General features: G+C 71.3%; 145 protein-coding genes, 7 pseudogenes and 1 riboswitch (1 of these 153 running past the window's edge). Of the genes and pseudogenes, 79 read left to right on the forward strand and 73 right to left on the reverse strand.

Annotated elements, in window-relative coordinates:
* On the forward strand, window positions 1–101 hold the final stretch of the coding sequence (locus N4G70_RS25855; protein WP_261715108.1) for a DUF779 domain-containing protein. The gene continues 220 nt to the left of window position 1, outside the view; only the last 101 of its 321 coding nucleotides appear in the window; the start codon falls outside the window, past its left edge; its stop codon occupies window positions 99–101.
* Between the two features lie 10 nt (window positions 102–111).
* Here N4G70_RS25855 and N4G70_RS25860 read toward each other — a convergent pair whose 3' ends face one another.
* The 7 genes from N4G70_RS25860 to N4G70_RS25895 all read right to left on the reverse strand — a co-directional run bounded on the left by N4G70_RS25860 (window position 112) and on the right by N4G70_RS25895 (window position 7,468).
* The gene (locus N4G70_RS25860; RefSeq protein ID WP_261715109.1) at window positions 112–1,287 is read right to left on the reverse strand and encodes a winged helix DNA-binding domain-containing protein; all 1,176 of its coding nucleotides are present in this window, start codon (window positions 1,285–1,287) and stop codon (window positions 112–114) included.
* Complete coding sequence (locus tag N4G70_RS25865; RefSeq protein WP_261715110.1) at window positions 1,284–1,478, reverse strand: hypothetical protein; 195 nt, start codon at window positions 1,476–1,478, stop codon at window positions 1,284–1,286. The genes N4G70_RS25860 and N4G70_RS25865 overlap by 4 nt, the downstream gene beginning before the upstream one ends.
* Window positions 1,479–1,606: 128 nt before the next feature.
* Window positions 1,607–2,473, reverse strand: coding sequence for a phosphatidylinositol-specific phospholipase C/glycerophosphodiester phosphodiesterase family protein (locus tag N4G70_RS25870; RefSeq protein WP_261715111.1), 867 nt, complete (start codon window positions 2,471–2,473; stop codon window positions 1,607–1,609).
* Between the two features lie 634 nt (window positions 2,474–3,107).
* Window positions 3,108–3,767 (reverse strand): ABC transporter ATP-binding protein, encoded by a 660-nt coding sequence (locus N4G70_RS25875; RefSeq protein WP_261715112.1) that lies wholly within the window; start codon window positions 3,765–3,767, stop codon window positions 3,108–3,110.
* Between the two features lie 439 nt (window positions 3,768–4,206).
* Window positions 4,207–5,325: an acyl-CoA dehydrogenase family protein gene (locus N4G70_RS25885; RefSeq protein WP_261715113.1), complete on the reverse strand. Its 1,119-nt coding sequence runs from the start codon at window positions 5,323–5,325 to the stop codon at window positions 4,207–4,209.
* Entirely contained in the window at window positions 5,322–6,503 is a 1,182-nt protein-coding gene (locus N4G70_RS25890; RefSeq protein WP_261715114.1) for an acyl-CoA dehydrogenase family protein, read from the reverse strand. The genes N4G70_RS25885 and N4G70_RS25890 overlap by 4 nt, the downstream gene beginning before the upstream one ends.
* Window positions 6,500–7,468 (reverse strand): NADPH:quinone oxidoreductase family protein, encoded by a 969-nt coding sequence (locus N4G70_RS25895; protein WP_261715115.1) that lies wholly within the window; start codon window positions 7,466–7,468, stop codon window positions 6,500–6,502. The genes N4G70_RS25890 and N4G70_RS25895 overlap by 4 nt, the downstream gene beginning before the upstream one ends.
* Before the next feature lie 186 nt (window positions 7,469–7,654).
* Here N4G70_RS25895 and N4G70_RS25900 point away from each other — a divergent pair, with 186 nt between their 5' ends.
* The gene (locus N4G70_RS25900) at window positions 7,655–8,569 is read left to right on the forward strand and encodes an SDR family oxidoreductase (RefSeq protein WP_261715116.1); all 915 of its coding nucleotides are present in this window, start codon (window positions 7,655–7,657) and stop codon (window positions 8,567–8,569) included.
* Window positions 8,570–8,723: 154 nt separating this feature from the next.
* Here N4G70_RS25900 and N4G70_RS25905 read toward each other — a convergent pair whose 3' ends face one another.
* A complete protein-coding gene (locus N4G70_RS25905) occupies window positions 8,724–9,560 on the reverse strand; it encodes an enoyl-CoA hydratase/isomerase family protein (RefSeq protein WP_261715117.1) in 837 nt (278 codons plus the stop codon).
* A gap of 360 nt (window positions 9,561–9,920) precedes the next feature.
* On the opposite strand from N4G70_RS25905, the gene N4G70_RS25910 reads away from it, so the two are divergent.
* From N4G70_RS25910 to N4G70_RS25955, 10 genes are all read left to right on the forward strand, one after another.
* On the forward strand, window positions 9,921–11,348 hold the full coding sequence (locus N4G70_RS25910; protein ID WP_261715118.1) for an alkaline phosphatase family protein: 1,428 nt from the start codon (window positions 9,921–9,923) through the stop codon (window positions 11,346–11,348).
* A gap of 984 nt (window positions 11,349–12,332) precedes the next feature.
* On the forward strand, window positions 12,333–12,593 hold the full coding sequence (locus tag N4G70_RS25915; RefSeq protein ID WP_261715119.1) for a hypothetical protein: 261 nt from the start codon (window positions 12,333–12,335) through the stop codon (window positions 12,591–12,593).
* A gap of 207 nt (window positions 12,594–12,800) precedes the next feature.
* Window positions 12,801–14,165, forward strand: a complete 1,365-nt coding sequence (locus tag N4G70_RS25920) for an efflux RND transporter periplasmic adaptor subunit (RefSeq protein WP_261715120.1) — start codon at window positions 12,801–12,803, stop codon at window positions 14,163–14,165.
* The gene (locus tag N4G70_RS25925; protein ID WP_261715121.1) at window positions 14,162–15,001 is read left to right on the forward strand and encodes an ABC transporter ATP-binding protein; all 840 of its coding nucleotides are present in this window, start codon (window positions 14,162–14,164) and stop codon (window positions 14,999–15,001) included. Before N4G70_RS25920 ends, N4G70_RS25925 begins: the two co-directional genes overlap by 4 nt.
* Window positions 14,998–16,203, forward strand: a complete 1,206-nt coding sequence (locus tag N4G70_RS25930; RefSeq protein WP_261715122.1) for an ABC transporter permease — start codon at window positions 14,998–15,000, stop codon at window positions 16,201–16,203. The genes N4G70_RS25925 and N4G70_RS25930 overlap by 4 nt, the downstream gene beginning before the upstream one ends.
* A 30-nt stretch (window positions 16,204–16,233) precedes the next feature.
* A complete protein-coding gene (locus N4G70_RS25935; protein WP_261715123.1) occupies window positions 16,234–16,818 on the forward strand; it encodes a DUF5666 domain-containing protein in 585 nt (194 codons plus the stop codon).
* A gap of 43 nt (window positions 16,819–16,861) precedes the next feature.
* Window positions 16,862–17,596 (forward strand): response regulator transcription factor, encoded by a 735-nt coding sequence (locus tag N4G70_RS25940; protein WP_261715124.1) that lies wholly within the window; start codon window positions 16,862–16,864, stop codon window positions 17,594–17,596.
* Between the two features lie 9 nt (window positions 17,597–17,605).
* Window positions 17,606–19,099, forward strand: a complete 1,494-nt coding sequence (locus N4G70_RS25945; protein WP_261715125.1) for a cell wall metabolism sensor histidine kinase WalK — start codon at window positions 17,606–17,608, stop codon at window positions 19,097–19,099.
* A gap of 164 nt (window positions 19,100–19,263) precedes the next feature.
* The gene (locus N4G70_RS25950; protein WP_261715126.1) at window positions 19,264–20,424 is read left to right on the forward strand and encodes an ABC transporter ATP-binding protein; all 1,161 of its coding nucleotides are present in this window, start codon (window positions 19,264–19,266) and stop codon (window positions 20,422–20,424) included.
* Between the two features lie 437 nt (window positions 20,425–20,861).
* Window positions 20,862–21,551: a triacylglycerol lipase gene (locus N4G70_RS25955; RefSeq protein WP_261715127.1), complete on the forward strand. Its 690-nt coding sequence runs from the start codon at window positions 20,862–20,864 to the stop codon at window positions 21,549–21,551.
* Window positions 21,552–21,569: 18 nt separating this feature from the next.
* On the opposite strand, the gene N4G70_RS25960 is transcribed toward N4G70_RS25955, so the two are convergent.
* From N4G70_RS25960 to N4G70_RS25970, 3 genes are read right to left on the reverse strand one after another with little or no spacing between them, the layout of a single operon-like run.
* Complete coding sequence (locus N4G70_RS25960; protein ID WP_261715128.1) at window positions 21,570–22,508, reverse strand: ABC transporter substrate-binding protein; 939 nt, start codon at window positions 22,506–22,508, stop codon at window positions 21,570–21,572.
* Window positions 22,505–23,179: an ABC transporter permease gene (locus tag N4G70_RS25965; RefSeq protein ID WP_261715129.1), complete on the reverse strand. Its 675-nt coding sequence runs from the start codon at window positions 23,177–23,179 to the stop codon at window positions 22,505–22,507. Before N4G70_RS25965 ends, N4G70_RS25960 begins: the two co-directional genes overlap by 4 nt.
* Window positions 23,176–23,856, reverse strand: coding sequence for an ABC transporter permease (locus tag N4G70_RS25970; protein WP_261715130.1), 681 nt, complete (start codon window positions 23,854–23,856; stop codon window positions 23,176–23,178). Before N4G70_RS25970 ends, N4G70_RS25965 begins: the two co-directional genes overlap by 4 nt.
* A 163-nt stretch (window positions 23,857–24,019) precedes the next feature.
* On the opposite strand from N4G70_RS25970, the gene N4G70_RS25975 reads away from it, so the two are divergent.
* Window positions 24,020–24,310, forward strand: a complete 291-nt coding sequence (locus tag N4G70_RS25975; RefSeq protein ID WP_261715131.1) for a hypothetical protein — start codon at window positions 24,020–24,022, stop codon at window positions 24,308–24,310.
* 165 nt (window positions 24,311–24,475) lie between these two features.
* On the opposite strand, the gene N4G70_RS25980 is transcribed toward N4G70_RS25975, so the two are convergent.
* Entirely contained in the window at window positions 24,476–27,667 is a 3,192-nt protein-coding gene (locus N4G70_RS25980) for an amidohydrolase family protein (protein WP_261715132.1), read from the reverse strand.
* Window positions 27,668–27,776: 109 nt separating this feature from the next.
* Window positions 27,777–30,362 (reverse strand): LamG-like jellyroll fold domain-containing protein, encoded by a 2,586-nt coding sequence (locus N4G70_RS25985; protein WP_261715133.1) that lies wholly within the window; start codon window positions 30,360–30,362, stop codon window positions 27,777–27,779.
* A 233-nt stretch (window positions 30,363–30,595) separates the two neighbouring features.
* Here N4G70_RS25985 and N4G70_RS25990 point away from each other — a divergent pair, with 233 nt between their 5' ends.
* The 7 genes from N4G70_RS25990 to N4G70_RS26020 all read left to right on the forward strand — a co-directional run bounded on the left by N4G70_RS25990 (window position 30,596) and on the right by N4G70_RS26020 (window position 39,056).
* A complete protein-coding gene (locus N4G70_RS25990) occupies window positions 30,596–31,756 on the forward strand; it encodes a mandelate racemase/muconate lactonizing enzyme family protein (RefSeq protein ID WP_261715134.1) in 1,161 nt (386 codons plus the stop codon).
* A complete protein-coding gene (locus N4G70_RS25995; protein ID WP_261715135.1) occupies window positions 31,753–32,766 on the forward strand; it encodes a zinc-binding dehydrogenase in 1,014 nt (337 codons plus the stop codon). Before N4G70_RS25990 ends, N4G70_RS25995 begins: the two co-directional genes overlap by 4 nt.
* A 184-nt stretch (window positions 32,767–32,950) precedes the next feature.
* Window positions 32,951–33,934 carry a hypothetical protein gene (locus tag N4G70_RS26000; protein WP_261715136.1) on the forward strand — a complete coding sequence of 328 codons (984 nt, stop codon included), beginning with the start codon at window positions 32,951–32,953 and terminating at the stop codon, window positions 33,932–33,934.
* Entirely contained in the window at window positions 33,934–35,049 is a 1,116-nt protein-coding gene (chvE, locus tag N4G70_RS26005; protein WP_261715137.1) for a multiple monosaccharide ABC transporter substrate-binding protein, read from the forward strand. The genes N4G70_RS26000 and chvE overlap by 1 nt, the downstream gene beginning before the upstream one ends.
* A gap of 47 nt (window positions 35,050–35,096) precedes the next feature.
* A complete protein-coding gene (gene mmsA, locus N4G70_RS26010; RefSeq protein WP_261715249.1) occupies window positions 35,097–36,617 on the forward strand; it encodes a multiple monosaccharide ABC transporter ATP-binding protein in 1,521 nt (506 codons plus the stop codon).
* 5 nt (window positions 36,618–36,622) lie between these two features.
* Window positions 36,623–37,858, forward strand: a complete 1,236-nt coding sequence (gene mmsB / locus N4G70_RS26015) for a multiple monosaccharide ABC transporter permease (RefSeq protein ID WP_261715138.1) — start codon at window positions 36,623–36,625, stop codon at window positions 37,856–37,858.
* Between the two features lie 37 nt (window positions 37,859–37,895).
* Entirely contained in the window at window positions 37,896–39,056 is a 1,161-nt protein-coding gene (locus N4G70_RS26020; RefSeq protein WP_261715139.1) for an aldose epimerase family protein, read from the forward strand.
* Window positions 39,057–39,124: 68 nt separating this feature from the next.
* On the opposite strand, the gene N4G70_RS26025 is transcribed toward N4G70_RS26020, so the two are convergent.
* The 3 genes from N4G70_RS26025 to N4G70_RS26035 all read right to left on the reverse strand — a co-directional run bounded on the left by N4G70_RS26025 (window position 39,125) and on the right by N4G70_RS26035 (window position 41,276).
* Window positions 39,125–39,994: an SMP-30/gluconolactonase/LRE family protein gene (locus tag N4G70_RS26025; protein WP_261715140.1), complete on the reverse strand. Its 870-nt coding sequence runs from the start codon at window positions 39,992–39,994 to the stop codon at window positions 39,125–39,127.
* The gene (locus N4G70_RS26030; RefSeq protein WP_261715141.1) at window positions 39,988–40,758 is read right to left on the reverse strand and encodes an IclR family transcriptional regulator; all 771 of its coding nucleotides are present in this window, start codon (window positions 40,756–40,758) and stop codon (window positions 39,988–39,990) included. The genes N4G70_RS26025 and N4G70_RS26030 overlap by 7 nt, the downstream gene beginning before the upstream one ends.
* Before the next feature lie 137 nt (window positions 40,759–40,895).
* A complete protein-coding gene (locus N4G70_RS26035; protein WP_261715142.1) occupies window positions 40,896–41,276 on the reverse strand; it encodes a peptidase inhibitor family I36 protein in 381 nt (126 codons plus the stop codon).
* A 383-nt stretch (window positions 41,277–41,659) separates the two neighbouring features.
* Here N4G70_RS26035 and N4G70_RS26040 point away from each other — a divergent pair, with 383 nt between their 5' ends.
* The 5 genes from N4G70_RS26040 (at window position 41,660) to N4G70_RS26060 (ending at window position 45,761) form a co-directional block, all read left to right on the forward strand.
* Window positions 41,660–42,262, forward strand: a complete 603-nt coding sequence (locus N4G70_RS26040; RefSeq protein WP_261715143.1) for a hypothetical protein — start codon at window positions 41,660–41,662, stop codon at window positions 42,260–42,262.
* Window positions 42,249–42,965 (forward strand): class F sortase, encoded by a 717-nt coding sequence (locus N4G70_RS26045; RefSeq protein ID WP_261715144.1) that lies wholly within the window; start codon window positions 42,249–42,251, stop codon window positions 42,963–42,965. The genes N4G70_RS26040 and N4G70_RS26045 overlap by 14 nt, the downstream gene beginning before the upstream one ends.
* 259 nt (window positions 42,966–43,224) lie before the next feature.
* Window positions 43,225–44,127: a carbohydrate-binding protein gene (locus N4G70_RS26050; RefSeq protein WP_261715145.1), complete on the forward strand. Its 903-nt coding sequence runs from the start codon at window positions 43,225–43,227 to the stop codon at window positions 44,125–44,127.
* 75 nt (window positions 44,128–44,202) lie between these two features.
* A complete protein-coding gene (locus N4G70_RS26055) occupies window positions 44,203–45,285 on the forward strand; it encodes a dihydrodipicolinate reductase (protein ID WP_261715146.1) in 1,083 nt (360 codons plus the stop codon).
* The gene (locus tag N4G70_RS26060) at window positions 45,282–45,761 is read left to right on the forward strand and encodes a carboxymuconolactone decarboxylase family protein (protein ID WP_261715147.1); all 480 of its coding nucleotides are present in this window, start codon (window positions 45,282–45,284) and stop codon (window positions 45,759–45,761) included. Before N4G70_RS26055 ends, N4G70_RS26060 begins: the two co-directional genes overlap by 4 nt.
* Window positions 45,762–45,804: 43 nt before the next feature.
* Here the strand turns inward: N4G70_RS26060 and N4G70_RS26065 are convergent, their stop codons facing one another.
* Both N4G70_RS26065 and N4G70_RS26070 read right to left on the reverse strand, forming a co-directional pair.
* Window positions 45,805–47,451, reverse strand: a complete 1,647-nt coding sequence (locus N4G70_RS26065) for a GMC oxidoreductase (RefSeq protein WP_261715148.1) — start codon at window positions 47,449–47,451, stop codon at window positions 45,805–45,807.
* 205 nt (window positions 47,452–47,656) lie between these two features.
* Entirely contained in the window at window positions 47,657–48,448 is a 792-nt protein-coding gene (locus N4G70_RS26070) for a LysR family transcriptional regulator substrate-binding protein (protein ID WP_261715149.1), read from the reverse strand.
* 58 nt (window positions 48,449–48,506) lie between these two features.
* Here N4G70_RS26070 and N4G70_RS26075 point away from each other — a divergent pair, with 58 nt between their 5' ends.
* Window positions 48,507–48,923 carry a DUF5997 family protein gene (locus tag N4G70_RS26075; RefSeq protein ID WP_261715150.1) on the forward strand — a complete coding sequence of 139 codons (417 nt, stop codon included), beginning with the start codon at window positions 48,507–48,509 and terminating at the stop codon, window positions 48,921–48,923.
* Between the two features lie 55 nt (window positions 48,924–48,978).
* Here N4G70_RS26075 and N4G70_RS26080 read toward each other — a convergent pair whose 3' ends face one another.
* The 7 genes from N4G70_RS26080 to N4G70_RS26110 form a co-directional block, all read right to left on the reverse strand.
* A complete protein-coding gene (locus N4G70_RS26080) occupies window positions 48,979–49,470 on the reverse strand; it encodes a flavin reductase family protein (RefSeq protein WP_261715151.1) in 492 nt (163 codons plus the stop codon).
* Between the two features lie 274 nt (window positions 49,471–49,744).
* Window positions 49,745–50,680: a cation diffusion facilitator family transporter gene (locus N4G70_RS26085; RefSeq protein ID WP_261715152.1), complete on the reverse strand. Its 936-nt coding sequence runs from the start codon at window positions 50,678–50,680 to the stop codon at window positions 49,745–49,747.
* Window positions 50,681–50,850: 170 nt separating this feature from the next.
* A complete protein-coding gene (locus N4G70_RS26090; protein WP_261715250.1) occupies window positions 50,851–52,032 on the reverse strand; it encodes an SRPBCC family protein in 1,182 nt (393 codons plus the stop codon).
* A 16-nt stretch (window positions 52,033–52,048) separates the two neighbouring features.
* Window positions 52,049–52,747 carry a DNA primase gene (locus tag N4G70_RS26095; RefSeq protein WP_261715153.1) on the reverse strand — a complete coding sequence of 233 codons (699 nt, stop codon included), beginning with the start codon at window positions 52,745–52,747 and terminating at the stop codon, window positions 52,049–52,051.
* A gap of 360 nt (window positions 52,748–53,107) precedes the next feature.
* Window positions 53,108–53,671 carry an FABP family protein gene (locus N4G70_RS26100; protein ID WP_261715154.1) on the reverse strand — a complete coding sequence of 188 codons (564 nt, stop codon included), beginning with the start codon at window positions 53,669–53,671 and terminating at the stop codon, window positions 53,108–53,110.
* A gap of 170 nt (window positions 53,672–53,841) precedes the next feature.
* Window positions 53,842–55,020, reverse strand: coding sequence for a diaminopropionate ammonia-lyase (locus N4G70_RS26105; RefSeq protein WP_399036938.1), 1,179 nt, complete (start codon window positions 55,018–55,020; stop codon window positions 53,842–53,844).
* 141 nt (window positions 55,021–55,161) lie between these two features.
* Entirely contained in the window at window positions 55,162–55,812 is a 651-nt protein-coding gene (locus tag N4G70_RS26110; RefSeq protein ID WP_261715156.1) for a TetR/AcrR family transcriptional regulator, read from the reverse strand.
* A gap of 219 nt (window positions 55,813–56,031) precedes the next feature.
* Between N4G70_RS26110 and N4G70_RS26115 the strand changes: the two genes are divergently transcribed.
* Window positions 56,032–56,688 carry an SRPBCC family protein gene (locus tag N4G70_RS26115; protein WP_261715157.1) on the forward strand — a complete coding sequence of 219 codons (657 nt, stop codon included), beginning with the start codon at window positions 56,032–56,034 and terminating at the stop codon, window positions 56,686–56,688.
* Window positions 56,689–56,696: 8 nt separating this feature from the next.
* Here N4G70_RS26115 and N4G70_RS26120 read toward each other — a convergent pair whose 3' ends face one another.
* From N4G70_RS26120 to N4G70_RS26130, 3 genes are all read right to left on the reverse strand, one after another.
* Window positions 56,697–57,848 carry a hypothetical protein gene (locus N4G70_RS26120; protein ID WP_261715158.1) on the reverse strand — a complete coding sequence of 384 codons (1,152 nt, stop codon included), beginning with the start codon at window positions 57,846–57,848 and terminating at the stop codon, window positions 56,697–56,699.
* Between the two features lie 223 nt (window positions 57,849–58,071).
* Window positions 58,072–58,821: a CbtA family protein gene (locus N4G70_RS26125; protein WP_261715159.1), complete on the reverse strand. Its 750-nt coding sequence runs from the start codon at window positions 58,819–58,821 to the stop codon at window positions 58,072–58,074.
* 20 nt (window positions 58,822–58,841) lie between these two features.
* Window positions 58,842–59,063, reverse strand: a complete 222-nt coding sequence (locus N4G70_RS26130; protein ID WP_261715160.1) for a CbtB-domain containing protein — start codon at window positions 59,061–59,063, stop codon at window positions 58,842–58,844.
* 62 nt (window positions 59,064–59,125) lie between these two features.
* Window positions 59,126–59,200: riboswitch (cobalamin riboswitch) on the reverse strand.
* 579 nt (window positions 59,201–59,779) lie between these two features.
* Here N4G70_RS26130 and N4G70_RS26135 point away from each other — a divergent pair.
* From N4G70_RS26135 to N4G70_RS26145, 3 genes are all read left to right on the forward strand, one after another.
* Window positions 59,780–61,192, forward strand: a complete 1,413-nt coding sequence (locus N4G70_RS26135) for a family 2B encapsulin nanocompartment shell protein (RefSeq protein ID WP_261715161.1) — start codon at window positions 59,780–59,782, stop codon at window positions 61,190–61,192.
* 212 nt (window positions 61,193–61,404) lie between these two features.
* Window positions 61,405–62,634, forward strand: a complete 1,230-nt coding sequence (locus N4G70_RS26140; protein WP_399036940.1) for a family 2 encapsulin nanocompartment cargo protein terpene cyclase — start codon at window positions 61,405–61,407, stop codon at window positions 62,632–62,634.
* 17 nt (window positions 62,635–62,651) lie between these two features.
* Window positions 62,652–63,533, forward strand: coding sequence for a geranyl diphosphate 2-C-methyltransferase (locus N4G70_RS26145; protein ID WP_261715163.1), 882 nt, complete (start codon window positions 62,652–62,654; stop codon window positions 63,531–63,533).
* A gap of 86 nt (window positions 63,534–63,619) precedes the next feature.
* Here N4G70_RS26145 and N4G70_RS26150 read toward each other — a convergent pair whose 3' ends face one another.
* Window positions 63,620–64,915: a PAS domain S-box protein gene (locus N4G70_RS26150; RefSeq protein WP_261715164.1), complete on the reverse strand. Its 1,296-nt coding sequence runs from the start codon at window positions 64,913–64,915 to the stop codon at window positions 63,620–63,622.
* Between the two features lie 390 nt (window positions 64,916–65,305).
* On the opposite strand from N4G70_RS26150, the gene N4G70_RS26155 reads away from it, so the two are divergent.
* Genes N4G70_RS26155 through N4G70_RS26165 form a run of 3 tightly spaced genes read left to right on the forward strand, consistent with a single transcriptional unit; the run spans window position 65,306 to window position 70,073 of the window.
* Entirely contained in the window at window positions 65,306–66,679 is a 1,374-nt protein-coding gene (locus N4G70_RS26155) for an acetyl-CoA carboxylase biotin carboxylase subunit family protein (RefSeq protein WP_261715165.1), read from the forward strand.
* Complete coding sequence (locus N4G70_RS26160; protein WP_261715166.1) at window positions 66,676–68,685, forward strand: PEP/pyruvate-binding domain-containing protein; 2,010 nt, start codon at window positions 66,676–66,678, stop codon at window positions 68,683–68,685. Before N4G70_RS26155 ends, N4G70_RS26160 begins: the two co-directional genes overlap by 4 nt.
* Window positions 68,685–70,073, forward strand: a complete 1,389-nt coding sequence (locus tag N4G70_RS26165; RefSeq protein WP_261715167.1) for an MFS transporter — start codon at window positions 68,685–68,687, stop codon at window positions 70,071–70,073. Before N4G70_RS26160 ends, N4G70_RS26165 begins: the two co-directional genes overlap by 1 nt.
* A gap of 106 nt (window positions 70,074–70,179) precedes the next feature.
* Here the strand turns inward: N4G70_RS26165 and N4G70_RS26170 are convergent, their stop codons facing one another.
* The 3 genes from N4G70_RS26170 to N4G70_RS26180 all read right to left on the reverse strand — a co-directional run bounded on the left by N4G70_RS26170 (window position 70,180) and on the right by N4G70_RS26180 (window position 73,613).
* The gene (locus N4G70_RS26170; RefSeq protein WP_261715168.1) at window positions 70,180–70,818 is read right to left on the reverse strand and encodes a hypothetical protein; all 639 of its coding nucleotides are present in this window, start codon (window positions 70,816–70,818) and stop codon (window positions 70,180–70,182) included.
* Window positions 70,819–71,061: 243 nt separating this feature from the next.
* Complete coding sequence (locus N4G70_RS26175; RefSeq protein WP_261715169.1) at window positions 71,062–72,021, reverse strand: SDR family oxidoreductase; 960 nt, start codon at window positions 72,019–72,021, stop codon at window positions 71,062–71,064.
* A gap of 215 nt (window positions 72,022–72,236) precedes the next feature.
* On the reverse strand, window positions 72,237–73,613 hold the full coding sequence (locus N4G70_RS26180; protein WP_261715251.1) for an APC family permease: 1,377 nt from the start codon (window positions 73,611–73,613) through the stop codon (window positions 72,237–72,239).
* Between the two features lie 582 nt (window positions 73,614–74,195).
* Here N4G70_RS26180 and N4G70_RS26185 point away from each other — a divergent pair.
* Window positions 74,196–75,437, forward strand: a complete 1,242-nt coding sequence (locus N4G70_RS26185; protein ID WP_261715170.1) for a glycosyltransferase — start codon at window positions 74,196–74,198, stop codon at window positions 75,435–75,437.
* Window positions 75,438–75,723: 286 nt separating this feature from the next.
* The gene (locus N4G70_RS26190) at window positions 75,724–76,851 is read left to right on the forward strand and encodes a pentapeptide repeat-containing protein (protein ID WP_261715171.1); all 1,128 of its coding nucleotides are present in this window, start codon (window positions 75,724–75,726) and stop codon (window positions 76,849–76,851) included.
* Window positions 76,852–77,276: 425 nt separating this feature from the next.
* Here the strand turns inward: N4G70_RS26190 and N4G70_RS26195 are convergent, their stop codons facing one another.
* The 4 genes from N4G70_RS26195 to N4G70_RS26210 all read right to left on the reverse strand — a co-directional run bounded on the left by N4G70_RS26195 (window position 77,277) and on the right by N4G70_RS26210 (window position 80,056).
* Window positions 77,277–77,486: a DUF397 domain-containing protein gene (locus tag N4G70_RS26195; protein ID WP_261715172.1), complete on the reverse strand. Its 210-nt coding sequence runs from the start codon at window positions 77,484–77,486 to the stop codon at window positions 77,277–77,279.
* Between the two features lie 342 nt (window positions 77,487–77,828).
* Entirely contained in the window at window positions 77,829–78,053 is a 225-nt protein-coding gene (locus N4G70_RS26200; RefSeq protein WP_261715257.1) for a hypothetical protein, read from the reverse strand.
* A gap of 306 nt (window positions 78,054–78,359) precedes the next feature.
* Entirely contained in the window at window positions 78,360–79,529 is a 1,170-nt protein-coding gene (locus tag N4G70_RS26205; RefSeq protein WP_261715173.1) for a helix-turn-helix domain-containing protein, read from the reverse strand.
* Between the two features lie 107 nt (window positions 79,530–79,636).
* Entirely contained in the window at window positions 79,637–80,056 is a 420-nt protein-coding gene (locus N4G70_RS26210; RefSeq protein WP_261715174.1) for a hypothetical protein, read from the reverse strand.
* A gap of 169 nt (window positions 80,057–80,225) precedes the next feature.
* On the opposite strand from N4G70_RS26210, the gene N4G70_RS26215 reads away from it, so the two are divergent.
* On the forward strand, window positions 80,226–81,524 hold the full coding sequence (locus N4G70_RS26215; RefSeq protein WP_261715252.1) for a phosphatase PAP2 family protein: 1,299 nt from the start codon (window positions 80,226–80,228) through the stop codon (window positions 81,522–81,524).
* A gap of 89 nt (window positions 81,525–81,613) precedes the next feature.
* Here the strand turns inward: N4G70_RS26215 and N4G70_RS26220 are convergent, their stop codons facing one another.
* The 5 genes and pseudogenes from N4G70_RS26220 to N4G70_RS26240 all read right to left on the reverse strand — a co-directional run bounded on the left by N4G70_RS26220 (window position 81,614) and on the right by N4G70_RS26240 (window position 85,623).
* Window positions 81,614–82,531, reverse strand: a complete 918-nt coding sequence (locus N4G70_RS26220) for an RNA polymerase sigma-70 factor (protein ID WP_261715175.1) — start codon at window positions 82,529–82,531, stop codon at window positions 81,614–81,616.
* A complete protein-coding gene (locus tag N4G70_RS26225; protein ID WP_261715176.1) occupies window positions 82,528–83,721 on the reverse strand; it encodes an NAD(P)/FAD-dependent oxidoreductase in 1,194 nt (397 codons plus the stop codon). Before N4G70_RS26225 ends, N4G70_RS26220 begins: the two co-directional genes overlap by 4 nt.
* Window positions 83,722–83,864: 143 nt before the next feature.
* A pseudogene (locus N4G70_RS26230) lies at window positions 83,865–83,966 on the reverse strand (N-acetyltransferase); the annotation flags it as partial.
* Window positions 83,967–84,037: 71 nt separating this feature from the next.
* A complete protein-coding gene (locus N4G70_RS26235; protein WP_261715177.1) occupies window positions 84,038–84,412 on the reverse strand; it encodes a VOC family protein in 375 nt (124 codons plus the stop codon).
* A gap of 164 nt (window positions 84,413–84,576) precedes the next feature.
* The gene (locus tag N4G70_RS26240) at window positions 84,577–85,623 is read right to left on the reverse strand and encodes a helix-turn-helix transcriptional regulator (protein WP_261715178.1); all 1,047 of its coding nucleotides are present in this window, start codon (window positions 85,621–85,623) and stop codon (window positions 84,577–84,579) included.
* A 190-nt stretch (window positions 85,624–85,813) separates the two neighbouring features.
* Here N4G70_RS26240 and N4G70_RS26245 point away from each other — a divergent pair, with 190 nt between their 5' ends.
* Complete coding sequence (locus tag N4G70_RS26245) at window positions 85,814–86,242, forward strand: hypothetical protein (RefSeq protein ID WP_261715179.1); 429 nt, start codon at window positions 85,814–85,816, stop codon at window positions 86,240–86,242.
* Between the two features lie 315 nt (window positions 86,243–86,557).
* Here N4G70_RS26245 and N4G70_RS26250 read toward each other — a convergent pair whose 3' ends face one another.
* A complete protein-coding gene (locus N4G70_RS26250; protein ID WP_261715180.1) occupies window positions 86,558–86,782 on the reverse strand; it encodes a hypothetical protein in 225 nt (74 codons plus the stop codon).
* Between the two features lie 773 nt (window positions 86,783–87,555).
* Window positions 87,556–88,902 (reverse strand): DUF6777 domain-containing protein, encoded by a 1,347-nt coding sequence (locus N4G70_RS26255; protein ID WP_261715181.1) that lies wholly within the window; start codon window positions 88,900–88,902, stop codon window positions 87,556–87,558.
* Window positions 88,903–89,195: 293 nt separating this feature from the next.
* Here N4G70_RS26255 and N4G70_RS26260 point away from each other — a divergent pair, with 293 nt between their 5' ends.
* Window positions 89,196–90,503: a streptophobe family protein gene (locus N4G70_RS26260; protein ID WP_261715182.1), complete on the forward strand. Its 1,308-nt coding sequence runs from the start codon at window positions 89,196–89,198 to the stop codon at window positions 90,501–90,503.
* Window positions 90,504–90,617: 114 nt separating this feature from the next.
* Here N4G70_RS26260 and N4G70_RS26265 read toward each other — a convergent pair whose 3' ends face one another.
* The 4 genes from N4G70_RS26265 to N4G70_RS26280 form a co-directional block, all read right to left on the reverse strand.
* Window positions 90,618–91,634, reverse strand: coding sequence for a serine/threonine-protein kinase (locus tag N4G70_RS26265; RefSeq protein WP_261715183.1), 1,017 nt, complete (start codon window positions 91,632–91,634; stop codon window positions 90,618–90,620).
* Window positions 91,634–92,569: a hypothetical protein gene (locus N4G70_RS37055; protein ID WP_315904294.1), complete on the reverse strand. Its 936-nt coding sequence runs from the start codon at window positions 92,567–92,569 to the stop codon at window positions 91,634–91,636. Before N4G70_RS37055 ends, N4G70_RS26265 begins: the two co-directional genes overlap by 1 nt.
* An 11-nt stretch (window positions 92,570–92,580) precedes the next feature.
* Complete coding sequence (locus N4G70_RS26275; RefSeq protein ID WP_261715184.1) at window positions 92,581–94,944, reverse strand: FHA domain-containing protein; 2,364 nt, start codon at window positions 94,942–94,944, stop codon at window positions 92,581–92,583.
* A 305-nt stretch (window positions 94,945–95,249) separates the two neighbouring features.
* Complete coding sequence (locus N4G70_RS26280) at window positions 95,250–95,726, reverse strand: VOC family protein (RefSeq protein ID WP_261715185.1); 477 nt, start codon at window positions 95,724–95,726, stop codon at window positions 95,250–95,252.
* Window positions 95,727–96,576: 850 nt separating this feature from the next.
* Here N4G70_RS26280 and N4G70_RS26285 point away from each other — a divergent pair.
* From N4G70_RS26285 to N4G70_RS26300, 4 genes are all read left to right on the forward strand, one after another.
* Window positions 96,577–96,744 (forward strand): hydrophobic protein, encoded by a 168-nt coding sequence (locus N4G70_RS26285; RefSeq protein ID WP_261715186.1) that lies wholly within the window; start codon window positions 96,577–96,579, stop codon window positions 96,742–96,744.
* 225 nt (window positions 96,745–96,969) lie between these two features.
* Window positions 96,970–97,584 (forward strand): hypothetical protein, encoded by a 615-nt coding sequence (locus tag N4G70_RS26290; protein WP_261715187.1) that lies wholly within the window; start codon window positions 96,970–96,972, stop codon window positions 97,582–97,584.
* Window positions 97,581–98,018 (forward strand): hypothetical protein, encoded by a 438-nt coding sequence (locus N4G70_RS26295; RefSeq protein ID WP_261715188.1) that lies wholly within the window; start codon window positions 97,581–97,583, stop codon window positions 98,016–98,018. Before N4G70_RS26290 ends, N4G70_RS26295 begins: the two co-directional genes overlap by 4 nt.
* Window positions 98,019–98,190: 172 nt before the next feature.
* Window positions 98,191–98,559 (forward strand): ANTAR domain-containing protein, encoded by a 369-nt coding sequence (locus N4G70_RS26300; RefSeq protein WP_261715189.1) that lies wholly within the window; start codon window positions 98,191–98,193, stop codon window positions 98,557–98,559.
* A 267-nt stretch (window positions 98,560–98,826) separates the two neighbouring features.
* Here the strand turns inward: N4G70_RS26300 and N4G70_RS26305 are convergent, their stop codons facing one another.
* The gene (locus N4G70_RS26305) at window positions 98,827–99,981 is read right to left on the reverse strand and encodes a N(5)-(carboxyethyl)ornithine synthase (protein WP_261715190.1); all 1,155 of its coding nucleotides are present in this window, start codon (window positions 99,979–99,981) and stop codon (window positions 98,827–98,829) included.
* 398 nt (window positions 99,982–100,379) lie between these two features.
* Between N4G70_RS26305 and N4G70_RS26310 the strand changes: the two genes are divergently transcribed.
* Together N4G70_RS26310 and N4G70_RS26315 are read left to right on the forward strand one after the other, a co-directional pair.
* On the forward strand, window positions 100,380–100,517 hold the full coding sequence (locus N4G70_RS26310) for a hypothetical protein (protein ID WP_261715191.1): 138 nt from the start codon (window positions 100,380–100,382) through the stop codon (window positions 100,515–100,517).
* Complete coding sequence (locus N4G70_RS26315) at window positions 100,514–101,536, forward strand: molybdopterin-dependent oxidoreductase (RefSeq protein WP_261715192.1); 1,023 nt, start codon at window positions 100,514–100,516, stop codon at window positions 101,534–101,536. The genes N4G70_RS26310 and N4G70_RS26315 overlap by 4 nt, the downstream gene beginning before the upstream one ends.
* A 127-nt stretch (window positions 101,537–101,663) precedes the next feature.
* Here the strand turns inward: N4G70_RS26315 and N4G70_RS26320 are convergent, their stop codons facing one another.
* On the reverse strand, window positions 101,664–102,077 hold the full coding sequence (locus tag N4G70_RS26320) for an STAS domain-containing protein (protein ID WP_261715193.1): 414 nt from the start codon (window positions 102,075–102,077) through the stop codon (window positions 101,664–101,666).
* Window positions 102,078–102,683: 606 nt separating this feature from the next.
* Here N4G70_RS26320 and N4G70_RS26325 point away from each other — a divergent pair.
* Window positions 102,684–102,863 (forward strand): hypothetical protein, encoded by a 180-nt coding sequence (locus tag N4G70_RS26325; protein ID WP_261715194.1) that lies wholly within the window; start codon window positions 102,684–102,686, stop codon window positions 102,861–102,863.
* Window positions 102,864–103,137: 274 nt separating this feature from the next.
* On the opposite strand, the gene N4G70_RS26330 is transcribed toward N4G70_RS26325, so the two are convergent.
* From N4G70_RS26330 to N4G70_RS26350, 5 genes are all read right to left on the reverse strand, one after another.
* Window positions 103,138–104,016: a universal stress protein gene (locus N4G70_RS26330; protein WP_261715195.1), complete on the reverse strand. Its 879-nt coding sequence runs from the start codon at window positions 104,014–104,016 to the stop codon at window positions 103,138–103,140.
* Between the two features lie 133 nt (window positions 104,017–104,149).
* Entirely contained in the window at window positions 104,150–106,528 is a 2,379-nt protein-coding gene (locus N4G70_RS26335) for a phosphoketolase (RefSeq protein ID WP_261715196.1), read from the reverse strand.
* Window positions 106,529–107,076: 548 nt separating this feature from the next.
* Complete coding sequence (locus tag N4G70_RS26340; RefSeq protein ID WP_261715197.1) at window positions 107,077–107,244, reverse strand: hypothetical protein; 168 nt, start codon at window positions 107,242–107,244, stop codon at window positions 107,077–107,079.
* 32 nt (window positions 107,245–107,276) lie between these two features.
* On the reverse strand, window positions 107,277–107,633 hold the full coding sequence (locus tag N4G70_RS26345; protein ID WP_261715198.1) for a PRC-barrel domain-containing protein: 357 nt from the start codon (window positions 107,631–107,633) through the stop codon (window positions 107,277–107,279).
* Between the two features lie 278 nt (window positions 107,634–107,911).
* On the reverse strand, window positions 107,912–108,193 hold the full coding sequence (locus N4G70_RS26350; RefSeq protein WP_261715199.1) for a hypothetical protein: 282 nt from the start codon (window positions 108,191–108,193) through the stop codon (window positions 107,912–107,914).
* 1,135 nt (window positions 108,194–109,328) lie between these two features.
* On the opposite strand from N4G70_RS26350, the pseudogene N4G70_RS26355 reads away from it, so the two are divergent.
* The 7 genes and pseudogenes from N4G70_RS26355 (at window position 109,329) to N4G70_RS26385 (ending at window position 114,705) form a co-directional block, all read left to right on the forward strand.
* Window positions 109,329–109,691 (forward strand): annotated as a pseudogene (locus N4G70_RS26355) (PRC-barrel domain-containing protein).
* A 503-nt stretch (window positions 109,692–110,194) separates the two neighbouring features.
* A complete protein-coding gene (locus N4G70_RS26360; protein ID WP_261715200.1) occupies window positions 110,195–110,758 on the forward strand; it encodes a DUF5994 family protein in 564 nt (187 codons plus the stop codon).
* 5 nt (window positions 110,759–110,763) lie between these two features.
* Entirely contained in the window at window positions 110,764–111,030 is a 267-nt protein-coding gene (locus N4G70_RS26365; RefSeq protein WP_261715201.1) for a hypothetical protein, read from the forward strand.
* An 82-nt stretch (window positions 111,031–111,112) separates the two neighbouring features.
* Window positions 111,113–111,985: a slipin family protein gene (locus N4G70_RS26370; protein WP_261715202.1), complete on the forward strand. Its 873-nt coding sequence runs from the start codon at window positions 111,113–111,115 to the stop codon at window positions 111,983–111,985.
* 563 nt (window positions 111,986–112,548) lie between these two features.
* The gene (locus N4G70_RS26375) at window positions 112,549–112,989 is read left to right on the forward strand and encodes a DUF5994 family protein (RefSeq protein WP_261715203.1); all 441 of its coding nucleotides are present in this window, start codon (window positions 112,549–112,551) and stop codon (window positions 112,987–112,989) included.
* A 316-nt stretch (window positions 112,990–113,305) separates the two neighbouring features.
* Window positions 113,306–113,977 carry a GAF and ANTAR domain-containing protein gene (locus N4G70_RS26380; RefSeq protein WP_261715204.1) on the forward strand — a complete coding sequence of 224 codons (672 nt, stop codon included), beginning with the start codon at window positions 113,306–113,308 and terminating at the stop codon, window positions 113,975–113,977.
* Window positions 113,974–114,705: a GAF and ANTAR domain-containing protein gene (locus N4G70_RS26385; protein ID WP_261715205.1), complete on the forward strand. Its 732-nt coding sequence runs from the start codon at window positions 113,974–113,976 to the stop codon at window positions 114,703–114,705. Before N4G70_RS26380 ends, N4G70_RS26385 begins: the two co-directional genes overlap by 4 nt.
* A 585-nt stretch (window positions 114,706–115,290) precedes the next feature.
* Here the strand turns inward: N4G70_RS26385 and N4G70_RS26390 are convergent.
* Entirely contained in the window at window positions 115,291–116,016 is a 726-nt protein-coding gene (locus N4G70_RS26390) for a GAF domain-containing protein (protein ID WP_261715206.1), read from the reverse strand.
* A 311-nt stretch (window positions 116,017–116,327) separates the two neighbouring features.
* Window positions 116,328–116,486 (reverse strand): annotated as a pseudogene (locus N4G70_RS26395) (pirin family protein); the annotation flags it as partial.
* Between the two features lie 74 nt (window positions 116,487–116,560).
* Between N4G70_RS26395 and N4G70_RS37185 the strand changes: the two are divergent.
* From N4G70_RS37185 to N4G70_RS26410, 4 genes and pseudogenes are all read left to right on the forward strand, one after another.
* A pseudogene (locus N4G70_RS37185) lies at window positions 116,561–116,674 on the forward strand (IS5/IS1182 family transposase); the annotation flags it as partial.
* 504 nt (window positions 116,675–117,178) lie between these two features.
* A complete protein-coding gene (locus N4G70_RS26400) occupies window positions 117,179–117,991 on the forward strand; it encodes a hypothetical protein (protein ID WP_261715207.1) in 813 nt (270 codons plus the stop codon).
* On the forward strand, window positions 117,988–121,635 hold the full coding sequence (locus tag N4G70_RS26405) for a ricin-type beta-trefoil lectin domain protein (RefSeq protein WP_261715208.1): 3,648 nt from the start codon (window positions 117,988–117,990) through the stop codon (window positions 121,633–121,635). The genes N4G70_RS26400 and N4G70_RS26405 overlap by 4 nt, the downstream gene beginning before the upstream one ends.
* A gap of 140 nt (window positions 121,636–121,775) precedes the next feature.
* Window positions 121,776–122,159 (forward strand): hypothetical protein, encoded by a 384-nt coding sequence (locus N4G70_RS26410; protein ID WP_261715209.1) that lies wholly within the window; start codon window positions 121,776–121,778, stop codon window positions 122,157–122,159.
* 115 nt (window positions 122,160–122,274) lie between these two features.
* On the opposite strand, the pseudogene N4G70_RS37190 reads toward N4G70_RS26410, so the two are convergent.
* Window positions 122,275–122,538 (reverse strand): annotated as a pseudogene (locus N4G70_RS37190) (transposase); the annotation flags it as partial.
* Window positions 122,539–122,589: 51 nt separating this feature from the next.
* Here N4G70_RS37190 and N4G70_RS26415 point away from each other — a divergent pair.
* The gene (locus N4G70_RS26415) at window positions 122,590–122,805 is read left to right on the forward strand and encodes a hypothetical protein (RefSeq protein WP_261715253.1); all 216 of its coding nucleotides are present in this window, start codon (window positions 122,590–122,592) and stop codon (window positions 122,803–122,805) included.
* Between the two features lie 94 nt (window positions 122,806–122,899).
* Complete coding sequence (locus N4G70_RS26420; RefSeq protein WP_261715210.1) at window positions 122,900–123,436, forward strand: SMI1/KNR4 family protein; 537 nt, start codon at window positions 122,900–122,902, stop codon at window positions 123,434–123,436.
* A 423-nt stretch (window positions 123,437–123,859) separates the two neighbouring features.
* On the opposite strand, the gene N4G70_RS26425 is transcribed toward N4G70_RS26420, so the two are convergent.
* On the reverse strand, window positions 123,860–124,261 hold the full coding sequence (locus N4G70_RS26425; RefSeq protein WP_261715211.1) for a hypothetical protein: 402 nt from the start codon (window positions 124,259–124,261) through the stop codon (window positions 123,860–123,862).
* A 70-nt stretch (window positions 124,262–124,331) separates the two neighbouring features.
* On the opposite strand from N4G70_RS26425, the pseudogene N4G70_RS26430 reads away from it, so the two are divergent.
* Window positions 124,332–124,523, forward strand: a pseudogene (locus tag N4G70_RS26430) (IS701 family transposase); the annotation flags it as partial.
* A gap of 209 nt (window positions 124,524–124,732) precedes the next feature.
* Here the strand turns inward: N4G70_RS26430 and N4G70_RS26435 are convergent.
* A complete protein-coding gene (locus tag N4G70_RS26435) occupies window positions 124,733–125,647 on the reverse strand; it encodes a LysR family transcriptional regulator (protein WP_261715212.1) in 915 nt (304 codons plus the stop codon).
* Between the two features lie 106 nt (window positions 125,648–125,753).
* Between N4G70_RS26435 and N4G70_RS26440 the strand changes: the two genes are divergently transcribed.
* On the forward strand, window positions 125,754–126,215 hold the full coding sequence (locus N4G70_RS26440; protein WP_261715213.1) for a nuclear transport factor 2 family protein: 462 nt from the start codon (window positions 125,754–125,756) through the stop codon (window positions 126,213–126,215).
* A complete protein-coding gene (locus N4G70_RS26445) occupies window positions 126,212–126,805 on the forward strand; it encodes a short chain dehydrogenase (protein WP_261715214.1) in 594 nt (197 codons plus the stop codon). Before N4G70_RS26440 ends, N4G70_RS26445 begins: the two co-directional genes overlap by 4 nt.
* Before the next feature lie 529 nt (window positions 126,806–127,334).
* Here N4G70_RS26445 and N4G70_RS26450 read toward each other — a convergent pair.
* On the reverse strand, window positions 127,335–128,300 hold the full coding sequence (locus N4G70_RS26450; protein ID WP_261715215.1) for a pirin family protein: 966 nt from the start codon (window positions 128,298–128,300) through the stop codon (window positions 127,335–127,337).
* Window positions 128,301–128,457: 157 nt separating this feature from the next.
* Here N4G70_RS26450 and N4G70_RS26455 point away from each other — a divergent pair, with 157 nt between their 5' ends.
* Together N4G70_RS26455 and N4G70_RS26460 are read left to right on the forward strand one after the other, a co-directional pair.
* Entirely contained in the window at window positions 128,458–128,838 is a 381-nt protein-coding gene (locus N4G70_RS26455) for a M48 family metallopeptidase (protein ID WP_261715216.1), read from the forward strand.
* A gap of 202 nt (window positions 128,839–129,040) precedes the next feature.
* Window positions 129,041–130,090: a M4 family metallopeptidase gene (locus N4G70_RS26460; protein WP_261715217.1), complete on the forward strand. Its 1,050-nt coding sequence runs from the start codon at window positions 129,041–129,043 to the stop codon at window positions 130,088–130,090.
* Between the two features lie 22 nt (window positions 130,091–130,112).
* Here N4G70_RS26460 and N4G70_RS26465 read toward each other — a convergent pair.
* The 3 genes and pseudogenes from N4G70_RS26465 to N4G70_RS26475 form a co-directional block, all read right to left on the reverse strand.
* Window positions 130,113–130,610 (reverse strand): annotated as a pseudogene (locus N4G70_RS26465) (MgtC/SapB family protein); the annotation flags it as partial.
* A gap of 250 nt (window positions 130,611–130,860) precedes the next feature.
* A complete protein-coding gene (locus N4G70_RS26470) occupies window positions 130,861–132,120 on the reverse strand; it encodes a phosphodiester glycosidase family protein (protein ID WP_261715218.1) in 1,260 nt (419 codons plus the stop codon).
* A 298-nt stretch (window positions 132,121–132,418) separates the two neighbouring features.
* Window positions 132,419–132,904, reverse strand: a complete 486-nt coding sequence (locus tag N4G70_RS26475; RefSeq protein WP_261715219.1) for a GNAT family N-acetyltransferase — start codon at window positions 132,902–132,904, stop codon at window positions 132,419–132,421.
* Between the two features lie 214 nt (window positions 132,905–133,118).
* Between N4G70_RS26475 and N4G70_RS26480 the strand changes: the two genes are divergently transcribed.
* Together N4G70_RS26480 and N4G70_RS26485 are read left to right on the forward strand one after the other, a co-directional pair.
* Window positions 133,119–133,865: a hypothetical protein gene (locus N4G70_RS26480; RefSeq protein ID WP_261715220.1), complete on the forward strand. Its 747-nt coding sequence runs from the start codon at window positions 133,119–133,121 to the stop codon at window positions 133,863–133,865.
* Window positions 133,866–133,930: 65 nt separating this feature from the next.
* Window positions 133,931–135,028: an SDR family NAD(P)-dependent oxidoreductase gene (locus N4G70_RS26485; protein WP_261715221.1), complete on the forward strand. Its 1,098-nt coding sequence runs from the start codon at window positions 133,931–133,933 to the stop codon at window positions 135,026–135,028.
* 94 nt (window positions 135,029–135,122) lie between these two features.
* Here the strand turns inward: N4G70_RS26485 and N4G70_RS26490 are convergent, their stop codons facing one another.
* Window positions 135,123–136,562: an NAD(P)/FAD-dependent oxidoreductase gene (locus N4G70_RS26490; protein ID WP_261715222.1), complete on the reverse strand. Its 1,440-nt coding sequence runs from the start codon at window positions 136,560–136,562 to the stop codon at window positions 135,123–135,125.
* Between the two features lie 126 nt (window positions 136,563–136,688).
* Between N4G70_RS26490 and trxA the strand changes: the two genes are divergently transcribed.
* The 9 genes from trxA to N4G70_RS26535 all read left to right on the forward strand — a co-directional run bounded on the left by trxA (window position 136,689) and on the right by N4G70_RS26535 (window position 147,294).
* Window positions 136,689–137,081 carry a thioredoxin gene (trxA, locus tag N4G70_RS26495; RefSeq protein ID WP_261715223.1) on the forward strand — a complete coding sequence of 131 codons (393 nt, stop codon included), beginning with the start codon at window positions 136,689–136,691 and terminating at the stop codon, window positions 137,079–137,081.
* Window positions 137,082–137,793: 712 nt separating this feature from the next.
* Window positions 137,794–139,905: a hypothetical protein gene (locus N4G70_RS26500; protein ID WP_261715254.1), complete on the forward strand. Its 2,112-nt coding sequence runs from the start codon at window positions 137,794–137,796 to the stop codon at window positions 139,903–139,905.
* Between the two features lie 100 nt (window positions 139,906–140,005).
* A complete protein-coding gene (gene pelF, locus N4G70_RS26505; RefSeq protein WP_261715224.1) occupies window positions 140,006–141,556 on the forward strand; it encodes a GT4 family glycosyltransferase PelF in 1,551 nt (516 codons plus the stop codon).
* 8 nt (window positions 141,557–141,564) lie between these two features.
* Entirely contained in the window at window positions 141,565–142,941 is a 1,377-nt protein-coding gene (locus tag N4G70_RS26510; RefSeq protein WP_261715225.1) for a hypothetical protein, read from the forward strand.
* A gap of 103 nt (window positions 142,942–143,044) precedes the next feature.
* Window positions 143,045–144,046 carry an SDR family NAD(P)-dependent oxidoreductase gene (locus tag N4G70_RS26515; RefSeq protein WP_261715226.1) on the forward strand — a complete coding sequence of 334 codons (1,002 nt, stop codon included), beginning with the start codon at window positions 143,045–143,047 and terminating at the stop codon, window positions 144,044–144,046.
* Between the two features lie 30 nt (window positions 144,047–144,076).
* Window positions 144,077–144,790 carry a sugar phosphate nucleotidyltransferase gene (locus N4G70_RS26520; RefSeq protein ID WP_261715227.1) on the forward strand — a complete coding sequence of 238 codons (714 nt, stop codon included), beginning with the start codon at window positions 144,077–144,079 and terminating at the stop codon, window positions 144,788–144,790.
* A gap of 7 nt (window positions 144,791–144,797) precedes the next feature.
* Window positions 144,798–145,706 (forward strand): NAD(P)-dependent oxidoreductase, encoded by a 909-nt coding sequence (locus N4G70_RS26525; protein ID WP_261715228.1) that lies wholly within the window; start codon window positions 144,798–144,800, stop codon window positions 145,704–145,706.
* Window positions 145,703–146,362, forward strand: coding sequence for a spherulation-specific family 4 protein (locus N4G70_RS26530; RefSeq protein WP_261715255.1), 660 nt, complete (start codon window positions 145,703–145,705; stop codon window positions 146,360–146,362). The genes N4G70_RS26525 and N4G70_RS26530 overlap by 4 nt, the downstream gene beginning before the upstream one ends.
* Window positions 146,359–147,294, forward strand: coding sequence for an endo alpha-1,4 polygalactosaminidase (locus N4G70_RS26535; protein ID WP_261715229.1), 936 nt, complete (start codon window positions 146,359–146,361; stop codon window positions 147,292–147,294). Before N4G70_RS26530 ends, N4G70_RS26535 begins: the two co-directional genes overlap by 4 nt.
* Window positions 147,295–147,307: 13 nt before the next feature.
* Here N4G70_RS26535 and N4G70_RS26540 read toward each other — a convergent pair whose 3' ends face one another.
* The 5 genes from N4G70_RS26540 to N4G70_RS26560 form a co-directional block, all read right to left on the reverse strand.
* On the reverse strand, window positions 147,308–148,231 hold the full coding sequence (locus tag N4G70_RS26540; RefSeq protein WP_261715230.1) for an AEC family transporter: 924 nt from the start codon (window positions 148,229–148,231) through the stop codon (window positions 147,308–147,310).
* 85 nt (window positions 148,232–148,316) lie between these two features.
* Window positions 148,317–149,753, reverse strand: coding sequence for an aldehyde dehydrogenase family protein (locus tag N4G70_RS26545; RefSeq protein WP_261715231.1), 1,437 nt, complete (start codon window positions 149,751–149,753; stop codon window positions 148,317–148,319).
* 170 nt (window positions 149,754–149,923) lie between these two features.
* A complete protein-coding gene (locus N4G70_RS26550) occupies window positions 149,924–151,108 on the reverse strand; it encodes a thiolase family protein (protein WP_261715232.1) in 1,185 nt (394 codons plus the stop codon).
* Between the two features lie 143 nt (window positions 151,109–151,251).
* Window positions 151,252–151,551 carry a hypothetical protein gene (locus N4G70_RS26555; protein WP_261715233.1) on the reverse strand — a complete coding sequence of 100 codons (300 nt, stop codon included), beginning with the start codon at window positions 151,549–151,551 and terminating at the stop codon, window positions 151,252–151,254.
* 54 nt (window positions 151,552–151,605) lie between these two features.
* Complete coding sequence (locus N4G70_RS26560) at window positions 151,606–152,628, reverse strand: LacI family DNA-binding transcriptional regulator (protein ID WP_261715234.1); 1,023 nt, start codon at window positions 152,626–152,628, stop codon at window positions 151,606–151,608.
* A gap of 236 nt (window positions 152,629–152,864) precedes the next feature.
* Here N4G70_RS26560 and N4G70_RS26565 point away from each other — a divergent pair, with 236 nt between their 5' ends.
* Both N4G70_RS26565 and N4G70_RS26570 read left to right on the forward strand, forming a co-directional pair.
* Window positions 152,865–154,112, forward strand: coding sequence for an MFS transporter (locus tag N4G70_RS26565; RefSeq protein WP_261715235.1), 1,248 nt, complete (start codon window positions 152,865–152,867; stop codon window positions 154,110–154,112).
* A 157-nt stretch (window positions 154,113–154,269) separates the two neighbouring features.
* Entirely contained in the window at window positions 154,270–154,965 is a 696-nt protein-coding gene (locus tag N4G70_RS26570) for an alpha/beta fold hydrolase (RefSeq protein ID WP_261715236.1), read from the forward strand.
* Window positions 154,966–155,011: 46 nt separating this feature from the next.
* Here the strand turns inward: N4G70_RS26570 and N4G70_RS26575 are convergent, their stop codons facing one another.
* The 3 genes from N4G70_RS26575 to N4G70_RS26585 all read right to left on the reverse strand — a co-directional run bounded on the left by N4G70_RS26575 (window position 155,012) and on the right by N4G70_RS26585 (window position 158,559).
* Complete coding sequence (locus N4G70_RS26575) at window positions 155,012–155,650, reverse strand: isochorismatase family protein (RefSeq protein ID WP_261715237.1); 639 nt, start codon at window positions 155,648–155,650, stop codon at window positions 155,012–155,014.
* A gap of 122 nt (window positions 155,651–155,772) precedes the next feature.
* Window positions 155,773–156,765: a GlxA family transcriptional regulator gene (locus N4G70_RS26580; protein ID WP_261715238.1), complete on the reverse strand. Its 993-nt coding sequence runs from the start codon at window positions 156,763–156,765 to the stop codon at window positions 155,773–155,775.
* Between the two features lie 345 nt (window positions 156,766–157,110).
* Complete coding sequence (locus tag N4G70_RS26585) at window positions 157,111–158,559, reverse strand: APC family permease (protein ID WP_261715239.1); 1,449 nt, start codon at window positions 158,557–158,559, stop codon at window positions 157,111–157,113.
* A 158-nt stretch (window positions 158,560–158,717) separates the two neighbouring features.
* On the opposite strand from N4G70_RS26585, the gene N4G70_RS26590 reads away from it, so the two are divergent.
* Window positions 158,718–159,893 (forward strand): ROK family transcriptional regulator, encoded by a 1,176-nt coding sequence (locus tag N4G70_RS26590; protein WP_261715240.1) that lies wholly within the window; start codon window positions 158,718–158,720, stop codon window positions 159,891–159,893.
* 167 nt (window positions 159,894–160,060) lie between these two features.
* Window positions 160,061–162,778 (forward strand): glycosyl hydrolase 2 galactose-binding domain-containing protein, encoded by a 2,718-nt coding sequence (locus N4G70_RS26595; RefSeq protein WP_399036946.1) that lies wholly within the window; start codon window positions 160,061–160,063, stop codon window positions 162,776–162,778.
* Window positions 162,779–162,849: 71 nt separating this feature from the next.
* Here the strand turns inward: N4G70_RS26595 and N4G70_RS26600 are convergent, their stop codons facing one another.
* Entirely contained in the window at window positions 162,850–163,896 is a 1,047-nt protein-coding gene (locus N4G70_RS26600; RefSeq protein WP_261715241.1) for a glycosyl hydrolase family 18 protein, read from the reverse strand.
* Between the two features lie 71 nt (window positions 163,897–163,967).
* On the opposite strand from N4G70_RS26600, the gene N4G70_RS26605 reads away from it, so the two are divergent.
* Window positions 163,968–164,426: type II toxin-antitoxin system PemK/MazF family toxin (locus N4G70_RS26605; protein ID WP_261715242.1), on the forward strand; the 459-nt coding region annotated here is incomplete at its 3' end.

Consider the following 164,426-nt stretch of genomic DNA (forward strand, 5'->3'; position numbering starts at 1 on the left):
TCGACGTGGTGGAGGGCCGCGGCAGCGGGTTCTCGCTCGAAGCGCCGGAGGGAGTGCGCTTCCTGATCCGCTCGCGCCTGATCCGACGAGCCGCCCCCTGAAGTCTGCCCGCTAGGAGGCGAGCCGCCGCTCCAATGGAGTGCGGAAGCTCGGCTTGATGCGGACCTCGCCGAAGAACGAGGCCAGCCGCTCCGCCTCGATGGCGATCGCCGAGCGCGCCTCCCGCCCCAGCCCGTCCGCCACGAGCAGCTCCGTGACGATCTCGCCGTCGGCCCGCTGGGCCCAGCCGCCCACCACGCGCCCGTTCCACCACACGGTGGGCCCGATGTTCCCGTTGGTGTCGAAGAGTTCGGGCGCGTGGGCGGCGTCGAAGTACCAGTCGCGGTGCCGCCAGCCCATCGGGGTCGGGTCGAGTGCGGGCAGGAGCGCCGCCCAGGGCTCCGGCTCGGCGGGGGCGTCGAGCTGGGCGGGCAGGGCGTGGCCCGGGCCCTCGTCGAGGTCGACCTCGACCGCTTCGGTGCGGGCCAGGGCCTTGCGGGTGTCGGTGAGGGTCCAGCCCGTCCACCACTTGACGTCCTCGGTGGTGGCGGGCCCGAAGGAAGCCAGGTATCGCGCGGCGAGCCGGGCCCTCGCCTCGTCGAGCGGCAGCTCGGGGTGGGGTTCGGCGGGGATCCAGCGGTACTGGCTGGAGGCCCAGGATCCCAGCGGGCGACCGCGCCGGATGCGGCCCTCGGCGGCCATCACACCGAGGAAACGACTGGTGATGCGCGGCCGGGCTTCGTACGGCTTGCCCTCGGACTGGACGATCTGCGACTTCAAGTCCGGTACGGCCTCGGCCAGTTGGGACGCCGTCGCCTCGCCGCTCTCGTGGAGCGCGGCCAGGACCGCCGCCTCGGTCGCGGCGAACCAGCGGTCGTCGAAGCCCAGCTGCTCCTGGATGACCTTGGCGAGGTTCTTGCGCTCGCGGGCGGCCACGGCGCGCGCGGCCGCCGCGTCCACGACGGGTGCGAGCTCGCGCGGCACCACGAACATGGTGCGCCGCATGCAGAGCATCCGCACCAGCGTGTGGTCCTCGTACAGCGCGCGCTCCAACTCCGCCACGGACGGGTCCTTCAGACGCGCGGCGACAGCGAGGTACACCGAGGCGGGATCGGTGGCATGGAGTCCGAGCACCGCCTCGGCGACCGCCTCGGGGGTGCCGGCTCGGGCGGCGGGGGCGAGCAGATGGCGGGCGCCGAGGCGGGCGCGGCGTTCCTGGGCGGTGATCTTCCGGCGGGCCGTGGTCATGGCTTGAGGCTAGCGACCACACCCGCCGTGGCGTCGAGCCCGTCCTGGATGGTGGTGGCCATGCTCGTGCCGGCCAGGAAGAATCCGAGCAGCACACAGACGACAGCATGTGACAACTTGAGCCCGCCGCTTCGCAGGAAGATCACCGCGAGGACCACGAGCAACAGGACCACCGAGATCGAAACAGCCATGACGAGCCTCCTCCGCCGCACCGTACGCACGGCATTCGCGCGACAGTGTGGCGGAGGAGGCGCCGCCGACCGGCTCAAGACATGTCCGCCGTACGGGTGTTGACTGCGCGTTACCCCACCCCTGGCCGTTACCGCCCGCCGGCGCGGCGGAGGAAGGCCTCCAGTCCCGCGAGGTCGTCGGTGTTGAACCAGTCGAGGCCGGCCGCGTACAGCTCGCGCCACAGGGCGTCCCGCTGGGGCCCGGCGAGGTCCGGAGTCGCCCAGAACCGCAGGCGGCGGCGGTCGGCGTGGGCGCGGGCCACCAGGTCGCGCAGCAGGGCGCGTTCGTCCGCGGGGAAGGGCCCGGCGCCGGTCCAGGTGAAGTGGTCGGTCCAGGACTCGCTGATGAGCGGGATGAACGAGGCGGCCGCGGCGGACCCGAGGTCGCCGAGGCGCCCGTCGTAGAAGGCGTACCGCACGGGCTGCGCCTCCATCGGGACACGGGCGCCGCGGTCGCCGGACACGACCGGGGTGACGGCACCGGCGCGTACGCGTCCGTGCGCGCAGGAGCTGAGGAGGGCGTGATACGGGCGCAGCCGCCGGTCGAGTTCGCGGTAGGTGGCCGCGCCTTCCGTCTTGATGTCGATCAGCAACTGGAAGGAGTGCCGCCAACCGCCGTACACCGAGCCACCGTTGGCCCGGATCAGCCGTCGGAGCGGGTTCAGGTAGAGGGACTCCAGGGTGCGGGCGGGGTCGAGCTCGCCGGGGTCGTGGCCGACGAGGAGCCGGCCCTCCACCAGGAAGATGTCGGCCTCGACGCTGGTGAAGCCGTGCGCGAGGGCGTCGTAGAGGGGGTGGGTGTGCTCGTAGTCGTTGTGGGCGTGGGTACGCGGCAGGGGCCGGGGCGCCCGGGGCCCCGGAGGAAGCCCGGCCGCGCGGGCGGGGCCGGCCAGGGCGGGGACGGCGAGGGCCCCGGCGAGGGTGGCGACGGCAGTGCGACGGGTCGGGTGGGCCATGGGTACGCTCCTGGGGACGACGGGCGGGCGCGACCGAGTATGCGACGAGCGCCGTCCAATGGGCGTGCGAGCGGGGAGAGTTGGCCGGACCTTCGCCTGTCCGCTACGCGGTGTTACGAGTACGGGGGGGCTGGCGCCCGGGCGTTGCGGGGTGGTGGGGCGGGCTGCACATGCCGTCGCTCGCGCGGTTCCCCGCGCCCCTCAAACCCCCTTGCGGCCGCCCGCCGCGCGTGGCCGTTCGCGCAGTTCCCCGCGCCCCCAAAACCCTCTCTCGGCCGCCCACCGTGCGTGGTTGCTCGCGCAGTTCCCCGCGCCCCTCAAACCCCCTTGCGGCCGCCCACCGTGCGTGGCCGTTCGCGCAGTTCCCCGCGCCCCTCAAACCCCCTTGCGGCCGCCCACCGTGCGTGGCCGTTCGCGCAGTTCCCCGCGCCCCCAAAACCCTCCCTCAACCGCCCACCGGGCGTGGTCGTTCGCGCAGTTCCCCGCGCCCCCAAAACCCCCTTGCGGCCGCCCACCGTGCGTGGCCGTTCGCGCAGTTCCCCGCGCCCCCAAAACCCTCTCTCGGCCGCCCGCCGTGCGTGGTCGTTCGCGCGGTTCCCCGCGACCCTGAGGCTGCCTGCGCCTAACGCCCCCGTCAGGCTTCCGGCGGGGGTGACCAGTTGATCGTGCGGTCGCACCAGCGGGTTAGCAGGGTGTGGTCGGGGCCCACGGCCAGCAGGGACGCCCCCGTCTCTCGGCGGTAGGCCTCGACCGCGGCGATCAGGGCCGTGGTCGTGGAGGCGTCCAGGGTCGCGGTCATCTCGTCGCAGATCAGCAGGCGCGGGCGGAGTACCAACGCGCGCGCAAGGCCGGCGCGTTGGAGGTCGCCGTCGCCGACTTCGGCGATGCCGCGCGTCAGGAGGTCGCCGCCGAGGCCGACCGCGTGGGCGAGTTCGTCGACCCGCTCGCGGATCTCGATGCGCCGACCGGTCGCCTGGAGGGGCTCGGCGATCAGATCGCGCAGCCGCAGCCCCGGGTCGCCGGCGGAGAGCCGGGGCGCCTGAAGGACGACGCCCACGGTGGTGCGCAGGGCGCGGACGCGGTGGCGGTAGTCGGTGACGGTGGTGCCGTCGAGGACGACGGTCCCCGCGTCGGGGCGGTGCAGCAGCGCGGCGACCTTGGCGAGCGTGGACTTGCCGCAGCCGCCGGGCCCGAGCAGGCCGACCGCCTCGCCCCGGGCCACGGCCAGGCTCATGTCCCGCACGACGGGGTTGCCCCGCTCGTAGCCGGCGGTGATGTTGCTGAGCTCAAGCACGGCTGAGGTCCTCCCCGGGGGACGTGGTGACAGGCGGTCCGGACGCGACGCCGCGGCCGGATGCCGCGGAACGCGTCCGCCCGCCGGCGGCGGGGTGCGCGGGCACACCCCGACGAAGCTCCCCCGGCTCCGGCGGGATACCGGGAGTCCAGCACGAAGGAACGTTCCGGCAGAGCGTCGAGCAGGGTACGAGCGTACGGGTGGTGGGGACCCGGCTCGCCGAAGGCCCTGGTGACATCGGCGAGTTCCCTGGCACGCCCCGAGTACATCACGGCGGGCCTTTGCGTGCTCCCGGCGGCCCGGGGCCGCGCGCGATCGGGGTGGGCGCCGGGCCGCCACGGCCGGTTCGGCGGAGGCGCACAGACGGAAGGCCCCGCTCCGCGCGGGCGACGCGGAACGGGGCCGGTGGGCAGGGACGGCGGGCGGGCGGCCCAGGGTGTCAGGGCGTGGGCAGGTCGACGAGTTCGGCGATCGCGGCGCGGTGCTCTCCGGCCGAACCCAGCGCGATCTGGGCCGACTTGGCGCGCTTCAGATAGAGATGGGCGGGATGCTCCCAGGTCATCCCGATACCGCCGTGCAGTTGTACGCACTCCTCGGCGGCGTGTACCGCGACCCGGGCGCAGTACGCCTGGGCGACGGCCACCGCGAGCGGCGCCTCCGGGCTGTCGGTGGCGAGCGCGTCGGCGGCGTTGCGGGCGGCGGCCCGCGCCGAGACGACCTCCAGCCAGAGCTGCGCCATCCGGTGCTTGAGCGCCTGGAAGGAGCCGACCGGCCGGTTGAACTGCTTGCGTTCGCGGGTGTACGTCACCGTCTCGGTCAGGCACCACTCGGCGACCCCGAGCTGCTCGGAGGCGAGCAGCCCGGCCCCGGCGAGCAGACCGCGCCGCACCGCGGCGAGCGTGGCGTCGGGGCCGGCCAGGAGCGTGCCGCTCACGCCGTCGAGGGTGACGGCGGCGAGCGGGCGGGTCAGGTCGAGCGGGGTGAGCGGGATGACGGCGGCCTCGGCCGCGTCCACGGCGTACAGGCCCTCGGCGGTCGGCACGAGCAGCACATCGGCGGTCGCGGCGTCGGCGACCGCCGACACGGTCCCGGCGAGCGTTTCGGGCAGCCGGACCGAGTGGGGACCCGCCGAGAACGGCACGACGAGGGCGGCCGTGCGATGACCCGACGCCAACTCCCTTACCACAGGAGCCACTTCGGCGTTGTCGGCGCCCAGTGCCAGGAGGGTCTCGGTGGCGATGACGGCGCTGGTGAGGAACGGGACCGGCGCCACCGCTCGGCCGATCTCCTCCAGGACCACGGCCGCCTCCCGGTGCGAGGCGCCCTGGCCGCCGAGCTTCTCCGGCACGAGCAGCCCCGCGAGGTCCATCCGGGCGCCGAGCGAACGCCACAGCTCCGGGTCGTACGGTGTGTCGGACTCCGCGCGGGCGAGCACGCCGGGGGCGTCGGCACGGTCGGCGAGCAGCGCGCGCACCGCGGCCCTGAGGTCGTCCTCGGCCTCGGAATACAGCAGGTCGGGGGTGGCTTCCGTGCCGGTCTGTGCTGTCTGCGCGTTCATCGGGCCAGGTCCTTCCAGGCGACGTCCTTGTCGTTGCGCGGTTCGGCGGGCAGGCCGAGGACGCGTTCGGCGACGATGTTCAGGAGCACTTCGCTCGTGCCGCCCTCGATGGAGTTGCCCTTCGAGCGCAGATAGCGGTATCCGGCGTCGCGGCCGGTGAAGTCGACCGATTCGGGCCGGCGCATGGTCCAGTCCGAGTACAACAGGCCGTCTTGGCCCAGGAGTTCGACCTCCAGACCGCTGATCTCCTGGTTGAGCCGGGCGAAGGCGAGCTTCATCCCGGAGCCCTCGGGGCCGGGCTGGCCGGCGACGAGCTGCTGGCGCAGCCGTTCGCCGGTGAGCCGGGCCACCTCCGCCTCCACCCACAGCGTGAGCAGTCGCTGGTGCAGGTCGTGGGTGCGCAGTTCGGGCCGCTCGCGCCAGGCGCGGGCGACCGGGCCGATCATGCCGCCCTCGCGCGGGATGCGCATGCCGCCGATGGAGACCCGCTCGTTCATGAGGGTGGTCTGGGCGACCTTCCAGCCCTCGCCGACCCCGCCGAGCCGGTGGGCGTCGGGGATGCGTACGCCCGTGAGGAACACCTCGTTGAACTCGGCCTCGCCGGTGATCTGGCGCAGCGGCCGCACCTCGACACCGGGGTCGGTCATGTCGCAGATGAAATAGCTGATGCCCTGGTGCTTGGGCAGGCCCGGGTCGGTGCGGGCGATGAGGATGGCCCAGCGGGCGAGGTGGGCGCTGGAGGTCCACACCTTCTGTCCGTCGACCACCCAGTCGTCCTCGTCACGCACGGCGCGGGTGCCGAGCGCCGCGAGGTCGGATCCGGCGCCGGGCTCGCTGAAGAGCTGGCACCAGACCTCCTCGCCCACCCACAGCGGGCGCAGGAAGCGCCGCTTCTGCTCCTCGGTGCCGTACTTGAGGACGGTCGGCGCGGCCATGCCGAGGCCGATGCCGATCCGCCGGGGGTCGTTGTCCGGTGCCCCGGCCGCCGCGAGCTCGGCGTCGACGACGGCCTGGAGGGAGCGCGGCGCGTCGAGGCCTCCGAGGCCCGTCGGGTAGTGCACCCAGGCGAGCCCGGCGTCGAAGCGGGCCTTGAGGAAGTCGAGGGGCTCGGTGGTGGCGGGCGGATGCGCGGCGAGCAGCGCGCGGGTACGGGAGCGAAGTGCTGCGGCGTCGGTCATCGGGCGACTCCGTCCGGGAGGACGACCACACGGCCGGTGGTCGTGCCGTCGGCGACGCGCTGCACGGCGGCCGCGGCGTCCTTGAGGGGAACCCGCTCGCTGATGAGCGGCTTGATGGCGCCTTCGGCGGCGAGTCGGGTCAACCGCTCGTGGCAGCGGGCGATGGAGGCGGGGTCCTTCTGGGCGTACAGGCCCCAGTGCAGCCCGAGGATGGAGTAGTTCTTCACCAGGGCGTGGTTGAGCGCGGGCGCCGGAACGGAGCCGCTCGCGAAACCGACGATCACGATCCGGCCCTCGAAGGCGACACATTTGGCGGACTTGGCGTAGGCGTCACCGCCGACCGGGTCGAAGATGACGTCCGCGCCGCGCCCGGCGGTCGCTTCCTTGACCGCGGCCACGATGTCGTCCGTGCGCCGGTCGATGACGAGGTCGCAGCCCAACTCCCGTGCCACAGCGGCCTTTTCGGGCCCGCCCACCACGCCGATGACGCGCGCCCCGGCGGCCTTGCCGAGCTGCACGGCCGCGCTGCCCACTCCCCCGGCGGCGGCGTGCACGAGCAGCGTGTCGCCCTCCTGGAGGTGGGCCCGTCGGTGCAGCCCGAACACTCCGGTCTGGTAGCCGATGTGCAGGGCGGCGGCCTCGGCGTCGTCGAGCGCCTCGGGCGCGGGCAGCAGCGCCGCCTCGTCGGCGACGACGTACTCCGCGAGACCTCCGTGCGGCAGCGCCGGATTGGCGATCACCCGGCGGCCGTCCTCGGTCTCGCCGCAGATCTCGACGCCCGGCGTGAACGGCAGGGGCGGCCGGATCTGGTACTGGCCGCGGCAGAGCAGCGCGTCGGGGAAGTTGATGTTGGCGGCGCGCACCCTCAGCAGCACCTGGCCCGAGCCCGGCACGGGCCGGTCCACCTCGTCGAGCCGCATCACCTCGCCCGGCTCGCCGTTCTCGTGCACTCGCCATGCCTGCATTCGGGGCCTCCACACGCCGGGCGCGATACGGCTGCGTACCGCTGAGTACGTTCCATGCTCCGGAGGCATACTAAGCGGTCGCTTGCCCCGAGGGAAACAGTCCGGACCCCATTCGGCCGCCCGGTGTCCCGACAGCCCGGCGCACGACCCTGGCACATTGCGCGGGGAGCGAGTACGCATGCGGCCATGACCGAAGACAGCGCACGGCCGCACCCGGGACTGCCCGCGCCTCCCCCGCTCGGCGCGTGCGCCCTGCCGGCCGGCACCTACGAGGGTGACGTCGTGCTGGTCACCGGGGGCGGGTCGGGGCTCGGCAAGGCGATGGCGGCGGAGTTCGCGCGGCTCGGCGCCGACCTCGTGATCGTGAGCCGCTCGGCGGACCGGCTCGAGGCGGCCCAGGAGGAGCTGGCCCGGCTCGGCGGGCGGGTCGTGACCGCGGTGTGCGACATCAGGGAGCCGGAGCGGATCGCCGAGATTTTCGACGCGGCCGAAGAGACGCTGGGCCTCCCCTCCGTACTGGTGAACAGCGCGGCCGCCAACTTCCCCTCACCGGCGGAGGACTTGTCGCCGAACGCCTGGCGCGCGGTCCTGGACATCACCTTGACCGGAACCTGGTTCATGACCCGCGAGTTCGGCCGCCGTCACCTTGCGGCCGGCACCCCCGGCTCGGTGATCAACATCGGCGCCTCGTACGCCTGGACCGGCGGCCCGGGCCACGCGCACTCGGCGGCGGCCAAGGCGGGCGTACGCAACCTCGTCGAAACCCTGGCCGTGGAGTGGGGCCCGTACGGGATCCAGGTCAACGCGCTGGTGCCCGGCCTGATGCCCCACCCGGACCTGCCGGAGGCGATCCGGGCCGGACTCGACCGGGCCGCGGACGACACCGAACTGGCCCTGCGCCAGCCCGCGTTGCGCGTCGGACTGCCGCGCGAACTCGGCTGGGCGGCCACCTTCCTCGCCTCGCCGTACGCCCGCTTCATCAGCGGTCACACCCTGGTGGTGGACGGGGCGAACTGGCAGCGCCGGACGCTGGTGACGCCGCCGGTGAGCAGCGTGCGCGAGCAGCTGGGGCGCGGGCCGTTCGGGGAGCGGTCCGGGTGAGGAGTGCGGGCGAGCCGGTGGGCCGGGGGATGGTCGGGGGCGGACCAGGTGAGCGGCGCGGGCGGGCCGGGGCGGCCGGTGGCGGGCCCGGTGAGCGGCGCGGGACAGCCGAGGGGTCGCCGCGCGATCCGAGGGCGCCGGTGAGGAGGGGTGTTCATCTGCCGTCGAAGGACGGGGGGCGCCGCTCGGCCTTGGCGGCGTAGCCCTCGCGGGCGTCCTCGGAGGTGAGCGTGAGGGCCGCGGCCAGGGCCGCACGATCGAGGGCCTCGTCGAAACCCGCGTCGGCGAATGTGTCGATGGCGCGCTTGACGGACCGTACGGCCAGGGGGGCGTTGGCCGCGATCTCGCCCGCGAGGCCCACGGCGGCATCGTTCAACTCGCCCACAGGGACGACCTGTTGGAGCAGACCGATGCGTTCGGCGGTGGCGGCGTCGATGCGGCGGCCGGTGAGGGCGAGGAGCTTGGCCCAGCCCGCCCCCGCGTCGCGCGCGACGCGCAGGTCGCCGCCCGCGTCGACGGCCACCCCGATGCCGGTCTCCGGCAGCGCGAAGACGGCGTCGTCGGCGGCGATCCTGATGTCCGCCATCAGGGCCAGCTCGAACCCGAAGCCGAGGCAGTAGCCCTGGACGGCGGCGATCACGGGCTGCGGAAGGCGGGCGAAGACGGCGAAGCGCTCATGCACCCAGCGGATGCCCTCGTAGTAGCGGTGGGTGCGCTCGGCCGGGGAGCGCCCGGTGATGGCGCCGCCGGGGGCCGTGACGTCGATTCCGGCACAGAAGGCGCGCCCCTCGGCCCGCAGCAGCACCACCTTGACGGACTCGTCGAAGCGGAGGCGGTCGGCGAGGAGGCCCAGTTGGCGGCTGGACTCCCAGCTCCACCCGTTGAGTCTGTCGGGTCGGCACAGGGTCAGGACGCCGATGCCGGAGGCGGTGACATCGAGCCGGATCCGCTCCTCGCCCTCGGCGACCCGTCGATCCAGGGTGTCGATCAAGTCTGTCCCTCCCTGCCCTGATGACTGCCCGGCTGCCCGGCTGCCCGGCCCCGGGTGGTCCTGCCCTGGCCCGTTCCGGCCTGGCTCGTTCTGGGCTGGCTCCTTCTGGCCTGGGTTGCCCTGCTTTTTTCTGACGTGACGTCAGATTCTTTGAGCCTACGGGACCTTATGCGCCGTCGTCACCCCCCGGGGGTGACGACGGTACGCGCCGGGCGGGGACTTGCGGGGCTTGACCAAGCCCTCGCCCTTCGTTGGGCGCCTGTTCACCGATTCCCTCCCCCGCCCCACACCGGGCGCCCGGGAAACTGACTGGCAGGTCCACGTCACTGGTCTCAACAGACAGCTCTGGAAGGGGCGTTCATGGCCGAGTTGACACGACGCAGACTGCTGGGTTCGGCGGCCGGGGCGATCGGCGGTGCGGCGGCGCTCAGCCTGCTGCCGCCCAGCGTGCGGGAGGCCGTCGCCGCCGGGCGGCCGCGCGGTGGTTCGCTGCGCGACGTCAAGCACGTCGTCATGCTGATGCAGGAGAACCGGTCGTTCGACCACTACTTCGGCACGCTGGCCGGCGTACGCGGGTTCCACGACCCGGACGCGCTCAAGCTCCCCAACGGGCGCTCGGTGTTCTACCAGCCCGACGCGGTGAACCCGCGCGGCTATCTGCTCCCCTTCCACCTGGACACCCGCAGCACGAGCGCGCAGGCCATCCCGTCCACGAGCCACGCCTGGGCGGTGCAGCACCAGGCCTGGAACGGCGGCAGGATGGACCAGTGGCTGCCCGCCCACCGCAAGGCGGACGGGGCCAACGGGCCCTATGTGATGGGCTATTACACGCGCGAGGACATCCCGTTCCAGTTCGCGCTCGCCGAGTCCTTCACCGTCTGCGACAACTACTTCTGCTCGGTCTTCGGCCCGACCTGGCCGAACCGTCTGTACTGGATGACGGGCAGCATCGACGCCGGCGGCACCAAGGGCGGCCCGGTGCTCAACAACACCGCGCCGAAACCGTATCCCTGGACGACGTACGCCGAACGGCTCCAGGCCGCCGGGGCGAGCTGGAAGGTGTACCAGCAGGACGACGACTACGGGTGCAACCTCCTGGAGCAGTTCCAGTCCTTCCGCGACGCCAAGCCGGGATCGCCCTTGTACGAGCGCGGGGTACGCCCCCAGCCCGAGGGCACCTTCGAGGACGACGCCCGCAACGACCGGCTCCCCGCGGTCTCCTGGATCATGCCGACGAGCCACCAGTCCGAGCACCCGGACTATCTGCCGGCCGCCGGGGCGGACTTCGTGGCGCAGAAGATCGAGGCCATCGCCGCCAACCCGGAGGTGTGGGCGAAGACCGCGTTCATCCTCAACTACGACGAGAACGACGGGCTGTTCGACCATGTGCCACCGCCGACGCCCAAGGCGGGCACGGCGGACGAGTTCGTGGGCGGGCTTCCCATCGGCGCGGGGTTCCGGGTGCCGGCCATCATCGTCTCGCCCTGGACGGTGGGCGGCTGGGTGGCGAGCGAGGCCTTCGACCACACCTCGTCGCTGCGGTTCCTCGAGGAGTTCACCGGGGTCAAGGAGCCCAACATCAGCCAGTGGCGTCGTCGCACCTTCGGCGATCTGACGTCGGCCTTCCGCTTCGACGGTGCGGCGTCGCGAGCGCCTCGGCTGCCGTCCGACACGGCGGAGCGGTTGGCTGAGGCGGAGTGGGAGGTGGCTACGTTGCCGAAGCCGGTGCTGCCTGGGGCGGACCAGTCCTTCCCCCGCCAGGCCCCGGGCCACCGCCCCCACGCCTAGCCCCGGCCCCCTGGGGCTCCGCCCCAGACCCCGGGGTGTTTTCCCACCCACCCGCCCGTGACCCGGGGTTGGTTGGTTCCGGGACCCCTGGCACCTCGCCCACCCGCCCGCCCGTAGGCGCAGGGTTGGAGGGTTCCGGGCCCCCTGGGGCTCCGCCCCAGACCCCGTTCGCGCCTGAACGGCGCTCGTCCTCAAACGCCGGACGGGCTGAAATGCCCGATGCGGGCCAGCACCAGTACCGCTAAGGGGCGCGGGGAACTGCGCGAGAAGCGACCACGATCCGCGGACGAACGGTGTTTTTGGGGGCGCGGGGAACTGCGCGAGAAGCGACCACGGCCCGCAGGGTCAGAGGGTTTTAGGGGCGCGGGGAACTGCGCGACCAGCCATGCCCGGTCCGCAGGATCGAGCGGGCTCAGGGGCGCAAGGAACTGCGCGAGAACCCGGCACGGCCCACAAGCCGAGAGCGAGGTTGGGGGCGCGAGGAACTGCGCGAGAACCCGGCACGATCTGCAAGCCGAAAGCGGGGATGGGGGCGCGGGGAACTGCGCGGGCGGGGCCGCGCCCCTTTGAGGGCGGGGGGCTCCGCGGGGTCAGGGCGTGGGGGGCGGCGAGGGAGTCGGGGTGGTGCGGCGTTCCGGGAGGAGGGCCTTGCAGACCTGGAAGGCTCGCGCCGTCGAAGGATCCGCCGTGTTGAGCCCCCGCACACCCCCACCCCCCGGAGAGGGGGAGGGCAGGACCACCCCATGGTCCTTGAGGCAACCACTGAACGCCTTGAGCGCGGACCCGTCCCCACCCCCCGCACCCCGCCCACCGAACCGCGGCCGCACACTCGCACAGGCCTGCGCGGCCTGACGCTGGGCCGGATCGGCCGACTCCCCACCCCCGAAGCCGCCGGGCCTGCCCGTACCCCGGGGCCGCCCGCTCCCGCTGGGACGCGGCGCCATCGTGACCCCGTGCTGAGCCAGGCACTGGCGATAGGCGTCCATGCCCTGGGCGGAACCAGAGCTGGAGGCAGAGGCAGACGCGGACGTCGCCGGCTTCGTCTGGGCTCCGGACGCCGAGGACGAGCACGCCGCAAGCAGCAGACCGCAGGCCGCCACAGCGGCGGCGGAGGCCGCTGCCCGCACGGCGATCGCGGTGCGCGCGGTGGTGGGCCGGCGCTTGGTCCAGGTCATGTCCGGAGGCTCCTCGGTGCGTTGGACGCGCGACGGCCTCGCTGGTGGGTGCGCCGTCGGCGACCCATGACTGAACCCGATACGGATGGGCGCCGCCGGGGGAAGGGCTGGGAGTTTCCTGGGCATCGGCGCGCCACCGGGCGCCCAGCGGCCCCCGGCACGCCGAGGTACGTACCGTACGGCCCGGAATGACGGGTTTCGACGGCGTCCTCGCTCCCAGGGAACTCCCAGAAAGCTCCCAGGGGTCGCAAAGTGGGGGCGGCCAGGATCCGCCGTCATGAAGGTGCTCCCACGACGGCGCAAGGCCGTTCTGCTCAACTCGGTGCTCGGGGTGGCCGTCCTCGCGGGCGCCGGCGGTGCCTATGCGGCGGTGACCAGCCATGACAGTGCCCCGGCCCGCAGTGGCGAGAGGACCGTCGCGGTCACCAAGGGCACGGTCCTCGCGACGGTGTCCGGCTCCGGCGCGCTGTCCTCGCCGAGCGACGCGGGGGTGAACTTCACCACCGGAGGCAGGCTCACCGAGGTCGATGTGAAGCCGGGCGACAAGGTCGCCCGCGGTCAGGTCCTCGGCAAAGTGGACGCCACCGCCGCCGAGGAGACCCTCACCCAGGACGAGGCGTCCCTGGCGGCGGCCCAGGCCAACCTCACCAAGGTCCGCGAGGGACAGCCGAGTTCGAGCACGGCGAGCGGCTCCGGCGGTGGGTCCTCGACGCGGGGCGGCGCCGTCGCGGCGCCCGTGCCCGCCGCGACGCCGACGGTCGATCCCGCGCAGCTCGCGCAGGCGGAGGCCCAGCTCACCCAGGCCCAGAACGCGGTGGACGCGGCACGGCGCGCGGTCGAGGGGACCACGCTCAAGGCGCCGGTGGCCGGGACCGTCGCGTCCGTGTCCGCCAAGGTGGGCGACACCGTCGCCGGAACCGGGTCGGGTGGCACGAGCGGGGGCGGAGGCGGCTCGGGCGGGGGCGCCAACTCGGCTTCGAGCAGCGGTGGTTCGGCCTCGACGAGCGCGACCCTGTCCGGCTTCGTGGTCCTCACCGATCCGGCCGGCATGCAGGTCACGGCGAACTTCTCCGAGGCCGACGCGCTGAAGGTGAAGCCCGGCCAGGCTGCCACGGTCACCTTGAACGCGGAGCCCGGCACGGTGCTCAACGCCAAGGTCCTCGCGGTCAGTTCGCTGCCCGTCGGCGGCGGTTCGGGCTCCGGCGGGGGCGGCAACAACAACGCGGGCAGCGCCGTGCAGTACGCCGCCACCCTGACCATCACCAGCCCGACCGCCCAACTGCGTACCGGGCTCAGCGCGAGCATCCAGGTCGTTACGGGCGAGGCGTCCGGCGCCCTGTCGGTGCCGGCCGCCGCGGTGACCGGCACCGGCGCCAACCGCACGGTGACCGTGGTCAAGGCCGACGGCAGCACCGTGCGCACACCGGTCACGGTGGGCCTGGAGGGGGACAGCGTGGACCAGATCCTCAGCGGCCTCGACGAGGGCGCGCAGGTGCAGTTGACCAGCGTGTCCGCGTCCGGCGGCAACGGCGGCTTCCCCAGCGGCGCCTTCCCCGGTGGCGGCGCCGCGAGGACCCGCGGCGGCAGTGCCTCCGGGGGCTCCGGGCCGCGCACCGGTGGCGGCGGCGGTGGCCGCGGATGAGGCAGCTCCGGTGGCCGCGCGGTGCGGCCGCACTGCCCGAGGACGGGCCGTGGGCACCGGCGCCCGTGATCGAGGTGCGCGCGCTGACCAAGACGTACGGACACGGCGACGCGGCCGTGCACGCCCTCAGCGGACCGGTGGATCCGGCGAGCGGTCGCCCGCTCGGGGTCGAACTCGTCGTGCAGCAGGGCGACTTCGTGGCCGTGATGGGAAGTTCGGGTTCGGGCAAGTCCACCCTGATGAACATCCTGGGCTGCCTCGACGTACCGACGTCGGGCCGGTATCTGCTGGACGGCATCGATGTCGGCGGCCTCGACGAGCGCCAACTCTCCCTGGTCCGCAACCGCAAGATCGGCTTTGTCTTCCAGTCGTTCAACCTCGTGCCGCGCACGCCCGCGCTCGCCCAGGTCGAACTTCCCCTGGCCTACGCGGGGGTGAAGCCGGCCGAGCGGCGCCGGCGGGCCGAGGCCGCGCTCACCCTGGTCGGACTCGCCGACCGGATGGACCACCGGCCCAGCGAACTCTCCGGTGGTCAGCAGCAGCGCGTGGCCGTCGCCCGCGCCCTGGTCACCACGCCCGCGATGCTGCTCGCCGACGAGCCGACCGGCAACCTGGACAGCCGCAGCACCGAAGAGGTGCTGGCCGTCGTCGACCGGCTCAACGCGGCGGGCCGGACCGTCGTCCTGATCACCCACGAGGACGAGGTGGCCCGGCACGCCAAGCGGGTCGTCCGGCTGGTCGACGGCAGGATCGTCGAGGATGTGCGCCAGGCCCCCGCCGACGGTCCGCCACCCGCCCTGAGCGAAGCCAACTCCCTTGTGGGAGGCGGCCGGTGAACCCCTTCGAGACGCTGCGCTTCGCCTTCGGCGGGCTCGCGGCGAACAAGGTGCGCTCCGCGCTGACCATGCTCGGGGTGCTGATCGGCGTGGCCGCGGTCATCGTGCTGCTCGCGGTCGGCAACGGCTCCTCACAGGCCGTGAAGGACTCGATCGAGAAGCTCGGCACCAACGCGCTCACCGTGTCCTCGGGAGGCGGGTTCGGGGGTTCGCGTTCCCCCGGCAAACCGCTGACCGTGGCCGACGCCAAGGCGCTCGCCGATCCCGCCTCCGCCCCGCACATCGAGTCGGTCGCCCCGGAGACCACCACCTCCCAGACCGCCCTGTACGAGGGCGCCTCGCACACGGTCGGCCAGGTCGTCGGCACCTACCCGGCGTACTTCAAGGCGTCCAACAGCAAGGTGGCCAAGGGCGATTACTTCGGCTCCGACGACGTCCTCGGCTCGCGCAAAGTGGCCGTGATCGGCTCGACGACGGCGACCGACGTGTTCGGCACCGCCGACCCCGTCGGAAAGAAGATGACGCTGGGCGGCACACCGTTCACGGTGGTCGGGGTGCTCGCCACCAAGGGCGGCACCGGCTTCCAGGACCCGGACGACATCGTCGTCGCGCCCCTGCCGACGGTGCAGAACGCCTTCACCGGCTTCGGTTCCATCGGCCAGATCCTCGTCGAGGCCACGTCTGCCGACGCCACCACCCCGGCGCAGAACGAGATCACCACGGTGCTGATGGGCCGGCACGGCATCAAGGATCCGAGCGCGCTCGACTTCCGGGTGAGCAGCCAGGCCTCCCTGCTCACCACGCAGGCGGACACCAACCGGACGTTCACGGTGCTGCTCGGCGCGGTGGCGGCGATCTCGCTGCTCGTCGGCGGGATCGGCATCACCAACATCATGCTGGTGACGGTGACCGAGCGGACCCGCGAGATCGGCATCCGCAAGGCGATCGGAGCTCCGCGCGGGGTCATCCTCGGGCAGTTCCTCGCCGAGTCGACCCTGCTGTCCTTGATCGGCGGTGGGCTCGGCGTCGCCGCGGGCCTCATCGGCTCGCACTTCACCATCGTCGGCATCAAGCCGGTGATCATCCCCGAATCGGTCGTCGGCGCCTTCGCGATCGCGGTGGCCATCGGGCTGTTCTTCGGTGGCTACCCGGCCAACCGGGCCGCGAGCCTGCGGCCCATCGAAGCACTGCGGCACGAGTGAACCCCCATGTACGGACAGGGAGAAGCTGACATGTTCGGCAACGCCGACACAGTGGAGAGCGCCGGCCCCGCGCCGACCAGTGCTCCGCAGGACATCCTCGCCGAGCCCCCGGACGCCCGGGACGTCTCGGCCGAGCTGAGCGCCCCGCCCCGGCCGCCGCTGCCGTGGCTGACCCTGCTGCTTTCGGGCGCACTGGTGGCAGGGCTCGCCTTCGCCGGGGGCGCCCTGGTGGAGAAGGGCCAGAGCCAGTCCACGCCCACCGCCACCTCCCGGGGCGGGGCCGCGACGAACGGTCAGCGGCCGGGCTTCGGGGCGGGGACGGACGGCCGGGGCCGGACGGGTGGCGCCGGGGCGCCCGCGGCGGGCGGACTGACCATCGGTACGGTGAAGCTCGTCGACGGCAGCACCCTCTACGTCACCGACACCCAGGGCAACGTCGTCAAGGTCACCACGGCCGGCAACACCCAGGTCACCGAGTCCAGGAGCGGCAAGGTGTCCGATCTCCAGCCGGGCCAGACGGTCACCGTGCGCGGCAGCCAGAATTCCTCCGGCGACGTCGCGGCGACCACCGTCACCGAGGGCGGCGCGAGCGGTTTCGGCGGCGGCCGGGGCTGACCGCGCACCCGCCGCCGTCCACACCGCCACCAGGAGGAAACCGATGGCCCCGACGCACACGGCCGCGACCGAGGCGAGCCTGTTGGTCGTCGACGACGAGCCCAACATCAGGGAGCTGCTCTCGGCCTCGCTGCGCTTCGTGGGCTTCAAGGTCGTCTCGGCGGCCACCGGGGCCGATGCGCTGGCCGCGGTCGCCAAGGAGCGCCCCGATCTCGTGGTGCTCGATGTGATGCTGCCCGACATGACCGGTTTCGCCGTGGTGCGCAGGCTCCGCGAGGAACCGGGCGGAGGCCAGGGCGCCGAGCATCTGCCGGTGCTCTTCCTCACCGCGAAGGACGGCGTGGACGACAAGATCAGCGGTCTGACGGCGGGCGGCGACGACTACGTCACCAAGCCGTTCAGCCTGGAGGAGCTCATCGCCCGGATCCGCGCGATCCTACGCCGCACTGGCGGCCCGAGCGGCGAGGGCCGGCTGGTGGCGGGCGACCTCGAACTCGACCCGGTGGGCCACCAGGTACTGCGGGCCGGGCGACCCGTCTCGCTGTCACCCACCGAGTTCAAACTGCTCGCCTATCTGATGGTCAACGCGGACCGCGTGGTGTCCAAGCCGCAGATCCTCGACCATGTGTGGGCGTACGACTTCGGCGGCGATCTCAGCATCGTCGAGTCCTACATCTCGTATGTGCGCCGCAAGGTGGACTCCGGGGCCGACGGCGCGCCCAAGCTCATCCACACCGTGCGCGGTATCGGCTATGTGCTGCGCCGCCCGCAGTCCTAGGTGTTCGCGATGTGGAGACGCCTCGGGGCATGGCTCGGGCGGCTGCCGCGCCGCTTCGCCGGCCTGTCGCTGCGCTCGCGGCTCGTGCTGCTCGCCATGGCGCTGGTGGCGCTCGGGCTCACGGTGAGCGACACCGTCGTGCTGAGTTCGGTGCGCGGGCAGTTGGTGCGGCGGGTGGACCAGCAGCTCGACCGGTTCGGGGAATCGGTGGCCCACCGGGTCGGCGTCGAGGGCACGCCCGCGCCGCACGCGGGCCGGTCCGGTGGGCGGGCGTGGCTGCCCAGCCAGTACGTGATCGCGTTCGCCGCCGACGACGGCAAGGTCACCGAGCAGTTCCGCCAGCCCCTCGCGGCGGGCGACCCCCGGCCGACCTGGCCGGTGATGGACGCGGCCGCGCTGCGGTCCCGTCTGGGCAAGCCCTTCGAGGTGCCCAGCGATCACGGCGGCGGACGGTGGCGGGTGCTGATCGTGCCGGTGGACGGCGGCGATCCCGCGCTGCCCGCGGGCGTGGTCGTGGCCGCGCCCTTGGAGGAGGTCTCCTCCACGGTCGACCACCTCGCCACCGCCTTCCAGCTCATCGGTGTCGTGGTGGCGCTGCTGCTCGGCGTGGCGGGCTGGTTCGCGGTGGGCGCGGGGCTGCGGCCGCTGCGCCGGATCGAGGCGACGGCGGCGGAGATCGCGGCGGGCCGCCCGCTCTCGCACCGTATGCCCAACACCTCGCCGCGTACCGAGGCCGGACGGCTGGCCAGCGCCCTCAATGGAATGCTGGCCCAGCTCGAATCGGCGTTCGCGGCGCGGGCCGAGTCCGAGGGGCAGATGCGGCGCTTCGTCGCGGACGCCAGCCATGAACTGCGGACGCCGCTGGCCGGCATCCGGGGTTTCGCCGAGCTGTACCGGATGGGCGCGCTGCCCGACGAGGCGGATGTGCGCCGCACGATGGCCCGTATCGAGAGCGAGGCGGTGCGGCTGGGCGGTCTGGTGGAGGATCTGCTCACCCTGGTCCGCATGGACGAGCAGCGGCCGCTCCAGCTCGCCCCGATGGATCTGCGCACCCTGGCGGTGGACGCCCTGCACGACACGAGGGCCCTGGATCCCACGCGCGGGGTGACCCTGACAGGGCCCGGCGGCGCGGGGGCGCCGGGCCCCGCCCCGGTGCTCGGCGACGAGGCGCGGCTGCGCCAGGTGGTCGCCAACCTGGTCGGCAACGCCGTCGCGCACACGCCCTCGGGCTCCGCGGTACGCATCGGGGTGGGCGCCGTCGAGGGGCACGGCGTCATCGAGGTCGCCGACTCGGGCCCCGGTCTCGCGCCCGAGCAGGCGGCGCGGGTCTTCGAGCGTTTCTACCGCGTGGACGCCTCGCGCAGCCGGCAGACCGGGGGCGGCGCGGGCCTTGGCCTGGCCATCGCCTCGGCGCTGGTACGGGCACACGGGGGGCGGATCGAGGTCGAGACCGCCCCGGGTGAGGGCGCGCTCTTCCGGGTCCTGCTGCCGGGTACGCCCTGAGCATTTCGGTACCGCTGCCGGGTGCGCCCTGGCACCCAGGTATCGCTGCCGGGTGCGCCCCGGGCCCATAGGTGCCGCTGCCGGGTGCGCCCTGGGCAGGGCGGGGTCCACTCCCCCGGACCGGTCCGAGTGCGGGCGGGACCCTGGGCTCCTAGCGTGGGTCCATGATCCGGTTCGAGCAGGTCAGCAAGGTCTACCCGGACGGCACCCGCGCCGTCGACGACCTGTCCTTCGAGGTGGCGGAGGGCGAACTGGTCACGCTCGTCGGACCGTCCGGCTGCGGCAAGACGACCACGATGATGATGGTGAACCGGCTCATCGAGCCGACGTCGGGCCGCATCCTCGTCGACGGCGAGGACATCGCCACCCTCGACCCGGTCAAGCTGCGTCGCCGGATCGGCTATGTGATCCAGCAGGTCGGGCTGTTCCCGCACCGTACGATCCTCGACAACACGGCGACCGTCCCGGCCCTGGTCGGCTGGAAGCGCCCCAAGGCCAGGGCGCGGGCGGCCGAGCTGCTCGACCTCGTCGGCCTCGACCCGGCGACGTACGGGCCGCGCTACCCCGCCCAGCTCTCGGGCGGGCAGCGCCAACGCGTGGGCGTGGCAAGGGCGTTGGCGGCCGATCCGCCGGTCCTGCTGATGGACGAGCCGTTCGGCGCGGTCGACCCGGTGGTGCGCGAGCGCCTCCAGAACGAGTTCCTCGGGCTCCAGGCGACCGTGCGCAAGACGGTCCTCCTGGTCACCCATGACATCGAGGAGGCCGTGCGGATGGGAGACCGCATGGCGGTGTACGGGTCGGGGCGGATCGAGCAGTTCGACACCCCGGCGTCGGTCCTCGGGGCGCCCTCCACGCCGTACGTGGCCCAATTCGTGGGCGCTGACCGGGGGTTGAAGCGCCTGTCGGTCACGACCGTCGAGCCGGACGACCTGGAACAGCCGCCGGTCGTACGCCTCGACGAGCCCGCGGGGGCCGCCGCGGCCCGGCTGCGCGGCGAGGAGGCGCGCTGGGCGGTGGTGCTCAACGAAGGGGGTGAGCTGCACGGCTGGGTCGGCACGGACGAGCTCTCCCTGGCGGGAGCGGGCTCGGTCGCCGATCTCGCACGGCGCATGGAGGCGTGGGTGCCGGTCGGGGCCCCGCTCAAGCAGGCGTTCAGCGAGATGCTCCAGTACGACGCGGGCTGGGTCGCCGTGGTGGACGGCGCCCGCTTCCTCGGCGTCCTGACCCCGGCGAAGCTGCATGAGGCGTTGCGGCGCTCGGTGGATGCGGATGCGCTGGGGGTGGAGCGGGGGGAGGTCGAGTTCGACTCGGTCGCCGACGTGTGAGGGTGGGTGCGGTGAGGGTGTCTTCCCACTCGCCCGCCCGTTCCGCCGAGTTGCACGGTCGAGCCACCCCGGGGCTCCGCCCCGAAACCCCGCCGGGGGCCGCGCCCCCGAACCCCCGTCCCCTTGGTCCGCGGACCGTGCACCGCTCGCGCCCACCCGTTCCGCCCTGCGGAACGCCTGCCCACGAGCTGGGATGTCGGCGGGGCGTCGGGCATCCGGCGCCCCCGCGTGCGGTGTGCGGTGTGCGGTGTGCGGTGTGCGGAGCACTCCGCACGAGCTGGGGATGGCGGCCTGAGGACACTCCTCCTGCGTCCGGCACGCCCCGCACCTCCCCCGAAACTCGACCCCGCACGCCCCTTACGTTCCGCGGACGCCCTGGCTACCATCCGGTAGCCCTCGTTCAGGGCAGCTCACCCCCACCCCCCGCTGGAGCCGCCATGCGCCTCGTCACCGCCGCCGCCGCGCTCGCTCTGCTCGCCGGCACGATCGTCCTCGGTCCCGCCGCCCAGGCCACTCCCGCCCACGCCGCCTCCGTCCCGGTCCCGGTCGTCTTCGTGCATGGGCGCAACGCCGACCCCGGGGTCTGGGGCACCATGAAGGACCGCTTCAAGGAGGCCGGTTACCCCGAGGGGGACCTGTTCGCCTGGGGGTATGACTCCAGCCGGTCGACCAATGAAGTTCTCGCCGGCCAACTCGCCGCGTACGTGGACTCGGTGCGCGCCACGACCGGATCCGCGCAGGTGGACATCGTCGCGCACAGCCAGGGCAGTCTCCCCACCCGCTGGTACGCGAAGTTCGGAGGCGGCTCCGGCGTGGTGCGCCACCTGGTCTCGCTCGGCGGCCCCAACCATGGGACGAGCCTCGCCTGGGCGTGTGCGATCTGGGACCAGGGGTGCCGGGACATGACCCCGAACTCGTATGTCGAGAGCCATCTGGCGAGCGGCGACGAGACCCCGGGGGCGACGAAGTACGCCACGTTCTGGTCGGACTGCGACGGCTTCATCCTGCCCAACAGCAGCGTGCCGCTGTCCGGGGCCGTCAACACCGACGCGGGATGTCTGGCCCACAACGACCTTCTGACCGACGCGCCGACCGCCCAGGGCGTGCTCAACTTCCTTCGCCAGTGAGCGAGTTGGCGCCGGGGCTCAGATCAGGCCCTTGGACTTGAGGTAGGTGCGGGCCACGTCCTCGGGCAGGCGGCGCCAGCTGTCGACCTGTTCGTTGAGCGAGGCGAGGTCGGCGGTGGTGAGCACCGTGTTGAGCCGGCCGAGCGCGCCGGTCACGCCCGCGCTGCCCGCGCGCGAGCGGTTGACCACCGGCACGATGTAGTCCGCGTTCTGGAGATGCTTGTCGTCGGCGAGCAGCACCAGCCCGAACGCGTCGAGCGTGGCGTCCGTCGTGGTGGTCAGGACCATCTGGTCCTGACCGCTCTGGACGGCCTGCTTGGCCTGGGTGGTTCCGACGCCCTTGGGGTCGACGGCGGTCACATCGATGCCGTACGTCTTCTTCAACCCGGGTTCGCAGTAGGGGCGTTGGACGCACTCGTCGCCCGCCGCGAGCCGGACGGGGAGCTTTGCCGCGCCGAGGTCGCTCAGCGTCTTGAGGCGGTGCTCGCGGGCGTACGACGCGGCGACCGCGAAGGCGTTCTGGTCGACCGCCCTGCCCGGGTCGAGGACGGTCAGGCCGCGCGGGGCGGCCAGGGCACGCAGCGCCGTCATCGTGCGGTCCAGGTCCGGTGAGCCCACGGGTGTGGCGTCCGCGCCGTGGGCCTTGGCGTTGAGCCAGTCCGCGAAGGTCGCCGCGTACTCCGCGACCACGTCGATCTGGCCGCTCTCCAGGGCCGGTTCGTAGATTTCCCGGTTGGTCACCGAGAGGATCTTCGTGCCGTAGCCCGCCTTGTCGAGGAGCAGCGCGTACATCTGGGCGAGCAGATCGCTCTCGGTGAATCCGGCGGAGCCGATCGTCAGGTGTTTGCTGTCGCCGGGGGGTGCGGTGACCGAGCCCTGTTTCTCCAGGCTGGGTCCGGTGGTGCAGGCGGTGACCGCCGTGAGGGCGAGGGCGGCGAGCAGCAGGCGCGGCCTCATCCGAAGCCACCTCTCGCCCACTGCGGGGCCAGGCGCTGGACCGCCTCGAAGATGCCCTCGACGAGGAGTGCGAACACGGCCACGAGCACGGCGCCCGCGACGACTTGGGGTGTCGAGGCCAGGTTGAATCCCGCGGTGATGATCCGGCCGAGTCCTCCGCCGCCGGCCAGCGCCGCGAGGGTGGCGGTGGCGACGAGCTGGACGGCCGCGATGCGCACGCCGGTGAGGATCAGCGGCAGGGCGAGCGGGAGCTCGACGCGGAGCAGCAGCTGGCGTCCGGTCATGCCCATGCCGCGGGCGGCGCGCACCACGTCGCGGTCGACCTCGCGCATGCCGACGTACGCGTTGGTCAGCAGGGGCGGCACCGCGAAGAGGATCAGGGCGATGATGGTCGGCCACTCGCCGTGGGTGCCGAGCGGGGTCAGCAGGAGCAGGACGAGGACGGCGAAGGTGGGCACGGCACGGCCCACGTTGGAGATGTTGACGGCGAGGGTCCCGCCCTTGCCCAGGTGGCCGAGGACGAGCGCCACGGGCAGCGCGATGAGGCAGCTCAGGACGAGGCACAGTGCGGTGAGCCAGAGGTGTTCGCCGAGCCGGTGCCAGATGCCGTTCTCGCCGGACCAGTGGGCGGCGGAGGTGAGCCAGGACCAGGCGTCGGAGAGGGTGTTCACGACGGCACCGCCCGTGTCCAGGGGGTCAGCAGTCGCTGGACGGCGAGCAGCGCCAGGTCCGCGGCGACGGCGATCACCACGCACAGCACCGACGCGGTGAGCACCTGTGCCTTGAAGTAGGTGTTCATCCCGGAGTAGATCAGGTTGCCGAGGCCGCCGTAGCCGACGATGGCGCCCACCGTCACCAGGGAGACCGCGGAGACGGTGGCGATGCGCAGACCGGCCATCGCGGCGGGCACGGCGAGGGGGAGTTCCACGGCCAGGAGCAGCCGTACCGGCCCGTAGCCCATGCCCCGGGCCGCCTGTCGGGTGTCCTCCGGGACGGCGCGCAGACCGGCCAGGATGTTCCGTACGAGCAGCGTCAGCGAGTACAGGACGAGTCCGGCGACGACGATCGAGGCGGAGAGGCCGTACACCGGGAGCAGCAGCGAGAACATGGCGAGCGAGGGGATGGTGTAGAGCACCGTGGTCACCCCGAGGACGGGGCCCGCGGCCCAGCGCCAGCGGCGGGCCGCGACGGCCAGTGGCACGGCGATGACGAGGCCGAGCAGCACGGACACGGCGGTGAGCTGGAGGTGCTGGAGCACCGCGTCCCACAGGATCTGGCGCCGACTCGACAGGTAGGCGCCGCAGATCCAGTCATTGCGCGCGAGGCAGTCGTCGGGGGGCGCGGTCACCCGTTCATTGGAGCGTGGGGCCCGGGTGGGCCGCTCGTCGTGGTGGGCTGTTCGGGGCAGATGTTGAGATACCGGGGCAAAAGGGAGAGGCTGGGAGAGGAATGCGGCCGGGAGCCTCCGGTACGTCAAGCGCACCCACCCGGCCGGAGAAGAGGTGATTGCGGTGCGCGTACTGCTGAAAGCCCAGCTCGACACCGAGAAGGGCAACGAGATCATCCGCAACGGCACCATGGAGAAGGGGATGCAGGCCGCCTTGGAGCGTCTGAACCCCGAGGCCGCCTACTTCACCGCCGAAAACGGGTGCCGTACGGCGTTCATCTTCTTCGATCTCGCCGACTCGTCCGACATCCCGAAGTCCGCGGAGCCGTTCTTCATGGAGATGGGGGCGAAGGTCACCATCGTGCCCGTCATGAACCGCGAGGACCTGGCGAAGGGGCTGAGCGCCCTCGGCTGAGGGTCACGGCAGCACCGGCATGCCCGGGCCGGGGCACCCCAGCGGTGTCCCCGGCCCCGTGTTTTTCCCGCGGGCGGGGCCCCGGTGCCGGCGTCCGGCCCCCTCACAGACCGCGTCGCCCTCACCGACCCGCGTCGCAGCACCCGTCGCGGCACATCAGGCCCCTCACAGACCCCCGTCGCAGCACCCGTCGCGGCGCATCAGGCGGCCCACCTCCAGCCAGTTCTCGGCATCGAACGCCGCATGGCGTTCGTGCGGCTGGAACGCCGACACCAGCTCGTCGGTCGCGTACGGCACCCCCGCCCTGAGCACCCCCGTCGTACGCACCAGGGAGTCGAAGTCGCTGAACGGGTCCCCGTCGACCAGCGTGAGGTCGGCGAGCTTGCCCTGCTCGACGGTACCGAGGTGCTGGTCGAGCCCGAACAGCCGGGCGGGGTGGAGGGTCGCGGTGCGCAGCGCCGCGGCCGGGGAGAGGCCGCCCCGGTGCAGGGCGCGCAGGCCGAGGTGCAGGGAGAGCCCGACGGGAACCAGCGGCTGATCCGTGCCGAGGGCGACGAGGCCGCCCTTGTCGAGGACCCGGCGGTATACGTCGATCTCCGTGCCCAGGGTGGCCAGTTGGGCGTCGGTGGGCGGCAGCGTCGCCGACTTCCGCACGGCCGCCGCGTCCCAGGGGGGCATGACGGCGGTGACCCGGGGGTCGTCGGCGAGTGCCGGGTCCGCGCCGAGCAGGGGCGCCGAGGTGAAGGGCGTCGCGATGAGGGCGAAGTTGATCCCGCGGGCGGTGTAGATCTCCAGCACGTCCTGATAGGCATGGCCGGTCGCGGAGGTCGCGTGCCCGAACTCGGCTCGCTGTGTGGCCAGTAGATGGGTCGTCAGATCCTGGCCGACCTCGACGCCCGGGGAAACGAGGTGGCTTCCCGCGCGTACCCCGAGCCGTTCGTGGGCGAACCGCGCGGCCTCCTCCATCAGCCAACTGGGCGCTCGCACATAGGTCTTGACGAAGTCCCAGTCCAGCGCGGCGCCGCGCTCCAGAGAACGCCCGAGGCCCGCGCGGGTGCGGTGGGCGCGGCCCATGCTGTAGGCGACCCGGGAGCCGTCGAGCAGCTCTCCCGTGGTCAGCAGGCGGGGCCCGGCGAGCTGTCCGGTGGCCACCGCCTCGCGGATGCGGGCCTGTTCGTAGGCGAAGCCTCCGAGGGAGACGGCGGTGGTGATGCCGTAGGTGAGCTGGCCCACGGTCTGGCGGCCGCCGTAGGTGCTCTGCCACGGATGGGTGTGGGTGTCCCAGAGTCCGGGGACGACGGTCCGCTCGGAGGCGTCGACGGTGTGCCGGGCCCCGCGCTTGCGGTGGGGTTCGACCGAGGCGACGCGGCCGGCGCGCACCACGATGTCGACGTCGTCGCGCACCGACTCCCCCGTGCCGTCCCAGAGCCGCCCCGCGTGCACCACGGTGTCGGCGGGGGCGGGCCTGCGCTGGTCGAGGGCCAGCCGTACGGTGCGCGGGGCACCGCCGTCGACGCCGATGAGGCGCAGCCGGGTGCCGGACAGATACAGGAGCGTCCTGGAGTCGCCGGACCACGAGGGGTGGTCGGCGGGTTCGCGGGTGAGGGTGCGCGGTGGGCCCTGCGGGGTGCCGTCCGGGGCGACGGGGACGAGGCACAGCGCGGATTCCACGATGACGGCCATCCAGCGCCCGTCGGGCGACCAGACGGGCCCCGAGTCGTAGCGGTCGGCGATGGAGACGTGCGGGGCCACGGCGTGCAGATGGTCGGCCCCGGTGGTGGTGTCGACGACCCGGATGACGTTGTAGCCCTCGCGGAAGCGCAGGTTGAGCCGGTTGCGGTCGCACAGGGCGACATGGCGGCCGTCCGGTGACCAGCTGGGCCGGCCGGGCAGTCCTCCCCCGCCGAGCGCCGTCACCAGGACGCGTTCGGTACCGCTCGCCAGGTCGCGTACGACCAGTCGCCCCGACATGTCGATGGCCGCGAGCCGGGTGCCGTCGGGCGAGAGCGCGGGATGGACCCGGCCGCCCGTCGCCAGCACACTCTCCTTGCCGTCGGCGAGGTCCCTGCGGTAGACGCCGAGCAGCCCGTCGCGGTCGTCGGCGTACACGAGCGAGCCTCCGTCGCGGGCCCATACGGGGCCCAGCAGATAGCCCGTGGGGGCGGCCCGGCGCAGTCGCTGCGGCGGGCGGGAGCCCGAAAGGTCGGCGACCCAGAGGGAGTTGAGGGCGGCGAAGGCCACGCGCCGGCCGTCGGGTGACAGCGCGGGCAGATGGATGCCCCGCACCGGGCGCACCCGTTCCTCGCCGAGGTCGTACGACTTGAGCCGGTAGCGCGGCCGCTCGACGGGCAGCACGCCCGCGAAGTCGATGGCCTCGGGCTGTGCGGGGGCCTCCGGGCGTACGAGGGTGAACCGGCCGTCGAGGGTGAGGAGCAGCTGCCCGTCGGCCGTCCAGCGCGGCGGCACCGGGGCGATGTCGCCGGTGACCGGGACGGCCTTGCCGTCGACGACCAGGGTGCAGGAGGCGCTGGGCGCGGTGGTGGTGCGCAGCAGGGCCAGGCGTCGGCCGTCGGGGGCGAGGCTCGGCGTCATGAGCTGGGCGTTCTCGGTCTCGGTGTACTCGACGGTGACCGCGCCCGCTTGCCGGGCGGGGACGGAGGCGATGGTTCTGGCGTCCACCGAGAGCCCGAAGGGCGTGGTGAGGGCCTGGGCGCGGACGAACAGGATGCGCTCGCCGTCGGGCGACCAGCTCGGGTCGAAGTCCTCCCAGGGCGCGTCCTGGAGCGGGCCGTCCTGACCGAGCAGCCCGGTGACGCGCGTCAACGCGCCGGTGCGCAGGTCGAGTACGTGCACGCGGTACGGGCTGCCGGTCACCGGGTCGCCGCCGCGCTCGGAGGAGAAGGCGATGCGGGTGCTGTCGGGCGACCAGGCCGGGCCGCGGTCGTCCCAGGGGCCGTCGGTGCGCTGCCGCAGCTCGGACCCGTCGGGCCGCATGGTCCAGAGGTGGTATCCGCCGCCCCGGTACGCGCAGAACGCGATGAGCGCGCCGTCGGGGGCGTGGACGGGCCGGGTGGGTTCGAGGTCGGCGGGGGTGAGCGGCTCGGCCTTGCCGCCGGAGCGGGGCAGCGTCCACAGGACGTCCTGGACCTCGGCGATCAGCCGGTCCCCGGCGGGCGAGAGGCTGGCGGCGCCGTTGGTGGCGGCCGTGAAGGACAGGGAGAGCCCGGCGCGGGACGCGGCGAGCGCGGGCACGGGCACGGCGCCCACAGCGGTGAGCGCCCCGGCGGCGCCCGCGGCGGCGAGGAGTTGACGGCGGGAGAGGGAGGAGAGCGGGGTGGCGGTGTTGTCACGGTCCATGACACGGCACGCTCGCGCACCGCACGGCGCAGGGGCAACACCGCCATTCCCGCCAAACGGGTACGACCTCCGGTCAAATCCCTTGAGGAGCCATGGGGTTGGGCTCCGGTCAGAGGGTGCGCACCTCCAGGACCGTGACCGAGTACGGGGCGAAGGTGGCGGTGAAGGTGGGTGCCACGCCGTTGACGGTGCCCCCGCGCGGGCGCACCGCCAGCGGATCGGTCAGCGTGTTGGTGGCCTGGGGGCTCGCCCCCGCGAGCACGACCACGGCCGCTGAGGCCTCGGTGCGGGCGACGCCCTGGAGGGTGATGGCGGTACGCCGCGCCGTGCCGCCCGTGTTGACCACCGCGAGGTGGATGCGGCGGGCGCCCGGGTCGTGGGTGGTGACGACGTTGAGCCCCGGCAGGGCGCGCACCGCGGTCGGCAGGACGATGGTGCCGCGCCGTGTCAGCAGGAGTTGCTGAGCGTAGTAGCTCGGGGAGTTGTAGCTGCTGAGTGCGTCATAGGCGATGAGGTTGGTGGCCCAGGTGTTGTCCCGTACGTGGCTGAACAGCGGGGCGTAGGACTCCATCAGGACCTGATCGGAGTTGCGGATGAGGCCCGCGAGCCAGGAGGCGTCACCGAGCGCGGCGTTGAGGTCGGGCGTGGGGCGGCCCTCCTGCGCGGCCCACTCCCCGACGAACACCTTGGGGCTGGTCCGGTCGCGCTGGTCGTACTTGTGGGAGCCGGCCTGGAAGGCGGCGGCCGACTGGTAGTAGTGCTCGTCGATCAAGTCGTACGGGCGTGATGCCACCGGGGTCGTGGCGATCAGCTTCAGCGCGGGGTAGCGGGCCTTGATCGCGTCGTGGAAGGCGGCGTAGCGCTCCTCGTAGGAACCGGACCGGTCGAACCAGTCCTCGTTGCCGATCTCCACGTACTTCAGCGGATACGGCGCGGGGTGGCCGTCGGCCGCACGGCGGGCGCCCCAGGGCGAGGTGGTGGGCCCGGTGATGTACTCGATCTGGTCGAGGGCGTCCCGCACGAAGGGTTGCAGCGCGTCGCCGGTCACATGGTCGCCCCCCAGGGAGTATCCGGCGTAGACGCACAGCAGCGGCATGCACCCGAGGTCCTCGGTCATCTGGAGGTATTCGGGCAGGCCGAGCCCGTCCGTGGACCAGTAGCCCCAGGCCGAGTTGTGGTGCCCGGGGCGCTGTTCGACGGGGCCGATGGTCTTCTTCCAGTCGAAGCGGTCCGCCACGACGTTGCCTTCGAGGTAGTTGCCGCCGGGGAAGCGCAGGAAGGCCGGGTGCAGCGCGGCGAGCTTCTCCATCAGGTCGACGCGCAGCCCGTTGACGCGGCCCTTGTAGGTGGGCGGGAAGAGGGAGACCTGGCTCAGCCAGAGGGTGCCGGGCGCGGGCGCGGTGACGGTGAGGCGGGCGTCGGCGGTGGTGGGGGCGCCGGGGCCGGTGCGCAGGGTGAGTTCGTGTTTGCGCCAGGAACCGGTGAGGGGGCCCGTGGTCGCGGTGGCGTACACCCGGCCGTCGGTGCCGGTGAGGGACACGGTCAGCCGGCCGGTTTCGTCACCGGACTTGGCGTAGAGGGAGGCCCGGTAGGTGGTGGACGGGCGGACCGGGATGCCCCAGAAGCCCTCGTTGGCCACCCCGTCGCCGGGCTGCTTGACGGCCACCCGCAGGGACTGGGTGAGGGCCGAGTTGAGAGGCTGGGCCGTGTCGATGGCGAGGGTGGCGGCGCCGACGGCGCTCCAGTGGAGCGGGGTGGCCGCGGCCATGAAACTGCGGTTGTTGACCAGTTCGGCGTACAGGCCGCCCTCGCCGCTGTGGTTGATGTCCTCGAAGAAGATCCCGCCGAGTTCGGTGCTGACCCGCGGTCCGGGGCGGGTGGTGTCGATGGTCAGGAGGGGCTGGGCGGAGTCGATGGGTATGCCCGCCAGGGCCGCCGCGTCGGTGGCGGTGAGAGCGGTGTCGAAGATCTGGACGTCGTCGATGAGGGCGTGGGCCTGGTCGACGTGGGCGCCGCCGAACAGGCCGCGGCCGACGGCGGTCGCGCCGGTGGCGCGCCAGCCCCCGGCGTAGGGCACCTCGCCCTCCAGGACGCCGTTGACATAGAGGCGGACGACGCCCGCCGCCGTGTCGTCGACGCCGAGCAGGTGGTACCAGGCCCCGGCCACGGGCGCCGACGCGGCTCCGGCGACGGCCGCCGAGCCGTTCGCGGAGGTCGCGTCGGAGGCGAGGCGGGTGAACGCGAACGCGCCTGTGTCGTCCCGGAGTTGGAGGTAGAACCCGCTCACCGCGACCCCGTCGGCGGACACGAAGGTCTGGTATCCGGCGGTCCCGGTGAGCCGCACCCATGCCGCGACGCTGAAGCTCCTGGTCGTGTCCACCACCGGGCCGGCCGTCGTGGCGCCGCCGCCCGCCGAGACGTCGAGGGCTGCCGCGCCGGACTTGGCGGCGCCCCACTTCGCTCCCTCGGTGAGCGTGAGGGTGTGCGCGTGCCCCGAGGTGTCGGCGGCGGTCGTCCCGGCGCCCTCGTCGAAGGACCAGTGGGCGACGGGCGCGGGGAGCGCCGACGCGGCGGCCCGGGTGGGAGAGGCGGCGAAGGAGGGGCCGGCCGCACCGGCCAGGGGCAGCGCGCCGAGCGCGGCCACGATCGCTCTGCGGCTGGGGCCGGAGCCCGGGTGGGGAAGGGGTCGTGTCATGCGGGTGCTCCTCAACTCTCGCTGGGGTTCGAGATTTCGGACAACGTTCAGCATTTCGACGACGGGAGCATTCCCCCTCGCCCACCTCGGCGTCAACACCCACGGATCACCCGGAAACCGTTCCTGCGCGACCCATTGACACCTCCGGCCGCACGTCATTACCGTCACGCCAGAATTTCGAACGCATGACGAAATATCGAACGTCATGGACAGCAGCCCCGGGAGCAACTGCCTTGCGAATCACGGGAATCACCACCCACGTCGTCGGGACCCCCTGGCGAAACCTCAGTTACGTCCAGGTTCACACCGACGAGGGCCTCACCGGCGTCGGCGAGACCCGGATGCTCGGCCGCACCGACGCGCTGATGGGCTATCTCCGCGAGGCGGAGGGCAACCACATCGCCGGATCCGACCCGTTCGCGATCGAGGACCTCGTGCGGCGGATGAAGTACGGCGACTACGGCCGGGCCGGCGAGATCGTGATGTCGGGCATCGCGGTGGTGGAGATGGCCTGTTGGGACATCAAGGGCAAGGCCCTCGGCGTCCCGGTGTGGCAGCTGCTCGGCGGCCGGGTGACCGACCGCGTCAAGGCGTACGCCAACGGCTGGTACACCACCGAGCGCACCCCGGAGGCCTACCACAAGGCGGCCCGCGCGGTCGTCGAGCGCGGCTACCGGGCGCTGAAGATCGACCCGTTCGGCACCGGCCACTTCGAGCTCGACCGGCAACAGTCCCTGTACGCCGTCTCGTTGATCGAGGCGGTGCGGGACGCGATCGGCCCGGACACCGAGCTGATGCTGGAGATGCACGGCCGCTTCTCGCCGGCCACCGCCGTCCGCCTTGCCCACGAGCTCGCCCCGTTCGACCCGGCGTGGCTGGAGGAGCCGGTACCGCCGGAGAACCTCAAGGCCCTCTCGAAGGTCGCGTCCAAGGTCGACATCCCGGTCGCGACCGGTGAACGCATCCACGACCGGATCGAGTTCCGCGAACTGTTCGAGTCGGGGGCCGTCGACATCATCCAGCCGGACGTGGGCCACATCGGCGGCATCCTGGAGACCAGGAAGCTCGCCGCGACCGCCGAGACCCACTACACCCTGATCGCTCCGCACAACGTGGGCGGCTCGGTGCTCACCGCCGCCTCCCTCCAAGTGGCGGGCTGCACACCGAACTTCAAGATCTTGGAGCACTTCAACGACTTCGCGGACGCCGACATCAAGAAGGTCGTCAAGGGCGCCCCGCAGGTGGTGGACGGCTACTTCGAGCTCTCGGACGCACCCGGCCTCGGCGTCGAGCTCGACGTGGACGCAGCGGCCGAATTCCCGCAGCAGCAGGCCCGGTTCGACCTGTGGGCGGAAGGCTGGGAGAAGCGCGACCCCTCCAGGACCCGGGGATGAACAGCCGCGCGATCGTCGTCGACGCACCGGGCAGCCACCGCCTGGTCACCGGGGAGCGCCCGGAGCCGGGCCCTGGCGAGGTGGTCGTGCGGGTGGCCGCCGCGGGCATCTGCCTGAGCGACCGCGAGGTGTACGACGGCCATCGCGACCGGGGCTATGTCCGCTACCCGCTGACACCCGGCCACGAGTGGGCCGGGACGGTCGAGGCGGCCGGGCCGGGCGTGGACCCCACGCTCGTCGGGCGCCGGACCGTCGCCGAGGGCTTCCGCGCCTGCGGCCGGTGCGATCGGTGCCGGCACGGCGAGACCTCCCTGTGCGAAGGCCCGTACGCCGAGACCGGGTTCACGCATCCCGGTGGCTTCGCCGACCATGTGGTGGTCCCGGCCCGACTGCTGCACCCGCTGGCCGACGACGCTGATCCGCGTGCCGCGGCCCTGCTCGAACCGGCCGCCGTGGTCGCCGCCGCCGTGCGGGCCGGCGCTCCCGAGATGGGTGAGCGGATCGCCGTGGTGGGTGCGGGCACCCTGGGGCTGCTCGCCGTCCAGCTCGTCTCGGGCTACTCGCCCCGCGAGCTGACGGTGATCGACCCCCGGCTCGAACGGGCCGAGCTGGCCCGCCCGATGGGGGCCACCCAGTCCCTCACCCCCGAGGCGTCCCACGCGGAGCGCGGCCGCTTCGACCTCGTGATCGAGACGGCCGGGGCGCCCTCCACGGCCGCCGACGCGACCCTGCTCGCCCGGCGCGGGGGCCGGGTCGTCCTGACGGGCATGTTCGCCCCGGGTGCGACCGGCATCGACCCGGTCCACCTCTCGCTGAACCAGCTCACCGTCCGCAGCGTCTTCGGCGCCTCCTCGGCCGCGTGGTCGTTCGCCGTGCGGGCGTATGCCACCGGCCGGATCGATCCGGCAGCGCTGGTCACCCATGAGTTCCCCCTGGAGCGGTACGCCGACGCGCTCGCCCTGGTCGGCGGCGGCGACCCCACGACCGGAAAGGTCCTGCTGCGGCCGTAGGCCACGGCCTTCGCCCCCAAGTCATGTGGCGCGGCCCCATGTGCCACCGCCCCATGGGGCCACACCCCATGGCCCGCCCACCGCCGCCGAATCACCGGTTCACGCCCGTCCCGTACCCAATGACCCGAACTTCGTTCGAGATATCGAACGTCACGAAGACCAGCTCACGCAAGGAACCCCGCCTGTGACCGAAACCTCAGCCCCCTTCCGCGCACCCTCGGCGCCACGCCGTCCCGGCGAGCGGGCCCTGTCGGGGCTCGGCCTGGCCGCGCCCGCCGAGGACCCCGCCGACTCCTCCCCCCACGCCTTCCCCGACTGCGGCACCTGGCGCACCGAGGTCCCCTCGGTCGAGGGGCCCGAAGCGCTCTCCGTCGTCCTCGCGGAGTCCGCGCGCCTGGACGTACCGGTGCACCGCGTCAGCCAGGGCAGCGGCGTCTGGATGCTGTCCGACGCCGAGATCACCGAAATGGCCGAGGCGTGCGCGGCCCACGCGATCGAGCTCTGCCTGTTCACCGGACCGCGCGGCACCTGGGACACCGGCGGTTCCACCCGAAGCACCTCGGGCGGTGCGGGGCTGCGCGCCCGGGGCCATGACGCGCTCGCGGGATGCGTCGAAGACGCCCTGCGGGCAACGGAGTTGGGCGTGCGCTGCCTGCTCGTGGCCGACGAGGGCGTGCTGTGGACACTGCACCGGCTGCGCGAACAGGGCCTGCTGCCGGCGGACACCACCTTCAAGGTCTCGGCGCTGATCGGCCCCGTCAACCCGGCCTCCGTCGCGGTGTACGAGCGGCTCGGCGCGGACTCCGTCAATGTGCCCTCCGATCTGACGTCGGCCCACTTCACCGAGATCCGGCGGGTGTCCGCCGTTCCCCTGGACCTCTACATCGAGGCGCCGGACGACCTCGGCGGCTATGTGCGGATGTACGAGGCGGCCGAGCTGATCCGCCGGGCCGCGCCGCTCTACCTCAAGTTCGGCCTGTCCCGGGCCCCCGGGATCTACCCCTACGGCGCGCACCTGCGGGACGTCGCCCTGGACACCGCGCGCGAACGGGTGCGGCGCGGCCGTCTCGTGCTGGATCTGCTGGCCCGGCACGACGCCGACGGCGGCATGTCCCCGCTCGGCTCCCGCCTCCCCGGCCCCCTCAACCGCTTCTCCCTCAAGGACTGATGACCATGCGCCGCACCCGCAGAGCAGCACTCGCCCTCGTCGCAGGATCCCTCGCCCTCGCCCTCGCCGCCTGCGGGCAGAGCAGTGAGGGCGGCAGCAAGGACGCCAAGAAGGGCGGCAAGGGCTCGACCATCGGCATCGCCATGCCGACCAAGTCGTCCGAGCGGTGGATCAACGACGGCAACAACATGGTCAAGCAGTTCCAGGACCTCGGCTACAAGACCGAGCTCCAGTACGGCGAGGACAACGTCGACCAGCAGGTCGCCCAGATCGAGAACATGATCACCAAGGGGGTGGACGTCCTGGTGGTCGCCGCCATCGACGGCCGGGCCCTGAGCGACGTCCTCAAGCAGGCCGCCGACCAGCACATCAAGGTCATCGCCTACGACCGGCTCATCCTCGGCTCGCCGAACGTCGACTACTACGCCTCGTTCGACAACGAGAAGGTCGGCGTACTCCAAGCCTCCTACATCGTCGACAAGTTGGGGCTGAAGACCGGCGGCGCCAAGGGGCCGTTCAATATCGAGCTGTTCGCCGGCTCGCCCGACGACAACAACACCCGGTACTTCTTCCAGGGCGCCCTCAAGACCCTCCAGCCCTACCTCGACAAGAAGCAGCTGGTGGTCCGCAGCGGCCAGACCAACCTCAACCAGGTCACCACCCTGCGCTGGGACGGCGCGACCGCCCAGAAGCGCATGGACGACCTGCTGACCAAGGCGTACTCCTCGTCCCGCGTGGACGCGGTGCTCTCGCCCTACGACGGCATCTCCATCGGCATCCTGTCGGCGCTGCGCTCCGGCGGTTACGGGACCGGGGCCAAGCCGTACCCCGTGGTGACCGGCCAGGACGCCGAGGTGGCGTCGGTGAAGTCGATCATCGCGGGAAACCAGACGCAGACCGTCTACAAGGACACCCGGGCGCTCGCCAAGCAGGCCGTGCAGATGGCCGACGCCGTGCTGAACAACAAGACCCCCCAGGTCAACGACGTCAAGACCTACAACAACGAGAAGAAGGTCGTGCCGTCCTTCCTGCTCGACCCGGTGAGCGTCGACAAGTCCAACTACCGCTCCGTACTGGTGGATTCGGGCTACATCAAGGCGAGTGAACTCCAGTGAGCGACCGGTTCCACGCGGCGCCGGATCCGGGAGCGCCCGTCCTGGAGATGCGCTCCATCGTCAAGACGTTCCCCGGAGTGCGCGCCCTGTCCGACGTGTCGCTCACCGTGGCGCCGGGCGAGGTGCACGCCATCTGCGGTGAGAACGGCGCGGGCAAGTCCACCCTGATGAAGGTCCTCAGCGGCGTTCATCCGCACGGGAGTTACGAGGGCGAGGTCCTGTTCCAGGGCGAGCCCTGTGTCTTCAAGGACATCCGGGCGAGCGAGGCGCGCGGCATCGTCATCATCCACCAGGAGCTCGCCCTGGTGCCGTATCTGTCGATCGCCGAGAACATCTTCCTCGGCAACGAGCACGCCACCCGGGGTGTCATCAGCTGGCACGAGACGCTTCTGCACGCCGCCCGGCTCCTGAAGCGGGTGGGTCTGAGCGAGCATCCGGGGACCCGGGTCGCGGACATCGGGGTCGGCAAGCAGCAGCTGGTGGAGATCGCCAAGGCCCTGTCCAAGGAGGTGAAGCTGCTCATCCTGGACGAGCCGACGGCCGCGCTCAACGACGACGACAGCGCCCATCTCCTGGACCTGATCCTGGAGTTGAAGGAGCAGGGCATCACCTCGATCGTCATCTCGCACAAGCTGAACGAGATCGCGGCGGTCGCCGACTCCGTCACGGTGATCCGTGACGGCCGCACCATCGAGACCCTCGATGTGCGGGACCCGGCGACGACCGAGGACCGCATCATCCGCGCCATGGTGGGCCGCGACCTCGACCACCGCTTCCCCGACCGCACGCCCCACCCCGGCGTCCCGGGCGCACACCCTGCCCTGGAGGTCCACGGCTGGACCGTGCACCACCCCATCGACCAGCAGCGCAAGGTCGTCGACGACGTCTCCTTCCAGGTACGGCGGGGCGAGATCGTGGGGATCGCCGGTCTGATGGGCGCCGGACGCACCGAACTCGCGATGAGCCTGTTCGGCCGCTCCTACGGGCGGAACATCAGCGGGTCCGTCCGCAAGGACGGCCAGGAGATCCGGACCCGGACCGTGCCCGAGGCGGTGGGCCACGGCATCGCGTATGTCACCGAGGACCGCAAGCAGTACGGCCTCAACCTCATCGACAGCATCGCCCGGAACATCACCACGGCCGCGCTCGGCAAGGTGTCGCGGCGCGGGGTGGTCGACGAGCACGAGGAGCGGCGGGTCGCCGAGTCGTACCGCCGCTCCATGAACATCAAGACACCCACGGTCTTCGAGCAGGTCGGACGGCTGTCCGGCGGCAACCAGCAGAAGGTCGTGCTCAGCAAGTGGATCTTCGCGGGTCCCGATGTGCTGATCCTCGACGAGCCGACCCGCGGCATCGACGTGGGTGCCAAGTACGAGATCTACACCGTCATCGACCAGCTCGCGGCCCAAGGCAAGGCGGTCGTCTTCATCTCCTCGGAACTCCCCGAACTGCTCGGCATGTGCGACCGCATCTACACGATGGCGGCCGGCCGGCTCACCGGTGAGGTCTCGCGGGCCGAGGCGACGCAAGAAGTGCTGATGCGCCACATGACCACGAACAAGAGGTAGTCGCCATGGCTCCGGTCACCACCGACACCCCCAGGAGCGCCCCCTCGGCGCCCAGCTCGCCGCGCCAGGCGCCCACCGCGCTGCTGCTCGGCGCGGCGCGCCGCAACATGCGCCAGTACGGCATGCTCGTCGCGCTCGGCCTGATCGTCGTGCTGTTCCAGATCTGGACCGGCGGGGTGCTGCTCAAGCCGAACAACGTCACCAACCTGGTGCTGCAGAACAGCTACATCCTGGTCCTCGCCATCGGCATGATGATCGTCATCATCGCGGGCCACATCGACCTGTCCGTCGGGTCGCTCGCGGCCTTCGTGTCGGCGGCGTGTGCCGTGATGATGGTCGAGCACCATGTGCCCTGGGTGCTCGCCCTGGTGGTGGCGCTCGCCATCGGGGCGGTCGCGGGCGCCTGGCAGGGATTCTGGATCGCCTACGTCGGTATACCGTCGTTCATCGTCACGCTGGCCGGGATGCTGTTGTTCCGCGGCGGCACCCAGATCCTGCTCGGCTCGCGCTCGCTCGGCCCGTTCCCCGAGGGCTTCCAGAAGATCTCCACGGGCTATCTTCCCGCGTTCGGCCCGAACACCAACTACCACAATCCGACGCTGCTGTTGGGGCTCGCCCTGATCGCCGTGGTCCTGGTCCAGGAGGCGCGCTCGCGGCGGCGCCAGCGGGAGTACGAGCTCGATGTGCTGCCCCGCGGCCTGTTCCTCGCCAAGTGTGTGGCGATGGTCGCCGCCGTCCTCGCCTTCACCATGACGCTGGCCAGCTACCGGGGCGTCCCGGTGGTGCTGCTGCTGCTCGCGGCACTGCTCATCGGCCTGGGCTTCGTGATGCGCAACGCGGTCGTCGGGCGCCATGTGTACGCGCTCGGCGGCAACCAGGCGGCCGCGAAGCTCTCCGGCGTCAAGGACAAGCGGGTCACGTTCTGGGTCTTCGTCACCATGGGGGTGCTCGCGGCCCTGGCCGGAGTCGTCTTCGCGGCCCGTCTGAACGCCGGAACGCCCAACGCGGGCGTCAACTTCGAACTGGAGGCCATCGCCGCCTCGTTCATCGGTGGTGCCTCGATGAGCGGCGGCGTGGGCACGGTGTTCGGCGCCATCATCGGCGGGCTCGTGCTCGGCGTCCTCAACAACGGCATGTCCCTGGTGGGCATCGGCACGGACTACCAGCAGGTCATCAAGGGGCTCGTGCTGCTCGCCGCGGTCGGCTTCGACGTCTACAACAAACGCAAGGTCGGTTCGTGAGCCCCTCGGGTTCTCCCCTCTTCGAAGGAGTCGCTCCATGAACACCAGCAGACGTACGGTCCTGGCGGCCGGCGCGGCGGCGGGCCTCGCCGCGACGACACTCGGCACCGCCGGCGCACCCGCGCAGGCCGCGTCCCGCCACGCCCCGTCGAAGCAGCACTTCGGCACCCTGGCCGACGGCACCGCGGTCGACCTGTGGACCGTCGCCAACGGCGGCACCCGCCTGAAGGTCCTGTCGTACGGCGGCATCGTCCACTCCCTCGAACTGCCCGACCGCGAGGGGCGCTTGGCCAATGTCTCGCTCGGCTTCGACAACCTCGCCGACTATGTCGCGAAGAGCCCGTACTTCGGCGGCCTGATCGGCAGATACGGCAACCGCATAGCGGCGGGCCGGTTCACCCTGGACGGCCACGCCTACCAACTCCCGCTCAACGACGGGGAGAACAGCCTGCACGGCGGCACCCAGGGCTTCGACAAGCGGATGTGGCGGGTCGAGCCGTTCACCCGCGGTTCGGAGACCGGGCTCGTCCTGAGCAGGGTCTCCCCGGACGGCGAGATGGGCTATCCCGGCACCCTGAAGGTCCGCGTCACCTACACCCTGACGGCGCGGGGCGCCTGGCGGATCGACTACGAGGCGACGACGGACCGGCCGACGATCGTCAACCTCACCAGCCACACCTACTTCAATCTGGCCGGTGAGGGCAGCGGCACCATCTACGACCACACCCTGGAGCTGGCCGCCGGCCGCTACACACCCGTCGACGCCGGCCTCATCCCGACCGGCGAGCTGTCCCGGGTGGGGGGCACGCCCTTCGACTTCCGGCGGGCCAAGCCGATCGGCCGCGACATCCGGGCCGGCGGCGAGCAGTTGGTCCGCGCCAAGGGATACGACCACAACTGGGTCCTGGACAAGGGGATCACGGCCACCCCGGGCTACGCGCTCACGCTGGCCGACCCGTCGTCCGGGCGTGTGATGCGGATGCACACCACCGAGCCGGGTCTTCAGTTCTACAGCGGCAATTTCCTGGACGCCACCCTGGTGGGCAGCTCCGGGCGCACCTACCGCCAGGGTGACGCGGTCGCCCTGGAGACCCAGCACTTCCCGGACTCCCCCAACCACCCCGCGTTCCCGTCCACGGTGCTGCGCCCGGGGACGACGTACCGCACGTCGACGATCCACTCCTTCACGACCCGCTGATCACCCACACCGCCCCAGACGCCCTGTGACCCGCAACTGACGGGTTTCACAGGGCATTTGGTGTGCGTTCAGCCCGCGAAGGCGTGGCCCGGCACTCCGCGACCGGCGCCCGGGACGACGAGCACCGAGCCGGACAGGGGGTGCGGCGCGGCCTGCCCGACGCGGGCGGAGGTGATGTAGAGGTCGGTGAGCCCCAGGCCGCCGAAGGCGCAGGCGGTGGGGCGCCGCACGGGCAGCTCCACGATCTGGTCCAGGGTGCCGTCGGGCGCGTACCGGCGCACGGCCGCGCCGTCCCACAGCGCGACCCAGACCCCGCCCTCGGCGTCCACGGTGAGTCCGTCGGGGTATCCGGCGCCGTCCTCCAGTTGCACGAACTCCATCCGGTTGTGGGCGAGTTGGCCGTCGAAGTCGAAGACCGAGACGGTCCGGGTCGGGCTGTCGACGTAGTACATGAGGCGCCCGTCGGGGCTCCAGCCGATGCCGTTGCTGACGCTCACCTCGCCGAGGACCAAGGTCGCGGTGCCGTCCGGGGCGACCCGCGTCAGGGTGCCGCCGCCGGGTGCCTCGTCGTACCGCATCGTCCCGGCCCACAGCGATCCGTCGGGAGCGACGGCCGCGTCGTTGGCGCGCCGTCCGGCCACGGGGTCGCGCAGCAGCCAGCGGAACCCGTCGCCGGGGCCGTCCTCGCCGTGGTGTTCGGGGTCGTACAGCGCGACGCCGTCCCGGAGGTTGACCACCAGACCGCCCCCGGCCCTCGGTTTGGCCGCGCCGACGTGTTGCTCGGTGGCCAGGACGGTACGGCGCCCGGTCGCCGGATCGTAGGTGTGGATCCGTGAGGCGAGGATGTCGACCCAGATCAGCCGCGCGGCAGCCGCGTCCCAGGTCGGGCCCTCGCCGAGTTCGGCCCCCTCCCGTACCGCGAGTTCGTACCTCACCACGCACCTCGGTGGCCGAGCCGCACGGAGAGGTCGCCCGCGCCCTTCTGGGCGAGTTCGGCCAGCTCGGCCTCGCGCTCGCCGCTCCACCGGATCATGGGTACGGAGATGGAGAGCGCGGCGACGACCCGGCCCGTGCCGTCCCTGACGGGTGCCGCGACACAGCTCACGTCCGGATTGGACTCGCGGTGCTCGACCGCGGTGCCGCGGGCCCGGATCTCGCCGAGCGCGGCGCGCAGGGCGGCGGGATCGGTGATGCTGTCGGGGGTCATGGCGAGGAGCTCGCGGCCTTCGAGGCGGGCGTCGAGCTCGGCCTCCGGCAGCGCCGCGAGCAGCATCTTGCCGACGGAGGTGCAGTGCGCGGGCAGCCGTCGGCCGGCGGCCGAGACCATGCGGACGGCGTGCGTGGAGTCGACCTTCGCGATGTAGATGACGTCGGTGTCCTCCAGGATCGCGACATGGACGGTCTCGTCGCAGGTCTCCGCGACCTCACGGGCCACCTGCTGCCCCTCGGCCGCGAGGTCGAGCTGCTCGGCGTAGCGGCTGCCGAGCTGATAGGTGCGGACACCGAGCCGGTAGCGTCCCGGCTGCCCGGGCTCCGGCGCCAGATACGAGCGCGCGGCCAGGGTGGTGAGCAGCTCGTGGACCGTGGTGCGGGGCAGTTGGAGACGTCGGGTGACATCGGGCGCGGAGAGGCTGCCCTCGCTCTCCAGGAAGAGTTCGAGGACGTCCAGCGCCCTGGTCACCGCGGGAACCAGTCGGCCCATGCCCGCCACCCACCCTCCTCGTTCGAAACTCCGGTCACTGCCCGGAATGACGAACACAGGCTAACCACAGGGGCGTTCAGCGGGCAATGGCCCCGCGCCACCGGTCCGGGCGGATGTCACTCCGCCGCGAACTCGCCCTACTGGGGCTTGAAGGAGCGGATCTGGTAGCTGCCCTGGAGGTTGCCGCCCTGGCCGGACGGCGTGGAACCGACGCGGTGGTTGTAGTTGGTCCCCGTGTAGTACTGGACGCGGTGATTCGTCTTGTTCCATACGGAGCGTACGTTCTGGCCCCGCTGGATGAAGGAGCAGTTGTCCGCGGTGTTGGCCAGCCTCTCCTGGGACCACTGGCAGCGGGTTCCCCCGCCGTTCCAGTCGCTGTAGATGCAGAAGTAGCCGGGCGAGCAGTTGTAGGCCGCCGCGCGGGCGGGCGCCGCGGGTGCCGCGGTCGCGGTGGGTACGACGCCGAGCGCGGCGACCAGGGCCACGGAAGCGACGGCGAACGAGCGGATACGAGGCATGGGAGCAACTCCTGTTTCTCGTCGGCGATCCGGTGCGGCCGCCGCTGTGGGGCCGGCCGTCCAGGACCGCGTGGGCGCGGGGAAGCCGGGGCTCGACGGTCGCGCCGCCGGGGCCGGACCCGCGGGAACACCGCCCAGTCTTTCGCCGCGCCCGGCCCGCCATCAGGACATTTCTCGCCGAACGGGCACGGACGGGAGCACGGGGCGCCCGCGCCGGTGGTGCGCCGGGGCCCGCGCCGCGCGCCCCGCCCTGCCGCGTTGGGGCGGACGGGTGATATCCGGCGCCTGTCGCGGCGAGGCGCGAACACGGCGCTCCACGGACGTGAAAGAGAGTCAGACAGAGCCCGGTTTGTATGACAATCTTCCGAACCAGAGGAACAGACATGCCTGCCCCCACGCTCCACACCCTCGCCCGTCCGCGTACGCGGATCGCCACCGTCGCGGCCCTCACCCTCGCGGGAACCGTCCTGTCGGGCGCGCCCCAGGCGCTCGCCGCCCCGGGCGACAACGGCGACGTCAAGATCCACGCCCTGGGGACGCCGTTCAACGACCAGCGCAACGTCTCGAAGGTCTGCGGCTTCTACCTCGACGGGTTCAACTTCGACACCGTCCAGGGCGTCACCTGGCAGATCGAGCCCCAGCCCGCCAAGGCCGGCGTCGCCCAGCTCTCGGGCACCCTCCAGCTCACCGCCGGCACCGGACACAGCGCCCCGCTGACGCTGCCCGACGGGCAGTACAAGCTCGTCTGGAACATCGTCGGCGGCAAGGGCGCCGGCAAGCAGAAGGTGTTCCAGGTCGACTGCAAGGTGGCCTCCCCCGTCGGTGCCGGCGGTCCGCCACGGGGCGGGGTGCCCGCGGGCGGCGGCGGTCTCGCCGAGACTCCGGGCATCCCGCAGGCGGGGGCGGTGGCGGGCGTCGGCCTCGTCGCGGTCGCCGGGGTGCTCTACATCCGCCGACTCCGCCGCCGCACCGATGGCGCATCGTAGGCGCGCCCCCATCGCCCGTCGCCGGACGCGCGCCTACCGCCTGACGCGGACCGCGGCCCTGACCCTGTCCCTGGTGGTCGGCGGCGTCTGGTGGGCGCAGGACGACGAATCCGCCCCGCCGGCGACCGCCGGCCACGGCGACATCGCGACGGCCGTGGCGTCCGGCGGCGACAGCCGGGGCGCCGCGTCGCCACGGCCGGTGGCGCCGCGGCCGCTGCCGCCGTCCCCGGCGGTCGCGCTCGCGGTGCCGCACCTCGGCATCGAGGCACCGGTCGTCCCGCTGGGTCTGGACGCTCAACGGCACCTCACCACCCCGCCCGTGGACAATCCCAAGGTGGTGGGCTGGTACCAAGGGGGGCCGTCCCCGGGCGAGTTGGGGACGGCCATCGCGGTCGGGCACCGGGACACCAGGACCGGTCCGGCCGTCTTCGCGGCCCTCAGGTCGCTGCGCCCGGGCCGCATGGTGGAGGCCCGCCGCGCGGACGGCCGGATCGCCGTGTACACGGTGGACGAAGTCAAGACGTACGAGAAATCGCACTTCCCGGACCAGGAGGTGTACGGCCCGACCGGCAGGCCGGAGCTGCGGGTGATCACCTGTGGCGGCCGGTTCAGCCCGAAGACCGGCTACGAGAGCAACCTCGTCGTCTTCGCCCATCTGACCCAGGTCCGCACCTCCCCGGCCCCCGGGGGCCATCGGGCCTGATCCGCCGGGCGGCCCGCACCGGGCTGCCCGGCGGTTCTTAGACGGGCGGCCCTTCTGCGGGCGGTTCTTCAACCGGCGGCCGGAAAGCGCCCGTTGGGGCGCCGGTGACGTTCCGTGGCTATTGACACCCCTGTCAATGACATGGACATTACTAGTCGCTCATCCGGCTCCCTCCCCCGCCCCACCCAGGCGCCCCGGGAGCCGCGCTCCACCCCCCACCCTCGTCACATCCCTGACGCACGGTCCTGGAGGAGCCACCATGAACCGACGCAGATCCGCCCTGGCCGCAGCCCTGCTCACCGCGGTCGCGGGCCTCGCATCGACGCACGGCGCCCAGCCCGCCGCCGCCCACCGCACTCTCGCGCCCTCCCCGAACGCCCCCCACCGCGGCACGGTCGCCTCGGCCCGCACACCGGGCCACGACCCGGCGCGGGACCGAGCCGTGGCCGCGCTGAAGAAGGGCCGCGACACCGCCTTCCGCGCCGAGCGCGCCGAACCGACGCACGACTGGTGGGGCGTCTTCCCCCAGCCCGGCACCCACGACGGCATCACCGCGACCCACACCGTCGACCCGGCCTACCGGGTGAGCGACGCCGACAACTTCACCTACGCCCCCACCACCAAGGCGCAGAACTCCTGCATGGAGGTGGTCACCGCCTACTGGAACAGCGGCAACGAGATATGGGCCTGGGACTGGTGCGGCGCGGGCGGCCCGGCCAAGACGGTCACCGTCGACGCGGACTTCAAGGCGAAGTACGCCCAGCCCGCCGGGCGCGAACTCGCCTACAGCGTGCAGCTGGTGCGGGACAACGCCTCCCGCAACACCTGGTCGTCGTACCTCTACAACTACCGCTCGGCGCAATGGGAGTTGCTCTACCGCCAGTCCGGCCGGGACCAGAGCGGACTCGCCCACGGCTGGGACATGTTCGAGATCTACGCGAGTGTGAACCCCTCCACCGGGACGGGCTACTACTGCTCCGAGGCGCGCGACACCGTCTTCGACAGCAGCGCCATACAGCTGCGCCACAACGGCGCCTGGAAGCCGGCGAGTCCGTCCGACTCGCCCTGGACCGACGACAACCCCTCCGGGCGCGACTTCCTGTGCCCGGCGCTGAAGTTCGTCGAAGCCGGCGCGGACGACCACTGGACCGTACGCCAGTAGCGGCGCGGCCGAAGTGCCGCATCTTTTCCGGCCACGGCTCTAGGAACCTCAGGTCCGTCTCGCTACTCTCCGCGCATGATTTCCACGGTTGTGTGGGGCACCGGCAATGTCGGGCGTGCGGCGATACGTGCCGTCGAGGCCCATCCCGTACTGGAACTCTCGGCGGTACTCGTCCACAACCCCGCCAAGGTCGGCCGTGACGCCGCCCAACTAGCCGGTCTGGACGGCGAGTTGGGCGTAGCCGCGACGGACGACATCGCGGCCGTCCTCGCCGCCGGACCCCGGGCCGTGGTGTACGCGGCCTCCGGTGACACCCGGCCGGACGAGGCCCTCGCGGACATCACCCGTGCGATCCGCGCCGGGGCCGTGGTGGTCACCCCCGCGCTCTATCCGCTCTACGACCACCGCGGCGCCCCGCCCGAGTTCCGGGACCCGGTGCTGGCCGCCGTCGCGGAGGGCGGGGGGTCGCTGTTCGTCTCCGGCGTCGACCCCGGCTGGGGCAACGACGTGCTGCCGCTGCTCATCAGCGGGCTCGCCACCACGGTGGACGCGATCCGCTGCCAGGAGATCTTCGACTACTCCACCTATGAACAGGAGGAGTCGGTGCGCCACCTGGTCGGCATGGGACAGCCGATGGAGTACGAGCCCCTCATGCTCGCCCCGTCCATCCCGACCATGGTGTGGGGCGGACAACTGCGCCTGATGGCACGGGCGCTGGATGTCGAGCTCGACGAGATCCGCGAGACCACGGACCGCCGTGCGCTCGACACCACGGTGAGCACCCGGACGATGGGCACCTTCGAGGCGGGCACCCAGGGCGCGGTGCGGTTCGAGGTGCAGGGCATCGTCGAGGGCGAACCGCGCATCGTCATCGAGCACGTCACCCGTATCCACCCCTCCTGCGCCCCGGACTGGCCGGTGCCGCCCGACGGCGGTGACGGAGCGCACCGCGTCGTCATCGAGGGGAGCCCGCGCATCGAGGTCACCGTCGAGGCGACCGACGAGGGGGAGAACCGCTCGGCCGGTGGCAACGCCACGGCGGTCGGCCGTCTGGTGAACGCCATCGACTGGCTGGTGGCGGCGGAGCCCGGCCTCTACGACGCGCTCGACGTCCCGCTGCGCCCGGCAGTCGGCAGGCTCGGAAGGAAGAAGCGATGAGGATCGACATCCCCGAGGGCCAGGAGCCCATCGGCTACGTCTGGGGCGACATGGTCCCCGGCATCGGCATGGCCGCCGCGAACTTCTCGCTCTCGGTCTATGCCCATACCACCTTGGGACTGCGGGAGTTCGAGGCGGCGCGGCTGCGGATCGCGCAGATCAACGGCTGCCAGTTCTGTCTGGACTGGCGCACCGACCGGGACGGCGAGAAGGTCGAGGACACCTTCGCGGAAGCGGTCACCCAGTGGCGCACCACCGACGCCTTCGACGACCGCACCCGGCTGGCCGCCGAGTACGCCGAGCGGTACGCCGTGGATCATCACGGGCTCGACGAGGAGTTCTGGACGCGGATGACCGCGCACTACAGCCAGGTGGAGATCGTGGAGCTGAGCATGAGCATCGGCTCGTGGCTGGCGTTCGGGCGGCTCAACCACGTCCTCGGCCTCGACTCCGTGTGCGTGCTGCCGACGCACTGAAACGGGGCCGCCCGGCGTCCCGGGCGGCCCCGCGTTCGGCCCGTCACGTGAGATCGACGGCGATGATTTTCTCGATGTTCCGTTCGGCGAGCGCCGTGATGGTGACGAACGGATTGACGCTGGTGTTGCCCGGGATCAGCGAGCCGTCGATGACGTACAGGCCCGGATACCCTTGCAGGCGGCCGTAGTTGTCGGTCGCCCTGTTCAGTACCGCGCCGCCCAGCGGGTGGTAGGTGAGGGTGTCGTTCCAGATCTTGTAGGCGCCGAACAGATCGGTGCGGTAGATCGTCCCCTCGGTGGCGTTGATCTTGTCGAAGATCGTCTTGGCCATGTCGATGGACGCCTGCTTCCACGCGGTCTGCCAGTCCAGGTCGACCCTCCCCGCCACGGGGTTCCAGGAGAACGTGCCGCGGTTGGGGTTCTTGGTGATCGACAGATAGAACGAGGCGTAGGTCTCGATCCCGGTGGGCAGCGGCGCGACTTCGGCGAACGCGCCTCCGGCGTTCCAGTTGTCGATGCCGCCGCACGGGATGGACGCCTGGATCTTGCCGGTCGGGTCCCACATGTAGTTGGCCCGCCCGCACATGACGTTGCCGTTGTCGCCCCAGCCCCGCCCGATCTCGCCATTGAGCCTGGGCAGCGCGCCGGTGGCCTTCAGCTTGACCAGGAGCTTGCTGGTGCCGACGCTGCCGGCCGCGAAGAACACCCGGTCCGAGACGACGCTCTTGGTGGCCGTGACATCGCCGGTGGTGTTGAGCTGCTCGATGACGACCGTATAGCGGCCTCCGGCGGCCGGGGAGACCGAAGTGACCCTGTGCAGCGGGGAGATGGTGACCCTGCCGGTCGACTTCGCCTGCGCCAGATAGGTCTTCTGGAGCGATTTCTTGCCGTAGTTGTTGCCGTAGAGGATCTCGCCCGCTACAGCCGACTTGGGGACGGTTCCGGCCGACTCCTGCTTCATGTAGTCCCAGTCGTACACATCGGGCACGAACTGGAAGGGGAAGCCGGAGCGCTGGGCCTGCTTGCGGCCGACCCGGGCGAACTGGTAGCAGTCCACGGTGTCGAACCAGGCGGGGTCGATGAGCCCCGAGCCGAGCCCCGCGTTCGCGCGCGGATAGTAGGTGTTGTACATCTCGTCGGGGTTGACCGACGGGAGGATGGCACCGAAGTTCTCGCGCTTGGGCGTGACCGCCATGCCGCCGTTGACCAGTGAACCGCCGCCGACACCGCGGCCCTGGTAGACGGTGATGCCGCTGAAGTCCTCGGCGTCCAGGATCCCGGTGTAGCGGGGGATGTCCCGGTCGATCGGGATGCCGAAGAAGTTGCTCAGCGGCTGCTTGGTCTTGGTGCGCAGCCAGTACGAGCGGTAGTCCGGCGAGGTCGTGTTGCAGAAGATCTTGCCGTCCGAGCCGGGGGTGTCCCAGGCCATGCCCATCTCGACCATCTGTACGTCGACGCTGGCCTGGGCCAGCCTCAGGGCCGCGACCGCGCCGCCGTATCCGGTGCCGATCACGAGAACCGGAACATGGGCTCCGTCGCCGATGGAGGCGACCTTGGCGACTGTTCCCGCGTGGGCCAACGAGCCGTGGCCGACAAGCGCCGCCGCACTTAGAAGAGAACCTGTTCCAGCGATGAATCTTCGCCGCGATACACCCTGGGAACCCGAATGTTGCATGGTGGTGTCACTCATGTGACATTCCTCACTCTCGATGGAGTGAGAACAGGTTCTACTGGCGCACGCGTGATAAGTCACTAGATACCTGGAGGTAACTTCTGGCTTGTTACGCACGCTTGAGCCGGGGGCGGGGTTGCCAAATACGCCGAACGGCCATGCGGGACGACCGCCGTGCGAGCGGGGGCGAGCGAGCCCGAAGGCACAGGGGCGGCGCGCTGGGTTACGGGCGGCGGCGGGGCTTGCCCCGCTTGGCACCGCTCTTCGCGGCTCCCGAGGCACCGCGCGCGTTCTTGCCGGCGGGCTTGCCACCGGTCTTTCCGGCCGTCCTGCCCGCCGTCGGCTTGCCCTTGGCGCCACTCTTGTCGGCGCGCTTCTGCTTCGGCTGGGGCGGGGTCGGCGTACGGCCGCGGGTGCTGTTCACGGTGCGGCCGCGGACGATCCCGATGAACTCCTCGACCAGGTCCGGGGTGGTCTCCTCCTGCGGCCACGCCAGCGCGACGCGCGACTCGGGAACGCCCGTGATCGTCCGGTAGGTGAGGTCCTTGCGGTGGTACAGCCGGGCCAGCGACAGCGGCACGACCAGCAGACCCACCCCGGCCGCCACCAGCTCGACGGCGTCCTCGGTGGTGGCGGGGCGCTCAAAAGCGGGCAGGCCCGGCGGGCGCTCCCAGTCCAGGGTGTCGTCGAGGGGGTGCAGCACGATGTCGTCGGCCAGTTCCTCGGCGGACACCTCCTCGACGGCCGTGAACAGATGGTCCTTGGGGACCACGACGACCGTCGTCTCGGTGTAGAGGGGGATCGCGCTCAGATCCGTACGGTCGACCGGAAGCCGTACGAAACCCGCGTCCGCACCCCGGCCGCGCAGCACAGCGGGCGCCTCGGCGGCGGAGACCGCGTCGAGGGTCAGGGGGACGTCGGGCAGCCGCTCGCTCCAGATCCGCACCCACTTGCTCGGCGTCACACCAGGAACATAGGCGAGCCGGAACGATGGGGGTTCTTCCGAGCCTGTCACCCCGCCAGGTTACCGGTCGTGGTCGGCGGTATCGCACGCGCTGGCTACTCTTGACACCATGACGTCGCACCAGACCACCCAGACGATGAAGCCCGCGACCGCGGCGAAGAAGCTGGGTGTGTACCTCGAGGCCACACCCGCAGAGTTCCAGGAGGGTGTCGTCTCGCGTTCCGAACTGAACGCCCTCCAGACCGACCCGCCCCAGTGGCTGGAGGATCTGCGACGCACCGGCCCGCACCCCCGGCCCGTGGTCGCCGCGAAGCTCGGGATCTCCATCGCGGGCCTCGCGCGGGGCGGAATCTCCGAGGCCCTCACCACCGAGCAGATCGACGCCCTGAAGCAGGACAACCCCGAGTGGCTGCGCAAGGAGCGCGCCACTCAGGCCGAGGTCCGCAAGGAATCGGTCCGCATCAAGGAGAAGAACAAGGAGAAGAGCGCGCAGCAGGCCGACGAGCCGCGCGGCCCCCGCTCCTGATCCACCCGGGCTCCGCGTATCCCTCCGAGAGCACGCCCGGCCGTGTCCGTCGCCGTCAGGCGTCCTCGGCCGGGTGGCCCGCTTCGATGCTCTGGCCCTCGCTCAGCCGGAAGGGTTGCCACGGCGACGGTTCCACCGTCGCGTCCGCCGGGTCGAGCAGAAAGCCCTCGTGGTCGCCGCCCTCCACGCGCGCCACCACCCGCCCCACGAACCACGCGCGGGCCGCGTCCAGCAGGGCCGTGCCGGCCGGACCCTCGTGCCAGGCGACGCCGGCGAACTTGTCGACCTCGTCGCCCGTGCGTCCGCCGAAGTGCTCGGCCAGGTCGTACTGCGTGCGGTCCAGCAGGTGCACGGCGAGGTATTCGGCCGAACAGGCCACCCGGTAGGTCCTGTTGGCGGTGGAGAGCCACACCATGAAGCGCACCGGGTCGATCGAGCACTGCGAGGCGAAGCCGACGAGGCATCCAGCCCGCTCCGGTCCCGCCACCGCCGTCACCACGTACATCGGGTAGTCGAGACGGTCGATGAACTCCTCCATGCCGGTCATGCGGCTCAACCCCTCAGCTCGTCGTCCGTGGACTGCGGACAGGTGACCACAGGAGTACCCCGTACACGCCCCGGGTCGGCCGATCGGCCGAAAGAACCGACCCGGCCGATGGTGCGGTGGGTAGGGACCGGGGCGGGGAAACCGTTCGCCGCGCGGACGCGGGCCGGGCACCCACGGGCGCTCCCCTCGCCCGCGATGCCCGGCCGTCAACTGCGGCCGGGCATCGTCGCGTTGGCGCGCAGGGGTGTGACGAACGGTATCGGGCCCGGGTGCCTCACCTCGGCGCGCCGGGGTGGTGGGCAGGGCTCACCGGCGCGTCCGTGATGTCGAGGAACACCTGGTCCGCCTCCGGCCATGCCTCCACGACGGCCGCCTTGATCCGCTCGGAGACCAGCTCGACGTCCTCGCTGTCGAGCCCGGGCTTCAGGTCGATCCGGGCCGCGATGAGCGTCGAGTCCAGGCCGAGCCGCATCGTCAGCAGACTCGCCACCCGGTCGATCTCGGGCTGCTCGTCGAGCATCGCCCGGATCTCGTCACGCAGCTCGGGGTCCACGGCCTCGCCGATGAGCTGGTCACGGGCGTCCTTGCCGAGCCGGTACGCCACGTACACGAGGAGCAGTCCGATCGCGAGTGAGGCCGAGGCCTCCCAGACGGCCTCGCCCGTAACCATGTGCAGCGCCATGCCCGCCGCCGCCAGCAGAACACCGAGGACCGCGGTGCCGTCCTCGGCGACGACGGTGCGCAGCGCCGGGTCACTGCCGATGCCGCCGCGCTGCCCGCGCACCTGGTGCAGGGCCCGCAGCAGCGAACCACCCTCGGCGACCAGCGCCACGCCCAGCACGGAAAGGCCGATGACGTAACCGCTGGTGGACTCCTGCTCCTCGGAGCGCAGCGCGTCGATGCCCTGGAGGAAGGAGAAGCAGCCGCCCATGACGAAGATGCCGACGGCGGCGAGCAGGGACCAGAAGTAGCGCTCCTTGCCGTAGCCGAAGGGATGCCGCTGGTCGGCCGGGCGACGGCTGCGCCGCAGCGCCGCCAGCAGGAAGACCTCGTTCATGCTGTCGGCCACCGAGTGTGCCGCCTCGGAGAGCAGCGCGGGCGACCCGGCGAGCACGCCCGCGACGGCCTTCGCGGCGGCGATCAGCAGGTTGGCCCCCAGCGCCACCAGCACGGTCAGCCGCGTCTTGCGGTCCTTCTTGTCTATGGTCACTTCACCATGTCCCTGTAGCAGCACGAGAGTTGATGGTTCGTCAGGTCTGCTGATACGTATGCCGTAGCTGGTACGCGTGCCTGTACGTGTGCCTGTGCCTGTGCTTCACACGGACGGGGGGACGGCGGACGGTCCGGCCCCCCGCCCGTGAGGAGGCGGCTCGCGGCCGCTCAGCGGCGGTCGTCGCTCCGGGAGCCCGCGTAGGCGCGGCGCTTGCGCGCGGTCGACGCCTCCTCCGGGTCCTCCTCGACCTCCCCCTCCCGCTCGGGCTCGTCCTCGTACTCGCCCTCGGGTTCCTCTTCGTCCTCGTACTCGTCCTCGTACTCGCCGTCGGCCTCGTCCTGGTACTCCTCGGGCTCGGCGGCGGGCTCGGACTCCTCGTCCTGCTCGACTTCCTGTTCCGGCTCCAGGTCCTGTTCGGGCTCGCCCTCGTCCTCGTCCAGGGCTTCGTCGTCGTCCAGGGCCTCGTCCCGGTCCTCGAAGTCGTCCCGGTCCTCGGCCTCGTCCGGGTCGTCCTGCTGCCCGGACTGCTCCGGCTCCCGCCCCTCTTCCTCCTCGGCGATCGCGTCCTCGTGACTGACGACCACCTCGCCGTCCCTGATCTCGCCGCGCCAGCCCCCCTCGGCCTCGCCGCGCAGCGCGATGTGGCGCGCGAAGTTCTTCAGGTCGAGCCGGGCGCGACGGCCCTGGGCGCGCCAGATGTTGCCGGTCTTCTCGAACAGGCCCTTGGGGTAGTACTCCATGACCAGGAGCACGCGGGTGATGTTGTCGCCGAGGGGGTGGAAGGTGACGACGCCCTTGGCGGTTCCCTTGGCGCCCTCGGAGGTCCAGGCGATGCGCGCGTCGGGGATCTGCTCGGTGGTGTGCGCCTTCCAACTGCGGCTGGACCAGAAGACCTTCACCTTCCAGTCCGATGTGGTGTCATCGGCGACGGTGGCGCTCTTGACGCCCTTGGCGAAGGTGGCGAACGACTGGAACTGGGTCCACTGGTCGTAGGCCTCGCGCACCGGGACGCCCACGTCGACGGACTCCATGATGACGGTCGGCTTGCGTCCCGCGCCGCCCTTCTTCCGCTTGCCGCCGAGCCCCTTGAGCATGTCCTTGGCGTTGTCCTTGAGGTGGGAGGCGCCCATCTCCACGGCGGCGCGGACCGGACCCTTGCCCTCGGCGACCTTGCGGCCGCCCTCCAGCGCCAGCTTGGCGAAGCCGGGGCTGCGCCCCTCGGCTATGTCGTTGAGCTTGACGGTGGTCTCGCCGAGCTTGTGGCCCACGCCCGTCAGGAGTCGCTCACCCTGAGCGAGCAGATAGCCCTGGAGTTCCTGCTTCAGACGGTCGGCCGCGGGGTTCTGCATGAGCGAGTTCTTCGACTCAGCCACGGTCGTCACCACCCTGGCCACCACGACGGCTCGCCGTCTTCTTCGCCGGAGCCCGCTTGGCCGTGCGCTGCACGGACTTGGTCGCCTTCTTGGCCGGAGAGGCCTTGGCGGAGGCGGACTTGGCGGTGGAGCGGCGGGTCGAGCGGGGCTTCTCGTCCTCGGACTCCTCGTCCTCCTTCGACGCGCCGCCGGAGTTACGACTCGTACCGCTGCCCGTGCTCCGGCCGGAGCTCCGGCCCGATGAGGACCTGCCCGACGACGACTTGCTGTCCGACGAGGACTTGGAGGACGCCTTGGCCGAGCGCTCCTCCTCCTCGTCCGCCTCGTCCTCCGGCTCCTCGTCCTCGTGCGAACCGGTCACGCCGGGCACCACGCCCGCCACACGGTCCTGCACATCGAGGGTGCGGTCGTGCAGCCGATCGGCCAGCCCTTCGATCTGCCGGTTGAGGAGTGCGCCCGTCGCCGCCTTGCCCACACCGCGCAGATCCTCACGGAGCTGGTCGCCTATCTCCTTGAACTGCGGGTTCTCGGACAGTTGGGACGCCGCGAAGTCCGCGATCGCCCGAGGGCTCAGTTGCAGGCGTTTGCCCATGACGAGCGTGCCGATGCCGAAGGCGAGTTTCGCCTTCTTCGTACGCCCCAGCAGATAGCCCGCGCCCACCGCGAGCCCCAATCCCAGCCGATTGTTCATGTCAGACCTGTCCTCTTCTCGTCCGTCTTTCGATGGGGAGCCTGTCGAGGCCTCATCACACCGGGTAGCCAACATGGCCAGAGCCAAACCCCCTGAGCGGGGAGGACGGGGAGGACGGGTGGGGGTGTCCGCGGGGTGGTCGCGGCGGGCGAGGGCAGTACCGGAACGGGGTTGTCACGCAGGTCACCGGGTGGTGGACGACCCGTGGGTGCCCTGGTGCCGCGGGGCGGCCGCGGCGCCGGCCGGGGTGGTCCGCCGGGAGCGCGGGCGCGCGGGGACGGCGCACGGGGAGCACCCCGGCACGGCGGGCGCTGACGCACGTGATGCCATCGCCCGCCGGCCGGGCCCACTGATGCTCCGCTAGGAAGGCCCGGTCACCTCCTGGCCGCGGCGGCGCAGTTGGGCCGATAGGTGGTGTTGCAGGGGTTGGCCGACCGCAGCCAAATCGTGGGTGAACGTCAGCGTGTCGTCGTCGGTCAACGTGTACTGGCGGCGGGTGGCGTCGACCTTCTTGGCGGTCTCGGTGATGGCCACCTCATGGGTGGCGAGCTCCACCGTCCTCCCGGTCGCGGCGCCGACCGCGATCTCGGCGATACCGGTGGGCTGGGTGATCAGGGCCTCCACCCGTCCGTCGGCCTGGAGTCGCCACCAGCCGCTCTCCCGGGCCGAGGGGCGAAGGGGCGCGCCATCGGCGTCGAGGAGCCAGGCGCGGGCCTCGTACCGCAGAAAGGGACGCCCGTCGTGGCTGAAGGTCACTTCCTGTGCGTACGCGAAGTCCCCTTCGAGCGTGGGATATCCGCCCTCTCCCCGGCCGTACCAGGTGCCGAGCAGGCCGAGCACGGGGCTGAGCAGCGCGTGCGGTGCGGGTGCCTCGTTGGACTGGATGCTGTCGGGGTAGGGGTGCTCGGGTGCGGGGTCGAACACGAGGTGCGCTCCTGGGTCGGGTCGGGTCGGATCGGATCGGATCGTGGGCTGCGATCGCGGGAGGGGTGGCGGGCGGAGCCATGTCAGGGTGAGCCTAGGGCGTCGGTTCTCCGCGTACGCCCTTCGGCCTGCGTCGGCGCCGCACGACCCTGACGGTGGCCCCGCACGCGTCAGCCCCGGGCCCCCTCGGCGGAGTGCGGGTTCGCGGCCGCGCCCTCGGTGCTGAGGAGCACCACGACGGAGGACGGGTCGATGCCGAGGGCCGCACGGCGTTCCTCGGCGCCCGTGCCGGTGAGCGCCGCGCGCAGCCCTGCGAGAGCGGCGGCCCCGCAGGGACCCGAGGAGACGCCGAGCCCGGCGAGGGACGCGGCCGCGCGCGCGGCCTCGGAGTCGGGGACGGCGACCGCGGCGTCGAGCCCGTGGCGCAGATAGGGCCAGGCGATGCTGGACGGGGTGCCGCAGTTGAGTCCCGCCATGCTGGTGTGACCGGTGGCGACGCTGACGGGCGCTCCGCGCCGGAGGCTCTCCAGGACGCAGGCCGCACTGCGCGGTTCCACCGAAAGCAGCGCCGGGGCGCGGCGCCCCGCCGGACCGCTGCGGTAGTGGGTCACCACGGCCTGGGCCAGCGACCCCACCCCCACCGGTACGACGACGAGCCCCGGGCCCCCGGCCACCCGCTCGGCCGCCAACTGCTCGTCGACTTCGGCACAGAGGGTGGAGTAGCCCTCGACGATCCACCCCGGGATCCGTTCATAACCCGGCCAGGCGGTGTCCTGCACCAGGACCGCGTCGGCGCTCGCGGCCGCCTCGGCGGCGAGACGCACGGCCTCGTCGTAGGGTCCCGCCACCTCCGTGACCCGCGCCCGCTCGGCGACGATGGCGGCCACCGCGCGGGGGTGCACGCCCCGGGGGACGAAGACGTGGGCGTGCTGTCCCAGCAGTCGGGCCACATGGGCCACCGCGCGACCGTGGTTGCCGTCCGTGGCGGTCACCAGCGTGAGCGGGCTCGGCCGCGCACCGCTCGCGGCCCGTTCGGCGAGAACGCGGTGGACCGCCCAGGACGCGCCCAGCGCCTTGAACGCGGGCAGTCCCAGCCGGCACGACTCGTCCTTGACGAAGACACGGCCGACACCCAACTCCCTTGCCAGTACGGGCAGTTCGCTCAGCGGGGTGGATGCGTAACCCGGCAGGGTGGCGTGGAAGTTCCGTACCTCGGCGGGTGCCGGCCCGCACCGCCAGGCGCGGGCGCCGGGCCGCGCGGTCCAGGGCAGGGGCAACGTACGCGGAGAGGAAGCGATCTCAGACACCCGACCAGGGTGCGGTGCGCCCCTGCGATCGGTCCAGCGCATCCGGGCGGTACGGCGCACGCGATCGGTCGGCTGCACGCGCCAGGTCCAGTACACGCGATCGATCCGGTGCACGCGCCAGGTCCAGTACACGCGGTCGTCGGGCGTGAGCCCGCAACTGGCGTGCGCTGCGGCCCGGTTGGGCTACGGGCCCAGCAGAGACTCCAGTTCGGCTTCGAAGAGGCGCTCGGGGTCGAAGCCCATCCCGGTGAAGTGGCCCGCCGCTTCCAGGGACAGCACGCCGTGCAATCGCGTCCAGACGGTCAGGGCGCGGTGAAGGGCGGCGGGCGGGGCGGGGTGGCCCTCGCCCCACTGCCGGTGTTCTTCGAGGTGCGCGGCGAACGGTGCCGCGTCACCGAGTGAGGGCAGGGCCGCACAGGCGTCGAGGATCAGCCTCATGATCTCGTCGCTGATGAGGACGGTGTCATCGGGCGCGTGGTACCCCGGGACGGGGGTGCCGTAGACGAGGAAGTAGCGGTTGGGGTCCTCCAGGGCCCAGCCGCGCAGCGCGCGCGCCAGGGCCGCGAGGTCGGCGCCGGAGCGCTCGGCGACAGCGCCCAGGGCGTCGGCGAGACTTCGGTAGGCCTCCCGGACGAGGGCGGTGATCAGCTCGTCCCGGCCGGCGAAGTAGCGGTACAGCGCGGGGCCGCTGAGCCCCATCTGTTTGGCGATCGCGTTGAGCGACAGCGCGGAGGCCCCGGCCGTGCCGATCTGCTCCCACGCGTGCTGCTTGATCTCCGCCCGCACCTGGGCGCGATAGCGCTCCCGCGGTGTCCCGGCCTCCGGCTCCGCCATGCCCAGCCACCTCTCGCCTCGACCGCACAACCCTTGCCCACAAGATCGAGTTAGAGGGTATCACCAAGGTGATTGACGGCCCCATCACGTGAGTGTTAGAACTTCTAACGAACGGCAAGGCCTATACCGCAAGCCCTATAGAGCTTCCGAAGTGGCTCGCCTCGTCGAACTCGTACGTCCGGGCTCTCACCAGCGCACTCACACGCAAGGGGTCACGTCATGAACGGTCACCACCGCAGCAGCGTTCGCGCCACCCTGTTCGCCGTCCCGCTCGCCCTCGCCGTCCTCGGCGCCACAACGGGACCCGCCGGAGCAGCCCCCCGGCCCACCAGGCCCCTCACCTGCCGCGGCGAAGGCGTCGATCCCGGCGCCGCCGTCCGCTACCGGACCGAGACGGTGATCCACGCGCCGCTCGGCGTCATCTGGAAGCTACAGACGGATGTGCGGAACTGGCCGTCCTGGCAGGCGCCCGTCGCCACCATGGAGCGCCTCTACCACGGGCCGATGCGGCCGGGTTCGGCGTTCCGGTGGACGACGCCCGTACCGGCCGACCCGTCGACTCCCGCCACCACCCTGTCCATCACCTCCACCGTGCGCCAAATCAAGCACCACGCGTGCATCCGCTGGACCGGCCCCGCGACCGGGGAGGGGCTGCACATCGACGGCGTCCACGTATGGGACTTCACCAAGGTCGAGGGCGGCGTTCTCGTACGGACCGAGGAGACCCACACCGGCCCCCAGGTCGATGCGAACGTGCCCGCCGCGACCAAGCTCCTCGGCGACGGGCTCGAAGGATGGCTGCGCAGCCTGAAGGCCACGGCCGAGGGGACCCGCTCCCCCGCAACCGCCTGTGCGCGTACGGCAGTTGCGGGGTAGGGCGAGGTCTACTTGTTCGGCCCCCGGAGTCGGCCGAACGCCTTCGTGAGGGTGCTGAGGGCCGAGGCGTCCGGCTTGGCCGGGCGCGGGACGGGCAGGAGCGGCGCGGCCTCCCCGCCGGAGGCCTCGGCGAGTGCGGCATGGGCCGCCTCCGCGGCCTCGCGGTACAGATCGCGCGAGTGCGTCATGGCGTCCAGCGCCTCGGCGTACTTGGCGACCATGGCCTGCGCGTGCACCAGTTCCTCAGCGGGGTTGAGCAGGTGCCAACCCGCGCGCAGCCGGACCAGGGCCTGCTCCGCGCCGTCCGGCAACGGCTGCGGCAGGGCCGCGAACTCCCGGATCCTGTCCAGGAGTTCGGTCGGCTCCGTACCGTCGAGGAAGACGGTGCGTACGGTGAAGCGCTCCGGGTCGTACCAGGGGCTCGGGGGCGCCGTGGGCAGCACGACGCCCCCGCCGCGCGGCATCCGCACACTCAGTTCGCGCTTCATCGCGAAGTCGGCGATCTGCGCCTGCTCGGGGGTGCCCCGGTGCTCGACCACCCGGTGCCGCAGACTCGGCGGCAGGAACGCGGAGATGGGCCGCTGCCCCAGCGCGTCCGGTGTCATCGCCTCGTGCACCACCACATGGATGAACCAGCTCTGCCTGGCGCAGTCGCGCAGCAGATGGCGCAGCTCGTCGTCGTCCTTCGGCAGATGGTTCGTCGCCCGCAGCCGCAGGCTCCCCACGGCATCGTGGTCCCAGGCGATCTGGTCGCTGTCGGGCCAGAACATCGTGGCGGGCGACGGCCAGTGCGCGTCCCACGCCCGCTCGGCCTCGGCGGCCAGGATCCAGGCGACACCCTCCTCGCCCTTGCGACGGCCCTCGGGTTCGTACGTGGTGAGCTGCGCGCGCACCGTGATGTCGTCGGCCACGCGCCAGCGGGCCTCGAAGAGGCGGCGGGCCGACGGGCCGGGGTCGGCGGACTCGTCCCGCGGGTGCAGGACGGTGGAGCGCGCGGCCTCGACGGGGTCGAGGTCCAGGAAGTCGTCCAGCACCCCGGCCGCCTTGAGGGCGATCAGGTTGCGCCGGACGTCCCGCTCGGGCTCGGGCCCGAGGTGGCGCCCGCGCCCCAGCCACGCGGTGTCGGGGACGGTGGTCGGGGAGGTGCTGTTTTTGGCCATGGAGTCGTTCTGTGGGGGATCGGGGCCCGACCAGTATGCTCTGTGGCTCTCTCGATGCAAGCGGCACCATGTTTCCGGCCCCGCGCGGACGTGTTCGCGGTCCGCCTCCGCTCTCGCGGGAGGTGCGCGCAGGCCGCACGCGGTGTGAGGGGCGAGGCCCCCCGGATCGTCCCGGGGGGCCTCGTCGTCTCCGTACGCCGCTGGGCGCGCCTGCCCAGCGGACTCAGTTCGCGGCCGGGGCCGCTCGTCCGGTGGCGGGTGTGGGGTTGAGCAGGCGCTCGGCCAACTCCCCGAAGATCAGGCCGAGTCCACCCCACAAGGTGGCCTGGATGGCCAGGGCCGAGAGGCGGAACCGCCACAGCAGGGCGGCCGGGAAGTCCCCGGGCACCTCGTTGACGGCCGGCAGGAACGCGTACGCCAGACCGATCACCACGGCGAAGCCGGCGACCGCCACGACCGTGGCGTACCAGCTCCCCAGATGGGGCGCGAGGCGCTTGCCCGCGATGGTCGCGGCGACCGCGAGCAGCACGCTGAGCACCATCATCAGGAAGTACAGGGCGGTCCGCCTGCCGATGGTGTCGGGTTCGCCGACCGAGGGCGGGTTCGCGGGGTACTTCAGGAACGGCACGACATACGCCGCGAGCAAGGCCGCCCCCGCCAGGAGCAGGGCCGTCGCGCGCGGTGAGAAACGGCCGACGCGGCCGAGCGCGAAGCAGAAGGCGAGCGCCGCGATGCCGCCGAAGGCGACGCCGTAGACCAGGACGCCGGTGGCGAGTCCGGCGGTGGACTGAAGGGAACGGGAGACGAGTTCGACCTCGTGCTCGTGGGCCGGGGCGTGCGCCTCTTCGAAGCCGATGGCGCTGTCCACGCCGGGCTCACCGAGGAAGTAGGCCACGACCAGGGCGAGCAGACCGGCAGCGAGGCCGGCGAGCATGCCCCGCACGAGGAGGTTTCTGACCGTTGCGGAGTTCATGGGCGTTCGGCGTCCCTCGGTCAGTGGCAGGGGAAGCCGAGCAGGTGGCGGGCGTCGTGGACCCACTCGTGCACATCCGTGCCGTTGACGACGGAGGTGGCGCCCTGTTCTGCGCCGACGAAGTACAGCAGGACCAGCATCAGGATGCCGAAGAAGGCGGCCCAGGGAGCGATGGCGCTCAGGGGCAGCTTCGCGGGAAGGGCGGGGGTGTTGACGGTCGGCCGGGCGACATGCTGCGCCATGACAGGGTCCTCCTCTGGGAGTTCGCGTCCCAACTCGGTGGTGCACAGGACGACGGCTACGGGTCTGACTTCGAGCCCCCTCACCTGGGCGGGCTCGTTCACAGTGGCGCGACCGTGCCGGATTTCCACCGGCTTCCGTTGTGGCGTCGTCGATATCGCACTGAAGGTACCGTGCGGCCGGGGTCCGGCCAAGGCCGTCGCACCGCGCGTGATCTTCCTCTCCCGGCGCGCTGTCGGCTGCCGGGAGGCGGGCCGGTCGATCCGATCCGCCGTCGAACACTGTTCGTCCGGCCTCCTGCCCGAACCGAGCGGACGCGTGGCCGAGCCGTGTCCCACTTCCGATGCCGTGGCGTGAAACCGAGCGCCGTGCGGGCGGGCCGAGCCGAGGCGGCACGAGGGAACCGACCGAGCCGTCGCCCTTTTCCCCGTTGGTGTTTCGACGGCTCGGCGGGCGCCGCCGCTCCCCCGGCGCGCGGCCTGCCACCCACCAGGGACGACATCCAACGTGGCCGGATTCCGTGGGTACCGGGGCAAACATCGCGAAGGCGTCGTCATCGTATCGAGCTAATGTCCCCGGCTTCCCTTGGTCCGGGGGGCGAATCGGCCGTTACTGTCCTCCTGGCCCGGAACCGATTCCCGGCCGTATGCCCCCTTTCCTCCTCTTGCCCGGTGACGTTCCCGTGCCTGTCACCGCCCCACCAAGGAGAGCTCGCCCGATGACAGTTGACTCGAGCCCCGACGCCCGACTGGAGACGCCACGGCAATCCAGTCTGGGCACGGCGGCCGCTCGTAACCTCACCCACACCACCAAGTCCGCCCCGCAGATGCAGGAGATCAGCTCCCGCTGGCTGCTGCGGATGCTCCCCTGGGTGGAGGCCACGGGCGGGGTCTACCGGGTCAACCGCCGGCTCACCTACACCGTCGGCGACGGTCGTGTGGACTTCATCCAGAGCGGCGCCGACGTCCGGGTGATCCCCCGCGAGCTGGGTGAACTGGCCCTGCTCCGGGGCTTCGACGACGTGGAGGTGCTCACCGCCATCGCCGACCGCTGCGTCCAGCGGGACTTCGCGGTCGGCGAGACGCTGGTCGAGCGCGGCGCGCCCGCGGACCGTCTCCACCTGATCGCCCACGGCCGCATCAGCCAGACCTCGGTCGGCGGTTACGGCGACGAGCTGGCCCTCGACGTGCTGGGTGACGGCGACCGGTTCGGGGAGCACACGCTCCTGGACGAGGGCGCCCAGTGGGAGCACACCGCCGTCGCCGAGACCTCGGGCACCCTGCTGACCCTGTCCCGCGCCGACTTCGCGAGCGCGATGGCGGCGGCGCCGAACCTGCGGGAGCACGTCGAGCGGTTCGCCTCGCTGCCCCGCCAGCGCCAGAACCACAAGGGCGAGGCGGAGATCGCGATGTCCGCCGGCCACCACGGCGAGCACGAACTGCCCGGCGCCTTCGTCGACTACGAGTCCAAGCCGCGCGAGTACGAGCTCTCGGTGGCACAGACCATCCTGCGGGTCCACACCAGGGTCGCCGACCTCTACAACGGCCCGATGAACCAGACGAAGGAACAACTCCGGCTCACCATCGAGGCGTTGCGTGAGCGCCAGGAGTACGAGCTGATCCACAACCGGGACTTCGGCCTGCTCCACAACGTCGACTTCAAGCAGCGCATCCAGCCGCGCACCGGCCCGCCGACCCCGGACGACCTCGACGAGCTGCTCTGTCGTCGCCGCGGCTCCAAGTTCTATCTGGCCCACCCCAAGGCCATCGCGGCGATCGGGCGCGAGCTGAACGCGCGCGGGCTGCGCCCCAGCCAGGTCGAGCTCCATGGCGAACTGGTCCAGGCCTGGCGCGGGGTGCCGATCCTGCCCTGCGACAAGATCCCGATCAGCCAGGAGAAGACGAGCTCGATCTTCATCATGCGTACGGGCGCGGACAACCAGGGCCTCATCGGTCTGCGTCAGACCGGTCTGCCGGACGAGTACGAGCCGGGTCTCTCGGTCCGCTTCATGGGCCTCGACGAGAAGGCGATCACCTCCTATCTCGTCAGCACCTACTACTCCGCCGCCATCCTCGTGCCGGACGCGGTCGGTGTGCTGGAGAACGTGCAGGTCGCCCGCTGGCCCCGCTAGCGCACCCGGCCCGCCCCCGGCGTCCCTCGACCCCGAACCTCCCTTTCCGGGGCCCGTCGAGGCGCCCGAACGTCCTGGTACAGCCGCTCACCCCATCAAGGAGCACTGGTTTGCCCGCGCCTGAGCTGACCCCTCCGCAGTCGAGCCTGCCCGAGGCCGGCGCCCACTTCGGGGCGTACGCGCTCGCCGACGCGGCGACCCGCGCCCGCGACATCAAGGCCGCGACGGGCACCCCGCCCGGGGCCCCCTCCGGCGCTCCACCGGCCCCACCGCCCGGCCTCGCCATGGTGGCCGCCCCCTCACTGCCCGACGTGTCACTGCCCGACGTGCCGACGGTCGAACCGCCGCCCCCGAGCCCCGATGTCGACCGGCTGCTGCGCGGCCCCAGCGGACTGGGCACGGCCGGCCTTCGTCTGACGCTCCCTCAGGAACGACCTGAGCCACCGAAGCCGTCCGCGCCCCAGGGCGCGGCGATCCCGGGCCTCTACCACCACCCGGTGCCCGAGCCCGATCCGGCTCGCGTGGAGGAGGTCAGCCGCAGGATCAAGTCCTGGGCGATGGACGAGGTTTCGCTGTATCCCGATGACTGGGAGGAGGAGTTCGACGGGTTCTCGGTGGGTCGCTACATGGTGGCCTGCCATCCGGACGCGCCCTCGATCGACCATCTGATGCTCGCCACCCGGCTGATGGTGGCCGAGAACGCGGTGGACGACTGCTACTGCGAGGACCACGGCGGCTCACCCATCGGCCTCGGCGAGCGCCTGCTGCTCGCGCACACCGCCCTGGACCCGCTGCACACGACGCGGGAGTACCAGTCGCAGTGGGCCGAGTCGCTGCACTCGGACGCGCCCCGGCGGGCGTACCGCTCGGCCATGGACTACTTCGTCCGGTCGGCCAGCGCCTCGCAGGCCGACCGGTACCGCCACGACATGGCCAGGCTGCACCTGGGCTACCTCGCCGAAGCCGCCTGGGCGCAGGAGGACCGGGTGCCCGAGGTGTGGGAGTACCTGGCGATGCGTCAGTTCAACAACTTTCGGCCCTGCCCGACCATCACCGACACCGTCGGTGGCTACGAACTCCCGGCGGACCTGCACGCGCGACCCGCCATGCAGAGGGTCATCGCGCTCGCGGGCAACGCGACGACCATCGTGAACGACCTGTACTCGTACACGAAGGAACTCGATGCCCCCGGGCGGCACTTGAACCTGCCCGTCGTGATCGCCGAACGAGAGGGGGTCAGCGACCGGGAGGCCTATCTGAAGTCGGTCGAGGTCCACAACGACCTGATGCACGACTTCGAGACCGAGGCGGCCGCCCTGGCCGCCGACTGCCCCGTGCCCAGCGTGCACCGCTTCCTGCGCGGCGTGGCCGCGTGGGTCGACGGAAACCACCACTGGCACCGCACGAACACCTATCGCTACAGCCTGCCCGACTTCTGGTAGGAAGAATGGACTCATCTGTGACCAGCACCGAACTCACCGCCACCGACGCCTCCCTCTTCATCCCCGGCCCGGCGACGCCCTACCAGGGGGACATCGCCCGCTACTGGGACGGTGAAGCCAGGCCCGTGAACCTGCGTCTCGGCGATGTCGACGGTCTCTACCACCACCACTACGGCATCGGCGACGTCGACCACGCCGCGCTCGGCGACGCCCAGGACAGCGAGAGCGAGAAGAAGCTCATCACCGAGCTTCACCGGCTGGAGTCGGCGCAGGCCGAGTTGCTCCTGAGCCACCTCGGCGACATCGGGAGCGACGACACCCTGGTCGACGCCGGCTGCGGCCGGGGCGGTTCGATGGTGATGGCGCACGAGCGCTTCGGGTGCAAGGTCGAAGGTGTCACCCTGTCGGCGAAGCAGGCCGACTTCGCCAACGGGCGCGCCCGTGAGCTGCGTATCGAGGACCATGTCCGCGCCCGGGTGTGCAACATGCTGTCGATGCCCTTCGAGACCGGGCAGGCCGCGGGGTCGTGGAACAACGAGTCCAGCATGTACGTCGATCTGCACGACCTGTTCGCCGAGCACTCCCGCGTCCTCAAGGTCGGCGGCCGCTATGTGACGATCACCGGCTGCTGGAACCCGCGGTACGGGCAGCCCTCGAAGTGGGTCTCCCAGATCAACGCGCACTTCGAGTGCAACATCCACTCGCGCCGCGAGTACCTGCGCGCGATGGCCGACAACCGCCTCGTCCCGCAGGCCGTGATCGACCTGACCCCCGACACCCTGCCGTACTGGGAGTTGCGGGCGACGTCCAAGCTGGTCACGGGAATTGAGGAGGCGTTCATCAACTCCTACCGGGACGGCTCCTTCCAGTACGTCCTGATCGCCGCCGACCGGGTCTGACCCGCGTCGGGGTCACGGAACGAGAGCGACGCCCCGTGCGGGGGCGTCGCTCTCTCGCGTCCACGGCGTCAGGAGCCGGGCCCCCCTCAGACGGCGCTGAGCGGATGGGCCGCCGTGGCGGAGCGCGGGGGCCAGGCGCGGGGGGCCAGGATGCCGAGCACATAGGCGCGGGCGACGAGGGCGGGGCGGGTCCCCGCGCCCAGGAGTTCCCGCAGCCGGCTGAGGTGGTAGTCGACGGTCTGCCGGGACAGGTTGAGCGAGGTGGCGATGTCCCCGTTGCTGCTGCCCGCCGCGAGCAGGGACAGGATGCGTATCTGCGCGGCGGTGAGCGAGGGATGGGCCTCGTGGGCCAGGCTCTGGTGGGTGACGACGGCCCAGACGTGCCGGGCGCGGGCGGCGGAGTGGCCGACCGTCGTCAGGTGGAGCTGGGCGCGGCGCTGGCGCCCCCGGCTGTCGACGAGCACCGCCGATGTCTCCACCCGGCGGGTGCGGCGCGCTATCAGACCGTTCCATCTGCGGTGCAGCCGGTCGAGCCCGGGTTCGGGGGCGAGCAGTGTGTGGGCGCGGCGGCCGACCAGGTCGGGCAGGCTGAGGCCGAACAGCTCGGCCGCCGCGGTGCTCGCCTCGACCACGCGTCCGTTCGCCGACAGCAGCGCGCAGGGCAGACCGCTGTGGTCGCGCAGCGCCCGCAGGTCGTCCTCGGCCTCCTGCCGCTGGAGCTTGGCGCGCAGATGATCGGTGACGTCCACATAGATCCCGGCGACACAGGTCCGTCCGTTCTCCCGCACGGGGAACCGGTGGCCCACCGCCTGGCCCGCGCTGCCGTCCGGGCGCCGGTAGTCGAGGGTGTGGCGCACGGGCGTCCCCCGGGTGAGGATCTCCTGGTCCAGGGCGCGGAACTGGAGGGACTCGGCGGGGGCGTCGAAGTCCTCGATGTACTTGCCGACGAGTTCCTCGGGGGCCGCGCCGTAGAGGTGCGCGTAGGCGTGGTTGGCCCATACGTAGCGTCCCTCGCTGTCCCGGATGAAGGCGGCGGCCGGGGCGAGGTTGACCAGGCCGGCGAAAGCGGCGTACTGGCGCGGGGTCTTCGCGTGGGCGTCGACCTCCACGGCGAGGCCTCGGGTGCGGCCGGGGGCGCTGCTCTCGTCCAGGGGCCAGCTCACGTCGAAGGTGCGGTCGTCGAACCGGGCCTGCCAGCGGCCCTTGCGCGGCGGGGCCCCCGGCGCGGGGAGTTCCTGACGCATCCGGTCGAGGAAGCGCTGCGCCGTGGCCGCGTCGGCGAACGCGCCGCCCCCTCTCTCCCGTACCTGCCATGGCTCGTCGACTTCCCACCAGAACACCGGGAGGTGTTCGAGCAGTGCCTTGAGACTGGAATCGTCCACAGCGGTCTCTCCGTCCGTATACAGCTCGTACGCAACCGGCTGACGCACTGTCACATCGCGATGGGTATCCCGTACCGGTCCCCCGCATGCTCGGTTCTCGGCCGAAGTGGAAGCCGGACCGCGAGCTCTCGCGACGTCTTCGGTGTCCCAACACGGCCCGCTATTCAGGCATTTGCCTGAACGGCGCGCGTCCCCCCGGGCGGCGCGAACGCCGGTTGCGTGGTCCCCTTGAGTGTGCGGGTGAATACTCCCCGACACATCCGCCGGGAGATCCCCCCGCGCCCGACGCGCACCACCGCTCGGTACGACGACCCGCAGGGGACGTACGGCGCGTGGGCGCCGGGGCGCTCCGCGGCACGTGACGACACGGACGAATGGAGACGAACTTCAGTGAGCAAGGTGCTGTTAGTGCATGCCAAGGGTGGTCCGCCGCTCGGTCATGTCCTGTCCAGGACGGCCGCGAGGGCGGAAGTGCACCTGCTGGCGCTCAGCGCTCTTCCTCCCGTCGTGGCGGACTCCGCCCGGAGACTGTGCGCCTCCGTCGTGACGCCCTCCGACGCGCAGCGCTCCGACCTGGTGACCCTGATCTCTTCGCGGGCCCGGGCCGTGGGCGCGGACGCGGTGCTCACGTTCTCCGAGTACGCGGTCGTGGCCGTGGCCGAGGCGTGTGAGGCGCTCGGCCTCGCGGGGGCCGGCGGCGCCGCCGCGCTCGCCCGCGACAAGCGGCTGATGCGCCGCACCTGGCGCGAACACGGCCTGTCGCAGCCCGAGTTCCGTTCCGTCGCCACCGAGGCCGATCTGCATGAGGCGGCCGGCGTCCTGTCCTTCCCGCTGCTCCTCAAGGCGGCCTGGAGCGCGGGCTCCACGGCCCACCAGATCATCCGCTCCCCGCAGGAACTGTCCGGCGCCTGGTGGCGCTCGCGCGAAGTGATGGCCGAATCCGCCCAGTTGGGATATGCGGAACTCCATGTGGCGGAGTCTCAGGGCCACTTCGTGGTCGAGGAGATCGTGACCGGCACGGCCTCGGAATGGTTCGAGGAGCCCGGCTGGGGCGACTACGTCAGCGTCGAGGGCGTCGTGGCGGACGGAATCTTCCACCCGGTCTGCCTCAGTGGCCGGATGCCCACGGTCGAGCCGTTCACCGAGCGGGCGGGCATCACCCCCGCCCTGCTGTCCCAGGACGCGCAGGACCGCGTGGTGGAGCTGGCCCGGCGGGCCGTGGACGCGCTCGGACTGCGGGACTGCGGAACGCACACCGAGATCAAGCTCGGCGCGGACGGCAGCATGTGGCTGATCGAGACCGCCGCCCGGTTCGGCGGCGCCATGACGGTGCCGCAGATCGAGGACGTCTTCGGGCTCGACCTCGTCGGCATGCTCGTCGACCAGCTCCTCGGCCGCCCGGTCCGGTGGCCCGCACAGGCCCTCACCCCGGCACAGGCGCGGGGCGCGGCCGGCTCCCTGGTGGTTCTCGCGGTCGACGGCGACGGCGAGGCCTGGCACGAGCGCAAGATATGGGACTTCCCGGTCGTCGCCAAGAAGGTGCCGCTGAGCCGGGGCAGCGAGCTGTCGGTGGTCGCGGAGAGCTCGCTGCCCGACGGCCAGGTCGTGCCGGTCTACGACCCGGCCGGCGGCGCCAACACGATGGCGGCCCTGTGTCTGCTGTCCGCCACCGACGCGCGCACCGTGCTCCGCGACTTCGAGACGCTGGTGGACGCCCTGCCGCTGGTCCTGCCGGTCGCGCAGCCCGAGGAGGTGTCCGCGTGACCGCCCAGCTCTTCGCCGGCGCCGCCGAGCCGGCCACGGACCGTACGGTCATCGGCGAGAACCTCTCCCTGCCACTGTTCCGCACCCTGTCGGGGGTGCTGGCCGGCCACCCCTATCTCAAGGTCGTCGTCGACCGGGTCGAGAACACCTGGCACCTGCTCGACACGGCGGCGCACCCCTTCCACGTCAACTACATCGCCACCCGTGTCCTGGGCATGGAACTCGCCCAACTCGACGCGGATCTCGACGCGTTCAACGCCTCCGTCTACATGAACCCCGCGCGCCGTTTCCTGCTCGGTGTGCTGTCGCTGCACACCAACGAGGACACCGAAGGCCGCGAGCGCACCTTCCTCGTCCTGGAGACGACCGAGGCCGACACCATGAGCGGCGAACTCCTCGAATTCTTCTACGGGTTCGTGCGCGAGCGGGTCGACGGCCGGCTTCCGGTGCTGCTCAAACCCGCCAACCACGGGCAGGAGGAGGAGCTGGCGGCGATCAGCGAACTGCGCGTGCCGCGCATCTTGAGCCATGAACTCTTCGGCTCGCGGGTGCGCACTCCCCTGAACCCCGGCGAGGCCACCGGCCGGCTGCGGTTCTTCCGTACGCACGAGCAGTACGCGGCGGTCGAGTCCGAGCTCGGCTGGGCGGACATCGTGGCCATGCCGTGCCTGCCCGACGACGTGCCCCGGGTGGCCGGCTTCCTCAACACCGCGCCGATCACGCCGCTTTCGCACACCAATGTGCTCGCTTCGGGCTGGGGCATACCCAACGCGATCGTGCGCGATCTGGACGAGCTCGTCGAGAAGGGCGACCTGGACGGCGCGTGGGTGCGCTACCGGGTGTCCGAGGCCGAGATCTCCCTGGAGCGGCTGGAGAGCGAGCCCGATCTGCGGGCGCCCGCCTGGCACCAGCAGCGCATCCGTCTGGAGCCGCCGCTGCTCGAAGACGCGCCCGTCCTGTCCCTGCACCGGTTGCGCGCCGCCGACAGCGACCGGTACGGCACCAAGGCGGCCAACCTGGGCGAGCTGCACCATGTGCTCGACAGCCGCACCGCCGACCTGACCGCGTTCTACGGTCGGCCCCGCCCGCCGCGCGACGACCTCTACGGTCACCTCGCCTCCCGGCTCGGCCTGAAGGAGCCCTCGCTCGCCGAACTCCGTTCCAGGGCGGCCGACTTCGTGGCGTCCACGGTCGGCGCGCCGGAGGGCGTCGCGCTGCCCTTCTCGCTCCAGCAGCACTTCCTCGCCTCCTCGCCCGCCCTCCAGCAGGGCATCGGCAAGCTGAAGATGGCGCTCGAACTGGACGCCACCGACGTCCTGGACTCGCTCTGTCTGCAACTCCAGCAGTTGATCCGGCACACGCCCGTGCCGGAGTCCGTCACCCGGCAGATCAGCCAGGCCTTCCCCACCGCCCCCGCCTCGCGCGGGCGTCTGGTGGTGCGCTCGTCCTCCAACGCCGAGGACCTGCCCGGCTTCTCCGCGGCCGGGGTCTACGACTCCGTCACCACCGTCCACGGCACCGGTCAACTCCTGGACGCCGTACGCCAGGTGTGGGCCTCCCTCGTGTCGCCCCGCAGCGTGCGCCTGCGCCACCAGGTCGGGATCTCCCTCGACGACACCTATATGGGTGTGATCATCCAGGAGTACGTGCCCGCCTCCCTCGGCGGCGTCCTGGTGACCTGTGACCCGACGCGTCGCGCGGACTTCCGCAATGTGTACCTCAACTGCTCGCCCGGCTCCCCGGAGCAGGTCGTCGACGGCTCGGTGCTGCCGCAGCAGTATCTGTACAACGTGGTGGAGGGCGGCGGCCGGACGGTCGCGCTCGGCTCCTGGGGCGACGGGCTGCCCGCGGCCACCCGGGCCCGGCTCGCCGACCTGTCCCTGACCGGACGGCTCCTCCAGTCCCACTTCAGCGACACCGACGTGGACAGGCCGCTGGACATCGAGTGGCTGATGACCGAGCGGGGCGACTTCCGGCTGGTCCAGATCCGCCCGTACGCGCTGTGATGCGGCCTCTCGCGCAGCGTCCCGGAAAGGGCGCGGGCGCCGGCCTCACGGACACGGCCCGGCGGATCATCCGGCTGAACTACGGCTTCCAGCTCCTGTTCAACCTGCTGTGGTGGATGCCGGTGTTCTACGCCTACCAGAAGGAGGCCGGGCTCTCCGACGGGCAGATCTTCGGCATCCAGAGCATCTACTACGTGGCCTTCTGCCTGTTCGAGATCCCGACCGGGCTGATCGCCGACCGCATCGGGGCCCGCAACTGCCTGCGGGCCGGCGCGGTGGTGATGACCGCGGCGAACCTCGCCCCGGTGGTCAGCGCCTCGTACTCCGGGTTCCTGCTGCACTTCCTCGCCATCGCGGTGGGCCGTTCGCTCACCTCGGGGGCGGCGAGCGCCTATCTGTACGACGGGCTGCGGGCGGAGAAGCGCGGCGAGCACTACCTGAAGGCCGAGGGCACGGCACGGGCGCTGGGGCTCGCGGCGAAGGTGGTGTGCTGGCCGCTGGTCGGGCCGCTGATGGCGGTCGCGCACACGGCTCCGTACGTCCTGAGCGCGGCCAGTGCGGCGGGCTCGCTCGCCTGCGCCGTGGCGCTGCCCCGGCTCGCGGGGGCGAACGCGGGCGTACAGCGCCCGGAACGGTCGAGCGGGGGGCGCGGGGGCGGCGCGTTTCTGCGGGACGCGGGCGCCGCGCTGCGCTGCGTGGCCTCCTCGCGGTGGCTCGGCCTGGTGATGGTGCAGGGCGTGGCGGTGTTCACGCTGTCCCGGATCTGCCAGGTCAACCTCTTCCAGCCGATCCTCCTCGACCACGGCATCGGGGAGGCCTCCAGCGGTGGGGTGCTGGCCGCGATGACGGTGGCGGAGGCGGTGGCCTCGGCGCGTCCGCAGTGGCTGAGCCGGCGTCTGACACCGGTCGCCTGGGTGTCGGTGCTCAGCCTGGCGCTTGCGGGGACCCTGGCGGCCATGACGGTCGGCGGGCCCTGGGTCGTGATCGCGCTGCTCTGCCTGTTCGCGGCCGCCACCGGCTTCGTGTATCCGGTGCAGCGCAAGCTGGTGAACGACGCGATCCCCGCGAACGCCCCGCGCGCCACCCTGCTGTCGATCGAGAGCATCGTGGACCGGGGGGTGTGCGCCCTGGCCGCGATCGCGGTGGGCGCCTACGTCTCCGCCGGACACCTGGACGCCCTGCTGCTGCACAGCGCGCTCGCGACGGCGCTGCTGCTCGGGGCGATCCAACTGCTGCTCCACAGCGGGCTGGTGCGACGGGACCGCGCCCCGGCCGGGGTGCCGACGGATGCCCGGGCCGCCCTCGCGGCGGACGCGGACGGCCGGGACGGGGGCGACCGGCTGGGCCGGGCCGAGGGCGCCCGACGCGGGCCGCCCTCGGGGGCCTAGCGGCGGTGCGCGCCGCTTCCCTGCCAGGGTGGGCGCCCATGCAAGGAGCGCTCGCCCCGGCGGGGGCCGCGCGGCGGTCGGCCCCTCGCCGGCGTGCGCGGCCCGGTCAGCGGGGCAGACGGCCCAGGAGTTCGACGAGCCCGACGGGCAGGAACGCCGGCCGGTGGGGCTGTCCGATCTGGTACGGCACGAAGCCCTGCGAGGCGGCGACCTGGACCTCCTGCGCCGTCTCCGCCTCGTAGACGACCCGGCAGCGCCCCGACTCGGCCATGGCGCGCTGCCAGAGGGCGGGGGCCGGCTTGCGCTCCGCCTCGGTGCGGGGGGTGAGGATCCGGTCGCCGAAGTCGCCCCAGGTGAAGGGCGTCGAGTCCCGCCAGGTGGCGTCGACCTCCTTCTTGAGGCGGGCGGCACGCTCGGCGTCGGTCGCGCCCCAGGAGGGCGGCACGTTGGTGATCAGGCCGATCCTGATGTGGTGCTCGCGCAGGGCGCGAAGATAGGAGGCGGCGCCGGGCAGATACCGGACGGTGCCGTCGTCGGCCGTGTGCACGAGCGTCTCGCCCAGGTCGAAGTACACGACGGGGCAGGCCCGTTGGGCATCAGCCGACGCGATGGGTCCCGAGTCCGCGAGGCCGCTCGCGGAGAGCGGCGCCGCCGCGCTCACGGTGGCGCAGAGAACGGTCGACGCGAGGGCCGCGCCCAGTGCGAGGCTCGCCCGGCGTAAGCCCTTGGCGGCGGAGAGGTGCATGGCGGTGTCCCCCATCGTTGTGCGGCATCGCGACAGTGCGCGCCTGTCCGGTGCATGACATGCGCTGCCGCAAAGTCTCTCACGCGATGGCCGAAAACGCGGGAATTCTCGCCTCACCAACCCGGTCCACCTCCGAGGCCCGCCCGCGGCCCGGCCGCCGACAACTGCCCCACCGGGCCCAGCAGTTACCGGACCATCGACTGGCCAGGCGGGCCAGTCGCCCCAACTCCCTTGCCACCCGCCCTAGTTGTGCGGCCTGGGCTCGCCCAGTCGGCGTCCGGCGCGGTCGCCCAGCGTGGTGACCCAGCGCGGCAGCCTGGACTGCGCGGCGGCCTCGTCACCCGGCACATCGCGACGCGGCCGCTCCCCGGCCCCGGGCAGCGCCCGGTCCGTGAGCGACAGGAGCCGGGCCATGGAGGCCGGGGCCACGCCTTGCAGCCGTACGGCGACCTTGGCGGCCGGGGTCAGGACGAGTTCGGGACGCCCCCGTTCGGCGGCGCGCACCACGGCCCTGGCCGCGCGCCCGGCGTCCATGGACAGCAGCGGCAGCGTGGCCGCCGCACCGAACCAGCCGTACTCCGCGCCCGGGCGGCCGGAAAACCTGGCGGCGGTGTGCGAGCCGGTGCGCATCAGACCCGGGAAGACGGTGGTGACACTGACACCCGAGCCCGCGAGTTCGGCACGCAGTCCCTGGGAGAAACCGGCGGCGGCGAACTTCGCCGTGACGTACGGCAACAGATGCGGGGCCGCGATCCGGCCGCCGATCGACGACACCGTCACCAGCGTTCCGGCCCCGCTCTCGCGAAGGTCGGGCAGCGCCGCGAGCGCGAGCCGGACCGGGGAGAAGAGCATCGTCTCCATCGCCTCGCGGAAGTCCTTCTCCTCGAAGGTCTCCATCGGGCCCACCTGGATGATGCCGGCGTTGTTGACGAGGACGTCCAGCGGTCCGAACCGTTCATGGACGGCGTCGAGCAGGCGCTGCGGCGCGTCGGCCTCGGTGATGTCGCACGGGTACGAGGCGACCTCGGCTCCGGTGGCGCGCAGCTTGCGCTCCGCGGCGGCCAGTCCCTCGGCGCCCCGCGCGCAGAGCATGACGCGGCAGCCCCGGGCAGCCAGTTCCCGGGCGACGAGGAGGCCGAGGCCGCGCGAGGACCCGGTGACGAGTGCCGTGCGGCCTGCGAAACGATTCGGTCGAGGGTTCATGCCGCTGCTCCCGGGGGTGTGAGGCGAAATGTGCCGCCGCCCTCCCGGTTCCCCCCGGCGGCGTTCCTACACGGCGTGCTCGGACGGTCGGGGGGCCAACGGTGTCCCGCTCAAGCCTGCGGGCGCGGAAACTCCGCGTGACCCGTAGCCGCCGCGTACGGCCGCCGCGCCGGACCTCCGCACTCCCCTCAGGCTCGCACAGACGGTTCCATTCGTCAGGGCGCCGCGGGGCCGCCGGGCTCCGCGCTCGCCTCGGACGCCTTGGCCGTGCGCCGGGACACCTTGGCGGACACAAGGCCGAGAGCCGCGCCCACGGCCAGCAGGACGAGGCCACGCAGCCACACCTCGCGGTCGACCTGGGTGGCGAGCAGGACACACGACAGGGCGCCCAGAACCGGGATCACCGCCGGCGCGCGGAAGTGGTCCGGGTTGCCCGACCGGTCGCGCCGGCGCAGGACCAGGACCGCGGTGTTCACCGTGAAGAACACGACGAGCAGGAGCAGCACCAGCGTCGCGGCCAGGGTCTCGATGTCACCCGTGAGCGCGAGAAGCAGGGACAGCGCGGTGGTGGTGGCGATGGCGGCCCACGGGGTGCGGCGCCGGGGCAGCACCCGGGTGAGGAACGACGGCAGCAGGCGCTCGCGGGCCATGCCGAAGGCGAGACGGGAGCACATGATCCCGGTGAGCAGCGCCCCGTTCGCCACGGCGACCAGCGCGATCGCCGAGAAGAGCCATCCGGGTACCCCGCCGGCCGCCCGCACGACTTCCAGCAGCGGACCGTCGGAACCGGCCAGGACGCCGGTCGGTACGGCGGCGGAGGCCGCGGCGCCGACCGCCGCGTAGACGAGCCCGGCCGTGCCGAGGGCGCCGAACAGTGCCCTGGGGTAGGCCCGGCGGGGGTTGCGCGTCTCCTCGGCCACGTTGACGGAGGTCTCGAACCCGACGAAGGAGTAGTAGGCGAGCACCGCGCCGCTCAGCGCGGCGGCGACCGGCCCGTTCTCGGGGGTGCCGAGCTGAGTGAGTCGGCCCAGGTCGCCGTCCCCGCGTGCGACGAGCCACACGCCGAGGCCGATGATGAGGAGCAGACCGCTCGTCTCGATGACCGTGGCCACCACGTTGGCGCGGGTCGACTCGCTGATGCCCCGCGCGTTGAGCAGGGCAAGGGCCGCGAGGAACAGGACGGCCACCAGGGCGACGGGCAGGTTCACGAACGCGGTGAGGTAGGTGCCGCCGAACCCCCGGGCCAGCGCCGCGACGGAGACGATGCCCGCCGCCAGCATGCAGAACCCGGTGAAGAACCCGACAAACGGGCCGTAGGCGAGCGTCGCGTAGTACGAGGCGCCGCCGGCCCGGGCGTACTTGGTGGCGAGTTCGGCGTAGGAGGCGGCCGTCAGCAGCGCGAGGCCGAGGGCCACGGCCAGCGGCACCCACACCGCGCCGCCGGACTTCGCCGCCACCTGTCCGATGAGGACGTACACGCCGGCGCCCAGGACATCGCCCAGGATGAAGAAGTACAGCAGCGGTGTGCCGAGCGCCCGCTTGAGCGCGGCCGGGGCCTCGGGCGCGCTGGGCGCCGGCTGTTCTGTCTGCATGCTCACGTCGGTGCTCAGGCTTTCTTCGTACGTCGGGAGTAAGGGAGGGTGGCCGGGCAGGCCGCGCCGGTCGCCGGGCGGGGTCCGTCGCTTTCGCCGTATGACCGCGATGCCCCGATGCCAAACCCGGACAGAAGACCCGGAGCCCTCCCTGGGGCTCCGCCCCAGACCCCGCATCGCGCCTGAACGGCGCTCGTCCTCAAACGCCGGACGGGCTGGGTATGCCTGCGTCGGCCAGCACCGAGTAGTTAAGGGGCGCGGGGAACTGCGCGAGAAGCGAGCACGGTCCGCGGGCGAACGACCCGGGGCCCCGCCCCACACGCCAGACGCGCTGAGGTGCCTCGACGCGGGCCGGCACCGGTGCCGCCAGGGGCGCGGGGAACTGCGCGAGAAGCGAGCACGGTCCGCAGCCGAACCCCCGGGGCCCCGCCCCACACGCCGGACGCGCTGAGGTGCCTCGACGCGGGCCGGCACCGGTGCCGCCAGGGGCGCGGGGAACTGCGCGAGAAGCGAGCACGGTCCGCGGGCGAAGTCGGGCCGGTCTTGCCGCCGCGGGCGGGCCCGCGCTGACATGCTGAGACGATGCGTGTACTGATCGTGACGGCGGGAAGCTGGGGCGACGTCGCCCCGTACACCGGTCTTGGAGTGCGGCTGCGGGCCGCGGGGCATGAGGTCGCGCTCGCCACCCACGAGCGGTTCCGGCAGGCGGTGAGCGCGCACGGGCTGGGGTTCCGGCCGCTGCCGGTGGACCCGCGTCAGGAGCTGGCCTCCGCGTCGGGCCAGGGCCTCGCCAGGGCGGTCAGCCCGCCGGTGGCGATGGCCCGGGTGGCGCGCATGGCCAGGGCGTTCATGCCGGCGCTTGCCGCGGGCGTGGCCGACGCCGTGCGCCAGGGCGCCGACGTCCTGCTGAGCTCCACGCTCACCGACCCCATGTGCGCCGTGCTGGGCGAGGCACTGGGCGTGGCGAACCTCGGTGCCTATGTGCAGCCGATCGAGCCCACCGCGGCCTTCCCGCCGGTGGTCGTCGGAGCCCGGTCGTTCGGCGCGTACGGCAACCGCATGGGCGCCCGGGCTCTGGCCGTCACCACCGAGCGGATCTTCGGCCCGGCGATGGGCGGGCTGCGGCGTGAACTCGGCCTGCCCGCACGGAAGTTGAGCGGGCCTCTGAGTCTGCCGCGCGGGCGTGCCGTCCTGCACGGCTTCAGCCCGTACGTGGTGCCGCGCCCGGCTGACTGGCCCGATGGTCACCGGGTCTGCGGCTACTGGTGGCCCGAGACGCCGCCCGGCTGGCGGCCCGACCCCCGGCTCGTGGACTTCCTGGCGGCGGGTCCGCCCCCGGTCCTCGCCGGGTTCGGAAGCTTCGTCGAAGAGGACGCGGAACGGCTGAGCGCCCTGCTCGCCGACGCCCTGCGCCGCGCGAAGGTCCGCGGGATCGTGCAGGCCGGCTGGAGCGGTCTGCGGGTGGAGAGCGACGACGTCATCACGGTTCAGGAGGTGCCGCACGCCTGGCTGTTCCCGAAGACCGCCGCGGTCGTCCACCACGCGGGCGCCGGCACCACCGCGGCCGCCCTCCGCGCCGGCGTCCCCGCGGTGCCCGTCCCCGTCCAGCTGGACCAGCACTTCTGGGCCGGCCGCGTCCATGCCCTGGGGATGGCGACCCGCCCCCTGCGCTACCAGCGCCTGACCGCACCCCGCCTGGCCGACGCCATGACCGCGGCCGTCCACTCCCCGAACCTGCGCGCGAGGGCTCGCCGCGCGGCCCGGGACCTGGCCCGCGATGACGGCGCAGGCCAGGTCCTGGAGGCGCTGGAACGCCTAGCCTGAACCGGGCCGCGCGTCTGCCCGGCATCCGGTCGCGCAGCGCTGGAGGTGCTCCAGCACCGAGCAGCCGAGGGGCGCGGGGAACTGCGCGACCAGCCGTCCACGGCCCGCGGACGACGTGGTCCGCCGGAGGCCTTCGGGAAGCCCCGATGCTCGTAAGTAGGGGTTCTGGGATATGGGCTGGTCAGGGCGCGCGAAAGCCCTTACCAGCCATTCAGCCGGGTGGTCCGCATGCTGATGTTTCGCTCAAAAGCTATCGGCCACTGCGGGTTTGGCGCTGTTATGAACCATGAGTATCCGTACTTGGCGCCGTCGCGCGCTGGTGCTGACGTTGATAGCCGTCGGCGGCTTACTGTTGGTTGCCTCGGACGTCTTTTGGTGGGGCGGATCGGTACGGCGGGCACTTGTACCGATGGCGCGGCCGGGTTGGGCCGCCCTCACACCGGAGGTCAAGGCTTCGACTGAGGCACAGTTTCGGTTGGCGATCATCCAGGCTTCCGCGGCCGTGGGCGCGGTGTTCGTACTGAACTTAACGGCCCGCACCTATCGCTTGACCCGCCGAGGGCAGGAGACAGACCGGTTCGTCAAAGCCCTTGAACGTCTCGGTTCTAACGAGCGTTACGTGCGGATCGGCGGTGTTCTGGCCATGGATCAAATCGTTGAAGATGCCCCGGGGCAGGCCACCCACGCGGCCCAGGTCCTAAACGCCTTCATCCGTGACCGTGCCCCTCGCCAGCCCGAGTCGGAGCCCATCACTCGTCAGCGTGTGACCGCAGCGCGCCGCGCGGCGCTCCATCACGCCACTTCACGAGTGGAACCCAAACTGGCGCTTCCCCAGGAGCCTGACGCCGATGTGCAACGGGCTCTCACTATGCTCACTCGCCCTTCCATGCGCAGCCATGTTGCCCCAACCGAAGTCATTGACCTTGTCAGCTTGCACCTCGCGGGCGCCCAGCTCAATTGGGCGAGCCTCACCCGCGCCCAACTCGATGGGGCGAACCTCACCAGAGCCCGAATCGTCGGGGCGAACCTCACCAGCGCCCGACTCAATGGGGCGAACCTCACTGGCGCCCAACTCGATGGGGCGAACCTCACCAGCGCCTGGCTCGATGGGGCGATCCTCACCGGCGCCTTCCTCGGTGCGGCGAACCTCACTGGCGCCCAACTCGATGGGGCGAACCTCACCGGCGCCCAACTCGATGGGGCGATCCTCACCGGCGCCCGACTCAATGGGGCGAATCTCACCAGCGCCCGACTCAATGGGGCGGACCTGCGATCAGCGGATCAGTTGACCATTTCGCAAGTGGTGTCTGCGTGGCCGACCAAGACGACTCAACTACCGCCCGACATTGCTGCGGATCCGCGTGTTACCGCACGGATCGAAGAACTCGAAGTTGCTGACTGGCAGGCCCTTTGACCGTCGCCCCCGGCAGGGGCAGCAGGAAGCCCCTGCCGGCACTCTGGCCGAACGGGGCTGGCTCTTGTCTGATCTAGGTCTATCCGCAGAACGACGACTTAACGGCAGTCACGATGCGCGCGGCCTGGTCGTCGGTGAGGCTCGGCACCGTACCGTCCTCAAAGCAGCTCCGAACGTTCAGGCCCCCGCCCGTCGGCCAGTTGAGAACGGCAGACGGACGGGCCTCCGGGTGCCGGTCAATGCTTCCGGATCCTGTAGGGAAGCTGCGTGGCTCGGCCCTTCCAGGGTTCTGGCCCCGGGCACGGCGGGGGCTGCGGGGGTGCGATCGGCTCGCCACACAGCAGACAGAATGCCCACCCCGTTTCCGGGTCCGTCTCGCACGCGACGCGACAGTGCGGGCATTCCGGCATGGTCGACCTCTCAGGTCATGCGGTGATGTCGTACTCCCCCGCCTTCACGGCGCGGGTGAACAACTCCCAGGACTCGACCGTCATCGTAACGACGGTGTCCGGCTCGGCGCTGTCGCGGAACACCACCACGCCAGGCACGTTCGTTGCCACCTCGGGACAGTTGTTCTCTGTACGTGGGCGGCACGCGGTCATGCCGACGAACTCGAATGCAGGGTGTTCGGTCATGGTCCCTGTCCCTTCGCTGTACGTACGGGGAATCGGTCCCCGCGCCGTCTTGCAAGCCGCTCCTGCCGGGACTGTTGTGAGCCGTGGGGGACGACTCATCGGGCGACACCCGACAGGGGCGGAATTCGTGGGGTGGATTCACCACCGAATGGGTTCGTGCACGCCTCCCGCACAGCCGGGGCAGGGCACACGGCGGGTGTGGTGGCACGTCGTGCAGCCGTTGGAGCCGCAGCAGTCCGGGCACCAGATGCGGTCCCACCCAGCACATGTCCCGCAGTAGCTCGTGGGATGCTCTGCGCGCTGGCCGACCCCTGCGGTTGGGGCCGTCGTTGAGCCACGCACTCAGATGCCCCAGTGGCTGCGGGCGTTCTGCTCGCCGACGGCACAGCGCAATGCGTCCGACAAAGGAGCCGGGGTCAAACAGTCCGGGTCGGCATCCCATTCCTTGCCGCCGTTGAGGGGACGGACCTGAACGTAGGGCCCGACGTGCCCCATCACACGGCCGGTCTTCTTCGACTTGGAGTCATAGACCGTCTGTCCCCATTCCGGGACGTACACGGCGCTCACGGCAGCCGCCACAGCAGTCCGGCCTCAACCGCCCGGAGCAGGCCCGCAGTCGGCTCGGCGAAAGTGCGGGGCCACCACTCCGGTGCGAGTCTCCAGTAGTCACCCGCTTCTACGCGCGCGGCCAACTCCGCTACGCCGTGGTCGGAGCCTGACGACCTCAAAGGCGGAGTTGCCTCTGTGTACCTGCTCACCATGCCGTCTCGCCGTCCTTTCGTCATCCGCGTGATGACGAAGTTAGGGAGTGGGAGGCAGCGCGTCTGTGGCACTTCGAGTACTCGTCAAAGCGAAGTACCCCAAGTGATCGACTTACAGCGGGAGGCCCACCGCGTCGGCCATGGAGCGCATTTCTGTGGTCAGCGTCCGGCGACTCTTGATCAGCTTAGTGAGAATGTCACGGGCATACCGCTGGTTCGGTAGCCATTCCGGACTATCTTCCCTGATCTGTTCGAGCTTTCCAAATGCGTCGGCGTACTGACCCGTCTTGGCATAGGCGTCTGCAACATCGAGGAAGTGTCGATTTCGGTTATTGCTCGTAGACCTGAGGCCTGCCATGGGAATACGTTCCGCAAGCCTGAGTACGAGGTCCGGCCGGTCTGTCACGGCTGCATTTTCGGCGGCTTTGAGCTTGACCGTGGTCGGGCCGAAGCGGCGTAGGAAGTCGTTTCCTGGGGTGTACTCGCGCCCCAGGGCTACCGCTGCCGCAGAAGCCAGCTTGATGGCGTCATCAGCCTCTCCGGGCTGCCCGTTGCGGATGGCGGCGGCTGAGAGGCGAAGCAACATCCAGCCCCATGTGCTCAGTTCTTCCGGAGTCGCGCGGGAGATACGGGGTTCTGTCTCGTCCGCCCAGCGAACGGAAAGGTCGTGCGCCTTGCCCAGTTGCCCCTGCCTCAAAAGCAACCAGAGCAGAGTATTGATGGTGGCTGCGTTCTCCATACGGTCGGCGGATTCACTCAGGGCCCGTTCCAAGGCGGTCTCTGCGGCGGAGAACTGCCGGGTCTGCACCATGAGCCAGCCGGCGAGTTGCAACAGCCTCACGCGCACGGTCCGCCCATCCGGCCCCAGTGCATCGGCATCGCGAAGCAACGGGGGCAGGAGAACCGAGAGGTCCGCGAGCTGGTCTCCCGTGAACAACGGCATGGCATCGTCCAGTGACGCGCGCACCCCGGCGACTGTCGGTGGGCCATCATCGAGACCAGGGGCCAGCAGCGGTCGCTCCAAGGCGTCCCTTACGCCTGCCCAACGGTCTGTTGTTGCCGGGTCTGTCTCCTCGATGCCGGGGGCGCCTGCAAGCCTCATCGTCGGAACCCTTAGAGCCACGGCGAGTTTGCGCAACGTCTCCAGCCGGGCGCCGTCCCTATCAGCTTGCTCAAGTTTCCGAATGGTGGAGAGAGACACTCCCGATGCGTCGGCCAACTCCCGCTGAGTCAAGCCCCGCCGCTTCCGCACGGTCTTGACGTTCTGCCCCGCGCTGCTCATAGCACGAGACTACGCCGCCGAAACCTACCTACGGCGGTGACGCAGAAAGCCCCGCACCCGCCGCCCCTCTGCAAGGGATGACGAGCGCGGGGGCTCAGTGGTGCGGGTCAGCTGGCGAGGACGTTGGTCAGCCGCGCGGCGGCCTTGCCGCCGAACAGGGCGAGGCCGCAATAGAAGTCGATCCGGGTGCGGTAGACGGGCTTGTCGTGGGCCTCACCGGGGTCGGCGGTCTGCACACCGCCGTTGGTCAGGCCGGTCACTCCGGCATCGGCGCGGGTCGCCCTCGGCACGGAGGGGTGCGCGCCCTCAGCGGGGGCGCTCCGGGTACGGGAGGCCTCACGGGCCCGAAGAACCTCGCGGGCATGCGGCCGGCCGTGTCCCCCGACGGGCGGTCCGGTCAGGGGCGACGGCGTCCACGCCCCGTCCCGGCCCGGCTTCCCGGCCCGTATCCCCGGGCCGAGGGATGCCCGGACGACCGCCCGCACCGGCGCGATGGCATGATCGAGCTTCCGACGAACAACCCGCATCACCCCTCCTCGACCGGAACAGAACGCTGTGCCACGTGAAGGGTGAGCCGCTCCATGGCGTCTAACACATCGGCCGAACACCTTGATACCTACAGATCCGCGGTCACATCCGCGCATATCGCGAATAAGCCGCACCCTCAAGTCCGTCCCGTGGCGCCGGCCCCGGGTGATCCTGTGGGCGACGGCGGGCGCGGCGGCCCTCGGGTTCCTGATCGCCCTGGAGATCGTCGCGCGCCACTACGGCGGCGTACCGGGGCCGATCACCCTCCAGGCGCGTGAGCTGATCCTCCCACCCAAGCCGGGTCCGCTGTACGGCGGCCTGGCCCTGATGATGGTGGTCCTGACCTGGCGGCAGCGGTTCATCGCCGCCGGAGCCGCGATCGGCATCGACGCCGTCTTCGTACTGGCGCGGTGGGTACTGCACGTCAATGTGCCCGAGGGGCATTTCTTCGGCAATGGGGCGCTGTGGGCCATGCTGGGCTGTGCGGTCCTCGCGATCACGCGGCGCACCGGCCAGGAACGCGCCCTGCTCCTGAAGGGCGTTGGCCTCGGACTGCTTCTGGTGACCGGCCGCAAGATCGGTGACGCCTGGCTGCTCATCACGTCGAAGACCCGCCCGACCGTGCTCGACCCGTATGTGGCGCTCGCCGACCACGCGTTGGGCAACCCGTCGTGGGCGGCGGGACGGGCGCTGGAGGCGATCGGCCCGTTCGGCACCCAGGTGCTCGCCTCGGTCTACGCGCAGCTCGCGGTGGCGGCGATCGTCGTGGCCCTGTACCAGCTCCGCGACGTGGCGTCCGAACGCCGCTTCCCGCGCCACCATCTGGTGCGGACGTTCCTGGTGATCGGCCTCCTCGGTCCCGCCGTCTACATGATCTTCCCCGTGGTCGGACCGGTCTTCGCGTACGGTCCCGGCGCGTCCGGCACCGGCGGCGTCCAGTGGGCCGTGGCCAACCTGTGGCCGCACACGCCCCCGCCGATCGCCGCCCCGCACGCGGCGCCGTACGACGGGATCACCCCGCGCAACTGCATGCCGAGCCTGCACACGGCCTGGGCCACCGCGATCTTCATCCACTCCCGCAAGGGCCCGCGCGTCCTGCGCTACGCGGGCACGTTCTGGCTGGTCGCCACGCTCAGCGCGACCTTGGGCTTCGGCTACCACTACGGCGTCGACCTCGTCGCCGGCGTGGTGTTCGCGCTCACCGTCGAGGCTGCCTTGCGCACGATCGACCGGGGCTGGGACCGTTCGGGAGTCCGCCTGGTCGGCCACGGCACCGCGGTGTTCACCGCGCTCCTGCTCTGCTACGCCTTCCTCCCGATGCGGATGGCGACCCACCCGTGGCTGTTCGGGCCCCTCGTCCTGCTGGCGATGGCATCCGTGATCCACGGCTACGTACGGACCACCAGGGCCTGGGACCCGAAGCCCGTTCCCGTGCTGAGACCGGAGCCCCGGCCCGAGCCGGCGTGAGATGGGCACCCCGGGGGCGGATGGCCGCCCCTGGGGCGCAGGGTCCGGGCGCTTCCGGACCCTGCGCACGTCGCCAACTGCCGCCCGCCTCAGGCGAGTTCATGCCGAGTGCCGTCGGTCACGGCCTGGAGCTTGTCGGGGTTGGCCACATTGTGGATGGCCGAGATGCGGCCCTCGGCGTCGAAGTCGAAGGTCATCGTGGCGATCACCCGGTCCGGGCCCCGGAAGACCAGCCCCGGGCCGCCGTTGATCGAGGTGAGCTCCGCCCGCATCTGCCCGGGTTCGATGCCCTGATAGGTCGTACTGCCGAGCGCGGCGAACCAGCGCGCCACGGTCTCCAGGCCGATGACCGGCTTGAGGGCCTGGCGGACCTTGCCACCTCCATCGGTCCACAGCGTCACATCCGGCGAGAGCAGTTCCATGAGGGTGTTGATGTCCCCGCCCGTCGCCGCCGCGAAGAACCGCTCGGCGACGTCGTGTTGGCGGGTACGGTCCGTGGCGAACCGGGGCCTGCGGGCCTGGACGTGTTCGCGGGCGCGGTGGGCGGCCTGCCGCACGGCCGCCTCCGAGCGCTCCACCGCCTCCGCGATCTCCCCGTAACTGAACGCGAAGACCTCCTTCAGGACGAAGACCGCACGCTCCAGGGGGCTCAGCGTCTCCAGGACGACCAGGAGGGCCATGGAGACCGAGTCCGCCGCGACCACGCCGTCGGCCGTGTCCGGGCCGGTGAGGATCGGCTCGGGCAGCCAGGGCCCGACATAGGTCTCGCGCTGGTGCCGGGTCGAACGCAGCAGCTCCATCGCCAAGTTGGAGACGATACGGGTCAAGTAGGACTTGGGGTCGGCCACTTGGGAGCGGTCGGCCGCCGACCACTTGAGCCAGGCGTCCTGGACCACGTCCTCGGCGTCGGCCGCGGTGCCGAGGATGCGGTAGGCGACGGAGAAGAGCAGGGTGCGGTACTGCTGGAACGCGAGCTGGTCGGCGTCGGCCTGCCGCGGCTGGGTCACTTGGCACTCCGGGTACGGGTGTAGCGGCCGCCGTGCGGCCAGAAGGCGCCCGAGGCGGGCATCTTCTTCATACGGGCAAAGGTCGGCCACGGCGCGGCGCTGACCGTCTCCTTGTACTTGGCGGCACGCTTGCCGGTCAGCACGATCCGGCGCGGGCTGTCGTCGGGGCGGGTGAACTGTACGACGCCGTCGTTGCGGCCCAGGCTGACGGGGGTGTGGTAGTAGCCGAAGCGGAACGGCTTGGGCTCCTTGCCCGCCAGCACCCGCAGGATCGAGAGGGCCGCGTGCACGCCGGTGGGCATGCCGCCCTGGCAGGTTCCGTGCATCACTCCGTACCCCTGCCGGATCGCGGCCGCGTCACCCACGGCGTAGACGTCCGGATGGGAGACCGAGCGCAACGCGCCGTCGGTGACCACCCGGCCGCGCTCGTCGACGGTCAGACCCGCGGCGGCGGCCAGCGGCGAGACCCGGGTGCCGCTCGTCCACAGCACCGCGGCGGCCTCGATGCCGGTCCCGTCCGCGAGCTCGACGCTGTCCGGCAGCACCTTGGTCACCTCGACGCCCCCGCGCACCTCCACGCCGAGCCGGGCGAGCGCCGCGTCCATGTAGGCCTTGGCCTTGGGATGCATGCCCACGCCCGGCTCCTGCCGCCCCAGCAGCACCACGTGGAGCTCGGGGTGCCGCTCGGCGATCTCCGCGGCGGCCTCGACGCCGGTGAGGCCGCTGCCGCCGACCACGACCGTGCCGGTGTCGAGCCGGGCCAGCCGGTCGGCGAGGACGGCGGCGTCCTCGGGGCTGTTGAAGGTGTACGCGTGGTCGTCCACTCCGGGGACGGCCGTGGTGTCCGCGATGCTGCCCAGGCCGTAGACCAGGGTGTCGTAGCGCAGGACCCGGTCGTCGTCGATCCGGACGGTCTTCGCCGCCGCGTCCACGGCGGTGACCCAGCCGCGTACGAACTCGGCCCCGGTGCCGTCGAGCATCTCCGCGATGTTCATCTCGGCCGTCTCCTGGCCGGTGGCGGTCATGTGCAGCCGGAGCCGCTCGGTGAAGGTGTCGTACGGGTTGACCAGCGTGACCCGCAGGTTCCCGCGCTTCTTGGTGCGGACCGCGAGCTGGATCGCCGCTCCGAGCCCGGCGTAACCGGCGCCCAGGACCAGAACCTCGTGCGGCTGTGCCTTTGTCGTGTTCATCGCTCCGCTGCCTCTTTCGTTTCGGTCGTTCCCGCCGTGCGGACGACCACCAGACGCAAGCTGCCCTGCCATTCGTGACATGGGGCAGCCGTGACACGCGTCACACGACGAAAGAGGGAGCGGGGCCCCGCCCCGGGCGAGGGGCCGAGCACCACCTCGGCCCGGAACGCGCCGGTCACCCGGGCCGAGGAGTGCGGTACGCCCTCGCGTACGAAGCCGTTGCGCCAGGCGGAGCGCGGCATCGCGGCGGCGGTGCCCACCACGAGCCGCGAATCCAACCGAAGAGAAAGGGAGGGGGAGTCGGCCGACGCGGGACTCAGTGGACGCAGAGGCAGAAGGGGTGGCCGGCCGGGTCCGCGTAGACCCGCCAGTTGGAGCCCGGGCGAACCTCGTCGGTACGCTCCAACAGCGTCGCGCCGAGGGCGAGCGCCCGCTTCTCCTCCGCGTCGAGATCGTCCACGTCGAAGTCCAGATGGAGCTGCTGCGGCCGCTCCTGACCGGGCCACTGCGGCGGCTGGTAACCCTCAACCCGCTGGCAGGCCAAGGTCGTTCCCTCGAATCCGCTGACCTCGACCCAGTCGGAGTCATCGGGGTCCGCGGTGGCCCGGCCGCCGAGGAGTTCCGCGTAGAACGCGGCGAGCCGTACCGGATCGGCACAGTCCAGCGCGACCGCCTGCAACTTTCGAATCACGTGAGACACACCCTTCGCTCGTGGGCCGCTTCCGCGACACCCTGCGTACGGCAGTGGACGTACCCACCCCCCGCACGCCCATGCGCGGGCGCCTCACGCGCCACTGGCGCCGACACGCACCGACACGCACCGACTACGAGAACGGCCGCCCCGGAGCCCGCCGTTCAGGAGAGTCCGGCGACGAGTTCGTCGCGGCCGCTCACGCCCGTCTTGCGGTAGATGGCCTTGAAGTGGTCATTGGCCGTGTGCGCGGACAGGCCGAGGCGGCGGGCGATCTGCTTGACCGGCAGTCCTTCGAGGGCCTGCTCGATGACGGCCCGCTCCCTGGGAGTGATCCCGTACCAGGCAGCGACCGCCGGCAGGAGCAGCGGGGCCGAAGCACCCTGGATGGTGACGACCACCTCTCCCTCCCCCGCTCCCGCGCCCGAGAGCCCCTGGGCATGCAGCACGACCCACCCCTGAGGCATCGGGATCCGGGTGACGGCGGGGCCGTTGGACGGGCGGGCGAGATGGGTCATGTTCAACTGCGTCCCGACGAAGGTGGGTTCGTCGTCTGCCGGAGACGGGGAAGACAGCCCCAGCTCGCGCAACCACTCCTGTCCGGACGGGGTCATCGACCTGATCCTGTCATCGGCGCCGATCACCACGACGGCCGGTGGAAGGGGTGTGCGGCCGGACGGCCGCAGAGCCTTGCCGCCGACGAATCGCATCAGCGCGGCGGCGAGCGGCCTCGCCAGCCGGGCCGCGTGATCCGCGTCGGCGGTCGAGAAGGGCCTGCTGCCGTGTTCCCGCAGCAGGATCAGCATCCCCCGCATCACACCCGAGGCCATCAGCGCGAGCCGCATCTCGCTGACGATGCCCGCGCCGGCCATGACGTCGTGCACCCGCGCGCTGTGCCGGAACTCCGGCTGATCCGCGCCGAGAACACCGACGGGGCACGGCCCGGCGGCCAGACGGGCGAACGGGTGCGGATGGGCGTCGAGAGCCGCGTCGGTCCTGAGCCGGTGCGCGACGCCGGAGCGGTAGCCGCGCACACCGGTGTGGAAGCAACCCGCTCCGCTGGCCGGATCCAGACCCACCAGCAGATAGCCGTCGTGCGGGATGACCCGGGCCACCTGATGGGAGATCTCAGTGCCCAGATCCGTCACGCTCACGGCATCGGCCGCTCGGCCCAGGACGGTACGGCAGATCGGATCCAACCTCGCGGTCACGCCCCGAAGGTAGCCGAATGCAACCCCCTAAATCCCGGGATATCCGCAGCCCGTCCACCGGATCACTATCGGTGGTGTCCACACCGGGTCCCGGCCACCGGGACGAACACCAGCGGTGGGGAGCACTGGATCCGCTCCGCGCGACCGGATCCGCAGTGCAGCGACCAGGCACCATCGAAGGGAATCAGCTATGCGCACCAAGCTCGCTACCGCCGGTCTCGCCATCCTTCTGGGCATGGGCGGTCTGGCCCTGGCTCCGGCCGCCGCCGCCACCACCACCGCGATCGCGACGCCCCGGGCGGCCCACGCCACCGCGCCCGCGTTCAACGCGAGCGGCACCTGGCAGCTCGTTCAGAGCAACTCCACGACGGCGACGCTCAATGTGACCCAGGACGGCAGCGGCACGCTCTTCGGGACCGCTTCCTACTCCGACGCCGTCGGCACCATCGAGAACGGTTCGGTGGACGGGTCCAACATCTCGTTCACCATCGGCTGGTCGAACGGCCTGAGGGGCCGCTATGTCGGCTCCCTGGGCTTCGACCGCCGTCTGTCCGGCACGACATTCGACCTGACCCACCCGACCAGCCAGGCGACCTGGTTCACCCCGCGCACCTTCTAGCGCCGAACCCCAAGGGGCCGAACGGCCCAGCGTCGCGGGGCCACCGGGGAGCCTGAGTGCCTGAGTGCCTGAGCCCCGGGGTGCCCGCACGAGCGGCAGGGCGCGTGCCGCCATGAGGCGGGACGCGCCCTGCGTACGCATGCGGCGTACGCGAACCCGGTGCTCGCACTCCGGGCTCGAACGAGGTGCTCGTACCCCGTGCCCGCTCCCGGTGCGCGAACTCTTTGTTCGTACTCCGCGCTCGTACCGTGCTAGTGCTCCGTGCTCGTACTCCGTGCTCGTTCCGGCTCCGAGGAGCTGGGCCGAGGGGAGACCCTAGTAGCCGCCGTGCCCGGGCATCAGGCCCTGCCACTGCGAGTGCTTGCAGCCGTTGCCCCAGGCGGCGTGGCCGCCGTCCGCCGCGGCGAACTGGCCGCAGGCGCCGCTGCCGCCGCCGGAGTGGTGGTTGTCGTACCCGTCGTGGGCCAGCGCGGTGCCGGTGCTGCCGAGGATCGCTGCGACGGCGAGGGCGCCGGCGGCCAGGGTGGTGCGCATACGCATGATGGCTCCTGTTCGAGCGGTTGGGTAAGGAACAGGGTGATCAGTCCCCGGCAGCCGCCCGCGGCAAAACCCGTGTCACCCGACCGCCACCACGAGCGGCCCAAACACGTCACCCCTGAACCGGCCGACCCAGGCAAGCCCCGGACGCCGTCCCTGGGCCCGCTTCCCTCCGCGCCGGCGAAGATCCGGGGCCTTGCGAGCCGGCCTCGGCAGGGCGGCCGCCGACCGTCGGTCCAGCGCGATCCCCCAAGGGCAAGGGCAAGCCGGCCGAGCCCGGCGCCCCCGATACGCCGCAGAACCGGCCCGCCCCCACAGTTGGGTGCCCAGGCATCAGCCGTGCGCGGTACACCGACGAGCGTCCGGCGACTTCGAGGTCACAGACCAAGCCGTCCCGCACCCTGCCGACCTCGACGTGGTCGTTGAGCAGGCCGCCCGCCAGGGCGCGGTCTCGCACCACCATCCCGAGGCGGTCACCGGAGGGGTGGCGGTCGCCGTGGCAAGGACTCCTACCGCCATGAGTTCAGGCGCCGCCAGCGGGTGCCTGCGCATCCGAGGGCGAGGAAGGCTTCGTGGACGCCGTCGCGGATCTCCCAGCGGATCCGCAGGCGGCGCAACCGGCGTAGGTGGGTGAACTCCCGCCTGTCCTGCTCAGGGCCGAGGCCGAGGAGCAACGCGCGCACCTGCCGGACGGGTTGAGGGACATGGCCGGCGTTGTGGAGGCGACGGGTCAGGGCCTGGAGAGGGCGCGTCTGTCCGCGCCTCCAAGGTCTGGGTCATGAACCCCCGTCCGCCTGTGAGGAGGAGGGGGGTGGCGCGGGTTCGGACGTCGCGGGGGACTGCTGCGTGGCCGAGGAGGGGGGCTGGGTGGCGGGCGAGGACGGGGGGTGCGAGGAGGGAGAGGAGGGCGGGGCCGACGGCGGGACGGACACGGGTGTGCAGGGCTTCGCCGAGGACGGGCCGGCGGAGAGCGAGACGCAGGGCGACGGGCTGGACGGCGAGGACGACTCGTCGGCGGACGGCGGGACGGACGAGGGTGAGGAAGGCGAGGAAGGGGGCGTGGAGGGCGGCGTGGAGGGGGCGGTCACCGGCGGGTTCGTCTTGGTGTCGCCGGTGCCCGTGTCGCCCTTGTGCCGTTCGAACCAGGCACCGCCGTCCGGGTCGTAGACGACGAATTTGTTCACCACCTGCACGGCGGGCGACACGACCACGACGTTGGAGGGCTGGTACCCGGGCCACGCCTCACCCGTCCGCTTCGGCGTGCCCTTCTGCGCGACGGGCGGCAGCAGCGGGTTGCCGCAGGCGCAGCGCACCCGCGGCACGCCCCGGTCGTCGACCAGTACCGCGGTACCGGCCTGGAGTACGGCCTGGTAGCTGGTGGGGGCGCCGTCGCGGTAGCCGTGGTTGGTCACCCGGGTGTCCAGCCGCAGCCGCACGGGCGTGAGCGCACGCAGATAGCCGGGCACGCCGGACGGCTCGATGCCGAGGACGGAGGCGAACGCCTTGTTCCTGGCCGGGTCCTTCTGGAGCGCGCCGACCTGTTTCTCCACGTCGCAGCTACCGACCTTCCGCGTTCCGCCGTACAGGCCGGGTGCGGAGCCGTCGACCCCTCGCGTCACATTGGCCGAGGCCGACGAGCTCGGCAGCGCCACCGGGGAAGCCGGAGTGGCGTCGCCCCGGGCCGTCGACCCGGTGAACGGGTCGGGCCCCGACTTGGCCGCGGGCTGGAGGAGGACCTCGCCGCCCGCCTCGGACGAGCCGCCCGACGAGCCGCCGGAGCGAGTGAGGACGACGGTCGCCACCACGGCCGCCACCACGACGGCGGCGATCGCCGCGACGCGGGGCGCGGACTTCCACCAGGGCCGGGACGGCCCGGGGCTCGCACCGGCGCCCGCGTTCGGCTCATCGGGTCCGCCGCCGTGCCCACCGCCGCCCGTACCGCTCGGCGGGCCTCCGCCCGGCGGCCCCGACGGACGCTCGGCCCCCGGAGGCGGCGTCGAGTCCGCGCGGGTCGCGCCCGCCTGGGTGTCGCCCGGCCCGGACGGGCTCGGCTGCGAAGGACCCGAGAGCGGGCCCGAAGGCGGTCCTGTGGGGCGTCCTGACGACGGCGGCTCGACGCTCACGAACACTCTCTCCCTGCGTGGGGGGGAACTGGCTTACGGGGAACCCGAGTTGAGGGGCCCGGTGCGAGCGGACCCCGGTGCAGGCGGCCCGTGGCTGGGAGCCCCCGGTGTAAGAGGCCCGGTGTAAGAGGGCCAGGTCCCGGTGCGATCGGGTCCGGCCCGGGAGCCCCGCGGTGTACGTTTCATCCCTTTACGCGCCCATTGTGTGCACCGGCTCCCGGGAGCCCGCAAGCCGACGACGCGGTCGGCCCTCCCGACGGGCGGGCCGGTCCGGCGCTGCTTAGCGTGACAACGTGAGCGAGCAGACACCGCCGCGGCGGACAGCGGCGCAACGCGCGGAGCAGGGCCGACGGGCACCCCACGGCTGGCCCCACGCCCTGGTGGCCGTGGTCTCCTCCGGGGTGGCCATGGCCGTCGTCGCCGGACTCGGCCTGTGGGCGGCGGGCGCAGCCGACCTGCCCGGCGGGGCGTTCCCGAGTGTCGTGGCGGCCGTGGTCGTGATGGCGGTCGGCGGTTCCGTAACGCTCTCCGGTGACGCCGGAGTGATCGCGGAGACGAACGCCGGGCTTTCCGTGCTCCCGCTCTCCGTCAGCCTCCTCGGGGCTCTGGCGATCGCCGCCGGGTTCCTCCGCCCGCTGCGGCACCGGGCCGTCGCCGACGTGAAGGAACTCGCCGGCTGGGCCGCCCGGATCGCGGTGCTCTGGCTCCTGCTCCTCATCGGCCTCGGCCTGCTGGCCCGGCACCGCTTCGCGATCGCGCTCGGGGACGGGCCCGCCGCCGACATCGGCGATGCCCTGGACTCCTCGCCGAAGGTCGGGTTCGAGACCGACGTACCGCTGACCCTTCTCTTCGGACTGCTGTGGCTGGCGGGCGTCCTCGTCGTGGTCCTGCTCGTCTCGCGCGGGGCGCCGCTCCCCGGCCGCCTGCTGCGCTTCCAGGAGTCGGTACGCCCCGCGGCCTTCGCGATGGTGGTCCTGCTGCTGTCGTACGTCGTCCTGGGGTTCGTCATCGGCCTCGTCGTGGTGGCGACGCGGGGGCATGCCGCCGCGACGCTCGCGGTACTGCTGCTCGGGCTGCCCAACCTTGTCTGGCTCGCCTTCACCCTCGGTCTCGGCGCGTCCTGGGAGGGGCGGGTGGACGGGCCGTTCGGGCTGCCCATGCCGCAGGTCCTCGATGCCGTACTGCGTACGCCGACCGATACCACGCTCAGTCTGCACACGCTGGCCGAGCGCGATGGCCGGGTGTGGTGGCTGCTGGTCGTGGCGGCCGTGATGGTGCTGGGCGCCGCGTTCCTGATGGCGGCCCGGTCCCCGGCGCGGGTACGGGTCTGGCAGCACGCCGTACACATGGCGGTGGCGCTGACGCTCGCCGTGCTCGCCGTCTGCCTACTCGCCGGCCTGTCCGCCCACTACGGCCTCTCGCTCCTCGGCATCGGGGACCTCGGCGGTGGTCTCTCCGGCCTGGTGGAGCTGCGGCCCGTCCTGTGGCGAGCGCTGCTCCTGGCCTTGGCCTGGGGTCTGGTCTCCGGGTTCCTCGGCGGACTGTTCGCGCGGCGGGTCCACCGGCGCGGCGAGGTGGCGGCAGACCCCGCCCGGGCCTGAGCTCGCGCCCGGGCCAGAGTCGGGTGCGGGTCGGAGGCGGGTGCGGGTCGGAGGCGGGTGCGGGTCGGAGGCGAGTGCGGGTCGGAGCCAGTGCCGGTCAGAGCCGGGTGCCGGTCAGCCGGACAGGCCCCGGAAGACCGGGCGGGCCCAGCGGGGCGGCTCGGGCGGCGCGCCGGGGTCCGTCGGCACTCCCACGACATGGCGGTCCACCCGCGTCGGAGGGTGGCCCGGCGCGGTGCCTCCCGCGGCCGCGGCCCGTAGCGCGGCGGCGAATTCGAGGCATGAGCCGTACCGGTCCTCGGGCCTCTTGGCCAGTGCCCGCGCGAGGACCTCGTCAAGGGCAGCGGCGACACCCGGCCTCTTCTCCGTCAGGCGGGGCGGCTCGTCGTACTGGTGGGCCCAGAGGAGGGCGATGTCGTCGTCGCGCTGGAACGGCGGCCCGCCCGCCAGGGTCTCGTACACGACACAGGCGAGGCTGTAGACATCGCACCGGCCGTCCACCGGGCGGCCGGATATCTGCTCCGGAGCCACGTAGTCGAGGGTCCCGACGAACTGGCCCACGGTGGTGAACCCGGTCAGCGAGAGCGACTTCTTGGTGAGGCCGAAGTCCGTGAGGTAGGCGTGCTCCGGGTGGTCGCTGTCCGTGCCCTTGGCCACGAGGATGTTGCCGGGCTTGACGTCGCGGTGGACCAGACCGTGGTCGTGCGCCGCGTCGAGCGCGGACGCGACCTGCGTGGCGATGCGGAGGGCGGTTTGAACGGAGAGCGGGCCCGCGTGGTCGAGCAGGTGGCGCAGATCGCGCCCGGGGACGTACCGCATGGCGATGTAGAGCACCCCGTCCGTCTCCCCCGCCTCGAAGACGGGCACGATGTGCGGGTGCTCGATCGCGGCGGCCACGCGTGACTCGTGGGTGAAGCGCTGCCGGAAGGTGTCGTTGCGGGCGAGTTCGGGGGCGAGCAGCTTGAGGGCGACGGTCCGGTCCAGACGCAGGTCCTTGGCGCGGTAGACGACGGCCATGCCGCCCCGGCCGATCTCGCCCTCGACCCGGTACCCCGCGATCTGCTGCCCGATCAGCTCGGAGGGCCGCCCGGAGTGCGGGCTCGGGCCGGACTCCCCCAGTACGCGTGCCATCAGTGGTCACCGGGTCGGCGCGGTGACGGATCTGGATCGGGCGTCTCGGGCGTCTCAGGGATCTCGAGTGCCTCGCGTGTCTCGGGTGCCGCGTGTGTCCCCGGTGCCGTGTGTGTCTCTGGTGCCGCCCGTGTCTCTGGTGCCTCACCTGTCTTGGGTGCCTCAGCTGTCTCGCGTATCTCGGGCCGGGCGGCCGCGCCCGCAGCCGCAGCCGGCACAACAGCGGTGCGCTCCTCATCGGGCGAAGGGATCCCCGACTCGACCACACGCGTCGGTTCCGGCGCGACCGACCCCGCCCCGCCACCGGCCCCCGCAACCCCGACACCCTCTCCACCACCGGCCCCCGCAACCCCGACACCCTCTCCACCACCGGCCCCCGCAATCCCGACACTCTCCCCGCCAGCGGCCCCCGCAACCCCGTCACCCTCCCCGCCACCTCGCCCCTCGGCACTCGGCCCCTCCCCCGCCGCGTACGTACTCAGCCGCGCCCCGTCGCAGTACACCCACCGCTCGTGTTCGGCGTCGTACAGCCATGTCGATTCGCCGTCCACGACCAGACCGACCCGGAGTCCGCGCGTCCGGCGCCGGAAGGTTTCCCCGTCGACGCTTCCGCCCGCCAGGTCCTCCGCCGCACGCCGGTAGCCGGCGACCGCGTCCTCGGTCCTTGCCAGGAGTGGGCGCGGGTCGGCCGTGCGGGTCAGGGGGCCGCTCGCGCCCGGGGGATCCCGCGGCACCGCGACCAGGAGCCGGCCGTCGACCCAAGCCGACCAGCCGTTGGCGCAGACGATGCGGCCCCAGTCGCCGAGCCGGTCGACCAGTTGCACGGGCAGCAGCGCGTCCAGCGGCGTCGTCGGGCGCTCCACGTCCGGCGCCTCCCAGGCGGGCAGCCCGTCTCGGGGGACGACATGGGTGGGGCGGAAGTCCGCGGGGGTCATCGCCGGCGCTCCTACTTCCGCATGACGGCGGGTTCGTGGCGGCGCAGCAGCCTCGCGACCGCGTATCCGAAGACGACCGAGAGGGCGACCAGCATGCCCATGTTGAGCAGCCAGACACCGGCGGAGTGCCCGAACAGCGGGTCGGTGGTCAGATCCCCCGGGACGATTCTGCCGAGCCCGATGGTTCCCGCCATCGCGCCCAGCGCCCAGCGCGACGGCACGAGCCAGGCGAGCTGCTCGACGCCGGGCACCCCGTTCAGCTTGAGAAGTGCGCCGCAGAACACCACTTGGACGATGGCGAGGAGCACGAGCAGCGGCATCGTGACCTCCTCCTTGCGCACAAGCGCCGATACGAGGAGCCCCAGCATCATGGCGGTGAACGCCAGCACGGCGACCGCCAAGGTGACCTCGACCAGGGGTGGCAGCAACACGCCTTTGCCGCCAGGTGCGTTGAGGTCGACGCCGAGCAGGGCGACCAGGGTCAGGACGACGGCTTGCAGCACGGTGATCGTTCCCAGGACGACGACCTTGGACATCAGGTACGCCGATCTGGAGAGCCCGACGGCCCGTTCTCGCCGGTAGATGACGCGTTCCTTGACCAGCTCGCGGACGGCGTTGGCGGCACCGGTCAGGACTCCGCCCACGCAGAGGATGAGCAGGGCGTTCAGCGCCGTCTCCTGCGTCAGCCTGCTCCCCGCGAGGGCGCGCGCCATGGCTCCCATCACGAACGGCAGAGCGATCATGATCGCGAGGAACGTCCGGTCCGCGCCGAGCGCGGCCGCGTACCGCCTTACCAGCGTGCGGAGTTGGGACCCCCAGCTCTGCGGCTTCGGCGGCGGAGCGAAGGATGTGGGGGCGGTGGCCTGCGCGAGGGGCCCGGGGAAGGGCTGCGCGGAGGAGCCGGCGATGTACTGCCGGTGCAACGGCGATTCCCGGTACTCCCGGGCCCAGTCCCGCTCACGGTCCGCTTCGAAGGCCTCGAACGCCTCCGGCCACTGGGTGAAGCCGAAGAACGGGAGCGCGTCCTGCGGCGGTCCGTAGTAGGCGATTTTGCCGCCTGCGGCGAGCACAAGGAGCCGGTCGCACACATCCAGACTGAGCACACTGTGCGTGACGACGATGACCGTGCGGCCGTCGTCGGCGAGGCCGCGCAGCATGTGCATCACCGAGCGGTCCATGCCGGGGTCGAGCCCGGACGTCGGTTCGTCGAGGAAGAGCAGCGACGGTTTGGTGAGCAGTTCCAGTGCGACGCTCACGCGCTTGCGCTGGCCCCCGGAGAGGCTGTGGATGGGCTGGTCGACGCGTTGTTCCAGGCCGAGTTCGCGGATGACCTCGTCGACCCTGGCTCGGCGTTCCGCCTTCTCGGTGTCCTGGGGGAAGCGGAGCTCGGCGGCGTACCCGAGGGCGCGGCGCACGGTGAGCTGGGCGTGCAGGATGTCGTCCTGCGGTACGAGACCGATGCGCTGGCGGAGCTCCGCGTAGTCGCGGTAGAGGTCGCGGCCGTCGTAGAAGACGGTGCCGCCGTCGGCGGGGCGCAGCCCGGTGAGGGCGTTGAGCAGTGTGGACTTCCCCGCGCCGCTGGGCCCTACGACGGCAAGCAGGCATTTCTCGCCCACCGGGAAGGAGACCTGGTCGAGGAGGGTCTTGCGGCCCCGGTCCACGGTGACCGTCAGGCCCTGGACGTCGAGCGACACCTCGCCCGTGTCGACGTACTCCTGCAACTCGTCGCCCACGAGGCAGTACGCGTGGTGGCCGACGCCGATGATGTCCCCCGGCGCGACCGGGGCGCGGGCCACGGGCTGGCCGTTGAGGTAGGTGCCGTTGTGGCTGCCGACGTCGACGATCTCGTACGTGCCGTCGGCGAGGACCCTCAGTTCGGCGTGGCGGCGGGAGACGACCAGGTCGTCGATGACCACGTCATTGTCGTCGGCGCGGCCGATACGGACGGTACGGGCGGGCAACGGGCGCACCGTGGTCGGCTGCCGGAAGGTGCCCGTGGCCGACGGCATGCTGACGGAGGAAGGGCGTTCGGCGGCGACCGGAGCGGGAGGAGCGCGGCCGACGAGCACCGCACGGGGGCCGTCCGTGACATTGCCGAAGCGGATGACGCTGCCCGGCCCGATGTCCCCCTCCTGGATGCGCCGCCCGTCGGCGTAGGTGCCGTTGGTGCTGTGCTCGTCCTCGATGGTCCAGTGGTCGAGCTCGGCATGGAGGACGGCGTGGTGCCAGGAGACACGGGCGTCGTCGAGCACGATGTCGCTCGAAGGGTCGCGCCCCACGTGATACTCCCGGCTCGGACTCATCACCGTGGAGCCGGAATCCGTCTCCAGAACGAGTTCGGGCGCGGTCGCCGCGCTGGGCCGCCACTCTCCCATGACTCGAATTCTACCCATTCAACCCCTTTCGCGCCTGGTCGGAGCCGACCCCGCCGCCCGCCCGGGCATGGGCCCCGCGCCTCGCCACCGCGGGTAGCCGCACACGTACGAGATCCGGTGCCGCGACCCAGGAGTCGGCCGACGCACCGAGTCCGGCTTCAGCAGCGAACCGCGTGCGTCGGAGGTGCGGCACACGAACGGTGCGGACCCGGCCCGGCCCGCATGACACGGCGGACCGCCTGGGCAGCCTCATGTTCCGCTGCGGCACCCGCCCGGACTGCGGGCCTCCTGGCGCGGCGCCCGGATCACCAGGCGTAGATCCGGGAGGTGATGTGGGTACGTGTGGTTTCGTTGGGTTCGGGGTGTGTGATCACCACGGGGACGTCGCTGGGGTCACGGCCTTCCGCCCAGGTGAAGCCGTCGCCGATCTGCGTGCCGATGTAGGCGTCGCGTTCCTTGAGCACCTGTTCGCAGCGGTGCAGCGCCGAGATGCTCGGCGCGGTCCAGATCAGACACTGGACACCGATGCCGCCGGGCGCTCGTGGCGCTCGTTCGCCGAGGGCCCGCAGGTAGAGCTCGGAGCCACCGTCGCTGACCAGGAGGGCCGCCTCGCGTGTGCCCACACAAGCCTGAAGGTTCAGGAGGTCTCGGTAGAACCTGACCGATTCGCCGAGGTCCGACACGTACAGCACCGCGGAGGCCAACCGCATCCCCGCCGCCGGTAGTGCCGTGTCGTGCGCTTCCGCGCCTGCCGGCAGTCGCGCTTTCGTCCTGATGTTCATTCTGGTCTCCTCGCATGGGATTCTGAGTCCGGTTTCCGCGCCTCGCCAGGCTGTGTGACCCGCGTTCCCGCGGGCCGTAAGCGTCATGGGACCGGCGTCGGTGCGCATTTGGTGACCTCGGAGGCGCGCACCCCCGGCGCTCGACCGTGCCCGATATGCCTGATACTCCGTCATGTTCCGTTCCGGGGCGCCGACTTGGGGGCACTCATCGTGTCGCTCGATGCGAGACCCGCCCGGGGCTCCCCCTCCGAGGTGCGAGGGGGACGGCAAGGGGCCGGTCACCGGATCCGTCAGGAGAGCTGATGTCGGAGGGGACCGGGATGAGCACGCGAGTAACGGATCCACCGCGTCATGGTCGGGCCTCCGTGCCGGAAAGGACGTTCCTGGATTCCGCGGGGTCCGGGCGAGCGGGAGAGCCGAAGCCTTGCCCTGAATGGTGGGCCGGCATGCCCTGCGCCGTGTCCGGCAGTCAACTCCCGTGCGGGTCTCCTGTCAACGTCCAGGATGCGCGCATGAGTTGGGGACGTGAGGGCGGCCGTACTGGTCCTGGCGGCGGCGCCGGAAACACGAGATCGGAGCCACCCTCCCATGCGTCGTGCTGTCGCCGCGTGCTGCCGGACGGCAAGGAGACCGGCCTTTCCCCGTCGCTCCACCACTCCTTCGAGCCCTTCCTGCCGCACCGGGCGTGATGGGCGCGTCGAGCCGTTGACAACGGTCGCGGGCAGCCGTTGACTGACGGGTGGGCAAGGGCCACGGCGCTCCGGGACTTCCGGGGCGCGCCCTCCGCCACCTCGCTTCGCCAGGACCCCGCGGAACGCAGAACGCACTCCCGCGAACCGGAGGTCCGGCCATGCTTCTCTGGATCGTTCTGATCGTGCTGGTCCTGACATTGTTCGGGTTCGGCTTCTCCCTGCATCTCTTGTGGTACGCCGCGGCAGTGCTGCTGGTCCTGTGGGCCGTCGGCTTCTTCATGCGCGGTCGCATGGGCTCGGGCCGCTCTGCGGGCAGCCACCGGTAGCCACCACCTGTCCGCCCGACCAGGGCTGGACCGCGCACGGGAGGCTGCTGCCCTCACGGCCTGGGCACCTGCTACGCGCGTCCCCGCGCCCGCCCTGGATGAGGTGAGCCGGTCCCTGCCTCCCCTCCGTGACGAGGACCGCACGCCGGGTCCGGCCGACGGGAGGCAGGCGCGACCGGAGACGAACCATGGCACGTTCCCATCCACGCATCGGAAAGGCACCCCATGTTGATGTTCGTGCTGGTGGTGGCCGCTGTGGTCATCGTGATCGTGGCAGCCGTCCTCGTCATCGGCTTCGGGCAGCGCCGCGGGCGGAGGCTGAAGAAGCGCTTCGGCCCCGAATACGAGCATGTCGTCCTGCGGCACAAGGGCGACACCAACGCGGCCGAGGCAGAACTCGGCGACCGTGTGAGGCGGCATGGAGCCCTCAAGGAACGGTCGCTGTCTGCTGAGGCCCGCGAGGGTTACGCCGCCCAATGGGTCGACATCCAGGCGCAGTTCATCGACTCGCCGTCCACGGCCGTCGCCGACGCCGACGCTCTGTTGTCACGGCTGGCCGAGGACCGGGGCTTCCCGCCAGGCAGCCACTACGACGACCAGGTGGCCGCCCTCTCCGTCCACCACAGTGATCACGTCCGTGGTTACCGGGACCTGCACACCACGGCTCGAAGCCAAGGCACCACCCAGGAGATGCGCGAGGCCATGATCCGGGCTCGCGGCCTGTTCATCGCGATGACCGCCGAGCAACCCGCTCCCTCACGCCGTCCCCACCTCGATCACCGCGACCCGCAGCACCGGGGCCCCGGACGCCATCATCGGAAGGGAAGCACCACCTCATGACCCACGACACCGAACGCACACGGCAGCCCGCCGCATCCCTCCCGGACCCCCCGGATCAGCCCACCCCGGGACCTCAGAACCCCGCTTCCACCCCCGCTTCCACCACGGACCCGCGCACACCGTTCACCGACTCCGACGGCCTGCCCCGCACCGCAGGCTTCGAACCACAGCTCCTCCCGGCCAGTGAGCGGGAGAAGCTGTCCGTCCGTCTCCAACAGGCCGTGAACAACTTCATCGACAGCCCTCGCCACGCGGTGGAGGAGGCCGACGGCACCTTCGACGACGTCGTCGCCCGCCTGAACGGTGCGCTCGGAGAACGCCAACGTGCCCTCCGCGCGAACTGGCAGAGCCAGGACACCCAGGCCGGGACGGAGGACCTGCGCGTCGCGCTACAGGAGTACCGCGAGATCACAGACCGACTGCTCCAGATGTAAGAAGTGCCGACGTGTCTCCACCAGCCCCAGGTGTTCTCCCTCAGGGTTTCTGTGAGCACGTCCCCCATGGCGGGACTTGAGGCCCGGCGAGACAGCCTGTCCGGGTCGTACGACCACGCCGGCGTGGGGCATCGGCACCCCGACAGCTACGGATCCAGGTGAGGTGGGTTGCATGTATCGGACGGTCACCACGCGCGAGGAGCGTCAGGAGTGGTGGAGACTGACGGTCGAGACGTCAGGACGAGACACCTCCACGGACCGTCGACTGGCCGAACTCCGGGCGCGCAATGACAAGTTACGACGCGCGGCCGCGGCGCGCATGGTGATCGAGCGGGCGCTCGGCATGGTGACCGTCCTGGTGCCCTGCACCGGACAGCGGGCTCGCACCCTGTTGCTGGACGTCGCGCAGAACTGTGACATGAGCCTACGAGCGGTGGCCGCAGCCCTGGTGGCCGGCGCGGAAGGCGAGGAACTCCCGGACGGAATACGGCACGAGATGGGCCGCGCTCTGCGCCGGCTCCACGTCCCGCAGCACCCCTGAACAGCCACGACACGGCCGGGTTCGTCCTGCCGTAGGAGGGCGCACCGCCCGTGAGGGACGGCATGCCCGCGTGCTGGGTCAAACCCCGGGCCCTCCGTCACGGGCGGACGACGTTCCAGCCATCGACGCAGGCGCTCACCGCGACGGGAAGGCGAGTGCTCTCAGAGCCGGGTGCGGGGCGCCTGGCCCGGGCCGCCGCCCCGCGGGCCACGAAGGCGGCGACGACGTACCCGGGAGTTGCAAGCCCGGGTCTCCACCGGTTTCGGCTCACAGCAGCGCGTGCGGGTACTCCTCGGCGCGGTGCTGGAAGGCCAGAACGGCGGGGTTCTGAACGGTGCCGCCGCGGATCTCGATCGCCCGGCGAATCGTGCGGTCACCGTCCCAGCCGGCCGGCCCCTGGAGGACCGGCCGCAGAAACGGGATCAGCGCCTCGCTGTTCTCCCAGGTGGCCGCGTCCCACAGGTAGGAGGGGCTGTGATCCACGGCGTAGTAGTGCACGTGGTCGCCGATGGTGAACATCGGCTCGTTGAAGGTGGTGGGCCGAGCCCAGGCGAAGCCCATGCCCTCGTCGCACGAGACGTCGATGACGAGGGTGCCGGGCGCGAGCTTTGGCAAGTCCTCCGCTATGAGGAACATCAGCGGCGCCGCGGTGTCCTGGAGCACGCAGTTGACGATGATGTCGTGCCCCGCGAGGAAGTCCGCCAGGGGCTCCGGGCCGTTCTCGGTGAGCGCGCTGCTGCGCCGCGGGTCGGAGGTGCCGTCAGCCACGTCGTGGTCGAAGTGCACGATCCGCGCCGAGTGGATCGGCGAGCTGACGGCGGCGGTGCCGCGTGCGGTCAGGACGTCCACGTCGTGAACGCCCAACGCGCTCAGCGCGGTCACCGCACCGCGAGCGGCGGCGCCGAAGCCGATCACCACCGCACGCCGCCTGCGCCCGTAGTCTCCGGTCGTCCCGGTCAGTTGCATGGCGTGCAGCACCGACGAATAGCCGGCCAGTTCGTTGTTCTTGTGGAAGACGTGGAGGCTGAAGCCACCCTCCCGCGTCCAGTGGTTCATCGCCTCGAAGGCGATCACCGTGAGTCTGCGGTCGATGGCGGCCTGGGTGACTTTTTCGTCCTGCACGCAATGCGGCCACCCCCAGAGCACCTGGCCCTCCCGCAGCTCCGCCAGGTCCTCGTGCAACGGCTTGGTCAGAAGGATGACGTCGCACTCCGCGATCAGGTCCTCACGCGAACGGAAACCGGCGACCCACGGTGCGAGCTGACGGTCCGGAACACCGAAGTGTTCTCCGTAACCGGCCTCCAGGTAGATGCTGCGCTGAAGGTCGACGTCGATGCGGTCGAAGTGCGCTGGATGGATCGGCAGGCGGTGCTCGTTCTCTTTGCGGGTCTGCGACATGACGCCGAGCTTGAGCTGCTGCAAAATAGTCCTTTGGTTACTACCTGTTTAGCACATCCCTGAGCCCCGAGGCCGGGTCAGTAGCGTTCCGCCGGGCAGGGCGCCGTGAGCCGACGAGAAGATTACGGACGGCGACGAAAGGTTGACCGGCGAGCCGCCGTTGCCCCTTGGGGTGCACCCGTGCCCCAAGTGGGCTTCCTGGAACGGGTGTTGCAGGTAGGTGCGTCACCGTGGGATCACGCGACCGACGTTCACCGCCCGGAGACCGAGGCCCGGATCGAGGGCCGACCGGCACGCGGCAACCGCCGGGCCTCGGACCGCCGTCCAAAAATGCGTGGTCGCCGTCATGAAGTGTCCCTAGGATTCTGGGGTTTGCAGGGATTGTCCCTGCACGTGCTTCGAGAACCGGGGGGCTTCTCATCATGCCGATCACACCCATGGCCTTGGTCATGCTGACCCTCTTGGTCCTGGCGATGAAGGCGTTCGACACGGTGCCGCCCCGCCGCACCGCGAAGCCCGGCAGGGAGTCGGAGGGCGCGGAGATGGGGACTCCCCGATGACCGCACCGTCCCCGCAGCACCCGTCCACGCCCCCGGTCGCCCCCGGACCCACCGCTCCGCTGACGCCCCCGCCGGGCGACCCCTCCCTGGCCGATCCCGCGCCCGGCCCCGACTTCATCACTCCGGTCGACCGCGTCTTCGTCCGCGCCCACCTGGGTCTGCCGGACATCGACCCGGCCGCGTGGACGCTGGCGGTGGAGGGGCTGGTGGAGCGCCCCCTGTGCCTGGACATGAGAGCGCTTCTCGCCCTCCCCGCGCGCCAAATGACCGCTGTCCACGAGTGTTTCGGCAGCCCCCTGCGTCCCAACACACCGACACGCGCGGTGACCAACGTGGAGTGGACGGGTCTGCCCCTGGCCGCGCTCCTGGACCGTGCGGCCCCGCTGCCCGCCGCCCGGCACGTGATCTTCCAGGGCGCGGACACGGGCACCTTCCACGGCGAGGACAATCTCGCGTACGTCAAGGACCTTCCCCTGGAGACGGCGCACCGCACCGTGTTTCTGGCCCACGGCATGAACGGGGAGCCGCTCAGACCCCGGCACGGGTATCCGCTGCGGGCCGTGGCCCCCCGCATGTTCGGCACGAACTCGGTGAAGTGGCTGACCCGGATCGTCCTCACCGACGAACGCCCGCGGCACATGTTCACCACGACGTTGTACACACGGACTCTGCTGGGCAGTGACGTGCCGCGGCCCGTGCGCGAGGTCGACGTCAACAGCAAGATCCTCTCCCCCTCGGACGGTACGGAAGTGCGCGGCGGCACTGTGACGTTCAGGGGGCGCGCCTGGTCCACGACGGAAGTCGTCCGTCTCGAACTCTCGGTCGACGGCGGCCCATGGGCACCGGCCGCGCTCGACTCCCTCGGCGCCGAGCCGACCTGGCAGGGCTTCTCCCTGCGTGGCTCGCTGCCGCCGGGCCCGCACACGGTCCGTTCCCGTGCGACGGACGCGGCGGGTCGCGTGCAGCCGCCGCCCGGCTCCCGCAACTCCGTCCACGAGGTCGCCTTCACCGTGCGTTGAGCAACCGGGCGGGCCTCACGGCGGCGCGCGCCTTCCGAAGGTCCGGTTGGCGTCGTGGGCTGCCCGGCGCCGCCACGAGCGAGCTGCTTCCAGCGGACCTTCTGCTTCGTGGAGGCCATGACGTGGTTCAGTGTTTGCGGAGGAGGGCCTCCTCGACTGTGGCGTGGGGACGGAAGAGCTCCCTGAGCCCGGTGGCTTCCAGGATCCGCAGGTGCCACGGCCGGACACAGACCAGAGCCAGGCGGCCATCACGTTCCACAGCCCTGCGCCGCGCCCGGCAGAGCAGGCCGAGGGCGGAACAGTCGAGGAACTGCACGGGCCGCAGATCCACGATCACCTGAGCCCGGGGCGGGGTGGTGGCGGCGTCGGTGTGCACCTGGACCTTAGGGACGGTGCTCAGGTCGATGGTGCCGCGGAGCTCGACCACGGTGACGCCGTGAAGGCGATAAGTGCGCGCGTGCTGGTACGAGTCCGGCGTTATCTCCGGCAACGCCATCGAATGGCGCTGCCCTGACGCTGCGTTCGCATCCCGGATGCCCATGGCGGTTCCTGACGTGGGGCCCCCGCTGGCGGGGGGTCGTGGTCATCGGACCGTCACCGGGGGCTGGGGCAACGCTCAACCACCCTAGGAAGTGCGGGAGTTGCAGAAACGTCAACGCGTCTGATCATCCATCCATACGAGTGAAAGCGGCCCCTTCCTCTTGACACGACCTCGACACCATTCGCCGCGAGCAGAACCAGTGCTCCTCACGGTGAGGGATGAGCCGGGGCGGATGAGCGACGGCCGGGCCCGGTCGAGTTGGGCATGGGTCGATTGGCCGGAAGCTTCGAGGCGTCGAACGAAGCGGTGTGGGCAGGGTGGTGGATCCGTTCCTGGACCAGGAGCAGGCGGGACGTGCTGGTGCGGGCGGCGGCCCCCGGGTGGCGCGGCGACAGCAGCGACCGTTCCGGGGTGACCGCGGGTGCGGGTGCGCCAGTCGGTCCCCAGGCGCTCGCGCCCGGAGCGGTTGCCTCCGGCCAAAGTCGAGCCGGGCAGGGGTCATGCGGGATGCCCGGGAGTAGGTTCGAAGAGCACTCATGGACGCGCCGCACAGTGAGCCCATACCCATGGCGAAAGGCCCGAATGGGAGGTGGATCCGGGTCCACAGTGAGTCGTTGGACCCTGCGCGGTATCGACGTGTTGCAGGACGGCCGCCGCCCGGCCGCGGACGGCGCGGCGGCGGCCTCCTGCGCGAGGAGGTGGGCTCCCCTCCGCACCCTCCTCGCTCCCCCCGTCCTCGACGGCACCCGGGGTCCGCGGGAATGGCCCCGGCTCGAACTGCCGTGAGGGGACGAAGGGCCGGAGTCGCCGCACACGGGTGCGGCGGCTCCGGCCACCCCGGCCAAGGGGTGAACGGTGACGCAGGCCCGGGGGCTGGGGGCCAAGAGGCGGTCGGCGCCATCACGCGCCACGGGATTCGCGTACCGCTCGCCCTTGTGTCCACTAGGCATCGTAGGCCGGACTCGCCGCGAAGCAACCATGCGAATCCGGCCGCTCCCCACCCGCCGCGAGCGAGATCCCACCGGTTGTCCCGCACCGGTGGAGAAGCCCCATCGGGGGGTCATCCACGCGGAACGACGGCGACGGGGCAGCCGGCGTGATGGAGCACGGCGTGCGTCACGGGACCCGTGTGCAGGCCGAGCGGCGCCGAGTACGGCCGCCGGCCGACGATCAGGAGCCCGGCATCGGACGCCGCGTGCAGGAGCCGCTCCGCGGTGAGGCCCGGAGCGACGGACTCTTTGACGCCGACCTCGGCGTACTTCGCCCGCCAGGGCTGGAGGAGTTCCGTGAGCGTGCGTGCCTTCTCCTTCATGCGCTCCGGCTCGCCCGGTGACGCGTACCGCGTCGAGGCGAATCCGTATGCGTCCGGGCTGTCGTACGCGTGGACGACGTGCAGGTCCGCACGCCTGACCCGGGCGGCTTCGAAGGCGAACTCGATCAGCCCCTGGCACGGGCGGTCCAGATCGAGGCCCACGACGACGTCACGGGGCCGGGACCGCGCTTCGACGGCCTCCGGGGGCTCGATCTCCGGCTGCGGTTCGGCCCGCACGAGCACGACGGGCCGCTGCGTCCTGGCGATGACGCCCTGCGAGACCCAGCCGAGCAGGAAGCCTGCGAGCCTGCCCAACCCCTGTGATCCGAGGACCAGCAGTTCCGTCCATCCCGCGGCGGCGAGCAGAGCGGTGAGCGGTTCGCTTGATGCGTGGTCCTGGGTGATGTGCAGCCCGGGATGCAGCTTGCCGGCCCGGTCGGCCTCCGCGCGCAGGACTCGTCCTTCCCAGTACCGTTCGGCCTCGTTCGCCGCCGCGGACGCGGAGGGCTGTGGTTTCCACGGCCATGCGTGCACCAGGTGCAGGGGCCGCCCGCGGTGCTGGGCCTCCCGGGCCGCCCAGTCGACGGCGGCGCGGCTCTCCGGAGATCCGTCGACACCTGCGGTCACCGGCCGGATCATGACCCCGCCCCCCACACTGCCGCGGAGCCCCCCTGTTCCCTGCGCGTGGGGACGAGCCGAGGGGGACAGCCTCCTCGTACGCCCCCCACGCCCTCCTTCGACGCCGGGACGTCGGCGGCGCTCAGTTCCAGGTCCATTCGGCGACTTCGGGGAGATCGGTGCCGTGTTCCCGGATCCAGGCGTGGTGCCGCAGCCGGGTGTCCGCGAGTTCCTGTCGTATGCTCCCGGCGCGCACCGCCAGGCCCGGGACGCGGTCGATGACGTCCATGGCCAGGCGGTAGCGGTCGAGGTCATTGCGTACGACCATGTCGAAGGGCGTGGTGGTGGATCCCTCCTCCTTGTAGCCGCGAACGTGGAAATGGGCATGCCCGGTGCGGCGGTAGGCCAGGCGGTGGATCAGCCACGGGTAGCCGTGATAAGCGAAGACGACCGGTTTGTCGGCGGTGAACAGCGCGTCGAACTCCGCGTCCGCCATGCCGTGAGGATGCTCCTGGGCGGGGAGCAGCCGGGCCAGGTCCACCACGTTGACGACGCGTACGGCCAGATCCGGTAGGTGGCGGCGGAGCAGCCGTGCGGCGGCCAGCACCTCCAGGGTCGGCACGTCGCCCGCACAGGCGAGCACGACGTCGGGTTCGCCGCCGGTCTCGGTGCCGGCCCAGTCCCAGATCCCGGCGCCCCGTGCGCAGTGCCCTCGGGCCTCGTCGAGCGTCAGCCAGTCGAAGCAGGGCTGCTTGCCCGCGACGACCACGTTGACGTAGTCGCGGGAGCGCAGCACGTGGTCCGCCACCACGAGCAGGGTGTTGGCATCCGGGGGGAGGTAGACCCGCACGACCTCGGGGGACTTGTTGAGCACGTGGTCGATGAAGCCCGGGTCCTGGTGCGAAAAGCCGTTGTTGTCCTGCCGCCACACATGCGAGGTGAGCAGGTAGTTGAGGGAGGCGATGGGGCGGCGCCACGGAATCCGGCGTGCGGTGCGCAGCCATTTGATGTGCTGGTTGACCATCGAGTCCACGATGTGGACGAAGGCTTCGTAGCAGGAGAACACCCCGTGCCGACCGGTGAGGAGATAGCCCTCGAGCCAGCCCTGGCAGGTGTGTTCGGACAGGATCTCCATCACACGGCCGTGCCGGTCCAGGTTCTCGTCCACCGCCAGCGTCTTCTCCTGCCATGCCTTGCCCGTGGCCCGGTACACGTCCTGGAGACGGTTGGAGGCCGTCTCGTCCGGGCCGAACAGCCTGAAGTCGCGTCGTCCTGCCGTACGCGCCATGACTGTCTCCAGCAGACCTCCCAGGACCCGGGTGGGTTCGTGCTGCATCGTGCCCGGCTTGTCGACCGGCACGGCATACCCCTCGAGGGACGGCATGGGGAGGTCGCGTACCAGCAGGCCGCCGTTGGTGTGCACGCTCGCGCCGAGGCGATGTGCTCCCTCGGGTATGTACTCCAGCACCTGCGCGCGTGGGCGGCCCTGGTCGTCGAAGAGCTCACGCGGCCGGTAGGAGCGCAGCCACTGTTCCAACTGCTCCAGGTGGCGCGGGTTTTCGCGGACCGCGGCGAGGGGGACTTGATGGGCGCGCCAGGTGCCCTCCACGAGAAGACCGTCGACCTCGGCCGGGCCGGTCCAGCCCTTGGGCGTGCGCAGAACGATCACCGGCCAGCGGTGGCGTTCGGTGACGCCCTCGCGGCGGGCCCCGTGCTGGATGGCCTCGATGCGGCTGACCGCGGCGTCCATGGCTTGCGCCATGGCACCGTGGACGTGGAGCGGGTCGTCGCCCTCGACGTGGAGCGGGTCGTGGCCCAGCCCACGTAACAGGTCGTCGAGTTCGCCGACGGGGAGTCGGGCGAGTATCGAGGGGTTGGCGATCTTGTACCCGTTGAGGTGAAGGATCGGCAGGACCGCGCCGTCGTGGACCGGGTCGAGGAACTTGTTGGAGTGCCAGGAGGCTGCCAGCGGCCCGGTCTCGGCCTCCCCGTCACCGATCACGCAGGCGACCAGCAGGTGTGGATTGTCGAGCGCGGCACCGTAGGCGTGGGAGAGCGAGTAGCCGAGCTCACCGCCCTCGTGAATCGATCCGGGGGTCTGCGGCGCGACATGGCTGGGCACTCCGCCCGGGAAGGAGAACTGGCGGAACAGCAGCGCCATGCCCTCCGCGTCACGGCTGACATCCGGGTACGTCTGCGAATAGCTGCCCTCCAGCCAGGAGTTGGCGAGGACGGCCGGCCCCCCGTGGCCGGGCCCCCAGACACAGAGGGCAGCCATGTCGTGGTTCTTGATCACGCGGTTGAGGTGGGTGTGCACGAGGTTGAGACCGGGCGAAGTACCCCAGTGGCCCAGCAGCCTCGGCTTGATGTGCTCCGGACGGAGCGGCTCGTCGAGCAGCGGGTTGGCCATCAGGTAGATCTGGCCGACGGTCAGGTAATTCGCCGCGCGCCAGTGCGCGTCGAGCGCCAACAGCTCCTTGTCGCTCAGGTAGTTGGCTGATTCCTGCTCGCTGTCGGGCATGTCCTGGTTCCTCCATCTGTGGCCGCCTGGAGTGGTGAAGCGGTGCTGAACGGGCGGCCGGGCGCACCAGCAGACGATGGTGCCGTGGGAGCGGTGGGCCCGGGGTGGGGCGGGAGCGGGTAGTGGCGCGCTCGCCGGCATCGCTCCGGGCCGTGTGACCGGCCACATTGGCGACCAGTGCGTCGAAGAAGCGCGGGAGGCAGCGGCTGGAAGCCCCGCGTGTCGGCCGGCGAGGTGAACGGGAGCGGAGCGCGGTCCGGACGAGCGGTCCCGCGGGCGGCCGGGGTCAGGCCGGCCCGGCACGCGCATCGACGCATCGGCCACCTCCCGGAGCGGAATCACGCGGTTGCAGCCGGGTCCGGGGCCACTCGACAGCCTAGCTCTGCCCCTTGATTACCGGCACCGTCAGTATCGGCCTGGTGCCTGCCGGTGCTACCCGTGCTGCCCAGTGAACACGGCCGGCGTCGGCGCGCCGCGGAGCCCCCGAGGGCCCTGCTCCGTGCCCCTGTCGGCCCGCGGCCCCCTCGGAAAGCTCGGTCCGGGCTTGGTCAGCGCACCCGGCCCCGCCCGGAGTGGCGCCATCGCAACGCGAGATGAACCAACGCGCCGGCGAACAGCACGATCGCGATGAACAGCAGATACAGCAGCCCATGGGCCAGCACGCCGATGAAGCCGAGCACGATCGCAGCGATGACCAGGAGCAGGAAGAAGACCATGACGCCGACGCCTCCTCGGCCGATTCCGGGCGCTAGCGACGGCCGAGCTGCCGCTCGCCGCCGGCACCGGGTTGGTAGGCCATGCCGTAGTGGGCGAACACCGCCGCTTCGTCCTCGGCGGGCAACACGTCGTCCGTGCCGATCGCCGGGCACTTCTTCACGAGCGCCTTTGCGTAGGCGACCTTCACATAGCCCGGTCCCACGATCGCGCCGTCCAGGGGTACGAAGACCAGGCGGTGGCGCGTGGGCAGACCGATCTGGACCGTGGCCATCGCCGGTTCATCGGTACGCGTGTCCACATAGACCGCCTCCAACGAGCCGATCCCGTGCCCGTCCGGGTCCATGACGGCCTGTGTACGCCACTCGCGGATATCCGCGGCCTTGATCATCCTTACCCCATCTGTTGCCACAACGGTGACTCCGGGTTCACTTCTCAAGTCTGCGCGCACTCGTCCTTCAGCACCACAGGGCTCCCAATCCAGCGGAAACGTCCTCCCGGCCGTCGCACCGCCGGAACCGTCGGGGCGAGGGCAGGCCGTGAGCACCGGGACTCCCTCCCGCGTCGGATGTCCGGCGCGTCATCGAACCGCTGGGAGGCGGGGCGGCCAGGCACCCGTGCCGCGGCTGGACCCCCGTGGTGCCCCAAGGGAAGCGTCCGGCCGGATTGTCAGGGGGCCAGCATGCGGACCGTGAGCTCCCGGTACTCCTGGAGGGCGATGCGCAGTGCCTCGCTCTCGACTCGGTTCTCCTGCCTTTGCCAGTTCGCGCGCAAGGTGCCCTGCTGGCGTGCCGCGAGAGCGTTCGTCAGGCAGGTAACCATGTCGGCGAGCGCGTTGTCGGCCGCCTCCACGGCCCGATGCGGGGTGTCGACGAAGTTGTCGACGGCCCGCTGGAGACGAGTGGCCAGCTCCTCCCGTTCATCCGCCGAGAGGAGTCGGTGTTCCGTCACCTGGGTGCGTAGCGCGTTGGCGGATCCGGTGCGCCCGTCTCCTGGAGCCTGGGCCGGCTCGGTTCCGGTTGTCTGTGACGCGCGGCGTGTGGTGCGGTCCGAAGGATCAGCCTTGGGCTGCCGTGCGCGTTCGGAGTCGTACAGCATTACGTGCCACTTTCCTCTGTTTGGTGTCAGCCGTCGATGGTGCACATGGGGCCGGAGCCGCCGGCCGCGGGGCGAACGGTGTCGGGCCCGAGTCGACGGGCCACCGGCCGAGCGTACGGGGAGGATACGCCGGGCCCCGACCATGAACCGCCGCCGAATCCCCGACTCGGGCGACGTCTTGGCGCTCACAGGCCGCGACAGCGGTCGCTCCACAAGATCAGGGTCCCCGCCGCGTGGCAGGGCCGCGACTCCTGTTGTCCGCAGGGTCCAGGCGAAACAGAACGGAGGCACGCCGTCCGGATGATCCGGGAAGTCATGGCCTCACGCCGTACCTGGCAGTCAACTCCCCGTGCTCCGCCCTGTCAACGCGACCGCGATACGGCCGGGTTCGCGGGTCGGGGCAGGGACGAGACGAAGCGGGCTCGGTGGCCTCTTCCTTGCGCGGCGGCTCAGCGGGGCCATTGACAGGACATCGGGAGCGGCGTTGAGTGACGGACAGGGCACTGGGCCGTGACGTTCCGGGATTGCCGGGAGTCTCCTCCCACCCCTCGCTTCGCCAAGACCCCGCGAAACGCAGAGCGCACTCCTGCGAAGCGGAGGTCCGCCCGTGTTTCCGTGGTTCGTACCGCATCAGCCACCGGCGGCCACCGCAGGTCCGTCCACCACCACGGGACGGGCGGCGTACGCCGAGAGACTTCTCCCGGCGCCTCACCCGCACGAGCAGAGGGACCGTCACCCCCTTCGCCGTCAACTCGGCAAGGGCGCCCAGCCGTTGGCTGGATGGCCGAGGGAAGGCACGGGCCGAGCCATCGACGACAGGCGGCTCCAGGGGATGGGCCGCCGTCGATAGGCCGGGGCCGACCGGGAACGAGTCGGCGAGAAGAAGACCAAGGAAATCTTCGGACCCGAAATTCAACTCGCTTCGCAGGAACCGTAGTTGAGGGTCCCTACAAGGACCCTCCCGCCCCCGACGAGAAGGAGCACTTCCGTGAACGAGAACGTGTGGGCGTACCGGCCCGTGACCGCGCACCAGGCGGGCATGGACCTGACCTGATACAAGGTCGAGGCGAGTGACGGCAGCATCGGCAAGGTCGACAAACACTCCGAGGACGTCGACGCCGCGTACATCGTCGTCGACACCGCACCATGGATCTTCGGCAAGCAGGTCCTCCTGCCGGCCGGCGTCGTGGCGCGCGTCGACCCCACGCAGAAGAAGATCTACGTAGACCGCACCAAGGACCAGATCAAGAACGCACCCGAGTTCGACAAGGAAAAACACCTCGGCAACCCCGACTACCACCAGCAGGTGGGCACCTACTACGCGCACCCGCGTCCGCGCCCGATGATGTAGGCGCATCGGCGGTCCCGCCGCGATGACGCGCCGGGCGTCCGGCCCCAGCGGTCGGACGTTCGGCACCCGCCGTCGCCGGTGAGGACGGCCCGGCGACTGACGACGACCAGTACGGCTGACCTCGTCCGGTCAGGAACGGACGCCTCGACGGGAAAGGCGCCGGCCCTGGCTCCGATGGCCCCTGTCCCGGGGCGCCCAGCCCGGCCGGGTCCGCCCCCCCTCGCCCCAGCCCGGACCGTTCGGTACCTCCAACTCCCGTGCGTGTCAGAGGAGTTCAGCGGCCCCTCCGGGCGCTCTCGCGGCGCGGACGGTCCCGGAACCGACCCGCCTGAGGGACGATTCCCACACCGCCGCACCAGTCCCCACCCGCCCGTCCCCGCCGAGGAGTACGGTTGAGGCATCGGGAGCACTTCGCACTCCGGCCTTCACGCCTACGTCGTTCCCGGTGAGCCAAAACACCGGGTGTCGTCCCTGGACATTGCCCCCGGAGACAGGTCCGCGCCATGTCCGCGACCACGCCCGACCGGCACTTCCCGCAGCGCGAACTCTCCGCGCGCGTTGCACTGAAAGCACCCGGCGCCTCCCCCGGACTTCTGGACGGTGCCTGGTGGCCCCGCTCCCGCGACCTGTTGCGTGAACTGCCCGCGCTGATCGACGTATTGGACCCGCGCTGGGCCCGGATCACTCACATCTCCGTGAATCCCCGACTCTGGCCCGTCGTCCCGCGAAAGATCCCCGTGACCGGACACGTGGTGAAGGCCGGCTGGTTCAAGGCCGAGCAGGATCCGCACAAGCTGCTCCTGCTGTCCTACACGGCCGGACGCTGGGACCTCCTCGTCGTCCCACCGGAGACCCCCGCCCCCGCGGCCGCTCGGCTGATGGCCGCCGCGACCGACGGCACCGGCCCCCAGCTCACCGCGAGCGGCCTGATGGCCGCGGAGGCGGCCCGCCACGACACGACGGCCGTCGACCGGATCCAGGACCGCGAGGAGGCGTGGGAGTACGAGGGCGGCGCCTCCTCGACCTACGCCGTCATCCCGGTCAGTCGCCTGCCGGTGGGGATGTGACCGCCATGGCCACGGCCCTGACCATCGTCATCACCCTGCTTCTGATCGCCGCCGCGGCACGCGTGATCCACCTCCTCAACGCCCAGCACTCCCAGAGGATCGCGCTGCACCACTACGGCCGCTTCCAGCCGGCCGGCCGAGGAACGCGCGGCAGCCCGGCACGACCGGCTCCTGGCGTGGCCGAGCCGTCCGCCGCTTCCACCCACCGCGACCAGCGTGACTCAAGCCCTCGGCGGCCTCGGCGGCGCGTCCGCCAGGAGCCCGGCCGTTGATCAGCGCCCCGTCCACGCGGTCCACGCTCCTTCCGCGGCTCCCGCTCGGGCCCAGTGAACCCTCATCCATGGGAGCGCCACCATGTCGCTTGTGATCTCGCTCGGCATCGTCATCGCCCTGCTCCTTCTCCTGGGGCTGGCCCTGACTCTCAAGATCGTCAAACAGTACGAGCAAGGGGTGCTCTTCCGGCTCGGCCGGCTGGCCGGCACCCGTGGCCCGGGGCTGCGGACGATCATTCCGTTCGTCGACGTCCTGCACCGGGTCTCGCTGCGCATCGTCACCATGCCGATCCAGTCGCAGGGCATCATCACCCGCGACAACGTCAGCGTCGACGTATCGGCCGTGGCCTACTTCCGCGTCGTGGACGCCGTGAAATCGGTCATCGCCATCGAGAACGTGCACGCCGCGATCAACCAGATCGCACAGACCACCCTGCGTAAGGTCGTGGGCCAGCACACCCTGGACGAGACGCTGTCGGAGACCGACCGCATCAACCTGGGCATCCGCGAGATCCTCGACGTGGCGACCGCCGAGTGGGGTGTGGAAGTCACGCTGGTGGAGCTCAAGGACATCCAGCTGCCCGACAGCATGAAGCGCGCGATGGCCCGGCAAGCCGAGGCCGAACGCGAGAAGCGCGCCAAAATCATCAACGCCGAGGGCGAATCGCTCGCCGCGGCAGCGCTCGGGGACGCCTCCGACACCATGATGGCCCACCCCCTGGCACTCCAACTCCGCAATCTGCAAAGCCTCGTGGAGATCGGCGTCGACAAGAACACCACCGTCGTCTTCCCCGCGCCCCTGATGAGCACCATCGGCGAACTGGGCGCCTTCCTCAACAGGGAAGCCGCGGCCGCGGCACTGCCGTCGACTCCGCACCCCGTCGACCTCGCCAAGGCCGCCGGGACCCCGGGTCCGAACCTCAACGGATCCGGCCCGCTCCCCCAGAACAACTGACCCCCTGCGCCTCGCTCTCCTGGCCCCAGCCCCGGCCTGTCCGACCGCAGCGCCCGCGCCCCGGCAAGGAGCCGACGTGTCTGACCAATCCCTCCCGTCGCCCGCCGTCCGCCCTCCGCCAGACGCCTCCCGCGTCCGGAGCACGACGGGAAGCCGCGATGTCCGGCCGCAGGCCCCCGTAGCCCGCGTCTCACGTTGGAGGCGGACGCCTGCGCGCGGCGCCCACCAGCGCGATCGACGCATACCCCTGCTCGTCCTCGAGGCCGGTGGTCGGCCGACGCACGAACGGGTGTGGGGACGCCTCGTCCACCCGTCGTCCCGCCGACGGGACGACGGCACGAGCACCGCCCGGGGATGACGACCGGTTTCGGCCGCGGGTTCGCCCATGGAGACTCCCCTGGCACCGCTCACGCCCGGCATGGCGTAGACCGGGGCAGGACATTTCCTTTCCCGTCATCCGTCTGCTCGAACGCGTCTGCGCGCACGAGGCCCGCCCGACCCCACACCCGACCGCGCCGAACCCACCGCTGAACCATCTCCTCCGACCGAAGGGCCCGAATCCCATGACCACCACACTTCCCTCCCCTTCGTCCCTTCTGCCGGTACGCCTGCGCCTGATGCCACCCGGCGGCGGCCCCCGCCGCGTCGACGGCGCATGGTGGCCCCGCTCGGACGATCTGACCGTCGAACTGCCCCGTCTGGTAAGCGCGTTGCCCCACTCGTGGCCGCAAATAGCCCACGCCACCGTCAACGCGGCCCTCTGGTCGTCCTTCCCGGGCCGGCTCCTCGTGGCCAACCACGTGATCGAACTGCACCATGCCGCCGGACGGTCCACCCCGGAAACGATCTGCCTGCTCGCCCCCGGTAGAGGCCGCTGGGACCTGCTCGTCGTTCCACCCCGCACCGACAGGGCCGAGGCCCTGCGCCTCCTGTCCGCCGCGGACGGCGACGCCCCTTCCACCCGAGGGAGCCTCTTCCCGCGCGAGTCGGCCCATGGGGCATGAAGTCGGGCCCGAGCAGGGCTGCGTCGTCTTCGGCCGCCCCTCGGGCAGGCATACCGAGACCGGTTCGACCGCCGACGGGCGGCTCTGTTCGCCGTCCGTCCGTGGCCCACGCCGGTCGGGGCGGCCGGGTGCGCCTGGTCTACACTCGAGGGAGTATCCCCCTGCTGCTCGCAGGGACCGGCCTCGCCGAGTTGTCTCCTCCCTTCGCCGGCGTCCGGGACACGTGTTTCGACAGGCGTTCCGCCGCGCACGCGCAGCCTGTCGGCCGACGGAAAGCGGGCACGTTGTAGTGGTAAGCGAGCGAGCCACCGAGGTTTTGCGCGAACTCCGATCGGATGCCCGCACGGACGCTCAGCTGGCTGCTCTGTGCGCCCGTCTGTTGGACGCCGAGGGCCTGGCCGTCTCTCTGGTCCTGGACAGGGGACATACGGAGCTGGTGTGGTGCCACGGCACCGTCTCGTCCCGGTTCGAGGACCTTCAGTTCACGCTGGGCGAGGGGCCGGCACCTGACGCTCTCACCTCCGGCCGGCCGGTGCAGGTGCCCGACCTCGCCCGGGTACGGACCGGACGGTGGCCGGCCCTGCTGGCAGCACTGGAGGGCCTGCCGGTGCGGGCGGTGTTCGCCTTTCCCCTCGTGCTCGGTGCCATCACGGTAGGCGTCATGACCGCGGTGCGCTCTCGGCCCCTGCCGCTGTCCGGGGAGCAGGCCGACGACGCCACCGCGGTGGCCCGGCTCCTGACCGCGCGGTTCCTGGGCGGCGAACACGACACCCCGCAGGTCCTGCACCGGGCGGTGGTCCATCAGGCCACCGGAATGATCAGCGTGCAGCTCGGGCGGCCACTGGCCGAGGCGCTGATGCGGCTGCGCGCCTTCGCGTACGCCCATGACCGGCCGATCACCGAGGTCGCGCAGGACGTGGTGGCCAGACGGCTGCGATTCAAGGACGATGAGACCGGGCCCCACGTGCCCGTCAGGGATAGGGGATGAGTGTCATGGGCCGCGAGCAGCGTCTGGCGGAGGTTTTCGTGGAGTTGGCGGACTCCCTGATCGATGACTTCGATGTCATCGAATTCCTCCAGGGCCTCTCCGTACGATGTGTCGAACTCCTCGGGATTTCGGCGGCCGGCATCATGCTGGGTGACGAGCACGGCGAACTCCACACCATCGCCGCCTCCGACGAGAACACCCGCCTCCTGGAGCTCTTCGCCATCCAGCACGACCAGGGCCCCTGCGTGGACACCTTCCGCAGCGGTCTCCAGCGCACCAACATCGACCTCACGGACCCGAAGGCCGCCTCCGCCTTCCCGCACTTCGCCCAGCAGGCGCAGAAGAACGGCTTCGTCGTCACCCACGCCCTGCCCCTGCGGCTACGGACCCGGGTCGTGGGCGCGATGAACCTCTTCCAGACCCAGCCCGGCACAATCACCGCGGAGCACACCGCGCTCGCCCAGGCGCTGGCCGACATCGCCACCATCGCGATCCTTCAGCAGCGCACCCTGGAACAGACCTACGTCGAGCGCGACCAGCTCCAGGCGGCACTCACGAGCCGGATCGTCATCGAACAGGCCAAGGGCATCCTCGCCGAACGGTGGAACACCAGCCCCGACGACGCCTTCAACCGCTTCCGCGCCCACGCCCGTAGTCAGGGCCTGCGCATGTCCGACCTCGCCCGCCAGATCGTCGACGGCGTCCCCGGACACAGCGCCCTGTCCTGAGGCCGGCCGTCCCACCACAACGGGCCGTCTGCCGCCGACCATCCCCCATCACGAAGACCCCGCCACCGGCTGTTTCTCACCATGGAGCTCCATGGAGCTCCATGAGCTCCTGCCGGGCGCTGCCGGGGCATGTGGCCCGTACAACGGCTCACTTCCACCTGTTCCACGTGCCCACTTCGACTTCGCCGGTCCGCCGTGAACCTGGCCGGTCGCGCACTATCCGGATCCGTCCTTCCGCTTTACGGTGGATGGGCAGGCGCATACCGGGGCTCATACCAGTCAGCCCCGACGGCTCCCAGACCCCGAGCCCGTAAGACCACAAGGCCCGGCCGGAGCCGCAGCGCACACGTTCTGCGGCCCAGCCTCCAGGGCCCTCAGTGGCAGGACCCGGGGGTTCTCCCGCAACCCCACTCCGCCGCTCAGGACCCGCGCGTGGGCTACGACGAGGGGGAGCCTCGCATCCCACGCGCGTCCAGGGGCCGCCGCCCCTGAGCGGCGGCGGCCCCTGGACCCTCACCATCCAGCCGCGAGGACCTGCCCGAAGTCGACGTCCCGCCCTCGATCCGCGACCGCGTGCTGGCCCGGTCAGCCAGGCGGAGTGTCTCGGTCTTCCTCAAGACGGAGCCGTCCGGCAAGGATGTCGCGGGCGACGTCTTCGAGGAGCCGGCGGTTGCTGAAGGCATGGGCACGCATACGGGCCAGAGCGTCGGCCACGGGCACCCTGCTCGCTTCGGAGGCCGCACCCGCCGCTTGGTGCACGATGGGCGGATAGCCGACCGGGCCCTCCTCCGGGGCCGCCTGTTCCCAGCCGATCAACGCGGGGTGAGCGTCAAGGGCGAGCAGCGCGAGGACCCGGGCGTAGGCTTCGATCCTGCTGAGGTCCGCCTCACTGAGGACGGCACGGGTGGTGTGGTAGAGGTCCATGGCACCGACCGGGACACCATTGCCGACGAGCAGCGGCACGGCCACCACGCTGCGGATGCCCAGCTCGCCGGCCGTCCGCACGAACACCGGCCACTGTCCCGAGCTGGAATGCACCTCCACCTCTACGACGCTGCGTTGCCTGTAGGCCGCGGTGCACGGGCCCTCCCCCGCCACGAGCTGCGCGTCCTCCAACCGGTAGCTGCGGTCGTCGGCGGCGTAGGCCACGGTCCTGATCCGGCCCCCGGTGATCAGACTGACCCCGAGCCCGTCCGCGCCCACGTCTTCGAGACACGCGGCCCCGGCGGAGGGCAACGCCACCGGCCGGCCCGCGCTGCTCGCGACATCGACAACGCGTTTCCATGCCGCGGTGTTCTGCCGGACATCCATGACGCAACCCCCATGCCATCCCGGAGCGCGGCCGAACCACCCGCTCACTCGCCGTACACACAAGCTTAGGCCTCGCAGCCGCCGCCCAGCGGACGCGAACCCGGCCCACAACCGCGCCCGGCAGACGGCCGGGCGCGGTTGTGGCCGAAGTACGTGCCGGTGCCAGGCCGAGCGGGCCGGTGATGCGCTCCCCCCTGCACTCGCTCTCCTTCCGGCGCCGAATGCGAGAGCTCGGGACTGCGCGGAGAGGGCGCTTCCGACTCCGCCGCTCACCCCACCCACACAGCCACCCCTCCCGTCACTCCCGCAGCTCAGCGCACCCTCCCCCGCGGCTTCAGCGGCACCCCCGGCAACTCGGGAGCCGGGATGGGCGCGCCGTCGTACCCCTTCACCTCACCGAACCTCGACCCCGTCATCCAGTCCGAACGGGCCTGCTGGATCTCCTCGTTGGTGCGGCCGACGAAGTTCCACGGTCACTGCGTGCACGAGATAGACCAGTTGCCTCGCAGGCTCGATGTCCTCAGTCACCCAGCTAGCATCTCGCCAAGCTGCGGCGGACCGGATCATCGAGCTAGGTCCGATGCTCGCCCTCCAGCCGCGCGAGCGGTTCGCGAAGGATACTGTCCTGATCGTGGACGGCAGCTATCCGGGCACCAGGCGTGTGATGCCCCGTCGGCGCCAAGCAGGTCCGCGCCCGGGTCGAGCACGTCTTCGCCCGCGAAACGCCGTGCGCCCCTGGTGAGGGGTGAGATCAGGCCACTTCAGGAAACGTGTTCCCTTTGCGCGGGCGCTGGACGACGCGTTCCGGTTCACAGCCACCTCACATACTCCATCTGCCCTGTGCACGCTCGGCCTCGTTCCGGAACGCGTCGACTCCAGCATCGGAGGGCGCGGGGTTTCAACATATTCCCTGTGCTGTTGTCAGTCCCCCTGCTTAGGGTTGGCGTTCGCGTGCACGGAATCTTCACCAACTGACGTGCACGCGGCTCATCGGCGGCCGGGGGGCTGCGTTGCCCAGGGGAGGGTTCTGTTGTCATGCCGTCGCGGTGTTGCACGGGCGTTCGTCTGCAGGGCCAGCGCCAGCGCGTGGTCACCGCGGGCTGTGCCCGCTGTTGGCCAGCTCCTGGTCGTCGTCCTGTGAACGACGAATCAAGGATGCTCTGTGCGCTTAAGTTCATGGTCCCGTACAGCGGGACCGCGAAGATCACCCGTACTGACTTCGGTCATAACCTCCGTAACGGCCCTGGCTGTTGCTGCCGGGCTGGCCATCCAGCCGGGGGCGCTCGACCTTGGCCGAGACGATGTCGGCCTGGTCGCTGATTCCTACGACGGTTACGACCCCACGTCAGCCGAGAAACTGCGTGAGGATCAGTGCATAGCGACGTTTGGGCTGCGCAAGGGCGGCAGCAGCATGTTCGCCCTGGCGCAGGGAGCACTCAGCTCGCCACCCGACCAGCTTCACCAGAAGCTGCGCCGCGACATCATGGACGACAAGACCCCACTGCACCAGGCGCGGAGCGCAGACAGCGACAGCAGTGATCAATGGCTCAAGAAGGTCAGTGACGAAGAGTTTGCGTGGGGCAGCTCCGTCACAGACCTCACTGAGTTTCCGGGCATGTCGCCGGGGGTGCGCAGCATCTTCGACCGCACCGGGCTGCGCCCTTGGCTGTATCAGGCGTATTCGAGCTCATTGGATGTGTTCTCCCCGTGGTACGACGACTCGCCCACCGCGGATGACAAGACTAAGGCCGCCGCGCTGACGATCGGCGACAAGCAGTACGTCTCGGGAGGCACGCCGCAGGAGCAGCAGGCGTGGGCGCTGTGGAAGAAGAACTCCGGGAAGATCGAACCCAACCAGTATTTCGTTCCACGGGTGTTCGCCGATGACGCGCGCATCTTCCTGTCCTCCGGGGGTTCCCTCGTACCGCGCCGACGCCGGGGACCGCCGAGTTCCGTATCGCGGTCGAAGACTTGAAGGCGCGATTCGCTTCTTGTAACTGGCATGACCCGATTGACCCGGACCGGGTTTTGGGCAAGGAAGTGGCTCAAGCTCATGCCGAGTGGCAGCAGGAGATCACCGGCCAGGCCACGCAGCGCAACCAGATCCTCAACGCGAGCACGGACGCCACGAAGGCTCTGCAGGAGGGCTCGTTCAGCCTGGGCAGGATCCTCGGGCAGTCATGGGTTGCTGACAATGTCACGCGGTGGCAGGACTACTGGGCTCCCGGAGGTGCCGGGTGGGTCGGTGACGCCCCTGCGGTAATCCAAGTCCATGCGGCGCAGGGTAAGTGCCTGGACGTCGAGGGTGGCAGCACGGCCAACGGTGCCGCAGTGCAGCTGTGGACGTGCAACGGGTCGTCCGCGCAGAACTGGCAGCTCGCCTTCGACGGCTCCCACTATCAGCTCCGCAACTCCAGCGGGCCCGGTATCAACCTTCTCGCCAAGTGCCTTGATGTGGCCGGCGGCAAGTCGGACGACCGGACGAAGATCCAGGTCTACACGTGCAACAGCTCGCCGGCCCAGCAGTGGGACTTCAACCTGCGCGCCACCTCGCCGCTGAAGAACGTAGGCGCGGGCAAGTGTCTGGACCTGAACACCTTCGACAATGGCAAGGACTCGTGGCTGTGGCGGTGCAACGGCACGGCGTCCCAGCAGTTCGACGTCAAGCCCACCGGCCACAACAACAGCGACCAGCCGAACCAGGCCCAGTTCGACAAGGCCAAGGGCCTCCTTACCGGAGCACAGGCCACGGCCAAGCAGCAATTGGCCGCCCTCAGGGGCCAGCTCGCCGCCGCGCAGAAGGCAGCCGCCGCCTCGGATGCTGCTGAGCAGGCGGCCTACACGATCGCCGATACGGCCGGCGCACCGCGCGGCCGGGGGCTGCTGGTCGGCCAGCAAAAAGACCAGGTGACCAAGGGTACGGTCGCAGCCCTCCAGGCGATGGTGGCGGCTGCCGAGACCGCCGAGGCCGCCACCCGCGCCTCCGCGGCGGACAGCCAGGCCATCACCCAGCGCGCTCTCGCCCAGGCCGCTCAGGTGCAGACCGAGTTCCGCAAGAAGGCTGCAGAGACGGCCGAGGCGCAGGCCAAGGCCGCAGCCGATGCCGCGAAGATCCACCGCGACAACGCCAAGAAAGACAAGGAGACGGCGCAGGCCAAGCTCGCCGACACCCTGAAGGCCGAATCCAACGCCAAGTCGGCTGCTGCCGACGCGCACGCCAAACGCCTTGCGGCGGAGGCCGAGTCGGCAACGGCGAAGGCGGAGAAGGAAAACGCCCTCGCCAAGCAGGCCGAGGCCGCCCAGCACCGGCAGAACGCGCAGACCGAGGCAGGCAACGCCAAGACTGCCAAAGATAAAGCCGAAGCCTCCGAAGCAACTGCGGTCGACAAAAAGAACGCCGCGGTCACCGCACGGAACAACGCCAAAGCCAAGCGGGACGACGCGTGGGACGCCCAGCAAAAGGCTGACGCGGCACGCGCCAAGGCCGATGCACGGGAGGCATACGCCCAGGCGCACGAGTCGGACGATCAAGCCAAGGCATCCAGGGCCGCAGCTAATGAGTCAGCTAACCACGCCGATGAGGCAGAGGCGGCCGCAGGCCGGGCCCACGCGGAGGCCGACGCCGCCTCCACCGCTGCTGCGGCTGCTGACGCTGCGGCCACCCGGGCCGAGGCAGCCGCCAAGCGGGCCCGCTCCGACGCGGACGGAGCCCAGGCCGCAAAGGTAAGGGCCGATGCGGCGGTCTCCACCGCGACCAGTGCCGAGGCCGATGCGATCGCGGCATCCCAGCACGCCGCCTCCGAAGCCAACAGCGCGGGCAAGCTCGCCGACGAAGCCAAGGAGAAGGCGAAGACGGCCAAGTCCGAGGCAGACGCGGCGAGCAAGGAAGTCCCCAAAGCCTTCGAGGCGGCGGCCAAGTCAGCTGGCTACGCACACATCACCGCCCAGGCAGCCGAAGATGCCGGCAACGCGGCCGTGCAGGTGGCGAAGCCGGCCAACGACGCGATCGAACTCGGCTCGCCGTACATCACCACCGACTCGGCCGCCGGCCTGGTCGTCCTGGCCGGACAGGGCTCAAGGACCATCGCCGAACAGCAGAGAGCTGTCGCCGAAGCCCACGCCAAGAACGCCCAGGAAGAAGCGGCCACCGCCCAGGCACTCGCCGAACAGGCCCAGGCGGACACCAAGGAGGCATACCAGCACGCGGCCAACGCCGCCCGCTACGCAGCCGACGCACGCGGGTACGCCACCGAAGCGCTCGGCTACGCCTCCGACGCCGCTGATGCCGCATCCAAGGCAGCCGACTCACTGTCCCGGGCCATCGAGTACGACCGCCAGGCCACCGAAGACGCAGGCGCCGCCAACACCGCGGCAGGCACCGCCGAGAGTTACGCCAGGGACGCCCGTACCGCAGCAGACCAGGCAGCCCTCGACGCTACCGCCGCACACGCGGCAGCAGACAAGGCCACACAAGACGCCAAGGACGCCCGCGCCGCAGCCGACCGCGCCAACACCGCGGCCGGCGCAGCCGAACAGGCCGCCAAAGACGCCGACAAACTCGCCCAGGACGCGCAGGCAGCCGCGGACCAGGCAGAGAAAGACAAGAGCAACCAGCAGGTGTCGACTGGGGCAGGCACCGGAGTCGGCGGCACCTGGTGGGTCGTCGAAGAAGACAGCATCGAGATCACCGCCACCAAACAGCAGGACCCGTGCGTCATAGACATCGGCTTCCAAGGCTGCACCACCACATTCACGGCCACCTTCAGTGCGGTGGTCGACTTCTACATGTGTACCGATCCGGACGTTCCGAACACAGCCAGCGGCTGTCCGTCCGAGTCCACCCTGCTCGTCAAGAGCCAGCGCATCTCCGGGCTTCAGAAGGATGTCACCCACTACTTCTCCAAGCTGGAACTCATCCAGCAGACCCTCGCCTACAAGGTCATCAAGGCGGTCCTGGTCCAGGACTTCGTCGACTGCTGGCACGGCAGCGTCAGCGGATGTGCATGGGCCCTGAGCAACTTCATCCCTGGCAAGGCGTTCGAGAAGGTCATCGAAGGTATCCGGGTTCTAGACGCGGCGATGACGACCGGAGTCGGAGTCCGGGACGCGTTCACCGCCCTGAAGTCCCTCGATAACATCGACCCCGCAGCCCTGGCGAAGCTTGAGAAACTCGCTAACGCTTCGGAGAACTTCGCCGCTGCCTGTCTGAAGAAGCCCTCGCTAGCGGCTAAGGCTTCCCTTTCGGTAGCCGTCGCCAGCGGCTGTTGGGCAGACCTGACCGGGCCCGGCGAGTGGAAGGCCGAAAACGAGAGTATGAAGGCGGCCGACTTGGCCTACCAGATGCGGATAACTGGGGCTCCTGCGGGCATGGTCTACAGACTTGCCGCAGACACCCCATCGGGGTGGGTCAAGTTCGACGGGTTCCGGAACGGAAAGCTGCTTGACGCAAAGAACGGATACCTCGGGTTCATCGACCCCAAGACTGGAAAATTCAGGACGTGGTTCAAGACCGCAGCAGAAGAAGCACAGAGGCAGAACAAGGCATTTCAGAGACACGGCATACCCATCGTCTGGCACTGTTCCGAGGCAGACGCAGTTGCCGCCTTAAGGCGATGCTGAAGGACGAGGGGATCACGAGTATCACCGTCGTACACACCCCGTAAAGGGGAACTCTGGTACAGGGATGGTGTGCGCAACCGCGCATACGGTGGCCGCGCACACCATCCTCGGCTGGGACACAACGAGAGGAGAACGACTGTATGGGATATGGACTTTCCCTGCACCGGTTTGTAAACGGCGAGGCAGAAGCACTGGACGAGCGAGTCATCCACGAAGTACTGGATCCTCATGTCGTGAATGCGGGCCAGAACGACGCGGAGCTATTGGTCAGGGCCGCTGACGGCGGAGAGGCGGAGGTGGACCTGAGCGCAGACGGCATCAGCGTTCATCGCTTTCCCCCCGGTGGAATCCTGGACATCGTGGCTGAGCTGGCCAACAACCTTGGAGCGGCCATCGCCCTCCCGGACGGCATTTTGTTGGGCGCTGAAGGGCAGCGTGCGAACCTGCCTGACGGGCTAAGGGAGCTGGCCGTCGTCATCGAAATGACGGGTGCAGGCATCCAAAGGGCTCTCGACGGGGGATGAAATTCACCGGGACACAGTCCTGCGTCCGACTGTTCAGCACCCATAGGCCAGCTCCTCCCACCGACGGCCGCCGCGGACGAGGACTCGATTTCGGGATGACCAGCGCACCACGGAATCAGACGTGATCGCCAGGGGGCCATCGCCTGGCCGATGGCCCCCTCTCTCCTGTCGACGGTCCGATAGAGCCCGTCTTCGCCGGGAGCCGAGGCAACACGATCCTGTACACGGCAGCGTTGGCCTGTCGGTCACCAGGGCGGTTGATCCGACGATGGCATCTACGCCTGGAGGAATATTCACCCGGGCTTGCCCGGCACAACGTAGCGAACGACGCTTCACCTCGCAGGCGGTCCACATCGCCTCCCACGGTGCTCACGGCGCGCTCCGTGACCCGGGCCCCGCCGCAGCCAACAAAGCGGGGTAATGGGACTCAATCACCTCGGTCAGGAACCGGACCTCTTCCACCACACCCGGCAACCACACCACCGCAGCCACCTACGACCCGGCCGGTGAGCCGATGACCGCCACCGATGCGATGGGCCGCATGACCCAGCAGGTCGAACCGGTCTCCGACGGACGCGCCATCACCACACGCTTCGGTTATGACGCGGTCGGCAACCGCACACGAATACAACATCAATATTATTGAGGACAATATCTCCAAGCACTGCGTCGTGCATCAAAGCCCGGCTGGTGGTCGAGTGACCGGAACCCCCAACTGTCGGAAGATTTAGGGAAGTGAAATGACTAACTATCTCACACAAGTGATCCGGCTGCTCGGAGGGGATGGAGATCCCCGCCCCTGCCCCGACAAGTGGCGCGAAATCGAAGCAGAATATGCGATCAGCCTTCCAGTGGACTATAAGGAATTGATCGAAAGGTTCGCCCCTGTAGAGCTCAACAATCGTCTTTACTTGCATCATCCCGGATTTGACTCATGGAATCTTTCACAGTGGATGAGAGAAACCGTGGATGCATTCGAGAATTGCCAATGGGAGGAGGTCACTGCACCCTCTCTAGATGCGGCTGAATTGTCATTCGGAAGCGGGGGCCTAATTCCCCTGGCTTCGACAACTGGGGGTGAATATCTATTCCTGCTCGCCAGGTCGGACAATGAACCCCTGCTCATCGTCCACGTCGGCGACGACGATGACTTTTACGAGTACGACATGGGATTTACTGAGTGGCTCTGCCGCTATCTGTCCGACGAGGAAACGGCCGGGCCGAACAGCAGCGCCGGATGGGCTGCTCCTGTACAAGTACGCAGGCTTCCGACGTAGCGGGGCTTGATGCCCCCCCACCTGCCGCAGCTGCGATTTACGCGCTCGTCTCGCCCGCCAGAAGGCAGCGCCGGCAGCCCGTGGTGTAGGTATGCGCGTTATGCCCGAAAGGCGGAATCCTGTTGAGTACCCATTCTTTGAGTGAGGCCCTGCCTGGACTGCGTTTCCTGTGGAGCGAGTCGCCCCGACAGGTCGACCGGGATAGAATTACTGCCGATCTGGGTGTGACTCTGCCTGCGGATTATCGCGAGCTTGCTTTATGAGCTTTATCCACGGTTTTCGATCGGAGATTTTCTCTTCGTCTCCATTCCGCAGCCGGGAGAGGAGCGAGGGTTTAGTAATCCAGCCGTAGATCGTGACCTTGCTTGCGAACGGGACCGCTGCTGAGCGGCCTGCATACGCCAAGGTGGCCGTCCCCGCAGATCACTGGCTGGGGCGGGTAATGACGATGTCGATGGCGCCTGCGTCCGGCCCTGGCGAGTCCACTGCGACACGCACGTTGTACTCGCCGCGGTCGCCTACTCGATGCACGAAGCGGGTCAGTTGCTCGACATCGCCGACTGCGATGCGGCCGTCAGGCAGCAGGAGGGAGCCGTCGAAGACGGTGGTGAAATCCGGGTCGGGCCCTTCGGCCTCCGGCGCTTGGGGCTGCGCGAAGAGACGCACCTTTATGAGTCCCCTCTGAGCTCGAACCCGAACAGCCACGTGGGTGTCGCAGCCGGCCGCGGGCGCAGACTCCAAAGCGAGGGAGACTGGAACCCAGTCGGTCGCTCCCAGGTGCAGCACCGGGTGATTCACGTAAATGTCGACTCCGGCGACCTGCATGGTGCTCCTCATGCTCGCAATAGGTGCGGCCACCGTTGATCATCGGCGGGTGAAGACAAACGATCATGCAGTGGCCGCAGGTCACAGAGTAGACCCGGCCCGTTGGCAGGAAGCGTTCGAGGCCCTTATGGGTCGCATAGCCGGCCGGTTCGCCCGGGTTGAGCCCCGGCGCCGGACCGGACGGCTGGTGCTCGGGCTACTGTCGGATCTGCCGCGCAAGAGCTGCTGGAGCATCGCCGAGTGGGCCGGGGAGGTCAGCCCGCACGGCGTGTCGAGCGGAGGTGAGAGACCTCCGCCTCCTGGCCGTCGCAGTGGCCGGGTGAAGCTGAGGGCAGCCTGATCCGGGAGACGCCGGGGAGGGTGGGAGCAGCCCTGACAACGCCGGGACGTGCCGGAACTGCCAGATGGCGCGGGTCCGGCTACTGGACTTGAATGCGTGAGGTTGGCTTGGTCGTGGTCATCTGTCCATGGTCAGGCCGGTGCCTGCGAGGCAGTGTCGCTGCATACGGCCCGGCAGCTGAGGAAGAAGGCGTCGACGGCGTCGTCAACCAGTTGGGTGTGCGGCCGGGCGACACCGATCTGGCTGGGACTGACGCCCGTCACAGGCCGGTAGACGACGTCCGGGCGCTGGTAGTAGCGGGCGGTCGCCTCGGGGGTGAGGCTGATGCCATGGCCGTGCGCGATCGCGTTGAGCCATTCATCGGGGTGGTGCGCGACCGCGCCGATACGCACAGGGTGGCCCTCTCGCTCGTCGGCCGCGAGCCAGTAGTCGCGCCACTCCCCTGACTCGGCGGGGGGCGCCACGAACGGTTCGTCGTACAGATCCTGGAACCGGATCCGGTCCTCCGCTGCGAGGCGATGCCCCACAGGCAGGGCGATCCAGCGTGGCTCGGTCAGCAGCACCTCGACGTCGAGGTCGCTCTCCGCGGGCACCGGCAGGCGCAGCAAGGCCACGTCGACCTCGCCGGTGGCCAGCCCGGCGGTGGGGTCGGTCCATTCGGTCTGCCGCATCTGGACCCGCCAGCCGGGGCGCCGCCGGGCGAAGTCGGCGATGATCGGCTGGGTGTGCTCATTGGCGGCGCTGGCCACGAAGCCGACCCGTAGCGTGCGTGCGGCCCGGGTTGTGGCGCCCCGGGTGACGCGCAGCGCACGCTCCCAAGCGGTCAGCACGGCGCCGGCGTGGGCGGCCAGAGCCTCACCAGCCTCGGTGGGGGCCATCCCGGCGCGGGAACGGACGAACAGGTCCGCTTCCAGTTGGGCTTCCAGCTGCCGGATCTGCTTCGTCAGCGCGGGCTGTGAGACGTACAGACGTTCTGCGGCCCGCGTGAGGTTGCCTTCCTCGACCACCGCCGCGAAGTACCTCAACTGACGGGTGTCGATATCCATGCCGCCAGGTTATGGAAGCAGGTATTGGACGACTACAGCGGCCCGGCGAGATCGTTGATCACGCGACCGGGACAGCCCGGTACCGAACCCGCCGGGGAGAATCCAGATGACGACGAGTGAAGCCGTGTCCGATCCCAAGGTCGAGGCCATCAACCACTTCTTCTCCGCCTACGCCGCCAACGACGTCGAAGCGATGAGCGTGGTCCTGGCTCCGGACATCGAGTGGACCATCCCGGGCCACCACCCTCTGTCGGGCATCAAGCACGGACTCGACGAAGTGGTCAGCTTCTTCGGCCAGCTCGGCAGGGCGGGCTTCCAGGCCGAACCCGTGTTTCTCGGCAGCAACGGTGAGTACGTCGTCGACGTCCACCGAGGCTGGACGACTCAGGGCGTGGGCCAGGTGGACACGATGTGGGCACTGGTATGGCACTTCGACGCCGACGGCCAGGTCGATCGAGTGGCCAACCTCAGCGGCGACCAGCACCAGATGGACAACTACGTCTGGGCCAACTTCCCGCTGGCACCCCTTCCAGCCCGCCTCGCCCGACGACAGAAGGAATCAGCATGAAAATCATTGTGATCGGAGCAACCGGCACCATCGGCCGTGCGGTCGCAGACGCGCTGGAGACCGAGCATGAGGTGATACGGGCGTCACGCAACAGCAGCACACGTGTCGACCTGGAGATACCGGCCTCCATCGACGCCCTTTTCGACACCGTCGGCACAGTGGACGCGGTCATCTGTTGCGCGGCCAGCGGTCAGCTGACTCCGCTCACATCCCCTTCCGACGACGAGTTCACTCTCGGTCTGAAAGGCAAGCTGCTGGGACAGGTGAAGCTGCTACGCCGGGCCCTGGACCACGTGCGGGACGGCGGGTCCATCACGCTCACCAGCGGCATCTTCCAAGAGCCCACGCCAGGCGGCTCGTTCGGCGCTCTGGTCAATGCCGGGCTGGAGGCGTTCGTCCGGGCGGCAGCCATCGAAATGCCCCGCAGGGTAAGGGTGAACGTCGTCAGCCCAGGATGGGTGAAGGAGACGCTCGAAAAGCTCGGTATGGACAACAGCGGCGGCACGCCGTTGAGCGACGTCGCCCACACCTACATCGAAGTTGTCACAGGGCAGATGCAGGGACAGACTCTGACCCCTACCCTCCGCTGACAGCCGGAACGTCGGCAAACTGAACCGGCTTGGTTGGCGTCCGCCGTCCATGCCTGATTGGCCGAAGCGGCTGTCCTGCCAGATGGCTTGTGAGCCCTCGCCTCCCCGGTCGATGCTGCGGCAGCACCCCTCCGAGCCAGCCGAGCACTCGTCCAGTGGTTGTTCGATCCCCACAAATGCCCTGCCCAGGCGTGACGGCATCCGCTCGTGCATCGCACGGGCGCCGCCGTCCCGGACTCCGTCGGCGCCCGAGGTCAGCAATGCCGTTTCCGCTCTTTCACCGGCGACCACAACCATGCGCTCCTGATCTGCGCCGCCATCCTCTCCTACCGACATGACGCGCCGTCACAAAGGTCAGCATTGGGTCAGCGTTGGGATTACTAAAGCCGCCCACCCAAGCTCGCACTATCCGCAGCACACGCCCTCATCCCGACGCCGAAGGAGAGAGCTCCGGACTGAGAGGAGAGGGCACCTTCAGCCTTGTCGCCCGCCTCAATCAGGCGGGCGGCTGCCCCAACATCCGCGCAGCTCAGCGCACCCGACCCCGCGGTTTCAGCGGCACGGCCGGGAGTTCGGGAGCCGGGATCGGAGGGCCGCCGTAACCCTTCACCTCGCCGAAGCGATCACCGTTCATCCAGTCCGATCGGGCCTGCTGGATCTCCTCGTTGGACCGGCCGACGAAGTTCCACCACATCAGGATCTCCTCCTCGAACGGCTCGCCGCCGAGCAGCATCACGGAGGCGTCCGAGGCGGCGCGCAGGGGGAGTTCGGTGCGGCCGCAGCCCAGGTAGAGCATCGAGCCCGGGAGCAGCGGCACTTCGTCTACGTGGGCCTCGCCCGACATGGACAGGACGGCGTATTCGAAGTCCGGGTTGAGGGGGAGGCGGGTCTCGGCTCCCGCCGTGAGGGTCAGGTCGGCGCCGACGATCGGGGTGTACGTGCTGCCGGGCGACGCGGCGCCGTCCAGTTCGCCCAGGATCACCGTCGCGTCGACACCCGGCGCTGTCACGTGCGGGAGGTCGGCGTGGTGCTGGAAGTGCGGCTCGACGTGGCGGTGGGCGTCGGGCAGGGCCACCCACAGTTGGGCTCCGTGCAGGAACCGGCTGTGCGCCTTGGGGGTCTCCTCCGAGTGGCTGATGGCCTGGCCGGACGTCATCAGGCCCAGCTCCCGCGGGCGTACGGTCTGAAGACTGCCCAGGCTGTCGCGGTGCAGCACCTCGCCCTCGTGCAGCCAACTCACCGTCTGCAGGCCCATGTGGGGGTGCGGCGGCACCTGCATGCCGGGCTCGTCGGCGATGTCGTCGGGGCCGTAGTGGTCGACGAAGGCCCAGGCGCCGACCATGCGGCGCCCCAGGTTGGGCAGCAGCCGGCGCACCTCGGTGGACTCGCCGAGCCGCACGGTGCGGGGGGAAAGAAGCTCGCGCACCGGCTCCGCCACGACGAAGCCGCGGCCGCCGCAGACGGAGAGCGCGGGCTGGCGATCGAGATTGCTCATGCGGTCAACATATTCCCTTCCGGGCGCCTCGCGACCACGAACCGCCTCCGGGCGGCCTCACCCGGCCCCACCCTCACTAGTGGAATGTTCAACAAGCGGTCGCTGTTGAGGGAGGCGCACGGCCCCCACCCCGGGGCCCCGACCCCAGGACGCGCCCATGACCACCGCACGCAGTGAAGTGACGGACAGTTACTACGAGTTCGGCACGGCCTCCGACCGCTGGGACCGGGCCCGGATGTTCTTCGAGGCGAAGGAGTACGTCACCGCCGCGGGCATCCTGGCCGGTCTGGTCGGCGAGGTGCCCGAGCAGGTGGGCCCGCGTCTGCTGCTGGCCCGCGCCTACTACCACTCCGCCCAGCTCACGAAGGCCGAGGCCGAGCTGCGGGCCGTGCTCGAACGGGATCCGGTCGAGCGGTACGCCACGCTCATGCTGGGCCGCACCCTGGAACGCCAGGGCCGCCCGGCCGAGGCCGCGCCCCATCTGCGGATGGCCGCGGCCATGGCGGGCGAGTTCCCGGAGGCCGAGGGGTCCGAGTAACCGCGGGCAGAGCCGGTCGACGCGCGGGCGGACCCCGCGCGGGGAGCCCAACCGCACGGTTCGACAGCCGGACAGCACGGGTCGACAGCAGCCGGACAGCACGGGCACTCCTCCCCGTCGAGGGGCGCCCGCCGGTCAGGGCATTCCGCCAACCCGACTGCTGGCAGTGACAGTTGTGTCACGCTGTGCCACATTGCTGAGCATGAACAATCCCGCCACCTTCTGCACCGTCGTACCTCCCCACATCCTCGACCGGCTGGCCCAGCACGAGGATCCCGCCGTGTACGAGCCCGCGCGCCGCACCCTGGAGCACGACGCCCAGCTGCGTACCCGGCGCCGGATCACCACGGTCCGCGGCGCCGCCGCCCCCGCCGGCACGCCGTCGGACCACCCCGACCGCACCATTTACGACGCCGGACACCGGGCGGCGCTGCCCGGCACGAAGGTGCACTCCGAGAGCGATCGGCCCACGGGCGACGCCTCCGTCAACCGCGCGCACGCCGGCCTCGGTGCCACGTTCGAGTTGTATCTGAAGGCGTACGGACGCCACTCCATCGACGACTCCGGGATGCCGCTGATCGGGACCGTGCACTACGGCGAGCAGTACGACAACGCCTTCTGGAACGGCGAGCAGATGGTCTTCGGCGACGGTGACGGAGAGTTGTTCCTGGACTTCACGCTGCCGGTCGACGTCATCGGCCATGAACTCACGCACGGCGTCACGCAGTTCACCGCGAACCTGGACTACTTCGGCCAGTCGGGCGCGCTCAACGAGTCCGTGTCCGATGTGTTCGGCTCGCTCATCAAGCAGTACGCGCTGGGCCAGAGCGCCGACCAGGCCGACTGGCTCATCGGCGCGGGCCTGCTCGGCCCCCGCATCCACGGCGACGCGCTGCGCTCGATGAAGGCCCCGGGCACCGCGTACGACGACCCGCAGCTCGGCAAGGACCCGCAGCCGGCCGCCATGGACGACTATGTGCGCACCGGCCGCGACAACGGCGGGGTGCACATCAACTCGGGCATCCCCAACCACGCCTTCTACCTGGTGGCCACCGCGCTCGGCGGCAACGCCTGGGAGCGCGCGGGGAGGATCTGGTACGCCACGCTCACCGGCGGCGAGCTCGGCGCGGACGCCCAGTTCTCCGACTTCGCCCGGCTGACCGTGGCGACCGCGCGCCGTCTGTTCGGCGAGGGTGACGAGAACGAGGCGGTGCTCAAGGCCTGGTCCCAGGTCGGCGTGCCGGCAACCTGACGCGCTCCCGGTCCGCGACCGGCCGGTCGCACGCGACCGTGGCGCGCGCCGCGTCCCGCCCGTCCTCGGCCCCGGAGGTCTCGGGGTCGTGCCGGGGCGCGGGCGCCCGGTCGAGCAGCCGTCCGGCCGGCCGCAGCAGCAGATGGACGGCGAGGACGGCGGCGGTGCCGATGAGGGCGAGGTCGAGCCGTCCCGAGGCGGCCAGCACCCCGAGGGCCGCCGAACACCACAGCGTGGCCGCGGTGTTGAGGCCGTGCACGGACGCGCCGTCGCGCAGGATGACTCCTCCGCCGAGGAATCCGATGCCGGAGACGACATAGGCGGCGACCCTGGTGGGGCCGGCCTCGTCGCCGACCGCCTCGCTGTAGAGGACGAACAGGGTCGCGCCCGCGGCGACGAGGGCGTTGGTGCGCAGCCCGGCGGTGCGGGCACGCCACTGGCGCTCGACGCCTATCAGGGCGCCGCAGGCGATGCCGACGGTGAGCCGCAGGGCGAAGTCGAAAGTGGTGAGGGTGGCCATGGGAGCTCCTCCCGTCCGGCCGGATCCGGCCGGACGTGCGGGCCTCGCGGAGCGCCGGGGGCGCTACCGCGGACCGTGGGGACATGAGGGCAGGGGGGTGCGCGACCGATGCCGGTCCGCGTCGGCGGTACTTCGCTCCATGCCCTCACCCCCTCGACGAGCTCCTGCGTCTTCTACGACGTGACCCGTCGACCGTAGCCCATATTTGCGCGGATACGCAAGTATGCCGCCAGGTGCGCGTGCGGCCGCGTCACTTCGCGTACACGGCGACGAAGTCCCTGGTGGCCCGGGTGTAGTAGCGCTCCGGCGGGTTGTCGAAGTCGAGGAGGTTGACCGGCTTCGGGTTGGCCGGGTCCCCGGCGGGGTCGTAGCTCATGAAGGAGGGCCAGGCGCGGTTCATGTCGAGCGGCATGGCGCGCACGGCGCCCGCCCGCTGCATGAGGTCGGCGAGGGTGCGGGCGGTGAGGGCCTGGCCGACGACCATGATGACGTCGCCCCGCGCGGTCACGCCCACACCCGAGCGCTCGACGAACATCCGACTCTGGTCGGTGGCACCCCACTTGGAGTCGATGTCGATGCCGGGCACGACCTTGCCGTCGTCGACCATGAGCTCAAGACACTGGCGCACCCCGACCACCTCGCGCGTCATGCCGACATCGCGCCCCCACTGACCGACCTTGATCGAACCGTCCCGATAGAAGACCTCCGAGGCCGCCCCGTCGCGCAGCTCCCCCGCCGTGTCGCCGGCCAGGTAGAAGCCCCCGCGCGAGCCGCCGTCGGTGACCTTGAAGCCGCCGTTCCAGGTGGCCAGGAGTCCGGTGCGCCGCCCCTGCGGAATGGTGGGCGGCACGGAGAAGGTGCCACCGGGCTCACGCACTCCCGGGTGCAGTTCGAAGCGCGCCCTGCGTCCGTCGATCCAGGCGACGGCCGCCTGGTAGGAGGTGTGGTCGCGGTCGGGCCGTACATAGGTGCCCTGCACCACCGGTTCGCCGTGCGCGGCGCTCAGCACCCGCCACACGCCCTCGCCCGGCAGCCCGGGAGCGACCAGAGGCCGCATGGGTGCGCGCAGCGGCACGTCCTGGTGGTGGACGGGCACGGCCGGGGCGGTCGCCCTCATCCGGGCCAGCGCCTCGTTCGGCAGGGACCCGCCGACCTGCGGCGGGTCGAGCTCGTACTGGAGGTTCTCCAACTTGTCGACGACGGCGCCCAGTTCGTGCTCGCGGGCCCAGCCGGCCAGCCGGGCCGCGGTGCTGTCGTCGCCCGGGTAGGTCAGGGCGTCCCCCACCGAGTAGCCGAGGGTGGCGATGCCCAGCAGGCCCGCGGCGAGCGCGCCCCGCAAGGTCAGCTTGCGCCGTGCGAGGCCGCGGGGAGTCAGTGCGCTCCGGGGTTTCCACGGCAGTCGGCGACGCCGCCCGGTCGCCGTCGCACCGCCCGGACACGTCGCGCCCGGCCCGCTCGGACCGTCCCCCGGATCGTCGCTCTCGGGCCGCCGCCCCGCGCTGTCCGCCATGTCGCCCTCTCCCGGCGGGCTGTCCTGGCCCGTGGCGCCCGTCGCGGAGGACTCGCCCCTCCGTGGTGGGCCGCCGGGACCGGCCCGCCATGCCGTTTCATAACGTAATCGGGCTTTTCCGGCGCTACGAGCCGGGGCGGGCGTCCGGATGAGGCCGCGGGCGGCGGCGGCCAACCGGCCGCACCCGTCCGCGGCGGAGGCCCCCACCCCGTTCGGACCGGCGGCAGGCCGGGCGGCCGCCACCGTGCGGCGAAATCGGCGGCGCCGGATCCGGGGCGAGCGGGAGGCTCAACTCCCTTTACTGGATGGGGAGTTCGAGCTCCGGGCGGTCCCACATCACCGCGGGCGGGTTGGCCGTGACCGTGCCGACGCGCTCGGCTCCCACGCTCAGGTAGAAACCCTCGGCCGGGGGGTGCGAGACGATCCGTACGCGGTCGAGACCGGCGGCGCGTGCCGTGTCCTTCAGGTGGGCCATCAGGAGGCGCCCGATGCCGAGGCCCTGGGCGTCGTCCGAGACGAACAGCAGGTCCAGTTCGGGGGGTGTCAGCAGCAGGGCGTAGAACCCGAGCACCCGGTCGTCCGGGCCGACCGCGACATGGACCTCGTGGGCCTCGATGTAGTCCGGGCCCACCCGGTATCCGGCGATCATCGGCGCGTAGGGGCCCTCATAGGCGCGGGAGGTGCGCACCAGGTGGGTCAGTCGCTTGGCGTCGCGGGCCGTCGCCCGGCGGACAAGCGCCCCGTCATGCGCCGCCCCCGCCCTGTCCGTAACACGTGAACTCATGTGGAGAGTATTACTCATCGGTGTGACACCAGGGCCTCCGGCCCCCTTGCGTACGACAGGAACAGCCCGACGGGATCCAGCCGAATTCGAGTGCGCCCAGGATGTGTTGAGGCCATGCGTCCCACGCCACAGGGGGTGTCCCGGGCGTCAAAGGTGCGTGGCCGATACCGCGTGGTGGGGGCGGGTACGGCGCGACGCGGGGTAGAGAGGGGGCATGACCGACCATCTTCTGTCGCCGGCCCTGTACGCCTTGATGATCGTCCTGGTCATGAAGGTCTCGGACGCTCTGCCCCGGCGCACGTTCAGCCCCCGCAACCCACCGAAGGTGGCCATCGGCCTCTGGCTGCTCGTGGCGATCCCCTCCCTGTCGCAGTTCGCCTTCCCGGGGATCTACGACGCCCTGCACCGCGATTCCGGCCTGATCATCGACCATGGCCAGTGGTGGCGGGCGTACACCTCGTTCATGGTCCAGGACGGCGGGGTCGGGGGAACCGCGTTCAACCTCTTCGTGCTCGCCCTCATCGGCTACGTCGCGGAACGCGTGTGGGGCAGCCGCATGCTGTCGGCGCTCGTCCCCGCCCTGCTGCTCGTGTTCAGCATCGACACGTTCCTGGTCCACGGCCCTCCCGGCGGCGGCAACTCGGGCCTCACCTTCCGGCTCGCCACCAGCATCGCCGGCCTCGCCCTGCTCACCCGCCCCGGCCGCCGCCAGACGCTGCTCGCCGCCGCGATCGTGGCCGATGGCGCGGTGCTGCTGCTGCTCGGCGACGGCCACGGCGAGCCCATGATCACCGGGATCGTCGCGGGTCTGGTCGCCGCCCTCGTCCAGCGCCGGTGGCCGCGCGCGTGGCAGCCGGTCGCGGCCGACCCGACGGCGGTACGCCCCGACTCCCCCGAGGCCGGGCAGGCCCGCGCCCCCAAGGACGCCCCCGAGCCGGAGGGCGGCCTGGAGGGCCGCTGACCCTAAAACCCGCGCCACATGGGCGAGTTGACTGAGAGCGCACTTCAACTCCTAGCCTCGCCGCCATGACCACTTCGGAACAACTCACCCCTCAGCACCCGACCGGATCGGGCTTCGGGGCCCGCAGCACAACGGCCGACGTCCTCGGTGGAGTCGACCTGCACGGAAAGCTCGCGATCGTCACCGGCGGCTACTCGGGGATCGGCCTGGAGACCACCCGCGCGCTCGCCGGGGCCGGCGCCCGCGTCGTGGTTCCCTCCCGGCGGCGCGAGGTCGCCGAGGCGGCCGTCGCGGACATCCCCGGCGTCGAGGTGGACGCGCTCGATCTCGCCGACCTGGACAGCGTGCGCGGCTTCGCCGACCGCTTCCTCACCTCCGGCCGCACCATCGACATCCTGATCAACAGCGCCGGGGTCATGGCGTGCCCCGAGACGCGGGTGGGCCCGGGCTGGGAGGCCCAGTTCGCGACCAACCACCTGGGCCACTACGCCCTGGTCAACCGGCTGTGGCCGGCGCTCGCCGAAGGCGGCGCGCGGGTCGTCGCGGTGTCCTCGCGGGGTCACCAGCTCTCCGCGATCCGCTGGGAGGACCCGCACTTCCTGCGCGGCTACGACAAGTGGCAGGCGTACGGGCAGGCGAAGACCGCCAACGCGCTGTTCGCCGTGCACCTCGACCGGCTGGGCCGGGAGGCGGGGGTGCGCGCGTTCTCGTTGCACCCCGGGGAGATCAACACCGCGCTCGTACGCCATGTCTCGGCCGAGGAGCGGATCGCGGCGGGCTGGGTCGACGCCGAGGGCAACTGGTCGCTCGACTTCAAGACCCCCGACCAGGGCGCCGCCACCCAGGTGTGGGCGGCGACCTCCCCGCGGCTGGCCGGGCTCGGCGGCGTCTACTGCGAGGATTGCGACATCGCCGAACATGTCGAGCCGCGTGCCACCGACGCCACCGGATCCGCCGGATCCAGCAGGGCGAAGGGGGCCGACGACCCGACCGGCCTCGCCGCAGACACCGGCACCGGCACCGGCACCGGCACCGGCGATGGCGAGCTCGACCATGACGTGCTCACCAGCGGCGTACACCCCCACGCGACCGACCCCGAAGAGGCGGCCCGGCTCTGGGCGCTCTCGGCCGAGCTCACCGGGGTCGACGCGTTCTCGGCGTGACCGGCCGAGGCCCGGGGGCTTTGCCCCGGACCCCCTGCGTGCCGCAAGGGCGCTCGTCCTCGAAACACCGACGGGTTGAGGGGGTCCTGCCGCCTCAGCCCCGGTACGTCTCCAGGAGGCGCAGCCACACCTCGCTGATCGTCGGGTACGACGGGACCGCGTGCCACAGGCGCTCCAGCGGTACCTCGCCGGCGATGGCCACCGTCGCCGAGTGGATCAGCTCGCCGACGCCGGGGCCCACGAAGGTGACGCCGAGCAGGACACGCCGGTCCTCGTCGACGACCATACGGGCCCGGCCCCGGTAGCCCTCGGCGTACAGGCCCGCGCCCGCGACGCCGCTCATGTCGTAGTCGACCGCCCGCACCCGTCGCCCCGTGGCCCGCGCCTCGGCCAGGGTGAGGCCGGCCGAGGCGGCCTCGGGGTCGGTGAAGACGACCTGGGGAACGGCAGCGTGGTCGGCGGTCGCCGCGTGGGCGCCCCAGGGGTCGCTCTCCAGGACCGGGACCCCGGCGGCGCGGGCCGCGATGGCCGCGCCGGAGATCCTGGCCTGGTACTTGCCCTGGTGGGTCAGGAGCGCCCGGTGGTTCACATCGCCGACCGCGTACAGCCAGTCGCTGCCCTCGACGCGGCAGGAGTCGTCGACGGGCAGCCAGGAGCCGGGGTCGAGGCCGATGGTGTCCAGGCCGATGTCGTCCGTGCGCGGGGCGCGGCCGGTGGCGAAGAGGATCTCGTCGGCCTCCAGGCGCTCCTCGCCCCCGGGCCCCCGCACCGAGACCGTCAGCGTGCCGGTCGCGGCGTCGCGCGCGACATCCGTGACCGAGGTCCCCATACGGAGCTCGGCGCCCGCCTCGCGCAGGGCGTCGGCGACCAGCTCGCCCGCGAAGGGCTCCATCTTCGGCAGCAGCCCCTCGCCGCGCACCAGCACGGTGACGCGGGCGCCGAGCGCCTGCCAGGCCGTGGCCATCTCGACGGCCACCACTCCCCCGCCGACCACCACAAGGCGGCCCGGCACCTCCTTGGCGCTGGTGGCCTCGCGGCTGGTCCAGGGGTGCACGTCGGCCAGGCCGGGGAGGTCCGGCAGTTGGGCGCGGCTGCCGGTGCATACGGCGACGGCGTGGCGGGCGGTCAGGACGTGGTGCTCGCCCTCGGGGCTGGTGACGCTGACCTTGCGGGTGCCGTACAGGCGCCCGTGTCCGCGGTAGAGGTGGACGCCGATGCCGTCGAGCCATTCGACCTGCCCGTCGTCCTTCCAGTGGGAGGTGTAGTCGTCGCGGTGGGCCAGGACCGCCTGGGCGTCGAGCGGGCCCTGCACCGACTGGCGCAGTCCCGGCACCCTGCGGGCCTCGGCCCGGGCCACCACGGGGCGCAGCAGCGCCTTGCTCGGCATGCAGGCCCAGTACGAGCACTCGCCCCCGACGAGCTCGCTCTCCACCACCGCACAGCTCAGGCCGGCCGCCCGCACCCGGTCGGCGACGTTCTCGCCGACCGGACCCGCACCCAGCACCACCACGTCGTATTCCTCGGCTTCGGTCATAGGCACAGTCTGGTGGTCGGTGTACCCGGAGGCCACAGGGGCACCCGCCGAGAACGGAATAGCGCGGCGGCGCACGCCGTTGTGCGAGGCGGTCCCCACCCCTGGGGCCGGGAAGAGGTAGGTGTGATGGCGACTGTCGAGCTGACCAAAGAGAACTTCGACTCGGTCGTGTCCGACAACGGATTCGTGCTGATCGACTTCTGGGCGGCCTGGTGCGGCCCGTGCCGTCAGTTCGCCCCGGTGTACGAGGCCGCGTCCGAGCGCCACGACGACCTCGTCTTCGCCAAGGTGGACACGGAGGCCCAGCAGGAGCTGGCGCAGGCCTTCGACATCCGGTCGATCCCGACCCTGATGATCGTCCGTGACAACGTGGCGGTCTTCGCCCAGCCCGGCGCGCTGCCCGAGGCGGCCCTGGAGGATGTCATCGGCCAGGCCCGCGGCCTGGACATGGACGAGGTCCGCAAGTCGGTCGAGGCGGCCCGGAGCGAGGCGCGGGAGCAGCCCCGGCAGCCGGAGTGAACCCGCGCGCCACAGCGTGATCGCATCGCTCACGTACGGCCCCCGCCCTCTTGGGCCGGGGGCCGTTCGCCGTCCGGGGCGGAGTGGTGGTTCACCCCGATCGTGCGGGTCAACCGCGCCCCTCCCGCCCCGGCCGACGCCCGCCGGCACGGCAGCCGCCCGCGTACCGGCGGCTCCCGTACACCGGTCGGCCCGTTCCCCAAGGTCGGCCGGTTTCGTGTGTCCGATACCGAACATCCCCGGGCCGGATTCGAGTGGGTGTTTCGCTCGCCTGGCCGAAAATCGGATACGGCCCATGCCACCTGGTTGTCTGGACCATTGGCGGTATGCGCCCGCGTGCGCCCCCTGGGCGGCAAGCGGTTGCGGCGCCGGATCGCTCCGTTTTCCGGGGCTCCGCGCGTCTCGACGCGATCGACCGGAAGCACGGATACCGGTTCATGCCCCGGCCCGCGCCCCATCACAACGGCCGCATTTTTTCGTCATGTTTCACATAAGCCACTCGAAAACTCCTTGAAGGGCCGCACTATGTGACGCGACAGAGCGGAACGCCGGGGCCTCCTCATCGGGGCGCGGACGGTTGCGCCGGGGGTGGGGTCCGTACAGGCAGGGGAGCCGAACGGACCTCCAGGGGAGGGGACTTCACCGCGTGAAGCGGAACACACATCGCAGCAGACACGTCCCCGGCCTGGCCGTGGGGACTGTGCTGCTGGCCATGGGCTTACCGGCGGCGCCGGCGTACTCGGCGGCGCCCGCGCCCCGCATCGACCTCAAGGTCCTCGTCGTCTCCGACGGCGGCCCCGCCACCGACGCCATCACCGCGGAACTCGACGGCGAAGGCACCCCGTACACCGAGGTCGACCTGACGAAATCCGGCCGCCCGGTGATCGACCAGGCGTTCCTGGCCGACACCGTGAACGGAGTCCCCCGGGCCAAGTTCCAGGCGGTGGTCCTGCCCAACGACAACCCCTTCCCGGCGGGCTCCGCCGAGATGGCCGCGCTCGCCGCGTACGAGAAGACGTATGCGATCCCCCAGGTCGACGCCTACACCTACGCGCGTCCACAGGTGGGTCTTCAGCCGGCCGCCACCAGCGGCTACAGCGGCCCGGTGGACGGCCTCAAGGCGCAGGTCACCGCCGCGGGCCGCGGCACCGGCCCGTTCGGCTACCTCAACGGGAGCGTGCCGTTCGAGGACAACTCACCGGCTGTCAGCGAGAGTTACGCCTTCCTTTCCCAGCCGGCCGCGGGCGCCGACTTCACCAGCTACGTCGAGGCACCGCTCCCCGGCAGGACGGGCAACGGCACCCTCGTCGGCGAGTACCGCCACGACGGGCGCCGGGAGCTCGTCGTCACCTTCGCGTACAACCGCCACCAGGAGCAGTTCAAGCTGCTGGCCCGGGGCATCGTCGACTGGATGACGCAGAACGTGCGGCTCGGCGCCTCGCGCAACTACTTCGCGGTCCACGTGGACGACGTGTTCGCCGGCGACGACCGCTGGGACGCCACCCTCAACTGCACGCCCGGCGACGTCGACTGCCCGCCCGGGCAGGGCGTCCAGGACTCGATCCGGATGACCCCGGCCGACGTGGCCGGCGCCGTGGCCTGGGAGAAGGCCCGCGGCTTCACGCTAGACCTCGCCTACAACGGCGGCGGCAGCGTCGAGTACCGCGAGAACCACGGCGGGGCCGACCAGCTCGCCGACGCCCTCACCGCGACCAGGAACGACTTCCGCTGGGTCAACCACACCTACGACCACGCCTACCTCGGCTGCGAGCAGAACGTCACGGTCGTCCCGTGGAAGTGCGCGACCAACCCGGACGGCTCCACCAAGTATGTGAGCCAGACCGAGATATCCAGGGAGATATCCGCCAACGACCAGTGGGCCAAGGGCGTCGGGCTTCCCGTCTCCTCCGACGAGTTGATCACCGGAGAGCACTCCGGGATGCGGCTCCTGCCCCAACAGCCGCAGGACAACCCGTACTTGGCGCCCGCGCTCACCGCCAACAACATCGGCTGGCTCGGCGCCGACATGTCGCGCGACCCCCAGCAGCGCCCGGTGGGCGGCGCCCTCACCGTGGCCCGCTACCCGATCAACATCTTCTACAACGCGGGCCACGTCGCCGAACAGGTCGACGAGTACAACTGGATCTACACCAGCCGCACCCAGGGCGGCAGCGGGCTCTGCGACGACCTGCCGAACACCACCTGTCTGCCCGGGCCGCTCGACGCCGCCACCGGGTACACGGGCCACATCGTGCCCCTGGAAACCCGGGTCGCCCTCGGCCATGTGCTGGGCAACGACCCCAGGCCGCACTTCATCCACCAGTCCAACCTGGCCGAGGACCACATCGGCTATCCCGTGCTCGACGGGGTGCTCGACCAGTACCGGACGCTGTACGCGCCCAGCGCTCCGCTGATCAACCCGCGGATGAAGGACATCGGCGCCGAACTGCGCGACCGGGACGCCTGGAGCGCCGCCGTGAAGGCGGGCCAGGTCACCGCGTACCGGATCGGCGACAGCGTGACCGTGCAGGCCCCCGCCGGCGTGGCCGTCACCGCGACGATGCCCAACGGCACCCGTCAGGTCCTGGGCACCGGCTCCACCGCCTTCGGCCAGGCCTACGCGGGCAGCGTGTCCGGCTGGGTGTCACCACAGTCCGGGCAGGCCGCCGTGGCTTTGACGCTGGCGCCCTCTCCCGCCAGAGCGCTCGCGCCACAGTCCCGCTCCGCGTCGTCCGCCGAGCGCGCGACGGCGCCGACCGCACCGCGCACACCGGTTCCCGCCGGCGTCACCCGACCGGTCCCGTACGGCGCCGAACGGCGCTGACACCGGGCCACACCGGCTCCCGAGGTCCGCCGCCAACGCGGCGACGGACCGCCGGGGCGTGTTCACCACCCACCGCTCTCATCAGCCGCGGAGCGCATGCATGCACGTACGACACCGCGCGCCGCGCTCCGGCGCGGCGCGGGTCACCCTGCTCACCGAGGGCACCTACCCGCACAGCCACGGCGGGGTGAGCGTCTGGTGCGACCAGCTCGTCACCGGAATGCCCGACATCGACTTCGACATCATCGCGGTGACCGGCACCGGTCGCGAGCCCACCGTGTGGGACCTTCCGCCGCACGCATCCGAGGCCGTCTCGGTCCCCATGTGGGGCCCCGCGCCCGGGGGCTCGGCCCCGCGAGGCCGACACGAACGGCGCCTCATGGCCGCCTACGAACGCTTTCTGACCGCCCTGCTCGACCCGTCGGCCGAGAGCGCCTTCGGGCCCGCCCTGTACGAGATGGCACGGGCCGCCCGGGACGGACAGCTCAGCCCCGCGCTCCGCGGCGACCGGGCGATACGGGTCCTGACCGAGGTGTGGAACCGGCCGGGGCTCGCGGTGCGCGAGGCCCGGCCGACCCTGCACGACGCGGTCACCGCGACCGGCCTGCTGGAACACGCGCTGCGGCCGCTCGCCGCGACCCCGCCAAGCCAGGGCGTGTCGCACGCGGTGAGCGGCGGGGTGGCCGTCCTGCCGGGGCTCGCGGCGGCCGAACTCCACGGCGTACCGCTGCTGTTGACCGAGCACGGGGTCTATCTGCGCGAGCGCTATCTCGGCTACCGGACCGCCCCGTACCGGTGGCCGGTCAAGGCGGTCCTTCTGGGGTTCTTCCGGCTGCTCGCCGAGGAGACCTACCGGCGGGCCGCGCTGATCACGCCGGGCAACCAGTACAACCGGCTCTGGGAGGAGCAGGGCGGGGCCGATCCCGGGCTCATACGCACGGTGTACAACGGGGTCGATCCGGCGGCGTTCCCGCCGGCGGGGCCCGAGCCGTCGGCGCCGACGCTGAGCTGGGCCGGGCGAGTCGACCCGATCAAGGATCTGGAGACGCTCATCCGCGCCTTCGCCAAGGTGCGGAGCGAGCTTCCGGGAGCCACGCTGCGTCTGTTCGGGGGCACGCCCCGGGGCGGCGAGGCGTACCGGGAGCGGTGCGAGGCGCTGGCCGCCTCGCTCGACCAGGGCGACGCGGTCACCTTCGAGGGCCGCGTCGAGGACATCAGGGACGCCTACGCCGCGGGCAACGTGGTCATGCTGTCCAGCATCAGCGAGGGCTTCCCCTTCACGCTCATCGAGGCGATGAGCTGCGGCCGGGCCACCGTCTCCACCGACGTGGGAGGGGTGCGCGAGGCGGTCGGCGAGGCCGGTCTCGTGGTGCCGCCGCGCGATCCGGCCGCGATGGCCGCGGCCGCTCTGGAACTCCTGGGCGATCCGGTGCGCCGGGCCGCGATGGGGGAAGCGGCACGGCTGCGGGTCGTCGAGCAGTTCACGCTGCGCCAGACCGTCGACACCTTCCGGGCCATCTACCTCGAACTCTCCGTACGCGGCGGGCTCGTACCGGTGCGGCGCGTCGCCGACGGCGAGGACGTCACGATGTCGCTGCGTCTGGTGCCCGCCGGGGTACCGGCCGATGAGCTGAGCCGGGTGGCGGGGTGAGCGGGCCCATGCGTCTGGAGCCGTCCGACGGCCGCGACGACACGCTGACGCTCCGGCTCGCCACCGAGTCCACGATGACGCTGCGCCTGCCGGGACAGCGGCGGAACCGGCCGGGCAAGGACGCGGCGGTGGACCGGCTCGCCGCCGAACTCGCCGACCACATAGGGCCCGCGGTCCATGCCTATGAGGTCGCGGCGGTCCTGGAGTCCGAGGGCCTGACGGCCGAGCGGATCGCCGACGAGTACGGCCACCGCGATCTGTTCGCGCTCGCCGAGGACCTGTACGGGCGCGTGCCGCGCAGCTTCCCTGAGCCGCCACCGGCGGCCGATCCCTGGGCGGCCGATCCGGTCCGCTGCGGTCTGCGCGGCGCCCTGTTCGCGCTGCCGGGGCTCGCCTATCCGCTGACCGCCCGGCTGTGGCTGAGCGACCGTGCGGTGCTCGCCCTGGTCGTCGCGGGCCTCATCTCGTGGGCGTGGGGTCAGGGTCTTGGCCACCGGGCCTATCTGCGGATGGCCTCGGGACGGCCCGAGGCGGCCCGCACCCTGAGGGTGGGCGCCCCGCTCGGCGCGCTGCTCGCCTTCGTCACGGGGCTCGCGATCGCGGGCCCGAGCCGTGCCGCGTTCTTCGTGGCGGGCCAGTCCTGCTATCTCGCGGCGGCCGGGATCCTGCTGGTCCTGGCGCGCGAGCGGCTGCTGCTCGCCGCGCTCATCCCGCTGATGGTGGGGGCGGCGGCCCTGCCGTTCCGGGAGCCGGGGGTGGTGGCGCGGGTGGGGGTCAGCGTGTTCACGCTGGTCCTGGTGGTCGTGGCCGTGGTCTATTGCCTGCGCGAGACGATGCGGCAGCCGGCGGCGAGCGCGCCGGTGACGCCCCGGCTGATGGCCTCGCTCCCCTACGGCCTCTTCGGGCTCGGCGCGGGGGTGCTGGTGGCCTTCGCCGGACAGCGCCACCCGCTCGCGGTGATCGGGCTGACGCTCAGCATGGGGCCCGCCGAATGGCTGCTCTACCGCTATCGGGGGCTCTCGGTCGCGGCGCTGCGGGCGACGGCCACTCCGGCCGCGTTCCGCCGTCGATCGGCGGCCGTCCTGGGTGGCTGCCTCCTCGTCTATCTCTCCGTGCTGTTTCCCGCGGCGCTGTTCACCGGCGCCGAACCGGCCCCCCTGCTCGCGCTGGCCGCGCTGCTGTGGACGGCGCTGCTGCTCCAGGCCTTCGGCATCGCCTGGGTGCCCGCCGCCGTCACCCTGGCGGCAGCCGCCGGGGTCGCCTCGGCGGACCTGGTCGCGCCACCGCCCGGCCCCCTGCCCGAGCTGCTCTGTTGTTCGCTCGCCGCCCTGGCCCTGACGGGCACCACCCTGCGCCTGCTCGGGCGGCCGACCGCGCACACCTGAGCCGCGTCACCGCCCCCACCCGGCACCAGCCGGGCCACCGGGCCTCACACACCGCACCCGAATGATCACCACACGTGTCCAACCACCTTGAGAGGAGCGGCAGTTGACCTCCGCACCGCTTGTCGCCGTCACCGGAGCCGAAGGCTTCATCGGCTCCCATCTCACCGAGGCCCTCGTCGCCACCGGGCACCGGGTCCGCGCGATGGCCCAGTACAACTCCTTCTCGTCCTACGGCTGGCTGGAGACCCTGTCCGCCGACGTCCTGGACCAGGTGGAGATCGTCCTGGGCGACGTCCGCGACCCGGGCTCGGTGCGCGGTCTGCTCGAAGGGGCCGAAGCCGTCTACCACTTGGCGGCCCTGATCGCGATCCCGTACTCCTACCAGGCCCCGCACAGTTACGTGGACACCAACGTCACGGGCACGCTCAACGTCCTGGAGGCGGTCCGCGCGCTGGAGATCCCGCGCCTGGTGCACACCTCCACCAGCGAGACGTACGGCACCGCGCGGACCGTGCCCATCACCGAGGACCACCCGATCAACACCCAGTCCCCGTACGCCGCTTCGAAGGCCGGCGGGGACCGGCTCGCGGACAGCTACTTCGCGAGCTTCGCGACTCCCGTGGTGACGCTGCGGCCGTTCAACACCTACGGGCCCCGCCAGTCGATGCGGGCCGTGATCCCCACCGTCATCGGGCAGGTCGCGGCGGGCGCGCGCACCATCACGCTCGGCGATCTGCGTCCCACCCGGGACTTCACGTTCGCCGCCGACACCGCGCAGGCCTTCCTCGCCGTGGGCACCGCCCCCGCCGAGCGGGTGGTGGGACGCACCTTCAACGCCGGTACCGGGACCGAGATCTCGGTCGGCGACCTGGTGCGGCTCATCGGCAAGGTGATGGGCGCCGAACTCGACGTCCAGGAGGACGAGCAGCGCATCAGACCGGCCAACTCCGAGGTGATGCGCCTGGTGGCGGACGCGAGCCGGCTCACCGAAGCCACCGGCTGGCAGCCCGGGTTCGGCCTGGAGACCGGCCTGGAACGGACCGCGGAGTTCTTCCTGGACCCCGGCAATCTCGCCCGCTACAAGACCGGCATCTACAACATCTGACCTGCCAGTCCCACTCCGAGGGAGGCTCCCATGCACGCAGTGATCATGGCCGGTGGCAAAGGCGTCCGGCTGCGGCCGTACACCACGGCGCTGCCCAAGCCGCTCGTTCCGATCGGTGACCAGCACGCGATCCTGGAGATCGTGCTGCGCCAGCTCGCGGCCGCCGGGTTCACCGGCTGCACCATCGCCATCGGCCATCTGGGCCACATCATCCGCGCCTATGTGGGGGATGGTGAACGCTGGGGCCTGAAGGTCGACTACAGCACCGAGGAGAGCCCCCTGGGCACCATCGGCCCACTCCTGACCATGCGCGACAGACTGCCCGAGTCCTTCCTGGTCATGAACGGGGACATCCTCACCGACCTCGACTACGCGGACGTCCTCACCCGGCACCGCGCCAGCGGCGCGCCGCTGACGATCGCCACCTACGCCCGCAAGGTGCAGATCGACTTCGGGGTGCTGACCACCGTCGACTCCGAGGTGGTGGCCTTCACCGAGAAGCCGAGCATGGACTACCGGGTCTCGATGGGGGTGTACGGCCTGTCGCTCGACACCCTGGCCGGGTACACCGCCGGGCTTCCGTTCGGCTTCGACGAGCTGGTCCTTGATCTGCTCAAGGCCCAAACCCCGCCGCACGCCTACCCGTTCGAGGGGTACTGGCTGGACATAGGCCGCCCGGACGACTACGACCGGGCGAACGCCGAGTTCACCACGCACCGTTCCCTCCTGCTGAAGGGGGCCTGACCGTCCCATGCGCATCCTCGTCCTGGGACACAGCGGCTACCTGGGCGGCCATGTCGCCCGGGAGCTGCGCGCCCTGCCCGGCGTGCGGTTCTTCGGCGCGGGCCGGGGCCCGACGTCCGACCTCGCCGTGGATCTGTCCACCACCACCCCCGGCCCGCTCGCCGAGCGGCTCTTCGCGTTCGCGCCGGACGCCGTCATCAACTGCGCGGGCGCCGTGGGCCCGGGGGCCGTGGCGCTGGCCGAGGCCAATGTGCGGGGGCCCGCCGTGCTGTGCGCGGCCCTGCGCGAGGCGGCCCCGAGCGCCCGGCTCGTCCACTTCGGCTCGGCGGCCGAGTACGGGCCGAGCCGCATCGGTGAGCGCGTCACCGAGGACGCCCCGACCCGCCCCACCACCCTGTACGGCGCCACGAAACTGGCGGGCACCTTGGCCGTGACGTCCTCGGGCCTGGACGCGGTGGTGCTGCGGATCACCAACCCGGTCGGTCCGGGCGCGCCCGCCGCCGGGCTGCCGGGCCGGCTGGCGCGCCGGCTGCGCGACCTGGGACCCCGGTCCTCGGTACGGCTCGGCGACCTCTCCGCACACCGCGACTTCGTGGACGCCCGCGATGTCGCCCATGCCGCGGTCCTGGCGGCGACCAGCGGCGGCCCGTTGCCGCCGGTGCTCAACATCTCCCGTGGACAGGCCGTCCCCGTAAGGGAGTTGGCGCACGAGCTGGCGCGCGCAGCCGGGTTCGGGGGCCGTATCGAGGAGAACGCCGAGGGTTCGGCGCGCTCGGCGGACGTGCCCTGGCAGTGTTCCGACCCGGCCGCGGCGCACACCGCCCTGGACTGGTCGCCCACGCACGGCCTCGCCGATTCGGTGGCCGCGCTGTGGGCGGCCGTGCGCGCCGAGCCGGACCGGGAACCGGTGCACTGATGCTGCTGGTTCCGCTCTATGTCCACCCCGCCGAGGACCCGGTCGCCTGGCGGCGGCTCACCGAGGTGGAGGACCTCTACGGGGTGGTGCTGAACGTGGCCGACGGCCCGGGCGCCGCCCCGGACGGGGCGTTCGTGGAGCCGGTCGGGGCGTTGCGCTCGGCCGGCGTCCGGGTGCTCGGCTATGTCGACCTGGACTACGGCGCGCGCCCCCCGTCCGCCGTGGTGCGGGACATCGAGTGCCATCGCGACTGGTACGGGACCGACGGGTACTTCCTGGACCGGGCACCCGCCGACCGCACGGGCCTGCCGTTCGTACGGCAGGTCTCCCGGGCCGTCCGGCGCGGCGGCGCGACGACCCTGGTCCTGAACCCGGGGGTGCATCCCGCACCCGGATATCTGCGTCTGGCGGATCTGGTCGTCACCTTCGAGGGACACTGGACGACCTATGTCTCCGCCTTCACCCGGCCGGGCTGGGCCGACCGTCAACCACCGGAGCGCCTGTGCCACTTGGTGTACGGCGTGCCGGAGGCGCTCCTCGCGCTCGCGCGGCGGACGACCGGTGAGCGGGGCGCGGGCGTGTGCTGTGTGGTCGAGCGCGAGCTGCCCAATCCGTGGGCGGCGCTGCCGCCCGCGCTTCCCGGAAAGACACCATGAACCGCATCCCGTCCCGCCGCCCGGCGGCCCTGCTGTGCACGGCCGTCACGCTGCTCCTGCTCGCCACCGCCTGCTCGTCGGACTCCTCGGACGACGACGCGGACGGCCCGGACCAGCCCCGCCCGACAACGACCGCGCCCACCCCCTCCACCGCTCCCACCCCGGGCGGCAAGCCCACTCCCCCGTCCGCCTCGTCGTCCCCGGCGCCCGCGCCGAGCGGTTCGGCCCCGGCGCGGATCTGGCAGCCCAAGCCGGGCACCGCCTGGCAGTGGCAGCTCAACGGCCGGGTGCAGGAAGGGCCCGATGTACCGGTGTACGACATCGACGGCTTCGAGAACACCGCGGCCGACGTCGCCAAGCTGCACGCCAAGGGGCGCAAGGCGATCTGCTACATCAACGCGGGCGCCTGGGAGAACTTCCGGCCCGACAAGGAGGCCTTCCCCAGCGATGTGCGGGGCGAGAACAACGGCTGGGAGGGTGAGCGCTGGCTCGACATCCGGCGCATGGACGTGCTGCGGCCCCTGATGGAGCGCCGCTTCGACATGTGCCGGCAGAAGGGCTTCGACGCGGTCGAGCCGGATCTCATGGACGGCTACCTCAACAAGACGGGCTTTCCGCTCAAGGCCGCGGACCAGTTGGCGTACAACCGCATGCTCTCCTCGATCGCCCATGCGCGGGGCCTCGCGGTGGGGCTCAAGAACGATCTCCAGCAGATCCCCGACCTGGTGCCCGCCTTCGACTTCGCGGTCAACGAGCAGTGCGCTCAGTACGACGAGTGCGCTCAGCTCTCTCCGTTCGTGCGGGCGGACAAGGCGGTGTTCCACGTCGAGTACGAGCTGCCCGCCGAGGACTTCTGTGCCGAGTCCAACCGGCTCGGGCTCTCCTCGATGCGCAAGAACCTGAAGCTGGACGTCTGGCGTCAGCCCTGCTGAACGGCCCCGGGGCTCAGCCGAGGAGCACCGCGATCAGACAGAGGGACACCATCGACAGGAGGGTCGAGAGCAGGACGGCGTCGCGGGGCAGCGCGGTGTCGAGCCGGTATTCGGAGGCGAAGATGAAGGCGTTCTGCGCGGTGGGCAGCGCCGCGCAGAGCACCACCGCGAACAGTTCGGGGCGGCCGAGCCCGAAGGCCCACCTCCCCAACCCGTAGGCGAGCAGCGGCTGGACGGCCGTTTTCAGGGTGACCAGGACGGCCCGCTCGGCCCGCGCCCCGGGGTCGGCGGCGGTGCGTGCGGTGAGCGACATGCCGAGGGCGAACAGGGCGGCGGGGACGGCGCCGCCGCCGAGGATGGCGAGCGGCGTCGTCACCTCGGTGGGCAGCCGAAGACCGAGCGCGGCGACCGCCACCCCGGCGGCCGAGGCCCCGACCACCGGGTTGCGCAAGGGGAGTTGCAGCATCCGGAGCAGGCGCCGGTCCGCGTCGCGGCGTACGTCGAGTTCGATGAGGACCAGGATCAGCGGCGTGATGAACAGCATCTGGAACAAGGCCGCGGCCACGATGAACGACGTGTCGTGCAGGACGTGCAGGGCGACGGGGATGCCCAGGTTGGCGGAGTTCACATAGGACGCGGCCATCGCGCCGATCGCCTGCTCGGCCCTCTTGCGCCGAAACCACCGCCTGCTCACCAGGAGCCCCGCGCCGAACACGGCGAGCAGGCTCAGGGCGAAGACCGCGACGCCGGTCTGTGCGAGTTCTCCGGGCCGCGACTTCGCCATGGTGAGGAACAGCAGCGAGGGCATCGCGAAGGTGAAGGCGAAACGGCCGAGGACCTGTTGGGCCTGGTCGCCGAGCAGGTTGAACCGTCCCGCGACCCAGCCGAACGCGGTGATGATCCAGATGGGAAGGAAGCCGGAGAGAACCGAGTGCACCGGCCAAGGATGCCCGAGCGGTCCCGTCCGGCCCCGGCCGGGGTCGCGCACTACCGGGGTCGCGCACGGCCGCCCGCCGGGCGGTTCAGAACGGGTGGCCCGCCGGTTCGCGCCGCACGGTGGTCCAGCGCAGTTCGGTGAAGGCCTCCAGGTTGGCCGAGCCGCCGAACCGGGCGCCGGTGCCCGAGGCCGCGATCCCGCCGAAGGGCGCGACCGCCTCGTCGTTGACCGTCTGGTCGTTGATGTGGGCGATCCCGGTCGGGATGCGGTCCGCGAGTTCCAGGCCGAGCGCGGTGTCGCGGGTGACGATGCCGAGCGACAGGCCGTAGGGTCCCGCGGTGGCCAGGGCCGCTGCCTCGTCCAGGGTGGCGAACGAGCGGACCGGCGCGACCGGCCCGAAGACCTCTTCGGCGTAGGCGGGGGTGTGGTCGTCGACGTCGGCGAGGACGGTGGGCCGGTAGAACAGCTCGCGGTGGGTGCCGCCGGCGGCGAGCCGGGCACCGCGCGCGGTGCTGGAGTCCACCAGGCCCTGGATCTTGGCGAGTTGGGGCCGGTCGATGATGGGACCGAGGTGGACCTGCTCGCGGTAGGGGTCGCCGACGGCCAGCGCGTCGGCCCTGGCGGCGAGCCGCTCGACGTACTCCTCGTAGAGGGAGGCGTGGACGAGGTGGCGGCCGGTGGTCATGCAGATCTGGCCCTGGTGGAAGAAGGAGCCCCAGGTGGCTTGGGCGATCGCGCCCTCGATGTCCGCGTCGGCGAGGACGACGAGCGCCGAGTTCCCGCCCAACTCCAGGTGGGCGCGCTTGAGTTGGCGTCCGGCCGCCTCGCCGACCAGGCGGCCCGCTGCGGTGGAGCCAGTGAAGGAGATGACGGGGATCCGGGGGTCGGCGACCAGGGCCTGCCCGGTCTCGGCGCCGCCGGGCAGGATGTGCAGAAGGCCCTCGGGCAGCCCGGCCTCGGCGAACACGGCCGCGAGTGCGAGCCCGCCGCAGACGGCGGTGCGCGGATCGGGCTTGAGCAGGACCGCGTTGCCGAGTGCCAGCGCGGGGGCCACCGAGCGGATGGACAGGATGAGCGGGGCGTTGAACGGGGCGATCACCGCGGTCACGCCGACCGGGACCCGGCGCGTGTAGGAGAGCCGGGGCTGTTCGCTCGGCAGCACCTCGCCGAGCGGCCGGGAGGCGAGTGCGGCCGCCTCGTAGCACTCCTGGGCGGCGACGTGGAGCTCGAAGTCGGCCTTGCCGGCCACCGACCCGGACTCGCGTATGAGCCACTCCCGCAGCTCGTCGCCGTGGTGGCCGAAGAGGTCGCCGGCCCGGCGCAGGATCGCCGCGCGTTCGACGTGCGGGGTACGTGCCCAGGCGGCCTGAGCCGCGACGGCGGACGCCGAGGCCGCGTCGACATCGGCGCCCGAAGCCAGGGTCACGGCCCCGAGGGACTCTCCCGTGGCGGGCTCGACGACCTCGTACTCACCCCCGGCGAGCGGTGCGGGCTGCCACGTCTTGGGGTCGAGCAGGGTCATGAGGACTCTCCAGTCACTCTCGCGTCCGACGGGAACTCCCGCGCGGGGCACGGCAGTTGACGGCATCCGTCGACCCCGGGCGCCCGTGCGCGGCGCCATCGTAAGATGCTTCACCGCTCAACGAAACCTCGGGGTGCTACCGGCGCCGACTCCGTGCGGCCGCTCGGCGGTCAGCGTTCCAGTACGAGCGCGAGACCCTGGCCCACGCCGATACAGAGGGCGGCGAGACCGGTGCCGGATCCGGCCGCGGCCAGCTGGTGGGCGACGGCTCCGGCGAGCCGGGCCCCGGAGGCGCCGAGCGGATGGCCGATGGCGATGGCGCCGCCGCGCGGGTTGACCACGGCGGGGTCGAGTTCGGGCCAGCCCGCCAGGCAGCCCAGCGACTGGGCGGCGAAGGCCTCGTTCAGCTCGAAGGTGGTGAGGTCACCGAAGCCCTTGCCCGCCTTGGCGAGCGCCTTGCGGACCGCCTCGACGGGGCCGAGCCCGAAGAGGTGGGGCTCGATGCCGGTCACGGCGGAGCTGCGGATGCGGGCGAGGGGCTCGCGACCGGTGGCGGCGAGCCCCTCCTCGTCGACCAGGAGCAGGGCGGCCGCGCCGTCGTTGAGGGGGGAGGCGTTGCCCGCCGTCACCGAGCCGTCCGCGCGGAAGACCGGCTTGAGGCGGCCGAGCGCCTCCAGGGTGGAGGACTCCCGGATGCACTCGTCACGGGCCAGGTCGACGCCGGCGTAGGGGACGACCTCGCCGTCGTACAGGCCCTTGGCCCAGGCCTCGGCGGCCTTGCGGTGGCTGTCGAGGGCGAAGGCGTCCTGCTGTTCGCGGGTGATGCCGTGCCGCTCCGCGATGAGTTCGGCGCCCTCGCCGAGCGCGACCGTCCACTGGACGGGCATCTTCGGGTTGGTCATGCGCCAGCCGAGGGTGGTGGAGTACATCTGCTGGTGCCCGGCGGGGAAGGCACGTTCGGGCTTCTGGAGGACCCACGGTGCGCGGGACATCGACTCGACACCGCCCGCGACGGCGATCGAGGCGTCCCCGAGGGCGACGGCGCGGGCCGCCTGGATGACGGCTTCGAGCCCCGATCCACAGAGGCGGTTGACGGTGACGCCGGGCACCGAGACGGGAAGCCCGGCGAGCAGCACGGCCATCCGGGCCACGTCGCGGTTGTCCTCGCCCGCGCCGTTGGCGTCCCCGAAGTACACGTCGTCGATGCGCGCCGGGTCGAGCTCCGGGGTGCGGTCCACCAGCGATTTGACGACGTGCGCGGCGAGGTCGTCGGGCCGCACCCCGGCGAGGGCGCCCCCGAACTTGCCGATGGGGGTGCGGACGGCGTCGACGATGTACACGTCGCGGATGCTCATCGGGTCTCTCCCGTAAATCTCTTCACCGCTTCGGAGGCCACCACGGCGGCGTGTTCGCCCAGTGAAGTGATGTTCATGAATGGCTGCCGCCCGAGTCTCTGCCCGCCGCCGTCCGCTGTCAACGGGCCCCGGTCAGAACGCGATCACACCCCCGGCCGGGTCGGTACGTCCCTGACCACCGCGGTCAGGCCGATGTCGAGTTCGGATCCGTCGACGAGCAGCGCCTCGACCGCGCGCCCCGCCGAGTCGATCTCGGCCTCGATGCCGTGCCCGGCGTAGCGGGGGTAGCCCGAGACGCCCATCTCGCCGGTCGCCTCGACGACGGCGGACCGTACGGCGCTGTCGGCGACCGACGCCTCGCCCCGGGATTCGACGTGTTCGGGAACCAGCAGGATCTCGAAGCGCCGGGGGTGCCTGCTCGCGTGGTGCGGTTGGTTGCTCATGCTTCGACGCTAGACACCCCCGGGCCCGATCGCACGCCGTCCCGGTGACCCGGCTCAGCTCGATTCGCGGGGCAGCGCCCGGGCGCCCATCAGATCGTGGCGCTCGGGGGTGCCGTCCGGGTCCCGTACCACGCGGTCCACGAGTTCGGCCAGGTGCCGGCCGGTCACCATCTCCACGTGGACGGTGCTCAGGCGGGGGCGCAGCAGTCGGCCGAGCAGGAGGTCGTCGGCGCCGATCACGGCGGTCTCGCGGGGGACATCGATGTCAGCGTCCTGAAGGGCGCGCATCAGGAGCATCGCGTACTCGTCGTTGTAGGCGAACACCGCGTCCAGGCCCAACGCGCACCAGCGACCGGCCAGTTGGGTCGCGGACTCCTCCGTGTACGCCATCGCGACGGGCTCGACGACCGCCTCGCTGCCGCGCACGGCCCTGCGGGCACCGGCGAGGCGGGGGCGGGAGAAGAGTTCGAGGCCCGGCTCGGCGGGCATCAGCACGCCGATGCGGCGGCGGCCCCGCTCCCGCAGGTGTCCGACGGCGCTCTCGCCGATCTCGCGCTGGTCCATCACGAGCGCGTGGGCGCCCTCGACGCGCTGGGGGCCCAGCGTTATCACCGCCCGCGCCCCGGAGCGCTTGAGCAACCGGACGCCCTGCTCGGTGAGTTCGATCTCGCCGAGCGAGACCACCGCGACGGGCCGCAGCTCCGCCCAGGCGCGGGCCGCCTCGTCCGCGCCGAGCCCGAGGCTGCCGTACTGGACCACCGTGTAGTCGAGCCGGCGCAGCTCCCACTGGAGCTCGTTGAAGAAGCGGCTGTAGAGCGGGCCCACCGGGATGTGGGCCGTGGGCAGCAGCACGATGCGGGTGTGCCCGGCGCGCAGACTGCGGGCCGCGGCGTGCGGCACATAGCCGAGCTCCTCGGCGGCGGCGCGGACCCGGACCCGGGTCGGCTCGCTGATGCGCACGGCCGAGGTGTTGTTGAGCACGTAGCTGACGGTCGCCCGGGAGACTCCGGCAAGACGGGCCACATCGGCACTGGTCGGGACGGGACGGTCGGCAGGCTGCTTGGGTGTCTGGCTCATCGCGATCGGCATCTTTCCAGACCCGTCCCGGCCCCGGTCTAGCGGATGGCCGGAATTCGATGCTACACCGTGCTTACACGAGTAATCAGACACGTGTCACCATGAGGGCCAACGCGTCGGTCACCGGTGCCACCAGGAGGTCTCGGGACCCCGGAACCCGTGTTCCGTACAGGTCCCGGTCCCGCGCCACCCGCTCGTGCCCCTCGTCCGCCTCTTCCCACTCCCCGGAGGGCAGCGTGGCCCTTTCCTCCCCCGGCACCGGGCTTCCCCTGACCGTCACCGCCCCGACTCCCCGGCCCGCACGCGGACTGCTTCCGCTGCTGCTGCTCGGCAACACCGCGATGTACGCCCTCTACATCGGGGTGCCCGGCGTGCTGCTCGCGCTCCAGATCGAGCACATCGACGCGGCGCACAAGGTCGCCGACTTCGGCCTCGTCTCGGGTGTGTCGGCGATCTTCGCGACCGTGTTCAACCCGGTGGCCGGCGCGCTCTCCGACCGCTCGGGGCGCCGCAACCCCTGGATACTCGGCGGCGGTCTGCTCGCGCTGCCCGTGATGTTCCTGCTGGGCACGGTCCATACGATCCTGCTCATCACCATCGTGTGGTGCCTGGGCCAGGCCGTCCTCAACGTCTACCAGGCGGCCCTGACCTCGGTCGTGCCCGACCGGGTGCCCCCGGCCGCGCGCGGCAGGGCTTCGGCCGCGGTCGGGCTGGGGCTGCCGTTCGGGTCCACGGTCGGCGCGCTGCTCGGGGCCGCCTTCTCGGACCGGTACCGCACCGGCTATCTCGTCTTCGGCGCGCTCGTCGCGGCCGCCGCGGTGATCTTCACCGCGGCCACCCGGGAGGAGCGGCGGCCGCCCAAGGCGCCGTTGCCCCTCGCCCGGCAGCTCTCCGCGTTCACCGGCGCGCTGCGCGACCACGACTTCCGCTGGGCGTTCATCGGCCGGGCGCTGCTCGTGCTCGGCTACTTCGCGGTGGCCGGATATCAGCTCTACATCCTCCAGGACCACACCCGGCTGCCCGCGGGCCTGGCGCCGGAGCGCGCGGTGGCGATCCTGATGCCGGTCAACGCGCTCGCGATGGTGGTCTCGACGGTCCTCGGCGGCTGGCTCTCCGACCGCCACGACCGCCGCAAGCTCTTCGTCGGGGCGTCGGCCGCGCTTTCCGCGGCGGCCCTGGTCATTCCGGCCGTCTCGGCGAGCTGGTCGGCGATGATCGTGTTCTCGGTCGTCAACGGCCTCGGCTTCGGCTGCTACATGGCGGTCGACACCGCGCTCGTCACCCTGGTCCTGCCGAAGGCCGAGGACGCCGCCCGCGACATGGGCGTCCTGAACATCGCCAACGCCGGGCCCCAGATCGTCGCCCCGTTCGCGGCCTCGTTGATCGTCTCGGTCAGCGGCGGCTACACCGCGCTCTTCCTGGCCGGGGCGGCGCTCTCGGTCCTGGGCGCGCTCGCGGTGCGCCCGATCAGGTCCGTGCGCTGACAGACGTACGGGCCCGGGCCGGCGCCCACCTGACGCGAGCGCCGGCCCGGGTCCGTGCCCGTACGGTTCCGGGGTGGGCGCGCGCCTGACCGCACCGCCCGCCCCGGCCCGTACACCCACACCCGAACAAGCAGCACCCGTACCGAAAGGCAACACCGTGCGACTGCACACCCACACCTGGGGAGAGGGCGACCGAGTCGCCCTCCTGATCCACGGGATCATGGCCGACCACCGCACCTGGCGGAAGGTGGGCCCGGCCCTTGCCGAGCGGGGCTACCGCGTCATCGCGGTGGACCTGCGCGGCCACGGCGCGAGCGGACGCGGCGAGTACAGCACCGAGCTGTTCGTCGACGACCTGGTCGAAACCCTGCCCGCCGACGCCGAGTTGGCGATCGGCCACTCCCTCGGCGGCCTCGCCCTTTCCCTCGCCGTCGAGCGGCTGCGACCGGCCCGCGCGATCTACTCGGACCCGGCGTGGAACGTCAACTCCGAGCAGGAGGTGGTCGGTCCGGAGGTCTTCGTCCAGCTCAAGTCGGCGAGCCGGGAGATGGTCGCGGGGTTCAATCCGCGCTGGGAGGCCGAGGACGTCGACATCGAGCTGGCGACGCTGAGGCTCTGGGACGAGAACACCGCGCTCGGCCTCGCCCCGATGTTCGGCGCCGACATGGTCCCCGCGAAGGCCGTCGTCCCCTCGCTCGTCCAGTTCGCCGACGGGAGCTTCCTGTACGACGCGACCGAGGCCGCCCGGCTGGAGGCGCGCGGCTTCGAGGTCCGTACGGTCAAGGGCGCTGGGCACACCATCCACCGCGACGACTTCGAGGGGTTCATGGCCTCGCTGGAAGGCTGGATATGAGAGCGCCGGGCGGCCCGGCACGCGCCGCGCCGCCCGGCGGCCCGGCTCACACCGGCAGGGCGTCGACCGTGGGCACGACGACAGCGAACAGGTCACTGATCGTGGTGAGCGCGGCGGCCCGGAGGGCGGCCGCGGGCAGGACCGTGCCGTCGGGAGCGGTGAGGGCCCGGGTCGCGGTGGTCTCGGCGACGACGGTCGGCCGGTAGCCGAGGTTGAAGGCGCCCTGCGCCGTGTAGTTGACGCACATATGGGTCATGAAGCCCGCGATGACCAGGTCCTTGCCGCTGCCCGCGGCCGCGCCGAGTCCGGTCAGGGTCTTCTCCAGATCCGTGAGGTGGAAGGCGTTGGGGAACTGCTTGACCACGACCGGCTCCCCCTGCTTCGGGGCGACCTCGTTGCTGATGGCGCCGATATGGGCGCGGATGTCGTAAGGGCCGCCCTCTCCCCCGTCGTTGATGATGTGCACGACCGGAGTGCCCGTCTCGCGGGCCCGCTCCAGCAGGCGCGCCCCGGCGGCGAGGGCCTCTTCGGCTCCTTCCAGGGCCATCACACCGGTGCGGTAGGTGTTCTGGTAGTCGACCAGGATCAGTACGGAGTCACTGAGCTTGGGTGGCTCGTTGTCCAGGCCGACCACATCGCGCAGGGTCGCGGAGGGGGTGGGGGCGGAGGTGCCGCTGGTGCTCATCGGGTGCCTTTCACAAGGGAGTTGGAGGGCATGTCTCGGGAGTGAGGTCGTGGTTTCGGGCAGGGCGAAGCCCGAGGGCTCGCGTTCGCGGAGCGCTGGGAGCGGTGGGGCAGGGGCTGGGGTCAGGCGGCCTTGGCGCGGAAGCGGCGGCGGTAGGCGGCCGGGGTGGTGGCGAGCGTTCGTCTGAGGGCCCGGTGCAGGGTTTCGACGGAGCCGAGCCCCGACTCGCGCGCGACCTCGTCGAGCGGGACGTCGGTGGTCTCCAGGAGTCGCCGCGCCGCCTCGACCCGGGCGGCCTCGACGTACGCCGCGGGGCTCGCGCCGGTCTCCTTCTTGAAGACGCGGGCGAAGTGCCGTTCGCTCAGGCACATGCGCGCCGCCAGGGCCCCCGCCGACAGGTCCGCGTCGAGGTGGTCGGCGATCCACAGGCGCAGTTCGTCGATGTCGCGCCGGGAGGTCGCGGGCCGGCTGAGCGGCACCGAGAACTGGCTCTGGCCGCCCTGACGCCGTAGGTACATCACCAACTGCCGGGCCACCGCGAGCGCCACGTCCTCGCCCCGGTCCTCGGCGACCAGCGCGAGGGCGAGGTCCAGACAGGCGCTGATCCCGGCCCCTGTCCACAGTCGGCCCCGGTCGGTGCGTACGAAGATCGGGTCCGGGTCGACCGTGACGGCGGGGTGGTCGGCGGCCAGCTGGGCGGCGGTCGACCAGTGGGTGGTCGCCGTCCTTCCGTCGAGGAGGCCGGCCGCGGCGAGGACATGGGCGCCGACGCACACCGACGCCACCCGCCGGGCGTGCGGCGCGGTCGCTCGCACCCAGGCCACCACGGACTGGTCGACGCGGGCGACGGGCCCCGCCTCGGTGAGGTCGACCGCGCCGGGCACGAGCAGGGTGTCGACCCGGGGACCGACCTCGTCGAAGGACAGGTCGGCGAGGAGCCGCACCCCCGCCGAGGTCCGCACCTCGCCCGCGGCGGGCCCGGCAAGGCGGACCTCGTACCGGGCGCCGCCCCGGGTCTGCCGGTTGGCGAGGGCGAAGACCTCGGCGGGTCCGGTGACGTCGAGGAGGTCGACATCGGGGAAGACCGCGATGACGACCCGGTGCGAAGGGGGCATGCCCTCATCCTCACCGCCCGGCCCGACGGCCGCAATGACGATTCCCTGTCACATCCGGACACGGCGTCCGACGGCCCGGCCGAGGCCGGACCCGTTCGGACACCGCGTTCGGTCGCCGCGACGGACGGCCCGGACGGCGCGTTCGGTGCGTACGGCGAGATCGGTGCGGCGCGGGATGCTCAACGGGCTGTCGGTGTCGTGGACGGACGGCCCCGGCGCGGGCTCCGCGTCCCGACCGGCCGGGCGCCGCTGCGGGGCGTCCCGGTCTCGGTGTCTCACTCGGTCAACGCCCTTGTCCATCGGGCGAGTTGACGGCATGCACGCCCCGCGGGAGCCCTCGACGACTCAGACGGGGAGCTTCTCCATGGGCGGTTCGTCGAGGTACTCCTCCTCGATCTCGCGCGGCCCGAACGGCCAGACCTTCTCGAAGCGCGCCCACAGGAGGAAGGCGACGCAGCCGAGCGCCAGCCAGGCCAGGGACCATTCGATGGGGTGGCGGCCGGGCGAGTTCGTGTCGGAGTAGCCGTAGATGGTGAGCCAGCCGACCAGGGCCACCAGGCTCGGCAGCGGGTAGAGCCACATGCGGTACGGGCGGCGGAGGCTGGGCTGGCGCTTGCGCAGCACCGTCACGGCGAGGATCTGGGCGAGAGCCTGCACGATGACCATCACCGTGGTGAGGAGCTGGATCAGGGTGGTCAGATCGGTACGACGGCCGATCATGAAGCCGATGGCGGTGATGACGCCCATGGTGGCCAGGCCCAGCATCGGGAAGCGGTGCCGGGGGTGCAGCCTGGCGTAGGGGCGGAAGAACACCTTGTCGCGGGCCGCGTCGTACGGCACCCGGGATCCGCCGAGCAGCCCCGCGAAGACGGAGGCGAAGGCGGTGACCAGGATGAGCACGGTCACCACGTCGGCCGCGCCCTTGCCCCAGGCCTTCTCCAGGACCGCGGAGGCGACCGACGAGGAGGCGATGTCGTTCGGGTCCAGCATCCGGTGGTAGTCGATCACGCCGAGGGTGCCGATCTGGAGGAGCAGATAGATCGCCATGATGCCGAAGATGGAATAGATGATGGAGCGCGGCAGGGTGCGCCCGGGGTCCTTGATCTCGGCGCCCATGTACGCGGTGGTGTTGTAGCCGAGGTAGTCGTAGATGCCGATCGTGAGTCCGGCCGCGAAGCCGATCCAGAACTGACTGCCCGTCACCGAGAAGGCGCCGGCCGGGTAGGTGAAGGCGAGGTGGGGGCTGAAGTCGGTGGCCGCGGCCACGATCACCAGGCCGACCGAGGCGATCATCACGATCCACATCGCCGTGGTGATCCGGGCGATGTTCTCGATGCCCCGCCACAGCAGCAGGACCACCAGGGCGACGATGCCGAGCCCGATCACGTCGCCCGCCGTCTCCCCGAGCCCGGGCGCCAGGTAGCCGAGGTACTGCACGAAGCCGACGACGCCGGTGGACATGGCGAGCGGGATGAAGAGCATCGCCGTCCACACGAAGAGGAACGGCATGAGGCGGCCCGTGCGGTACTGGAAGGCCTGCCGCAGATAGACGTAACTGCCACCGGAGCCCGGTAGCGAGGCGCCGAGTTCGGCCCAGATCAGGCCGTCGGCCAGGGCGAGGATCGCGCCGGCGACGAAGCCGAGGACGGCCTGGGGGCCGCCGAAGGCGGCGACCATCAGGGGGATGGTCACGAACGGGCCGATGCCGCACATCTGGCTCATGTTGATGGCGGTGGCCTGGAACAGCCCGATGCGGCGGACGAAGCCGCCGGCGGGCGGAGGGGTTGCGGACACGGGGTCCTCCCTGGGCTGATGTCGGAGAAAGGAAGCTACTGCCGATGCACCGGCACAGGGACTCCCTCGGCGTGCGGCGTGCTTAAGTTAAGGACCTTTACTTTCACCGTCAAGGGGTTGTCGATGAGCCGTCCGGCCCGATGCGTGAGAATGATGCGATGACCAGCAGCGACGAGGGTGGCGACCTGCCCTGGAACCCACAACGCCAGCGCAGTTCCAACGAGCGCCTGCTGCTCGACCGGTTGCGCGCCGAGGGCCCCGCCTCCCGGGCCCAGCTCGCCCGTGACACCGGCCTGTCCAAGCCCACCGTCTCCAGCGCGCTCGCCTCGCTCGAAGGGGCCGGCCTGGTCCGCGAGGCCGGCACGATGACGCCCGAGCGGGGCCGCGCCGCCGTGCTCTACGCGCCCGATCCCACCGCGGGTTACGCCCTGGGCATCGACATCGGCCGGGCCTGGCTGCGGATCGCGCTCGCCGACCTCGACGGCACGGTGGTGGCCCGCTCCGAGGTCCGCAACCACGCGCGCACCTCGGCCACCATGGCCGACCTCGTCGTCACCAGCGCGCACCAACTCGTCGAGGGTTCGGGCGTGGACGCGGAGAAGGTCGCCCAGGCGGTGGTCGGCACCCCCGGCGTGTACGACGCCGAGAAGCGCCGGGTGCGCTACGCCCAGCACCTCCCGGGCTGGGGCAGGCCAGGCCTGTTCGACCAGATGCGCGAGCGGCTCGGCATACCGCTGGCCGTGCGCAACGACGCCAACCTGGCCGCGCTCGGCGAGTACACCTTCGGCGTCGGCGCGGGCAGCAGGCTCTTCGTGTACGTGATGATCGGCACCGGCCTCGGCATGGGCGTGGTCAGCGAGGGCCAGCCCTTCACGGGGGCGCACGGCGGCGCCGGGGAGATCGGCTTCCTGCCCTGGCCCGGCGGCCACAAGCCGGACACCCTGGAGGAGGCCGTCTCGGGCGACGCCGTGGTGGCGGCCGCCCGTTCGCTCGGCATGGCGGGCCCGCTCACCGCGAAGGACGTCTTCGACGCGGCGCGGGCCGGAACGGCCGCCGCCGTAGCGGCGGTTCAACTGGAGGGCGAGCGGATCGCGCACACCGTCGCGGTGGTCGCGGCCGTCCTCGACCCCGATCTCGTGGTGCTCGGCGGCGGCGTCGGCCACAGTGCGGATCTGCTGCTGCGCCCCGTCCGGGAGACGCTGCGGACGCTCACCCCGCTGCGGCCGAAGGTGGCGCCCAGTTCACTCGGGGAGGACGCGGTGCTGCTCGGCGCGGTGGCGACGGCGCTGGGCACGGCACGGGACGTGGCCTTCGAGCGGCGCTCGGCGCACTGAGGCCCCGCGGCACTCGATGGGCCCGTGATTGACAGGGCCTCGTGTCCCCTCTAGCTTGCTCGACAGGTTAGTTAGGCTTCTTTACTTGTAGCGATGCGCGGATGTCGTGACCAGCCCTCTGGGAGACCACCGTGTTCCACCGCCCCGCCGTGCTCCACCGCCCCGGTCTGTTCCGCCGACCCGCCGTCCCGCGCCGAAGGACCGCCGCCGGCGCGGTCCTCGCCCTGGTGCTCGCCCTCACCGCCGCGACCTCACCGCACGTGCCCGGCGCCGGACCCGGCCCGGCCCGGGTGACATCGGTCGACCCGGTGCCGGGCGCCACGACCGCCCTGGCCGGGTTCGCGATCCGGTCGACGGCCGAGGTCGCCGACTCGGCGGCCGCCGTGTCGAGCCCCGGCTACTCCACGGCCGGCTGGTATCCGGCCGGCGCCCGCTCCACGGTGCTCGCCGCACTGCTCGCGGCCGGAAAGTACGCCGACCCCTTCTACTCGACCAACCAGCAGAAGATCCCGGCCGCCGACTTCACGGTCCCCTGGTGGTACCGCTCGGACTTCACGCTCGCCGACACCTCCTCGCGCACCTACCTCACCTTCAGCGGGGTGATCTCCGCCGCCGATGTGTACGTCAACGGCCGTCACGTCGCCGACCAGGGCGCGATCGCCGGGGCGTACACCCAACACGAGCTGGACGTCACGGAGTTGGTGCGGGCGGGCACGAACACGGTGGCCTTCAAAGTCCAGCCCAACGCCCCCCGGAAGAACCTGACCATGGGCTGGATCGACTGGCTTCAGCCGCCGCCCGACGAGAACATGGGCATCGTCCGTGACGTGCTCGTCCGACGCGGAGGGCCGGTCGCGCTGCGGGACACCCGTGTGGTGACGGCACTCTCGGCGCCCTCGCCGACCTCGGCCGAGCTGACCGTGAAGGCCCGGGCCCGCAACGACTCGGCGGCGCCGGTCACCGCGACCGTGTCGGGCACCATCGGGCAAATCACCTTCAGCCAGAACGTCACTCTGGCCGCGCACGAGACCAGGCCGATCGTGTTCACTCCGGCCCAATACCCCCAACTCCGCCTGATCGCACCGAAGTTGTGGTGGCCGGCCGGCATGGGCGGACAGCCCCTGTACGAGCTGTCGCTCACCGCCTCGCTGCCGTCCGGCGTCTCCGACACGGCGCGGGAGTCCTTCGGTATCCGCGATGTGAAGGCCCCCCTGAACGGCGACGGCGCGCGGCAGTACTCCATCAACGGACGCCCGCTGCTGATCAAGGGCGGCGGCTGGTCCCCCGACGAGTTCCTGCGCTGGGACCGCACCTTCGTGGAGGACCGGCTCCGGTACGCGCTGGACCTCGGGCTCAACACCATTCGCCTGGAAGGCCATATCGAGCCGGACGAGTTCTTCGATCTCGCCGACCGCCACGGCCTGCTCACGCTGCCCGGCTGGGAGTGCTGCGACAAGTGGGAGGGCCAGGTCAACGGGGACGAGTCGGGTGACAAGTGGACGGCCGCCGATTACCCGGTCGCCAAGGCCTCCATGGCGGCCGAGGCCGCCCGCCTGCGCGACCACCCCAGCGTGATCTCGTTCCTCATCGGCAGCGACTTCGCCCCGGACCGGACCATCGAGAAGAACTATGTGGACGCGCTGAGGGCGGCCGACTGGCCGACACCGGTGGTGGCCGCCGCCTCCGACAACTCGGCCCCGATCACGGGCAGTTCGGGTATGAAGATGACAGGCCCCTACGACTGGGTGCCGCCGAACTACTGGTACAACAAGCGGGAGGGCGGGGCCACCGGCTTCAACTCCGAGACCAGCGCGGGCCCCGACATCCCGACCCTGGACACCCTGCGCCGCATGCTCTCCCCCGCCGAACTCGACACCCTGTGGAAGTCCCCCTCGGCGAAGCAGTACCACCGCTCCCCCTCGACCACCTTCGCCACGCTCAAGCTGTACGACGACGCGCTGACCGGCCGCTACGGCGCCCCGACCGGCCTCGACGACTACGTACGCAAGGCGCAGTTGGCGCAGTACGAGAACGTGCGGGCCCAGTACGAGGCGTACGCCCGCAACGCCAAGGACGCCGCGAAGCCGGCGACCGGCGTCGTGTACTGGATGCTCACCAGCGGATGGACGTCCCTGCACTGGCAGTTGATGGACCGTTATCTGGACCAGGGGGGCGCCTACTTCGGGGCGAAGAAGGCGAACGAGCCGCTGCACATCCAGTATTCCTACGACAACCGCGCGGTGACCGTCGTCAACAACCGGCCCGACGCGGCCTCCGGTCTGACCGCGCGCGTCTCGCTGTTCACCCCGGAGGGCACCCGCGTCTACGACCGGACGGCGCCCGGGGTGAGCGTCGGCGGTGACGGCGCGAGCACGACGGCCCTGACCGTCCCGGCGTCGGTGAGCGGCCTGTCCACGACCTACCTCGCCAAGCTCGTCCTCACCGACGGCGCGGGCACCGAGGTGAGCCGCAATGTGTACTGGCTCTCCACCAGGCCCGACACCCTCGACTACGACCACACCGACTGGTTCCACACCCCGACCACGTCCTTCGCCGACCTCACGGGCCTGTCGTCGATGCCCAGGGCGACGGTGTCGGCGGTGGGGACCACCCGGGCGGACGCGGACGGCATGTCGACGACGACGGTGACGGTGACGAACACCGGCTCGGGCAAGGCGCCGGCGCTCCTCACCGACGTCCATCTGGTGAACGCGCGGGGCGCCCCGGTGCTCCCGGTGCGGTGGTCGGACAACCAGGTGAGCCTGTGGCCCGGGGAGTCGACGACCCTGACGGCGACCTTCCGCACGGCCGATCTGCACGGCTCGGCGCCCCAGCTGCGGGTGTCGGGGTGGAACACGGCGACGTCGACGGTGCCGGGGAGCTGACGGGGCGCCCGCCGCAGGGCGGGGGGCCGTGTGCGGTGGGGCCGGGCGCGGCGCCGGTGGCCCGGCCGCGGTCAGGTCTTCCCGAGGACCGGCCAGAGTTGTGGGTCCTCGAAGCCCAGGGCCCAGATGGCGGTGTTGCGGATGCCGTAGCGGCGCAGTACCGGCAGATCCGCGGTGACGCCGGCCGCGTCCTGGTACCAGACCTCGCGGAGCGCGCCGTCCTCCTCGTAGCTGAAGTGGGGTGTCTGGGACTCGGGGTCGAGGCGGTAGGGGGCGCCCTTGGCCACGCGCAGGGCCTCGGCCTCGCGCCAGGTGACGTGGCGGGTTCTGCCGCCGGCCACCCAGTCCCAGCCGTAGGCGGGCAGGCCCATCTCCAGCTTGTCGGCGGGGATCAGGGCGGTCGCCCGGCGCAGGATGTCGTCGTACCACTGGGGGCTGGCCAGCGGGCCCGCCTCGCCGCCCTGCCAGTGCAGGTCGTACCCCATGACGCGGACCCTGTCCGCGACCCGGCCGAGCGCCGCGTAGTCCCAGATCCGGCCGGTGGTCGCGGTCTGCGGGGACACCGTGAGCACACACTGCTTGCCCAACGCGCGCAGCCGCCCGCACAGTTCACCGGCGAACGAGGCGTAGGCGGCGCGCACCGCCGGGTACTCGGCGTCGCCGGTCGGCGCGATCGACTCGTAGTCGATGTCGATCCCGTCGTAGGTCCTGCTGCGCACGACGGCGAGCAGGGTCTCGACATGGGTCGTGCGGCGTCCGGGATCCGTGAGGATCGCCGCGAGTTCGCCGGCCTTCATCGTCTCCATGACGGTGGGCACGACCTTGACGCCCGCCTGGTGCAATCCGTCGATGACGCGGTTCTCGCCCGCGCCGGGATGGCCATCGACGCGGTCCGCCGCCTTCGCCTGATACCAGAAGGGGCTGACGGTGTGCAGTTGTGCGGAGTGCCGCAACACATCGGCGTACGCGCTCTCCTGGTCCCAGTACGGGAGCCAGCCGGAGACGGTGCGGGCCGGCACCTCTTCGGCGTACGCCGGGCCGTGGACGAGGGCGAGGAGCAGCGCGGTGGCGGCGCCGAGGACGGCGAGGCACAGTCGTGCGCGGGAGCGTGGGGCCATGGGCCCGAGCCTGCGGCCCGCTCGGCGCGGCCGCTTCACGGGTTGCGCCGTACAGGCCCTACGGTGTCCGGATGACTGCCTACCTCGATGACCACACCGACCGCCCCCCGCTGCCCGGTCGGAGCGGCCCGACCGCCACCACCGAGGCCGACCCCCACGAGGTGGGGGCGGTGCGCATGGGCTACGCCCCGGACCGTGACGGCGATCCCGATCCCGGCGAGATCGTCTGGACGTGGGTGCCGTTCGAGGAGAACGACGGGCGCGGCAAGGACCGCCCGGTGCTCGTGGTGGCCCGCGAGGCGGCCGGCACGGTGCTCGCGGTGCAGCTGTCCAGCAAGCGGCACGACCACGACCGCGAATGGGTACCGATCGGCGTGGGCCCCTGGGACCGGGAGGGCCGCGAGTCCTGGGTGGACCTCGACCGCGTGCTGCGCCTGCACGACCAGGGCATGCGCCGCGAGGCCTGCGCCCTGGACCTTTCCCGCTTCACCCTGGTCGCAGAGCGCCTGCGCGAACGGTACGGCTGGCGC

The sequence above is a fragment of the Streptomyces sp. ASQP_92 genome, from assembly GCF_025399895.1.
Taxonomy (GTDB): domain Bacteria; phylum Actinomycetota; class Actinomycetes; order Streptomycetales; family Streptomycetaceae; genus Streptomyces.

Bases quoted from the DNA above. Each gene is read 5' to 3' on its own strand.
- N4G70_RS26020 (WP_261715139.1), top strand. From the start codon at position 37,896: ATGAACACCAGCAGACGTACGGTCCTGGCGGCCGGCGCGGCGGCGGGC.
- N4G70_RS26080 (WP_261715151.1), bottom strand. From the start codon at position 49,470: ATGACCGGCATGGAGGAGTTCATCGACCGTCTCGACTACCCGATGTAC.
- N4G70_RS26115 (WP_261715157.1), top strand. From the start codon at position 56,032: ATGAACGGTCACCACCGCAGCAGCGTTCGCGCCACCCTGTTCGCCGTC.
- N4G70_RS26095 (WP_261715153.1), bottom strand. From the start codon at position 52,747: ATGAACAATCGGCTGGGATTGGGGCTCGCGGTGGGCGCGGGCTATCTG.
- N4G70_RS26120 (WP_261715158.1), bottom strand. From the start codon at position 57,848: ATGGCCAAAAACAGCACCTCCCCGACCACCGTCCCCGACACCGCGTGG.
- N4G70_RS26210 (WP_261715174.1), bottom strand. From the start codon at position 80,056: ATGCGGGTTGTTCGTCGGAAGCTCGATCATGCCATCGCGCCGGTGCGG.
- pelF (WP_261715224.1), top strand. From the start codon at position 140,006: ATGCACGTACGACACCGCGCGCCGCGCTCCGGCGCGGCGCGGGTCACC.
- N4G70_RS26090 (WP_261715250.1), bottom strand. From the start codon at position 52,032: ATGCAGAACCCCGCGGCCGACCGTCTGAAGCAGGAACTCCAGGGCTAT.
- N4G70_RS26175 (WP_261715169.1), bottom strand. From the start codon at position 72,021: ATGAACCCTCGACCGAATCGTTTCGCAGGCCGCACGGCACTCGTCACC.
- N4G70_RS26030 (WP_261715141.1), bottom strand. From the start codon at position 40,758: ATGGGCCGACTGGTTCCCGCGGTGACCAGGGCGCTGGACGTCCTCGAA.
- N4G70_RS26225 (WP_261715176.1), bottom strand. From the start codon at position 83,721: ATGAACACGACAAAGGCACAGCCGCACGAGGTTCTGGTCCTGGGCGCC.
- N4G70_RS26300 (WP_261715189.1), top strand. From the start codon at position 98,191: ATGTATCGGACGGTCACCACGCGCGAGGAGCGTCAGGAGTGGTGGAGA.
- N4G70_RS26165 (WP_261715167.1), top strand. From the start codon at position 68,685: ATGCGGCCTCTCGCGCAGCGTCCCGGAAAGGGCGCGGGCGCCGGCCTC.
- N4G70_RS26050 (WP_261715145.1), top strand. From the start codon at position 43,225: ATGAACCGACGCAGATCCGCCCTGGCCGCAGCCCTGCTCACCGCGGTC.
- N4G70_RS26250 (WP_261715180.1), bottom strand. From the start codon at position 86,782: ATGCGTATGCGCACCACCCTGGCCGCCGGCGCCCTCGCCGTCGCAGCG.
- N4G70_RS25915 (WP_261715119.1), top strand. From the start codon at position 12,333: ATGCCCTGGGCGGAACCAGAGCTGGAGGCAGAGGCAGACGCGGACGTC.
- trxA (WP_261715223.1), top strand. From the start codon at position 136,689: ATGGCGACTGTCGAGCTGACCAAAGAGAACTTCGACTCGGTCGTGTCC.
- N4G70_RS25925 (WP_261715121.1), top strand. From the start codon at position 14,162: ATGAGGCAGCTCCGGTGGCCGCGCGGTGCGGCCGCACTGCCCGAGGAC.
- N4G70_RS26295 (WP_261715188.1), top strand. From the start codon at position 97,581: ATGACCCACGACACCGAACGCACACGGCAGCCCGCCGCATCCCTCCCG.
- N4G70_RS26375 (WP_261715203.1), top strand. From the start codon at position 112,549: ATGACCACCACACTTCCCTCCCCTTCGTCCCTTCTGCCGGTACGCCTG.
- N4G70_RS25945 (WP_261715125.1), top strand. From the start codon at position 17,606: ATGTGGAGACGCCTCGGGGCATGGCTCGGGCGGCTGCCGCGCCGCTTC.
- N4G70_RS26275 (WP_261715184.1), bottom strand. From the start codon at position 94,944: ATGGGAGAGTGGCGGCCCAGCGCGGCGACCGCGCCCGAACTCGTTCTG.
- N4G70_RS26365 (WP_261715201.1), top strand. From the start codon at position 110,764: ATGGCCACGGCCCTGACCATCGTCATCACCCTGCTTCTGATCGCCGCC.
- N4G70_RS26320 (WP_261715193.1), bottom strand. From the start codon at position 102,077: ATGGGCATCCGGGATGCGAACGCAGCGTCAGGGCAGCGCCATTCGATG.
- N4G70_RS25955 (WP_261715127.1), top strand. From the start codon at position 20,862: ATGCGCCTCGTCACCGCCGCCGCCGCGCTCGCTCTGCTCGCCGGCACG.
- N4G70_RS25865 (WP_261715110.1), bottom strand. From the start codon at position 1,478: ATGGCTGTTTCGATCTCGGTGGTCCTGTTGCTCGTGGTCCTCGCGGTG.
- N4G70_RS26555 (WP_261715233.1), bottom strand. From the start codon at position 151,551: ATGAGCAACCAACCGCACCACGCGAGCAGGCACCCCCGGCGCTTCGAG.
- N4G70_RS26600 (WP_261715241.1), bottom strand. From the start codon at position 163,896: ATGGCCCCACGCTCCCGCGCACGACTGTGCCTCGCCGTCCTCGGCGCC.
- N4G70_RS25940 (WP_261715124.1), top strand. From the start codon at position 16,862: ATGGCCCCGACGCACACGGCCGCGACCGAGGCGAGCCTGTTGGTCGTC.
- N4G70_RS26455 (WP_261715216.1), top strand. From the start codon at position 128,458: ATGACCACCGCACGCAGTGAAGTGACGGACAGTTACTACGAGTTCGGC.
- N4G70_RS26265 (WP_261715183.1), bottom strand. From the start codon at position 91,634: ATGGCACGCGTACTGGGGGAGTCCGGCCCGAGCCCGCACTCCGGGCGG.
- N4G70_RS26525 (WP_261715228.1), top strand. From the start codon at position 144,798: ATGCGCATCCTCGTCCTGGGACACAGCGGCTACCTGGGCGGCCATGTC.
- N4G70_RS25995 (WP_261715135.1), top strand. From the start codon at position 31,753: ATGAACAGCCGCGCGATCGTCGTCGACGCACCGGGCAGCCACCGCCTG.
- mmsB (WP_261715138.1), top strand. From the start codon at position 36,623: ATGGCTCCGGTCACCACCGACACCCCCAGGAGCGCCCCCTCGGCGCCC.
- N4G70_RS26470 (WP_261715218.1), bottom strand. From the start codon at position 132,120: ATGGCGGACAGCGCGGGGCGGCGGCCCGAGAGCGACGATCCGGGGGAC.
- N4G70_RS26575 (WP_261715237.1), bottom strand. From the start codon at position 155,650: ATGAGCACCAGCGGCACCTCCGCCCCCACCCCCTCCGCGACCCTGCGC.
- N4G70_RS25870 (WP_261715111.1), bottom strand. From the start codon at position 2,473: ATGGCCCACCCGACCCGTCGCACTGCCGTCGCCACCCTCGCCGGGGCC.
- N4G70_RS26485 (WP_261715221.1), top strand. From the start codon at position 133,931: ATGACCACTTCGGAACAACTCACCCCTCAGCACCCGACCGGATCGGGC.
- N4G70_RS26450 (WP_261715215.1), bottom strand. From the start codon at position 128,300: ATGAGCAATCTCGATCGCCAGCCCGCGCTCTCCGTCTGCGGCGGCCGC.
- N4G70_RS26315 (WP_261715192.1), top strand. From the start codon at position 100,514: ATGACCGCACCGTCCCCGCAGCACCCGTCCACGCCCCCGGTCGCCCCC.
- N4G70_RS26440 (WP_261715213.1), top strand. From the start codon at position 125,754: ATGACGACGAGTGAAGCCGTGTCCGATCCCAAGGTCGAGGCCATCAAC.
- N4G70_RS26065 (WP_261715148.1), bottom strand. From the start codon at position 47,451: ATGAGTGACACCACCATGCAACATTCGGGTTCCCAGGGTGTATCGCGG.
- N4G70_RS26435 (WP_261715212.1), bottom strand. From the start codon at position 125,647: ATGGATATCGACACCCGTCAGTTGAGGTACTTCGCGGCGGTGGTCGAG.
- N4G70_RS26110 (WP_261715156.1), bottom strand. From the start codon at position 55,812: ATGGCGGAGCCGGAGGCCGGGACACCGCGGGAGCGCTATCGCGCCCAG.
- N4G70_RS26135 (WP_261715161.1), top strand. From the start codon at position 59,780: ATGACAGTTGACTCGAGCCCCGACGCCCGACTGGAGACGCCACGGCAA.
- N4G70_RS26510 (WP_261715225.1), top strand. From the start codon at position 141,565: ATGCGTCTGGAGCCGTCCGACGGCCGCGACGACACGCTGACGCTCCGG.
- N4G70_RS26340 (WP_261715197.1), bottom strand. From the start codon at position 107,244: ATGGTCTTCTTCCTGCTCCTGGTCATCGCTGCGATCGTGCTCGGCTTC.
- N4G70_RS26560 (WP_261715234.1), bottom strand. From the start codon at position 152,628: ATGAGCCAGACACCCAAGCAGCCTGCCGACCGTCCCGTCCCGACCAGT.
- N4G70_RS26445 (WP_261715214.1), top strand. From the start codon at position 126,212: ATGAAAATCATTGTGATCGGAGCAACCGGCACCATCGGCCGTGCGGTC.
- N4G70_RS26130 (WP_261715160.1), bottom strand. From the start codon at position 59,063: ATGGCGCAGCATGTCGCCCGGCCGACCGTCAACACCCCCGCCCTTCCC.
- N4G70_RS26490 (WP_261715222.1), bottom strand. From the start codon at position 136,562: ATGACCGAAGCCGAGGAATACGACGTGGTGGTGCTGGGTGCGGGTCCG.
- N4G70_RS26480 (WP_261715220.1), top strand. From the start codon at position 133,119: ATGACCGACCATCTTCTGTCGCCGGCCCTGTACGCCTTGATGATCGTC.
- N4G70_RS26425 (WP_261715211.1), bottom strand. From the start codon at position 124,261: ATGCAGGTCGCCGGAGTCGACATTTACGTGAATCACCCGGTGCTGCAC.
- N4G70_RS26075 (WP_261715150.1), top strand. From the start codon at position 48,507: ATGACGTCGCACCAGACCACCCAGACGATGAAGCCCGCGACCGCGGCG.
- N4G70_RS26390 (WP_261715206.1), bottom strand. From the start codon at position 116,016: ATGGATGTCCGGCAGAACACCGCGGCATGGAAACGCGTTGTCGATGTC.
- N4G70_RS25920 (WP_261715120.1), top strand. From the start codon at position 12,801: ATGAAGGTGCTCCCACGACGGCGCAAGGCCGTTCTGCTCAACTCGGTG.
- mmsA (WP_261715249.1), top strand. From the start codon at position 35,097: ATGCGCTCCATCGTCAAGACGTTCCCCGGAGTGCGCGCCCTGTCCGAC.
- N4G70_RS25985 (WP_261715133.1), bottom strand. From the start codon at position 30,362: ATGACACGACCCCTTCCCCACCCGGGCTCCGGCCCCAGCCGCAGAGCG.
- N4G70_RS26125 (WP_261715159.1), bottom strand. From the start codon at position 58,821: ATGAACTCCGCAACGGTCAGAAACCTCCTCGTGCGGGGCATGCTCGCC.
- N4G70_RS26535 (WP_261715229.1), top strand. From the start codon at position 146,359: ATGAACCGCATCCCGTCCCGCCGCCCGGCGGCCCTGCTGTGCACGGCC.
- N4G70_RS26035 (WP_261715142.1), bottom strand. From the start codon at position 41,276: ATGCCTCGTATCCGCTCGTTCGCCGTCGCTTCCGTGGCCCTGGTCGCC.
- N4G70_RS26345 (WP_261715198.1), bottom strand. From the start codon at position 107,633: ATGATCAAGGCCGCGGATATCCGCGAGTGGCGTACACAGGCCGTCATG.
- N4G70_RS26370 (WP_261715202.1), top strand. From the start codon at position 111,113: ATGTCGCTTGTGATCTCGCTCGGCATCGTCATCGCCCTGCTCCTTCTC.
- N4G70_RS26040 (WP_261715143.1), top strand. From the start codon at position 41,660: ATGCCTGCCCCCACGCTCCACACCCTCGCCCGTCCGCGTACGCGGATC.
- N4G70_RS25910 (WP_261715118.1), top strand. From the start codon at position 9,921: ATGGCCGAGTTGACACGACGCAGACTGCTGGGTTCGGCGGCCGGGGCG.
- N4G70_RS26580 (WP_261715238.1), bottom strand. From the start codon at position 156,765: ATGCCCCCTTCGCACCGGGTCGTCATCGCGGTCTTCCCCGATGTCGAC.
- N4G70_RS26105 (WP_399036938.1), bottom strand. From the start codon at position 55,020: ATGCGCTGGACCGATCGCAGGGGCGCACCGCACCCTGGTCGGGTGTCT.
- N4G70_RS26460 (WP_261715217.1), top strand. From the start codon at position 129,041: ATGAACAATCCCGCCACCTTCTGCACCGTCGTACCTCCCCACATCCTC.
- N4G70_RS26170 (WP_261715168.1), bottom strand. From the start codon at position 70,818: ATGCACCTCTCCGCCGCCAAGGGCTTACGCCGGGCGAGCCTCGCACTG.
- N4G70_RS26385 (WP_261715205.1), top strand. From the start codon at position 113,974: ATGAGTGTCATGGGCCGCGAGCAGCGTCTGGCGGAGGTTTTCGTGGAG.
- N4G70_RS25950 (WP_261715126.1), top strand. From the start codon at position 19,264: ATGATCCGGTTCGAGCAGGTCAGCAAGGTCTACCCGGACGGCACCCGC.
- N4G70_RS25900 (WP_261715116.1), top strand. From the start codon at position 7,655: ATGACCGAAGACAGCGCACGGCCGCACCCGGGACTGCCCGCGCCTCCC.
- N4G70_RS26245 (WP_261715179.1), top strand. From the start codon at position 85,814: ATGCGCACCAAGCTCGCTACCGCCGGTCTCGCCATCCTTCTGGGCATG.
- N4G70_RS26290 (WP_261715187.1), top strand. From the start codon at position 96,970: ATGTTGATGTTCGTGCTGGTGGTGGCCGCTGTGGTCATCGTGATCGTG.
- chvE (WP_261715137.1), top strand. From the start codon at position 33,934: ATGACCATGCGCCGCACCCGCAGAGCAGCACTCGCCCTCGTCGCAGGA.
- N4G70_RS25980 (WP_261715132.1), bottom strand. From the start codon at position 27,667: ATGGACCGTGACAACACCGCCACCCCGCTCTCCTCCCTCTCCCGCCGT.
- N4G70_RS26280 (WP_261715185.1), bottom strand. From the start codon at position 95,726: ATGAACATCAGGACGAAAGCGCGACTGCCGGCAGGCGCGGAAGCGCAC.
- N4G70_RS26190 (WP_261715171.1), top strand. From the start codon at position 75,724: ATGAGTATCCGTACTTGGCGCCGTCGCGCGCTGGTGCTGACGTTGATA.
- N4G70_RS26285 (WP_261715186.1), top strand. From the start codon at position 96,577: ATGCTTCTCTGGATCGTTCTGATCGTGCTGGTCCTGACATTGTTCGGG.
- N4G70_RS25895 (WP_261715115.1), bottom strand. From the start codon at position 7,468: ATGCAGGCATGGCGAGTGCACGAGAACGGCGAGCCGGGCGAGGTGATG.
- N4G70_RS25935 (WP_261715123.1), top strand. From the start codon at position 16,234: ATGTTCGGCAACGCCGACACAGTGGAGAGCGCCGGCCCCGCGCCGACC.
- N4G70_RS26055 (WP_261715146.1), top strand. From the start codon at position 44,203: ATGATTTCCACGGTTGTGTGGGGCACCGGCAATGTCGGGCGTGCGGCG.
- N4G70_RS26205 (WP_261715173.1), bottom strand. From the start codon at position 79,529: ATGAGCAGCGCGGGGCAGAACGTCAAGACCGTGCGGAAGCGGCGGGGC.
- N4G70_RS37055 (WP_315904294.1), bottom strand. From the start codon at position 92,569: ATGACCCCCGCGGACTTCCGCCCCACCCATGTCGTCCCCCGAGACGGG.
- N4G70_RS26180 (WP_261715251.1), bottom strand. From the start codon at position 73,613: ATGCAGACAGAACAGCCGGCGCCCAGCGCGCCCGAGGCCCCGGCCGCG.
- N4G70_RS26520 (WP_261715227.1), top strand. From the start codon at position 144,077: ATGCACGCAGTGATCATGGCCGGTGGCAAAGGCGTCCGGCTGCGGCCG.
- N4G70_RS26590 (WP_261715240.1), top strand. From the start codon at position 158,718: ATGACCAGCAGCGACGAGGGTGGCGACCTGCCCTGGAACCCACAACGC.
- N4G70_RS26410 (WP_261715209.1), top strand. From the start codon at position 121,776: ATGGGATATGGACTTTCCCTGCACCGGTTTGTAAACGGCGAGGCAGAA.
- N4G70_RS26545 (WP_261715231.1), bottom strand. From the start codon at position 149,753: ATGACCCTGCTCGACCCCAAGACGTGGCAGCCCGCACCGCTCGCCGGG.
- N4G70_RS26335 (WP_261715196.1), bottom strand. From the start codon at position 106,528: ATGCCCGACAGCGAGCAGGAATCAGCCAACTACCTGAGCGACAAGGAG.
- N4G70_RS26310 (WP_261715191.1), top strand. From the start codon at position 100,380: ATGCCGATCACACCCATGGCCTTGGTCATGCTGACCCTCTTGGTCCTG.
- N4G70_RS25885 (WP_261715113.1), bottom strand. From the start codon at position 5,325: ATGAACGCGCAGACAGCACAGACCGGCACGGAAGCCACCCCCGACCTG.
- N4G70_RS25890 (WP_261715114.1), bottom strand. From the start codon at position 6,503: ATGACCGACGCCGCAGCACTTCGCTCCCGTACCCGCGCGCTGCTCGCC.
- N4G70_RS25960 (WP_261715128.1), bottom strand. From the start codon at position 22,508: ATGAGGCCGCGCCTGCTGCTCGCCGCCCTCGCCCTCACGGCGGTCACC.
- N4G70_RS26360 (WP_261715200.1), top strand. From the start codon at position 110,195: ATGTCCGCGACCACGCCCGACCGGCACTTCCCGCAGCGCGAACTCTCC.
- N4G70_RS26550 (WP_261715232.1), bottom strand. From the start codon at position 151,108: ATGAGCATCCGCGACGTGTACATCGTCGACGCCGTCCGCACCCCCATC.
- N4G70_RS26420 (WP_261715210.1), top strand. From the start codon at position 122,900: ATGACTAACTATCTCACACAAGTGATCCGGCTGCTCGGAGGGGATGGA.
- N4G70_RS26060 (WP_261715147.1), top strand. From the start codon at position 45,282: ATGAGGATCGACATCCCCGAGGGCCAGGAGCCCATCGGCTACGTCTGG.
- N4G70_RS26045 (WP_261715144.1), top strand. From the start codon at position 42,249: ATGGCGCATCGTAGGCGCGCCCCCATCGCCCGTCGCCGGACGCGCGCC.
- N4G70_RS26500 (WP_261715254.1), top strand. From the start codon at position 137,794: ATGGGCTTACCGGCGGCGCCGGCGTACTCGGCGGCGCCCGCGCCCCGC.
- N4G70_RS26185 (WP_261715170.1), top strand. From the start codon at position 74,196: ATGCGTGTACTGATCGTGACGGCGGGAAGCTGGGGCGACGTCGCCCCG.
- N4G70_RS26195 (WP_261715172.1), bottom strand. From the start codon at position 77,486: ATGACCGAACACCCTGCATTCGAGTTCGTCGGCATGACCGCGTGCCGC.
- N4G70_RS26475 (WP_261715219.1), bottom strand. From the start codon at position 132,904: ATGAGTTCACGTGTTACGGACAGGGCGGGGGCGGCGCATGACGGGGCG.
- N4G70_RS25860 (WP_261715109.1), bottom strand. From the start codon at position 1,287: ATGACCACGGCCCGCCGGAAGATCACCGCCCAGGAACGCCGCGCCCGC.